The sequence below is a fragment of the Mariniflexile aquimaris genome (genome assembly GCF_042676825.1).
GTDB lineage: Bacteria > Bacteroidota > Bacteroidia > Flavobacteriales > Flavobacteriaceae > Mariniflexile > Mariniflexile aquimaris.
This window is the reverse complement of record NZ_JBHTIB010000015.1, coordinates 115,343-282,946: the sequence shown is the minus strand read 5'-3', so window position 1 is coordinate 282,946 and position 167,604 is coordinate 115,343. Positions and strand designations below refer to the sequence as shown.

Below are 167,604 nucleotides of genomic sequence, written 5' to 3'. Positions count from 1 at the left end.
ATTCTTGTGGTTCCATGAATGATTAAGTGTTAAGTGTAACACTATTCTAGGACGGGACAATTTTCACATAAAAAAAACACACATCGGTCGATGTGTGTTTTTTGTTTGATAGCAGAGACAACTTCAAACACTCAGTATTTTTTGTTAAAATAGCAATTTAACTCATCATAAATTATTTAAACCTTAAAATCTATGATAGTGAAACGAAAGTAATATTTTAGAAAAACATAATCCTGAAAAAAATGAAGCCAAAATTGACATATGTCAATTTTTATTATTTTTTTTCCTACTTTTTTACTCTAATCGCGATAAGGTTTCTGGACGCATATTTAGTAGTGATGCCAAATATTTTTTAGGAACTCGTTTTACAATTTCCGGATTTACAAGATTAACAAAATATTCGTACCTATCTTTTGCCGCAGGAATTCTAGCCATAAACGATCTATATTCAGATTGAAGATAATATTGTTCTAATAAAATCCGATTTAAATGATTCATTTCCTTATAGTTATCTATGGCATAATGCATATCTTGATAACTTAAACTTTCGGTATATGTATCTTCTAAACACTGAATATTTTCTATAGCTGGTTTGTTTTTAAAATATCCAGATATCGATGTAACTAATTCACCATCAACGCTTATCCAGGTAGTTATTTCTTTACCATTATAGTTAAAATAACCCCGAACTAACCCTTTTCTTATAATATGAATTCTATCACAAACTTCACCATTTCTTACTATATGTTCGCCTTTTTTATAAGTTGAACAAACGAGCGCTTTTGCGAAAAACTTATTTAATGACTTCGATAACGGATAAATAGAATTTAATAATACAATACTATAAAGATTATTGTTTTTAGTAGTCGGCATGTAATTTCTGCTTAATGAATAAATTTAATTAAGGGCATTATTAGTCTGTATTGTTGCTTTGGAAGTTGCTTCTCATGCTTTTAACAGAGCATTCCATTTCAAAATATCTTTCGGATTTAATAATGTTTAATAACCAGTCTAGATGATTTGCTGATTTTCTCTTAAAATTGTAGTTAAGTGTAGTTTGCATAGCTTATAGATTTAGGGAGGGACTGTTTAATTGAAAAATCAATTTTTACATGATAAATTTAAATATGAATCCGCAATGGCTAAAATTTCACATAAAAAATTAGTTAAAAGGTTTACATACAACTACAAGGTGGTTTTTTATGCAAAAAAAAGCGATGAAATAACCCTGTAAATAGAACTAATTCATCGCTTTTACTAATAAACGTCCTGTTTACATATTTCTTCGGTATTGACCTCCAACTTCAAATAAGGCAATTGTTATTTGACCTAACGAACATACTTTACAAACATCCATCAAGGCTTCAAAAATGTTTTCATTATGAATTGCTTTGGTTTGTAAGTCTTTCAATAAATCAACGGTATTGTTCGCATTATGCAAATTTTTCAAAGTTTGAATTTGAAACTGTTTTTCTTCTTCGGTAGCACGAATTACTTCTGCAGGTAAAACTGTTGGTGATCCTTTACTGCTTAAAAACGTGTTTACACCAATTATTGGAAATTCCCCATTGTGCTTTAATGTTTCGTAATACAAACTTTCCTCTTGAATTTTACTGCGCTGATACATGGTTTCCATGGCACCTAAAACACCTCCGCGTTCATTTATTCTGTCAAATTCAATTAAGACCGCCTCTTCAACTAAATTGGTTAATTCTTCAATTATAAAAGCCCCTTGAATAGGGTTTTCATTTTTTGACAAACCTAATTCTTTATTAATTATAAGTTGAATGGCCATGGCGCGACGTACAGATTCTTCTGTTGGGGTGGTAATAGCTTCATCATACGCATTGGTATGTAACGAATTACAATTATCGTAAATGGCGTACAAGGCTTGCAAGGTGGTTCGAATGTCGTTAAAATCTATTTCCTGCGCATGCAAACTTCTGCCCGATGTTTGAATGTGGTATTTTAGCATTTGTGCTCGCTCGTTTGCATGGTATTTGTGCTTCATGGCTTTTGCCCAAATTCTTCTCGCCACACGCCCAATAACCGCATATTCTGGGTCGATTCCATTTGAAAAAAAGAACGATAAATTGGGTCCAAATTCATTTATTTTCATCCCTCTACTTAAGTAATACTCTACATAAGTAAACCCGTTAGATAAAGTTAAGGCCAATTGCGTTATAGGATTTGCGCCTGCTTCTGCTATATGATAACCAGAAATTGAAACCGAATAAAAATTACGGATCTTATTTTTAATAAAATATTCCTGTACATCACCCATTAAACGAAGTGCAAATTCTGTTGAAAAAATACAGGTATTTTGTGCTTGGTCTTCTTTTAGAATATCTGCTTGCACGGTTCCTCTTACCTGTGCTATGGTTTTGGTTTTAATGTCTTTATAAACTGCATTTGGTAAAACCTGATCTCCGGTAACGCCTAATAACATTAATCCTAAACCGTTGTTACCTTCTGGCAATTCACCGTTATATTTTGGACGTGTTTTATTTTTATAAAGCGTTTCAATTTTAGCCTCCACTTCCTTTTCTAAACCATGTGCCTTTATATAAAGTTCGCATTGCTGGTCTATAGCGGCATTCATAAAAAAACCTAATAACATGGGCGCAGGACCGTTTATGGTCATACTCACAGAGGTCATTTCATCTGCCAAATTAAAACCGGAATACAACTTTTTTGCATCATCTAAACAACAAATACTTACCCCTGCATTTCCAATTTTCCCATATACATCTGGACGTAAATCAGGGTCGTTACCATACAGCGTTACACTATCAAACGCTGTTGACAATCGTTTTGCGGGAAGACCAGCACTTACATAATGAAATCGGCGATTGGTGCGCTCTGGTGCTCCTTCGCCAGCAAACATTCTTGCGGGATCTTCGCCAGTGCGCTTAAAAGGATATAAGCCGGAAGTGTATGGGAATTCTCCTGGTACATTTTCTTGTAAAACCCATGACAAAATATCGCCCCAAGCTTGGTACTTTGGCAATGCTACTTTTGGGATTTGCACATGAGAAAGCGACTCTGTTTGCGTTTCTATTTTTATGTCTTTGCCTCGGACTTTGAAGGTATAAATTGGATTTTTGTATTTATTGACTTTTTCTTCCCAACCTGCAATTACTTCCCAATGATGTGGATGGAAGTTAAGCTTTACACGGTCGAACTCCTTAAATAAAAGATTTAAAAAGATTTTATCATCATTACTTTCAACCTGTTTTAAAATGGCTTCCTGATTTAATCCTAACTTACTTACATTTGATTTTTCACTTTCGTTAGAAATGACCGCTACAGAACAAATTGTTTTATAAATACCATATAGTTTTTGCGCGAGTTCCACCTGACTTTTTACAGTCTGATCATAATTGCGATTATTTTCTGCAATTTCAGAAAGGTAACGGGTTCGTGAAGGCGGAATAACAAAAATCTTCTCACTCATTTCTTCTGAAATAGTTAAAGATGATTGTAAATCTGCCGACGTCTTTTCAACCAACGTATCCATAACTGCCTTATAAAGCGTATTCATGCCTGGGTCGTTAAACTGTGAAGCAATGGTTCCAAAAACAGGTAACTTGTCTTGGGGTGTATCCCAAAGATTGTGGTTACGCATATACTGTTTTTTTACATCGCGCAAGGCATCTAAAGAACCCCGTTTATCAAATTTGTTGATGGCCACCAAATCGGCAAAATCTAACATATCAATTTTTTCCAATTGTGATGCCGCACCAAACTCGGGCGTCATAACGTACATGGAAACATCGCTATGTTCAACAATTTCTGTATCGGATTGCCCGATTCCCGAGGTTTCCAAAATAATTAAATCGTATTCGGCAGCTTTTAAAATCGCAATGGCTTCACGCACATGTTTAGACAGCGCCAAATTAGATTGACGCGTTGCCAAACTACGCATGTACACACGTGGATTGTTTATCGCATTCATTCGGATCCTATCTCCTAACAAAGCGCCACCTGTTTTTCGTTTTGATGGGTCGACAGAAACGATGCCGACTGTTTTTTCTGGAAAGTCTTTTAAAAACCGACGCACCAGTTCATCTACCAACGATGATTTCCCAGCGCCACCTGTACCAGTAATGCCTAAAACAGGAGTTTTCGAATGTTTGTTTTTAGTATGAATGTCTTCTAATGCCCTTTTTGAAACTTCAGGAAAATTTTCAGCTGAAGAAATAAAACGGGCAATATCAGTAGCTTTTTTATTTTTTAGTGAATTAAGGTCTATATCTAATGTATCACCAATGGCGAAATCAGATTGCTTGACCAAATCGTTAATCATGCCTTGCAAACCCATTTCTCTACCATCATCAGGCGAATAAATACGGGTAATACCATAATCCATCAACGCTTTAATTTCAGACGGTAAAATTACACCGCCACCGCCGCCAAAAATCTTAATATGACTTGCGCCTCTTTCTTTAAGCAAATCAAACATATATTTAAAATATTCATTATGACCACCTTGATACGAGGTTAAGCAAATGGCATGCACATCTTCTTGAATGGCAGTGTTAACCACTTCTTCTACACTTCTATCATGACCTAAATGAATTACCTCAACACCGGTAGCCTGAATAATACGTCGCATAATATTTATGGAAGCATCATGTCCATCAAACAATGATGTGGCAGTTACAATTCTAACTTTATGTTTTGGTTTATATGGCGCTTTCTGCATCCTATTAAAATAAATTAAATTATACGCTCCTAATTTACGAAATATTCAAAAAAACTATACGATTATAAATGATTATCTAAATTTATAATCACAGCATGCTCTTATCTCATTTTTAGATTAATTTTGAAACCAATTCATTTTACAGCTAATGCAAAAGATTACTATTTTAATACATTGTAAAGACCGACCAAACATTATTGCTTCTGTTACCAATTTTATCGCCAAAAAGGATGGCAACATTGTATACATAGACCAACATGTTGACAGAGAACAAAACATATTTTTTATGCGTTTGGAAAGTGAATTTTCTAAAGAGTCGTTTTCTGCAGATGCCTTTAGAGATGCTTTTAGAATAAATTTGGCCGATATTTTTGATATGAAATGGCGCATTTATTCTTCGGCTAGAAAACCTAAAATGGCCTTGTTTGTTTCTAAATACGATCATTGTTTATACGATTTATTAGGACGCTATAATTCGGGAGAACTTAATCTAGAAATTCCTTTTATAATTAGTAATCATTTAGATTTAAAACCCATTGCAGATAATTTTAAAATACCTTATTACTTTATTCCGGTTACTAAAGAAACCAAAGCAGAAGCTGAACAAAAGCAATTGGATTTATTAGAAAAATATCAGATTAATTTTATTGTACTGGCTAGATATATGCAGATAATTTCTGAAAAACTAATTGCCGAGTTTCCAAATAAAATAATCAACATTCACCATTCATTTTTACCAGCATTTGTGGGAGCTAAACCCTATCATTCCGCTTTTAAACGTGGTGTAAAAATTATTGGTGCCACCAGTCATTATGTAACTGAAGAACTTGACGCAGGCCCCATTATAGACCAAGGTGTAACACGCGTTTCGCATTCACATTCTATCGAGGACTTAATTTCTAAAGGGCGTGATTTAGAAAAAATAGTTTTGGCGAATGCCATAAAATTACACGCTAATAGAAAAGTGATGGTTTATAATAACAAAACTGTCATTTTTTCTTAATTACCTATATTTACCATTATTTTAACCCCAAACAAAAAAATCATGATTCGTAAAATTTTAGTTTTCGTTTTAGTATTAAATCTTACTGCGTGCGCAGAATTACAACAAGTTGTTAACCAATTACCTCAAGGAACCATTGGCATTGGAAACGATGAAATTGCTTCTGGTTTAAGACAAGCCTTGGATTTTGGCATTGAAAAACAGGTAAGCAAACTTACCGCAACAGACGGTTTTTATAAAAACGATCTGGTTAAAATTATGTTACCAGAGGAATTACAAAAAGTTGACAAAGGCCTTAGAGATATTGGATTAAGTAAACTGGCAGATGAAGGGTTGAAAGTTTTAAATAGAGCTGCTGAAGATGCAGTTAAAGAAGCAACCCCCATTTTTGTTGATGCTGTAAAAGGTATAACGTTTGCCGATGCCAAAACCATTTTAATTGGTGCTGATGATGCTGCAACCCAATATTTAACCTCGAAAACACAAACCGCATTATACGCTAAATTTAATCCGGTAATAAAGAATTCTTTTAGTAAAGTAGGAGCCGATGAGATTTGGGCAAATTTGATTAACAAATACAATAGCATTCCATTTACTGCCGATGTTAATCCAGATTTAACGGATTATGTAACTAATGAAGCATTAAAAGGTGTTTATACCATGATAGCCGTAGAAGAAAAAGAAATACGTACCAATTTAGCTTCTAGATCTACCGATTTACTTAAAAAAGTGTTTGCATTACAGGACTAAAAACAAGCTTAATCATTAACTTTTTTATAGTAGTTGAAAAATAAATTAAATATTGTTTTTCATTTATGAAAAAAAATGTATATTTAACTATCTGTTATTCAGTCTACTATATGAGCATCAATGATATCATAAAAAACCGTCAGAAAAAACTCGATGAGCGCTACAAAGAACTCATGGAGCAAGCGTATAATTTCCGTCAAACCGATTCAGAGATTAGCGACTTATCTGAATTTAAAGCCATGCGACTTCTTAATAAATTAAATACACTTAAGTATTTTTCAAGAAATCAACCTAAAAGTTAGTTTACCATTATTTATTAATTCTTTAACTTTTAATTCACATCCAAAACCTTCATACTTACGTACTTTACATAAAAAAGAAGTATGACATCACATCATTGTAAAGTTGGAAAAATTAAACCCAATTTAAATAAGTTAATCAGTTTAAAAGAATTCGAAAAAAGAATTTCAAATTTTGTTGAAGATATCAGTCAGGTTGATTATTCTGAAGATTTAAATGCAAGCTTTTAAAATATTTAAAAGCATTTAGGAGTCTTGAGCCATACCAGGAGAAAAATTCGCCATCGACTAACAACACTTTAGCATTCGGGTAATACACCTGAATTTCCTTTTGATGCTTCGTTTTAAAAGGATATGGTTCGCTGGACAAAAGAACCAACTCTACAGATGTATCGGGCTTTAAAGCATTTAATTCAACTTCTGGATAACGGGACTTGTCCTCATATGCGTTTATAAATTTATTTAACTTTAAAAGGTAATTTATAAACGTATTATTTGCGGCTACCATCCATGGCGTTTTCCAAAGAAAATATGCTACTTTTTTAGATTCCATGTTTTGCATAAAATCATTAAAAGCACTTGCCTCCTGTTCTATATTCTGAGTAATAATTAGTGCTTCTTTTTCTTTATTAAAAATTGCGCCATATTGCTTAATCATTTCTAAACTATCAGAAATATTAAAAATATCGGAAACATGTACAGTACAAATGCCTTCGCAAGCTTCAACAATTTCTTTTGTGTTTTCTTCTTTGTTGCACAGAATAATATCGGGCTGCAACTTTATAATCTCACTTAAATCAATTTGCTTCGTACCGCCTACAACGGTAATTTTATTCTTTAAATGCTTTGGGTGAATACAAAACTTTGTAATGCCGACAATACCTTCTTCTAATCCTAAATCACACAATAATTCGGTTTGACTTGGCACTAATGAAATAATTCTTTTAGGCGTATCGTCAACATGAATAATTCTGTTAAGTTGGTCGTGAATTTTCATATAGCAGCTAATGGAGTTCTCTTTTAAAAAGAGCCAAAATTTATTATTATTGAGTTAGAATAACCTGCATTTCTTCTTGAAGCTCCTTTGCTTTACTCGCTGCTACTTGGGCAAAATCTTCGCCATTAGAAGCGTAAATTATACCTCTTGAAGAATTTATAAGTAAACTAACATTGGTATTCATGCCATACTTACAAACCTCCTGTAAATTGCCTCCTTGCGCACCAACACCCGGAACTAATAAAAAACTATCCGGAATTATTTTTCTAATATCTGCCAAATATTCTGCTTTGGTGGCTCCAACCACATACATCAAATTATGAGCGTTTTTCCACGTTTTTGAAGTCTCCAACACCTGTTTGTACAATTCTTTGCCATCAACAGTCTTCGTTTGAAAATCGAACGCCCCTTGATTTGAGGTTAATGCCAATAAAATGGTGTGTTTATTTTCAAAAGCCAAAAAAGGTTCTACAGAATCTTTTCCCATATAAGGCGCCACTGTAACCGAATCGAAGGCTAAATCTTCAAAAAATGCTTTGGCATACATAGTACTTGTGTTACCAATATCGCCTCGTTTCGCGTCGGCAATCGTAAAAATTTCTGGATGCTTATCGTTTAAATACTTTATGGTTTTTTCTAAGGCTTTCCAACCTTTTATACCATAAGCTTCATAAAAAGCCGTATTAGGTTTGTAGGCAACACATAAATGATGTGTCGCATCAATAACGGCTTTATTGAAAGCAAAAATTGGGTCTTCTTCTTTTAAAAGATGCTGCGGAATTTTATTTAAATCTACATCTAACCCTATGCATAAAAAGGATTGTTTTTTTTGGATCTCAGAGATTAGTTGGGTTGTAGTCATATTTTATTTTGCCACGAATAATGAATGTTTTTTTAATCATAATAATACCCTATCGCAAAAGTTGTAACTTTTTCATTATTAAAATTCATGAAGTAAAGCTCATACAATCTTTCATCCATAAAATTAACGTAAAAATTAAAGTTATCCTCTTTAGTTATAGATACTTTTCCTTTATTGATAACATCTTTTAAAGCATTTCCATCAAAATCTTCTAACAGAGATGATATCCAGAGTATTTGATTAAAAATAATTTGTTTATCTTCTTCTTTTTCTAAATCTAAAATTCTATCATAAATAAATGAAGCAGACATTTCAAAATGATTACATCCACCTCTTTTGATAGTCAACCCCCAATGATCGTTTAAAACAATTTCTGCCGTTTTAGTATCAGAATCCCAAACATAATTTTCGAGTTCTTTAATCCCTTTTAAAAACTGATCCGTTTGAGTTTCTTGGTCAAATACACAATCTTCTTTGGTGACTTTATACCTTATAGAATTATCAGAATCCTTCTCAACGGAAATACCATCCTCATTTATATGAACAGAAACTTCCTTTGATTCAGAATTTACCTGCTTACATGAAAAAATAAAAATTATAGAAATGTATAAAATTATGTTTTTCATTTTAAAAGATTCCTGCCTTCGCAGGAATGAGAATTAAATCACATCACTATTCGCTTTTAACTTTTCTGTGTTTTCAGCCAATTGTAATTCGTCTATAATTTTTTGAATATCGCCATTTACGATATTTGATAAATCGTACAATGTTAAACCAATTCTATGGTCGGTTACGCGTCCTTGCGGATAATTATATGTTCTAATTTTAGCACTTCTATCGCCCGAAGTAACCATTGTACCACGTTTGGCAGCATCTTCTGCATTCTTTTTAGCTAACTCCATTTCGTATAAACGCGAACGTAATACTCTAAAGGCTTTCTCTTTATTTTTATGTTGCGATTTTTGATCTTGACATTGCGCTACTAAGCCCGTAGGTATATGCGTTAAACGCACTGCCGAATAGGTTGTATTTACCGATTGCCCCCCTGGACCCGAAGAACAGAAAAAATCGATTCGTACATCTTTAGGATTCACCTCAACATCAAACTCTTCAGCTTCTGGAAATACCATCACAGTTGCAGCACTCGTATGCACTCGTCCTTGTGTTTCTGTTTGTGGCACACGTTGTACCCTGTGAACACCAGCTTCAAATTTTAAAGTACCATACACATCTTCACCAGTAACTTCAAACTGAATTTCTTTAAAACCACCATTAGTACCTTCACTAAAATCGATAGTATCTACCTTCCAACCTTTGCTTTCGCAGTATTTGGAATACATTCTAAATAAATCGCCAGCAAAAATACTTGCTTCATCGCCTCCAGTACCTGCACGTAACTCAACTACCGCGTTCTTAGAATCTTCAGGGTCTTTAGGAATTAAAAGAAACTTAATTTCGTCATCTAATTTCGGTATCCGTTCTTTAGCTTCTTCGTACTGCATTTTAGCCATTTCAACCATTTCGGCATCTCCACCTTCTGCAATAATCTGTTCAGCTTCAGCTAAATTATTGGTTACTTCAATATATTCATCTCGTTTATCAATAAGAACCTTAAGATCTTTATATTCTTTGTTTAAAGCAATGTATCGCTTTTGGTCGGTCATAATATCCGGTTGGATGATTAAATCACTTACCTCATCAAAACGTTGTTTTACTATTTGTAATTTATCTAACATGTACTTTTATAAATTGTGGTGCAAAAATACGATAATTTATGAATTATTAATACTGGAAGTATAGGTAATAAAATCTGATTTTTAATTAGCTTATCAGGCATTGAATACAAACTACATAACCATACACTATTAAAAATTTGTACAACAAAGCTTTTAATTTGCATGAAAAAACAGCTAAATTCGTTCAATTTCTGAATCAAAAAAATACAACAATAATATATCATTGAAGTTGAGCTCCATTTTACAAAGATGAATGAAATATTTTAATGCTTTTTTCTAAATTATGAATAAAAATAACCGCCTTCCTCAAAATCCGTTTATTACACACATGTATACTGCCGACCCTTCGGCTCGTGTGTTTAATGATACACTATACGTTTACCCTTCGCACGACCCTGATGATGCCGACTGGTTTGATATGGTAGATTGGCACGTTTATTCTACCACAGATCTGATAAACTGGATCGACCATGGTGTTGCCTTAGATATTAAAGATGTGAAGTGGGCCAAAAAATATGCCTGGGCACCAGACTGCATACAAGCAAACGGAAAGTATTATTTCTATTTTCCAACCGATCAATTTCATATAGGCGTTGCCGTAAGCGATACATCAACTGGTCCTTTTGTAGACCCGCTTGGGAAACCACTTATTTCTATGGATACCAATGGCGTTGTTTGTAATAGAGATTTTATTGACCCTGGCGTATTTATCGACGATGACGGACAAGCTTATTTATATATGGGTCAGTTGGTTGTAAATACCATTAAGCTGAATAAAGATATGATTTCATACGACGGTATAGTTCACCTTTTGGAAGGAACCGATGATTTTTTTGAAGCTTCGTGGATGCATAAACACAAAGGGAACTATTATTTCTCATATGTTGGAACAAGTGGTGAGATAAAATATTGCATGTCTGATAATCCTTTAGGACCTTTTGAATATAAAGGTGTAATTTTAGAAAAGATGAATAGCGGCACCAATCATCATTCTATAACTGAATACAAAGGGCAATGGTATATGTTTTACCACAATTCGGACTTATATTATAGAAACCACCCTGAACTAGAGGAAAAATTTGGATGGGGTCATGAAGGTAGTCCGCACCCATTTCGCAGATCCATATGTTTCGATAAACTATATTACAATGAAGACGGCACTATTCAACAAGTAATTCCTACTAAGTAAAGAATAATTCACAGTTAAATAAAAAACTTAAGTAAATAAAAAAAAGGAAGCCAATTCAAAATCAGCTTCCTTTTTAATGTATTTCAAGAACTTTTTATCCACATTTAGAAGAACCGCAGTCTTTACAAGTTAAGCAGCCTTCTTGATAAATTAAATTTTCAGATTTACAGTTATCACACTTTTGCCCCTTGGCTTGGGTGCCATCTTCTACATAACGCTTTAATGCGCGACCAACGCCATTTTTCCAAGAATTAATAGAAGCGCTATCAAGCTGCAAACTGTTAATTAAATCGACAATTTTATCGATAGGCATACCATGACGCAGTGTACTAGATATAAGCTTGGCGTAATTCCAGAATTCTGGATTAAACTTATGAGACAAACCTTCAATAGTAGTTTTATAGCCTCGGGTGTTTTTATATTGAAAATCGTAGCGCGAGCTACCATCTTCATTTCTATTTTTAATAATCACACCTTCGTTTACCCAACGCGGAATTAAAATACCATCTTCATCATCGGCTAATCCCGTAAAAATCTCGTACGGTTTACCGTCAATTAAGCCTATAAAAGCAATCCATTTTTCTTTGTTATTTTGGAATCGCACCACATCGGCTTCTAAAGTTTCAGGACGTTTTTTAGGAAACGACGTTAATATGTCTTGGTTTTTATCCTCTTTATCATCGTTAGCCAGTAACACTCCAGAACGCGACCCATCTCTATACACTGTCACACCTTTACAACCAACTTCCCATGCTTTTAGATATAATGAGCCAACTAATTCTTCGGTAGCATCACTTGGTAAATTAATAGTTACGCTTATAGAATGGTCTACCCATTTCTGTATAGCGCCTTGCATACTCACTTTACTCATCCAATCAACATCATTAGAGGTTGCTTTGTGATACGGTGATTTTTTAATTAATTTATCAATTTCTTTTTGAGAGTAATTTTTAGTTGTATCAAAACCATTTACTTCCATCCATTGTTTAAATCGATGATGGAAAACCACGTATTCTTCCCAAGAATCACCAACCTCATCAACAAAATCTACACGGGCTTCTTTGTCGTTTGGATTTACTTTTCTTCTACGCTTGTAAACTGGCAAAAATACTGGCTCTATCCCAGAGGTAGTTTGCGTCATTAAACTAGTGGTACCTGTTGGAGCAATTGTAAGTAAGGCGATGTTACGTCTTCCATACTCCAACATTTCGTAATAAAGTTTACTATCGGCATCTTTTAAACGGTTAATAAACGGATTATTCTTTTCTCTTTCAGCATCAAAAACTGAAAATGGACCACGTTCTTTAGCCAAATGAACAGAACCTCTGTACGCTTCAATAGCGATTGTTTTATGTACTTCTAATGAAAATGCGTTACCATCTTCACTGCCATATTTAATACCTAATGCCGCTAACATATCGCCTTCGGCAGTAATGCCAATACCTGTTCTTCTGCCCTCTTGTGCTTTTCTTTGAATGTTAACCCATAAATTACGTTCGGTAGCTTTTACTTCATCTAACTCTGGATCTTCATCTATTTTTCGTAAAATATTATCGATTTTTTCAAGTTCCAAATCTATAATATCGTCCATGATGCGTTGTGCTGCAGCAACATGTTTCTTAAACAATTCGAAATTAAAACTAGCTTCTTTTGTAAACGGATTTTCTACATACGAAAACAAATTAATTGCCAACAAACGACAAGAATCGTAAGGACAAAGCGGGATTTCACCACATGGATTTGTTGAAACCGTTTTATACCCTAAATCGGCATAACAATCTGGAACCGATTCTCTTATAATGGTGTCCCAAAATAAAATACCTGGTTCGGCAGATTTCCAAGCGTTGTGTACAATTTTTTTCCATAATGAGATCGCATCAATTGTTCTTGACACCTTAGGCTCATTACTGAAAATCGGATATTTCTGAGTGTATTCTGTCCCATTTTTAACGGCTTCCATAAACATATCATCAATTCTAACCGATACATTGGCACCCGTAACTTTTCCTTGTTCTAACTTAGCGTTAATAAAATCTTCTGAATCTGGGTGATTTATTGACACCGATAACATAAGAGCACCTCTTCTACCATCTTGAGCAACCTCTCTTGTAGAATTTGAATAACGTTCCATAAACGGTACAATACCGGTAGAAGTCAACGCAGAATTATTTACCGCCGATCCTTTAGGGCGAATGTGCGATAAATCGTGACCCACACCTCCACGACGCTTCATGAGTTGCACTTGTTCCTGATCTATTTTCATGACACCTCCGTAAGAATCGGAATTTCCTGAATTACCGATAACAAAACAATTTGAAAGTGACGCTATTTGATATGGATTTCCAATACCTGCCATTGGGCTTCCTTGTGGTACAATGTATTTAAAATCTTTGATTAAATTAAAAATGTCATCTTCTGATAAAGGATTTGCATATTTTTTCTCAACTCTTGCCAACTCTTTTGCAATACGACGATGCATATCGTTGGGGGTTAACTCGTAAATATTGCCTTGAGAATCTTTTAATGCGTATTTATTAAGCCATACACGCGCAGCAAGATCATCTTGGTTAAAATATTCTAATGAAGCGTTAAAAGCTTCTTCTTGAGAATAGGTTTTGAGAGGTGTTTTGGTGACATTTAGATCCATTGTTGTTTTTAATTTAGGTTATTTAGAAAGAAGTGTAAAATAACAAAAAAAATGCAACATGGAACATGATAAAAATCATAAAGTTTACAGAGAAATAAACCTTATGTGTTGATTATCAGTATTTTAATTATTTATTAACAATAAAAAGTTAACAAATTTTTTATTGAAGTGTTAAAAGTGATTTATCAAAAATCGACCGCAAAACCTATACCTAAAAACTGCTTCCACTGCACTTTAGCACCTGCTTCATCAAGTTCTCCTTCAACAGCTGAAGGTTTGGTAGTTTTTACATCATCATCATAAATTAAATGAGAGCCTAGTGTTGCTTTTACAAAACTATTCACTTTAAAATCGAAATCGAGTCTCCAATTCACATCTACATTACCAAAATTATTAATGTAATCGGAGTATAAACTTACTTGTTGTTTTACCTTTATATTGGTAGCCAACTCCATTTCGTAAGTATTATTTATAAGAAACCCTAACTCTCTTCGTACATTCTCTCCGGGAACCAATATATTACCATTGGTATCGTAAACCGCAGGGGTAACACCAAATTTTCCGGCATTTGCCAAATCGTCGTCAAAGACAAATGTTGCTTTTAGGGTTAAGGGCGAGAAGTAAAAAGACAGCTTTTCAATGTTTTTTCCATATTCCATACCGCCACCAAAGAATAAATATCCAGGCGCCATAAATCTAGAAATGGGATTATCAGTATTGGGGTACGAATAACCATTACCCAATTGTGTTTTAAAATTTAGCTTTGCCGAATAATACCAGTTTGTTACGCTGTCTGGCTTAAAACCAATATCTGAATTAAGTTCGAACAAGTCATCTGTTTTTCGCAACTCCCTATCTTCCTGCTTATTAACCCCATACTTCATTTTAGCATTATTCCTCCAAGAAAAAAACTTATCGGTATAGTTTGCTGAAGATTCCATTCCTATTAATCCTGAAATAGAATTTGTACCACCGGCATTCCAATTAACAAAGGCCACTTCACTTAGGTTTACTGATGCTTTATTTTTTCGCACCCATTCCGGACCATCATATTTTACTTTAGTTTTTAAGAACAACGAATCTGGTTGAGCATATATGGATTGAATGAATAAACAAAAAAATAGTATCAAAAAATGCTTCATAATAGTGTAAACTTGGTTTTAACAAATCATCAATTTCATCAATAACCATTCCGTTTTAATGAAAAAAAAGGCCATTTAATAGGTAAACTCCCCGAATTCGCTTTTTATTGTAAGCTTTTTGGTTTTTGATGCCTCAACGCGACCTATAATTTTAGCATCGACGTTAAAAGATTTTGATATTTTAATCAGGTCTTCTGCTACTTCTGGCGTTACGTATAACTCCATTCTGTGTCCGCAGTTAAAAACCTGATACATCTCTTTCCAATCTGTTTTAGATTGTTCCTGAATTAACTTAAACAGTGGCGGAACATCGAACATATTATCTTTTATAATGTGAAACTCTTCAATAAAATGAAGAATTTTTGTTTGCGCACCACCAGAGCAATGCACCATTCCATGAATGGAATTGCTATTGTATTTTGACAAAATCTCTTTAATTATTGGCGCATAAGTACGCGTAGGAGATAATACCAGTTTACCTGCATTTATCGGGGAATCTTTTACAGCATCGGTTAATTTAATTGCACCGGAATACACTAAATCTTCAGGCACAGCAGGATCAAAACTTTCTGGGAATTTTTCGGCTAAGTAGATATTAAACACATCATGCCTCGCAGAAGTCAAACCATTACTCCCCATTCCGCCGTTATATTCTTTTTCGTAAGTAGCTTGCCCAAAACTTTCTAAACCAACAATAACATCACCTGCTTTTATATTGGCATTATCAATTACATCGCTGCGTTTCATTCTCGCAACTACTGTAGAATCAACAATGATAGTACGAACTAAATCGCCAACATCAGCCGTTTCTCCTCCAGTTGAATGAATTGTAACTCCGAAATTATTTAATTCAGAAATTAATTCTTCAGTTCCATTAATGATGGCCGAAAGTATTTCACCAGGAATAAGGTTTTTATTTCTACCAATGGTTGAAGACAACATGATATTATTGGTAGCACCAACACATAATAAATCGTCAATATTCATAATTAAGGCATCTTGTGCAATGCCTTTCCAAACAGAAATATCGCCCGTTTCTTTCCAATACATATAGGCAAGCGACGATTTTGTTCCCGCCCCATCTGCATGCATGATTAAACAATAATCATCGTCGTTCGTTAAATAATCTGGTACTATTTTGCAGAATGCTTTAGGAAATAATCCCTTATCGATGTTTTTAATGGCATTGTGAACATCTTCTTTTGATGCCGAAACACCTCGCTGCGCGTAACGTTTGGAAACTTCTTGACTCATAATAGTGTATTGAGGTGCAAATTTAATTTTTTGAATTAAAAAATCCCGCTTTTTAGGACGGGATTTTGAATTTATACATATTAACGTGTAAAAAGCAACTCTCTATATTTGGTTAATGGCCAAATTTCGTCATCTACAAGCAATTCTAATTTATCACAGTGTTTTCTAATTTCATCGAAAAAAGGTTTCACATTATTACAATAGGCCATAGCTTTCTTTTCTACATCTTCAATAACATTTGCCTTTCTTCGTTCGTTAGTCATTTTTGTTACATTCGCATTAATGTTTTCAATATGACTAGATATTTCTTCGATTAAACTTATTTGCTCCTGTGCAACAGTTCTGAATTTTTCTTCGAAAATTTCTTTTAAACCTTTTACATTTTCTATTAGCATATTCTGATATTTTACTGCTGTCGGTACAATATGATTACGCGCGATATCGCCTAAAACTCTTCCTTCTATTTGAATATGCATAATATAAGCTTCCATTTCAATTTCATACCGCGATACAGATTCAATTTTACTCATTACATTCATTTCCTCAAACAACGCAATTGATTTTTTTGAAATTTTTGCTTTTAAAGCTTCTGGCGTGGTTTTATTATTACTTAAACCTCGCTTTTTAGCTTCCGCTTCCCATTCTTTTCCATAGCCATTGCCTTCAAAACGAATAGCCTTGGTTGCTTTTATATATTCGCGAAGCACATTAAAAACAGCCTCGTCCTTTTTTAAATCTTTTTTATCAATTAAAAGATCTACTTCCTTTTTAAAATCTATTAATTGTTTAGCAACAATAGTATTTAGAACCGTCATTGGATTACCACAATTAGCCATAGAACCCACCGCTCTAAACTCGAACTTATTTCCAGTAAATGCAAATGGTGAAGTTCTGTTTCTGTCGGTATTATCTAACAATACATCAGGAATTTTACCCACCACATTTAATTTAAGCTCTGTTTTTTCTTCTGGCGATAACTTCCCTTTGGTAACACCCTCTAATTCCTCTAAAACTTTTGTGAGCTGTTCGCCAATAAATACCGACATGATAGCTGGAGGTGCTTCATTGGCTCCTAAACGATGGTCGTTACTTGCCGATGCAATAGAGGCTCTTAGTAATTCTTCATTTTCATGAACCGCTTTTATCGTATTAATAAAGAAGGTTAAAAACTGAAGATTACTCATAGGTGTTTTACCAGGTGATAACAGATTAACCCCAGTATCTGTGGAAAGCGACCAATTATTATGTTTACCAGAACCGTTGATGCCTGCAAACGGTTTTTCGTGTAACAATACTTTAAAATTATGACGAGAAGCCACACGCCCCATAACATCCATTAATAAGGAATTGTGGTCTACAGCCAAATTTGCTTCTTCATAAATAGGCGCCAATTCAAATTGATTAGGCGCCACCTCGTTATGTCGTGTTTTAACGGGTATGCCTAAAAGCATACATTCATTTTCTAATTCGCGCATAAAATTTAATGCACGACTAGGAATCGAACCAAAATAATGATCGTCTAACTGCTGACCTTTGGCAGACGAATGCCCTAATAAGGTTCTTCCTGTTAAGGTAATATCTGGTCTACTGGCTGCCAACAATCTGTCTATTAAAAAATATTCCTGTTCCCAGCCTAAAGACGAGGTTACTTTTTTTACATTCTTATCGAAATATTTACATACATCGGTTGCCGCATTATCAACAGCATTTAGCGCTCTTAACAAAGGCGTTTTATAGTCTAATGCTTCACCCGTATAAGCCACAAAAATAGTGGGAATACAAAGTGTTGTGCCATAAATAAAGGCTGGTGATGTCGGATCCCAGGCCGTATATCCTCTGGCTTCAAATGTATTTCTAATACCACCACTTGGAAAACTAGAGGCATCAGGCTCTTGTTGCACTAATTGGCTACCTCCAAATTTTTCAATCGCCATACCATTACCTACTGTTTCAAAAAAAGCATCATGTTTTTCGGCAGTCGTTCCGGTTAACGGTTGAAACCAATGCGTATAGTGTGTAACACCTTTAGATAAAGCCCAATCTTTCATAGACGAAGCAACTTGGTCTGCTATACTCCTATCTATTTTCTTTCCATATTGTATGGCATTCATAACTCCAACAAAAGCATCTTTTGTTAAATATTGGCGCATGGTATTTTCGTTAAAAACGTTTTTCCCAAACAAATCGGAGCGTCGTTCTTTTTCTTCAACAACTATTGGCTTATTTGCTGAAGATTCTTTAATGGCGTAAAATCGAAGTGTAGACATTTGCAGTAATTATTTTAAATAAATTCAGTTACAAAAATAATCATAATAGATAAATTTATTACAAAAGTAATGATATCGCGTCGATAATGATTTATTTTTCAATTAACATTTTTTCAGTATTTATATAAAAAACTATACTTTTTTTAATAGATGTCCTGAAAAAATGGGGGATAAATAAAAATAACTCACACTTTTATTAAAATACCCCCTATAGATACGAAGTGTATTAATAAAAATATATATTTGTTGAAACATTTATAAATTCTCATTTCATAAAATATTTTTTATTATGGCAAAAATTAAATTAGAATACATTTGGTTAGACGGTTATTTCCCGACTCAGAACATGAGAAGCAAAACCAAAGTAGAAGAGCACGAAAACTTTAAAGGAACACTAGAAGAGATAGGAAACTGGTCTTTTGATGGATCTTCAACAAAACAAGCTGAAGGTGGATCGTCTGACTGTTTATTAGTTCCTGTAGCTATTTATCCAGATCCAGAGCGTATCAATGGTTACTTAGTTATGACTGAAGTTTACAATGCAGATGGAACGCCTCATGTTTCTAATGGTAGAGCAACTATTGATGATGATAATGATGATTTCTGGTTTGGTTTTGAACAAGAATATTTTATCATGGACACTGCAACTCAGTTACCTTTAGGATTCCCTGTTGGTGGATATCCAAAACCACAAGGTATGTACTACTGTTCTGTTGGTGGATTAAATACGCATGGTAGAGACTTAGTTGAAGAGCATGCAGATTTATGTATTAAAGCTGGATTAAATTTTGAAGGTATAAACCAAGAGGTTGCTTGTGGACAATGGGAATTCCAATTGTTTGCTAAAGGAGCAAAATTAGCTGGTGATGAATTATGGATTGCTAGATATTTACTAGACAGATTAACTGAAAAATACGGTTACTTTATTGAATACCATCCAAAACCACTTGGAAAAGACATGGATTGGAACGGATCTGGTATGCATGCTAACTTCTCAAACTCAACTTTAAGAACTTGTGGAGACAAAGCAACATACGAAAAAATATGTGAAGCATTCCGTCCAGTTGTAAAAGAACACATTGAAGTTTACGGTGAATTTAACGATCAACGTTTAACAGGATTACATGAAACAGCATCTATTCACGATTTCTCTTATGGTGTATCTGATAGAGGAGCTTCAATTCGTATTCCTTTAATTACTGTAAATAAAGGATGGAAAGGTTGGTTAGAAGACAGACGTCCTGCTTCTAATGGAGATCCATACAAAATTGCTGCAAGAATTATTAAAACTGTTAAATCTGCAAAGGTTTAATTATAATAAAATGTTCATAATAAAAAAGGGTTTGCAAAATTGCAAACCCTTTTTTATTTCAAAAATTCACCTATGCTTAAGTTCCTTGGGTAAATAATATCACCATAAAAATGCCATAGGCAAACACGAGAGCGAAGCCTTTCATTCTGTTAATTTCATATTTTTTCCCAATAAATATTAACGGAATTAAAACAAAGGCAAATCCTAACATCCAGAAAATATCACGCGTCAGAATTAAGGGTTCTGTAACTGGTATGGGTTTTATAACGGCAGTTAAACCTAATACCGAAGCAATATTGAAAATATTTGAACCAATTAAATTCCCTAAAGAAATGGCTTTTTCTTGTTTTGCTGCAGCAATAACCGATGCTGCCAATTCTGGAACACTGGTTCCTATCGCAATTAGAGAAACACCAATCACCGCTTCGCTTACACCAATTGCCAAGGCTATTTCTTTAGCGCCTTTTACTAACCATTCACTTCCAAAATATAAGGATGTTGCACCAATAGCTAACCAAATAAATATTTTAAAATTAGACACCGTACTTAACGCATCATCAACTTCTTCGACAACCGCGTCTTTTTTGCTTCCTTTTATTAATACCATTAAAAACGCAACAAGTCCCAAAACTAAAATAGTACCTTCAATGGCATTCAGTTTATTGTCATTTTTCATAAAATAGTAAGCCACAATAGAAAAAACCATCATTACGGGCCAATTCAATTTATAAAATGATGGCTCTACGCGAATACTCCCTACCATGGCGGTAACACCCAATACCAAACCAATATTAGCGATGTTAGAACCCACCACATTATTAATTGCAATGGCTGGCGAACCAGACAATGCGGCTTGAAGACTTACAAGAAGTTCTGGAACCGAGGTAGCAAATGAGACTACCGTCATACCAATAACCATTTTAGAAATTTTGAATTTAAATGATAATGCAACCGACGATCTTACAAGAAACTCTCCTCCTACTACCAATAAAGTAAAACCTAAAACAACTAAAATAATACTCATGAAAAAATTTTTTGCGAAGATAAATTAAAGTTTAAGGTTTGAAGTTAAAAGTTAAAAGTTTTATTAAATCATAAACCCAGATCTTAAAATCTTAATAGTATCAGGCATAACATATTATACGTTTTAACACTTCTTTCACGCTTGATTTTAAAATTTCGTTAAACTTTTTTAATGAATCTTTTTAAGTAATAATTTTATATGACGATTAAAAATACATTAAAAATTATGAAACCAAAAAGTGTACTAAAGATAGGCATAGGCGCATTTATGATTGTGGCTTTATGCTTTGTAACTTTAAAAAGTTTTGCTCATAAATCTAACCTATCGGAAGTTTCTATTACTAATGACAATGTTGTAGTTACCATTGACAAAAAAACTACGAAAGAAGGTTTTGAAGATATTAAAAGCATGCTAAAAGACCACGGCATTACTGCACAATTTAGCGATATTACTCGCAACGATTTAGCAGAACTTACTGGTCTTAAAATTGAACTTAAAGATGGAAAATCGGGTTCGGCAACCAGTAAAATATCAAGCAACGTTCCCATTTCAGAAATTACTTTTGGAAGAAAAGACGGCATTCTTTTTATAACACCTGGCAAAAATGGAAACGAATCCATTGCCTTTTTAAACCGTAGCAGGATGCCATCGTTTAGTTTTGACACCGATTCGATAATTGGTCAAAATTTTAATTCGTTTGGAGGCTTTAACCTGAATGATTTTTTTAATGAAGAAGGCGATTCTTCTTTTTTTGGAGGAACCTCCATGAATTTTGATAAAATGAGAGCGCAAATGCAGCAGTTTATGCAACAGCAACAATTGAACAACGGTGGCTTTAAATTTTACGACGATCCGGAGACCAACAAACTTATAATAATTGATGGTAAAGAGTCGGATTTTAATACGCTCGATAAATTATCTAAAGAACATAAACTCGCCGAAGTTGATGATTTAAAACCTAAAACAGCCATGAGTATTTATGGTGACAAAGCCAAAGACGGCGCCATTATTGCAATTACGAAATAATAAATCTTAACATATAAACTTCCATTTTAAAGACGCCTTGAAGCGTCTTTATTTTTTTTGCGTAAAACCTTATTGAAAACTTAAAGTTTAGTTAAATAACTATATATGTAGTTGTATAACTATAAAAATAGTTATATGTTTGTTTGCGTTAGGGATAGTAGTGAAAATCTTTTTTGTGAGGCACGAACAAAAAGATTGTAACGAATAGCCCGACCCTTGTGGTAACGCCCAAAAAATTTTTATATGGAAAAGTTAACAAACAAAGAAGAGGAAATTATGCACATATTATGGAAGCTTGAAAAGGCTTTTGTGAAAGATGTTTTAGCAGAAATTAAAGATGATAAACCGCATTATAATACCTTATCTACCATTATTCGTAATTTGGAAGATAAAGGTTATGTTAGTTACAAGGCGTATGGAAAAACCCACCAGTACTACCCTATTGTGAGTAAGGAAGACTATAAAAAACGGTTTATGACTATGGCAATTGACAATTATTTTAATAATTCGTATAAAAACGTGGTGTCTTTTTTTGCTAAGGAAGAAAAAATTAGTGTTGAAGAATTGAAAGAAATAATTGCTTTAATTGAAAAAGATAAATAATCATGGAATATCTATTAAAAGTAAGCGCTATTGTAGCTATTTTTTATTTAAGCTATAAGATATTCTTGCAGCGGGAAACTTTTTTTGAACAAAACCGATGGTTTTTGTTACTGGGTTTAGTTACTGCGTTCTTGTTACCGTTTTTAGTGATTCCTATTTATGTTGAAGCATCACCTTTAGATTTTTCCAATTATGTATTTGAGACTAGCCCGATAACTGAAAATATTGAAAAACCATTTAACATTTTAGATTATTTGTCGTTGGTTTACGGATTGGGTGTTGTGTTTTTTTCTGGACGGTTGCTAGTTCAATTTACCTCTTTAGCACTGGTGATTTTTAAAAACAAAGCTGAGAAAATTGGTTGTTTTACCTATATTACAACAAACAAAAAGGTATCCCCGTTTTCATTTTTTAAGTGGATTGTTTACAACCCTGATCAATTTACAGACACCGAACTGGACCAAATTATCACCCACGAAAAAGTACATGCTAATCAAATTCATTCTTTCGATATCTTATTAACACACCTTAGCTGTATTGCACTTTGGTTTAATCCGTTTATATGGCTTTACAATAAAGACCTAAAGCAAAACCTCGAATTTATTGCGGACAACATTGCTGCTACCAAAACCGTCTGCAAAAAAAGCTATCAATATACCTTACTTAAAACAAGCGTGCCAACTCATCAATTGGCGTTAAGTAATAATTTTTATAATTCATTAATCAAAAAACGAATCATTATGTTACACAAATCAAAATCAAAACAAATCAATCAAATTAAGTTTGCACTGGTAATTCCAGCGCTAGCCTTATTTTTAATGAGCTTCAATACGAAAGAAATTATTATTTCGCCAACTTCCAACAACCTTGTAAATGCTTTAAATGCAAACGAACATATTGAAGTCATAATTTCAAAAGATTTTACCAATAAGGACCTTGAAAATCTAAAACTAAAATTAAAAGCTGATGGTTACACAGTGAAATTTAAAGGCATTCAACGAAATGCTGATAATAAAATTTCTGCAATTACCATTGAAGTTAACTCGAAAAAATCGAACGCAAATTATAGTATCGCGGGAGACGAAACTATTAAACCCATTAAAATTAGTATTCATGATGGCATCATTTCAATAGGCAGTGGCGCTATTACTAAAGAAAAGCGTATGGTTTTTGAATTGGAAGACGGAGAAACTCACGAAACAATTAACAACGATGCTGAAAAAAAAGTATTTATACTAAAATCTGATAAGGCTGAAGAGGATTTAGAAACAGAAGAAATTATTATAAAAAAAGGTGAAGCTGATAAAAAAATTCATAAAGTAATCAGAATCAAAACCAACGGAAAAGAAGAAAACATCACCCTGACAGATGATGAAGATGAAAGTGTTAATGTGAAAGGAGCAAAAGAAACCAAAATTAAAATCATTTCTACGAAAAAGGACTTACCCTTAATTATTCTTGATGGAAAAGAAATAAATCAAGAAGACATGGATGCTATTGACCCCAATTCTATTGAAAAAGTAGAAGTAATAAAAGACGAAAAAGCCACAAAATTACACGGCATCAAAGGAAAAGACGGTGTTATTTTAATTACTTCTAAAAATGATTCTTCAAAATATACTGTTAAACTAACGGGTGAAGCGCTCTATAAAATTGATGGTAAAGAAGTTAAAAAAGCGGACGTTGACAAATTAAATTCAGACAATATTGAATCTATAAACGTTTTAAAAGACGAATCTGCGATAAAAAAATACGGCGACAAAGCTAAACATGGTGTTGTAGAAATAACTACTAAAAAGAAGTGATTTCTCTTTAGAGTTTAAGACTTCATCGGTTTTTGAAACCTGTGAAGTCTTTTTTTTTTGTTCCACAAATTAATTACTATGTTCATATATTTATTTTAATAATAGAAATATTGAATTCTTAAGTAAATCCTGATGCTTTAGACCAAAAACAGCCCTAATATCTTACTGTAATTCACCGTGTAAATTACCAAGAAATTTAAGATTCATTTTCTAAAAATAAAAATCAAACTATCTTTAGTATTTTTGTAAAGCGGAAAGAGCTATAGCGAGCCACTACGCTCTCCAAGATAATGGTTGGCACATTACAATTACAACTTACCATCAAAAATTAAAAATCATCGGATGAAAAAGCAAATCTTCAAAATTTTAGCAAAAGTTAACAAAATCATTTTGCCTAGTTATTCAAAACAAAATTTAGATATAATAAAAGCCAGCAAACTACAAATGGCTATTATTGGTTGGCGATGGTATGTTACAAAAAATGCTTTAGATTAACTGGTATTAAACCTTTTAGTGTTATTCAAGTCTTAAAGATAAGGTTCTTTAATTCGCTTCCATGAATACACAACATCTTCAACATTTATATTTAAGAGCTGGTTTTGGAATAGGTTATAATAAGTTAAGTAAACTTAAATCATTATCTAAAACCGCTGTTGTTTCCCATTTATTTTCGGAGAAAGATTCTGTGCTGCCTCTCGAAATTAAACTTTCTGAATTAAAAAAACAATACTTAGAACACTTTAAAAACGGCAAGCTATTATTGGATAAGAAATCTTTGATGGCCTTACAAAAAATGAGTCGTGAGAAGATTCAAGAACTCAATATCGCATGGATTAACCGATTAAACAATCCGCAATCCGTTTTAACAGAAAAAATGACCTTATTTTGGGCAAATGTGTTTGTTTGCCGAGATACTAATATTTTTCACATTCAACACTACAATAACACTTTACGCCAACATGCCTTAGGCGACTTCAGGCAATTTGTTAAAGCCATTGCCAAAGAGGCTTCCATGAGTAAATATTTAAACAATAAACAAAATATAAAACAAAGTCCGAACGAAAATTTTGCTCGAGAATTAATGGAGCTGTTTACGTTAGGAATTGGCCATTACAGTGAGCACGATATTAAAGAAGCGGCACGAGCTTTTACAGGTTGGACAAACAAGCTAAACGGCGACTTTTATGTGCGTGTAAGACAACATGATTTTGGTGAAAAAACATTTATGGGTAAAACCGGTAATTTTGATGGCGATGCTGTTATTGATATTATTTTAGAACAAAAACAATGTGCCAGATTTATTTGTGCCAAAATTTACCGCTACTTTATTAACCCAGAAATTAATACCAATAGACTAGAAGAATTAACAAGTATTTTCTATAAAAATTATAACATTGAAGAATTGATGCGCTATATTTTTAATTCGGATTGGTTTTACCAGGAAGAAAATATAGGTGTAAAAATAAAATCGCCCATAGAACTTCTTGCGGGGATGCATCAAATAATTCCTTTTGAATTTCAAAAACCAAGGCAATTATTGTATTTACAAAAATTAATGGGTCAAATATTATTAAACCCAGCAAATGTTGCCGGATGGAAAGGCGATAAAAATTGGATAGACTCCAACACGCTAATGCTGCGTTTAAAATTACCTTCTATACTATTGAACAATGCTGTAATAAATTTGCAGGAAAAAGGCGAATTCGAAGATTCTTTTGAAACGTATTACAATGCACAAAAAAACAGACAATCTTATATTAAAATAACCAAATCGTGGGCAGATTTTAATAGAGAGTATGGTAAATTATCTACTAACGCATTAAAAGAATTGTTGCTAGTTTCTTCGATCGATGCAGACACCAATATGTTTTTATCGAACCTTAAAATCACTAATAATCAAGAGTTTTGCATTCAACTCATGTCAATTCCAGAATATCAACTTTGTTAAAATTTAAATTATGGAAAGAAGAAAATTTTTAAAACAAAGCACACTGGCAAGTAGTTTATTTTTTGTTCCTAGTTTTGTTAAAGCTTTTGAAAATGTCGCTTTAAACTCTCTCGGTTTTAAGAAATTAGTCATTATACAATTGGCGGGTGGAAACGATGGTTTAAACACTATTATTCCATTTACAAACGATATTTACTATAAAAACAGGCCACAGTTAGGCATTCAAAAAAGCAATACTTTGCTTTTAAATGATGAGTTGGGATTGAATGAAAACTTAGCCCCATTAAAAAATTTATACGACAAAGGTTATGTATCTATCATTAACAATGTTGGTTACCCAAACCCTAATCGGTCGCATTTTAGATCGACCGATATATGGCAAACAGCGAGCGAATCCAACGAGTATCTAACATCGGGATGGGTAGGCAGATATATTGATACTTATGGAAAAATTCCGCATGCCGGCATAGAATTAGACGATAGCTTATCGCTTATCATGAAAGGAGAACATCTAAATGGCATAGCTACAAAAGACCCTGCTATATTATTTAGAAATAATCAAACGCCCTACTTTAAAAAAGTATTAAACTATCAAAGTGATGCGCATTTAAGTGATCACAACCTTGGCTATTTATACAAAACAATGATTGAAGCAAATTCTTCTGCAAAATATATTTATGAAACTACCAAAACATATAGCAGCAACATTGAATATCCAAACAACCCTTTTGGCAAGCAATTAAAAACTACGGCAGAATTTATTAATTCTAACCTTGAGAGTAAAGTATATTATGTTTCAATGGGTGGATTCGATACCCATGCAGGTCAAATAAACAGACAAAGCAAATTACTTCAAACTTACGCTGAATCTATTGAAATATTTGTGAGTGATTTAGAAAAAAGCGACACGTTTAAAGACACCTTAATTTTAACCTTTTCTGAATTTGGAAGACGTGTAAAACAAAATGCGGCTAATGGAACAGACCATGGCGCTGCAAATAATGTGTTTATTGTTGGAAAGCATTTAAAAACTGCGGGGATTTATAACGAAGCTCCAAACCTTTTTGAATTAGATGGTAATGGCGATATAAAATATACCGTAGATTTTAGATCAATCTATGCTACGGTTTTAGATAAATGGTTGGCGGTTGATGATAAAACAATTTTAAACAAATCATTTAGTCAATTAGATTTGTTAGGTTAATTTTTCAATACTTGTTTACTAATATGTTTAAAATCGATAAGGTATTTTAAGTAATTTCCTCTTTATTGCTGCGCCTGCTTTTTGTCTTCATAAAGTACAAATTATGTAAAGCCTTTATCTTAAAATGTCTTCTGCTCTTAAAATAAACCAAACGATATACAGAAAACACCATTTATACTAATTTTTGCAACAAAAATTAATTGTCAGTTAAAGTAATTTTAATACTATTGTATGATAAAATGTAGTATTTCAACAATTGTAACACAACAAAAAGTAATTATACTTTTAACCAACTTTAAACCAATAATATAATTATGACAACTAATTTCGAATTCTGGGATTATTTTATTTTCATTGCTTATGCAATTCTTATTTTAGGAGTAGGCCTCTGGGTATCTCGAGACAAAAAAGGCCATGAGAAAAATGCTGAAGATTATTTTCTAGCTAGTAAATCGCTACCATGGTGGGCTATTGGAGCTTCACTTATTGCTGCAAATATATCTGCTGAACAATTTATAGGCATGTCTGGATCTGGTTTTGCTTCAGGTTTAGCAATTGCATCGTATGAATGGATGGCGGCTATTACGCTTATAATCGTTGGTAAATACTTTCTACCAATTTTTATTGAAAAAGGATTATATACCATTCCAGAATTTGTTGAAAAACGTTACTCTACAAATTTAAAAACCATTTTAGCTGTATTTTGGATTGCTTTATATGTATTCGTTAACTTAACTACAGTACTTTACTTAGGAGCTTTAGCCTTAGAAACCATTATTGGCATTCCACTAATTTATGGCATTATTGGCTTAGCCATGTTTGCCGCAGCTTATTCGCTTTATGGTGGATTATCGGCGGTTGCTTGGACAGATGTTATTCAAGTGGTGTTCTTAATATTAGGTGGATTAGCAACAACTTATTTAGCACTAAATACCGTTTCTAATGGCGAAGGTGTTTTTGCAGGGTTACAAACGGTGTACGATGCTGTTCCAGATCGTTTCGCCATGATTTTAGACGAATCTAACCCAGAATACAAAAATTTACCTGGTATTGCTGTACTTGTTGGTGGTATGTGGGTTGCCAATTTATACTACTGGGGTTTCAACCAATATATCATTCAACGAACTTTGGCTGCCAAATCGTTAAAAGAAGCTCAAAAAGGTATTTTAATGGCGGCATTCCTAAAATTAGTAATTCCTTTAATTGTTGTAATTCCTGGTATTGCTGCTTACGTTATGATAAATGATCCGGCAATTATGGCTAGATTAGGTGAAGCAGGCCTTAAAAACTTACCATCTATAGAACAAGCAGACAGAGCATATCCTTGGTTATTACAGTTTTTACCAACAGGTTTAAAAGGTGTTGCTTTTGCAGCGTTAGCAGCGGCAATTGTATCATCGCTAGCTTCTATGCTAAACTCTACCTCAACCATTTTCACCATGGATATTTACAAACAATATATTAATAAAACAGCTTCAGATAAAAGTACCGTGAATATGGGTAGAATTTCGGCTGCTGTAGCATTGGTAATTGCTTGTACAATGGCTCCTCTATTAGGAAACTTAGATCAGGCATTTCAATTCATTCAAGAATATACCGGAATTGTGAGCCCAGGTATTTTAGCGGTATTCTTATTAGGATTATTCTGGAAAAAAACCACCAACAAAGGCGCTATTATCGGAGCGATTGTATCGATTCCAATTGCTATGTACTTTAAAGTGGCTCCAAAAGGATGGTCTACAAGCCCTATGTTTATTGATGTTCCTTTTATGGACCAAATGGGTTATACATTATTGCTAACCATGGGTGTAATTGCCGTAGTTAGTTATATGCAGCATAAAGGTGCAGACGACAAAAAAGGTATTGAAATCACAAAAGAACTGTTTAAAACCAGTCCGGTATTTAACATCGGAGCCTTTGCAGTAATACTTATTTTAACTGCATTGTACGCTATTTTCTGGAATTAGATTCTTTGATAAATGATATAAAAGTCAGAAACAATCACCTTGATTGTTTCTGACTTTTTTGTTTTATTTTGTGGGGATTGGAAATCCTCTATCGCGCATTAGCGCTTCAATTTTCGCATCGCGTCCCATAAACAAACGATATGCCTCAACAGGGTCGATTGAGTTTCTTGGTGCAAATAAATACTTTACTAATTTTTCAGCTAATTCTTTATCATAGAATCCTCCTGGAGCATTTGCAAACGCTTCAGAAGCATCTGAGGTAAGCACATCTGCCCACATATAACCATAATATGCTGTGGCATATCCTTCACCTGAAAACACATGACCAAAATGAGGCGAACGGTGACGCATTGGCAATTCTTTAGGCATTTTTAAACTTGCAAGTGTTTCTTTTTCAAATTTATCCACATCAATATTTGTTGGATCTGCGAGATGAAATTTCATGTCCATAATTGCCGATCCTAAATATTCGGTTGTAGAAAATCCTTGATTAAACGTAGCCGCATTCTTGATTTTTGCAACTAATTCTGCTGGCATAGGCTTACCTGTTTTATTATGTACTAAATAATTTTGAATTACTTCGTTAGTAGATAGCCAGCGCTCTAATAATTGCGACTGGAATTCTGTATAATCTCTTACACCACCATTCAATTTCGGATATTTTACGTTTGAAGAAAAGAAATGAAGCGCATGCCCAAATTCATGAAAGAAGGTTGTTGCATCGTCCCAAGAAACCAAAAGTGGATCTCCAGGTGCTGGCTTTACAAAATTTGAGTTATTAGACGCTAATACATTTTTTTTGCCGTTAAATGTTGTGTGACTTCTGTAGGTTGTTGCCCAAGCTCCAGAGCGTTTGCCTTTTCTGGCATACGGGTCTAGATACCAAAGCCCAACATTTTCTCCGGTTTCAATATTAGTAACCTCCCAAACTTTTACATCTTCGTTAAATACAGGTACCGAATTTTCTGGAACTCGTGTAAATTTATAGTTAAATAATCTGCCTGCCACATAATGCATGGCTTCTGTTAATTTGTCGAGTTGCAAATATTGCTTAACCTCATCAGAATCTAAATTATACTTTAATTTTCTAACTTTTTCGGCATAAAAACGATAATCCCATGGCTCTATAGTAATGTTATCTCCATCGCTATCGGCAACCGCTTGCATATCCTTAACCTCTTCGGCAACTCGGGCTATTGCTGCTGGCCAAACGGCTTCCATTAAAGCCATTGCCTTTTCTGGTGTTTTCGCCATTCTGTCTTGTAATCGCCATTCGGCATAATTTTTATAGCCCAACAACTGTACACGCTCTCTTCGTAACCTTAGTATTTCAGCAATAATATTTTTATTATCATAGTCATCATTATTATCACCTCTAGAATAATAGTTAGTCCAAACTTGCTTACGTATTTCGCGCTCGGTAGAATAGGTTAAAAATGCATCTATAGAAGACCTAGTATTCGTAATAGCGTATGCACCATCACGCCCTTTATCTGTTGCAATTTTTGCAGCAGACTTTATAAAACCATCGGATAATCCTCCAAGTTGATCTTGGGTTAGATACGTTACGTAATTTTCTTCGTCATGCAAAACATTGTTTGAAAACTTGGTATATAACGATGCTAAATCTTTATTTATCGCTGCGTATCGCTCTTTCTTTATTTTGTCTAATTCGGCACCATTCATTTCGAACTCCTTGTATGTAAGTTCTACAACACGTTGTTGATCTGCTTCTAAAGGTTTTTTCAATGAAGCCTGATAAACCTGTTTAATACGATTAAATAGTTTCTCATTTTGCGTTATTTTAGAACGAAAATCTGAGAACAATGGTGCTAATTCAGTTTGAATAACTCTAAATTCTGGAGTAGACATATTACTACTTAATATTCCATAATAGGTAAAAGCTCTGTCTAACTCTTCCCCTGCTTTTTCTAAGGCTTCAATGGTATTTTTAAAATTTGGAGACTTGCTATTATTAGCAATAGCCTCTATTTCTTTTAAGTTTAAATCCATCCCCAACAACATTGCAGATTTTACATCTTCAATTTTAACTTTATCAAAAGCAGGCACTCCACCATATGGACCTGTCCATTCTGCTAATAACAAATTAGTAACTGAGGCATTTTTGTCACTCTGTGCTTTACTTTGAAAGACCATAATTGTAATAAAAAATAAAACCATAAATGGTTTTGGAATAGAATGTTTTATCATTGTTTTTTGTTTAAATTATATTGCCAAAAATCAGCCAAACAATTTACAAAAAAGCGAATGATTATGAAGATAAATCTAAGTTATAAATCTTAAAATATAATGCTACCTCGAGAAGAAATAAAAAAAGATGTAAACAAAAAAAAGCTTTCAATAATATGAAAGCTTTTTATTATTCTTGTGACCTCGACTGGATTCCAAATGTGTTTATTTTACATATTTCATGTTTTAACAATAGCCTTTAAAAAACCTTTGAAGTTGCTTGATTTTAGAGGGATTATAAAAATTAAACTAAAAAGTTAGGCAAAATCAAATAATGCTGGGTAAACATAAAAGTGACACAATTAATGACATAAAAAACATTAATTGTGTCACTTTTATGTTATATTTGATAAACTTTATGAACCATGGCAAAACTGACTTTCAAAATCAGAAAAGGCGTTGACAAATCCGCTAAAATTCAATTATTTTTTAATTATGGTACAGATAGAAGATTAAGATACTCAACTGGCCTAGAAATTTTAGATGCAAAAAATTGGGATGATGAAAAAATGCGGATTAAAAATGTAGTTTCAGAGATTCATAAGAATGATGTAAATAACAAACTAACCGACATACAATCGTTTCTCGAAAAAACTTATACTCGTTTAGCTATTACAGAAGGCGTTGAGGTAGACAATGAAATTCTTAAAAATGAATTGAATATTTTTTTAAACAGAATAAAAATTGATGATGACAAACCTCAACATTTAGAATTATTGCCGTTTTACAGTTGGTTTATTGACCATTACCAAATTAACCCGTTAGTAACCACAGGAAAGCCTATGGGCTCTGGAACGGCAAAGACTTACAGAAACGCTTTTAGCATTTTAGAAAAATTTAATGACACACATTATAACCTAACATATTCCAAAATAAACAATGAATTTTACGATGCATTTTTAAGTTTTATGTACGACAGCGAATATTCATTGAACTACATTGGCACACAAATTAAAATTCTAAAAACCATAATGAATGCTAGTTACGAAAAAGGGTTTCACAATAATCTAGATTTTAATAAACGATATTTTAAAAAACCGACTGAAGAAGTTTTTAATATTTACTTAAACCAAGATGAGCTTAAAAGAATACAAGAATTAGATTTATCTAATTTTCAGAAAAAAAGAATAAATAAAGACTTTGTTATTACCAGAAGCAGATTAGAGAACGCTAGAGATTTATTTCTAATAAGTGCTAACACTGGACTTCGAGTGTCGGATTTCAACTCGCTAACCTCAAAAAATATTATTACAGAAAAAGGGTCTTGTTACATTTCATTAGTTACTAAAAAAAACTCAAAAAGATTAACTATACCAATTAATTCTGTGGTACAAAGTATATTAAAGAAACATCAAGGTAAACCACCTAAAAAAATGACGGAACAACACATAAACTATTGTTTAAAAGAGCTTGGTGAACTTGCAGAAATAGATGAAATTATTCAAAAAGAAATCACTAAAGGTGGCATAAAACAAAAAACTGATTATCATAAGTACGAACTAATAACAAACCACACAGGAAGAAGAAGCTTTTGCACCAACGCATATAAGAGCGGAATGCCAACCATAGATATTATGGCCATTTCTGGACATTCTACTGAGAAAGTTTTTTATAGCTATATAAAAGTTGATGATTTAGAGCGTGCTCAAAAAATTTCTAAACATCATTTTTTTAAATAAGAATAACTGAATAATTGTTATTAAATTAGCTAGGAATTATTTCACAAATAAAATGGAAAACAAAGAAAATATCGAGAATCTAATTATAGATGAAAACCTAATTAAAATTATTGAGGATACAATTTTAAAATATTACAAAACCATTTTTGAGCTAACTAACTTGCTGATATCATATCAAAAACAAATAAAAGATATTGAAAAAGATAAGGGAGATAATTTAGCTAATCAAATTTATATTTATAAAGGTGAAATAAGAGATTTAAAATTGAAAGTTAATTTGGCTTTTGAAGGTTTATTAAAGTTTTCTGATGAAAATAATTATTTTTTTTGTTATTCAACTCTAAGAACATATAAGTTTTACTTTGAATCCTTTTTTTGGAATTTTAAAACAATTACAGGGGAATCTGACAAATTACAATACTTAAAGAATGAATATAACTATCATTTTAGCTATCAAAAAAATAAATTTTCAATTAACACCGAGAATAAAAGCATCTTCTTTCATAGAACATTATTTAACGACCATTTTTCATTTATAGACTTTTATCCATTCTTATTCGAAACAAATAGATTGAAAATCAAACTCGAAAACGAGAAAAAACTTAATTATTTGAAAGAAAATATTAATGAGTTAGGATTTGAAATTAAAGAAAAGAATGGTGAATTATTTTTTAAAAAAATAAAGAAAGCAATCAACTCTAATAAAGAAGATACTCCAGAAGAAGAACCAATAAACAAAAAGGGTTTACCACCATTTGATACATTAGATAGATATCAATTAGTAAAAAAATTAGGTATTGACGATATTATTCACAATTTAGACACTTCACAAAGGAGCAAAAGCAAAGTTTTAGCATTAATTATGAATATTCATCCAGATAACGCAAGAAAACTTTTTAATAATACATATCCAAAATTAAAATCAGACGAAGAAATCGCCAAACTAGTTTTCGAAGCAAATCACAACGTAAATGAATTTTTAAACAACCCTATCAACAGCATAAAAATTCCATAATTTTAAATAAATGGGTCTAAAAATATTTAGACCCAAACAGACCCGCCTCCTATTTGCACCATAATAACAATTTAAAAAATATATTATGGTACAACTTATTCAAATTACAGAAGAAAAGCTAACGGACACTATCCTTATAGCGATTAAAAAAGAGCTAGAACAGCTCAAAAAAGATTTCCAACCTCAACAACCACCAACATGGATTAGTCGTAATGACACGGCTAAAATGCTTGGTGTTTCCTTCCCTACCCTTTATAGTTGGCATCGAAAGAAAGTGCTTATCGCTTACAGCATTGGTAATCGTGTTTACTACAAACTCGATGACGTAAACAACGCACTTACTCCAATCGCTTGCTAAATCAAATTCAAATCAATTAAACCAAGTAATAGAAAACACTATTACTTAATAAAACAATTTTATTATGGAAAAATATGTAGTAACAGTAAACATTATGTCGGCAAATGAAAAAGGACTTATTAGTTCAAAAAGCTCTGATTATACTTTTCAAGAAAAAGATATAATCCAAGCCAGAAACAAAGCTATTACCAAGGTTAAAGAATTAGAAGAAGAATTCTTGTATGGGGAAATTAAGTATGATTCATTTCTAGTGGCTCAGCTTAAAGATTTCAAGAATTTTAATGCTTACGCAATCAATCTGTTGTTTGTCCCAGATGAAAATTTCACATATTGTTTGTACGGCGAAGACAAACAGCAAACATATGAAGCCTTAAAAATTGAAGGCTTCATATGTGAACAATATGACAATATAAGTCTAACTGAAATTGAATACACAGATGGAGAATGGATTGAAGTTATTGAATCCAACCTAGATTTCTTTGTCAACTAAAGCAATTAAAAACAAACTGCTTAAATTCTTTTAAAGGGGCAAAGTTGAGGTGATTTTATAACCAAACTGATAGGTCATCAAAATTATTTGTAAAAAATATACAATTAGATATCAAGTAGTTACAAATTATTTACACTTCAAAGAGGTAATTATTTAAACTTTTCCCCTAAACGAAACTATTTATTATAAAATGACAAGTCCTAAGTGTGTCTTTTAAATAACAATAAATATGAATAAAGAAAATATAAAACTAGAATTCAATAAACTGATTAAACAACTAAATCAAAAAAAATATAATAGATGGTATAAACTAAAAGATTTAGTTGAATTAAAAGCAATAAGCTATAAATCTTTAAAAAACATGGTAGGTGAGATTTATGCAAAATATGAGCCACAAGGCACGATAAAAAAGACTGGTAGGAGTTATTCGATTCATTACTCCATTCTTGATGCATTTAAACTTAAACAACCTAGAGCAACTACGATATATAGTCACGAATGGAAATCTAATATATCATGGACAACGAGAGAATACTATGACAAAGAGTATCATGAGTATTTAATTTCAGTCTTAAAAAATAAAACTAAAGGAGTTAATTACTTCTTCACAATTGAACTGGATAAACATAATCGCAATCATGTTCATATACTAGCTGACGCAGAACCTAACGAGTTGAGGTCATTAATATATGAGCTAATGCAGTTCTATATCGGCAAAAAAAACTATTACAAATATTATTGCGAACCAGTTTACAATACAGGGTCTAGCGTGGATTACCTTATTAAAAATCCACAAAAAATTAATTTAATATAAAAATTATGGAATTACATGACATTAAAAATTTGGTTATTGACAATATCGATAACCATCCAGAACTTAAAAGAAGACTTGAAATTTACATTTCTATGACATATGAAGAAAACGCAATATTTGACGACAAGTATCTTTTAAAGGAGTTTAATTATTTAAAAGAAAATAATATGCTTAATGAACTTTTTAAACCAATTCATTTAAATGAGTGAGGAGTGTAGGGGTCATCGTATCCTGCCTTATTAATAAGTGATAAAAGTGAATAAAAAAGTACCAATCAGACATGTGAAAAAAATTTTTTCATAATTTTTTGGTACTTTTTTAACCAATAACGACACGCTATTACTGATGAGGTTTTATTTTAAATTATCGATTAACCTTCAAAAAGCAAGAAATCATTAACAACACACAGACCAATAAATTAAATTTTTTAAAATTATGGATATAGAAGAAATAAGAACAAAAATTGCTATGAAGCAAATTGAGTTAAACAACGAAAAAGACCAAGAAAAAAAGAATGAGCTTTTACAAGATTTAAAAGTGTTAAACATGAGAAAGGACATGGAAGAAACAAATAGTAAAATTCAAGATATTAGGAAGTCTCATTAATATTATTTAGTTAAATTTGGGTTTAGTTAAACTATAAGGATTCTATTACATATATGAATGCATCCCAAATTGAAAAAAATGTTACTGAATTAGTTAAAAACTTCACCAAAGAAGAGTTTATATTCGATTTACTTCAGGCATACGGTATTTCAAAAACTTCTATTACTCGTTTAAAGAAAGGCGATTTTAATTTATCTAAAGTTGAAGGTGAGGTACTTTATAAAAGTAAAATGCTTTTTAAAGAAGTTACAACTGGTACGTTATTAAATACTATTGACGAATTAACAAAAGATGTAGATTCATTAAAACACAATCCTCGCTTTGTAATTGTAACCGATTATAAAACTTTATTAGCTAAAGACACCAGAACAGGTTTAACATTAGACACACCTATTCTTGAAATCAACAAACATTTTGGTTTCTTTTTACCGTGGGCTGGACAAGAAAAATATGCACAAACAAATGAGAATTTTGCAGATAGAAAAGCGTCATATCAAATGGCGAAGCTCTATGATATTTTAGTTACTGAAAACCCAAACATCTATGATGATGGTGGTCATAACCTAAACATATTTCTATCTCGATTACTCTTTTGCTTTTTTGCAGAAGATACCGACATATTTCCTATTGAAGGGATGTTTACAGATACCTTAGAGCAACATACTCAAAAAGATGGAAGTGACACCCATACGTTTTTAGATAGGCTATTTAAAGTGCTAAACACAAAGGACAATACCAATGAAGCTTCTCACTTTAAAGATTTTCCTTATGTAAATGGTGGTTTATTTGGAAGTACCATTGTATCACCGAAATTTAATAAAGAAGCTCGTAAAATAATTATTGAATGTGGTGATTTAGACTGGAGTGAAATCAATCCAGATATTTTCGGTTCTATGATACAGGCTGTAGTAAACCCAGCCTATCGTAGTGGTTTAGGCATGCATTATACCTCAGTACCTAATATTATGAAGGTGATTGAACCTTTGTTCTTAAATGAGTTATATAATCAATTTGAGAAATACAAAGGCAACGACAGAAAGTTACGTGAATTAATATACAGAATTTCAAAAATTAAAATTTTTGACCCAGCATGTGGAAGTGGGAACTTTTTGATTATAGCCTATAAAGAATTGCGAAAGTTAGAAATTGAAATTATTAAAGAAATTAATGGAGTAGGTCAAACAGATATTTTTGATGGAAGTCAAGCAAAAATACATTTTACAAAAGATGGACATCAGATAGTTTCCAATGCACCTCAATCGAAAATCAATTTCAATGGAAAACAATCTGAAATTTGGTTTACAGAAATTAAGCTTTCACAATTTTACGGTATTGAATTAGATGATTTTGCTCACGAAATGGCCATTTTATCTCTTTGGTTGGCAGAACACCAAATGAATAAAGTATTTGTCGATGAATTGCATGATTTTGGGAGAGCCAAACCTATTTTACCTTTAAAAGAAGCAGGACATATTAAACAAGGTAATGCGACACGTATTGATTGGAAAACAGTTTGCACCATAGATTTAGCTGATGAGGTTTATATTTTAGGAAATCCACCTTATTTAGGGTCACGCAATCAAGACAAAGAACAAAAAGATGATATGAAATTTGTCTTTTTGAAGGACTACAAAAGTTTAGATTATGTGAGTTGTTGGTTTTATATAGGTGCAAAATATATTCAAGGTTTTAACGCTCAATTGGCTTTTGTATCTACTAATTCAATTTGTCAAGGAGAACAGGTAGCCTTGACTTGGCCACGTATTCTCGATAAAACTATAGAAATAGGTTTTGCTCATTCATCATTTAAATGGACAAATAATGCCAAAGGGAATGCTGGAGTTACAGTAATAATATTAAACTTAAGAAATGTATCTAGTAATCAAAAGTTAATCTATATTAATGGCTTAGAGAAAAAGGCCAACAACATAAACGCCTATTTGCTTGATAGTAAAGATGTATACATCAAAAGCAATTCGAATTCTATTTCTAAGTTTCCTAAAATGAATTTTGGCAATATGCCAGCGGATAGTGGATTATTATTATTTAATTCTCAAGAAAAAGATGATTTTTTAAAGCGGGAAGTAAGCGCAAAAAAATGGATGTTCGAATTAATTTCAGCAGATGAATTTTTGAACGGCAAAAAAAGATGGTGTCTATGGTTAGAAGGAATAAAGGATAACGAATTGATGAGTATGCCATTAGTAAGGGAGCGTATAAAAAAACTCAAGGAAGTTAGATTAAATTCTTCAAGACCTCATTTAGCCGAAATACCGCATCTCTTTGCACAAATAACTCAACCGCCAAATAGGGATTTCATTTTAATCCCTCGTCATTCATCTGAGAATAGAAAGTATATACCGATAGGATTTTTTGATTCAAATAAAATATCACATGATAGTTGTTTAATTATAGCAACAAATAACATTTGGCTCTTTGGCTTATTAACTTCCGAAATGCATATGACATGGGTTAGGGCTATTGGAGGCCAATTAGAAACTCGTATTAGATATTCTGCTAATCTTTGCTACAATACATTTCCTTTTCCAGAAATTTCTCAAAAACAAAAAGAACAAATCGAACTACATGTATTTGAAATTTTAGAAGAAAGAGAAAAACATTCAAGCAAAACATTAGCACAACTTTACGACCCAGATAATATGCCTAAAGGCTTAAAAGAAGCCCACCATCAATTAGATTTAGCTATAGAGCGTTGTTATCGTTTAAAACCTTTTGAGAGCGATACAGAACGGTTAGAATATCTCTTTAAGGAATACGAAAAGATGATAACTAAAAATACCTTGTTAGAGAAACCACAACTAAGACATAAAAAGAAAGCTTAAAATTATGCCAGATATAGTAAACGTAAAATACCAACAAACAGGAAAAAGCAAAAGCATCAACGAGCTAGGAATGAGAGAAATGCAAGCACGTGCTTTTGAAGCTCGTACTGCACAATACTTATTAATTAAAGCTCCACCAGCTTCAGGAAAATCAAGAGCTTTAATGTTTATTGGCTTGGACAAATTGATAAATCAAGGCCTAAAAAAAGTGATAGTAGCAGTACCTGAAAGGTCAATTGGTAGTTCATTTGGATTAACAGATTTAAAGAGCTTTGGTTTCTTTGCAAATTGGTCACCAAAAAACAGATTTAATCTTTGCACGCCTGGTGGTGAAACAAGTAAAGTAAAAGCTTTTTTAAAATTTTTAGAAAGTAATGAGCAAATCTTAATTTGTACACATGCTACTTTGCGTTTTGCATTTGATGCCATAGACGAAAAGCAATTAAACGATTGTTTATTAGCCATAGATGAGTTTCATCATGTATCGGTAGATGGTGCAAACCGATTAGGTGAGGTTTTAAGTAATATTATGCAAAAATCTACCGCTCATATTGTAGCTATGACAGGTTCATTTTTTAGGGGTGATAGCGTTCCAATACTATTACCTGAAGTGGAAGCTCAATTTATTAAAGTTACTTATAATTATTACGAACAATTAAACGGCTATAATTATTTAAAATCACTGGGTATTGGGTATCATTTTTATCAAGGCCGTTACACCTCAGCCATAAATGAAATATTAGATGAAAATAAAAAAACAATAATACATATACCGAGTGTTAATTCAGGAGAATCTACAAAAGATAAATATGAAGAGGTTAATAGAATTATTGACAGTTTAGGTGAACTGGATTATCAAGACCCCGATACAGGAGTTTTGTATGTTAAAAGTAAGACCACTGGAAAAGTATTAAAAATCGCAGATTTGGTAAACGATAGCCAAAAAGAAAGAGATAAAATTCAAAACTACTTATATAAAGTTAAAAAGGCTTCAGATATAGATATCATCATAGCTTTAGGAATGGCAAAAGAAGGTTTTGACTGGCCTTTTTGTGAACATGTATTAACTGTAGGTTATAGAGGCTCGTTAACAGAGATAATTCAAATTATTGGCAGAGCTACCAGAGACAGCGAAAACAAATCACATGCACAGTTCACCAATCTTATTGCGCAACCTGACGCAGAAGACGATGTAGTAAAATTATCCGTAAATAACATGTTAAAAGCTATAACAGCTTCATTACTTATGGAACAAGTGTTAGCTCCTAATTTTAAGTTTAAACCTAAATTCCCAGAAACAGATGAGGATGATAATGATACAGATGATGATGGAAATACTATAAAAATCAGAGGGTTCAAATTACCAAGTTCACAAAGAGCAAAAGACATTATTGAAAGTGACATAAATGATTTAAAGGCTAGAATCATGCAAGACAACCAAATGCTTAAAGCTATGCCTGGTAATGTAGACCCAGAAGTAATAAACAACGTATTAATTCCTAAAATAATTAGAGAAACGTATCCTGAATTATCTGATGAAGATGTAGAGGCCGTTCGCCAGCATATAGTAGTAGATTCTGTTATAAAAAACAGCACTATTGAAGAGGTTGGTGATAAACGCTTCATACGCATGGCTGATAGTTTTGTAAATATTGATGATATAAATATTGATTTGATTGATACCATTAATCCATTTCAAAAAGCATTTGAAATTTTATCTAAATCTGTTACCGCATCGGTGTTCAAGGCCATTCAAGAAACCATTGACGCCACACGAATACAAATGACAGAAGAAGAAGCTATTATTTTATGGCCTAAAATAAAAAATTGGATTGCTAAAACTGGAGAACACCCAAGTCTTCAATCGTTTGACCCACAAGAAAAACGTTTGGCAGAAGCTATTATATTTTTAAAAGAACAAAAGCGAAAAGCACAAGTCAATGAGTAAAAAAAAGACATTAGAAGATATTTTTAATGACGATGAATTTGGAATTTTAGATTCAAAACCAAAAAACTCCAATATTAAAACTGAAGATGAACGATTAATTGAATCGTTCCAAGAAATTAATTCCTTTTTTGAAAAAAACAATAGAGAGCCAGAAACAACTAATGTAACAGAATTTAAACTGTTATCAAGATTAAAAGCATTAAGGCAAGATGGAAAAAAAATAGAAATACTAAAACCTTTTGACATTAACAACCTCTTAAACACAAAAGAGGAAATTAAATCGGTGGCCGATATTTTAAACAGTGATGATTTAGGAATATTAGACACAGACGAAACATTATCAATTTTTAAATTAAAGCATGTTTCAAGTTCAAAAGACAGAGCTGACTCTGATTATATAGCACAACGAAAAAAAATGAGTGACAAGGATTTTTTACCATATGAATCCATGTTTAAAGAAGTGCATAAACAGTTACGAGAAAGAAAAATTTCATTAAAAAAGTTTAGAAATCCTGAAAAGAATCTAATAAAAGGTAATTATTATGTTTTAGATGGAATTCTTCTTTACTTAGAAGAAATTGATTTAAGCAGAACCCTTGAAGATGAGCCAGTAAGTGACAAGAATAGAAAAGATGGTAGAACCAGAATAATTTTTGAAAATGGCACAATGAGTAATATGCTTTATAGGTCTATTGGAAAACAGCTACTTGAAAATGGTCATTTAGTTACAAAAACAGAAATAGAAACTTCAAAAGAATTATTTAATAATGTAAACGCTGTAAACGAAGATGATTTAGAAACTGGATGGATTTACATATTAAAATCTAAATCAACTAATCAAGAGATTGCATCGATTAAGAACTTATACAAAATTGGTTACTCAACTGTTCCAGTTCCAGAACGTGTAAAAAATGCGGCTAAAGAGCCTACTTACTTAATGGCAGATGTCCAAATAATTGAAGCCTATAAAACATATAACCTCAACACCCAAAAGTTTGAACAATTGATTCAACGATTTTTCGCTGAGGTATGTTTAAATGTCGATATTCATGATGATAAAGGAAGAAGAATAACGCCTAGAGAATGGTTTGTTGTTCCATTAGATATAATTAATAAATCGATTGAATTATTAATAACTGGTGAAATAGTAAATTATAGATATGATGCTACAAATATTGAGATTGTAGAGAAATAATTATTTCCATTTTAAAAATAATAATGGATATATTGCAAAATAAATTTTTTTCTAAATTTTAAGTTAATTTTACAAAAAATAATACTAACACAATGAAATTTAAAAAACTTAGTATAAACAATTTTAGAGGTGTCAAAAAACTCGAAATTGATGGACTTAAAAATGTTAATATAATTTTAGGAAAAAATAATTCTTCTAAAACTAGTATTTTAGAAGCAATTTTTCTTTTAGTTGGAAGTTTAAATCCTGAAATCTTGTTAAGAATAAATCAGTTCAGAAAATTATCATTTAATGAACAAGATGATTTTAGATTAGTCTTTAATAATTTAAAATTTGATGAAAACATTATAATTGAAGGAAATCAAGATGCAGACACTCATAAAATACTTGAAATTCGTCCCACAAGTCAAAATAAAAACTTTACTCAAAATAAAAAAACTATTAATGCTGAAGACCTAAAAGAATTAGATTTTGATTCACATCCAGATGACTTATCGATTAATCAATTAACTTTTTTATCAAAATATAAAGAAAAACATTCCAAAGAGAAAACTGTAGAAAGTAAGCTATTGTTTAGAAACGGACAATTTAATTCAGAAATTGGAAATATCCGAACAGCTCTTTCTGAAAGAGCAGTATTTCTCACACAATCTCTGGATATGTCTGTTAATCTTGAAAAAGAATTAGAAGACTTAATTGTATCAAAGCAAATTGATTTAGTGATTGAAGCCCTTAATATTGTTGATGAAAATATTAAGGATATCACTTTTGGAAGAAATAGATTGATTTATATTGATGTTGGTATGACTAGGATGATTCCTATTAATTTAATGGGAGATGGTGTTAGGAGAATGCTTGTTGTAATCTTATCTATTTATAATGCCAAAGGTGGGATTGTAGTAATTGACGAAATAGAAAATGGTATTTATTTTTCAACTTTAAATAAACTTTGGAGAAGTATTTTAGTAACTGCTAACAAATGTAATACTCAAGTTTTTATAACCACTCATAATTACGAGACCATCAAATCATTAAAAGAATGTTTATCCAATTTAGATAGCTCTTTTGATGATACAAATCTATTTAAAGAAAACATTAAAGTCTTTACAATTAGAAAATTAAATGACGGCAATCATAAGTCTTATCCTTTTAATTATTCTGAACTTGAAAATGCTATTAATGAAGACTTAGAATTAAGGTAGTATGCTAGTAATTATTACTGAAGGAAAAGATGAGGTTTTTATAAAAAAATATCTCGAAAACCAAGGTTATACCATGGGTGTCCATTTTGCAACTAACAGCATTGGAGGATGGACAAAATTAGAACTATCTAAATCCATTATCGAGAAACATATTGATGAAGGACATACTGTTGTTTTAGTTTTTGATGCAGACACCGTAGAAAAAAAAGGTGGGTTTATAAAAAGGTCTGAGGAATTAAATTATATTTTAAAGAAATTGAATTTTCAAATTAATTTCTTTTTATTTCCAAATAATACTAATGATGGCGATTTTGAATCATTATTAGAAAGTATTGCCTCATCAGATAGAAAAGACATATTTAAATGCTTTGATGCGTATGAGGCTTGCGTAAAATCATTAAATAAACCTAGTTTAAATTTCATTACTCCCATCAGAAAATCACGGATTTACGCATATATGGAAACGTTCCCTGAAATTGATAAGTTAAAAAGTAAGGAATTAAAAGCTGGGTCGAACTTCTTTGATAATAAATCGTACTGGGATTTAAATTCTAAAGCACTAGAGCCATTAAATAATTTCTTAACTCAGTATCTACAATAATTTGCTCACGTTTGAGTAATAAACAAGATATTATTTTAATATAAACTCCTGGTTTGTTGCAATATAAGTTATTTATGATTAATCTAATACTTATATTTGAACAACATAAATAATGATATTTTAAATGACTACACAATCCTATTCTGGCGCCATTCTTTTAAAAACTGGAGGACATTACGTAAAAGTAAGATGTGATGCAACTTCACCTTCAGCAGCTACAAAAATAATCGAAGCTCAATATGACGTAAAAAGCTGGGCAAGGCACATGGCTAGTAGCTAAAGTGAATTTTAGCAAATCTGATTTAAGTGACACACAAAGTGACACATTTAAAAAAAACAAAAATCCAATCATCTTATAATCAGATAATTGGATTTTATTTTTGTGACCTCGACTGGATTCAAACCAGTAACCTCTTGAGCCGTAATCAAGTGCGCTATTCAGTTGCGCCACGAGGCCTTTTTTGTGGGTGCAAATATACTATTTTTATTAAAACTCCACCAATTTTTTTACAAAATTGTAATTCCTTACTTTTGAACCCAATTAAAAAAATTAATTAGCGAAACAAGAAACCTAAATTTAAAGCAAAATTTATTTCTTGATGGCAAAATTAATTCGATTTATAAATTTTTAAAAAACTAATATGAACTATATTTTAGACCCTTGGCCATGGTATGTTTCTGGTCCGCTTATAACAGTTGTTATGGCATTGTTACTATATCATGGTAAAACCTTCGGGATGTCGTCGAACCTAAAAACCATGTGTACTATGGTTGGCGCCGACAAAGTTTCAGACTTTTTTAAATTAGACTGGAAAGATTACACCTGGAATTTATTTGTTGTTGCGGGAGCCATTATTGGTGGCTTTATAGGAAGTCATTACCTATCAAATGATAGCATCACCAACCTGAACCCAACAACCATAACCGAACTTAAAGATTTAGGTTTTAATAATATTGGCGCACAATTGGTGCCTGCAGAACTTTACGATTGGGATGCTGTAATGTCTACAAAAGGATTAGCGCTCTTAATTATTGGAGGCTTACTTGTTGGTTTTGGAACCCGTTATGCCGATGGATGTACCTCGGGTCATGCTATTAGCGGACTAAGCAGCTTGCAAAAACCCTCGCTTATTGCTGTAATCGGTTTTTTTATAGGCGGATTAATAATGGCAAATCTAATTTTACCTTTAATTTTTTAAGTGATGAAACGAGCAACTTATACTAGTATTTATACTATAATTATTAAAAGCGAGTCGCATTTGACATTTAAAAAACAATATATTTAGACAAATGAAGTATTTTAAATTTTTATTGATTGGTATGTTTTTCGGAATTGTTTTGGTTAAATCTGAAGCTGTTTCGTGGTATCGCATTTACGAAATGTTCCGTTTTCAGTCGTTTCATATGTATGGCATTATAGGAACCGCCATAATAACAGGCATTCTATTCCTTCAAATTTCAAAAAAAGGATATGTGAAAAGTATTATTGGTTCCGAAATCATTGTTCCGTTAAAAGAAAATGGCTTTGTAAGATATATTGTAGGCGGTACGATTTTCGGACTTGGTTGGGCACTTATAGGTGCTTGTCCTGGACCATTATATATCCTTTTAGGTACTGGGGTTTATAGTATGCTTATTGTAATTGCTGCTGCTATGTTAGGTACATTTATTTATGGCTTAATAAAACACAAATTACCTCATTAATTTTTTTTCTGGTCTCCTGAAGTTTTTGTGATAAATGTCACAAAAGAAACAAAAGTGATTTTGTAATTTCGAGAACTTTAAATAGTTATCAATTAACCAAACAAACAGGTATTATGAAAAAAAATATGGGGTCAGCCGATAAAGGTATACGCGTAGCAATTGCTATTGTTATAGCCCTTTTATATTATTTTAATGTTGTTGAAGGTACGGTAGCGTATATACTAATGGCGCTTGCTATTATCTTCTTAATAACCAGTTTTATTAATTTTTGTCCGCTTTATGCACCTTTTGGAATAAACACTTGCAAAACAAAGAAATGAAAGTAACTTTAGAAATTCAGAATTTAAAATGCCATGGTTGTGCCAATACCGTTACCACTAAATTATCTGGTTTAGATGGTATTGAAAATGTTTTAGTGAATAATGACACGAACAGCGTATCCTTCGAGTATAACAATGACGCAACCCTACAGGAAGCAATAGCATTACTTAATAGTTTAGGCTACCCAATCGTTGGTGATAAAAATGCGCTAACAACCAAAGCAAAATCTTTTGTTAGTTGTGCTATTGGCAGAATGAATAGTTAATGTTAAACTATTTCGGCGCTCAAACCTGCGTTTAATAACATTGTACAACGCGGTTTTAAATCGTCGTACTCGCCAGTTTTAACCGTACATTTACCTTTGTAATGAACAAGAAGTGCGCATTGTTCTGCTTGTTCTGCGGTATGCTCGCAGGCATAAATAAGTGTATCTATGACATGATCGAAGGTATTAACATCGTCATTAAACAAAACAATCTCATTTTGAGTAAGGACTTCCTCTTCTAAAAGTGTTTCAATTGATGTTTTTTCTCTAGTACTCATAATCAAATTTTATAAGTTTTACCTCTCGACAGTGCTTGAGGAAACAAATTTTTTTTACTAATTTAAAAATTTTAGAGCAACCCAATGGTTTCTTTCCAATTTTTCAGCAAATTTTAACATTTGATTTTCGCATGCTTCTTGAATAACTGGAATGTCATCATTATAAAATCCGCTTAAAAAAAGCACCCCATTTTTGTTTAAACACGATACATAAGTTGCCATATCATTTAGTAAAATATTACGGTTTATATTGGCGATAATGATATCGTATTTTTTTCCTGCTAAAACACTGGCATCGCCTTCTATTACTGTAATATTCTCGCAATTGTTACGCTCAACATTTTCAAGGCTATTTAAATAGCACCAATTATCGTAATCGACCGCATCGAGAATTTTAGCACCTTTTTTTTCTGCTAAAATTGCCAGAACACCTGTGCCACAACCCATATCTAAAACCGATTTGTTAGTGAAATCGTTGCTTAAAATATACTGAATCATCATGTGGGTGGTTTCGTGGTGCCCTGTACCAAAACTCATTTTTGGCTCGATGATTATATCGTATTTGGTTGTTGGTTTTTCGTGAAATGGCGCACGAACGGTGCACAAATTATCGACTACAATAGGGCTGAAATTTTTCTCCCATTCTTCGTTCCAATTGGTTTGTTCTATTTCGTTAAATTCATATTCAATTTTGAATTCTTCGGAATTTAGAATTTGCACATCGTTTAAAATAGATTCGTTCCACTCTTCCTTTTGAATGTACGCCGTTACACCGTCTTCTGTTTCTACGAAGCTTTCGAAACCTGCATAACCGAGTTCGGCAATTAGTATTTCTATCCCGACGCTTCGGGAGTGTAATGGTGTTACTTTAAAATCGTAACCTATATAAATAATGTTTGACATATTGATTGAAGTTTATGGATGCAATCGCCATTGGGAAGTGCGTTAGCGATAGAAACGGCATCCTTTTTGGCGCCTTAAAGCGCCAAAAAGATACAGTGTATAGCGCGACCCTTGGGTAACGCCCAAATTATAATTTTATACTAAAATGCGTTTACAATGGCAAAAAAGTCGTCTGCATTAAGCGCAGCACCACCAATTAATCCACCATCTACATCTGGTTTACCGAAAATTTCTTGTGCATTGTTTGGTTTCACACTACCGCCGTATAAAATTGATACACTATTCGCTACATCGGCACCGTACTTGTTGCTTAAAGTTTTACGGATGAAGGCGTGCATATCTTGTGCTTGCTCTGGACTTGCAGTTTCGCCAGTACCAATTGCCCACACAGGCTCGTAAGCCAATACGATATTTTTAAATGCCGCAGCCTCTAAATGAAACAGAGCATTTTTAATTTGGGTTCCTACTACATTTTCGTGGTTACCAGATTTTCTATCGGCTAGAACTTCGCCAAAACAGAAGATAATACGTAAATCGTTAGCTAAAGCCGCGTCTACTTTTTTAGCTAAAATTTCGTCTGTTTCGTTAAAATACTCACGACGCTCGCTATGTCCTAAAATAACGGTTTTAACACCTACACTTTTAAGCATGCTTGCACTTATTTCGCCAGTATAGGCACCATTAGCTGCAAAATGCATGTTCTGTGCGATAACTTCGATTTTAGAATTTTTTAAAGCTTGGTTTGCGTGGTATAAGTTGGTAAACGTTGGCGCTACCATTACCTCTGCATTAGACGTTTGTGTTTTGCTTTTTAAGTCTGCTAATAAAGATTCGGTTTGAGCTAAATCATTATTCATTTTCCAATTTCCTGCTACAATTTGTTGTCTCATTTTTAAATTACCCTTTTTAAAGATTAGGGATTTTTATTAATTGTTTATAAAATCTGTCTTATTTGTTTGTCGTCGGCCTCAATGGCTTTAAATAACTTAATTTTTCCGTGATTATCTACTACCATATATCTTGGAATCCAGTCTAATTGTACAAATTCGCCAAAAGCTCCTTTCCAACCAGATTGCATATAGTAATGCTGCCCTTTTATATTATACTTCTCGATGCCCTTTTTCCATGCATCCTGAGTTTTGTCTAACGATAGAAAAATATAGGTAACCTTGCCGAATTCCTTTTGAAGCGCTTTAACTTTAGGCATGCCTTTAATACAATCGCTACACCATGACGCCCAAATATCGATCACAATGGTATTGCCTTTATTAGCCTCTAAAATAGCTTTGAAGGTTGTGTTACTTCCATCTAAATTTATAAATGCATCGTTTAACGCAGCTGCCGAAAACTCGGTAGGTTTTTCTTGAGCTTTACAGCTTGTTACGCTTATTAAGAATATAAAAAGGAATTTTAGTTTTTTCATGTTTAAAATTTTTTCTTTTTCACGGAAATGCAAAATTACTGAAGTTTTACTTTAGGGTCTAACCAAACGTAAATTATATCGACAAAAATATTAATTATAATAAAGAGTAAGGCTATTATTAACACAGAACCCATAATTACGGGTAAATCTAAAGAATTTAGGGCATTTACAATTTCTTTACCAAGACCGTTCCAACCGAAAATATACTCTACAAAAACGGCACCAGCCAACATAGATGCAAACCAACCAGATATAGCTGTAACAACAGGGTTTAAGGCATTTTTTACAGCGTGTCTTTTAATGATTTGATACTCACTTAAGCCTTTTGCTCTTGCCGTACGAATAAAATCTTGATTAAACACTTCTAACAATGAATTCCGCATGAGCTGAATTACAACAGCGAGCGGTCTTATACCGAGCACAATAGCAGGTAAAATAAGATTTTTTAATTGAAGATGATTGGACTCACCAAAATCGTCTAATTCGTAAAGACTTCCCGTCATTTCTAAATTGGTATACTTATGCAAAACAAATCCGAACAACCAAGCAAATAAAATCGCGCTAAAAAACGATGGAACACTCATGCCCAATGTACTGAATATCTGTATGAACTTATCGAGCCATCTGTCTTTAAAAAGGGCAGAAATAATGCCTAAAATAATACCCACAAAAATTGCAATAATAATAGCAGAAACGGCAAGTACAAAGGTATTAGGAAGTGTTTCGCCTAAAACTTCGCTTACTTTTTTGCCTTGTTTTGTAAAAGATTCTCTTAAATACGGGAATTTTAAAACCGTAGTAGTATTACCAATTGAGAACAAAGTTGTGGCAGCATATTTACCTGGTTTTAAATAGGTGTAATCTGTTGCTGTTTTTGAATGAAATGATATAGGCAATAAATCGTTTAAATAATAAAAATACTGCGTACTTACAGGTTTATCGAAACCATATTTTTGTTTGACTGTTGCCAACTGTTCACTATCTTCGTTCTGCCCTAACATCATTTGCGCCGGATCTCCAGGAAGCACGTTAAATAATAAGAATATAACTGTAACTACTCCAAATAATGTAAGTAGTGCGTAAGTGATTTTATTTAGTAGGTAACTTATCAGTTTATAAAATGTTTATTTGTTGATGTGTTTATTTGTTTAAAACTTCGACTGTGACTGTGACTGTGACTGTGACTGAAAACTATAATTTTAATTTATCAATATCATTCCAGTGCACTTTTTGTTTTACTGTTCCCTTATCTAATTCTAAAATTCCAGGATTAGCTCTTACTACGGTTTTTAGTGCCTTTTCATCACATAAATAAAATTCGAAATTCAATTTATAAAGTTTTTTAATTCGTTGTTTTTCATCTTCACCAGAAGACGTTAGTCCTATAACTTTATACCCTTTTTTAATAGCCTCATCAGAAAATGCTTTTAATTTTTGAGCACCAGCTTTTTCCATAGACTTTAAGCTATAAGACACAATCACTATAAGGTTTTCTTCTGAAAGAAATTGCTGTGTTAAATCTTCATCGACAAATTCTATTGAAAAGTCAACTACTGGAGGTTGGTATCCTTCCTTAATCATTTTAGTATCAACACTTAGAAAATCACCTTCAACCGTTGGGTATGAACCATCAGTAGTAATCACAGTTTCTTCGCCATTTATGTTGAATTTCCAGTAATATTCTACAACTGGTTTGGCAGCATCTTCTGGAATACGCATACCTTCAGCAATATTCTTTCCTATTTTATAGGCTCTAAAATCCACTACCGGCAAATGCATCAGTACATGATATGCTAACCAAAAACTGAATACGAAACTTAATAGTGCGAAAACCGTGGTTATCAAAGTACTAAACACTGGTTTTATATGTTTCACACCAAAGAATAGCACCAATATAAATACAAGTAAAACCAAATCTTTAGTAAAACTTTCCCATGGCGTTAATTTTAAGGCATCACCAAAACAACCACAGTCTTTTACTTTATCAAAATAAGCCGAATAGAAGGTTAAAAATGTAAAGAAAACAATCATTATCAGCAAACTCCAAACTGTAAATTTGGGTTTATAGCCAATAAGTAAAAACACCCCTAAAACCACTTCGAATACCACTACTAATACCGAAATCATGAGCGCATACGGTTCTAAAAATGGCATATTTAATACCTCTACACTAAAGTATTCTTGTAATTTATATGAAAACCCTAATGGATCGTTTAGTTTTATTAATCCCGAAATGATGAACAAAACACCAACAAATATTCTTGATATGCTTACTAAATATTTCATAATTTTTATTTAACACCTTTCGACTGCGCTCAAGGTGACAATTGTTTATTAATTATTTTTCATTTAAATGTATCATAGCAAAAACAGCATAATTTACCATATCCTGATAATTAGCATCAATGCCTTCGCTCACAATAGTTTTACCCGCATTATCTTCAATTTGTTTAACGCGTAATAATTTTTGCAAAATTAAATCGGTTAAACTGCTAACACGCATATCACGCCATGCTTCGCCATAGTCGTGATTTTTATCTTCCATTAACTTTTTAGTTATGGCAACATGTTTTTCGTATAATTCGATGGCTTCTTCAGTAGATAAATCTGGCTGTTCCACTACCCCTTTTTCTAACTGAATTAAAGCCATAATACTGTAATTTATAATGCCGATAAATTCACTTATTTCATCTTCATCAACTTTTCTAACCGCGTTTTGTTGCAGCCCTCTAATACGTTGTGCTTTAATAAAAATTTGATCGGTAAGTGATGGTAAACGCAAAATACGCCACGCACTTCCGTAATCAGACATTTTTTTAATAAACAAACTTTTACAGGTATCTATAACAGCATCGTATTGCTTTGAAGTATCTTGCATGTATTAAAAAGAATTTTGCGTAAATTTCGCTTAAATAGTTTAAAGTTCAAAGTTGAAAGTTCAAATGTTTTTCAAAATTGCTGCGAATACACAAATAAATGTTTTTTATCTTGAAACTAACTATGAATCCTTAAATTTGAAACGCTTTTAAACTAATTAAAATATTCGTGCATTAGTGGCGAAATGAACTTATGACCATAAACTGCAAAGGAACTCTTATTGATGTAACATCACCCAAAGTGATGGGAATTTTAAATGTAACACCCGATTCGTTTTATGATGGTGGTGTACATAAAGATGACGCATCGGTATTAAATCATGTGGAATTAATGCTGAAAGAAGGTGCCACGTTTATCGATATGGGCGCTTACAGCTCAAGACCAAATGCCGATTTTGTTCCAGAAGATCTAGAACTGAAGCGTATTTTACCATTACTTGAAACCGTACTAAAAAATTTCCCTGATGCTCTAATTTCTATAGACACCTTTAGAAGTGAGGTTGCAAAACAATGTATAGATGCTGGTGCTGCAATGGTTAATGATATTTCTGCTGGAAAATTAGACGAAAACATGCTGCAAACTGTAGCTAATTTACAGGTTCCGTATATTATGATGCACATGAAAGGCACGCCACAAACCATGCAACAACACACAGATTATTCTAATTTAACCAAAGACATATTGTTTTATTTTTCCGAACGAATTGCAGCTGCCAGAGCACTAGGTATTGTCGACATAATTATCGACCCCGGATTTGGCTTTGCAAAAACATTGGAGCAGAATTTCGAGCTACTAAACCAATTAGAATTATTTAAAATGATTGAAAAACCAATGTTAATTGGTATTTCCAGAAAATCTATGATTTACAAAACACTGGAAACTTCGGCCAAAGAAGCTCTTAATGGCACCACCGTTTTAAATACTATTGCATTGCAAAAAGGCGCTTCCATTTTGAGAGTTCACGACGTAAAAGAAGCCATGGAAACCATCAAATTAGTTGAATCTTTAAAAACCTAACATGCGGTATTATCTACTTTTATTTCTGACACTGGTTTTATTCTCCTGCGGAAAAGACAAAGTTGTTCAGTTGCCAGAAATTAGTCATGCTGATATCTCAGAAATAACCGATGTATCTGCAGCCTATTTATTTTACGACCAAACACTTCCCGACAGTTTAGAATTGAATAGAAAAAACCTGATTAGCACTACTAATTGGTTAGTGAATATTGACAAGCGATTAACGCTTAAACAAGTTATTCCGCAGATTATATTTTTACAAGAAAAAAAGGGAAGTTCTAGCCATAAGAATAACAGCGCTAAAAATTACTTTACTTGTAATGATATCAGTAAAAAGAATTTAGGATTTATTGAATTTACTAATGTGGTTTATCATCCCGAACCATTTCTAGATTTTGTTTCGGCAAATTCTAATTTGGATTTTTCAAACAAAATGAAAATTGATTTTAATGCTGCCGAAGAAATTTATGCTGAGTTTCCACTTTTTGATATAAGCGCCACGGTTTTAAACGAATCTAATTTTATAAAATATATCAAGAGCACATCAGATAATCAAACGGAAGGTTTCGGTATAATCTTAAGTTTCAACGAAAATTTAACATTTCAAGAGTATATTACTTTCAAATCCATGCTAGGGACTCTGGGATTAAAAAATGTTTCTATTTCAAATCACGAATTCATTTTTAATTAAGCGCATTTTACTAAATTTACCAAAAACCAAAAGCCTTGGAAATCTTTAATGACCTTTTAAAATTCTCTGTTGTTGATGTCATAGATGTTATTCTTGTCGCATTACTCCTCTATTACGTCTATAAACTTGTAAAAGGCACGGTTGCAATCAATATTTTTATAGGAATTATAATTATTTATTTGGTTTGGCGCCTTACCAATTTCTTAAATATGGAATTGCTTTCTGGTATTTTTGGAGGCTTTATGAAAGTGGGAATTATTGCTTTAATTGTGGTGTTTCAACCAGAAATAAGAAAGTTTTTACTCATGGTTGGTTCTACCAATTTTAGCAAAAGAGGCAAACTTTTTAAACAGTTTAAATTTTTAAAAACCGAGACTACCGACGAAACAAATGTCGATGCTATTATGTCTGCATGTATTAAAATGGCTGGCTCAAAAACGGGCGCTTTAATAGTTTTTGAACGCAATAATAATTTAGATTTTTTAAGTTCGAGCGGAGATGAAATGAATATAAAGGTAACCCAACCCATTATAGAAAGCATCTTTTTTAAGAATAGCCCGTTGCACGATGGCGCCATTATTGTGAGCAATAATATAGTAAAAGCAACACGTGTAATTCTACCATTAAATAATGAAAAACCCATCCCAAAACGATTTGGTTTACGCCATAGAGCCGCTATTGGTGTAACCGAAAAAACGGATGCTTTAGCACTTGTAGTTAGCGAAGAAACTGGGCATATCTCTTACTTTAAAGACGGCGAATTTGTTGTTTTTGATGATACCACGCAACTCAATTTGATGATTAAAAAAGATTTAGCTTAAACAACTTCTTCCTTTAAAAACTGAACTTCGTATAAGTTTTTATAATACCCTTTGTCTTTTTTAAGTAACTGCTCGTGGGTGCCTTCTTCCACAATTTTACCAGCATCCATCACGATAATCTTATCTGCTTTTTTTACTGTGGCAAGTCTGTGAGCAATCACTATAGAGGTTCTGCCATGTGTCATTTTATCGGTTGCATTTTGAATGAGCTGTTCAGAATGCGAATCGACCGACGATGTTGCTTCATCCAAAACCAAAATACTTGGCTTAGTTACGTAGGCGCGTAAAAATGAGATGAGTTGTCGTTGACCTGAGGATAACATCACGCCACGTTCCTTCACGTTATAATGATAACCACCTGGTAAACTTGTAATAAATTCATGCACACCAATTTCTTTTGCTGCGGCTTCCACTTGCGCTTCAGTAATGTCTGGATTATTAAGAGTGATGTTATTCAAAATTGTATCAGCAAATAAAAATACAGACTGTAAAACCACGGCAATTTGGGTTCTAAGCGAAGCTAAGGTAAACTGCTTGATATCTTTTTCATCTATAGAAATTACACCGTCCTTAATTTCATAAAAGCGATTTAACAAATTAATGATGGTCGATTTTCCAGCACCTGTAGCCCCAACTATCGCAACGGTTTCGCCTGCTTTCACATTAAAAGAAACTCCTTTTAACACCGCCTCATCTTCAACATAATTAAAATACACGTTATTAAAAGCAATATTTCCTTCAAAATGTTCTGCTACCAATGTACCGGTATCATCTATTTGCGAGGTAGTATCTAATACTTTAAACACCCTTGTAGCGGCCACCATTCCCATTTGTAAGGTGTTGAAATTATCGGCCATTTGTCGTAATGGTCTAAATAACATCGGGATAAACATTACGAATGCGATTAAATCTCCTTGTGATACTTCGGTGCCTTTAAAAACAACATTTAATCCGCCGTACCAGGCAATTAACCCAATACTTATAGAAGATACTAAATCTGCTAACGGAAAGAAAATGGAATTATACCAAACCGTTTTTAACCATCCTTTTTTATGGCGTTCGTTAATATCTACAAATTTTGTGTAATCAATTTTTTCGCGTGTAAACAGTTGCAGAATTTTCATTCCAGTAATACGCTCTTGAACAAACGAATTTAGGTTAGACACTTCATTCCTTACTTCTTCAAAAGCAACTTTCATATACTTTTGAAAAATTCTGGTGGCATAAATTAAAAGTGGCAACATGATGAAAACAATTAAACTCAATCGCCAGTTTATATAAACCATCACACCAAAAACCACAATCATTGCCAACAAATCTCTAAAAATGGTAAATAAGCCTTGTCCAAAAATATCAGCAATACGCTCCATATCTGTTACAGCTCTGGTTATTAACACACCCACCGAAGAATTGTCGTAATATTTCATTTTAAAACTTAGCAAATGGTTGAATAGTTTTACACGTACATCCATCACTAAATTTTGCCCCAACCATGCCGCATAATAGATAAACACAAGCTGAAAAATAGTCTGCAATATTAAAACCGCAAACATAATAACTACATAAAACAAAAAGCTTTTTGGCTCTTTAACAGCTATACTATGGTCTATCGCATATTTAGTAATATAAGGTGTAGCTGTAGTTAAAATTGCCAGCAAAATAACCAAAACAAGTAGCCCAAAAAAAATGCCTTTATAAGGTTTTATATATTGAAACAGACGTTTAAACAAGACCACGTCAAATAAATTCTCTTTCTTTTTAGTCATTATAATTTTATATCGTTTGGATATTCAATTTTTGTTAAATACAAGGCGTGCGCCGGAACCGAAAAACCAGCTTCACTCCTATTTTTAGACTTTATAATGGTGTGTAAATCTTCAACTTGCAGCTTGCCTAATCCAATTTGTACCATGGTACCAACAATAGCACGCACCATATTTCTAAGAAATCTATCTGCTTTAATTATAAAGTGAAGCTCTTCATCTTCAAAAAACCAGTCCGCCTTCATAATCTCACAATAATACGTTTTTACATCTGTATTAACTTTTGAAAAACATTGAAAATCTTTATACTCAAATAAAATCTTCGACGCTTCCTTCATTTTATCAACATCTAAGGCTTGCTTCACAAAATAAGCCGTATCAAAATTAAATACATTTTTATGTAATGCGATTCTATATAAATAGGTTCTGCTTACAGCGTTAAAACGTGCATGCGCTTCTTCCTTTACTTTAAAAACACTGTGAATGGCGATATCTTTGGGCAAAAAGGAATTCAGTTTAAAAACCAATTTAGCCTCATTAAATTTAACATCGGTATCAAAATGTGCAAACATTTGTTTGGCATGCACCCCGGTATCGGTTCTGCCCGCTCCCATTATAGAAACGGTTTCCTTAAAAAGTAGAGACAACGCATTTTCTACAACTTCTTGTACCGATACAGCATTTGGCTGTATTTGCCAACCATGATAAGCGGTGCCGTTATAAGAAAGTTCTATAAAATATCGCAATTTGTTTTTATACTTTTGTTGAAAGGCAAAGATAGACAGTTTTGTCTTTCCTGCGAAGACAGTAATCTTAATTATATATTAAAAGATTTTCAATATAAATTCATGACCAAAATACTTTTACTTTCTGATACCCATAGTTATATAGACGACACGATTTTAAAATACGTAAAACAAGCCGATGAAGTTTGGCACGCGGGCGATATTGGCGATTTAAAAGTAACCGATGCTATCAAACAATTAAAACCATTACGAGCTGTTTTTGGAAATATTGACGATGCTAAAACAAGAATAGAATTCCCCGAAAACAACCGGTTTATGTGTGAAGGTGTCGATGTTTGGATAACCCATATTGGTGGTTACCCAAACCGGTATGATGTTAGGATTCGTGAAGATATTAGAAAAAATCCACCAAAACTTTTTATCTGTGGGCATTCGCATATTTTAAAAGTAATGCCCGATAAAAAATTAAATTTATTACATATGAATCCTGGTGCTGCTGGAAAACATGGTTTTCATAAAACACGAACCATGTTACGCTTTTCGATTGATGGTAGTAAAATTGACAACTTAGAAGTTATCGAATTTAACAAATAGCAGCTTTTCGCCGTTTCTAAGTCAGATTTCTATTCAATTTACCTCACTTTTATGTTAATATTATCCTAAACCGACGTATTCATTGGCTTAGATTATGGCATTCTATTGATAAATTGTAGCTTTGCCGCTATTTAAAAACAGAAAACATAATTATTTATGAGTCAAGTAAAAGAGAATGATACCGTACGCGTTCATTACACAGGAAAATTAAGTAATGGTCAGATTTTTGACAGTTCGTTAGACAGAGAACCGTTAGAAATTACTTTAGGCCAAGGCATGTTGATTCCTGGTTTTGAAAAAGGCGTGGTAAACATGAAGGTTAATGAGAAAAAAACAATTACTATTCCTGTTGCTGAAGCTTACGGCGAAGTACAAAAAGAATTGTTTCACGAAGTAAAAAGAGAGCAACTACCACAGGATATGACTCCAGAAGTTGGTATGGGATTAGCTTCAAGAAACCCTGATGGTTCTGAAGTGCAGTTTCGCATTGCCGAAGTTCATGCAGAACATATTATTATAGATGCTAACCATCCATTAGCAGGACAAGATTTAACGTTCGATTTAGAACTTGTTGAAATAAAGTAAAAAAAAGCCCTTCCTAAATCCTTCCCATGCGGGAAGGACTTGCTCACTGCTACGACATATTATTATCTATATTAATGAGCATTTTTTTTAAGGGCTGAATGTTTCCCTCCTTTGGAGGGATTAAGAGGCAAAAAAAACCCAAAGCTTTCGCTCTGGGTTTTAACGCACTAATACTACTAAGATATAAGGTTTTATCGCAATCGATCTACAGATTTTACGAGATCTTCGTCCTTCTTGATGGCCTTATTGGCTAAAGCCAAAAATACGATAGAAACAATAGGAAGAAGCATCCCAATACCTTTCTCAGAAACCGCCGTTTCTCCAGATACATTTAGAGATTGATACACAAAAAATCCTAGTAAAATAAAGTTTAATATGATGTTAAGTCGTCCCAACATAAATTGAGACTTCCTGTTTTTATACTTAAAAATGGTTATTATAGATAATAATGCAGACCCAAGAAACAAACTTAAATACAGCAAATTATCTTTAGCATATACTACAACATCGTTGTTTGTAACCCATAAATGCAATACAAATATTAATCCCGCAGAAACAATTGCGGCAATTAACAAGTATATGGTTTGGATGCGTTGTATCATATAATTTAAAAAACTAGACAGCAAAAATAATAGTTTCTTTTATAAAATAAGTGTAAAAAATTAAAATAAAGTCGTATAATTGCATTAATAATTCTCAATAACCACACATAGAGGTTGTTAATTCTTCAGAATAAAATCATTTTTTTCAGAATAACTCAAATTTATATTCAAAAAACATATTCAATTAAACATCAATGTTTGAAATTTCACAATTAAACGAAAAGAAACTCTCTGACTTACAGGAGATTGCTCAAAAACTGAACGTCCCAAAGTACCGTTCTTTAAAAAAAGCCGATTTAGTTTACCAAATCCTAGATCATCAAGCTGCCAACCCAAAAGCGGTAGAAGCTGTTATAGAACCAACACCACAACCTACTGCTAGTACACCCGAAAAAAAGGAAGTAAAAAAACCAAGACAACGCGTTGCAAAACCCGTTAAAAACGTACCTACAAAGCAAGAAACAAAAGCGCCTGATGAAAAAAAGGTAGAAGCTCAAGAAGTGGCTACTACTGCTCCAACAGAAACTAACGAAGAGCAAAAAACTAAAAATCCGCCGAAACAAAAAAGCCAAAACGAGCGCCAACAAGATAATAAACAGAAACAACCGCATCAAAAAAGAGATCATAACCAACAACCAAAAAACCCAAATCAACATAAAAATCAAAAAAACGGTAATGTTGATGCTGGAAATAAAGATAGCAGAAACCGCTACCGAGAACCAGATTTCGAATTTGATGCTATTATAGAAAGCGAAGGCGTTCTTGATGTAATGCAGGACGGCTACGGTTTTTTACGTTCGTCTGATTACAATTATTTGTCATCGCCAGACGATATTTATGTATCGCAATCGCAAATACGATTATTCGGATTGAAAAAAGGCGATACCGTTTTAGGACATGTTAGACCGCCAAAAGAAGGTGAAAAATATTTTCCGTTAATTAAAGTTGTAAAAATTAATGGTCAAAAACCAGAAGTTGTTAGAGACCGCGTGTCTTTCGAGCATCTAACACCCTTATTCCCTAAAGAAAAATTTAATATTGCCGAAAAACAAAGCACTATTTCTACTCGTATAATGGATTTGTTCTCACCTATTGGTAAAGGACAACGTGGTATGATTGTATCGCAACCAAAAACGGGTAAAACCATGTTATTAAAAGATGTTGCCAACGCTATTGCTGCCAACCATCCAGAGGTTTATTTAATGATTTTATTAATTGATGAACGTCCGGAAGAGGTTACAGACATGCAACGTAATGTACGTGGCGAAGTGATTTCGTCAACCTTCGATAAAGAAGCTCACGAACACGTTAAAATTGCAGACATCGTTTTAGAAAAAGCAAAACGTCTGGTAGAATGCGGGCATGATGTAGTGATACTTTTAGACTCTATTACACGTTTAGCGCGTGCTTACAATACCGTACAACCAGCATCTGGGAAAATATTAAGTGGTGGTGTAGATGCGAATGCATTACACAAACCAAAACGTTTCTTTGGAGCCGCTCGTAACATAGAAAATGGTGGTTCTTTAACCATTATTGCTACAGCACTTACCGAAACAGGTTCTAAAATGGACGAAGTAATTTTTGAAGAATTTAAAGGAACCGGTAATATGGAACTACAATTAGATAGAAAAATATCGAATCGTAGAATTTTCCCTGCTATCGATTTAACGTCATCAAGCACACGTAGAGACGATTTATTATTAGATGAAAACACCATTCAACGTATGTGGGTAATGCGCAAATATTTAGCAGATATGAACCCGGTTGAAGCCATGGAATTTATTAACGATCGTTTCAAGCAAACCAGAAATAACGAAGAATTTTTAATATCCATGAATGGGTAACAGTAACTAAACATTAAACTAAACTTAAAAGCCTTAACTCATTTCTGTTAAGGCTTTTTTTATGCAAGTTTTTTTAAACAATAATGGCGTTACCCCGATCCCGATAACTATCGGGAGGGGTCGCGCTTTCCGTTACTAGTTTTGGCTCGATGCTTACGCTCGCCAAAAGCTAACCACTGCAATCGCTAACGCAGCACCCCAAGGCTATTCTCAACATTATAAGTTGTGCCAACCACAAACAAAAAAGACCGCTGTTAAAGCGATCTTTTAAAATTTAATTCTTACAAAATGTACCTAATAACTACTAAAAATTAGTTAATAGGTCTCTATATTCCTTTAAGTCGGCAATGTTTATTTTATTCTTTAAATTTTTTAATAAAGACAATAAATATTTTAAACTTTCTACTGGCTCATTATCTATCTCTTCTTCAACATCTTCGGCATCAGCAAGTATCGGAATAAGAAACGAGTTATTCTCTTCAATATGCTCGTAAGTTAGTCTAAGAACTTTTACTACCAAAGGAATTTGCTCCTCTAAGGCATAAGATCTCAATTGTTTAATATCGTCAATTAAGGTATCAGTATTAATACCTGTTTTATCTAGATTTACTAGAATTTTATCGATTAATTTAATTGCTGCTTTATTTTCCAAAAGTTTAAGATTATGTGAATACTCGATTTGTTATACTTTATAAAAACGACTTCTTTTAAAATCAAATAGGTCTGTTTTTTATGGATGGCAAATTTACTTTAAACCTTTTAAATAACCTCATTTTTTATTATTTCAATACAATAAAATCTTCCCAATTGCCAGAAGTTTGTATATGCTGTTTAAAATCACACATTTAACTCAATGCTATATACGTAAACATGCCAGATTCAAAATCCACACTTCCATAAAAATAAAAACTAAAAGAGGATATAGTTTTCCAACTCCTTAGGAATCAGATCCTCTCTTAATTATTAAATTATTTTACTGGAATATTCTTCAAAATCGCTAAAACAAATTTCCAATATTTTTCAACCGAAGAAATTTGTGCGCGTTCATCTGGAGAATGTGCTCCTTTAATATTCGGACCAAAACTAATCATATCCATCTTTGGGTAATTTTGCCCTAAAATACCGCATTCTAAACCTGCATGACAAGCCGCAACATGTGGTTGCTCGCCATTTAAATCTTCATATAATTGTGTCATTATTTTTAAAATGGGCGACTCCATATTCGGGGTCCATCCAGGATAATCTCCCGTTAGTTCAACCTCGCATCCTGTTAATTCAAAAGTGGCTCTTAAGGTATTGGCTAAATCCATTTTAGAACTTTCTACAGACGATCGTGTTAAGCAAGCTATTTTAATTTCACCATTTTTAACCTCAACTCTTGCCAGGTTATTCGATGTTTCTACCAATTCCGGAATATCGGCACTCATTCTATACACCCCATTTTGCGCTGCATAAATGGCACGCGTTAAACCTTCCTGTACACCTAAATCCATAATCATTTTAGGCGTTTCTACTTTAAAAACTTCAATTTCTAAATCAGGCTCCATAGTTTTTAGCTCTGCTTTAATAGCTTCGGCTAATTCTAAAGTTTCGGTAACAAAGGTTTCTTCATGCATAGCATCAATAGCAACTATAGCACTACTTTCTCTAGGAATGGCATTACGCAAACTCCCACCATCAATTTCAGAAATACGCAATCCGAAGTTTTCAAATCCGTCAAACAATAAGCGGTTCATTATCTTATTGGCATTTCCTAAGCCTTCGTGTATTTGCATTCCGGAATGACCGCCTTGTAAGCCTTTTACCTTTATCCCAAATCCTATTTTAAATTCTGGTGTTTCTTCTTCATGATACGATCTAGTAGCTGTAACATCGATACCTCCAGCACAACCTACACCTATTTCGTCATCTTCTTCGGTATCTAAATTTAAAAGAATCCCACCAGATAGTAAGCCGCCTTTTAAACCTTGAGCACCTGTCATGCCAGTTTCTTCATCAATGGTAAATAACGCTTCAATTGCGGGATGCGGGATATCTTTACTTTCTAAAATGGCCATAATGGTAGCAACGCCTAATCCGTTATCGGCACCTAAAGTGGTTCCTTTAGCACGAACCCAATCGCCTTGAACATACATGTCTATACCCTGAGTGCTAAAATCGAACTCTGTATCGTTATTTTTTTGATGTACCATGTCTAAATGCGATTGCATAACTACGGTAGTTCTATTTTCAAATCCCGCGGTGGCCGGTTTTTTTATAATAACGTTACCAACTTCATCTACAATAGTTTCTAGTCCTAGATTTTCACCAAAAGCTTTCATAAATTGGATAACCTGTTCTTCTTTTTTTGAAGCACGAGGTATGGCATTTAAGTCGGCGAATTTATTCCAAAGTTGTTGTGGTTTTAATTGTCTTATTTCTGAATTCATGTTGTTCTATTTAAGTCGAACAAAGATAACATATCTAATTAGGATTAATAAACATTTCCTTATTTTTGAATATGCTAAAAAACACCAAAACGCTTATTACGCTCTCGTTAATACCGCAATATATTTTTATTAAATGGGTATCGCATTACCCCGAGTTTGTAGAAACCTTTTATAGTAATGGCATTTATGCATACATCTCTAAACTTTTTAGATATTCTTTAGGATGGATACCATTTTCTTTTGGCGATTTGGTTTACGCGTTTTCTATTATTTATATCATTAGGTGGTTTTATTTAAACAGAAAAAGTTTAAGAAAAAACACTAGACAATATATTATAGACGTTGCAAGTGCAACCGCCATAATTTATTTTGCATTTCATGTGCTTTGGGGGCTAAATTATTACAGATTGCCGCTATACAAAAGTTTGAATTTAAAAGCAGATTATACAACCGCACAACTTGTGGATGTTACAAAAAAATTAATTGACAAGTCGAACACAATTCATTACGAAATAGCTGGAAACGACTCCATTAAAATTGATATCCCTTATACAAAAGGTAAAATTTTTAAATTAGCGCCGAGAGGCTATGATAATTTAAAAAACACATTCCCGAGTTTGGAATATCACCCCAAAAGCATTAAAAAATCGTTGTTTAGTTACCCCCTAACCTATATGGGATTTAGCGGTTATTTAAACCCAATAACAAACGAAGCACATGTTGATGCGTTAATTCCGAAATACCTATTCCCAACCACAACTTCGCACGAAATGGCACATCAAGTAGGCTATGCCGCCGAGAATGAAGCAAATTTTATAGGATGCCTTGCCTCCATTAACCACGACGATATCTATTTTCAATATACAGGATACACCTTCGCCTTACGTTTTTGCCTTAATGAAATTGCACGACGCGATGAAGCCTTATTCGAGGAGCTTTATAAAACCGTTAATAAAGGAATTTTATACAATTATAAAGAAGCCCGCGATTTCTGGGACAGCTACGAAAATCCTTTAGAACCCATTTTTAAAACCACCTATAGTTCGTACTTAAAAGCTAACAAACAAGCAAAAGGTATGGAGAGTTACAGCTATGTAGTAGCGTTGTTTGTGAATTATTTTGAAAAAGAAGTTCTTTAATTTATCAATAGTTTTTTTGTAATTTGATTATTTGCATCCGAAACTTTTATAAAATAGAGTCCGCTTTTTAACTGAGACACATCCAGCTGTATTGCCTTGTTTTTCAACTCGTGGTTAGAACTAAAAATTAATTTTCCTTGAATATCGTAAACTTTTACTTGTATTTTATTATTTACTTTATTGTTAAATTTCAATTCCACAAAACTATTGGTTGGATTCGGGAATGTTGAAAAAGCACCATTATCAAACTGTGAGTTTGAAAGGGTAGCAACAAATTCTGTTTCAAATGTATTTGTTACTATCGCTGGGTTAAAATCGAAGTAAATTTCAGCAAAGTTAGGAATAATGTCGCCTACACTATAACCTGCTAAAGGTTTTATTTTATAATAAACATAACCGTGGCTATTTGGTTCGTCCATCGATTCACTTGGTAAATGAATGTTATTGAATTTCCAATTTAATTGATTATCGGTTCTTGTAAACACATAATCATGACTTGCATTAAGCATTTGAATGGTTGATTTATCTAATTTTGGATTTAACGCATTATCAATTGATACATTTATAGCATCAGCAGTTCCTACGTTTTGGAATCTAACAGTATAATATAAATAATCATCTGAAGTGAAACTATTATGAAGAATTTCTGAGCCGTGGGATTCTAAAATATCATTTGGGTCGTAAGAACCTATTACTGTTTCGGTTAATGTAGATATATTGTTTGATATATCTAAATCATCAGTCGAATAAATTGCCGTATTTGTTAACATATCTCCTAAATTGACATTCACAGGAACAACCATATTTACCCGAACAATTTCCGAATAATTTGACTCCAAATCATTAAAGTTTAATATAAACCCAGTTGAAGTGTTTGTAACAGAATTTCCTGAATCCACATATGATACGTCATCAAAAACAAGAGAAGCATCTTGTACAAATTCTACATTACCAGATACAACCGTTTCTACCCCTTTATTTTGAACAACTAAATAGTTTTTATAATTAAAACCAGGTCTCGGCGATGCAAAGGACACTAAATAAACAGCTATATCGCTGCAATCTTGTATTTTAGTAATTGGTAAGTTATAATTTACTTTACTTCCTTTAGCTACATTTATGTTTTCATAAGTGGCAGTAGCTATATTATAACACTGTTGAAATTCATCATCAATTGTATAGGTTATATCATAAGTATTAGTTTCGTCATCACTTATAATATTAAAAACTCCCGTTGATGAATATAAATCATGTTGGATACCATCATTGTTTTTTTCATAAGTCAATGTTCCATTTAAAAAATTAATTTCATCAGTATCAAAAGTTGTATTGGTATTAGCATCATAAAAAGCATTGGCTTCAATAACACCTGCTTGTGAACAATCCTTTACAACCAATGTCAATGGAGCCACTGTATAGCAATAGTTATTACCCCAATCCTCAACATCCACATAAATAGTTTGAGGGTTACTAATATTTGTATAATTATCTTGGTCTGAAACTGACTGCTGTTGGTTTGCATCTAAATAAAACGCAATATCGTAATATTGGTAGTTGTTTGCGTCACTAATAATTTTGTTTCTTACGGCAGCTAAATCGAATATAGCTTTTCCATCACCATCCTCATCACAGATTTCATAAGGATTCAGCTCAATTAATGGTGGCTTGTAAATGGTAAAACTAAAAGATGTTATAGCATAACTTCCCTTAGTATATTCTTCCACTCTAGCATAAATCGTTTCCTGATCTGAAACAGTATAAATTGAAGGCAAAACATTCACTTTAGTCTCAGCGTCGACTTGTGTTTTGTAGTAAGTAACTGAAAAACTATTCGGGTCTTGATTTCCCAAAATTTCAGCGTTATATTTCGTTAAATCTATTTCAGAAATACCATCTTGCCCTTCCTCGTCAAAATCACACATATAAACTCCCCCAAGGTTTTGAGCGTTTGCAAACAATACTCGCAAAGTAATATTTTTAGTTTTTGCTTCACCACTAACCTTATGTTCTGCCCTTACATAAACACCTTGCGGGTTAATTGTATTTTGAAAACTTGAAGAATTTGATATGGGATTTATCCCAAATTCAGCATCCGTTTGACTTAAATGATAGGTTATGTTATAATCATTGATATCTTTTGACCCACAAAGCAAATCGACAGACGTTAAATCAAATACAGACAAACCATCTGAATTATTATCATAAACTTCTATCTCCGGGATTGTAGCAAATAAATCAGAAACTTCAATAAAATTATAAGCACTTAAATAAACAATATATTGATTTGGAACTTTTTTATTTGCTCTATAATAAATAGTTTGTGAACTAAAAATATTTATGTAAGCTTCAGGATTTAATATAGGATTCGTTTCATTATCTCTATCTGCTAGAGTTTCATAATAAACAATTGGGTAATAATCTTCTGGACTACCTTTATCTATTCTACAAAATGTTTCGAACGGGAAAGCTTCAGTTAAATTAAAACTTGCAAAGCCGTCGTTATCATCATCACAAGCATAAACTACTGTATATCCACAAGGAGCTGGCGGACCTTGAACCTGTGCAAAACTTATCAAAGACAAAAAACCAACAAATAAAAAAGTAATTTTTAATTTCATATAGCGTAAATTTGCATAACAAAATTAATACATAAATGCTTACAAAAGCGATTTCAAGCCTACAAAATCCAGTTATTAAACAACTTTTACAATTAAAAGACAAGTCGCGCGAACGTAAAAAGTCTGGCTTATTTTTAATTGAAGGCGTTCGTGAAATTACATTGGCTTTAAAAGGCGGTTACGAATTGGAAACTATATTGTTTTATCCAGAGCTTTTTAATGAAGTGCAGGTGAAAGCATTAACACAACAACAACTCACCCTTATCGAGATTTCTAAAGACGTTTATGAAAAACTAGCGTATCGGGGAACTACCGAAGGTGTTATGGCTGTAGCTAAAAGCAAAACGCATAGCATGGATGCTTTAAAATTCAATACAGAAAACCCACTAATTTTAGTTGCAGAAGCACCCGAAAAACCAGGAAATATTGGTGCTTTATTGCGTACTGCCGATGCTGCAAATGTTGATGCGGTAATTATTGCAAATCCAAAATCTGATTTGTACAACCCCAATATAATTCGATCAAGCGTAGGTTGCGTGTTTACCAAAAACATTGCTCTTGGCTCCACTTCAGAAATTATTAGATTTTTGAAAGCACAAAACATAAACATTTACTGCGCCGCATTACAAGCTTCTGTAAATTATAATACACAAGATTTCACGAAACCTACCGCCATAGTGGTAGGCACCGAAGCCACTGGGCTAAGTAATGAATGGTTAGAAAATGCCACTCAAAATATTATTATACCCATGCAGGGCGAAATAGATTCTATGAATGTATCTGTTGCGGCAGGAATTCTTATTTTTGAGGCGAAAAGACAACGGGGATTTAAATAATAACCAATATGTCACACTGAGCGCAGTCGAAGTGCATTTCAAATCTTAACAAATTTTAAAAACATGCATTTCTATTATGTTTACATCTTAAAATGTTCTGATGAGTCTTATTATACTGGAATTACAAGTAATTTAGATTAACGTATAGAAGAACATGCATTTGGAAGGTATAAAAATTGCTACACATATAAACGAAGACCTATAGAAGTTAAATTTTACGAAACTTTTAACGATGTATTGCAAGCAAAATATTTTGAAAAGAAAATAAAAAACTGGACATGAGCCAAGAAAAAAGCGTTAATAACAGGTAATTTTAATATGCTGCAAATTTTAGCAGAATGCAGAAATGCAACTCAGTATAAGTATCTAAACAAATAAGCACTTCGACTGCGCTCAGTGTGACATTTAGTTTCTATTTTTGTTTTACGGAATTTATCTTTCTAACAACATGACATCAACCACATTATTTTACATCATTATTGCAATTATAATCATCAATTTTATAGTTGATAAAATTCTTGACGCTTTAAATGCTAAACATTATAACGATAAACTTCCTGAAGAATTACAGGATGTGTATGACGAAACTGAATACAAAAAATCGCAAAACTATAAAGCAACAAACTACAGATTTGGCATTTTAACATCGTCGTTTTCAGTAATTTTAACATTAGGATTTTTGTTTTTTGACGGTTTTGAGTTTGTCGACAACATCGCGAGAAGTTACAGCGAAAACCCCATTGTAATTGCTTTAATTTTCTTTGGAATTATTATGATTGGAAGTGATATTTTAACAACGCCATTTTCTTATTACAGCACCTTTGTTATTGAAGAAAAATTCGGATTTAATAAAACTACAAAAAAAACATTTGTGCTAGATAAAATAAAAGGATGGCTCATGATGGCCATTGTTGGCGGTGGTATTTTATCCGTTATCATTTGGTTTTACCAATCTACTGGCATTTATTTTTGGCTGTACGCCTGGGGATTAGTGGCCGTTTTTGTTGTGTTTATGAACATGTTTTATTCAAAATTAATAGTGCCACTTTTTAATAAACAAACACCTTTAGAAGCCGGCAGCCTACGCGATAAAATTGCGGCATACGCTGAAACTGTTGGTTTTAAATTAGATAAAATTTTCGTGATTGATGGCTCCAAACGCAGTACCAAAGCCAATGCCTATTTTTCTGGTTTTGGCAGCGAAAAACGCGTAACCCTTTACGACACCTTAATTAACGATTTAGAAGAAGATGAAATCGTTGCCGTATTAGCACACGAAGTTGGGCATTACAAGAAAAAGCATATTATTTTCAATCTGTTTTCTTCCATTTTACTCACAGGCTTTTTGCTTTACATATTATCGCTCTTTATCTCTAACCCCATACTTTCAAATGCGTTGGGAGTAGACATACCAAGTTTTCATATTGGTTTAATTGCATTTGGTATGTTATATTCGCCCATTTCTGAAATTACAGGATTAATCATGAACCTATTTTCCAGAAAATTTGAATATCAGGCAGATGATTATGCGAAAAACACCTTTAAAGCAGAACCACTTATTACCTCGCTAAAAAAACTATCTAAAAACAGTTTAAGCAATTTAACACCGCACCCAGCGTATGTGTTTATGCACTATTCGCATCCTACGCTTTTAGAACGTATTAGGAATTTAAGAAAGCAATAGCTCCTATCATTTTAAGAGGTTTTACTTTGGTAATCTTAACACTAAAAGGCAAAACCAATAATAAAATTGATCGTTTAAGTACGAAAAAACGCATTTACATTAGAGGCCAACAATAAAATTAATATAACCTAAGAATTTTAGGAGTTATATTAATTTCATTACATGTAAACCACAAGCTACCACAAAACAACTCCTAACCAAAACAGCTTACCTTTCCTTAAAAAGTATTCGCTTTCCCTTAAAATATATACATCTGATAGTATTGGTTTTTAGAATTTTGCCTCATAAATTATAAACACCACAAAATGAACAATTCAAAAATTATAGTTATTACAGGCGCATCTTCGGGTATTGGTAAAGCCACAGCACTTTATCTATTAGAAAAAGGCCATAAAGTATATGGTTTAGCCAGAAGAGTTGACAAAATGGACGATATCATTAAAAAAGGTGGCGTTGCTAAAGAAATGGATGTAACCAACCACCAACAAGTTAAAGAGGTAATCGCATCCATCATTGAAACAGAAGGTAGAATTGATGTTTTAGTAAACAATGCAGGTTATTCTATTTACGGCCCAATCGAAGACACCAGTTATGAAATGGCAAAACAACAGTTTGAAGTAAATCTTTTTGGTTTGGTCGAAGTCACCAAAGCTGTACTTCCCATCATGAGAAAGCAGAAATCTGGCATCATTTTTAATATGAGTTCTATGGGAGGAAAAATTTATATGCCACTTATGGGCTGGTATGGCGCTACAAAATGGGCTCTAGAAGGCTGGAGCGATGTATTAAGACTTGAAGTCAAACAATTTGGCATTAAAGTAGTCATAATAGAACCAGGTATGGTTAAAAGTGAACTTGCCGAAAACACCTTACTTCACGCCGCTGAGAATAAAAATACCGCATATTTTGAACTTAAAAAAACAATTTTAGCCGGACTTGTTAACACATTCAACCCTGATGCATCAAGTGATCCCATTGTTGTGGCAAAGGTGATAGAAACAGCAATGCATTCCACAGATCCTGAAACTCGCTATCCTGTTGGTAATATGGCTATGGAAAATATTGAAACCAGAGCTTCCATGAGCGATAAAGCATACGACACACTGGTAATGGAACAGTTAGAATCTGCGGCAAATCTAAAATAATTTAAGACTTAAAAATTACTGATATTAAGGAAAAAGTATTCACCTTTCCCGAAAATGTATTCAACCAAAATATATTTATTAAGGAATTTTGCAGTGTAAAAATATAGAACAAATCACCAGAAGGGTATTGATAAAATGATATTAATTAAAAGAGTAATGATAGGAATACTTTTAATGACAGGATTTATAACAATTGGAACTGTCTTTTTTTTAAACACAGAACAATTTGGAAAGCATCCAATGGGTGAAAGATTATTGAAGATAGAACAATCGCCTAATTTCAAAAATGGGAGTTTTCAGAATTTGAGTGAAACTCCAATGCTGACTGAAGGCGCTGGTTACGGAAAAGTGTTATATGAGTTTGTTTTTTCATCTAAACCAAAAGAACCAACCCAATATATTCCTTCAGCAAAAACCGATTTGAAGGCCTTAAACCCCAAAGAAAACGTGCTAATTTGGATGGGACATTCAACTTACTTTATGCAAATAGATGGCAAAAAAATATTGGTAGACCCTGTATTAAGCGGTAATGCATCACCACTTTCTTTTACAACAAATGCGTATAATGGCACCGATATTTATTCAACTGATGACTTTCCTGAAATAGATTATTTGTTTTTGTCGCACGACCATTGGGATCATATGGATTTTAAAACACTTAAAAAATTGAAGCCAAAAATTAAGCATATAATAACCGGCCTTGGTAACGGTGCCCATTTAGAACATTGGGGCTTTAAATCACATATCATTATGGAGGGAGATTGGTATGATACGCTTCAACTCGAAGAAGGATTTACAGTACATATAACACCTGCACGACATTTCTCTGGAAGAGGTTTTAAGCGTGCACAAACACTTTGGGCTTCGTTCGCTTTACAAACACCCTCTACTAATATATACATTGGTGGTGATAGTGGATACGACACACATTTTAAGACTATTGGAGATAAATATGGCCCTTTTGAACTTGCCATCTTAGAAAATGGTCAATACGATAAAAAATGGAAATATATCCATATGTTACCAGGAGAACAATTGAAAGCTGCAAATGATTTAAAAGCAAAAGCTATTTTGCCTGTGCATTTAGGAAAGTTCACCCTTGCCAATCACGATTGGAACGAACCGTTAGATAAAATTACAAATGAAAATAACCAATCTGCTATTAAAGTCATAACTCCTTTAATTGGGGAGCAAGTAAATTTGCGTGATAGTTTACAACAATTTAAACATTGGTGGAAAAATATAGATTAACAGATTTTATTAGCAGAATAAATAAACAAAACAAAAACAAAAAAAATGAATTCAAATCAATTTGGAAAACAAGGGTGGACACCCAATAGAATAGAGAATTTAAATGGCAAAACATACCTTGTTACTGGTACTACAAGTGGTACAGGATTTGAAGCAGCTAAAATATTACTCTCTAAAGGAGCCAAAGTGGTGATGCTTAATCGAAACCAAAAAAAATCAGCGGACACCATCTCTACTTTAAAGCAAACGCTTGGTAATAACATAGATGTATCAGCCATACAAATGGATTTGGCTGAACAAGCTTCTGTAAAAAGAGCAGCAGATGAGATTCTTAAAACAGTTACTCAAATTGACGCACTTATTTTAAACGCTGCCATTGCCCAAGTGCCAAAACAAACTCTTACGGTTGATGGTTTTGAAAGTCAGCTTGGTGTAAACCACTACGGTAATTTTTTGCTTCAGGGACTACTCTACCCTCGCATTGAAGAATCCAATGGTCGTATTGTAACTGTAGGTAGTATGGGTTATAATTTAGGTATTAAGTCCATACAGTTTGACGATATGAACTGGGATAAAAACTACAGTCCTAATAGTGTATATAGCCAAAGCAAATTGGCGCAGATCATGTGTCTTTACGAATTACAGAACAGACTAAAAGAAGCGGGCAAGACCCATGTAAAAGTATATGCTTGTCACCCAGGCGCTTCCAGAACCTCGTTGATTAGAACCAGCGGAAGTTTAATGACACGTTTTGTTTGGCAATTAATAAAATTGTCTCCAATGGTACAATCTGCTGAAAAAGGTGCCTACCCAGAATTGATGTGTGCCTTAGAACCTGACTTGGATCAAAGCGGATTTTACGGCCCTACAGGACGAAATTATTGGACTGGTCCGGTTGGCGAATGCAAATTAGAGCCGCATGCAAAAGATAAACCTGTGATGGAGCGGTTGTGGAAAGTATCAGAAGAGGCAACTGGTTTTAAATGGAATTTTTAAATTAGAAGATTCAAAATAAATAAGATATGGACATTTTAAAAACAGCAACAGAATGGGCAAAAGCCGAACTTTTTTCAACCCCATTTTTCATTCTATTTGGAGTGCTATTTATGGTGGCAAGTCTAGGGTTTTGGCAATTGGGAAAAACTGATATAGCGAGAGCCTACATCATTCCCATGTTGGTGGCAGGAGCCTTATTAACTATTATTGGTCTTGGATTGTTTTTTACAAATAAATCGAGAATAACACAATTTGAAACAGCTTACAACGCAGATGCCTCGACCTTTGTAGCCTCAGAAATTGAGCGTACAGAAGCAACATTAAAGGAATATAAAAACGTTGTTTTTACCGCCATTCCGCTAATTATCGTGGTCTGTGCTCTAGTTATTTTCTTTGTTAACACCCCAGGATGGCGGGCAAGCTTGATTACAACGATTGCCATGTTAGTAGTTATTTTGTTGATTGACGGTACTGCCCACGCCAGAATTAAATCCTATAATGAGCAGCTGCATTTAGTAGAAAAAAAGAACTAATTTTATAAGATGAAAGACATCATTAATATAGATAGCATCAGTAGTATTCATAAAGCGCTTGGTTTATCAAGTCCTGCGCACCCTTTAATTTCCGTTATTTCAACCAGAGAATTAAAGAAAAAACTACAAATTTCTGCTGGTAAATTCAGTTTTAACTTATTTATTATCAGCCTAAAAGAAATTGGTACTGGCGCGTTTCAATACGGTCGAAAATCGTATGACTATCAAGACAGTAGCCTAATTTTTACAGCGCCAGGTCAGGTAATGCAATTTGAAGAGGACCAAAACCAACGAAAACAGGATGGTGAAGGATGGGATATTTTTTTTCATCCCGATTTTATTAGACACTCGTCTTTAGCAAGAACAATTTCAGAATATTCTTTTTTTGAATATGAAAATAACGAAGCCTTACATGTTTCAGAAAAAGAGAAAAAAATTCTGTTAGATTTTGTAACCAATATTGCAAACGAGATTGACCAAAATATTGATAAACACACCCAAGAATTGATTATCATTAATTTGGAAAGTATTTTAAAATACAGTAAGCGATTTTATGATAGGCAGTTTTATACACGAAGTAATTATAACAAAGACTATTTAATTAAATTTGAGAAGTACTTAAAAAACTATTTTACATCTAACCAATTAGTGGAAAACGGCTTACCAAGTGTTCAGCAATGTGGTGATGCACTTCATTTATCGGGTTATTATTTAAGCGATTTATTAAAAGTTGAAACAGGAAAAACGGCAAAAGAGCATATATTGCTTTATATGGTTGAAGAAGCAAAAACCAAATTATTAAACTCAAATTCTTCAGTAAGTGAAATTGCCTACGATTTTGGATTTGAATACCCGCAACATTTCAGTAAAGTCTTCAAATCTAAAACAGGGTTTAGTCCTTCAGAATATAGAAATTTAAATTAAAACACCAATGAAAGTTATAATTACAGGTTCAACAGGTATGGTTGGTAAAGGTGTATTACTAGAATGTATAGATGATGCAAGCGTTGAAAATATTTTGCTAATAAATAGAAGTCCTATTGATATTTCTCACTCTAAAATAAAAGAAATTATACATAAGGATTTTACTGATTTTAGTAGCATACAAGATGAGTTTAAAGGGTATAATGCGTGTTTTCATTGTATGGGTGTATCATCGGCAGGTATAAATGCAGAAGCCTATTACAAACTGACATTTTCAATTTCAGAGGCACTTGTAAATGCTACCTATCAAGCAAATCCTGATATGCTATTTACATACGTATCAGGTGCGGGAACAGATAGCAGTGAACAAGGTAATACCATATGGGCACGAGTTAAAGGCAAAACCGAAAATTTAATTTTAAACAAGGGCTTTAAAGATGCTTATGCTTTTAGACTAGGCGCCATTTTACCAGAACGTGGCGTAAAATCTAAAACCAAATTATACAATTTCTTCTATGTCATTACGAAACCCATTTTTCCTTTATTAAAAAGAATGAAATCGGTAACAACGACTTCTAAAATTGGACAGGCAATGATTAATTTATACAATAATCCTCAACCCTTAAAGCATCTCGAAGGCGCTGATATAAATCAAATTGTAACATTATATAAGCACTAGTACAAAACAATTCAGAAGTTTTAACAAAACCATCGCTCATGTCAAGGTTATTAGGCACGATTCTTCCTATTCAAAAAGACTACCAAACGTGAAACAGCCTAAAAACACAAGAAATATTCATCAATTAACTAATAAAAAATAAATAATTTTACAGAATCTCAGTAACAAAAACTTACTTTATCCTGATATTTGTAACGCCTATTAAATTATAAGTTATAAGCATGCTTGAAGGCGTCTAGAAGTATTCATATTTCAAATTAATTTCATTCATTTTAATGATAGACTTAGAACATCAATTAAAAAACCCCGTTTGGTATTCTTTAAAAGAAACTCATAAAAAATTTGTTGTAGAATTTAACGACGTACAATTTTATGACCCAGAAATTTGCAATTTTGCTGCCTTTTTCGATGAAACAAAAACAGCAAAAGCCTCTAATGACTATTTAAAAATTTCTGATGAATTCTTCTTCGTTTCAGAAAATCAAACACCTATAATAGACGACAACAAAGTTTACTTAGCAAAAAAAACTGATGGTTGTCAAATGGTTTTAAATAAGCTAGCAGATGTTGAAATAGACGAAAACATTGTGTTGTTAGATGCTACATATATTGATGAGATATATGATTTAATATGGTTGGTGATGCCTGGTTACTATAAAAAAAGAACCTTCGAAATGGGCAAATATTTTGGCATATTTAAAAATGGCAAATTAGTTTCAATAGCAGGACAGCGCATGCAAACTAATCTATTTATTGAAGTTAGCGCTGTAGTTACACATCCTAATTATACGGGAAAAGGACTGGCAAAACAATTAATTGCCTACAATACAAAAGAAATTTTAAAAGAAAACAAAACACCTATTTTACATACAAATAAAGGAAACAAAGCAATTCCGCTTTATGAAAAATTAGGGTATCAATTAACAAGAAATATGAACTGGTGGTTGTATCGTAAAAAAAAAGCTGAATAAGAACCCAGCGTATAATATAACGACCAGAATTTAACAATTGAAAATCGAAATAAAATGAATTTTAAAATTATTGCTTTAATTATACTTTTTACTTTGTCGTTACAGACAAATGCTCAAGATGCACTTGCAAAAGTTGTAAATGGAAAGCTTGTTAGAATCGATAATTTTCAATCGAAATATATAACTCCAAGGCATATTGATATTTGGTTACCAGACGGATATTCAGATTCAACAAAATACGCAGTTTTATATATGCACGATGGCCAAATGTTATATGATTCTGAACAATCGTGGAATAAACAAGCTTGGGATATTGATGATGCAGCATCCAAACTATTCAACACTAAGCGTACAAAAAAATTCATTGTTGTTGGAATTTGGAATGGCGGCGAAACACGTCATTCCGATTATTTTCCGCAAAAGCCATTTAAATCTTTATCTAAAAGTGAAAAAGACACAGTAAACGCCCAACTAAAGCGTTCTCATGTTCCAATAAAAACAACATTTAATCCTCAGTCGGATAACTACCTCAAATTTATGGTTGAAGAACTTAAACCTTATATAGATAACACTTATTCGGTTTATCGTGATAGGGAAAACACCTATGTAATGGGCAGCAGTATGGGAGGTTTAATTTCTATGTATGCCATTTGCGAATATCCCAAGGTATTTGGTGGCGCAGCCTGTTTATCTACACATTGGGTAGGCACGTTTATTTTAGAAAACAACCCGATGCCAAATGAATTTCTTAAATATTTGAAAAAGAAACTGCCAAATCCGAACAAACATAAAATATATTTTGATTGTGGCGATCAAACGTTAGATGCGTTATATCCAGATATTCAAAATAAGGTAGATAGCATAATGATTGAAAAAGGATATAACAGCTCGAGTTGGGAAACAAAATATTTTCCTGGTGAAAACCACAGCGAACAAGCATGGAATAAACGTGCTAGCATTCCTTTGGAGTTCTTATTTAAAAAATAACTTTTTCTAAATCAACAGATAAACTTTTGTTAGTTTTAGTAAAACCAAAACATGTTGACGGTTTATTAACTTCTAATTTTATCACGGAAAATCTCATGTGGCTTAGTCGTTCTTAACGTTAAAAAGTCAAAAAAACAGAAATTAATGGACGAATTACAATTACACGCCTTTGGACAACATGACCATCTTGAATGTTTAAAGAAAAAATATGACTCTCTAAGTCTAGATATTAAAGGAAATAAAAAATTGACTGAATCCGAAAAAAAATCACAATTGGAAACTTTGACAAAATCATTTGAAAAAGAAAAAAAAGAAGCTCAAAACAACTTATACTAAATTTCATGAATAAAATAAGAATTATAGGATTAGTAATACTTATTGTCGGAATTATAATAATGTTCTCTTTTGAAAACGAAGTTACAGATTTTATTTCGGCCCTTTTACTCGGTCTTGGTTTTGGATTTCTAATAATTGGGAAAGTTAGAAAATCAGTAAAATAATTGACTTCGGAATTAAAGAAAGTATGTAGAATTAAAAATCGCATCAACTAAATATTTTAGACATGGGAAGAACTTGGTTAATAGTAATAACAATATTTATTTTTTTAATAGTTCTTTTCTTTTATTGGAAATTTACTGTTGGTCCGTACAAAAAAGCAAATAGTGAAAAAATGAGAAAACTATGGGGTATAAGAACTTTTTATTGGGAAGGTTTAATATATGTCGCTACCGGAATTACAATTCTAATATTGTTAATTTTAAAATGGGCAAAGGTTCTGACTTTTTAGTAGTTTAAAAGTCAATAAAAATTGCTAATTTTAGTTAAACCAAGGCTAGTTGCGTGTTTTTAGCTTCAAATTTTCCTTTGGAAAATTCTCGCTCAAAAACAAGCAACATTACATAAACATAATCGTTTCCAAATTTTTAAGAAAACCAATGAACAGAATAATTTCACTCTTACTTATAATTTCATTTTTTAATTGTTCTAATAGCGCTCATGAAAAAATAAAAATTGAAAATTTTGAATTAAAAAAGCAGATAAAATCCCTTAACTCTGAATTAGATTCGTTAAAAAATTTACCAAGCGTTCAATTTGAGAGTATCATTACCAAAGATATTTCATTTGATTCGCTGCGAATCAAATCTACAACGGAATATATTTTACCAATAAAACAAGAAGAATTAAAGACATCGGACTCTATACTTATTCGAGAATATCTGCACTTCTCTAAAAAATTCCCAGAATCTTATTTCTCCATGTATGCAATAGACAGAATAAGAAGTATTGGCGAAAAACAAAATATTTTGAAAATTAATCAAATTGTTGGAAAATGGAATTGGGAAGCACTAACAAATGCTGAGTTTCCTTTTAAAGGTAAAAAGAACGAGCAAATTGAATTTGACAAAGATAAAACAGTTCGCTTTTACAAAAATGGAAATTTAATTTCGGAAGAAAAATACGAACTGTTAAGAAAAACTTCTCCAACACATCAAATAAGATTTAGTAAAAAAGGTATTTATACAATAACAATTAAGGAAGGAGAATTATTAACTTTAACAAAAGGACAATTTTTATGTTTTGATTGCGGAACAGAAGTTTACAAGAAAACGAAATAAAAAAACTGTCACCACAAAGTATATTTTTATTTCTGCTTCTAGCTTACTTTCAAAATCTCGTACTCAAAACCACACTATTCATAAAATAACCGTTATAAACAAGTTGAAAAACGCACTACAATTAATATTTATAGTTATTGGATTAACATCTTGCAAAGCACAAGATATCAATGGTATTTGGATGTCGTACAATAATTATGTGATTGACAAAGAGTCAATGACCACTTCTGGTAACGAAGGTTTTATAATTGACTTCGACAATAAAACCTTTAGTGCAATATTTATAGATAGTATCATACCTACCAAAATTGATTTTAAAAATTCTAAACTATCTTTTAACGATGACTCGTTAAGTATTGATTTCCATGTTTTTGGAAAAGATTCGATTGAAATAGATTTTGAACAGAATATGATGCACGTGTTCAGACCCTTGAAATTAAATCACAAGCTTTCAGTCAACAAAAGTCAAATTAGTAAATTTCTAACCAAAAATAATTTCGATAAAACCAATGATGGAATCGACTTTATTTTTAGCGATAAAGTATTTTTTCGTGATGAATTGTTTGAAAAACCAAAAAAGAGAAATACTATTATAAATAAAACTTGGAATGATGAAGGCTATTGGTATATTAAAGAAATTCAACAAAACTTTTTTCTGATTTTTACTATTGACCAAATATCCAATCAAAATATCTATCAAATTATTTCTATGGACAATTGTAAAATGCAATTGCAACTACTTCAAGAAGATGAATTTAGAAACTCAAAATTAACAGAATTAAAAATCTGCTTGTAATACATAACTATAACCAGTAGAAATAAATCACCTTAAACTCCTCGCTGTAACCTTGGTTGGTTGCTGCGTTAACAATTGAACGCTTCGACTGCGCTCACCGCAGGCTAAGTGTTTGAGCTCCCCGACCTAAGGAAGGAGCGAGTAGTGTAATATTTATATTCACGAATTCCAAAATTTAAATTATAAAGGTATGAGTAAAGCATATTAAAACGCCCAAAACATTAGCAAACACCGTGCTTCAATTAAAAAGATTCCCACTTTCGAGGGAATGACAAATAAATTTGTACCTTTGCCGCTTGAAATAATTCCTCAGGGTGAGGATGTGTTGCTAGAAGGTTAGGTTTAAGTATGTCGATTCGCTTCTTATGTAACACCACATAATACAATCGAATACTTATACACGAATGAACACATTCCAAGATTTAGGTCTTAATGAGGACCTTTTACACGCTATTACCGATTTAGGGTTTACACAACCCAGTGAAGTACAAAACAAAGCAATCCCAATTTTATTAAATTCTGAAACCGATTTGGTAGCCTTAGCGCAAACCGGAACAGGTAAAACGGCTGCTTTTGGTTTTCCGATGCTTCAAAAAATTAATATTGATAGCAGAACGACGCAAGGTTTAATCTTATCGCCTACCCGCGAACTTTGTTTGCAAATTACCAACGAAATGAAACTTTACGGCAAGTACTGCAAAGGACTTAACGTTGTTGCGGTTTACGGTGGTGCTAGTATAACAGACCAAGCCAGAGATATTAAAAAAGGAGCGCAAATTATTGTGGCAACTCCTGGGCGTATTAAAGATATGATTAGCAGACGTTTGGTAGATATTTCTAAAATTGAATATGCTGTTTTAGATGAAGCCGATGAGATGCTAAACATGGGCTTTTTTGAAGATATTACCGATATTTTATCGAACACGCCTGAAGACAAGTGTACCTGGTTATTCTCTGCAACTATGCCAAGAGAGGTATCTGTGATTGCTAAAAAATTCATGGAAAACCCACAGGAAATTACTGTTGGAAATAAAAATGAAAGTACAAGTCAAGTATCTCACGAATATTATTTAGTAAATTCTAGAGATCGTTATGACGCCTTAAAACGTTTAGCCGATGCCAACCCAGATATTTTTTCGGTTGTATTTTGTAGAACAAAAAACGATACCCAAAAAGTTGCCGAACGCTTAATTGAAGACGGTTATAGTGCGGGTGCTTTACATGGCGATTTAAGTCAGAACCAACGTGATTTGGTGATGAATTCGTTTAGAAAAAACCAAATACAGATGCTTGTTGCTACCGATGTGGCGGCACGTGGTATTGATGTAGACGATATTACTCACGTAATTAATTACCAACTTCCTGATGAAATTGAAACCTATACACACCGTTCTGGTAGAACCGGGCGTGCTGGAAAAACAGGTGTTTCTATGGTAATTGTTTCTAAAAGTGAGGTGCGAAAAATAAAAAGTATTGAGCGCATTATTAATAAAGCGTTCGAGAAAAAAGATATTCCTGATGGTTCTGAAATTTGCGAAGTGCAATTAATGTCGCTTGCCAATAAAATTCACAATACAGAAATCAATCACGAAATTGATAAACATTTAGACAGTATTAATGAATTGTTTGAAGACACTTCTAAAGACGAATTAATTAAGAAATTCTTCTCGGTTGAGTTTACAAGATTCTTTAACTATTACCAAAAATCGAAAAACCTGAACGTTTCTGATGCCGATATTAGAGATAGAGATGGTGGTCGTGATTTTGGTGGAAGTGCTGATTCTACGCGTTATTTTATAAACGTAGGTAGTAAAGATGGTTTTGACTGGATGCAATTAAAAGACTTCCTTAAAGAAGTTTTAGAACTTGGTAGAGATGATGTGTTTAAAGTGGAAGTAAAAGACAGTTTTTCATTCTTTAATACCAATAACGAATTAAAAGATAAAATCTTAGCCTTTTTTACCGATTACAAGCACAACGGACGCTTTGTAAATGTTGAAGTTTCTGAAAATCGCGGTGGCGGCGGAAGACGCAGCGACCGACGTGGTGGAGGAAAACGCGATGGTGGAAACCGTAGCGATAGACGTAGCGGTGGCGAACGTCGTTCTAGTTCTAGGAGCGATTCTAGCCGAGGCGAAAGAAGTGAAAGACGAAGCGGAGGCGAATCGAGAGCAAGACGTTCTGGTGGCGACTCGAACAGCGCACCAAATCGCGCAGCAAGACGCTCTGGAGGTGATTTTAAACCAAGCGATTCTGGTATTGCAAGACCAAGACGCTCTAGAAGATAATTAAACATTATTGTTAATTTTAAGTCAAAAAAAACATAGAAACAAATTATTATTTTTTTGTTTAGTACTTTTATAACCTATTAAGTATTACAAAATCATCTTATGAAAAACAACCTACTCCTTATTTTATTATTAATTACCTCAACTGTTGTCTTTGGGCAACAAAATGATAAAGTAACTGGGGTTGTTGTTAATGCTTCTAATGGAGAAGTGCTTGAAAGTGTAAATATTGTTAATTTAAATCAAGTTGTAGGTACAGCTACTAATAGCGAAGGAAAATTTCAAATTACCGCCAAGGCCAATGATACACTACATTTTTCGTATTTAGGTTTTAAATCTATAAAAGTTAGGGTTACTAACGACTGGTTAAAGTTTGGAAGTTCTAAAATTGAACTTACCGAATTAGCTCTGGCGCTTGAAGAAGTTGTAGTAAATCAGTTAAAATTAACGGGTTATTTGGTAGTAGATATTAAGCAAGTTCCTATAATTAATAATAATTACCGTTATAGTATTTCGGGCTTACCAAGTACCGGTTACGAAGCCGATTCTCCAGGTGCTATCACAAAAATTGTAGGTTCTATTTTTAATCCGGCAGATTTTCTGCATCGTATGTTTGGCAAAAAACCAAATGAAATGCGAAAGCTGAAAAAAATGAAAGAAGATGACGAAATTAGAAATTTATTAGCTACTCGATTTGACCGTGAAATGCTTACCGTTTTATTACAAGTTGAACGTGTGGATTTAGATGAAATTATTAGCAGATGTAATTACTCCAAAGGTTTTATACAAACCGCTAACGATTTACAAATATTAGATGCGATTAGTGAGTGCTACGAAGAATACAAAGTGTTAAACAGGAATAAAAAGTATTAAACAGAAATAAAAAATATAAAAAAGGAAGCTCGAAGGCTTCCTTTTTTTATTTTAAATTATTTTTCGAGTATGTTTTTTAAACTAACTAAACCTTCTTCAAAATCTTTTCCGACGGTTTTTTCCATATTAAAAAACACCATAAACACATTAAAGGGCATTGGGTTTTTGCCACTAAAACCCCAAGTAACATTTGTTTGATTTTTTTCTAATTCTACCACACGCAGATAGGCATCAGATTCTGATTTCCAGGGTTTAAAAAAACGTAATTTAGATTGAATTAGTTGATTTTCTTTGACACTTAAAATCTCCTGCTCGCCCATTCCAACATCTTTGTTCCCTTCCCATTTAGCAATAAAACCAACCTCGCCATCTACTCCAACAAAAGATTGTTTCATGTTAGGATCTTTCTTTTTCCATGGCGACCAATCATCTTGATTTTTAATATATTTTAAATAATCAAAAACTTCAGAAACTGGTTTATTTATAACAACACTCCTATTTACGGCATACTTCTGTGGTGCGATAAACATGATAATTATTATGGACACTATTATACCTATAAAAACATACAGTAAAACAATCATAACCTAGTAATTTAGTATAACTTAAATATACAAAAAAATACTATTGATGGTAAAAGCGCTGTACTATTTCGTCATAGCTCTTAATAGTTTTTCGTATCCAATCTAACCGCTTTGCTAGTAACTCTTCTTCTGTTAACTGCCAGTTAATTGTCGACTGTTTTAACTTGGTAGTTACATGCTGCAAAATAATCGCTGCCGACACCGAAATATTTAAACTCTCTGTAAACCCAACCATCGGAATTTTTAGATAACAATCTGCTACTTTTAAAACTTCTTCCGAAAGTCCTTCTGTTTCCCGACCAAAGAAAAAACAAGACTTTTTTGTGACATCAAATTCGTGTAATTCGCAATCATTGGCGTGCGGTGTAGTAGCCACTATTTGATATCCCTTTGCCTTCAAATTTAAGACACAATCTTTAACCGAGTGAAACCTATTAATATCCACCCATTTTTGAGCGCCCATGGCTATTTCTCTGTCAATTCGCTTGGAATTTCGTTCTTCAACTATATTGACTTCCTGTATACCAAACACATCACAACTTCTTATAACAGCACTTGTATTATGTAATTGGTAGACATCTTCGGTAGCAACCGTAAAATGCTTCGTGCGTTGTTGTAACACTTTCGTGAATTTTTCCTTTCTGGAATCGGTTAAGAAACTTTCTAAATGTTCTAAAAGTTTTAAATCTATCATACGTTAAGTTAAAAACCGAAGTTACTCAAAATCGTTATCACTTAAATATCCTTTTTAGTTTCTATAGAATAAACTCGTGCGCATCCTTTTAATTTAAGGAACAGGGTCGTAGCCAGAACCGCCCCATGGATGACAGCTAAAAATACGTTTTATAGCTAATTTTCCGCCTTTAAGTAATCCGTGTTTTTGCAATGCTTCTTTAGTATAATGAGAACAAGTAGGCTGATATCTACAGGTTGCAGGTAGAAATGGCGAAATAAGTGTTTGATACACTTTAATTAAAAACAAAAAAGGTGCAATAAGTATTTTTTTCATTTTAAAACAAAACCTTTATGTTTTGTAAGATTGAGCCTTTAGACTATGTTCTAAAGCAACATAAGTCGCAAGCTAAAACATGATAGCACAAACAGTCTTTTCGGTGCTGTAACAGCATTAAATCTAGTTTACAGAAAACGATGTGCCTTCTTTACCATCTTTTAACTGAATACCCACTTCGGCTAATTCATCGCGGATTTTATCTGATAACGCAAAATCTTTATTGGCTCTGGCGTCTTGTCTTAATTTTATTAAAATATCGACAGCTCCCGATAATTTATCGGTTCCAGATTCTGCCTTTGTAACATTTTCTAAACCTAAAACATCGAATAAAAACGCATTGATAGTCGTTTTCAACAATACTAAATCGTCCGCATTAATAGTTTCAGAACCATCTTTAATCTGGTTGATATATTTAGCCGCTTCAAATAAATTAGCGATTAAGATTGGCGTGTTAAAATCGTCGTTCATGGCATCATAACAACTTTGTTTCCATGCTTGAATATCTATTGAAGATGCGTTAGATGGTTTTAAATCATCTAATAAATTTATAGCATCCATCAATCTGTAAAACCCTTTTTCACTCGCCAACAAGCCATCATTAGTAAAATCTAATATACTTCTGTAATGTGCTTGCAACATAAAAAAGCGTGCAACCGTTGGTGCAAAAGCCTTGGTGATATTTGTATTTTCTCCAGTAAAAATTTCTCCAGGCAAAATATAGTTACCTGTTGATTTTGCCATTTTTTTACCATTCATAATCAGCATATTGGCATGCATCCAGTAGTTTACCGGCGTTTGCCCTTTGGCGGCTTCATTTTGAGCAATTTCACATTCGTGATGCGGAAATTTTAAATCCATTCCACCTCCGTGAATATCAAAATGTTCACCCAAATATTTAGTGCTCATGGCAGTACACTCTAAATGCCAACCCGGAAAACCATCACTCCAAGGCGAAGGCCAACGCATAATGTGTTGAGGTTCGGCTTTTTTCCAAAGTGCAAAATCTTGTGGATTTTTTTTATCTGATTGTCCGTCTAACTCACGTGTATTATGAATTAAATCTTCAAGCTTTCGCTTGCTTAATTTTCCGTAATCGTGAGTTTCGTTAAATTTATGAACATCAAAATATACAGATCCGTTTACTTCGTAAGCGAATCCGTTATCTATAATCGTTTTAATAAGTTCAATTTGTTCGATGATATGACCCGTTGCTGTTGGCTCTATACTCGGTGGTAAAAAATTGAAGGTATTTAATATATTGTGGAAATCTACGGTATAGCGCTGTACGACTTCCATAGGTTCAATTTGTTCTAAACGTGCTTTTTTTGCAATACGATCTTCTCCTTCATCGGCATCATTTTCTAAATGCCCAGCATCGGTAATGTTACGTACATAGCGTATTTTATAACCTAAATGCTTTAGGTAACGGAAAATCACATCAAAAGACATAAACGTTCTCACGTTTCCTAAATGTACATTACTATATACGGTTGGTCCACAAACATACATCCCCACATAACCTTCGGTTATAGGTTTAAATATCTCTTTGGTACCAGTAAGGGAATTATATATTTTTATTGGATTGCTTTGGTATAACTGCATTCTTAACGAATATAAATTAATCTAAAACTTAGTGTCTAACTTTATATAATCTAAAAATTCTCTACGCGTTGCTTTTTCTTTAAATTTTCCGCCAAATTCTGAAGTAACCGTACTACTTTCAATATCGCGAATACCTCTAGAATTTACACATAAATGTTTTGCGTCAATAACACAAGCAACATCTTCAGTATTTAAAACTTCTTGAAGTTCTTTTACAATTTGAATCGTTAAGCGTTCTTGAACTTGCGGGCGTTTTGCATAATAATCGACAATACGATTCATTTTAGACAAACCAACCACAGAACCATTAGAAATATAAGCCACATGAGCTTTACCAACTATTGGAAGTAAATGATGCTCGCAGGTAGAATAAACAGTAATGTTTTTTTCAACCAACATTTCACCATATTTATATTTGTTTTCGAACGTCGATGCACTTGGTTTTCTTTTAGGATCTAACCCGCCAAAAATTTCTTTAACAAACATTTTAGCCACTCGGTTTGGTGTTCCGTTTAAACTATCGTCTGTTAAATCAAGACCAAGTGTTTCCATTATATGGCGAACATCATCTTTAATTATATCAATTTTTTCTTCATTTGAAAGCTTAAAAGCATCATTACGTAAAGGCGTATCAGACGATGTACCAACGTGGTCATCTCCCAAAGATTCAAATTCTTCTATGTTATTTCCAATTTTCATGTGTCTTTTTTATTGTTTTTTGTAGGTCACATGTAGCTTCCATATTGTCATTTTCATGAGTATTTATAATACGTTATGGAAGTTTCATCTGCGAAAATATTCTCGTTTTTAGTCTGCAAAGATAAGCAAAACACTTTTCTTATGTTTTGTATTCTTAAACAATTAATTTTATCTCGTTTGTCTCCAAAAAATCATAAAGTTTACAAAAATAAAAAGGCTTAAATTTTTAAATTCAAGCCTTTTTAAAATTTGTTATTAAATTATAACTTAAATATTGAAACTTAATGATACCGTTACAGCAGAATTTGTATTATCAATTACTGCGGCATCTGTTAAGCCAACACTATATAATGGTGTTTCGTTGGTGCGCTTTGCTTGGTCGTAAGTTACATCTAATTTAGTGTTTCCAAAATTATACCCAATCCCCAAAGAATAGCCTGTTAAATCGCCAACGGTTACGCCATTTTTATATGGACTTTCTTCAAAACGATAACCGCCTCTAAAGCTAAATTGTTGCACTTTATATTCGCCACCAAATCTATAGGTAGAAGCATCAGTAAGTACATTGCTAATAATATTATTCTGGTCTGAGAAAAAGGCATCAGAAACAGGTTTAAATTTTGTTGTACTGTAATCTTTTCTAGAATAATCGAAACTCAACAAGCCTTGTGTTCCAAATACATAAGCTAAACTTCCTGTTATTTTTGAAGGTGTTTGCAATCTATATTGAGGATATACATTTACATATTGCGGATTGATTACTTGAGTTTCTGTTGAACCAAAATACGTATGTACCGTTGATAAATATTGTGTTGTTTCTTCTTCAATTGTGTACCAAGTAGGAGAATCGTAGGTAAGACCCACTCTAAATTCGTTGCTCAATTTTAAGATACCTCCCAATTGGAATGAAAATCCATTTCCTCTGGTTGATAGTGTGTTTTCAAAATCGATACTATTCACTAAAGAACCTGCATTCGAATTGTCTTCAAACAATAAGGTAGAACGACGATAATCTATAAAATGTGAGTTTAAATTCAGACCTAAATATAAATTATCCTCATATTGAGCTGCCATATTAAAACTGATTTTCCCATTATATCCAGTAGAAGCATAGGAATAATTGTGACTAAAAGTGCCGTTGGCTAAATTTGAATAATAGGTAGTATTTGCATCGTTATCAACATCATCTGGTTCAACAATGTAAGACTCAAAGCCTAAGAATGCTTGTTGATGCCCAAAACCATAAATGCTTCCTATATCGGCATACGCATTCGATAAAGATTCACCATCAAAAGCCGAAATTTCATCCAGTCGTTTCCCATCGGCATAATTTAAAAAGTATAAGTCTATTGACTGATTATTTGTATTTGTACCGCGAGCATTCCAATTCTCGTCAAAATTACTAGTTCTGTCATAGGCAACTCCAATGGTAAATTTTCTCCATGGCGAATTACTTCTATTGGCAAACACAAAAGCTGCACCACCCTGATTTATATCAAAATTAGATTCACTCCTCGATGTAAACCCATTAAAATAGCGTGTATCGTTTGATGTTTCTACATTAGATAAGGTAAACGACGCATGACTTTGACTAAATACCGCTGAACTCGCAGGGTTAATACTTACAGCACTCATATCGCCACCCAGGGCCCCAAAAGCACCACTAAGTGCTCTAAAACGAGCTGTTCCTTGAATTTCACTTTGTGAATAGCGCAAAGCATCCGAAATGTCTTGAGCATTTATAGTAGACATAGAGAGTATGCCTAAAACTAGTAGGTTTAACTTTTTCATAGTTTAATATTAAATTTCATAAAATTTTTAACCTCGTCTTCTTCCGCCGCTTGACGAACTTGAACCGCTTGAACTACTACTCGATCCACGAGACACAGAACCTGAACTCGATGAGCTTGAACTAGAGCTTCTACTTGGTGTGTATGTAGAATTGCTTGAAGACGACGATCTAGAATAGGTTCCAGAATTGCTACTACTACTTGTAGATGGCTTGTACACACTTGACGAACTTCTTCTAACCGAAGATGATCTCGAAGTTGAATTTACAGATGGTGTACTAGTCGCACTACTTCTTCTTACCGTATTAGAATAAACACGTGTGCCGTTGGAATTATACCCTCTTGTATTATAGGTTGATGACGGTGTAGTACCTGTGGCACTTGTTCTTCTTGAGGTACTATATTTTGAAGTCGGATTCGTAGTACCCACAGCACTACTGCGCCTTGAAGTACTTAAATTATTATTAGTTGAGTATCTTGAGGTACCAGCATAATTGCTTCCGCGTCTGCTTGCACTATACGATACGCCTCTTCCAGCATAGTATCTATTGTTACCATAATACCCAAAGTTATTATAACCATAGTACCCATAATTACGGTAAGGATTACCATAAAAACCATAACCCCAAGGATTATAAAATCCCCAGTTATAAAAACCACCAACAAACGGTGAGTTCCAATATGGGTCGTAATACCCCCAATTATTCCATCTATTCCAACCCCAGTTGTTCCAACCCCAATTAAAGCCAGCGTTCCAGCCCCAATTATTCCAACCGTTGTCTATGTAATTTATGGTAACATTACTATTTTGTTGTCCCCAACCAGCATACCCTTGGTAATCATTATACAGGGTATCATTTTGAACATAATCATCACCTTCATACGAATCGATATCTGTAAATATTTCATTATTAGATATCATGTACTCAGTCTCCAAAGATTTATTTTTGAAATAATTTTGATAGTAACTATTGTTTGAATTGTCAGGAACTTGAACTACAGTTTCTTCATATTGAACTGTTCTAGGCACGTCTCCATATATGCCATCGTTATCTACGCCAACGTATTGATATGAACCACATGAAGATAAGCCAAGTACTAAGCCAAAAATTGCTAAGTATGGCATTTTTTTTATAAAGTAGGTTTTTAATTGCATATCTCTTGATTTTTATTGTTGAACATAACAAAAATAGTTAGTTTTGCTGAACTATTTTTATAATTAACATAATCACAATATTTGTGCCAAAACATATATATGAGTAAAAAACTTACCAGTAGAACAGAGGATTATTCAAAATGGTATAACGAATTGGTAGTCAAAGCAGATCTAGCTGAAAATTCAGCGGTTAGAGGTTGCATGGTTATAAAACCTTACGGATATGCTATCTGGGAGAAAATGCAGGCCGAATTAGACCGAATGTTTAAAGAAACCGGACATCAAAACGCGTATTTTCCATTATTCGTGCCTAAAAGTTTATTTGAAGCCGAAGAAAAAAATGCCGAAGGCTTTGCTAAAGAATGTGCCATAGTTACACATTACAGACTGCAAGCAGACCCAGACAAACCGGGTAAACTACGGGTAGATCCAGAGGCTAAATTAGAGGAAGAACTTATAGTTAGACCAACCAGTGAGGCCATTATTTGGAATACCTACAGAAACTGGATTCAATCGTATAGAGATTTACCTATTTTAATAAACCAATGGGCCAATGTGGTTCGTTGGGAAATGCGTACACGTCTATTTTTACGTACTGCTGAATTTTTATGGCAGGAAGGTCATACCGCACACGAAACAAAAGCCGAAGCAATTGCAGAAGCAAAATTGATGAATAATGTGTATGCCACCTTTGCAGAAAAATTCATGGCCATCCCCGTGGTTCAAGGTGTGAAAACGGAGAGTGAACGTTTTGCAGGCGCAGACGAAACCTATTGTATTGAAGCTTTAATGCAAGATGGAAAAGCTTTACAAGCTGGAACATCACACTTTCTAGGTCAGAATTTCGCAAAAGCCTTCGATGTTAAATTTGCTAATAAAGAAGGGAAACAAGATTATGTTTGGGCAACTTCTTGGGGCGTATCTACACGATTAATGGGAGCCTTAATTATGACCCATAGTGATGATAACGGACTGGTTTTACCTCCAAGTTTGGCACCAAATCAAGTGGTAATTGTACCTATATATAAAAGTGATGAAGAATTTGAAGCAGTATCTAAAGTTGCTAAAGATATTTTAAGCGATTTAAGAGGAAAAGGCATCACGGTAAAGTTTGACGATAGAGATACACAACGCCCAGGTGCTAAATTTGCACAACACGAATTACAAGGCGTTCCATTACGTATTGCTATCGGACCAAAAGATTTAAATAACGGTACGGTTGAACTGGCTAGACGCGATACTTTATCAAAAGAAATAGTTTCTTTAACAGATTTAAACAAGAAAGTTGAAGATTTACTAAAAGAAATTCAAGATTCGCTATTTAAAAAAGCGCTTCATTTTAGAGATACACATATTACCGAAGTGGAAAATTTTGAAGAATTTAAAGATGTTTTAGAAAATAAAACAGGATTTATTTCCGCACATTGGGATGGAACAAATGAAACCGAAGAAAAAATAAAGGAATTAACCAAGGCTACTATAAGATGTATTCCTTTGGATATGAAGGGAAAAGAAGGGACATGTGTGTTTTCTGGAAAGCCTTCAAAAGGCAGAGTATTGTTCGCAAAAGCTTACTGAAAAAAAAAATTTAAAAAAAGTTTATACAGCTATTGCGACATTTAAAAATAGTTGTATTTTTGCATCCGCAATGGAAACGTTGTAAGTTATTTGAAAATAGTGAAAGCAAATTTTTAATTTTTAAGTTGCAGTTTTAAAAATTAAATTTATCTTTGCGCACTCAAAAGCAAATGGCCCGTTCGTCTATCGGCTAGGACGCCAGGTTTTCATCCTGGTAAGAGGGGTTCGATTCCCCTACGGGCTACAATATTTTAATAATAAAGAAAAAAAATGGCAAATCATAAGTCAGCATTAAAAAGAATTAGAAGTAACGAAGCGAAACGTTTAGTTAATAAATATCAGCATAAAACAACTCGTAATGCAATTAAAAAATTACGTGAGTTAACTGATAAGAAAGAGGCTGAAGCTTTATTTCCTTCTGTTGTTTCTATGTTAGATAGATTAGCTAAGAAAAATGTTATTCATTTTAATAAAGCAGCAAACCTTAAATCTGGTTTAGCTAAGCATATCGCTACACTTTAAAAAATTAAAGCATTTAAAAATTACAAACCTCTCAGTAATGAGAGGTTTTTTTATGCTCAAAAGTTAAATTCACCAAACCTTATATAATAGGTAACTAATAATTTTCTATTTGTCTAATTGCACTTTCTTACAAGGTGCAAAGTTGTTATATTTATAGTATGAAACATATAGTAGTGCTAACAGGAGCCGGCATGAGTGCCGAAAGCGGTATTAAAACCTTTAGAGATGCCGATGGTCTTTGGGAAGGCTATGATGTAACGGAAGTAGCATCACCTATTGGTTTTGCTAATAATCCAGCATTAGTTTTAGATTTTTACAACCAGAGGCGCCGACAGCTATTCGAGGTTAAACCCAACGCAGCCCATTTTGATTTAGCCCAACTCGAAGCACATTTTAAGGTCAGTATTGTTACCCAAAATATTGACGACTTGCATGAACGCGCCGGAAGTACTAATGTTGTTCATTTACACGGCGAATTACTTAAAGTAAGAAGCACCTTTGATAGTAACCATATAATAGAGTGGAAAACGGATTTAGTTTTAGGTGACACCTGTAATAAAGGATATCAATTACGACCTCATATTGTTTGGTTTGGAGAACCAGTACCTATGATTGAAAAAGCAATGGAAATTTGTAAAACTGCCGATACGCTCATTATAATAGGAACCTCTATGCAGGTGTATCCTGCAGCCAATTTGATGCATTACGTACCACAACTTACACCTATTTATTTTATAGACCCTAAACCAGCCATTAAAAGTTTTAGAAATATTACTGTAATTCGAGAAAATGCAACCGTTGGTATAAAAAAAGTACTCGAATTATTGAATACGCAGTAAGCTAGCATTCATTTTTGGAATTCTATTAAAAGGAAATATTACGCAGCGAAATAAACAAAACATGCTAATTATCAATTTATATTCGTTTAATTTTGACTCAATTATTAGACATTAAATTTATAAGCCTATGTGGTTACGTGCCAGTTGCCTTTTAAAATTTGAAATAGAAATACCAACCCCGTTTATTTTAATGTTACGCCCAAAAAGTGGTGCACAGCAGTGGGTTGCACGCGATGAATTTAATGTAAAACCAGCGATCCCTGTCGAAGAATTTACCGATGATTACGGTAACATATGTCAACGTTTAATAGCTCCTCCAGGAAATTTTGAGATAAAAACAACTACAACCGTTAAAACAGCTGAATTTGTTAACGTAGAACCCTATGCGCCTTTTGTAGAAATTCAACATTTACCACATTATACACTGAGTTATTTATTACCAAGTCGCTATTGTGAATCTGATCGGTTTAGTGAATTAGCAAGATTTATTACTGCCGACCAAGTGCCAGGTTATAATCAAGTGGCTGCCATTGAGGCTTGGTTGCGAGACACTATTAGTTATATTCCTGGTAGTAGCGACTACCCTATTTCTGCTATTGAAGTAAATTATAAACAATCTGGAGTTTGTAGAGATTTAGCCCATTTAGGGATTGCACTTTGCAGAAGCCTTAGTATTCCAGCACGCATGGTAGTAGGCTATCTGTATGAACTAGAACCTATGGATATGCATGCATGGTTTGAAGCCTATGTAGGCGGGCGCTGGTATACCTTCGACGCTACCCAATCTAAACCCAAAGGCGGCTATGTAGCCATAGGCTATGGACACGATGCTGCCGACGTAGCTATTTATAATCAATTTGGACCATCTGTAATTCCGACAGTGCAAAAAATTAAAGTAAAACAGATTAAAAAAGACCTATAATATTACTTCTTGCCCTTTTGATTTAATTCCTAGTTCTTCAAACAAGACAAATATCAGGTTTTTAAACTTCTGTTTTTAAAATCAGCTTAAAATCCCAATTAAAAGCAGCGTTAGAAAAAAGGAGAAAATGGGTGCAATACTCCAAACTACAAAAAACCGAATAACTGTTTTATTTTTAAACGTTGTTTTAAAACCTTGTTTACTCACACTTAGAGCTATAAAAGCAGCACCATTTAATTGTACTAACGAGGTGGGAATTCCTCTAGTAACCGATGCCAAAATAATTAAACTAGCCACTATAACTGCTATGATGGTAGCATAAAACGGTGTGATTTCTATAATTTCCTTTCCGGTAGTTTTAGTGACTTGATGCCCCAATAACGAGCTGCCAATCGCAAAACATGGGGCTACAATTAAAACTGATAGAATAATGATAGGTAAAAAATTCTGTATGGCATCTTGACCAACTTCATTGGCTGTTAAAGACGCTATTGGAGCTGCGGCATTGGCTACATTATTAGCGCCAATAGAAAATGCTACATAAAGCGAAGACAAAATTAACAAGGCCTTTAGTGCTTTATGCTCGTTAAGATGTGAATAATCTTCCGTAAGAATTTTATTTTTTATTAAAGGAAACACCCATTTAGAAAGCACAAACATGATAACAAATGATACAATTGGCAGAATAATCCAAGTTGGAATAATCTCAAAAAATAATTTATGCGTATTTAATCCTTCTAAGGCCGTTGCAGCTCCTGCAATAGACAAAACAGTAGATTGACTTGCAGATTGTGGCACTCCCAATAAATTGGCAAACAACAACGAAAGACCAATGGAAAGTAAAATAATAGACGTATTAAATGGTGTAAAAAAAGACTGCTCCAATAAACCTTTACCCAAAGTTAAAGACACTTCGCTTCCTGCTATTAATGCTCCAGCTAAAACCATAATTCCGAACAACCCTGGAATCATAGTTCGTTTTATAACATTTGCACCATAGGCTGCAGAAAACGACGGCGCCGTACCACTACCGCCCATGGTAACTGCTAAAAACATGGCTAGTAAAAAAGGAATGGTAAGGACATTAAATAATTCGGACATAATTAAAAAGTGGATTATTAAATATTAATATTTTGATGAATTGTAACTCTGATAATATTGCGGTTATAAAAATCGGTTCCAGATTTTTTCTGCTGAAACCAATTAAAATAGCCGAGTTCAAAGCCTAATGACTTCGATGGCATCACCTGAATACTGCCGCCGTATCTGTTTTGATCAAAAACATTCTGAACAATCTTATTACCAATATTTAAGTGAATTTCATCAAATGCTTTAAATGTTATTTTATCTGAAACCTTGTAATTCAACTCTAGCTTATAACGTGTGCGGATATTGCTGAAATCAAAGGAATTATCAGCTTGTTCAAAAAACCTAAACTCTGTCCAATACCTGTGACTTATTGATAATCTATCAAATAGTTTCTGCTTGTTTTCAATTTCTAGCTGTGGTCGTAACTCTATTTGAGTTTCGGTCACATCTAATTCTGCGCTATGCGGTAGTGATTGCACTAGGTATGTAAACCCAACCCCACAATTCCAATTGTTATTCAATCTGCGCTCAAAATGTGCTTTACTTAAAAATTGATGTTGGCGCCATGGAGCATGATATACACGTTCTTCTATTTCGTATCTTAACTTGTAATTTTCGTTGAAATTAATGCCAAGGTTATATCGCATCCATAAAAGCGATTGTGTCTCGATATTTTTTTGAGCATATCCTCTAAAACCTAAAATTATGATTAACAATACATTAACCAATAAATACCTATGTTTCAATAAAATAATTTATTAAAAATTTCGGCAAATATATTAATTCCTACTAATTATATAGATTTAATATAGTTAAATTTTATACGATACCATTTCAACATTTAAAACGCTGTGACGTTCAGTTATACTAAAAGATTTTAATAATGCCTTTAATTCGTCTTTTTAATGTTTATGACAGATACATAAATACCAATAATTAAGGACAAACCGATGAATAATAAAGAAAACCATTCTGGTATTTTAACAAAGTTAGCAGACATTAATTTAATACTCACAAATACCAATATAGCAAAGACACTATATTTAAGATATTTAAATTTCTCTAACATATTTGATAGGAAAAAATACAGCGACCGTAATCCTAAAATGGCAAAAATATTTGAACTATACACAAGAAAGGGATCTGTGGTTATGGCAAATATGGCTGGAATGCTATCTAATGCAAATAACAAATCTGTAAATTCGATGGCTAACAGTGCACCGAATAACCCAGTAAACACCCACTTTCCGTTAATTACGGTTATAAATCTACCGCGGTCAAAAGTATTGCTAATTCTAAAAAGCTTCATAATGCTTTTAGGCTCACTAACGGCTTCATGTTCTGCTTCCTTTTTCAACATTTTAAAGGCCGTGTATAAAAGAAACAGTCCGAAAATAATATTCATTCCGTGTACTTTTTTAATAAGTACTAATCCTACAGTAATTAAAATAGCTCGAAACACAATAGCGCCTAATATTCCTAAAAAAAGGAGTTTATGCTGATACCGTGTCGGTATTTTAAACGAGGTAAAAATAATGGCAATAACAAATAAATTATCAACACTTAAAGAGAGTTCAATAAAATAACCCGTTAAATATTTTACTACCGCGTCACCAGGCTTTAAATTATTAATGTTATCTATTATAGCGGCATCATAAACCCAATAAATAAAAAATGAAAACAAGAGCGCATTGTTTACAAAAAAGATGGTCTCAAAAATTGCCCTCTTTATTGTAGGCTGTTCACCCTTTTTATGAAGCACAAAGAAATCTAAAAACAATAGCAATAGCACATAGGCTAAAAACAGAATCCAGGGCGTTTCCTTTTCCATATAATTAATAAAAATTATATTGTTTTAATTTTTATTAAAATTATATAAATATTTTAATTATTCTAAGATTATTTAAGTGTCGAGAAACTATTTTTTTAGATCAATTTGTTTTAAGTTTTCTATTCTATTCCTAACTAAGAAATCGTCGATAGATTCGAAATGTTCAATCACGCGTTGGTCTTTAAATTCGAATACTTTTTGAGATAAGCCTTGCAGAAAATCGCGGTCGTGCGACACTAAAATTAAAGTGCCATCAAAATTCTTTAAAGCTTCTTTTAATACGTCTTTCGATTTTAAATCTAAGTGATTGGTTGGCTCATCGAGAATTAATAAATTAACCGGTTCTAATAAAAGTTTTACCATTGCCAAACGCGTTTTTTCACCGCCTGAAAGCACACTGACTTTCTTATCAATATCGTCGCCTTTAAACATAAAACCACCTAAGATCGTTTTAATTTGGGTGCGGATATCACCTTCCGCCACCTCATCAACCGTTTGAAAAATGGTTAGGTTTTCATCTAGCAAAGAAGCTTGGTTTTGCGCAAAATAACCCACTTTTACATTATGTCCTAAGGCACATTTTCCTTCAAAATCAATTTCACCCATAATCGCTTTAATCATGGTAGATTTACCTTCACCATTTCTACCCACAAACGACACTTTTTCGCCTCTTGAAATAGACATATTGGCATTTTTAAAAACGACATGATTGTCGTACGATTTAGATAAATCTTTAACAGTCACCGGATAATCGCCCGAACGTGGTGCCGGAGGAAAACGCAATTTTAAAGCAGAAGTATCTACTTCATCAATCTCAATAATTTCTAATTTCTCAAGCATACGTTCTCTAGAACTTACCTGGTTGGTTTTAGAATAAGTGCCTTTAAAACGCTCAATAAAGGCCATATTATCGGCAATAAATTTTTGCTGTTCTTGGTATGCTTTTATCTGGTGCGACCGTCGATCTTCACGTAATTGCAAATAATGAGAATAATTCGCTTTATAATCGTAAATCCGTCCCATGGTAACCTCTATGGTTCGATTGGTAATGTTATCAATAAAAGCTTTATCGTGCGAAATTACCATAACAGCATTCGCTTTATTAATTAAAAAGTCTTCTAACCAAATAACCGATTCGATATCAATATGGTTAGTAGGCTCATCGAGTAAAATTAAATCGGGTTTTTGTAACAAGATTTTTGCCAACTCAATTCGCATGCGGTAGCCACCACTAAATTCGCTGGTTAAACGTGTAAAATCCTCGCGTTTAAAACCTAAACCACCTAAGGCTTTTTCTACCTCGGCATCGTAATTTACATCTTCTAACGCATAATATTTTTCACCTAAATCGGATACCTTTTCAATGACGCTCATGTATTCATCAGACTCATAATCGGTTCTCGTTTCCAATTCTTTATTTAAACGCGCCATTTCATCGCGCATAACAAAAACGTGATTGAAAGCCTTAGAAGCTTCTTCAAAAACAGTACAATTATCTTCAGTTAATAAATGCTGCGGTAAATAAGCAATAACGGCATCTTTTGGATAGCGCACTTGTCCTCGAGATGCTTTTTGAGCCCCCGCTATAATCTTCATCATAGTAGATTTTCCCGCTCCATTTTTGCCCATAAGCGCTATTTTGTCGTTTTCATTTATAGTGAAAGAAACGTCGCTAAATAAGGCAGTTCCACCAAATTCTACCGCTAAATTATCAATTGAAATCATAGTAAATTTTTATCCCGAAAGTTTTCGGGAGCAAATCTATAAAAAGAAGTTAGATTTTAGCTGTTAGAATTAAGATTTTAGACCTCTCTAAAATAATGTTCTTTCTAAACTTACTATCTTTTGTCTTTTATCTGATATCAAGTATCTTAAAAAAGAGTATCTTCGCGCCTCATTTCAAAAAAAAATCCATAAGATGAAACGTATTAACGAATACAAAAAATTGTTTAGTGTTGAAAACGAGATTGACCTAAAACAATTAAAAACCACTTACAGAAATTTAGTAAAAGAGTGGCATCCTGATAAGTTTCAAACAGGAGATGAAAAAGCCATAGAGGCGGAATTAATGAGTAGAAAAATAATTGATGGCTATCATTTTTTGGTGAGTATAGCCCCCGAAACTAAAGCTGCTAATTTACATGAATATAATGAAACCATTAATAGCCCGATTTTAGATTGGCAACATAAAGGTTTGGTTTTAGAAATGACATTTTTAGATGGCAACACTTATGAATTCTTCGGTGTGAATAAAGCCTTATATATTAAGCTTTGTCAATCTGATAAATTAACCCGTTTTGCTAAACGAAACATTTTTAATAGTTATACTTACAGAAAAATAAAAAAGAGTGAAGTAGCGGTTTAACCAGCTACTTCACCCTTTATAACTTTTAGTTCTTCAAATTTAAATAATCACAAACACTTAAGATCTTCTTCTAATGTTTGCATTTTATTTGTGGCTGTATTTTCGGTAATTTCTTCGCAATATACATTATTAACAAAAGCTCCAGTTTCAAATACCAACTGAACATAGGTTATTACGCCAGGCTTTACATCAACTTCGAATTTTTCTGCCTTTTCTTTAGATTTTTTTCCTCCAAACTGCACTGAACATGTATGTTTCCCGATTTTGACATCATGAAAAGAATATTTTTTATTGTTTAGTTTACAAACAAATTCATCATCAATAAATGTTTTAAATGCAGCCGCAGATCCTGCAAATCCTGTTGAGCGAATAAAACATATTTTTCCCATTTCTTGGGTTTCCGCTTCAGATTCTTGAGCATTTAAATTTAATGCAAATCCAAAGCAAACTAAAGTGAATAATACTAATGCTTTTTTCATTGTTATAAAATTTTGATTATAGTTGATATGTAAAAGTATTCTTTTTCCTGATAATTAAATTAATTTTCAATTTTATTCGTGTTTTTTGCTTCAATCCACTTACTCATAAACTTGGTGCTTTGCAGCGTGTGATGCATGAGCATCTGTCCGGTGAAATTGTTTTGGCGTTTTTTGTTGAGTTGTTGAATTGTTTCTTCAATAATAGACGCTAATTTTTGTTGAAAATGATTGCTATTGAAACGCTCATTTACAACTTGAAAACCGTTTTGCTGTTTTTCAATCCAAAGGATTTCTTTTTGATATAATTGGACTGCTCTATCTGCAAACGATTCTGGAGTATCTTCAATAAAACCATTGGCATCCAATCCCGAAACTTCGGGGCCGAACATTCCCTCTGCTCCTATTGATGTCGTTATACAAGGCGTTCCATTTTGCATGGCATCTATCAATTTTCCTTTTAAACCGGCTCCAAACCGAATAGGCGCCAAACACACTTTGGCATTTTGCATAACCTCATTAACATCATCAGCGAATCCTTTTATTAAAAAGCCTTCCTTTTTGTTGTGAAGTTGACTAACTTTTTGTGATACATAAGCGCCATAAATATGCAGTTCTGCCTCAGGAAGTTGTTTCTTAATTAATGGCCAAATGGCTTCTTTTAAAAACAAGACCGCATTATAATTAGGTTCGTGCATAAAATTACCAATGGTAATAAAATGTTGCCTTTCGTGAAATTTCGGAAGTAATTCTATGCTTTCTGGAGAATTAGCATCTAACATAAATGGCAAATACACTAGCAAATCGTCGGGGACTTTAAAGTTATTTTTAAGTAGCTCCATCTCTACCTCAGAAATAATTAAACTCAAATCACTTCTATAAATACTCGCTATTTCGCGTTTAGCCACATCGTTAAATAAATAGGTTTTATCAAAGGCTTTTCCATCTTTAAAGGCTTGCTGCCTGCCTTTTCTTAAGCCATGTAAATCTTCGGTATCCAGAATTCGTAACGCATTCGGGCACTGTTCGGCAACACGCCACCCAAATTGTTCTTCCATCATAAATCTATCGAACAGTACAATATTGGGGTTTAGGTCTTTTACAAAACCATCGAAACTAGAATGGTTTAACTCGATAACAACTTGAGAAACACCAATGCTTTCTAGATTATACGCATTATCGCTTTTGGCACACGGACTTGCGAAGGTTATTTGATAATTTTGCGACTGAAAAAACCCAATTAACTGCATCATTCTGCTACCAGCTGCAGAACTTTGGGGTTCTGGCCATACAAAGCCGATAACGAGGAGTTTTTTAACCACTAATGCGCAAATTTTTTAATTAAAATAATGATAATGAGAAACAGATTGCTTTTTAAGTCTTGCTTTCTCTTCCCCTACGGGGAAGGATTAAGATAGGGCTTCCTTTTACTCAGCTTTTGACATTAAAGCGTATTTTACACGTACTAATTTAGCCCAATCTACCACAGATTTTATTTGAGCATCGGTGAGTTTCGCTTCGGTGTGGGTCCAGGTGTAAGATTTTAACGGCATTTCCTTCTCTTCCACCATTTCGATAAGTTCTTCAAATTTATGGTCTTTGCGCTTTACAGAATTACCGACCCAATTAGATACATTAAAATGCTTTTTTCCATCATTTACATGTGCCGCCAACCAATAATTTACAGGCGTAATATTATTGTACCATGGGTATCTTGTAACATCGCTATGGCAATCGTAGCAAGATTCTTTTAAAATAAGTTTCACATCTTCTGGCGGATTGGTTTCAGCCAAAAACGCGTCGATTGAAGCAAACTTCCCTTCATTTTTTTGTGGCCCAAAAATTTGAGCTACTACAAATACAACTAATAAGATTAAAAATATCTTTTTTATTGTTTTCATTATCGATAATTTAGAACATTAAAAATACTAAATAAAAATATGACTTTGGAAGAATTTTATGAGGAATTAAGCCATGTTAGTGCCACACGCAAAAATAGATTGCAATGTGCTGAAATGGTTTTAAAAGACATGAGTTTATTTCCGAAATTAATTGATATTATGTTTCGGGTTGATGACCCAACTTCTAGTCGTGCCGCATGGGTTTTTGAATTTGTTTGTGAAGAATATATTTATGCCATAATTCCGTATTTAGACATTTTTACCAGCAACTTAAAGAGCGTTCATCTCGATTCTTCGGTTAGACCCATGTCGAAGGTTTGTACATTTATTGCCAACACCTATTTCTCTGAACAACCAAATACGCTAAAAAAAATGTTAAAACCTCACCACAAAGAACGTATTATTGAAGCCAGTTTTGACTGGTTAATTAAAGACGAAAAAGTAGCTCCGAAGGCGTATGCTATGGAAACTTTATATTTATTTGGTAAAGAATATAGTTGGATTAACCCAGAATTGGCTCAGATTTTAGAACAGGATTATGCAACGCAAAGTGCTGCCTACAAAGCACGTGCTAAGCACATTCTTAAAAAAATAAAAAAGCAGCTTGGTTAATTTACCTGACATTGCTGATGGGTGCGTTAGGGATTGAAGTGAAAAGCCCGCAGTGACGAAGGAACGAGGACTTGTAACGTAAAGCCCGACCCAAAGGGTAACGCCCAAACAATGGAGCTTAACGGGCGATATGAAAACTTGAAAAATTGTGCTGTGTTGACCTCAATCGCAAATCAATTTCATATCTTTGCCACTTCTTAAAACTAAACAACACATGCAATTATCACCCTTAAATGCCATCTCGCCAATAGATGGACGCTATAGAAATAAAGTAAACGAATTAGCGCCTTTTTTCTCGGAAGAAGCCTTAATAAAATACCGTGTTCTAGTTGAAATAGAGTACTTTATTGCGCTTTGCGAAATTCCGTTACCACAACTTAAAGCGGTAAATTCTTCGGTTTTTGATGATTTAAGAGCGATTTACAAAAATTTTAGTACTGAGGATGCACTGGCCATAAAAAAGATTGAAAGTGTTACTAACCACGATGTTAAGGCAGTTGAATATTTTATAAAAGAGCAATTTGATGTTTTAGGATTATCTGAATTTAAAGAGTTTATCCATTTTGGGTTAACCTCTCAAGATATTAATAATACCGCGATTCCGTTAAGCATTAAAGAAGCTATTAACGATGTTTATGTGCCAGAATACACGGCGGTTTTAAATAAATTGAAAGCTTTATCGAAAGATTGGGCGAGTGTGTCGATGCTAGCAAGAACGCATGGGCAACCGGCGTCTCCTACCCGACTTGGTAAAGAAATAGAAGTTTTTGTGGTTAGATTACAAGAACAATTTAATTTGTTAAATGATATACCAAGTGCAGCTAAATTTGGTGGTGCTACAGGAAATTTTAACGCGCACCATGTTGCCTACCCTACTATTGACTGGAAAGCTTTTGGTGGTAAATTTGTTAAGGAGAAATTAGGGTTACACCATTCGTTTCCTACCACACAGATTGAGCATTACGACCACATGGCGGCGTTGTTCGATACTTTAAAACGCATTAACACCATTATAATAGATTTAAATCGTGATGTTTGGACCTACGTTTCCATGGATTACTTTAAGCAAAAAATTAAAGAAGGTGAAGTTGGAAGTTCTGCGATGCCACATAAAGTAAACCCTATTGATTTTGAAAACAGTGAAGGTAATTTAGGTATTGCGAATGCGGTTTTTGAACATTTATCGGCGAAACTTCCGTTATCTAGATTACAGCGCGATTTAACCGATAGTACGGTTTTACGTAATGTTGGCGTGCCTTTTGGACATACACTTATTGGTTTTAAATCGACTTTAAAAGGATTGGATAAATTATTATTGAACGAATCTAAATTTGCTGAAGATTTAGAAAACAATTGGGCGGTAGTTGCCGAGGCTATTCAAACTATTCTGCGAAGAGAAGGCTATCCAAACCCATATGAAGCTTTAAAAGGATTAACAAGAACCAACGCGAAAATAAATAAAGACTCTATTTCAAATTTTATTGATACTTTAGAAGTGTCTGATACAATAAAAGACGAATTAAAACGTATAAGTCCTAGTAACTATACAGGAATATAAAAAATAATATGCTTAGCAATAATCAGTCTCTCATTCTTTGTGGTATCATGACCGCAGGTATATTTATTGCAGGAATTTTAGAAGTTTTAGATAATTATATTGCTAAAACAATTTTAACCATTGTGTTTTTAGCTATTGTATTAAATTTAATTTATACAAATACTAAATCTAAAAAAGAAGAAAACGACTTAAAATAAAAAAAGGTTTGCTGCAACACAGCAAACCTTTTTTGTAATTTTTAAAGTCTTTTATTTAAAAAAATTCATAACATCTTGAAGTTGCCCTTCGTTTACATTGGCACCCTGTAATACACTTGCCAAAGTTGCCATTTTATCTGGACTCATTTTATGCCCCAATACACGCACAATACCAAAGCCCATTTCTTTAGAGCTTCCAAATACAATTACCTCTTCTGCTTCGGTATCGTCTCCAATGTATTTTACAACAATTTTATTGCCTCTATCGCTAAACTCTAAAAGTTCGTTATACTTTTTTGAGTTTAAAATGGTTTTAACTTTTGCCAATTCTGTCGCTAAGGTATCAGCATTAGATTCGTTGGCTTTAAATCCTAAAAAGTTTAACCTTTCGACCGAATTATAGGCTTCCTTTTGTTCTTTAGACAATTTAGATTCATCAATTTTTAACATGCTAATAGGAATATCCTGCGTTAAAAAATTTTTTGATTCCTGATGATCTACAAAATAGCCTTGTAAACTGGCTTGATCGTTACAGCTAACAACTATAACTATTGTTAAAATTAATAAAATGACATGGCTGAAAGACTTCTTCATAATTGCAAGTTTACTTTTTCTTTTTCTCTAAATGATTCCCTCCGGGTATATTCATTTTACCTGTTAATTTAGAAATCTCATTCAAATTAATATCACCAGTTAACGATACTACTACGGTTTCAAAACGTCGTTGTTCGCCATTAATTTCAACACTTTCTTTCATAACCTTATTGATACCATTCACATAAATTAAAAGTTCTTTAACGTGGTTTGAATCTTTGCCTTCTTTAACATAAAACTTCACAATTGAACCTTCATCTTTTACTTCCATTAATTCTTCTAACGAACCAGAACGCGATTTTACCCATTTTCCAATATCGGCAGAAATAGTTTTGTTATCTGTTACTATGGTTCTAAAACTGGTAATACTTTTTACCATATCCATGTAGGCCTTGGCTTCAGGGTCACCTTCATTAATACCCATATTGGCTATCATTTGAAACATTTTTGGTTTAATGGATACATAGGTAACATCGGAATTGTCGTTATATTTATCAAAAATATCTTGTGCTATTCCAGAAAGTGGCAATAACATCATTGCCATTACGAGTACTATTATTTTCCTTTTCATTTTATTTGTTTTTAATTTATTCATCGTTTGCGTTGTGCTCTATTAATTGTTACTTTTTAAATATTATACTTGTGGCGTTTTCAATTTCATTTAAATAACCTATAGTCTTGGTTCCTTTATTAACTTCACCCAGATAATTTACAGTTGCAACCCCTGTATTTAAATGACCTGAAATCATTGCTAACGATTTAGTGACTTCGTTAAGCGCCTCTTCGGGATTATTATAAGTGCCATACGCGTATTCTTCATAAGCAGAAACAACCGGCGTTTTAAAATAATACCCCAACATGAACACAGCTACCGCCGCTACAGCAATCCATTTATAGTGATTTACCTTTTTAGTTTTTAATGGAAGTGTTTTGGTAAATTGTTCTTGTTGATTTACCGAAAAATAGGCAAACATTGGTTTATACATTTCTAAATGTGGCGCTACAGTTTCTTGCGAAAAATAGTTTTTTAACTGCTGCTCTTCTTTTAGAGTTGTTTCTCCGTTTTCGTATTTTTCAAGTAATTTCTCTATACTATTTAATACCATAATTATGTGTATTAGTTAATTTTTCTCTTATTGTTTTTCTGGCTCTAGATAAGGCTACGCGTACTGCTGTGTTGTTCATATCCAACATTTTTGCAATCTCATCTAATTCGTATTCTTCTATATCTCGTAATTGAATTACTAGTTTTTGTTGTTCTGGCAATCCTTCTATAATGCGTGCAACCCAATTAACACTATCATTCGCTTCAACTTGTTTTTGTAAAGATGTATTAGCATCTTCATAATTATTATGTACAATTTTTAAATTTTGAGCTTGCTTCGATTTTAATTTATCAAAACAAAAATTCTTGGTCATGGTCATTGAAAATGCTTCTACGTTTTTAAGCTCATCCATTTTCTCTTTGTTATTCCATAATTTCAAAAACACTTCTTGTGTGGCGTCTTCGGCTTCTTCAGTCGATACCAACAATCGCTTGGCTAAACGAAACACTTTGTCTTTAAATGGCATGACTATATTTAAAAACTCTGTTTGAGTCATTTTTGGTTGGGTTTGGTGACTAATAGTATTTTAGGCTATTTAATATAACGACGACCTTTAATCTAATTTGTTACATTTTTTTTTCAATTAAATAATAATGTAAGTACATTTACAGTTATTGAATATAAATAAATTACATGAAAACAGAAAAATTGCCCTTAAAACTAATGTTATTATTGTTTATTTCGGTTATAACATTTAATTGTAGTAAAAAAGATGACGATGGCCCTGAAATAATCGAGCCAATTACATTAAACAATGAAGTAAACGATTTTATTTGGCAAGGTCTGAATGAAATTTATTTATGGCAAGAAAACATCCCGAATTTAGCAGATAATAAATTTTCTACTCAAGATGATTATTATACCTTTTTAAATTCTTATGCCACTCCCGACAATTTATTTGATGGATTATTATACCAAAAAGATGTGGTTGATAAATTTAGCTATTTGGTTGATGATTATATAGAATTAGAAAACTCGTTTAGTGGTACCTCTAAAACTAATGGATTAGATTTTGGTTTAGTACTACTATCCGGATCTAGTGATGTTTTAGGTTATGTACGTTATGTAGCGAATAATTCTAACGCTGCCACTAAAGATATTGCCAGAGGCGATTTTTTCCTTACCGTAAATGGCACACAATTAACAGTAAACAATTATTCTGATTTGTTATTTGGGTCTAACGACACCTATACCTTAGGTATGGCAAATCTTGCAAACAGCACAGTTTCACTTAACGGAAAAACGGTACAACTTACTAAATCTGACTTTACAGAAAATCCAATCTTAATAAATAAAGTTATAGACATTCAAGGTAAAAAGGTTGGTTACATTATGTATAATCAATTTATTGCGGACTTTGACAGCGCTTTAAATGATGCTATGGCAAATTTAAAATCCCAAAACATTACCGACTTAGTACTAGATTTAAGATACAACCCAGGCGGAAGAGTAAGTTCTGCCATTATTTTATCGAGTATGATAACTGGGCAATTTAACGGAAAAGTTTTCTCAACCGAAGTTTGGAATAAAAAATACCAAACCTATTTTCAAGCTAACAATCCTGAATACTTAATAAATAGATTTGTTAATACGCTTACCGATGGAACCACACCTATTACATCTCTTAATTTAAGTAAGGTCTATATTTTAACCACCAGTGGTTCTGCTTCGGCCAGCGAACTGGTAATAAATTGTTTGGATCCGTATATCGACGTCGTACAAATAGGAACCAACACAACTGGAAAATATACCGCATCGGTAACACTTTACGATTCTGCAGATTTTGGCAAAACAGGTGCAAATCCTAACCATAAGTATGCCATGCAACCCTTAGTTTTAAAATCGGCCAATTCTAATGGCATATCCGATTATTATAATGGTTTAACACCCGATTATTTGATTACCTACGAAACCTCTTCTGGAAGTGTTCAAAACGGTGAAAATTTAACCAATTTAGGTGTTCTGGGAGATCCAACTGAACCATTTTTGAAAAAAGCTCTAGACCTTATTACAGGTGTTACAACCAAACAAAGCAGCTTAACAGCTAAAAAAGGAATTGATGCTAAAAAAATATCAGACACCAAAGATTTCACACCTTTAGGCAAGGGAATGTATGTTGTAAAACCTTTAAAATAAAACAACTACAGCTTAACAAATTTGCATGAAAACATTAAAAGCCATCATCTTATTGTGTGCCGTTGCGCTCGTATCTACAAGTTGTTTTAAAGATAATGATGACAGCCCAATTACAACGATAGACATTAATGATTTTGTCTGGAAAGGCATGAATTCGTGGTACTTTTGGCAAACAGAAGTTTCTAATTTATCCGATTCCAAAGATGATAATTTTAGTGAATACCAAGCTTTTTTAAATCAATATAGTAATCCTGAAGAATTTTTTAATAGCTTAAGATTTCAATACGGCACAACCGATAGATTTTCCTGGTTTATTGAAGATTATATTCAACAAGAATTAGAATTTCAAGGCGTTACCAAATCGCATGGTATGAAATATCAACCTGTTCAAATAAACAATAACGGTGATATTATTATTTATGTGAGATATGTGGCCGATAATTCGCCCGCTAGTGCTGCTTCCATTAAACGAGGCGATATTATTAACGCCATCAATGGAACCGTTTTAAACACTTCTAATTTCAACACTGTTATAAACAGTCTATTTGAAGATACGGTTACACTTTCATTTGTTTCTGAAAATGCTGGAACGTTAACAGCAACAGAAAGCAAAACCATCACCGCCACGATATTGTCTGAAAACCCTATTTATCTGAAGAAAATTTTCAATAATATTAATAATAAAAAAGTAGGTTATTTAGTTTATAACGCCTTCCGATCCTCTTATAACGACGAGTTAAATGAGGCTTTTTTATCTTTTAAAAATGAAAATATAGATGAATTAATCCTTGATTTAAGATTAAACGGAGGCGGATCGGTAGCGACTTCTGCCTACTTAGCAAGCATGATTTATGCCGATGCGGGTGTTGATAGATTTGCAAATTTGACATTTAACAATAAACATAGCGCCGAAGATGGTTTTTATAATTTTGAAAACACCCTAAATGTGTTTAATACCAATAGTGAGAAAATTGGCGAACAAACAATAAATCGATTAACCACACTCAATAGATTATATGTTTTAACATCCAGCAGTACCGCATCGGCTAGCGAAATGGTAATAAACGGACTTAAACCTTATATGACAAGTATTAAACTCGTAGGCACCACAACCTATGGAAAAAACGTGGGGTCGATTACTTTATACGATTCTCCAAAATCTGATTATCAAAATAAAGCATCTGCAAATCCAAACCATAATTACGCCATGCAACCTATCGTGTTTCAAATATTTAATAAAAATGGCGAAAGTGATTATACCCAAGGATTTTCACCAGATATTGAAGTTAAAGAATACGAGTATTGGAATTCTATTTTGCCTTTTGGCGATGAAAATGAAGTTGTTTTAAAAGCTGCGCTCGATAATATAAAAGGACTCACCGGCAAAGCGACTCCTTCTAAAAAACAACCTGAATTTGCTAAAAAACTAGATTTCACCATTCCAAATCAAAAGTTTGAGACAGAAATGTATATTGAAAAAGATTACTTTGAAAAAGAATAAAACCTACTTTAACTGGAGTTCTGGGAAAGATTCTGCCCTCGCACTCTACCACCTATTAAAAGATGAACGCTTTACGGTTGAAGAATTAATTACTACAATAAACAGTCATTACGACCGTGTGTCGATGCACGGACTTAGAAAAGAACTTTTAATAGCCCAAACCGAAGCAATGCAAATTAAATCTAGCTTTATTGAATTGCCTGAAATGCCAGACATGGCTGTGTACGAACAAAAAATGACCAAAGTGGTTACGAGGTTAAAAAATGATGGCTTTACACACACCGCATTTGGTGATATTTTTTTAGAAGATTTAAAAACCTATCGGGAAAACCAGCTAGCGAAAGTCGGATTAAAAGCCGTCTTCCCTATTTGGAAACGAGATACCACTGAATTAATTCATGAGTTTTTAGATTTAGGTTTTAAAACCATTGTTGTTTGTGCTAATTCTAAATATTTTGGTGAAGACTTTGTTGGAACCGTAATCGATAAAAACTTTATAGACAATTTACCAGAAAGTGTAGATCCCTGTGGAGAAAACGGCGAATTTCACACCTTTTGTTTCGATGGACCCATTTTTAAAAATCCCATTCCATTTACCATTGGAGAAAAAGTATATCGGGAATACGATAGTCCAAAAACAGATAATTCACAAAGTGACAGCGATAAATATGGTGTTTGGTATTGCGATTTATTATTACAATAAAAACGGCTGCCTGAAAAAATCTTAAACACTGTCAATTTGAGGGCCGTCGAAAACATTAATAATTTAATCTTCAATGCATTTCGACTGCGCTCAATGTGACAGAACAATTTATTTATAACTTATTGTTCAACCTGTCAATAATTAAACTTATTTAAAATTACTAGTTTAACGCTTAACTAATTTTTGAATACGCGAACCTTGTGAGTTTGTTAACTTCACAACATAAATTCCTGAAGGTATCTTTTCTATTGAAATTGGCGTTTGCTTCACTTTTAATTCTTGCTTTAAAACCAGACTTCCTGAAACCGAATACACCTCTAGATTGCCTGTTTCTGAAATTTGAAAGGATGTTGTAGCTGGATTTGGATATAATGCGATGGCAAATTTATTTGATACATCCTTTAAACTCAATGTTTTTTGGTTTATAACTCCCACAGCATCTAAATCGAACCCCGATGAAGCAAATGGTGTTGGATAGGGATCGTTTACCATATTGCCGTAACTATCATAAGTAGCGTAAGTTGGGTTAATGGTTCCAACAACATCAATAATTTTTACATGTGTAATGCTATTTTTATCCAATAAAGGATCATCTTCAATATCATCTAAATTAAAAGGTGTACCGTAACTTGCTTTATACTTTCCTGCTAAATTATTAATGTAAGTAGGATCAAGATTTCCAAAGCCTCCAACTTGTGTGGTAGTTTGCGTTTCGCTATGTGCCGGAAATCTAAAAAAGTTTATTCCATCAGAGCTCACTTCAACAAAGGCCAATTCTAGAAAAGTATTACTGAAACTATTTTCAAAAACAGCAAAATCAAACCCCGAACCATTAGCGATTGGGGTGCTAAACGTAAGTGTTGCTGTTCCTCCGTCTCCTAAACTTACTATTTGTCCGTTCGCTTTGTTAATAGCATATTCAGGACTTCCTGCACTTGCCAATACACTTGTGGTTGCCGCTATATCTTGTGGCCCTCTAACAACAGTGATGCCAGTTGCCCAACCTGTAAAAACTTCGGAATCCCTGAAAATAGCTGTGGTGCCTTCAACTCCCACTGCGGGCGCATACGATTGTCCATGCATTAAACTATTTAACAATGCAAATAGGCCTAAAAAAAAGTAATTTTGTTTCATAATGTATCTTAAAATTTGGATGTGGAAATTTAGTCGCACATGGCAACTTTATCTATTTTGTTATGTATTAAGGAATTAACTTAAACTTAAAACCATATGCCTTTGAAAAAATACATTTTCAAAAAACACCATATGGTTTTAAGTAAGTTTAAAGAAAGAAATCTTAATTGAAGTAAATTTTAGCAGCTCCTACTTTTAATGATTTAGTAGTAGTCAACGATTTTGAAGATAAATCGTAAATAAGGAGGTCGCCAGTACCTGCTGTGAAATCTGTTTTTGTACCGTATAACATATTATCATTAACGGCCAATCCATAAAACGAATCGCTAATGATACTTTCTGTTGGTATACTTGTTGCAGAATCAGTCATAGAATAAATTTTACCACCTGCTTGATAATATAATTTCCCATCGCTATAACCCATTAAACTTGGGTAAATACCATTATTAAAAACTAAAGTTGAAACAATTGAATTATTAGCAACATTAATTCTAACTATACTTCCATCTGTATGTCCGGTAGCATTCCAATTAGCATCATACTGAGTAGCACCTTCACATAAAACTACCAATTCTCCTGCTTGATTGAAAAGCATTTCATCTGGAACATCATTAACTGTTATGGTTTGAACTGCATTTGTTGCTGTATCTATAACCGAAACAATATTATTTGTAGACCATCCACCTTTATGAGACACGTACAACTTACCATCTTTAGCTACTATCTGCTCTGGCCCAACGCCAACAGAAATAGAACTTTCTACGGTATTAGTTGATAAATTAATAACAGCAACAACATCATCGGTTGCGCTACCACCATCGCCCCAATCGGTAACATAACCTTTTCCATTAGCAAAGGCCATGTATCGTGGGTTTGTTAAACCAGTATCAATAGTTGCAGTTGATGTAAACGAATAACGGTCTACCACTTCAATTTTTTGAGATACGTTAACCACTATATAAGCTAATTCATCAGTAAAAGCAATACTTTGAGCTGTATCACCTAATAATCTTGAGTTTACATTATAAAAAACAGAATTTTCAACAGTTGCATAATCGTTAGACACAAAAGAAACCGAAGCATTACCTTGGTAAAAGTTTCCTTCATTCAAAATTATTATGCCATTGTCATATTCTCCTTTTATTTCATCTATAGGCGGATCATCGCTGGTACAAGATGTAAAAATAAGACCTATAAATAAGGCTAGTAAAGTAAGTTTGTTCATTTTCATAATTTAAAATTTAATAATTGTTTGTATTTGATAATTTCTATTTGGCATGGGTCGTAATGCCACGTTTTCGTAATAGGTATTGTATAGATTGTTTACTTTAAAATTAATTTCATAATTAACTTGGCCTTTTTCATTTAAGCTGTATCCCAGGCCAACATTGCCAACATTATAACCTGTAAGTGTACTACCTATAATGGATACTTCACCATTAAACAAATGTTGATAATACATGTTGAATTTTTTATAACCGTAAGCTAAATTCACATTTCCTTTATGAAATGGCACATAAATAAGTTGCTTTTTGGTTTCTAAATTTTCTGAAACTGTGTACGAATAATGCGCATTAAGATGAAGCTGATGCGCTTTTATTTTATAATAGGATTCCAACTCCAGTTCAGCGCCATAACTTTGGGATTCTGAAACATTTACAGGTGTCCAAAACCCGCTACTGTTTGGTTGCCATTGAATTAAATCTTCGGTATGTATATAATAACCATTTAGTTTAAAATTGAAGTGTTTATAATTAAATTGCTGACCAAAATCTACTTGATAGGACGATTCTGGTACCAAATCTAAATTTCCTCCAGGGTTCCAATACAAATCATTAAAGGTTGGCACGCGGTAATTTTTCGAACCATTAATTTGAATTTTATATACGTCGGTTACCTGATACGCAGCATCTAAAGAAAACACAAACGGACTTTCGAACCCCGATGTAAAATCTTTTCTAAGGTTTATACCATAATTCAATTTTTCGGTTGGTTTATGATTTAATAAGGCGGTTGTTGAAAAGGCGGTTCTTTTTGGGTCGCCAAAACTACTCCCCGAGCCTTCATAATTATTAAAATCTATAATAGTTTTAAATTGAAGTGTTTCAGATAATTCCACATTCAAACTATGGTTTAACAAGAAGGTATTTACTTTTCCGAAGCTATAATTATCGGTGTTTTTATTTTCGAAATATTTAAATTGCTCTTGAAGATGTCCCACTTTTAAACTAGAATTAAATCTGCCAGAAATGCGAACCCACTCTAGCATATTTCGGTAGTTTTCATCTTCGTATTTACTTCTCGCTGGAGCTACCAAGGTTCCAGAAAATTCTCTTTCGCCAATGTAACTCTGACTGTATAGTTTCAAAACATCCTTCTTAGAAATAAAATACCCAAGATTTACATTCATATTTAAGTTTTCGAAGGCACCATTTTCATTCACTTTATTGGTTCCTAAAAACTTATAATCATTTTCAGAATCTACGTAAAACAACCCGAAATTAACCGAATACAAATTGGTTCCGAAAGATGAGTTAAACCCGGTTTGCTTGGTATTAAAACTGCCATAAGATGCCTCAACAGTATTTTCAAAATGTGTATTAAAAGCCAATTTGTTATTTAAATGAATACTGCCACCAATGGCGCCACTACCATATTGCACACTGCCGCCACCGCTTCGAATGGAAATAGAATTGAAATTACTGGAGCTTATGGTATTAAAATCTGTTTGACCATTAAGTTGAGAATTGATATTAATACCATTCCAAATAACAGCAGTTTGTGAAGCATTTGTACCTCGAAACGATGGCGAAGACACCATACCATAGCCGTTTTCTTTAAAATACAAATTGCTGTTAAAAGCTAACAACGTTGTTAAGGATTTTGAATTTTGTTTTAAAACGGAATCATTTAAAACAGTCTGCTTCACTCCTGAAGCATATTTGATTAACTTACTATCGCTTAAAACAACCTCATCTAATACTTGAATAGAATCTGTTATAAATTGCGAAAAACCATGCAACCAAGTACTTGTAAATAGTAAAAATAAAATTAGTTTCTTCATAAATCTTGAGACCTTTTTCCCGAAAGTCGTATTAGATGATGAAAATGGTAGGTCTCCTGACTTGCGTCCTCATGTTGGTCTTCCCAAAGAATAAATCTTCAGTGACATTGAAGTTTAACATGAAGCTTTCTAGCTTACAGTTGCGGGTACAGCTCAAGAATGAAGAATAACGTTTCTATTTTAGATTTCAGAATTTTTACTCAAAATTCTTTAATCTTCAACGCCAATCTTTTCACTTGATTCCCTTTTAATCGACTCAATTTCTTAAACTTTTTAAGCAATTGATTGCCGAACCAAAATTCGATGTAAATGTAAATATTAACTTGATAACTGCAACTAAAAACTCACTTTTTCTTAGTTATTTTATAAATCAAATAAATAAATCCAATTAAAAAATGTGCAATTATTACGCCGGCTACTATATATATTGTTAAATTTGACCCGTCGCGCATTGTTAATATTTTGCGCAAAAGTAACATGCATTAAATCATCTAAAAATGACAATTGTCATCTTATATTAATGAAAATAAAACTCCTGCTTTTTTTTACAATAACAATTCTTTTTAGTTGTAAAAACGAATCAAAAAAACCAACAAATCCTAGCGAAAAAGGCACTCAGCTATCATTAAAATATGCTAATGGATTCTCTATCACAGACTATAAAACCTATAAGCTTTTAGAAATAAAAAATCCTTGGCCAAAAGCCGATAAAATTTATCGCTTTGCGCTTTTGAAAAAAAATTATGATGCCGAATTTTGGAGTAATGAACAAACCAATTTTGATGGTATCATCGAAATTCCAATCAAAAAAATTGTGGTTACCTCTACCACGCACATACCCGCTCTAGAGCTGTTAAATGAAGAACAAACATTAGTGGGTTTTCCAGGAACAGATTACATTTCTTTAGAAAAAACAAGAGCAAGAATAGATAAACATTTTGTTCGAGAATTAGGAAAAAATGAAGGAATTAATACCGAAGTATTGCTGGAAATTAAGCCCGATGTTGTAATTGCTTTTGGTATTGATGGCAACAATAAAACGTTTGAAACTATTAAAAAATCTGCTATTCCTGTAATTTATAACGGAGACTGGGTGGAACATTCGCCACTCGCTAAAGCAGAATGGATTAAATTTTTTGGTGCTTTATTTAATAAAGAAAAAGAAGCCGATTCTGTTTTTAATAGCATTGAAAAAAACTATCTGGAAGCTAAAACACTTGCTAAAAAAATTAAAAACCGTCCAACAATATTAAGCGGCGCCATGCATAACGATGTCTGGTTTTTACCTAATGGCACGAGTACAGAGGCTCAATTATTAAAAGATGCCAATACTAATTATTTATGGAGCGATTCTGAAGGTACCGGTAGCTTATCGCTAAATTTCGAATCGGTTTATATAAAAGCTAAAGATGCCGATATTTGGTTAAGTCCGTCAAACTACCCAAGTAAAGAAGCCCTAAAAAACAGTAGTTTACAACATACTATGTTTAAGGCATATCAAAATAACACGATTTATTCTTCAATAAACACCACAGGAAAAACAGGAGGCATTCTGTATTTTGAAATGGGAACTTCTAGACCCGATTTAGTTTTAAAAGATCTTATTAAAATTTGTCATCCAGAACTATTAAAAAATCATGATCTTTACTTTTTTAAACGATTAGATTAAGTGCCTAATTCAACCTCATATAATCTTTCATTTTTAATACTGTCTGCAGTATTAATACTCTGTTTTTTTACGAACATAAGTTTAGGTTCGGTTTATATTCCTTTAAAAGACGTGTTTTATTCTTTAATTGGGAGCGCTGGTGAACATGAAACCTGGCAACATATTATTCAAAATTACAGATTACCAAAAGCCTTTACCGCTATTTTAGTCGGCTCTGGTTTGGGTATTTCTGGCCTTTTAATGCAAACCTTATTTAGAAACCCATTAGCAGGACCTTTCGTATTAGGTATTAGTTCGGGGGCTAGTTTAGGTGTGGCGCTTATTATTCTGGGTTCTTCAGTTTTTGGGGGTGTGTTTGCAACTTTTTTAATATCAAAATGGAGTATCGTAATAGCTGCAAGCGCAGGAAGTTTTCTGGTCCTGCTAGCTGTTTTAATGGTGTCTATAAAAGTTAGAGATACTATGGCTATTCTTATTATCGGTCTTATGTTTGCCAGTATTACCGCAGCCATTGTTAGTGTACTGTCGTATTTTGGCTCTGCACAACAATTACAAGAATACATTTTTTGGGGTTTTGGCAGCTTAGGGAATTTATCTTGGGAAGAATTATTTATATTTTTTATAATTTACAGCTTTGGTATTGTAATTAGTTTGGCATCGGTTAAATCGTTAAACACATTACTATTAGGAGAAAATTATGCTAAAAGCTTGGGCTTAAATATTAACAGAAGTCGCCTTGCAATAATTATAGCTACAAGTTTATTAGCTGGCACCATTACCGCATTCGCTGGCCCTATTGCCTTTATTGGTTTAGCTATACCGCATTTAACACGACAAGTTTTTAATACTTCCAATCATAAAATATTATTACCGGCTGTATTTCTTTTTGGTTCTATAGTCATGCTTATTTGCGATAGTATAGCACAAGTTCCTAATAGCGACTATACCTTACCAATTAATGCGATAACCTCGTTAGTAGGTGCACCAGTAGTTATTTGGTTATTAGTAAGAAAACGTAAAATGGTGTTTTAGATTAGACATGTTAGATTGTTAGATTGTTAGATTGTTAGATTGTTAGATTGTTAGATTGTTAGATTGTTAGATTGTTAGATTGTTAGATAAAAGTTAAGAAATTAGTGGACGAAAAAAACCAACATATCATATTAAAAACCGAAGATTTATCAATCGGATATAAATCAAAAAAAGAGCAAACTATTGTAGCTTCCAATATTAATATTGAACTACACAGAGGCGAATTAGTTGGTTTAGTTGGAGGAAATGGTATAGGAAAATCGACACTTTTAAGAACCATTACCAATGTGCAACCCGCTTTAGGAGGAGCTATTTACATTAACAACAAGCCTATAAAAAAATATCCAGCGTTAGACCTAGCCAAAGTTTTGAGTTTGGTTTTAACCGAGCAGATGATGTCTAAAAACTTATCGGTTTTTGAATTGGTGGCTTTGGGCAGACAACCCTATACTAACTGGGTTGGAAATTTATCTAAAAATGACATCACCACCATTAATAAGGCTTTAGCGCAAACCAATATTGAAGCATTAAAAAACAAAAGGTGTTACGAATTAAGTGATGGTCAATTACAAAAAGTAATGATTGCAAGAGCCTTAGCACAAGATACCGATCTTATTATTCTAGACGAGCCAACCACGCATCTCGATATGTATCATAAAGCATATATTCTAAAATTGCTTCAAAAATTAGCTATAGAAACTAACAAAACCATTTTGTTCTCTTCTCACGAAATAGATTTAGCCATTCAACTCTGCGACTCTTTAATAGTCATGTCGAAAGAAAAAGTTGTTTACGACACACCGTGTAATCTCATTAAAAACGGCACATTTGAATCGTTATTTCCAAAAGATTTAATAGCATTTGATGAGAAAACAGGAAGTTTTAGGGTGAAAAAATAAATAACAAATAAAATTTTTAAAATTAAAAAAACTTCTAGCTTCCGCTTGCGCTCGTACATCTAAAAAATTTATCTTTGGGTAAATTCTGTTTTTAATGAACGACAATCTAATCCTTATTTTCGCCATTTTAGTCTCTGGAAGCATTGGCGCCTACATTGGCATGACCATTACCAAACTAAAAAGCAAAAGTCAACAAAGCACCCTAGAGGAACGTCAAAATCAAATGCAATTCACCATTGATGAATTAAAACAAAATGTCGATAAGATTGAAAAAGAACGTGAAGATATTCGTCGCGAAAAGGAATTTTTGAATTCCGAATTAACCAGAAAAAATACCGAATACGAAAATCTTCAGCAGCTAAATTTAAAACGTGACAAAGAACTGGAAGAACGTCAAGAACAACTACGGAAAGATTTCGAATTATTGGCTACCAGAATTTTAGATGAGAAATCAGAAAAATTCACGCTTCAGAATAAAGAAAATATCAAAAATATTTTAAATCCGCTTCAAGAAAAAATAAAAACCTTCGAAGAAAAAGTAGATTTAACCCAAAAGGAAAGCATTAGCATGCATTCAGCTTTGAAAGAGCAATTATTGGGGTTAAAAGATCTTAACCAACAAATGACCAAAGAAGCTACCAACCTTACTCGTGCTTTAAAAGGCGATAGCAAAATGCAAGGAAATTGGGGTGAATTGGTTTTAGAACGCGTATTAGAAAAATCTGGTTTAGAAAAAGACAGAGAATATTTTGTACAACAAAGTTTCACTTTAGAGAATGGTTCGCGTGTGTTGCCCGATGTTGTCTTGCATCTTCCCGATGGTAAAAAAATGGTGATAGATTCAAAAGTGTCGTTAACAGATTATGAACGTTTAGTGAATGCCGATGACGACGATAAAGCAAAATATTTAAAAGCACATGTTAACTCGGTTAAAAAACATGTTGATCAGCTTTCAGAAAAAAATTATCAAGATTTATACGATATAGAATCACCAGACTTTGTACTCATGTTTATCCCTATCGAACCCGCTTTTGCCGTGGTAGTAAACGATGATAATAGCATTTACAACAAAGCTTTCGAAAAAAATATTGTTATTGTTACACCATCCACACTTTTAGCAACTTTGCGAACCATTGATAGTATGTGGACGAATGAAAAACAACAACAAAACGCCATTGAAATTGCACGACAAGCCGGAGCACTATATGACAAATTTGAAGGCTTAGTATCTGATCTCACAGGTGTTGGCAAAAAAATTGACGCTGCCAAAAGCGATTATTCGGCAGCCATGAATAAATTAGTTGAAGGTAAAGGGAATTTAATTTCGAGCGTAGAAAGACTTAAAAAAATGGGAGCTAAAGCAAAAAAAGCCCTTCCGGAAGCTATATTAAAACGCGCAGACGACGATTCAGATGAAATTTAATAAATTATGAAACTATTAATTAAAATAAGTTTAATTACAGCACTAATTTTTATAGGAGTCTTTTGTTTTTTCTATTTTGCACATTACAGCGAAGGCGTTCGAGCCGGAGAACTGGTAAAATTTAGCCGTAAAGGCGTACTGATAAAAACCTGGGAAGGAGAAATAAGTCAGGGAATATCTGAAGCGCAAACCTTTGTTTTTTCAGTTGAAGACCAAGAAAAACAGGTTATTAAAGACTTAAATGAGTTTCAAGGTAAAATGGTAAAACTCCATTATTTTGAACGATACAAAAATTTATTTTGGTTGGGAGACACCAAATATTTTATAACAAAAGTTGAAGTACAACACTAATTATGCATTATGTTTAAAACTACCGAAGAATCTCAAATTACGATTTCACAATTAATGTTGCCGTCTAATTCTAATTTTAGCGGAAAAATTCATGGAGGCTTTATATTGAGTATGATGGACCAAATTGCGTTCGCCTGTGCCTCGAAACATTCAAGAAATTACTGTGTTACCGCTTCGGTAAACAAGGTCGATTTTTTAAACCCCATTGAGGTTGGTGAACTTGTAACACTTAAGGCATCTATTAATTATACCGGAAAAACTTCTATGGTAATTGGTGTGCGAATCGAATCTGAAAACATTCAAACAGGAGAGAAAAAACATTGTAATTCATCGTATTTTACCATGGTTGCTAAAGATGAAAACGGAAAAAATGTTCGCGTACCAGGTATTATTTTAGACACTCCAGACAAAGTTCGAAGATTTGCAAGAAGTATCGCAAGACAAGAACAAGCTAAAAATAGAACAACGGCTTTCCGTAAATCTGAATTTAAAATGGAATTGTATATAGACTCCTTAAAAGGGCAAAATGTTAAAATGGCGTTACCAGATACTATCTAAAAACAAAGCATAAAAAAAGGCCGCTATTTGCGGCCATTTTTTTTACTTATTAAGGTACATTTTTCGTCTTGAGTATAACTCGTAGAACTCATCGTCCTTTAAACTATCTATAAATAAGATACTTTCTCCAGTACTTTTCATTTCTGGTCCCAATTTCTTATTCACGTTATGGAACTTATTAAATGAGAACACAGGTTGTTTAATTGCGTATCCTTTTAATTGTGGGTTGAATTTAAAGTCTTTCACTTTTTTCTCACCCAACATAACTTTAGTTGCATAGTTTACATAAGGTTCACCATAGGCTTTTGCGATAAATGGTACGGTTCGCGAAGCTCTCGGGTTAGCTTCTATTATGTAAACAATATCATCCTTTATAGCAAACTGGATATTTATCAAGCCTACTGTTTTTAAAGCTAAAGCAATTTTCTTAGTATGATCTTTAATTTGTTGCATTACCAAATCACCTAAATTAAATGGTGGTAACATAGCATTACTATCACCAGAATGGATTCCACATGGTTCGATATGTTCCATAATTCCAATGATATACACATCTTCCCCGTCGCAAATCGCATCAGCTTCAGCTTCTATGGCTCCTTCTAAATAATGGTCTAGTAGCAATTGATTCCCTGGCATCTGGCTTAATAAATCTACCACATGCTTTTCAAGGTCTGGTTTGTTAATTACAATCTTCATCCCTTGTCCTCCTAATACATAAGAAGGTCTAACAAGAATTGGGAAATCAAGTACATCAGCAATGGCAGAAGCTTCATCGGCCGTTGTTGCAATATCAAATTGTGGGTAAGGAATATTATTCTCTTTCAATAAGTTAGAGAAATGCCCTCTATCTTCAGCTAAATCTAAAGATTCAAAACTAGTTCCTATAATTTTAACGCCCCATTTGGTTAATTTTTCGGCTAGTTTTAAAGCGGTTTGCCCACCTAATTGAACAATAACACCTTCTGGTTTTTCATGCTTAATGATGTCGTAAATATGTTCCCAGAACACTGGTTCGAAATATAATTTGTCCGCAGTGTCGAAATCGGTAGAAACCGTTTCTGGATTACAGTTAATCATGATGGTTTCGTAACCACATTCTGCAGCTGCTAAAACACCGTGAACACAGCAGTAATCAAACTCAATACCTTGTCCAATTCGGTTTGGACCCGAACCAAGAACTATAATTTTTCTTTTATCTGATACAACACTTTCATTGTCTGCATAACGTTTTCCGTCTGCAGTTTCCATATCACTTTCAAAAGTTGAATAATAATATGGTGTTTTTGCTTTAAATTCGGCAGCACAAGTATCAACTAACTTGTACACACGATTCACGCCAAATTCTTCTCGTTTATTATACACCTGACTTTCCAAACATTTAAGCATGTGCGCTATTTGTCTGTCGCCATATCCTTTTTGTTTCGCTTCTAGTAATAAATCCTTTTGGATCGTATCAATAGTGTAAGTGGAAATTTCTTTTTGTAGTAAAAACAATTCTTCATATTGCTTTAAAAACCACATATCAATTTTCGTGATTTCATGAATTCTACTTAACGGAATTCCCATCGCGATGGCATCATAAATGATAAACACACGATCCCAAGAAGCGTAAGTAAGTTTTTCAATAATTTGATCGTAATTTTTATTTTCTTTACCATCTGCACCTAGCCCATTTCGCTTAATTTCAAGAGATTGCGTAGCTTTATGAAGTGCTTCTTGAAACGAACGACCAATTCCCATTACCTCACCTACCGATTTCATTTGAATGCCTAAAGTTCTATCGGAGCCTTCAAATTTATCGAAATTCCAACGTGGTATTTTAACAATTACGTAATCAAGAGTAGGTTCAAATAAAGCCGACGTTGATTTTGTAATTTGATTTTGTAATTCATCTAAATGATAACCAAGTGCTAGTTTTGCAGCAATTTTAGCAATAGGGTAACCCGTTGCTTTACTTGCTAAGGCCGAAGATCTTGATACACGCGGATTGATTTCTATCGCAATTATATCTTCGTTTTCGTCTGGACTTACGGCGAATTGTACGTTACAACCTCCAGCAAAATCACCAATACTACGCATCATATGTATTGCCATATCACGCATTTTTTGGTAAGTTTTGTCACTTAAAGTCATTGCTGGTGCAACCGTAATAGAATCTCCAGTATGGATTCCCATAGGGTCCATATTTTCTATAGAACAGATAATTACCACATTATCATTAGAATCACGAAGTAATTCAAGTTCATATTCCTTCCATCCCAATAATGCTTTATCAATCATTACTTCATGGATAGGAGAAATCTCTAAACCACGTGTTAGTAATTCATCAAATTGCTCTTCACTATGAACAAATGAAGCACCCGCACCCCCTAAGGTAAACGATGCTCTAATAACTAACGGAAAACCAAACTCTTGGGCGATTTCTTTCCCTTTTAAATAGGAAGTTGCTGTAGCTTGAGGCGCCATAGGAATTCCTATTTTAAGCATCAGCTCTCTAAACTGCTCTCTATCTTCAGTAATATTTATGGCAGCGATATCTACACCAATAATATCTACATTAAAATCTTTCCAAATTCCTTTTTCGTCTGCTTCAATACATAAATTTAATGCGGTTTGTCCTCCCATAGTTGGTAAAACGGCATCAATTTGCGGATGTTCTTTAAGAATTTTAATTATAGACTTTGTGTTAAGTGGCAACAAGTAAACATGATCTGCCATAGAAGGGTCGGTCATGATAGTTGCTGGGTTCGAATTAATTAAAATTGTTTCAATTCCATCTTCTCGTAATGATCGTAAAGCTTGTGTTCCTGAGTAATCAAATTCGCACGCTTGCCCTATTACAATAGGCCCTGAACCAATAATTAGAATGGATTTAAGTTTTGGATTTTTCGGCATTTTTACTGTTTAAATAGTGTTTTATAATTAGTTACAAAAGTAGTAATTCGTAGATATAAAAAAAGGTGTTACACTTAAGTAACACCTTTTTTATATCAACAATTGTTAATCATTATTTTTTATGTCTTGCTTCAGATGATACAGACAATTTTTTTCTTCCTTTAGCTCTTCTACGAGCAAGTACTTTTCTTCCATTAGCAGAAGCCATTCTTTCTCTAAAACCGTGTTTGTTTCTTCTCTTTCTTTTTGATGGCTGAAATGTTCTTTTACTCATTATCTTATATCTTTAAAATCTGAATTGTACTTTTTTTATTTATTTTTTGGTTTCCCCAAAACTGAGCGCAAATATACAAAGAGTTTTTACTTTGACAAATGTTATTTTAAAAATATTTTAATAATTTTTTTTCAACCAATTTACAGGGTAAACCCTTCATAAAATTGGAATATTCGCCTCCTTTTTGTTAAATATCTTTTCCTTTAATTTAATAAAAATTTAGTTTCTTTGCAGTCTATTTAGGACTAAACATCAATATTGGTGTTATTCAACATTCAAATAATTAAAAATGTACAATAAAATCATTAAACTAATTATAGCTGCGGGCATCATCGCTTTTGCCATTTATCAGTTCACTGAAGGCAATATTGGTAATGGTATCATGTTTATACTATTATCTTTAATATTTATATTTCTTTACTTTAAAAACGAATTTATTTTATTGGCCTTTTTAAGGTTACGTAAACAAGATTTTGAAGGAGCTAAAAAATGGTTAGATAAAATTAGAAACCCAGAATCTGCCTTGGTTAGAAAGCAACAAGGGTATTATAACTATCTGCACGGTTTAATGGTTTCGCAAACGAATATGAATGAAGCTGAAAAATATTTTAAAAAAGCCGTAACCTTAGGATTATCTATGGATCATGATTTAGCTATGGCCAAATTAAATTTATCTGGCATCGCTTTTTCTAAACGAAGAAAAATTGAGGCTGAAAAACTTCTTCAAGAAGCACAAAAATTGGATAAACAAGGAATGCTTACCGATCAAATAAAAATGATGAAGGAAAACATGAAACGCTCTCAAATGCCTAATCAACATTTTGGTGCTGGAGGTTCTTTAAGAGCTCAAAAAAGAAGAGGATAAGCTCACTTAATAAAATTTAAAAAAGCCCTGTTTAACAAAATTGTTAACAGGGCTTTTTTATTTATAAAAAGAAATATGTTATTGTGTTACGTAATAGCCTTTTTCGGGAATTTCTATGGTATAACTCTTTCCTGATCTATTATTAAGTTTTGGTTCCCTTAACCAAGGGTTATGGATTTTTAATATTTTATAATTGATACCATATTCTTCGGCAAACTTTGTAAAATCATGGATTTCAGTTTTAACTTCCACTTTATAAGTTGGAACATTGTTATACAAGTCCTTCTCTCTAAAGTTAAAACCGTACTTAGCAGGATTCGTTAAAATTTCTTTTAACGCCACTATTCTAAAAATATATCTACCTGTTTCTTCACCCAATAACAAATCGTAATAATTTTTTACATTTTGTTCTCTTAAATATCTCGAAATTCCAGCATTTCCAGCGTTGTAAGCTGCTGCTGCCAAGGTCCAGGAGCCTAATTCTTCTTTCGATTTTAATAAATATTTGCACGCCACCTCTGTAGATTTCTCTAAATGATAACGTTCATCTACATTGTCATTTACTTCTAATCCATTTTCTCTACCTGTAGCCGGCATAATTTGCCAAATGCCACGCGCTCCCGCTGGAGAGACTGCATTGGTTAAACCACTTTCTATTACAGCTAAATATTTAAAATCTTCAGGAATACCATGCTTCGCTAAAATGGGTTCTATAATCGGGAAATATTTTTTGGCACGCTTAAACATTAGCAAACCATTTGATTGCCAATACGTATTAACCAATAATTCCTTATCCATCCGTTCCAATATATCTGGACTCTTAAGCGGCATGGGTTCGCCCGCAAAATCTAAATAACTTGGCACCTGAAGTGCGTAAACGTTGTAATCGTTTATAAGCTTCTTTTCAAAATTCTCATCGGTAGGCGCATCTTGAAGCGCATAAATAAATAAGGCACACAAACTTAATAACCCCACCAACGCCAATAATTTCTGTATAATCTTCATTTTTAATAAGTTTTATTTAAAGGTAAATATTTTGTTTAGTTTTCTAAAATAATCCTTGGTAAATTTTCGTTAAACCACTTATACTTGGTAATAATCATAATGTGCGTTCCTCCTTTAATCATTCTGCAATTAGTAATGTTTTTTATTGGAAATACCACATCTTTATTACCATGTATATGAACCATATTTTGAGGATAAACTTCCTGACTCCAACATACCATTTGTTTTAGGGCCCAACTTAAATAAATACTATCATTTACAGATAGATACTTCTTGTAAAGCTCTAAGCGCTTTTTTATGGTGCTGCCAAACGCGTATTTAGATAATTGTTCTATGTGACTTACCCATTGCATAGGCACCAATTTATATGCCAATGTTGTTCTAGCGAATAACATTTTTTTCGGTAATTCGTTCATGGATTTTACACTCGATACAATTATAATTTTTCTCACCTTAATATGTTTACTCATTTCTTGCACCAAAACACCTCCAAACGAAACCCCAATCAATACCACATTATCATGATTTATAAACGTAGTCATTCGTAACGCATAGGCATCGAGTGCCTCGTCTTTAAGCGGTAAAATCCATTCTAAATAATGAATTTGGAACTGACTTTCGGGTAATCTTATATATTCGAATATTTTAGAACTGGCAGCCATTCCTGGCATGAAATAAACATGTATTAAGTTATCCTTCATTTCTAAACAGTTTCTAAATTATTATTTATCATTAGCGTAATTTAACCTTAATATTCTAAAGGTTTATTTTATAAGGGATTAACCAATTTTTTACTTTTTAGTGACAATTATTTTACGTAAATTTGTGAATCTAAATTATTTGATAGTGCTCACTATTTTAAAGAATCCTAAGAATTAAAAAAACACTCACCATGATTGATGCTGCAGAATTAATAGACAATGATTTTTTACGTCAGTATGAACTTAAAATTGACGACCACTTAGCTAAAATAGAATACTCATTACAAGAACGAAAGATTTTTTTAACAAAACTTGTTATTCCTGATGAAATAAATGCTGAAGGATTTAGCAAAGAGTTTCTATCGGCTGTTTTCGCGCAAATTGAAGAGCGTAATTTAAGTATTGTACCAACAAGTCCGGAAATTGCAAAATTTGTTAGAAGTAACCGAAAATACAAGCGCATGCTTCCTGTTGGATTAAGAATCTGATAGTGACAAAGAATTATTATAAAAAAAATCCGAAGTTATTAGCTTCGGATTTTTTTATGCCTAAACAGCAAGTTGCTTTATAAACTCAATCCTTACCAAGCCATCACCATCAATTTTAGTTAATTCAACTTCGTGTAACGTGTTTACTAATTCTGGATTCCACGGTGTTTTAACCTTTACATAATTTTCAGTAAATCCATTTATATATCCTTCTTTATTTTCACTTTCAAATAACACCGTACGTGTTGTTCCTAATTGACTTTCGTAAAACGCACGACGTTTTTTAACCGATAAACCACGTAACATTTTACTGCGCTTGTTTCTCACATTCATAGGTATTACCCCATCCATACCGACCGCTTCTGTATTATCACGCTCAGAATAACTAAACACATGTAAATACGAAATGTCTAATTCGTTTAAAAAGTTATAGGTTTCCAGAAAATGTTCATCCGTTTCATCTGGAAATCCAACTATAACATCAACACCAATGCAGGCATGAGGCATCACTTCTTTTATTTTTGAAACTCGGTCTACATACAATTCACGCATGTAACGACGTTTCATAAGTTTTAGAATTTCGTTACTTCCAGATTGTAATGGTATATGAAAATGTGGCACAAAAGCTCTTGATTTTGAAACCACATCAATTGTTTCGTTTTTCAATAAGTTGGGCTCAATGGAAGAAATTCGTAAACGTTCTATACCTTCTACCTTGTCTAATTCGGTTACTAAATCTAAAAAGGTATGTTCATGTTTTTTATTCCCGAATTCTCCTTTACCATAATCCCCAATATTCACTCCTGTTAATACAATTTCTTTTATATTTTGAGCCGAAATTTCTCTAGCATTGCTTAAGACATTTTCCATGGTGTCGCTTCGCGAAATACCTCGTGCTAACGGAATGGTGCAGTAAGTACATTTGTAATCGCATCCATCCTGTACTTTTAAAAACGCACGGGTTCTATCGCCAATAGAATAACTACCCACATAAAAATCGGCCTCTTCGATTTCGCAAGAGTGCACTTCACCAAAATCATTTTTAGAAAGATCGTTTAAATAATCGGTAATTTTAAATTTTTCGGTAGCGCCTAAAACCAAATCAACTCCTTCTACATCAGCTAATTCTTGTGGTTTTAATTGTGCATAACATCCAACAGCGGCCAAAAACGCCTTAGGATTCGATTTTTGTGCTTGTTTTACAATGCTTTTGAAACGCTTGTCTGCATTTTCAGTTACCGAACAGGTGTTTATAACATAAATATCGGCCGTTTCAGAAAAATCTACACGATCAAACCCTTCATCTGTAAAACTTCTTGCTATTGTTGAAGTTTCAGAAAAATTCAGTTTACAACCTAATGTATAAAACGCTACTTTTTTACGAGAATTCATTTTTATATTTAAAAGAGTGCAAAGATAATAAAAAAAGAGCGTTTCTAATAGAAACACTCTTTTACTGTAAAAACCAAAACCAGTTATGATTTTAATAGATTTGGGAAATAAAATTGATTGTGTTGCAAAAAATCTTATTACTCTTATGACACAGTACTTTTTAAAAAGTCACATTTTTATACTTTAAGCAAAATAAATTATACCAATTAGAAAATAAAAACTTTATTTTTGAAACTTATTAAGCGATCTAAATGCACGTAATAACACATAGAAATAGTTTTAAATATTTCATTCTTCTCATCATTCTAACATTTACTTTTTCTTGCAACAAGAAAAAAGAAAAAATTAATTCTGCCGCTGTTTTTAGATACAACGAGCATAAAAATATTGGATCTCTGGATCCTGCATTCTCTAAAGATATAGCAGATATATGGGCAACAAACCAGTTGTTCAATGGCTTGGTACAAATGGATGAAAATTTAAACGTTTATCCTTGTATTGCTAAACGCTGGGACATTTCTGAAGACGCTCTTAATTACTCATTTGTAATACGAAACGATGTCTACTTCCATAAAGACGTTTTATTTGGAAAAGATTCTACTAGAACGGTAACTGCGTACGACTTTGAATATAGTTTAAACCGATTGTTAGATAAACAAATTGCATCTCCTGGTAGTTGGGTTTTAGGTAAAGTTGAAAAATTTAAAGCGATAAACGACACCGTATTTCAAATTACATTAAAACAACCGTTCCCAGCTTTTTTAGGGTTGTTAACTATGAAATACTGCTCTGTTGTACCAAAAGAAATTGTTGAACATTACGGAAGCGAATTTCGTTCGCACCCCATAGGCACTGGTCCTTTTAAGTTTAAACGCTGGGAAGAAAACATCAAATTGGTATTTAGAAAAAATGAAGCTTATTTTGAAAAAGACGACAAAGGCAATGCATTACCTTATTTAGAAGCCGTTTCGGTTACGTTTTTACCCGATAAACAAAGTGAATTTTTACAATTTGCACAGGGAAATATTGATTTTGTTTCTGGCTTAGACGCCTCTTATAAAGATGAAATATTAACCGCCGATGGGAAACTGAGAACTTTATATGAGAACGATGTGAATATGATTCGTGGTGCGTATTTAAACACCGAATATCTCGCATTTTATCTGGATTCTAATGTGTCTGAAATTCAATCTGAACTCATAAGAAAAGCTGTAAATTATGGCTTTGACAGAAAAAAAATGATGATTTATCTGCGAAATGGCGTTGGAATTCCAGCACACGGAGGCTTTATTCCAAAAGGATTACCCGGATATAAAGATTCTATAGGTTTTACATATCAACCAGAAAAAGCGAAACAATTAATTTCCCAATTCAAAAAAGAAACAGGAAATAAAAATCCAAAAATTGCTATTACAACCACCGGTAATTACCTGAGTTTTTGCGAATATATTCAACGTGAACTACAAAAAATCGGACTATCAGTAACTATTGATGTGATTCCGGCTGCAACTTTAAAAGATGCCAAAGCTAATGGTAAACTGGACATGTTTAGAGCAAGTTGGGTTGCCGATTACCCTGATGCCGAAAATTATTTATCGCTTTTTTATAGCAAGAATTTCGCTCCTAACGGCCCTAATTATGCCCATTTCAAGGATAAACAATTTGACCTGCTTTACGAGGAAGCCTTCACAATAACCGACACAAAAAAACGGGAACAACTTTACACCAAAATGGATAGTTTAATAATGCAAAAAGCGCCTGTTGTAGTGATGTTTTATGATGAAGTTATACGTTTTACACGAAAAAACGTGAGTGGTTTAGGTATTAATCCGATTAATTTATTGGAGTTAAAAAAAGTAAAAAAACACTAATTACTGGTAAAATAATAAATATCATCATCGCCCTTACCCTCATCTCTTTTTGAAGAAAAGAATCCCGTTTTATTTACTGAATCGATTACCAAACAAAAATCATCTTTATTGCTATTAATAGGTTCGGGCATTTTTTCGGCTTTTTCAAAAGTACCTTCTTTATTAATTTTACTTCTGTAAATGTCGAATCCTCCAAATCCATTCGGCCTGTTTGAAGCAAAATACAAGGTATTATCGTCTGCTATGTACGGAAACATTTCTCGACTATAAGAATTCACTTTGCTTCCTAAATTTTTTGGTTCACTAAATGTGTTATTACCCAAAATATCGACCTTAAATATATCAGAACCTCCTTTTGTTGTTTCTTTTCCACCTCTAATATTCGATATAAAATACAAGGTTTTGCCATCTTTACTAATAGCAGGATGGGCATAAGAATATTTAGGATTACAAAACGATAAGGTTTTAAAGTTTGTCCAACCCACATCGCTTTTAAACTCCCCTACTTTTAACTGAAAATTATCTTCACTAATATCATTTTCATTTAAAATGGTGGTAACATACAGTTGGTTTCCGCTTGGTGATAAGGTTGCAGAAGTAATATAAGTTATTTTTTCGTCGGGGTCGATTTCAATATGTTTCAAATTTTGAATAATACCACCATCAATAATTTCAGCTTCAAAAATTGTTAATATTGGGTTTCCCTGAAACCGTTTTAACCGATCTCTTTTATCTAACAAATACGATGTGTAAAGAATTTTAGAATTATTAATCAACATCAAGCCAAAATGCGGATATTCTGTATTCATCTCCAGATTCCTTACCGTATATTTTTCGGTTTGTGAAAACCCAAAAAAACAAATCAGAAATGATAAATACACGAGAGACTTAGACATAAAAAAAACAATTTGTTGTAATCAAATATAACAATTTGTTTTTAAAATATATTGATAATGAATATACTACGCGTATTTACACGACGAATTACTGCCTGCGGTATTTTTTAGTTTCTTCGAAAACATGCTCTAATATGGCTTTATCTTCATCGGAAAAGGCAATGTTTCGTCTCGACATTACCACTTCGGCAACTTCAAACGCTTTTTTTGTTAAATAAGTTGTAAAACCATTACTTCCACCCCAACTAAAGCTAGGTATAAAATTTCTTGGATAACCACTCCCAAAAATATTGGCACTTACGCCTACAACCGTTCCTGTATTAAACATAGTATTAATACCGCATTTGCTATGATCGCCCATCATGAGTCCGCAAAACTGCAAACCTGTTTTTGCAAAACCTTCGGTTTCGTAATCCCATAGTCTAACTTCAGCATAATTATTTTTTAAATTGGAAACATTCGTATCTGCGCCTAAGTTACACCATTCACCTAAAACAGAATTTCCTAAAAAGCCATCATGCCCTTTATTTGAAAACCCGAAAATAACAGAATTATTTACCTCTCCACCCACTTTACTATATGGCCCAACTGTTGTAGGTCCGTAAATTTTGGTTCCTAATTTTAATGCTGCCGATTCGCATAACGCCAAAGGACCACGCACGAGAGATCCTTCCATAATTTCAGAATTCTTTCCAATATAAATCGGTCCACCACTGGCATTCAGCGTTGCAAATTCTACAATGGCACCTTCTTCAATAAAAATATTCTCAGCAGCAATAACATTATTGCTAGACGGAATTGGTTTAGAAGCTCTTCCATTTGTGATAGCATTAAAATCTTCTTGAATGGCTTCCCCATTTTTAGAGAAAATATCCCAAGTATGTTCAATTTTTATTACTTCTTCATTAAATTCAATAGCTTCATAAGTATCGAAATTTACAGGTTCTTGTGTATCTTTTATAAAAAATGCGATTACGTCTTCATCCTTAAAAATAGCCTGATTTTCTTGTAAATTTTTAACCATTTCCACCAATTCTAAATTTGGTAAATAGGAGGCATTTATCATAATGTTCTCATCCATTTCAACCATAGGGTACTTATCAGACAAATAATCTTCAGTAACTGTGGTTGTAGTAGAATCTAAATACATTTCCCATTTTTCGCGAATGGTTAAAATACCAACTCTTATATCGGCAACAGGTCTTGTGAAAGTAAATGGCAAAAGATTATTACGTGATGGACCATCAAATAGAATGTAGTTCATACAAAAGTTATAAGTTGTAAGTTATAAGTTATAAGTTGTTTACTCAAATTATAACTTTAGTGTTAATCATACCAAAAGTAGGATAATTGCACAAAATAAAAAAGCCTTCGATATAAATATGAAGGCTTTCTATAAAAGTAATACTAGGTTTATTTACTAAACTTAGCGTATTTGGTTTTAAATTTATCAATACGACCAGCAGTATCAACTAATTTAGATTTACCAGTATAATATGGATGTGATGTTCTAGAAATCTCCATTTTTACAAGTGGATATTCAACACCATCTACTTCTAAAGTTTCACTAGTAGCTGCAGTCGATTTAGTTAAAAACACATCTTCATTAGACATATCTTTAAATGCTACAATTCTGTAATTTGCTGGATGTATATCTTTTTTCATCTTAAATATTTTATTCTTTTTCTTCAAGCAATTACAACATTGTATATAATGTATTGCCTAAAGCTTTTTTTATTCTTTTCAATTTTCGAAGTGCAAAAATAAGCATTTTTTACAATTTTACAATACTTTTTTATAATTTTTATTTATAAGTAAAATGTAACGATTTAGTATCTTTGAATACTAACTTTGTAACTAACACAATTATTATATTAAAATGGAAAAATCTTTAAAATCAATCGCAACTAATTACGGACTTTATTTAGGCCTTTTATTGGCACTTCTTACAGTTATTTCATACGCTGTAAATTTAGAATTATTAACCAATATGTGGTATGGCATTTTTATTTTAATTGCCGTTATAGTGGTAGGAATAATTTCGGTTGCAAAATTAAAACAAGCTCAAGAAGGTTTTGCCAGTTTTAAGGAAGCTTTTTCTGCTTATTTTATTACTATTATTATTGGCTTAGTAATAAGCACATTTGTTTCTTACCTATTATTTAATTTTATTGATACGGATGCGGCAGACTTATTAAAAGAAAAAACCATTGAAAAAACGGTTCAAATGATGGAGAATTTTAATGCTCCGAGCGAAGCAATTGCAGAAGCTGTCGAAGGAATTGAAGCCCAAAACCAATGGTCTATTGGCAATATTCTAAAAGGCTTAGCCGGTTATGCCGTGTTTTTTAGTGTTATCGGCTTAATAGTTGCCGCTGCCATGAAAAAAAGTAAGCCCGACACCGAATAAATTCTGTATTTTTGAAGCATAACTTTTTGAAAGCTTTTAAATGAACATATCAGTAGTCATACCACTACTTAACGAACAAGACTCTTTAACAGAATTACATGATTGGATTGCAAAAGTTATGCAATCCAATCAATTTTCATACGAAATCATTTTTATTGATGATGGCAGTACCGATGATTCCTGGAAAATTATTTCAGAATTATCTGCAAAAAACAAAAGCGTAAAAGGCATTCGATTTTTAAAGAATTTTGGAAAATCGCAAGCGCTTCATGCAGGTTTTGAAAAAGCTTCTGGCGATGTCATAATAACCATGGATGCCGATTTACAGGATAGCCCAGACGAAATTCCCGAGCTATATAATATGATTATCACAGAAGGATACGATTTAGTATCTGGATGGAAAAAGAAACGCTACGACTCGGTTATTTCTAAAAATTTACCTTCAAAATTATTTAATTGGGCTGCTAGAAAAACATCGGGCGTTAAATTAAACGATTTTAATTGCGGACTAAAAGCATACAGCTTAGAAGTTGTAAAAAATATTGATGTTAACGGCGAAATGCATCGGTATATTCCAGTTTTAGCAAAAAACGCTGGTTTTTCGAAAATTACCGAAAAAGTCGTGCAACATCAAGCCAGAAAATATGGCGTTACTAAATTTGGCATGAACCGGTTTGTTCATGGGTTTTTAGACCTTATAACCATTTGGTTTCTATCACATTTTGGCAAACGCCCCATGCACTTATTTGGTGCATTAGGGTTTATTATGTTCGCTATCGGGTTCGCTTTTGCAGTTTACTTAGGTATCGATAAATTATTTTTAAACCCCACCGGCCGCCTAATAACAGAACGTCCACAGTTTTATTTATCACTTTCAACCATGATTATTGGCACACAATTTTTTGTGGCCGGCTTTTTAGGCGAAATTATATTACGAACAAAACAAGACAAAAAACGTTATTCTGTTAAAAACGAATTAAATTTAGAATAATTTTAAGGGCGTTACCTATATCCTGAAAAAAGTTCAGGATACAGGTCGGGTTTTCCGCTATATCTTTTGGTTTAAAAAAACCAAAAGGATGCCGCTTCAACCCCTAACGCAAAATCCATATTCAATTAAAATGTATATTTTCAATAAAAAAATCGATTTTAAACCACAATATTTCAATTCAAATTAGTAACTTTTTCAAAATTTTTCTTTCATTTTTAATTACTTTTGAACCATATATTTTTTACACATTATGATACACATCGAGCCAAAAATTTTAGACCGAATCAACACCTGGTTAACCCCAACTTTTGACGAAGAAACGCAAGAAATTATAAAAAACAGCATTGCGCACAATCCTAAAGACATTCAAGAAAGTTTTTATAAGGACTTAGAATTTGGCACAGGAGGTATGCGCGGTATTATGGGAGTGGGTACTAACCGTATAAATAAATATACTTTAGGAAAAAGTACTCAAGGATTAAGTAATTATTTGCATAAATCATTTCCTAACGAAACTCCAAAAGCCGTAATAGCTTACGATTGTAGAAATAATAGTAAATCCCTTGCAAAAGTGGTGGCCGATGTATTTTCAGCTAATGGCATTCAAGTTTATTTATTTGAAGATTTACGCCCTACGCCAGAATTATCTTTTGCTGTAAAACATTTAAATTGTCATTGTGGTATTGTATTAACCGCATCTCACAATCCGCCAGAATATAATGGCTATAAAGTGTATTGGCAAGATGGTGGCCAATTAGTACCACCACAAGACGGCGAAATCATCAACGTTATTGATAATTTAAAATATTCTGATATAAAGTTCGAACCAAACAACGCTTTAATTGAATATATTGGGAAAGAAGTTGATGAAGCTTTTATAACCCAATCGGTTAAAAATGCCAGTTTTAATACTTCAAAAGAAGCTAAAGACAATTTAACTATAGTATTTACCTCGTTACACGGAACCTCAATAACAGCAGTTCCTGAAACGCTAAAACGTGCCGGATTTAAAAACGTTCATATTGTAAAAGAACAAGAAGTACCCGATGGTAATTTCCCAACGGTAGCATCTCCAAACCCAGAAGAACCAGCGGCCTTAAAAATGGCTTTAGAATTGGCCGAAAAAGTTAATGCCGATATTGTTATTGGAACCGATCCAGATTGCGACCGTTTAGGTGTGGCCGTTAGAAATTCAGACAACGAATTACAACTACTTAACGGAAATCAAACCATGTTAATGATGACCGATTTCTTGTTAAAACAATGGAAAGCGGCTGGAAAAATTAAAGGAAAAGAATTCATAGCATCAACCATCGTATCTACGCCAATGCTCAATAAACTGGCAGATTCTTACGGTGTTGAAAGCAAAATTGTACTTACCGGATTTAAATGGATTGCGAAACTTATTAAAGATTTTAAAGATTTAGATTTTATTGGTGGTGGCGAAGAAAGTTTCGGATTTATGGTGGGCGATTTTGTTCGCGATAAAGATGCCGTCACCTCAACCTTACTAGCTTGCGAAATTGCTGCACTTGCTAAAGGCAACGGAAGTTCATTTTATGAAGAACTTGTAAAACTATATGTTGAACATGGTTTTTATAAAGAAAAATTAGTGTCGCTTACTAAAAAAGGTATTGAAGGTGCTCAAGAAATTACGCAAATGATGATTGATGCTCGCGAAAATCCACTTAAAGTAGTGAATGGTTCAAAAGTTTTAAAAATTGAAGATTACGATTTATCAATTTCAAAAAACATACAAACCGGAAAAGAAACTAAAATTGATATTCCGAAATCGAACGTTATCATATACTATTTAGAAGATGGCAGTCAAGTAGCTTTAAGACCTAGTGGAACGGAGCCAAAAATAAAATTCTATGTGAGTGTTAATACCAAACTAAATTCTGCAGCCGAATTAAAACAAACCGAAGCTCTACTAGACGCTAAAGCAGAAGCTATTTTAAAAGACATGAAATTAATATAATAACACCTATCTTTGCAAAAAAATTACATGCTTTTATGGTTGCCATAAAAGCATGTTTTATAAACAGACAAATCTAATTTAATGAATCAATTTGTAAATATCTTAAAGTATGCAAAGCCTTATAAACGGTATGCTTTAGGACACATTATATCTAACATATTGTATGCCCTTTTTGGCGCCTTATCTTTTGTGGCCTTAATACCTATGTTAGATATTTTATTCGAGCAAAAAGACAAAACACAAATAATAACAAAACCTGTTTATCAAGGTATTGCACACTTAAACAGTTTTTACAAAGATTATTTATCGTATCAGGTAAATCTATATGCAGACAACGACCCACAAAAGGCACTATTATATGTTGTTAGCTTAATAATCATTTTATTTCTTCTAAAAAACATATTTGGCTATATGGCAAATTACTGGATGGTGTTTTTAAGAAATGGTGTGGTGCGAGATTTACGTAACAAGGTTTATAAAAAAACTATAGAACTACCTCTCTCTTACTTTTCTGAACAGAAAAAAGGAGATATTATGTCGCGTGTAACAAACGATGTCACCACACTTCAATACTCCATGCTACCGGTTTTAGAACTGATTGCAAGAGAACCGCTAACCATCATATTTACAGTAATTATGATGCTTATCATTAGTGTAAAATTAACCTTATTCGTGTTTATATTTATTCCGTTATCGGGTGTAATTATTTCAAGAATAGGTAAAAGTCTTAAAAGAAAATCAGATCGTGTTCAAACAGAACAAGGAGCCATATTATCTATTTTAGAAGAAACCTTAACAGGCTTACGCATTATAAAAGGTTTTAATGCAGAAGAGAAATTCGATAATAAATTCAAAGAATCTTCAAAACGTTCGTATCATTTTTCAAATAAATTATTCAATCGTCAAAATTTAGCAACACCAGCCAGCGAATTTTTAGGCATATTGGTCATTTCCATTTTACTCTGGTACGGCGGACAATTAGTGCTTGTAGATAAATCGCTTGATGGTAGTTCGTTTATTGCATACATGGGGCTAGCCTATAATATTATGGTGCCCGCAAAAGCCATTGCACGCGGACTTTATAATATTAAACAAGGTAACGCTGCTGCGGAAAGAATACAAGAGATTATCGACAGTCCTAACCCATTAAAAGACAAACCAAATGCGATTGTTAAAACAGGTTTTGATTCTGAAATCGTATTTGAAGATATCTCGTTTAAATATCAACAAGAATATGTACTTAAAAACTTTTCACTTACCATTCCTAAAGGAAAAACAGTGGCTTTGGTTGGGCAATCTGGCAGTGGAAAATCGACCATAGCCAATTTAATTACGCGTTTTTATGATGTAAATGAAGGCCGTATTTTAATTGATAATTTAGACATTCGCGATTTAGCAACCAAATCATTACGCAATCAATTAGGCATTGTAACCCAAGATGCTATTCTTTTTAACGACAGCATTAAAAACAATTTGAAACTGGGGAATGATAATGCCAGCGACGAAGAAATAATTGAAGCATTAAAAGTGGCCAATGCCTGGGAGTTTGTAAAAGATTTACCAAATGGCATTGAAACCAATATTGGCGACTCTGGAAACAAATTGTCTGGCGGACAAAAACAACGCTTAAGTATTGCTCGAGCGGTTCTAAAAAATCCACCTATTATGGTGCTAGACGAGGCTACTTCGGCTTTAGATACCGAAAGCGAACGTTTGGTGCAAATAGCCTTAGAAAACATGATGAAAAACAGAACATCAATTGTTATAGCTCACAGACTTTCTACCATTCAGAATGCCGACGAAATAATCGTTTTAAACAAAGGCGAAATTGTAGAACAAGGAAAACACACACAGCTTATCGCAGCAAATGGTGTTTATAAAAAACTTGTAGATATGCAGAGTTTCGAATAGTAATTGCTAACTATACAAAATAAAAAAGGATAGAGATTTGGGCTTCTATCCTTTTTTTTATCCATTGTTAGACTTGGGGACGACTAACAACATAAGTAGGTTTATGAAGCAAACTTAAAACAAAAAAACATGTCTAACAAGAAAAATTGCATTTAATCGTATTAATGATGCATTTCATCGATTTTAATATTTATACACCGCTGTAACTCAATACATTAATTTTTTGATGAAAAACACATAATACGCATTAAACTTTTTGTAATTTATACAGTCTAATAAAGAAACAGATTTTGTGATTGACGAAGAAGAACTTTTACAACAATTAAAGTCGGAAAAACACAAGCAAGAAGCCTTTAAAACTTTATTGTCGCTATACAAAGAGCGGCTTTATTGGCACATAAGAAATATAGTAAAGTCGCACGACGATGCAGACGATGTGTTACAAAACACTTTTATTAAAGTTTTTAAAAACATTGATTCTTTTAAAGGAGAAAGTAAACTTTTTTCGTGGATGTATCGTATTGCTACTAACGAAGCGATTACATTCATAAATCAAAATGCAAAACGCTTGAAAACTACCAGTGAGGAAGTTCAAATGTTAGCATTGAATAATTTAGAATCTGATGTATATTTTGAGGGTAGCGACATTCAACTTAAATTACAAAAAGCGATAGCTACCTTACCCGAAAAACAACAGTTAGTCTTTAATATGAAGTATTTTCAAGAACTAAAATATTCAGATATGTCTGAAATATTAGAAACCAGCGAAGGAGCTTTAAAAGCCTCCTATCACATAGCAGTAAAAAAAATTGAAGCGTTTTTATCTGAAGATTAAACCTTTTTCAAAATATTAAGTCTTATTAACAAGATGAGTACAAATAAATTACATAATATAAAAGAAACCGGATTTAAAGTCCCAAAGGATTACTTTGAATCGTTTGAAGATAATTTTTTAAACGAATTAAAACTCAAAGAAATTACAACGGACTCTGGTTTTAAAGTGCCAGATAATTATTTCGATTCGTTAGAAGATAAAATTACGAGTGCCGTAAACCAAGAAAAAGACATTAAAGTCGTTAAACTAGTTACATGGCGAAAAGCAGCTTATGCCACTGCTATTGCTGCTAGCTTAGTATTAATGTTTAATATTTATTTTAACCAAAAATCACCTGTAACTATCGATACTATTGAAACAGCTAGTATTGAAAATTACATTTTAAATGAAGAATTAGAAACTACCGAAATTGCATCCTTATTTAATGAAGAAGATTTATCTGATGTGCAACTAATTCATGATGGTTTTAGTTCTGAATCCATAGAAAATTACATTTTTGACAATGTAGAAATTGAAGATATTATTATAAAATAAGAACTAATGAAAACACTTACCTCCATACTATTTATATTAAGTTTTTCGCTATTAACCGTTGCGCAAGGCAATATGGATAAAATAAAAGCTTTAAAAATTGCTTTTATTACAGAAAAATTAAACTTAAGCGAAAAGGAAGCGCAACAGTTCTGGCCAATATATAATAGTTATCAAGAAGACATGTCTACTTTAAAAAGACAAGCTTATAACACCAGAAAAAATATAGATATCAATGCCATTTCCGATGACGAAGCTACTCAAATTTTAAAAGAAATGCGGATTAATGATAATAAAAGACAAGCTCTTGAAAATGAATTTATAGATAAATTGTCGAGGGTGATTTCGGCAAAAAAAATCATTCAAATTCATAAACTCGAAGACGATTTTAAAAGAAAAATGTTTGAAGAGTATAAAAAACGTGGACGACAATAAGTTAAAAAAGGAGACATTTAAAATGTCTCCTTTTTTTATTCTCTAAATTTAAGTCTTGCAATATTACCAGTACCCGCTGCATAAGCAATGCTATCGTTTAAAAATCGAATGGTATGAAAACCTTCATCACTTAAATGTTGCCATGTAGATCCATTATCTTTACTAAAATCTATTCCTTTAAATCCAACAGTAACCAGCTCCTTCCCCGCTCTATTTGGTACATACTGCACACAACTTCTATAACCTGGGTTTTTGTTTTCGGCCACTAATTGCCATGTTTTACCACCGTTTGTGGTTCTTATTTTATTGGTTGCATTAGCTTCTGGCTTGGTAAAATCGCCACCAATAGCAAACCCGTTTTTTTCATCATAAAAATCAATGGAATTAATTCCCGTTGTTTCTAAACCTTGAACCATAGGTGTTTTAAAAACTTCCCAGGTTTTTCCTTTATCGGGCGAGAATAAAACACGACTTACTTTACCGCCCGTTGCTATCCATGTATTATTGCCTTTAATCGCAATATTGCTATTACTGGCCGCAAATGCAGCTTCACCTTCATTAACTTTAGGTAAAACATCGCAAGATAATTTTGACCAGCTTTTTCCGCCATCGCGCGTTACTATTATACTCATGCAATCATTGGTTGGATCGCCAATAGCAATACCTTCCATATAGTTCCAGAAAATCATGGAATCATAAAAGGCTTTAGGATGGTCTTCTCTATAAACTAATTGCATCCTTCCGTTATCTCCTGTTTTAAATAAAACGGCAGGACTTTCTATACTCAACATATAAAAATCTGTAGATGTATGAGCTACCGCTCTAAAATGCAGCTTTAAACTATCTAATTCCTGAATAGAAGTAATCCAACTATCCTTAACCGGGTTGTAAAGTCCGAATGTGCCATGGTTAGCAGCAAATGCTAAACTGCCATCATTTAAAATATCGATAGCACGAATACTTAATAACGAATCTTGATATATTGTTTCAATTTCTACTTTTGAAATGTTTCGTGGTTTTATGGTTTCTTTTTTTCCACAGGAAACCAATAAAATCATACCAACTACAAATAGAATAAGATGTTTCATAATGTTTTATTTTTTGCAAAAGTAGAAAAGCTTCATGAACAATCGCGAAGCTTTCTAACTAATAAACTAACCAATCTAATAATTACTTTTATAAGAACACACCGAGCAGCTTATTTTAAATATTTAAAATAAAACTCACCTACTTTTACTATCCTCAAATAATTTTAAATAAAAGCCCCATAATTTTTATCATGAGGCTCTTATAACCAACCAACAAATCAAAAAAAAAAATTATTAATACTTTGAAATCATATCTTTATTTCATTCATACTCCTCACTAATCTTACGTAATTGTTTATTCTAATAACATCACCTTGAGGTCCGCGCCCTTGTGGATAATCGCTCGCATCACCTGTCTTCGGGTCGCTTCGTTGTGCACCAGCACCATGCACATCCACTAAACTCACTTCATTTTGCCGAGGTGCTTTCATAAAACCTAATCCTTCACCAAAACAAACATAATCTGCTGTATTTCCGTTGTATTGCGATTCGTGTGTAGTAGATGTCCAAAAAAACGGAAAATTAGTTCTACCTCCTTCATCCAATATGGCACTAGTTTGAAACAACGTATTGATAGCTGCCGAATTCGTGCTTTGTGGCGACCTACTATAATCTACTATACTTTGCAATTCTTTTGTATTTGGCAAACGCCAGTCGTTAAAACCTAAATAGTTTTCCTGGTTTTTTTCTTGTGCAAACGCCAATGCCTCTTCCCAATTCATTCCTTTATTGCTATCTTCTTTAGCCCACATTAATCCTGTAGCCAAATCAGAAATGGTTTTATTGCTGTTATCTTTAAAATTATTTAAACCATAATCTGTGTTGCCACGCACAAATCGAACAGTAAATAATTTTTCACCTCCTGGTCCTCCAGCTCTTTGTTCATTAGATTGATGAGCCCTACTATTAGGATCTCTATTCATTTTCGGTCCTGAAATGGGATAACCTTTAATTCGTCCATCAGCTAAATTAACACCAAAAACCGTTTTGTTTCCGCCCATAGTGGTTCCTTGATATATGGTAGAACTAAGCAATTGCACGTCTATTACCCGATTTCCATTCGAACCATATTTAAAATCGAAATACGTAGTATCTATAAATGGTTTGGCTTTTTTTGGTAGCGCGTTCATTTCTTTACTGCTTACATCAACACCATTAAATTGAATAAGTGAATACGCTTCTTTTATGCTTGGAATTCGCCAATCGGTTTTATTTGCTAAATTGAAAGCTTTCACTTTTTCTACAGCATCGGCATACGACATGACTTCATAGGATTTTTGCCATATTAATCCTGTTACATTATCGGTGATGCTACCATCGCCATTATCAATATATGAGGGTTTATTTCCATTATTTTGAGCATCCTGCCCATAAAAAGAGTCGCCTTTTTTTGGGAAAGGAATTTCCTTATAATTATCAAAACATTTATCCTGATTTGTTGCTACAATTTTATATTTACCAATGGCTGCTGTGTTTTGAATTTGAAAATCTTCATTCGGAATTTGAGCGAAAACTGGACAAGTCATATATAATGGCACAGCAAAAAACAGACAGATACTTTTGAATCTTTTATTTTTCATTATTATAACAGTTTTATAAATCTTTAGATGACAATTTTTGTAAAATCTTGCGCTTTAATATGTTAAATAAAAATAAAAAAGACCCTAGAAAAACTAGGGTCTTAACAAAACTACCAGTGACAAACACTAATAGCTATCAACAAAAAATAACCAATTTATTTTAAATAGCTGCTTACAGCTGTTGCTCTGCTGGTAGCATGTGTTTTTAAAGTTGAAATTGCTGAATAAAAATAACTGCTGCTACTTAAAAAAGTATAGCCAGAAACTTCTGTGGTTGCATATGGCGCTACTAAAGCTGCATAAGTATCATAAACCCCCTGAATGTATGATGTTGCAAACGGACCTTCTATTGTTTCTTTAACGTAGGCATCGTATTTAGCTTTATAAACTGAATCGCTGTATAAATAACCTATTAATGGCCAGGTAGAAGAACTTAAGCCCGAAAAATTTAGAGGCAATGACCCTCCCTGTTTTCCAGTTTGAAGAGACTCATTATTATCCCAAGGAATCCATGTTAATTTATTGGTAGCTGGATTATTGTATAAATAATAATTATGCTCCATTCTACCATAAGTATCCCAATTTTGGATAACTGTATTAACTGCTAAATATCTAAGAAACACATCGGTATCTAAAACAGCATCTACACCGGCTCTCCAAGTTGTAGGGTCTGAAGTTCTTGTAGAGGCATGCAGCGCGCTAAATAGGGCTTTAATATCTGTCCAATCTGCTGCATCTTCATTTGTTTTTTTCTCAAATCCTGCTTCATTAAATGTTCCTGAAGCAAAACTAGCACCATAATCTTCTGGCTTATAAAGATTTCCATCTCCACTTGTAAATTGCGTTTCAATTACTGTGTCGTCAACTTCTTCAACTAAGGTATATAATCCAAAATACACCGGACCACTACCATAATCTACATATAAGGTATAAAAAGCAGTATGCGACATAGCCAAACCAGCATTTGTAAATATTTCGGCAGCCACTTTTTCTCTTAAAAAAGACGTATCGAGATAGTTGTTTTTTAGACTAAATTTCTTAAAACCATAAAAACGTTGATTTTCAATTTGTGGATAATCGTCTTCATATTCATCAAAATCCATTTTGAAGGCTAGTTTCATAATACCACTTCCCCAAGTACTTGCTAAACTAGAATTTCCTTTAAAACGAACGCCAACTTTATACCACTGTTTTCCGTTATAATAAACTTCAGCCGGCACAAAAATTGGATCAATATCAGAAAAACTACTAGTTCCTCCTCTACCAAAAGTGCCATATAAAGACGTCATATTTGCTAACATAGCAGCCCAATTTTCTTTAGAGATCACAAAATCAAAACGCTTTACCGTAGTGTTATCAAATACTTCGTCAAAATTTGGTTCTGCATCTTTGCTATGTGTTTCGGTAGTCCAATCTGTTGGAATAAAATCGGTATCTTCAATTACTACTTCTTCTTCCGCATTATCTTCGGTTACTGACTCTTTAGTTGAGCATCCTATAATTACGTAAGCATTTAAAAACACGATGCTTAATAAAATTGAGAATTTTAAAATTGTTTTTTTCATAATTTAAATTTTAATTTACTGTTGTTGCTTTACTTGATATGGTAAAACTTTTATACAAGGTTCCTCCTGTGTATGTTCCGCCACTGTATAACCCATCTGTAGCTGTTCCAGTTGAACTGCCTCCTAAATAAATGCTATAGGTAGATCCGTTACTTAAACTTGAAGAAGAAAACACAATAGATTTATAATTTTTTTGCGGTTTAAATGTTACTACATCTTCACCTGCACTATTTTGAATACGGAATAAATTACCCGCTGTTTGTGCTGAAGTTAATTTTACAAGTACTGAATATTGCGTTGATGATGTGCTTCCAATTTCCTCCATGTTTGAAGCGTATCCTGTTCCAATTAAAAAGCCTCCATTTAATTTGAAAGTTCCATCATAATCTAAAGTGCTATTATTGGTAGCGGTTGGTCCGTTTAAAATAACGGTACCTGCTGTCATTTCCATGTTACCATTAGAGTCTAAACTATCGCCAGAAGAGGTTATCACAATATATCCGCCATTTATGTATAAATAATTGGTGGTGTTTCCGGCAGCATTAACAGCATCATCACTAGATACTATATAAATTTCGCCATCGTTTATTGTAATGCTTGGGCTTTCAATACCTTCAACAGTTTTTGTAATATTGATGCTTCCGCCATTAATTTTAATAGTTGCATCAGAATGAATGGCATCGTCACCAGAAGCTAAAGCTATAGTGCCGGTTTCCACAGTAATATCTTCATTACAATGTATGGCATCATCGGCTGAATTAATATTAAAAACGCCATCTTCAATTATAATATCTAAATCTGCTTTAATCCCTTTTGCAGAACTATCTGAACTTACATAACTAGTACTTCCTCCACCAGATTTAATGGTGAAATCTCCGTTAGCTATTTGCACATTTGATGCCGCAGAAATACCATCGCCGCCCGAGGTAATATTAAAAATACCAGATTCAATTATAATATAGCCGTTATTGGCATCAACATCGTTGTCAGACTTAAAACCATCACCTTCAGCATTAACGGTAATAGTTCCGTCCATGATGTACAAATAGTCTTTCCCTCGTATACCATCATCTACAGATGTTATATTTATAGTTCCACTCTTAATTAGCAAACCGTCTTTACTGGTAATAGCATCGTTATAATTAGAATCGATTACTAAGGAGCCTTCACCATAAATTGTCAAATCGTCGGCACTATAAAGCGTTGCGTTAGGTTCGTCTTGTCCATTCGCAAATACATACGTGCTTCCATCAGTTAAATAACTAGTCGTGTTTTCCTTTAAAACTATGATAGTTTTTTCTGCATCAGCAATATTTATAGGCGCATTGCTGGAGTTAGTAACATTAATGCCGTTAAAAATTAATCTAACAGTTTCTTCATCGTCTGTATCAACAATTATTTGTCCGTCATTTAAAGTTCCTGAAATAGTATAATTACCAGCATCTGTTATAGTTACCGTAGTTCCATTAACGGTCGCACCAGTGCCATTAACAGTTATGGACGTTCCGTTTAATACAATGCCAACTTCGGTGGCAGTATCCCAAATATAATCGACTGCTTCTTCGTGGTTCTCACCAATTTCTGTGACTGTTGAATCGTCATCGGTAGACGTATTATCATCCGATTCGGATATAGAATCATCTTCGTCAACTGTAACTTTATCTACCGAGCAATTAACCAGTAGCCCCATTGATAACAAGAAAATACTTAAACGTAGTATTCCTTTAAAATTTACTATTTTCATTCTTATTTTTATTTATTTTTTATTGTGTACTTATACGATAATCCAATAATGTTTGTGGTTTCTGGCAGATCGACATTTAACTCTTTTTCGAAGCGATAGTATAAACTTATTTTACCATATTTTTTCATATCGTAATCGGTTCCAAATGTTAATCGGTATTTATCGAATCCACCATCTTCTCCTTTTTCGAAATGATTAAAAATTTCGGCAGAAAATTGCGGGTCGAGTTTCCAGTTTTTAATGTTGTATTCAATGCCTGTTTTAAAACGAAGGTGCTGATTGGCATAATCGCCTTCGTCTGAAGACACCGATAAATCATTTTTATTTTGATATCTCAAGCGGTAATCCAGTTTAAAATCGTTGATTTTATGCTTGTAACTTGCATCGAATTGAAATCTAAAATGATTTTCGTATCCTTGAATGTTGCCTTCGGTATCGTTTTGTCTAATAAATCTGGCTCCTGCACCAAGACTAAAATTTTTGTTAACTGAATACTCGGTTTGTAGTTCGGTGAAATATTCATCAACTAGAGATAAATTTTCTTTTAATCGGAGCTGCTCAGCCAATTCGAAACTCCATTTTTTATTAGGTTTATATTCGATTGAAACCGTGCTCCAAGCATTTAAATTCTTAGAATCGCTTGATTGGGCATTTGCCATGTTTGATAACATAAGGCCAAACAGTACCATGAATAAACAAACTTGTTTATAGCTATTTTTCTTTTTCATAAATCATTAATTAATTTGTAATTTCCTGACTACCATTAAAATAGAATATGGTAACCTTTGCTGTATCTCTTAAAAAATTAACTTCACCAATGGTTATTCGGTTTATTACCAATCCTGTTCTGTTTTCCAAATCACTCTTTAATATCTCGTAGTTTTCTGGCTTAATATTTTCTATGTTTTCATAAATAATAGATTTGGATTCTTCTTGTTTTAAAGACCAATATCTTTCGATTAGCACGAGAACAACAACGATAATAACATTAACTCCAAATATTTCGGCATAACTCATTTTTTTATTCGCCAATGCGTTTATTACAGAAATTCCTATAACCACGAATAAATAGGTGACTTCTTTTTGAGAAATGGCATCTGTTCTGTAGCGAAGAATACCAAAAATGGCAAATAAACCGAGTGCCATCCCCAAGTCCATTTCAAACTTTTTAAGTGCAAAACACAGGAAAAACACAATAAGACTTATTAGGTAATAGGTAAAAACAAAATCTTTACGTTTTGAATACGGATAATATATAAATCTGATTATTATGGTTAAAAAGGATAAGTTGATGAACAATCTGAACATCATTTTATAAAAATCATCATTGAAGATTGGGATATCTAAAAATTCCATAGGTTAGTTTTTAAGCGGTTATTTTATTAATTTTTATTAGTTTTTCTTTAAAGCGATTGTATTTTAGGTTGTCGTAAATACTAATCATGCCTATGCAATATTTACTAATGCTATAAGGGTTTATTTGTTTTGATTTTAATTCTTTTACTATTGGCGAGTTTCTATTAAAGCGTTCTTGTTTTAATTCAATAATTACCAAATCGTTATAGGTTTTAAACTTGCCATCTTTTTTAAAGGAGAGATTTAAATCGATGGTTAATCGTTCTTTGGCGGCTTTATTAACCAATGTAACCCTGTTAAATTGATTGCAAATTATGGGTTCTAAATCATACGTTTCATTGGTTGTCTTTTGAATGAATTCTATGGATGTTTTTAATAAATCGGGTTCAAAATCTTTAATAGAAATTCTGCTTTTGTTTGTATTTCCTTTACCATCCTTTTGTTTAATTTCAAGAAAACAGATATCCGATTCTACATACTTGCGTATTCTAATTTTAGTTCTATTATTTTTTCCGTTATGATGATCTTTATAAAATTTTTGTTCTGGCGTATCAAAATATAAAGAGGAATATGTTGTAACTCTGTTTCCTTTTATTTCAACAACTCTATACTGATCTTGAACTTGTTTTAAAATAGATGCCAAATCTTTTTCATGAATCACAAATTTGGTATCTGTGCGCTTCATTAATTTTACATCATCCATCTCTTCCAATGAAATGGGAGACAAATTTTGAATTTCCTGTTTTAAACTATTTGATATTTGAGACATAGTTTATCCGAATTAGTTAAATCTTATTTCTTTAGTAAACATTTTAAACTGCGCAGTTATTCTGTTTTAGTATTAGATGCTAATAGTTTTAAAAACTTGTGCGTTAATTTTACATTAAATTATCATTAAGTTTTAAAGTGTTATTTTTCAGGTTTTTATAAGCTAAAATTTTTAAAATTATTCATAAATACGCCGAATTTTAGAAGCTTACACTTTTTACTTTATTGGCATTATCACAATCTTTTTCAAAAAAAAAAGGCTTTACAAAACGCTGTAAAGCCTCTTAAAATAAACTACTAATCAACCAATCAAATCGTTTATAAATAAACGCGTTTATTATTTTTAAAATTTACTATTCTTTTTTCTCGCCTTTGCCTTGTTTTGGGACTTTTTCTAATTCTGCTTTGCTTAAAAACCCATCTTTATTGGTATCTATTTTGGCAAAATCTTTTTCTAATGGGCCTTTAGCTTCGTCTTTACTTAATTTTCCATCTTTGTTAGCATCCATCGTTTTAATTAACTCATCAATACTCGGTTCTTTTTTCTGCGAAGCCTCTTGTTTTCCACCCTTACCATCAGGTTTTGGCGCTTTTTCTAATTCTGCCTTGCTTAAAAAACCATCTTTATTGGTGTCTATTTTAGAAAAATCATCTTTTAAAGGACCTTTTACTTCTTTCGCTGATAATTTTCCATCTTTATTAGAGTCCATCATTTTTATTAGCTCTTCGGTGCTCGGTGGTTGCTGTCTGTCTTTATTTCCACCTGTTGCTTGTGCGCTTGCTCCCAAAGAAACCAAGCCTGCCATTAGTACAAAAAGCATTCCTGCCTTTAAACTGTTACGTTTCATATATTATATTTGATGTTATTTTGAATGTTTAGATGCTAACCAATTAAAAAACTTGTGCTGTTAACTTTATTTTAACATTCTGCTGCTTATAAAAATTAAAAAATCCTGTTTAACTAATTGCTAAACAGGATTTAAAAGTATTATAGTTTTATTTATTCTGGTCTCGGTGGCGGCATACCTTCTGGCATATCATCGGGAGGCGGTCCGCCATCACGCATATTACCTGGAGGTGGTCCACCCTCTCCCATAGTGTCCGGCGGCGGTCCGCCACCGCCTTGTCTTTTGCCACCAGGGCCACCTCGCAAAGCATCGCGTATTATTTGTTCGAAACGTTGCTTTTGCGGTTCTGTGCATATATTACGAATAGCTCTTAAATGGTTAAACATCAATTTTTCATGAGCCATTTCTTTTTCACCCATTAAATTTAGAACAGAATCAACTTCGGCTTCAGAAACATTGTCTTTAATTATTAATCTGCCTAATTGGTCTTTAAAAAATCTAGTTTCTTCGCTAGATTTAATCATCCTTTCATGATGCCCATTGTTTATTTTCTCAAATTGCTTCATCTGTTCATCATCAAATTTCAAAGCTTTTACAATAAACTCCATAGGACCTCCGCTTCCGCTCCCTTTTACAGACTCATTGCTTTTGCTAGTAGTAGGACTTAAATAATTATATAAAAAAAAGCCATTTACTACAATTAAAAAAACCAATAGAATATAAAGTGGTAAGTTTTTTTTCATGCTCATTTATTTTAAATTCAGTAAGGTTTCATCCGAACTTGAAGTCAGTCCGTAAGTTTCAGCAAATTCGTCAACATTCGTCATATACTTGTTAGAGTTGTATTGCCTTATAGCCATAACATTTAATACAATTAAGCAAGCCAATGTAGCCAATTGCCATTTGGGTGTAAACCAGTTCCATGCCGGCGCAACCTCTTCTTTTTCTGCAAACAAACGTTGCATGGTTTTATCCTTAAAAAAAGGAGATACGTTCACGTTTTCAATAGCGTCGATGGCAGCAAACGTGTCATCTATTTTCTTTTGAATGTTGTTATTTGTTTCCATTTTTTCTCTGTTATACTAGTTTAGATGCAATAATTCTAAAAAACTTGCGTTACGCTTCATTTTTATAAAAATCGCCCAATAAATCCTGTAAATTTTTCTTTGCCCGAAACATTAACGACTCAACCGACGAAACACTTTTCTCGGTAATCTCGCTCACTTCCTCATAACTTTTACCATCCACTTTACAAAGCGTAAACACCACTTTTTGAGCTTCCGGCAATGCATTAATGGCCTTAAACAAGGTCTCACTTTTCTCTTTATTTTCCAATAAAATACCCGGGTGATTCATTTCGGTAAAATAGGCGGTTTTATCAAACGGCACATCATTTCCCGTAATACTCTGCAAAAAGCCAAAACGTTTTTTCGTGCTTTTTTTCCTAATAAACTCTAAACATTTATTGGTAGTAATTCTATAAATCCACGTAGAAAGTTTAGAATTGCCTTTAAATTTCCCAATCGAATTAAACACCTCCACAAACACCTCCTGCGCAATATCTTCAGCATCCTCCCTATTCGGCACAAACGAAATGCACGTCGCAAACACCTTTTGCTCAAAATCGTCAATAAGTTTTGCATAAGCCTTTTGGCTTTGTTTTCGCAATTCGCTAATAAACTCGTTTTCGGTCAATTCACTATAATTTATTACAAACGTACTTAAATTTAAAAAATAATCTACCAGCTTTCAAATTTTTATGGCATTCCCCGCTAAAAAGCGGGTCGGGTTTTCCGTTGCAAGTCCTCGCTCCTACGTCGCTGTGGGCTTTCCACTGCAACCCCTAATGCAGCCCACCAGCCAAATAAAAGCAATAACCAAGTACATTACAATCATCAAAAATCCTTCAAAATTCAATAAAACAAAAACATTCGCGAATTCGTGGCAATTAACGTAACTTTGCAAACTTATTTAAACAACATGCGATTACACAGAAATTTATGCTTTTCGGTTATTGATGGTTTAACCTTAATCTTTAACGAAGGAAACTATGCCGATAAAGTCATTCAACAATTATTAAAACGAGACAAACGTTGGGGCGCAAGAGACAGAGCTTTTGTTGCCGAAACCACCTATGATATAGTACGCTGGAAACGCCTTTACGCCGAAATTGCCGAAGTTAAAGAACCCTTCGACAGAGAAAATCTTTGGCGCATGTTTGCCGTTTGGGCAACCTTAAAAGGCATAAAATTACCAGATTGGTCTTATTTTGAAAGTACACCAACTCGTAAAATTAAAGGACGTTTTGATGAATTGTCTAAAATTAGAAAATTCAAAGAATCCATTCCAGATTGGTTGGATGAAATTGGCGAAAAAGAATTAGGCAACGAGCTTTGGACCAAAGAAATAGCGGCCCTAAACGAACAAGCCGATGTTATTTTAAGAGTAAACACCTTAAAAACTACTAAAGAAAAATTACAATCCGAATTATTCGATTTAGAGATAGAAACCGAGTTTTTAAAAGACTACCCAAATGCGTTAAAACTAAAAGAACGTGCCAATGTATTCACAACCGAAGCCTTTAAAAATGGCTTTTTTGAAGTTCAGGATGCCTCTTCGCAATTAGTAGCCGAATTTTTAAATGTACAACCCGGTATGCGCGTGGTAGATACCTGTGCCGGAGCGGGCGGGAAAACATTACACATTGCTTCTTTAATGGAAAATAAAGGGCAAATTATAGCCATGGATATTTATGCCAATAAACTCCATGAATTAAAACGTCGTGCCAAACGAAACGGCGCTCATAATATCGAACCGCGTGCTATCGATTCAACAAAAGTCATTAAAAAATTATACGATAAAGCCGACCGAGTGTTGATAGATGCTCCATGTTCTGGCTTAGGTGTTTTACGAAGAAACCCAGATGCCAAATGGAAATTACAACCAGATTTTATCGACAAAATTAAAGTAACGCAACAGGAAATATTGCAGCAATATTCCAGAATGGTAAAAGTAGGCGGACAATTAGTGTATGCCACCTGTTCGGTATTACCATCAGAAAACCAAGAACAGGTTAAAAAATTCTTGAACTCAGAAGCTGGAAAAAACTTTACTTTTGTAAAAGAAAATATAGTTTTAGCACATAAATCTGGCTACGACGGATTTTATATGGCACTTCTTGAAAGAAAAGCATAAAAAACAAAGCGACAAATTAAAGTCGCTTTTTTTATGTTCAAAACTCTTGAATAACTCTAATTATTCATTTTAATAATTAAATGAAAATACGCCGAAAAAAAGTAAATTTGCACTTTTAATAAACACATACAAATCAATACATAATGATTCATTTCTTTGGAAACATAACCAGTAAGGTATTTGCTGTTCAAACAACAAAAGAATTATCAACCGAAACCATCGCTAAATTAACGTGGTTATTTGGCAACCAGCCTAAAATAGAACAAGCATCACTCGATGCTTTTTTTGTTGGTCCACGAGCTGCCATGATTACACCATGGAGTACCAATGCGGTTGAAATTACCCAAAACATGGGCATTTCAGATATCATCCGTATTGAGGAGTTTCAAGCGGTTTCTGCAGATTTTAAAGGTTTCGACCCAATGATTTCTGAAAAATTCAACGGTTTAAACCAAGAATCATTCACTATAAATATTAAACCAGAACCGATACTTAATATTGAAGATATCGCCGCTTATAACCAAAAAGAAGGTTTATCTTTAAGTGATGAAGAAGTTGCATATTTAGAAGGTGTTTCCAAAAAAATTGGCCGTCCGTTAACAGATTCTGAAGTGTTTGGGTTTTCGCAAGTCAACTCAGAACACTGTCGCCATAAAATTTTCAATGGCACATTTGTGATAGATGGTGAAGAAAAACCAACCTCACTTTTCAAATTAATACGTAAAACATCCGAAACACATCCAAACACGATTGTTTCAGCCTATAAGGATAATGTGGCTTTTGTTGAAGGCCCTAAAGTGGAACAGTTTGCTCCAAGAACCGCCGACAAACCCGATTTCTACGAAACCAAAGATTTTGAGTCGGTTATTTCATTAAAAGCCGAAACCCATAATTTCCCAACAACCGTAGAACCTTTTAATGGCGCTGCAACCGGTTCGGGAGGTGAAATTCGTGACAGACTTGCAGGGGGAAAAGGCTCACTTCCATTAGCAGGAACCGCGGTGTATATGACCTCGTATTCGCGTTTAGAAGAAAACCGCCCTTGGGAAAAAGCGTTTCCAGAACGCAAATGGTTGTACCAAACGCCTATGGATATTTTAATTAAAGCTTCAAATGGTGCATCGGACTTTGGAAACAAATTCGGGCAACCTCTTATTTGCGGTTCAGTTTTAACCTTTGAACACGATGAAAACACAGATGTCACCCTGAGCGCAGTCGAAGGGCGAAAACTTGGTTTCGATAAAGTGATCATGCAAGCGGGAGGCATAGGCTATGGTAAAAAAGATCAAGCTTTAAAAGATAAACCACAAACTGGGGATAAAATTGTTATTCTTGGTGGTGAAAACTACCGTATAGGAATGGGAGGCGCTGCAGTTTCTTCGGCCGATACTGGTGAGTTTGCATCAGGTATCGAACTGAATGCCGTACAACGTTCCAACCCAGAAATGCAAAAACGTGCAGCCAATGCCATTCGTGGTATGGTTGAAAGTGACGAAAACTTCATAGTTTCTATTCATGATCATGGTGCTGGTGGTCATTTAAATTGTTTATCTGAATTAGTTGAAGATACCGGTGGAAAAATAGATTTAGATGCACTTCCTGTAGGCGACCCTACTCTATCTGACAAAGAAATTATTGGTAACGAATCACAAGAACGTATGGGCTTGGTGATTGACAAAGAGCATATCGATATCCTTCAACGTATTGCAGAACGCGAGCGTTCCCCTATGTACACCGTTGGGGATGTTACAGGTGATGATAGATTTACATTCGAGTCTAAAACCAACGGTCATAAACCAATGGATTTAGCGATGGAAGATATGTTTGGTAGTTCGCCAAAAACCATCATGACCGATAAAACCATCAAAAGAAATTATAAAAATTTAAGCTATAATTCCGATAAGTTCCATGATTATTTAGAACAGGTGTTACAATTGGAAGCCGTAGCTTGTAAAGACTGGTTAACTAATAAAGTAGACCGTTGTGTTGGTGGAAAAGTAGCCAAACAACAATGCGCTGGCCCATTACAATTACCACTAAACAATGTCGGTGTAATGGCCCTTGATTATAAAGGAAAAGAAGGTATTGCAACGTCTGTTGGTCATTCACCTATTTCAGGATTAATCAATCCGGTGGCGGGAAGCAGAAATGCGATTACCGAAGCGTTAACAAACATTATTTGGGCGCCATTAAAAGACGAATTAAAATCGGTTTCATTATCAGCAAACTGGATGTGGCCTTGTAAAAATGAAGGCGAAGATGCCCGTTTGTATGAAGCGGTTGAAGCGGTTTCAGAATTTGCCATCGATTTAGGCATCAATGTACCAACAGGAAAAGATTCGCTTTCAATGAAGCAAAAATATCCTGATGGCGATGTATTATCTCCTGGAACAGTTATTATTTCAGCAGCAGGAAACTGTAATGATATTAGCAATGTTGTAGAACCTGTTTTGCAAAAAAATAAAGGAAACATCTATTACATTAACATTTCACAAGATAATTTTAAATTAGGAGGCAGTTCTTTTGCTCAAATATTAAATAAAATTGGAAACGATGCTCCTACCATTAAAAGTGCGGCATATGTAAAAACCGTTTTCAACACCATTCAAAAATTAATAAAAGAGAAACAAATAGTTGCTGGACATGATGTGGCTTCAGGTGGATTGATTACCACACTTTTAGAACTTTGTTTCACTGATAATAGCCTGGGAGCTGAATTAGATCTATCTGCTTTGGCTGAAAAAGATTCATTGAAACTCTTATTTTCTGAAAATGCAGGAATCGTTATTCAAGCTAAAGATACTTCTATTGAAGCCGTTTTAAGCTCTGCAAACATTGAATTTTTCAATATTGGAACCGTTACCAATAGTGATGTGTTAAGCATCATTAACGGCACAGATGTTTTCACGCTAACTGTTTCTCGCTTACGCGATGTTTGGTATAAAACCTCTTTCCTTTTAGACCAAAAACAAACAGCAAACAATTTAGCTGAAGCGCGTTTCAACAACTATAAAAATCAACCTTTAGAATATACATTCCCTAATCATTTTACTGGGAAATTAAAAGACGTCATTGCGAGTGAAGGGAAGCCATCTGCCACAAACGGAACGCGACCTAAAGCAGCTATTCTTCGCGAAAAAGGAAGTAACTCCGAGCGCGAAATGGCAAACGCTATGTATTTAGCAGGTTTTGATGTAAAAGATGTACACATGACCGATTTAATTTCGGGTCGTGAAACCTTAGAAGACATTCAGTTTTTAGGTGCTGTTGGAGGTTTTAGTAATTCGGATGTACTTGGTTCTGCAAAAGGTTGGGCAGGTGCTATTAAATACAACGAAAAAGCCAATAAAGTGATTCAGGATTTCTTCAAAAGAGAAGATACACTATCTGTTGGAATTTGTAATGGTTGCCAGTTGTGGATGGAGTTAGAGCTTATCAACCCAGAGCACGATGCTCATGGTAAAATGCTTCATAACGATTCACATAAACATGAAAGCTCATTCACTTCAGTAAAAATTCAAAAGAACAACTCAGTCATGCTTTCAACACTTGAAGGTGCTACTTTAGGCGTTTGGATTTCGCATGGTGAAGGCAAATTCAAACTGCCATATGCTGAAGACAAATACCAAATTGTTGCTAAATATGGGTATGCTGAGTATCCTCATAACCCAAATGGCTCCGATTTTAACACCGCTATGCTATGCGATAAAACAGGGCGTCATTTAGTAACCATGCCGCATATTGAGCGTTCCACCTTCCAATGGAATTGGGCAAATTATCCGCAAGGTCGTAAAGACGAAGTATCACCGTGGTTAGAAGCGTTCGTAAACGCCAGAAAGTGGTTAACAAAATAAATTATTCAATAGCAGAACTTATCAGAAATGGTAAGTTCTGTTTTTTGATAATATCTAATTCTCTTGCTAAAATTTCATAAATGAAAATTCCTAAAAAGTATAAATACATCATCGAATTAGGAAAAGCACTTCATATTTACGGAATTCCTTCTTATAAAATTCAGACATATTTAACTAAAATATCTAAAACGCAGGGTATTCATGGCACTTTTATGGATTTACCTACGTGGATAAACTATGTTTTTTACGAAGAGGACGACACATCTTATAATTATATTGAATGCATTCCGCCCGGCGTATTAAACTTGGGGGCATTATCGCGTATTGAAGAAGTCGCGAATAAGGTGATTTTAAAAGAGATAAACAATGACGAGGTAGAAGCCGAATTGGAATTAATTAATAAGGAAGCAAAAAAAGTAAACCACTTTACATTAACACTATCATATGCCATAGGTGCTGGTGGCTTCAGTTTAATGATTGGTACCAATTGGATTTCTTTACTATTTGCGGTTTTACTTGGAGCCTTTGTTTACTTTTTTGTGTTTTTATCAACTAAATCGAGTTATTTTGAAACCATATTAGAATCTTTAATTTCGTTTGTGGTTACGGTTTTAGCCTGTTTATTATTATTGGTTTTTCCGGACTTTAATGTGGGGATTACCATTTTATCGTCTATCATAATTTTTATACCCGGTTTAGCAATCACAACGGCTTTAGAAGAAATCACCTCAAAAAATTTAGTGTCGGGTGGTGCAAAATTATTCGACGCCATTATTTCTTTATTCAAGCAGTTTTTTGGTGTTTTATTAGGAATAGGCATCATGTCTTCCGTCATAGATTATAAAAAACTAGTTCATATTTCCGATTTACCACAATGGATCATGTTTTGTGGAATCCCCTTGTTTTCTATTAGTCTTCTTGCCATTTTTCAAGTTCGAAAAAAGGACATGGTTTTAGGGGTAATTACAGGTGCTGCTGTGTTCTTTTTAACAGTTTTATTTTCTGGATTTGGGGTTTTAATCAGCACGTTTATCGGAACCATTGCCGCTGTTGCCATTAGTAATTTGTTTAGCAGAATTACGAAATCGCCCAAAACCGTATACTTAACACAAGGCATCATAATGCTTGTACCTGGAAGTAAATCTTTTATGGGACTTAGTAATTCATTTTTAAATTCATCCTTAATTACTGCCGATAATTTATACCAACAAGTCGCTTTTATATTGATGGGGATTATTGGAGGCTTATTATTTGCGGGTGTTTTCAGAAAACGTTAAAAACGTAATAAATATTTCTTCAGACAAAAAAGATGAAGTAATTGTCGACAACAAAATTTAGGCAGGTAAATTCTATAAAGCAAAAATCCCGATATCAAATACATGATTTCGGGATTTTTTAAGGATTTAAATATAATCAAATTCAGGAAACTGCTGACAAAACAACTTCAACAGTCACCATTTCTTTAAGCCTTTTTTTAAGCTTTTTCTTTTTTTCCAAACAAATAACCGTATGGCATTCCAACAAAAATGACGCCACCAACTATGTTACCTAATGTTGCAGGAACAAGATTATTTACAATAAAATCTGTCCATGTAATATTAGCACCTTCAAATATTGCCAAAGGGATAAAATACATATTTGCAATACTGTGCTCAAAACCCATAGCAACAAAGGCCATTACAGGCATCCAAATAGCAAATATTTTTCCAGTGGTATCTTTCGCAGCCATTCCTTGCCAAACTGCTAAACAAACCAACCAGTTCGCTCCAATTCCTTTAAAGAATGTTACTAAAAACGTATGGCTTGTTTTACTAACTGCAAGGTTATGTACCGAATTCACAAATGGGGCATCGCTTACAATATGGGTTAAATGCGTAATAAAGTAAGCAACAAAAACGGCCCCTATAAAATTCCCAAAATACACTAATCCCCAGTTTTTTAAAACGACGTTAATACTTTGCTTTTTATTTAAAACGTTGGGAACAAAATAAGCGTTATTACCAGTAAATAATTCCGCACCAACTACTACCACAAGTATAAGCCCGATTGGAAACGTTGCTCCGAAAAGAAATTTAACTAGTCCTGGATTAGTGGCGGCCAAACCAGGTGAGCCACCGCCAACAATAAGAGCTAATAAACCTCCAAAAGCGATATAGGCGCCTGCTAAAAAAGAAAGAATTAATGTTTTACTTACTTTGTACGACCCTTTATTGTGCGCTAACACCCCTACTATTTCAATTACTTCCTTAGGGCTATTCATTGCAAAATATTTTTGTTGTTTTAAACATCATTAATTTACTTTTACTTTTTTAAAATATTTTTTCAAAATGTTGGATGCTTCAATTAATTCTTCGGGTGTATTTTCTCTCGCATCCTTTAGTTGATAGTCCCAACCTAAAGCTGCCCATTTATGAATACCTAATTTATGATACGGTTGAATTTCAATTTTTTCAATAGTTTCATAATCCCTAAAGTGTTTTCCTAAAGCGTGTAATAATTCCGGTTTATTTGTAATTCCTGGAATCAACACATATCGCAACCACATATTTTTACCAGATGCTTCTCGGTATTCTGCAAAATTAAATGCCGTTTCTTTACCTCTCACACCTGTTAAAGCTACATAGCCTTCTTCGGTCATGTGCTTAATATCTAGCATGACCAAATCGGTGTAATTATCTAAAAGTTCTTTTGTGAAACTATTTAAAATTCTGCCATTGGTATCGATATTAGTATGAATACCTTCTTCTTTTAATCTCTTAAAAAAAGGAATTAATTCTTTAGCCTGTAATAATGGTTCGCCTCCAGATACGGTTACACCGCCTTTAGTTCCGAAGTATGGTTTCATTTTAAGTGCCATTTGAACCAGTTCTTCAATTTCATACTCTGTTCCTCCTGATGTTTCAATAGTATCAGGATTATGGCAATACAAACATTTTAATTTACAACCTTGTAAAAAAACTACCCACCGAATTCCCGGTCCGTCATGAGTTCCAAACGATTCTATCGAATGTACTCTCAATGTATTTGCTTCTGTTTTGATAATTTTCTTATTAAGTTTGTTTATAATGAGCATTGAAAGCGCTATAAACACGCTTTCAATGCTCTTTTTTTTAGAATTACAATGATTCGTGGAACGAACGTGTAATAACTTCTAATTGCTGCTCTTTTGTTAGTCTAACAAAATTTACGGCGTATCCTGATACACGAATTGTTAATTGAGGATAATCATCTGGATTTTCCATAGCATCTAACAACATTTCTTTATTTAATACATTCACATTTAAATGTTGTGCATTTCTTGAGAAATAACCATCTAATGTAGTTGCTAAATTTTCAATTTGTTCTTCTTCATCTGAACCTAAAGATTTAGGTACAATAGAGAATGTATTAGAAATACCATCTTTAGAATCGTCGTAGTTAATTTTACTTACCGAGTTTAAAGAAGCGATAGCACCATTACAATCGCGTCCGTGCATTGGGTTTGCGCCAGGAGCGAAAGCGATACCTTGTGCTCTACCATCTGGTGTTGCCCCTGTTTTTTTACCGTAAGATACGTTCGATGTAATGGTTAAAACAGACATGGTTGGTTCTGCATCTTTATAAACTGGTAATTTTTTAAGCTCGTCGTTAAATTCTGCAACGGCATTACTTGCTAAAAAGTCTACGCGATCATCATCATTTCCATATTTTGGAAATTCCCCTTCAATGTCGAAATCGATGGTTAATCCTTCTTCATTTCTAACTGGTTTCACTCTAGCATATTTAATAGCCGATAATGAATCTGCTACAATAGATAACCCTGCGATTCCATAAGCGATATTGATACTTGGATTGGTATCAATTAAAGCCATTTGCGCTTTTTCGTAATAATATTTATCGTGCATGTAGTGAATAATATTCATAGAATCGTTGTACACTCTAGCAACTTCTTTCATGGCAATTCTAAAATTACCCATTACTTTATCGAAATCTAAATACTCATCTGTACAAACTGGAATTCCTTCAATCATTTGTGTTCCGGTAAATTCACATCGACCACCATTTAAAGCTAATAATAATGTTTTAGCTAAATTAGTACGTGCACCAAAGAACTGAATTGATTTTCCTAATTCTTGGAACGATACGCAACAAGCAATTCCGTAATCATCAGATCCTCTTTTGGTACGCATTAAATCGTCATTTTCAAATTGAATTGAAGACGTATCAATAGATACCTTTGCACAATAATTTTTAAAATTTTGAGGTAATTTCTCAGACCATAATATGGTAATATTTGGTTCTGGTGAAGCACCTAAAGTATATAATGTATTTAAGAAACGGAATGATGTTTTAGTAACTTTAGTTCTTCCGTCTTCTAACATACCACCAATAGCTTCTGTTACCCAAGTTGGATCGCCTGCAAAAATTTCATCGTAAGCTTCCATACGTAGGTGACGCACCATACGCAATTTCATAACGAACTGATCGATATATTCTTGAGCTTCCACTTCGGTAATTAAACCAGCTTGCAAATCTCTTTCAATAAAAATATCTAAAAATGAAGATACATTTCCTAAAGACATAGCGGCACCATCTTGTTCTTTAACAGCGGCTAAATACGACATGTAGGTCCATTGTACAGCTTCCTGAGCATTTTCGGCTGGACGAGATAAATCTAAACCATAAGATTTACCCATTTCAATAATCTCTTTTAATGCTTTAATTTGCTCTGAAACTTCTTCACGTAAACGAATTATCTTATCGGTCATAGGACCTGTAATGTTTGATAAATCTTCTTTTTTAGCTTCAATTAAACGATTCACACCATATAATGCAATTCTACGGTAGTCACCAATAATTCTTCCACGTGCATAATTATCAGGCAATCCTGTTAAAAATCCTAAAGAACGGAATTTTTTAATTTCGTCTGTATAAGCATCAAACACCCCATCGTTATGAGACTTAACATATTTATTAAATAAATCTGCCAGTTGATCGTTTGGTTTTAAACCATGTTCAGAAAGTGCTTTTTCAACCACTTTAAAACCTCCAAAAGGTTTCATGGCTCTTTTTAATAATTCATCGGTTTGTAAACCAACAATTACTTCATTGTCTTTATCAATATATCCAGCTTTAAAAGCATTAATTCCAGAAACAACATCAGTATCTACAGAACGAACACCATTTCTTTGTCTTTCTTCTTTGGTACCTTGTTTACAGATTTCCCATAATTTTAGAGTTTTTTCACTTGCACCCTCCAAAAAGTCATGTGTTCCGTGGTAAGGGGTAATGTTTTGAGTAACAAAGTCTCTTAAATTAATAGTCTTGTTCCAAATACCAGTTTTAAAAGTTGTAGTTTTCATATATTTAAATTAATTATCCTTTTCTATTTTAAGGGTGCAAAAATAAACCCTAAACTTAACTGCAAAACTGACAAATGTCATTAAAAGTCCATTTTTTTAGTATAACTAGATTTACGAAAACGTTTGAATTACTCTTTTTTTTTAAAAAAAAGCAAAAAGTAATTTTTATAGCAAATAATTTTGGATGAATTAATGCGTAGGAAAATAACCTTTTAATTTTAAATAAAATGGAATTAAAAAATTAAGATAAGGCAGCATTTTTAAGATTTAGAAACGGCGTAAAGGAGTAAATAAAATATTAAAACAAAAATAGCCTGAAGTAAACAAATTTTACTTCAGGCTTTTTACAATAAAAATTAATCAAAAAACTTTATAAAGTTGCTTTTATAGCTGCTTGTGCAGAGGCTAATCGAGCAATAGGAACTCTATAAGGAGAACAACTTACATAATTCAATCCTGTTCTGTAGCAGAATTCAACTGAACTAGGATCGCCACCATGCTCGCCACAAATTCCGACTTTCAAATTAGGTTTAGTATTTCTACCGCGTTCGGTAGCCATTTCTACTAACTGACCAATACCTTCTTGATCTAACACTTCGAAAGGATCGACTTTTAAAATGCCTTTTTCAATATAGATTGGCAAGAATTTACTAGCGTCATCTCTGGAATAACCAAACGCCATTTGTGTTAAATCGTTAGTTCCAAAAGAGAAGAAATCGGCATATTTAGCAATTTTATCAGCAATTAAAGCAGCTCTAGGAATTTCAATCATAGTACCAACAGAATACTCTATGGTATCGTTTCTTTCTTCAAAAACTTTATTTGCTGTTTCTCTAATTACAGCCTCCTGACTTTCAAATTCAGTAAGCGTACCAATTAAAGGAATCATGATTTCTGGTTTTGCAACAATACCTCTTTCTTTTAAGTTTAAGGCAGCTTCAATTACTGCTCTTGCTTGCATTTCAGTAATTTCCGGATAGGTAATTCCTAATCTACAACCTCTGTGCCCTAACATAGGGTTAAACTCTTCTAATTCGGCCACTTTTATTTTTACCGCTTCTAAAGTAATGTGCATTTCTTCGGCTAAACTACGTTGCGTTTCTAATTGATGAGGCACGAATTCATGTAAAGGCGGATCTAATAAACGAACCGTTACTGGCAGTCCTTGCATGGCTTCAAAAATACCTTCGAAATCGCTACGTTGCATTGGTAATAATTTTTCTAAAGCATGTTGTCTTCCTATTAAAGTATCAGATAAAATCATTTCGCGCATCGCTTTTATACGATCTACTTCAAAGAACATATGCTCTGTGCGTGTTAAACCAATACCTTGCGCACCGAAATTACGAGCTATTTTCGCATCATTGGGCGTATCGGCATTAGTTCGCACTTGCATAGTAGCATATTTATCGGCTAATTTCATAATTTCGGCAAATTCACCACTTAACTCCGGTTCGCTAGTCGCTACTTTTCCTTCAATAATATTACCTGTAGAACCGTTTAAAGAAATCCAGTCGCCTTCATGATATACTTTATCATCAACTTTTAAAGTTCTTGTTTTATAGTTAATTTTTAAGGCGCCGGCTCCAGAAATACAGCATTTACCCATACCGCGAGCCACTACCGCCGCGTGCGATGTCATTCCACCACGAGCTGTTAATATTCCTCGAGCAATATTCATTCCTTCTAAATCTTCTGGCGATGTTTCAATACGCGCTAAGATGGTGTATTTGTATTTGGTAGCTTCGTCTGCAAAGAACACTATTTGCCCCGTTGCAGCACCAGGAGATGCGGGTAAACCTTGCGCAATTACATGAGCTTCTTTAAGTGCTTTAGCATCAAAAACAGGATGTAATAATTCGTCTAATTTACTAGGTTCTATGCGTAAAACCGCTTCTTTTTCGGTAATTAAACCTTGCTTATACATGTCCATGGCAATTTTAACCATAGCTGCACCCGTACGTTTACCATTTCTAGTTTGTAAAATCCAAAGTTTACCATCTTGAATAGTAAACTCCATATCTTGCATATCCTTATAATGCTTCTCTAATTTTTCCTGATACCCATCTAACTCTTTATAAATCTCTGGCATGAGTTCTTCTAAAGAAGGGTAATTTTTAACTCTGTCTTCCTCATCTACTTTTGCCAATTCTGCCCAACGTATAGACCCTAATTTTGTAATTTGTTGCGGCGTTCTTGTTCCTGCCACCACATCTTCACCTTGCGCATTAATTAAATATTCACCGTTAAAAACATCTTCGCCGGTACCAGCATCACGAGTAAAACAAACCCCTGTTCCAGAGTTGTCTCCCATATTTCCGTAAACCATTGCTTGCACATTAACCGCTGTACCCCAATCGGCAGGATATCCATGCATTCTTCTATAATACATGGCTCGATCGCCATTCCAACTATTAAAAACAGCTATAACAGCACCCCAAAGTTGATCCCATGGATCTGTTGGGAAGTCATGCCCGGTACGTTTTTTTACCGCATCTTTAAAATCGTAAACTAAATCTTTTAAATCTTGAATAGTAAATTCGGTATCTAATTTTATACGTCGCTTATATTTAAGGTGTTCCATAATTTCTTCAAAAGGATCGATATCCTCTTTAGCTTCAGGTTTCATACCTAAAACAACACCACCATACATTTGAATAAAACGGCGATACGAATCCCATGCAAAACGTTCATTCCCTGTTTTATTTGCTAAACCAATAACTGCATCGTCATTCAAACCTAGGTTTAACACCGTATCCATCATTCCTGGCATAGAGACTCTCGCTCCAGAACGAACCGAAATTAACAATGGGTTGTCTTTATCGCCAAACTTACTACCCATTAAAGATTCAATATTAAAAATGGCTTCCTCTATTTCAGGCTTTATCATACTAACTACCTTGTCTTTACCTAATAAATTATACTCGGTACATACTTCGGTTGTTATTGTAAATCCTGGAGGAACTGGTATTCCAATATTGCACATTTCGGCTAAATTGGCACCTTTACCTCCTAAAAGATTCTTCATTTTGCTGTTTCCGTCGGCAGCTTTATTACCAAACTTATAAACTCTTGTTTTTACATCTTGTAATACTTCCATAATAACTAAATTTAATAACTATTAAAGCATTGAAATTAGCTACTAAAAACGTTTTTTTCAATGACTTATGTCATAAAATCCATATTATTTTTTAACATATTCTCAAAAAAGAAATATTTTAAATATTAAAACACCTCTTTTTATTAGCTAAATTTGAAAATCTCATTTATTTTCATACTTTGCATTAAAAAAACATTTCATCCTAAATTAATGGCAACTATTACAAGAATTTTTGACTTTCCTTATCATCAATTGGCAACTTATAATTTAGATAAGGCCTTCAGCACTAAATATAATGGTGTTTGGAAATCTATTTCTTCTCAAGAATTCATTAATCAGGCAAATGCTATAAGCCGCGGCTTGCTTCGTTTGGGAATTCAACCGAATGATAAAATAGCCGTTATTTCGTCTACCAATAGAACAGAATGGAATGTATTAGATATTGGTATTCTACAAATTGGTGCCCAAAACGTACCTATATATCCTACCATTTCTTTTGAAGAGTATGAATATATTATCAACCATTCTGAATCATTATATTGTTTTGTATCTGATGAAGAGGTATTAAAAAAATTGAATGCCATTAAAAAGAATACCGCCCTAAAAAACGTGTATACTTTTGATGAGATTACTAATGAAAACCATTGGACCGATGTTTTAAAATTAGGGGAAGACAGCAGTAACCAAGATGACGTTGAAAAAAGAAAAGAAGCGATTAAACCTAACGATTTAGCGACATTAATTTACACTTCTGGAACTACAGGAAAGCCCAAAGGAGTGATGCTATCTCACAATAATATAGTATCTAATGTTATAGATAGCGAAAAACGCGTTCCATTCCGTTATGGAAAATCTAAAGCCTTAAGTTTCCTTCCTATTTGCCATGTTTTTGAACGTATGATTTTATATTTATACATGAACTGTGGTGTAGAAATTTATTTTGCCGAATCTATCGAGAAAATGAGCGATAACTTAAAAGAAGTTAAGCCCAACGTTATGACTGCCGTTCCGCGATTATACGAAAAAGTATTCGATAGTATCATGGCCAAAGGCTCCGATTTAAAAGGTATAAAGAGAATGATGTTCTACTGGGCGGTAGATTTAGGTTTAAGATATGAACCTTACGGTAAAAATGGATTGTGGTATGCGCTACAATTAAGAATAGCCAGAAAATTAGTTTTTAGTAAATGGCAGGCAGGCTTAGGTGGCAATTTAGATATAATGGTTTCTGGAAGTGCAGCTTTACAACCCCGATTAACACGTGTGTTTGCAGCGGCTAGATTACCTATTATGGAAGGTTACGGATTAACAGAAACATCTCCCGTAATATCTGTTAACGATATGCGCGGTGGTGGTTTTAGAATAGGCACTGTTGGAAAAATAATAGACAATGTGGATGTTAAAATTGCCGAAGACGGTGAAATTCTTGTTAAAGGCCCTAATGTGATGCTTGGTTATTACAAAGATCCTGATAAAACTGCAGAAGTTATGACAGGTGATTACTTTCATACGGGCGATATAGGTGAAATTGATTCTGATGGCTTCCTTAAAATAACCGACCGTAAAAAGGAAATGTTTAAAACTTCTGGCGGTAAATATGTGGCACCGGCACTTCTTGAAAATGAATTTAAACAATCCAGATTCATCGAACAAATTATGGTGATTGGTGAAGGTGAAAAAATGCCGGCAGCATTAATACAAATAAACTTTCCATTTGTTAAAGAATGGGGAAAACGTCATAAGATTAATCTAAAATCGGCTGAAGATATTATTAGCAGCCCACAATTGCATGAACGAATTCAGGCAGAAATAGATGTCGCAAACAAAAATTTTGGAAACTGGGAGCAGATAAAAAAATTCGAAATTACTCCAGATGTTTGGACCATAGATGACGGCCATTTAACCCCTACTATGAAATTAAAAAGAAAGGCTATTAAAGAAAAATATGCTAATCTTATAGAGAAAATTTACAGACCCTAATTAAATTTTAAGTTTAATTTTTCTTTTTTAGTACATTAAATTTATAAAATTTATTATGCACGCATAATAAATTTTTATATATTTGGAACAACCTACCAAAAAACTATGAAAGAAATTACCATCGATTATATATTACGAACGACATGGCTAGCGGTTCAAAAAATGTACAATGAAGAAGCTGCAAAATTTGGAACTACCATGGCTACCGGGTTTACGTTATTAAGTATTGACCGCGAAAAAGGAACACCATCAACCGCATTAGGACCTATGATGGGAATGGAAGCAACCAGTTTATCAAGGATTTTAAAATCCATGGAGCAAAAAGGTTTAATAGAACGAAAGCCAAATCCAGATGATGGAAGAGGTGTCATCGTACATCTTACTCCTTTTGGGCGCGAAAAAAGAGAATATTCAAAAGAGCGAGTTTTAACCTTTAATGAAACTATTAAAAAGAATGTTTCTGAAGAAAAATTAAAACACTTTTATGAAGTTGCCGATTTAATTAACGAACTGATTTCCAATAAAAAAATATACGATCAAAACGATAAGTAATAAAATGAGCAAACGACGAATTAAAAAAGTAGCCATTATTGGTTCTGGAATTATGGGAAGCGGTATTGCATGTCATTTCGCCAATATTGGCGTAGATGTGTTATTACTGGATATTATTCCAAGAGAATTAAATGATGCTGAAAAAGCAAAAGGATTAACCCTTGAAAGTAAAGTGGTTAGAAATCGATTGGTAAATGATGCTCTTGCGGCATCTTTAAAATCGAAGCCCTCTCCTATTTATCATTCAGATTTTGCAAATAGGATTACAACAGGCAATCTAGAAGACGACATTGCCAAAGTTGCTAATGTAGATTGGATAATGGAAGTCGTTGTAGAACGCCTCGACATTAAAAAAAGTGTTTTTGAAAAATTAGAAAAGTACCGAACACCAGGAACTTTAATCACGTCTAACACCTCTGGAATTCCAATCCATTTTATGAGCGAAGGACGCAGTGAAGATTTTCAAAAACATTTCTGCGGAACACATTTTTTTAATCCAGCACGTTATTTAAAACTATTCGAAATTATACCAGGCCCAAAAACGGATGCTTCTGTTTTAGAGTTTTTAAACGGCTATGGTGAGCAATTCTTAGGAAAAACATCGGTAGTAGCTAAAGACACGCCGGCATTTATTGGAAATCGTATTGGTATTTTTGGTATTCAATCGTTATTTCATCAGGTAAAATCATTAGGATTAACGGTAGAAGAGATTGATAAACTTACCGGACCTGTGATTGGTCGTCCCAAATCGGCAACATTTAGAACTGTTGATGTTGTAGGCTTAGATACTTTAGTACATGTTGCGAATGGTATTTATGAAAATTGCCCTAACGACGAAGCACACGACCTGTTTAAACTACCAGATTTCATTAATAAAATGATGGAAAATAAATGGTTTGGTAGTAAAACTGGTCAAGGTTTTTATAAAAAAGAAGGTAAAGATATTTTAGCCTTAGATTTAAATACATTAGAATATAAACCAACAAAAAAAGCATCGTTTGCAACTTTAGAACTCACAAAAACAATCGATAAAGTTATTGATCGCTTTAAAGTTTTGGTTACAGGAAAAGATAAAGCGGGTGATTTCTACCGAAAAAATTTCGCGGCGATGTTCGCTTATGTATCAAACAGAGTTCCCGAAATTACAGACGAACTATATAAAATAGACAACGCCATGAAAGCCGGTTTTGGTTGGGAACATGGTCCGTTTCAAATTTGGGATGCTATAGGTGTTGAAAAAGGTATTGAAATAATGAGAGCCGAAGGGTTAGAACCTGCCGCTTGGGTAAATCACATGTTGGC

General features: G+C 33.4%; 153 protein-coding genes, 2 tRNA genes, 1 pseudogene and 1 riboswitch (1 of these 157 running past the window's edge). Of the genes and pseudogenes, 86 read left to right on the top strand and 70 right to left on the bottom strand.

Going from position 1 to position 167,604, the window contains the following annotated elements:
- Positions 1-294: 294 nt before the first annotated feature.
- A complete protein-coding gene (locus ACFQ0I_RS15280) occupies positions 295-873 on the bottom strand; it encodes a Crp/Fnr family transcriptional regulator (protein WP_379943747.1) in 579 nt (192 codons plus the stop codon).
- Between the two features lie 400 nt (positions 874-1,273).
- The gene (locus tag ACFQ0I_RS15275) at positions 1,274-4,708 is read right to left on the bottom strand and encodes a methylmalonyl-CoA mutase family protein (RefSeq protein ID WP_379943745.1); all 3,435 of its coding nucleotides are present in this window, start codon (positions 4,706-4,708) and stop codon (positions 1,274-1,276) included.
- Positions 4,709-4,856: 148 nt separating this feature from the next.
- On the opposite strand from ACFQ0I_RS15275, the gene purU reads away from it, so the two are divergent.
- The 3 genes from purU (at position 4,857) to ACFQ0I_RS15260 (ending at position 6,763) form a co-directional block, all read left to right on the top strand.
- Positions 4,857-5,711, top strand: coding sequence for a formyltetrahydrofolate deformylase (gene purU, locus ACFQ0I_RS15270; RefSeq protein ID WP_379943743.1), 855 nt, complete (start codon positions 4,857-4,859; stop codon positions 5,709-5,711).
- Positions 5,712-5,753: 42 nt separating this feature from the next.
- Positions 5,754-6,461, top strand: coding sequence for a DUF4197 domain-containing protein (locus tag ACFQ0I_RS15265; protein WP_379943741.1), 708 nt, complete (start codon positions 5,754-5,756; stop codon positions 6,459-6,461).
- 110 nt (positions 6,462-6,571) lie between these two features.
- Positions 6,572-6,763: a Lacal_2735 family protein gene (locus ACFQ0I_RS15260; protein ID WP_379943739.1), complete on the top strand. Its 192-nt coding sequence runs from the start codon at positions 6,572-6,574 to the stop codon at positions 6,761-6,763.
- 184 nt (positions 6,764-6,947) lie between these two features.
- Here ACFQ0I_RS15260 and ACFQ0I_RS15255 read toward each other — a convergent pair whose 3' ends face one another.
- The 4 genes from ACFQ0I_RS15255 to prfA are packed head-to-tail and all read right to left on the bottom strand — an operon-like array spanning position 6,948 to position 10,355.
- A complete protein-coding gene (locus ACFQ0I_RS15255) occupies positions 6,948-7,757 on the bottom strand; it encodes an ABC transporter substrate-binding protein (RefSeq protein ID WP_379943737.1) in 810 nt (269 codons plus the stop codon).
- A 46-nt stretch (positions 7,758-7,803) separates the two neighbouring features.
- Positions 7,804-8,619, bottom strand: a complete 816-nt coding sequence (gene pyrF / locus ACFQ0I_RS15250; protein ID WP_379943735.1) for an orotidine-5'-phosphate decarboxylase — start codon at positions 8,617-8,619, stop codon at positions 7,804-7,806.
- A 32-nt stretch (positions 8,620-8,651) separates the two neighbouring features.
- Entirely contained in the window at positions 8,652-9,245 is a 594-nt protein-coding gene (locus ACFQ0I_RS15245) for a hypothetical protein (RefSeq protein WP_379943733.1), read from the bottom strand.
- Positions 9,246-9,278: 33 nt separating this feature from the next.
- Positions 9,279-10,355 (bottom strand): peptide chain release factor 1, encoded by a 1,077-nt coding sequence (gene prfA / locus ACFQ0I_RS15240; protein WP_379943731.1) that lies wholly within the window; start codon positions 10,353-10,355, stop codon positions 9,279-9,281.
- A gap of 283 nt (positions 10,356-10,638) precedes the next feature.
- Between prfA and ACFQ0I_RS15235 the strand changes: the two genes are divergently transcribed.
- A complete protein-coding gene (locus ACFQ0I_RS15235) occupies positions 10,639-11,544 on the top strand; it encodes a family 43 glycosylhydrolase (RefSeq protein WP_379943729.1) in 906 nt (301 codons plus the stop codon).
- Between the two features lie 94 nt (positions 11,545-11,638).
- On the opposite strand, the gene ACFQ0I_RS15230 is transcribed toward ACFQ0I_RS15235, so the two are convergent.
- From ACFQ0I_RS15230 to ACFQ0I_RS15215, 4 genes are all read right to left on the bottom strand, one after another.
- Entirely contained in the window at positions 11,639-14,191 is a 2,553-nt protein-coding gene (locus tag ACFQ0I_RS15230) for an adenosylcobalamin-dependent ribonucleoside-diphosphate reductase (RefSeq protein ID WP_379943727.1), read from the bottom strand.
- Positions 14,192-14,376: 185 nt separating this feature from the next.
- Positions 14,377-15,333, bottom strand: coding sequence for a DUF3078 domain-containing protein (locus ACFQ0I_RS15225; RefSeq protein WP_379943725.1), 957 nt, complete (start codon positions 15,331-15,333; stop codon positions 14,377-14,379).
- 75 nt (positions 15,334-15,408) lie between these two features.
- Positions 15,409-16,587: an AIR synthase related protein gene (locus ACFQ0I_RS15220; protein WP_379943723.1), complete on the bottom strand. Its 1,179-nt coding sequence runs from the start codon at positions 16,585-16,587 to the stop codon at positions 15,409-15,411.
- Positions 16,588-16,667: 80 nt separating this feature from the next.
- Positions 16,668-18,854, bottom strand: coding sequence for a glutamine synthetase III family protein (locus ACFQ0I_RS15215; protein ID WP_379943721.1), 2,187 nt, complete (start codon positions 18,852-18,854; stop codon positions 16,668-16,670).
- Positions 18,855-19,143: 289 nt separating this feature from the next.
- Between ACFQ0I_RS15215 and ACFQ0I_RS15210 the strand changes: the two genes are divergently transcribed.
- Positions 19,144-20,166, top strand: coding sequence for a glutamine synthetase beta-grasp domain-containing protein (locus ACFQ0I_RS15210; protein ID WP_379943719.1), 1,023 nt, complete (start codon positions 19,144-19,146; stop codon positions 20,164-20,166).
- 76 nt (positions 20,167-20,242) lie between these two features.
- Here ACFQ0I_RS15210 and ACFQ0I_RS15205 read toward each other — a convergent pair whose 3' ends face one another.
- Positions 20,243-21,190 (bottom strand): calcium/sodium antiporter, encoded by a 948-nt coding sequence (locus ACFQ0I_RS15205; protein WP_379943717.1) that lies wholly within the window; start codon positions 21,188-21,190, stop codon positions 20,243-20,245.
- A 225-nt stretch (positions 21,191-21,415) separates the two neighbouring features.
- On the opposite strand from ACFQ0I_RS15205, the gene ACFQ0I_RS15200 reads away from it, so the two are divergent.
- The 7 genes from ACFQ0I_RS15200 (at position 21,416) to ACFQ0I_RS15170 (ending at position 29,743) form a co-directional block, all read left to right on the top strand.
- A complete protein-coding gene (locus ACFQ0I_RS15200; protein WP_379943715.1) occupies positions 21,416-22,216 on the top strand; it encodes a hypothetical protein in 801 nt (266 codons plus the stop codon).
- Positions 22,217-22,459: 243 nt separating this feature from the next.
- Positions 22,460-22,819 carry a BlaI/MecI/CopY family transcriptional regulator gene (locus ACFQ0I_RS15195; protein WP_379943713.1) on the top strand — a complete coding sequence of 120 codons (360 nt, stop codon included), beginning with the start codon at positions 22,460-22,462 and terminating at the stop codon, positions 22,817-22,819.
- Between the two features lie 2 nt (positions 22,820-22,821).
- Positions 22,822-24,624, top strand: a complete 1,803-nt coding sequence (locus ACFQ0I_RS15190) for a M56 family metallopeptidase (RefSeq protein WP_379943711.1) — start codon at positions 22,822-22,824, stop codon at positions 24,622-24,624.
- A 342-nt stretch (positions 24,625-24,966) separates the two neighbouring features.
- A complete protein-coding gene (locus ACFQ0I_RS15185) occupies positions 24,967-25,119 on the top strand; it encodes an SsrA-binding protein (RefSeq protein WP_379943709.1) in 153 nt (50 codons plus the stop codon).
- A 61-nt stretch (positions 25,120-25,180) separates the two neighbouring features.
- A complete protein-coding gene (locus tag ACFQ0I_RS15180) occupies positions 25,181-26,572 on the top strand; it encodes a DUF1800 domain-containing protein (RefSeq protein WP_379943707.1) in 1,392 nt (463 codons plus the stop codon).
- 10 nt (positions 26,573-26,582) lie between these two features.
- Positions 26,583-27,776 carry a DUF1501 domain-containing protein gene (locus tag ACFQ0I_RS15175; RefSeq protein WP_379943705.1) on the top strand — a complete coding sequence of 398 codons (1,194 nt, stop codon included), beginning with the start codon at positions 26,583-26,585 and terminating at the stop codon, positions 27,774-27,776.
- Between the two features lie 314 nt (positions 27,777-28,090).
- On the top strand, positions 28,091-29,743 hold the full coding sequence (locus tag ACFQ0I_RS15170) for a sodium/sugar symporter (RefSeq protein WP_379943703.1): 1,653 nt from the start codon (positions 28,091-28,093) through the stop codon (positions 29,741-29,743).
- A gap of 63 nt (positions 29,744-29,806) precedes the next feature.
- On the opposite strand, the gene ACFQ0I_RS15165 is transcribed toward ACFQ0I_RS15170, so the two are convergent.
- Positions 29,807-31,900 (bottom strand): M3 family metallopeptidase, encoded by a 2,094-nt coding sequence (locus tag ACFQ0I_RS15165; RefSeq protein WP_379943753.1) that lies wholly within the window; start codon positions 31,898-31,900, stop codon positions 29,807-29,809.
- Positions 31,901-32,358: 458 nt separating this feature from the next.
- Between ACFQ0I_RS15165 and ACFQ0I_RS15160 the strand changes: the two genes are divergently transcribed.
- The 13 genes from ACFQ0I_RS15160 to ACFQ0I_RS15100 all read left to right on the top strand — a co-directional run bounded on the left by ACFQ0I_RS15160 (position 32,359) and on the right by ACFQ0I_RS15100 (position 45,024).
- On the top strand, positions 32,359-33,672 hold the full coding sequence (locus tag ACFQ0I_RS15160) for a site-specific integrase (protein ID WP_379943701.1): 1,314 nt from the start codon (positions 32,359-32,361) through the stop codon (positions 33,670-33,672).
- 52 nt (positions 33,673-33,724) lie between these two features.
- The gene (locus tag ACFQ0I_RS15155; RefSeq protein ID WP_379943699.1) at positions 33,725-34,687 is read left to right on the top strand and encodes a hypothetical protein; all 963 of its coding nucleotides are present in this window, start codon (positions 33,725-33,727) and stop codon (positions 34,685-34,687) included.
- Between the two features lie 85 nt (positions 34,688-34,772).
- Entirely contained in the window at positions 34,773-35,045 is a 273-nt protein-coding gene (locus tag ACFQ0I_RS15150; RefSeq protein ID WP_379943697.1) for a helix-turn-helix domain-containing protein, read from the top strand.
- Between the two features lie 64 nt (positions 35,046-35,109).
- Positions 35,110-35,535, top strand: coding sequence for a hypothetical protein (locus tag ACFQ0I_RS15145; protein ID WP_379943695.1), 426 nt, complete (start codon positions 35,110-35,112; stop codon positions 35,533-35,535).
- A 229-nt stretch (positions 35,536-35,764) separates the two neighbouring features.
- Positions 35,765-36,349 carry a hypothetical protein gene (locus tag ACFQ0I_RS15140; RefSeq protein ID WP_379943693.1) on the top strand — a complete coding sequence of 195 codons (585 nt, stop codon included), beginning with the start codon at positions 35,765-35,767 and terminating at the stop codon, positions 36,347-36,349.
- 5 nt (positions 36,350-36,354) lie between these two features.
- A complete protein-coding gene (locus ACFQ0I_RS15135; RefSeq protein WP_379943691.1) occupies positions 36,355-36,558 on the top strand; it encodes a hypothetical protein in 204 nt (67 codons plus the stop codon).
- A gap of 226 nt (positions 36,559-36,784) precedes the next feature.
- The gene (locus ACFQ0I_RS15130) at positions 36,785-36,955 is read left to right on the top strand and encodes a hypothetical protein (RefSeq protein ID WP_379943689.1); all 171 of its coding nucleotides are present in this window, start codon (positions 36,785-36,787) and stop codon (positions 36,953-36,955) included.
- Between the two features lie 53 nt (positions 36,956-37,008).
- Positions 37,009-39,798, top strand: coding sequence for a class I SAM-dependent DNA methyltransferase (locus ACFQ0I_RS15125; protein ID WP_379943687.1), 2,790 nt, complete (start codon positions 37,009-37,011; stop codon positions 39,796-39,798).
- A gap of 4 nt (positions 39,799-39,802) precedes the next feature.
- Complete coding sequence (locus ACFQ0I_RS15120; RefSeq protein WP_379943685.1) at positions 39,803-41,746, top strand: DEAD/DEAH box helicase; 1,944 nt, start codon at positions 39,803-39,805, stop codon at positions 41,744-41,746.
- Positions 41,739-42,941 carry a GIY-YIG nuclease family protein gene (locus ACFQ0I_RS15115; RefSeq protein ID WP_379943683.1) on the top strand — a complete coding sequence of 401 codons (1,203 nt, stop codon included), beginning with the start codon at positions 41,739-41,741 and terminating at the stop codon, positions 42,939-42,941. The genes ACFQ0I_RS15120 and ACFQ0I_RS15115 overlap by 8 nt, the downstream gene beginning before the upstream one ends.
- Positions 42,942-43,033: 92 nt before the next feature.
- Complete coding sequence (locus tag ACFQ0I_RS15110) at positions 43,034-44,143, top strand: AAA family ATPase (RefSeq protein ID WP_379943681.1); 1,110 nt, start codon at positions 43,034-43,036, stop codon at positions 44,141-44,143.
- A gap of 1 nt (position 44,144) precedes the next feature.
- Positions 44,145-44,744 carry a DUF3226 domain-containing protein gene (locus ACFQ0I_RS15105; protein ID WP_379943679.1) on the top strand — a complete coding sequence of 200 codons (600 nt, stop codon included), beginning with the start codon at positions 44,145-44,147 and terminating at the stop codon, positions 44,742-44,744.
- A 124-nt stretch (positions 44,745-44,868) separates the two neighbouring features.
- A complete protein-coding gene (locus tag ACFQ0I_RS15100; RefSeq protein WP_379943677.1) occupies positions 44,869-45,024 on the top strand; it encodes a hypothetical protein in 156 nt (51 codons plus the stop codon).
- A 103-nt stretch (positions 45,025-45,127) separates the two neighbouring features.
- On the opposite strand, the gene ACFQ0I_RS15095 is transcribed toward ACFQ0I_RS15100, so the two are convergent.
- Positions 45,128-45,201: transfer RNA gene (locus tag ACFQ0I_RS15095), tRNA-Arg, on the bottom strand.
- Positions 45,202-45,385: 184 nt separating this feature from the next.
- Between ACFQ0I_RS15095 and ACFQ0I_RS15090 the strand changes: the two genes are divergently transcribed.
- The 4 genes from ACFQ0I_RS15090 (at position 45,386) to ACFQ0I_RS15075 (ending at position 47,034) form a co-directional block, all read left to right on the top strand.
- Positions 45,386-45,943, top strand: a complete 558-nt coding sequence (locus ACFQ0I_RS15090) for a YeeE/YedE family protein (protein ID WP_379943675.1) — start codon at positions 45,386-45,388, stop codon at positions 45,941-45,943.
- A gap of 91 nt (positions 45,944-46,034) precedes the next feature.
- Positions 46,035-46,448, top strand: a complete 414-nt coding sequence (locus ACFQ0I_RS15085) for a DUF6691 family protein (protein ID WP_379943673.1) — start codon at positions 46,035-46,037, stop codon at positions 46,446-46,448.
- A 113-nt stretch (positions 46,449-46,561) separates the two neighbouring features.
- Positions 46,562-46,768 carry a YgaP family membrane protein gene (locus ACFQ0I_RS15080; protein ID WP_379943671.1) on the top strand — a complete coding sequence of 69 codons (207 nt, stop codon included), beginning with the start codon at positions 46,562-46,564 and terminating at the stop codon, positions 46,766-46,768.
- Positions 46,765-47,034, top strand: a complete 270-nt coding sequence (locus tag ACFQ0I_RS15075) for a heavy-metal-associated domain-containing protein (RefSeq protein WP_379943669.1) — start codon at positions 46,765-46,767, stop codon at positions 47,032-47,034. Before ACFQ0I_RS15080 ends, ACFQ0I_RS15075 begins: the two co-directional genes overlap by 4 nt.
- 2 nt (positions 47,035-47,036) lie before the next feature.
- On the opposite strand, the gene ACFQ0I_RS15070 is transcribed toward ACFQ0I_RS15075, so the two are convergent.
- From ACFQ0I_RS15070 to ACFQ0I_RS15040, 7 genes are all read right to left on the bottom strand, one after another.
- The gene (locus tag ACFQ0I_RS15070; protein WP_379943667.1) at positions 47,037-47,312 is read right to left on the bottom strand and encodes an ATP-dependent Clp protease adaptor ClpS; all 276 of its coding nucleotides are present in this window, start codon (positions 47,310-47,312) and stop codon (positions 47,037-47,039) included.
- A gap of 57 nt (positions 47,313-47,369) precedes the next feature.
- Positions 47,370-48,215 (bottom strand): 50S ribosomal protein L11 methyltransferase, encoded by an 846-nt coding sequence (prmA, locus tag ACFQ0I_RS15065; protein WP_379943665.1) that lies wholly within the window; start codon positions 48,213-48,215, stop codon positions 47,370-47,372.
- A gap of 140 nt (positions 48,216-48,355) precedes the next feature.
- Entirely contained in the window at positions 48,356-49,105 is a 750-nt protein-coding gene (tpiA, locus tag ACFQ0I_RS15060; protein WP_379943663.1) for a triose-phosphate isomerase, read from the bottom strand.
- Between the two features lie 44 nt (positions 49,106-49,149).
- Positions 49,150-49,638, bottom strand: a complete 489-nt coding sequence (locus tag ACFQ0I_RS15055) for a TlpA family protein disulfide reductase (protein ID WP_379943661.1) — start codon at positions 49,636-49,638, stop codon at positions 49,150-49,152.
- A gap of 35 nt (positions 49,639-49,673) precedes the next feature.
- Positions 49,674-50,750, bottom strand: coding sequence for an ABC transporter permease (locus ACFQ0I_RS15050; RefSeq protein ID WP_379943751.1), 1,077 nt, complete (start codon positions 50,748-50,750; stop codon positions 49,674-49,676).
- Positions 50,751-50,829: 79 nt separating this feature from the next.
- The gene (locus ACFQ0I_RS15045) at positions 50,830-51,924 is read right to left on the bottom strand and encodes a BT_3928 family protein (RefSeq protein WP_379943659.1); all 1,095 of its coding nucleotides are present in this window, start codon (positions 51,922-51,924) and stop codon (positions 50,830-50,832) included.
- A 52-nt stretch (positions 51,925-51,976) separates the two neighbouring features.
- The gene (locus ACFQ0I_RS15040) at positions 51,977-52,516 is read right to left on the bottom strand and encodes a DUF1599 domain-containing protein (RefSeq protein WP_379943657.1); all 540 of its coding nucleotides are present in this window, start codon (positions 52,514-52,516) and stop codon (positions 51,977-51,979) included.
- Positions 52,517-52,707: 191 nt separating this feature from the next.
- On the opposite strand from ACFQ0I_RS15040, the gene folP reads away from it, so the two are divergent.
- Genes folP through ACFQ0I_RS15025 form a run of 3 tightly spaced genes read left to right on the top strand, consistent with a single transcriptional unit; the run spans position 52,708 to position 55,044 of the window.
- Positions 52,708-53,532 (top strand): dihydropteroate synthase, encoded by an 825-nt coding sequence (folP, locus tag ACFQ0I_RS15035; RefSeq protein ID WP_379943655.1) that lies wholly within the window; start codon positions 52,708-52,710, stop codon positions 53,530-53,532.
- 1 nt (position 53,533) lies between these two features.
- Positions 53,534-54,223, top strand: coding sequence for a hypothetical protein (locus tag ACFQ0I_RS15030; protein WP_379943653.1), 690 nt, complete (start codon positions 53,534-53,536; stop codon positions 54,221-54,223).
- Between the two features lie 35 nt (positions 54,224-54,258).
- Positions 54,259-55,044 (top strand): diadenylate cyclase, encoded by a 786-nt coding sequence (locus ACFQ0I_RS15025; RefSeq protein WP_379943651.1) that lies wholly within the window; start codon positions 54,259-54,261, stop codon positions 55,042-55,044.
- Here ACFQ0I_RS15025 and ACFQ0I_RS15020 read toward each other — a convergent pair.
- Complete coding sequence (locus ACFQ0I_RS15020) at positions 55,041-56,810, bottom strand: ABC transporter ATP-binding protein (protein WP_379943649.1); 1,770 nt, start codon at positions 56,808-56,810, stop codon at positions 55,041-55,043. The two genes, ACFQ0I_RS15025 and ACFQ0I_RS15020, sit on opposite strands and share 4 nt — an antisense overlap.
- Entirely contained in the window at positions 56,810-57,553 is a 744-nt protein-coding gene (truA, locus tag ACFQ0I_RS15015) for a tRNA pseudouridine(38-40) synthase TruA (RefSeq protein ID WP_379943647.1), read from the bottom strand. Before truA ends, ACFQ0I_RS15020 begins: the two co-directional genes overlap by 1 nt.
- Positions 57,554-57,655: 102 nt before the next feature.
- Here truA and ACFQ0I_RS15010 point away from each other — a divergent pair, with 102 nt between their 5' ends.
- Together ACFQ0I_RS15010 and ACFQ0I_RS15005 are read left to right on the top strand one after the other, a co-directional pair.
- Positions 57,656-58,147, top strand: coding sequence for a metallophosphoesterase family protein (locus tag ACFQ0I_RS15010; protein ID WP_379943645.1), 492 nt, complete (start codon positions 57,656-57,658; stop codon positions 58,145-58,147).
- Between the two features lie 156 nt (positions 58,148-58,303).
- Positions 58,304-58,732, top strand: coding sequence for an FKBP-type peptidyl-prolyl cis-trans isomerase (locus ACFQ0I_RS15005; protein WP_379943643.1), 429 nt, complete (start codon positions 58,304-58,306; stop codon positions 58,730-58,732).
- 191 nt (positions 58,733-58,923) lie between these two features.
- On the opposite strand, the gene ACFQ0I_RS15000 is transcribed toward ACFQ0I_RS15005, so the two are convergent.
- Positions 58,924-59,334, bottom strand: coding sequence for a DUF4293 domain-containing protein (locus ACFQ0I_RS15000; RefSeq protein ID WP_379943641.1), 411 nt, complete (start codon positions 59,332-59,334; stop codon positions 58,924-58,926).
- A gap of 194 nt (positions 59,335-59,528) precedes the next feature.
- On the opposite strand from ACFQ0I_RS15000, the gene rho reads away from it, so the two are divergent.
- Positions 59,529-61,181, top strand: coding sequence for a transcription termination factor Rho (gene rho, locus ACFQ0I_RS14995; protein ID WP_379943639.1), 1,653 nt, complete (start codon positions 59,529-59,531; stop codon positions 61,179-61,181).
- Between the two features lie 304 nt (positions 61,182-61,485).
- Here rho and ACFQ0I_RS14990 read toward each other — a convergent pair whose 3' ends face one another.
- A complete protein-coding gene (locus ACFQ0I_RS14990; protein WP_379943637.1) occupies positions 61,486-61,833 on the bottom strand; it encodes a hypothetical protein in 348 nt (115 codons plus the stop codon).
- 316 nt (positions 61,834-62,149) lie between these two features.
- Positions 62,150-63,610, bottom strand: coding sequence for an aminoacyl-histidine dipeptidase (locus ACFQ0I_RS14985; RefSeq protein WP_379943635.1), 1,461 nt, complete (start codon positions 63,608-63,610; stop codon positions 62,150-62,152).
- Positions 63,611-63,681: 71 nt separating this feature from the next.
- On the opposite strand from ACFQ0I_RS14985, the gene ACFQ0I_RS14980 reads away from it, so the two are divergent.
- Entirely contained in the window at positions 63,682-64,749 is a 1,068-nt protein-coding gene (locus ACFQ0I_RS14980; RefSeq protein ID WP_379943633.1) for a DUF3810 domain-containing protein, read from the top strand.
- Here ACFQ0I_RS14980 and ACFQ0I_RS14975 read toward each other — a convergent pair.
- A complete protein-coding gene (locus tag ACFQ0I_RS14975) occupies positions 64,746-67,367 on the bottom strand; it encodes a T9SS type A sorting domain-containing protein (RefSeq protein WP_379943631.1) in 2,622 nt (873 codons plus the stop codon). The genes ACFQ0I_RS14980 and ACFQ0I_RS14975 overlap by 4 nt on opposite strands.
- A 35-nt stretch (positions 67,368-67,402) precedes the next feature.
- Here ACFQ0I_RS14975 and ACFQ0I_RS14970 point away from each other — a divergent pair, with 35 nt between their 5' ends.
- The 16 genes and pseudogenes from ACFQ0I_RS14970 to ACFQ0I_RS14895 all read left to right on the top strand — a co-directional run bounded on the left by ACFQ0I_RS14970 (position 67,403) and on the right by ACFQ0I_RS14895 (position 82,946).
- A complete protein-coding gene (locus ACFQ0I_RS14970) occupies positions 67,403-68,203 on the top strand; it encodes a TrmH family RNA methyltransferase (RefSeq protein ID WP_379943630.1) in 801 nt (266 codons plus the stop codon).
- A 63-nt stretch (positions 68,204-68,266) separates the two neighbouring features.
- Positions 68,267-68,581, top strand: a pseudogene (locus tag ACFQ0I_RS14965) (GIY-YIG nuclease family protein).
- Between the two features lie 70 nt (positions 68,582-68,651).
- Positions 68,652-69,887, top strand: coding sequence for a M48 family metallopeptidase (locus ACFQ0I_RS14960; protein WP_379943628.1), 1,236 nt, complete (start codon positions 68,652-68,654; stop codon positions 69,885-69,887).
- A gap of 305 nt (positions 69,888-70,192) precedes the next feature.
- Positions 70,193-71,032: an oxidoreductase gene (locus tag ACFQ0I_RS14955; RefSeq protein WP_379943627.1), complete on the top strand. Its 840-nt coding sequence runs from the start codon at positions 70,193-70,195 to the stop codon at positions 71,030-71,032.
- 156 nt (positions 71,033-71,188) lie between these two features.
- Positions 71,189-72,283 carry an MBL fold metallo-hydrolase gene (locus ACFQ0I_RS14950; RefSeq protein WP_379943626.1) on the top strand — a complete coding sequence of 365 codons (1,095 nt, stop codon included), beginning with the start codon at positions 71,189-71,191 and terminating at the stop codon, positions 72,281-72,283.
- A 45-nt stretch (positions 72,284-72,328) separates the two neighbouring features.
- Positions 72,329-73,279: an SDR family oxidoreductase gene (locus ACFQ0I_RS14945; RefSeq protein WP_379943625.1), complete on the top strand. Its 951-nt coding sequence runs from the start codon at positions 72,329-72,331 to the stop codon at positions 73,277-73,279.
- A 26-nt stretch (positions 73,280-73,305) separates the two neighbouring features.
- Entirely contained in the window at positions 73,306-73,812 is a 507-nt protein-coding gene (locus tag ACFQ0I_RS14940; protein WP_379943624.1) for a hypothetical protein, read from the top strand.
- Between the two features lie 9 nt (positions 73,813-73,821).
- Positions 73,822-74,736: a helix-turn-helix domain-containing protein gene (locus ACFQ0I_RS14935; protein WP_379943622.1), complete on the top strand. Its 915-nt coding sequence runs from the start codon at positions 73,822-73,824 to the stop codon at positions 74,734-74,736.
- A gap of 7 nt (positions 74,737-74,743) precedes the next feature.
- Positions 74,744-75,415, top strand: a complete 672-nt coding sequence (locus tag ACFQ0I_RS14930) for an NAD-dependent epimerase/dehydratase family protein (protein ID WP_379943620.1) — start codon at positions 74,744-74,746, stop codon at positions 75,413-75,415.
- Positions 75,416-75,690: 275 nt separating this feature from the next.
- A complete protein-coding gene (locus tag ACFQ0I_RS14925; RefSeq protein ID WP_379943618.1) occupies positions 75,691-76,386 on the top strand; it encodes a GNAT family N-acetyltransferase in 696 nt (231 codons plus the stop codon).
- 54 nt (positions 76,387-76,440) lie between these two features.
- On the top strand, positions 76,441-77,373 hold the full coding sequence (locus tag ACFQ0I_RS14920; protein ID WP_379943616.1) for an alpha/beta hydrolase: 933 nt from the start codon (positions 76,441-76,443) through the stop codon (positions 77,371-77,373).
- A gap of 144 nt (positions 77,374-77,517) precedes the next feature.
- Positions 77,518-77,709, top strand: coding sequence for a hypothetical protein (locus tag ACFQ0I_RS14915; RefSeq protein WP_379943614.1), 192 nt, complete (start codon positions 77,518-77,520; stop codon positions 77,707-77,709).
- A gap of 599 nt (positions 77,710-78,308) precedes the next feature.
- A complete protein-coding gene (locus ACFQ0I_RS14910) occupies positions 78,309-78,989 on the top strand; it encodes a hypothetical protein (protein ID WP_379943612.1) in 681 nt (226 codons plus the stop codon).
- A gap of 103 nt (positions 78,990-79,092) precedes the next feature.
- The gene (locus ACFQ0I_RS14905; protein ID WP_379943610.1) at positions 79,093-79,785 is read left to right on the top strand and encodes a hypothetical protein; all 693 of its coding nucleotides are present in this window, start codon (positions 79,093-79,095) and stop codon (positions 79,783-79,785) included.
- Positions 79,786-80,189: 404 nt separating this feature from the next.
- A complete protein-coding gene (locus ACFQ0I_RS14900; RefSeq protein ID WP_379943608.1) occupies positions 80,190-82,073 on the top strand; it encodes a DEAD/DEAH box helicase in 1,884 nt (627 codons plus the stop codon).
- A 102-nt stretch (positions 82,074-82,175) separates the two neighbouring features.
- Complete coding sequence (locus ACFQ0I_RS14895) at positions 82,176-82,946, top strand: carboxypeptidase-like regulatory domain-containing protein (protein ID WP_379943606.1); 771 nt, start codon at positions 82,176-82,178, stop codon at positions 82,944-82,946.
- A 56-nt stretch (positions 82,947-83,002) separates the two neighbouring features.
- Here ACFQ0I_RS14895 and ACFQ0I_RS14890 read toward each other — a convergent pair whose 3' ends face one another.
- The 7 genes from ACFQ0I_RS14890 to ACFQ0I_RS14860 all read right to left on the bottom strand — a co-directional run bounded on the left by ACFQ0I_RS14890 (position 83,003) and on the right by ACFQ0I_RS14860 (position 89,759).
- Positions 83,003-83,530 carry an SRPBCC family protein gene (locus tag ACFQ0I_RS14890; RefSeq protein ID WP_379943604.1) on the bottom strand — a complete coding sequence of 176 codons (528 nt, stop codon included), beginning with the start codon at positions 83,528-83,530 and terminating at the stop codon, positions 83,003-83,005.
- A 40-nt stretch (positions 83,531-83,570) separates the two neighbouring features.
- The gene (locus ACFQ0I_RS14885) at positions 83,571-84,224 is read right to left on the bottom strand and encodes a TrmH family RNA methyltransferase (RefSeq protein ID WP_379943602.1); all 654 of its coding nucleotides are present in this window, start codon (positions 84,222-84,224) and stop codon (positions 83,571-83,573) included.
- A gap of 93 nt (positions 84,225-84,317) precedes the next feature.
- The gene (yidD, locus tag ACFQ0I_RS14880) at positions 84,318-84,539 is read right to left on the bottom strand and encodes a membrane protein insertion efficiency factor YidD (protein ID WP_379943600.1); all 222 of its coding nucleotides are present in this window, start codon (positions 84,537-84,539) and stop codon (positions 84,318-84,320) included.
- 123 nt (positions 84,540-84,662) lie between these two features.
- A complete protein-coding gene (gene cysS / locus ACFQ0I_RS14875) occupies positions 84,663-86,144 on the bottom strand; it encodes a cysteine--tRNA ligase (RefSeq protein WP_379943598.1) in 1,482 nt (493 codons plus the stop codon).
- A 21-nt stretch (positions 86,145-86,165) separates the two neighbouring features.
- Positions 86,166-86,843: a GTP cyclohydrolase I FolE gene (gene folE, locus ACFQ0I_RS14870; protein ID WP_379943596.1), complete on the bottom strand. Its 678-nt coding sequence runs from the start codon at positions 86,841-86,843 to the stop codon at positions 86,166-86,168.
- A 267-nt stretch (positions 86,844-87,110) separates the two neighbouring features.
- A complete protein-coding gene (locus ACFQ0I_RS14865; protein ID WP_379943594.1) occupies positions 87,111-88,634 on the bottom strand; it encodes an OmpP1/FadL family transporter in 1,524 nt (507 codons plus the stop codon).
- A gap of 27 nt (positions 88,635-88,661) precedes the next feature.
- On the bottom strand, positions 88,662-89,759 hold the full coding sequence (locus ACFQ0I_RS14860) for a hypothetical protein (protein ID WP_379943592.1): 1,098 nt from the start codon (positions 89,757-89,759) through the stop codon (positions 88,662-88,664).
- 129 nt (positions 89,760-89,888) lie between these two features.
- Between ACFQ0I_RS14860 and proS the strand changes: the two genes are divergently transcribed.
- The 5 genes from proS to ACFQ0I_RS14835 all read left to right on the top strand — a co-directional run bounded on the left by proS (position 89,889) and on the right by ACFQ0I_RS14835 (position 93,650).
- Positions 89,889-91,367 carry a proline--tRNA ligase gene (gene proS, locus ACFQ0I_RS14855; RefSeq protein ID WP_379943590.1) on the top strand — a complete coding sequence of 493 codons (1,479 nt, stop codon included), beginning with the start codon at positions 89,889-89,891 and terminating at the stop codon, positions 91,365-91,367.
- Positions 91,368-91,539: 172 nt separating this feature from the next.
- Positions 91,540-91,611 (top strand) — tRNA-Glu (locus tag ACFQ0I_RS14850).
- Between the two features lie 26 nt (positions 91,612-91,637).
- Positions 91,638-91,889 (top strand): 30S ribosomal protein S20, encoded by a 252-nt coding sequence (rpsT, locus tag ACFQ0I_RS14845; RefSeq protein ID WP_209655231.1) that lies wholly within the window; start codon positions 91,638-91,640, stop codon positions 91,887-91,889.
- 158 nt (positions 91,890-92,047) lie between these two features.
- Entirely contained in the window at positions 92,048-92,728 is a 681-nt protein-coding gene (locus tag ACFQ0I_RS14840) for an SIR2 family NAD-dependent protein deacylase (protein ID WP_379943588.1), read from the top strand.
- A gap of 127 nt (positions 92,729-92,855) precedes the next feature.
- A complete protein-coding gene (locus tag ACFQ0I_RS14835) occupies positions 92,856-93,650 on the top strand; it encodes a transglutaminase-like domain-containing protein (protein ID WP_379943586.1) in 795 nt (264 codons plus the stop codon).
- Positions 93,651-93,731: 81 nt separating this feature from the next.
- Here ACFQ0I_RS14835 and ACFQ0I_RS14830 read toward each other — a convergent pair whose 3' ends face one another.
- The 4 genes from ACFQ0I_RS14830 to ACFQ0I_RS14815 form a co-directional block, all read right to left on the bottom strand.
- Positions 93,732-94,751 (bottom strand): inorganic phosphate transporter, encoded by a 1,020-nt coding sequence (locus ACFQ0I_RS14830; protein ID WP_379943584.1) that lies wholly within the window; start codon positions 94,749-94,751, stop codon positions 93,732-93,734.
- Positions 94,752-94,768: 17 nt separating this feature from the next.
- The gene (locus tag ACFQ0I_RS14825; RefSeq protein WP_379943582.1) at positions 94,769-95,485 is read right to left on the bottom strand and encodes a DUF2490 domain-containing protein; all 717 of its coding nucleotides are present in this window, start codon (positions 95,483-95,485) and stop codon (positions 94,769-94,771) included.
- 143 nt (positions 95,486-95,628) lie between these two features.
- The gene (locus ACFQ0I_RS14820; protein WP_379943580.1) at positions 95,629-96,570 is read right to left on the bottom strand and encodes a TerC/Alx family metal homeostasis membrane protein; all 942 of its coding nucleotides are present in this window, start codon (positions 96,568-96,570) and stop codon (positions 95,629-95,631) included.
- An 87-nt stretch (positions 96,571-96,657) separates the two neighbouring features.
- Entirely contained in the window at positions 96,658-98,295 is a 1,638-nt protein-coding gene (locus ACFQ0I_RS14815) for an ABC-F family ATP-binding cassette domain-containing protein (RefSeq protein ID WP_379943579.1), read from the bottom strand.
- A gap of 193 nt (positions 98,296-98,488) precedes the next feature.
- Between ACFQ0I_RS14815 and ACFQ0I_RS14810 the strand changes: the two genes are divergently transcribed.
- A complete protein-coding gene (locus ACFQ0I_RS14810) occupies positions 98,489-98,935 on the top strand; it encodes a KTSC domain-containing protein (RefSeq protein WP_379943578.1) in 447 nt (148 codons plus the stop codon).
- Between the two features lie 47 nt (positions 98,936-98,982).
- Here the strand turns inward: ACFQ0I_RS14810 and ACFQ0I_RS14805 are convergent, their stop codons facing one another.
- From ACFQ0I_RS14805 to ACFQ0I_RS14795, 3 genes are all read right to left on the bottom strand, one after another.
- Positions 98,983-99,414 (bottom strand): hypothetical protein, encoded by a 432-nt coding sequence (locus ACFQ0I_RS14805; protein WP_379943577.1) that lies wholly within the window; start codon positions 99,412-99,414, stop codon positions 98,983-98,985.
- Positions 99,415-99,473: 59 nt separating this feature from the next.
- Complete coding sequence (locus tag ACFQ0I_RS14800; protein ID WP_379943575.1) at positions 99,474-100,733, bottom strand: glycosyltransferase family 4 protein; 1,260 nt, start codon at positions 100,731-100,733, stop codon at positions 99,474-99,476.
- Between the two features lie 105 nt (positions 100,734-100,838).
- A complete protein-coding gene (locus tag ACFQ0I_RS14795) occupies positions 100,839-101,312 on the bottom strand; it encodes a heme-binding domain-containing protein (protein ID WP_379943573.1) in 474 nt (157 codons plus the stop codon).
- 39 nt (positions 101,313-101,351) lie between these two features.
- On the opposite strand from ACFQ0I_RS14795, the gene ACFQ0I_RS14790 reads away from it, so the two are divergent.
- The 3 genes from ACFQ0I_RS14790 to ACFQ0I_RS14780 all read left to right on the top strand — a co-directional run bounded on the left by ACFQ0I_RS14790 (position 101,352) and on the right by ACFQ0I_RS14780 (position 103,679).
- On the top strand, positions 101,352-101,924 hold the full coding sequence (locus ACFQ0I_RS14790) for an adenylosuccinate lyase (protein ID WP_379943572.1): 573 nt from the start codon (positions 101,352-101,354) through the stop codon (positions 101,922-101,924).
- 214 nt (positions 101,925-102,138) lie between these two features.
- Positions 102,139-103,482, top strand: a complete 1,344-nt coding sequence (gene purB, locus ACFQ0I_RS14785; protein WP_379943570.1) for an adenylosuccinate lyase — start codon at positions 102,139-102,141, stop codon at positions 103,480-103,482.
- Positions 103,483-103,490: 8 nt separating this feature from the next.
- Positions 103,491-103,679, top strand: a complete 189-nt coding sequence (locus tag ACFQ0I_RS14780; RefSeq protein ID WP_379943568.1) for a hypothetical protein — start codon at positions 103,491-103,493, stop codon at positions 103,677-103,679.
- A gap of 51 nt (positions 103,680-103,730) precedes the next feature.
- Here the strand turns inward: ACFQ0I_RS14780 and ACFQ0I_RS14775 are convergent, their stop codons facing one another.
- The 4 genes from ACFQ0I_RS14775 to ACFQ0I_RS14760 are packed head-to-tail and all read right to left on the bottom strand — an operon-like array spanning position 103,731 to position 105,875.
- Positions 103,731-104,273 (bottom strand): DUF4252 domain-containing protein, encoded by a 543-nt coding sequence (locus tag ACFQ0I_RS14775; protein WP_379943566.1) that lies wholly within the window; start codon positions 104,271-104,273, stop codon positions 103,731-103,733.
- Positions 104,274-104,283: 10 nt separating this feature from the next.
- Positions 104,284-104,844, bottom strand: a complete 561-nt coding sequence (locus tag ACFQ0I_RS14770) for a DUF4252 domain-containing protein (protein ID WP_379943564.1) — start codon at positions 104,842-104,844, stop codon at positions 104,284-104,286.
- Between the two features lie 49 nt (positions 104,845-104,893).
- Complete coding sequence (locus ACFQ0I_RS14765; RefSeq protein ID WP_379943562.1) at positions 104,894-105,379, bottom strand: hypothetical protein; 486 nt, start codon at positions 105,377-105,379, stop codon at positions 104,894-104,896.
- Entirely contained in the window at positions 105,366-105,875 is a 510-nt protein-coding gene (locus ACFQ0I_RS14760) for an RNA polymerase sigma factor (RefSeq protein WP_379943560.1), read from the bottom strand. The genes ACFQ0I_RS14765 and ACFQ0I_RS14760 overlap by 14 nt, the downstream gene beginning before the upstream one ends.
- A gap of 137 nt (positions 105,876-106,012) precedes the next feature.
- Between ACFQ0I_RS14760 and ACFQ0I_RS14755 the strand changes: the two genes are divergently transcribed.
- Genes ACFQ0I_RS14755 through ACFQ0I_RS14745 form a run of 3 tightly spaced genes read left to right on the top strand, consistent with a single transcriptional unit; the run spans position 106,013 to position 109,719 of the window.
- Positions 106,013-107,515, top strand: coding sequence for a S41 family peptidase (locus ACFQ0I_RS14755; protein ID WP_379943558.1), 1,503 nt, complete (start codon positions 106,013-106,015; stop codon positions 107,513-107,515).
- A gap of 25 nt (positions 107,516-107,540) precedes the next feature.
- Entirely contained in the window at positions 107,541-109,016 is a 1,476-nt protein-coding gene (locus ACFQ0I_RS14750) for a S41 family peptidase (protein ID WP_379943556.1), read from the top strand.
- Complete coding sequence (locus ACFQ0I_RS14745; RefSeq protein WP_379943555.1) at positions 109,003-109,719, top strand: Dph6-related ATP pyrophosphatase; 717 nt, start codon at positions 109,003-109,005, stop codon at positions 109,717-109,719. The genes ACFQ0I_RS14750 and ACFQ0I_RS14745 overlap by 14 nt, the downstream gene beginning before the upstream one ends.
- Positions 109,720-109,884: 165 nt before the next feature.
- Here ACFQ0I_RS14745 and ACFQ0I_RS14740 read toward each other — a convergent pair whose 3' ends face one another.
- The 3 genes from ACFQ0I_RS14740 to ACFQ0I_RS14730 all read right to left on the bottom strand — a co-directional run bounded on the left by ACFQ0I_RS14740 (position 109,885) and on the right by ACFQ0I_RS14730 (position 113,917).
- The gene (locus tag ACFQ0I_RS14740; RefSeq protein WP_379943554.1) at positions 109,885-110,853 is read right to left on the bottom strand and encodes a T9SS type A sorting domain-containing protein; all 969 of its coding nucleotides are present in this window, start codon (positions 110,851-110,853) and stop codon (positions 109,885-109,887) included.
- 163 nt (positions 110,854-111,016) lie between these two features.
- Positions 111,017-112,078, bottom strand: coding sequence for a YncE family protein (locus tag ACFQ0I_RS14735; protein WP_379943552.1), 1,062 nt, complete (start codon positions 112,076-112,078; stop codon positions 111,017-111,019).
- Positions 112,079-112,087: 9 nt separating this feature from the next.
- Positions 112,088-113,917 carry a TonB-dependent receptor plug domain-containing protein gene (locus ACFQ0I_RS14730; RefSeq protein ID WP_379943550.1) on the bottom strand — a complete coding sequence of 610 codons (1,830 nt, stop codon included), beginning with the start codon at positions 113,915-113,917 and terminating at the stop codon, positions 112,088-112,090.
- Between the two features lie 29 nt (positions 113,918-113,946).
- A riboswitch (cobalamin riboswitch) is annotated at positions 113,947-114,230 on the bottom strand.
- A 207-nt stretch (positions 114,231-114,437) separates the two neighbouring features.
- Between ACFQ0I_RS14730 and ACFQ0I_RS14725 the strand changes: the two genes are divergently transcribed.
- The 6 genes from ACFQ0I_RS14725 to ACFQ0I_RS14700 all read left to right on the top strand — a co-directional run bounded on the left by ACFQ0I_RS14725 (position 114,438) and on the right by ACFQ0I_RS14700 (position 119,849).
- Positions 114,438-115,586, top strand: coding sequence for an ABC transporter substrate-binding protein (locus ACFQ0I_RS14725; protein ID WP_379943549.1), 1,149 nt, complete (start codon positions 114,438-114,440; stop codon positions 115,584-115,586).
- On the top strand, positions 115,587-116,618 hold the full coding sequence (locus ACFQ0I_RS14720; RefSeq protein WP_379943547.1) for a FecCD family ABC transporter permease: 1,032 nt from the start codon (positions 115,587-115,589) through the stop codon (positions 116,616-116,618).
- 104 nt (positions 116,619-116,722) lie between these two features.
- Positions 116,723-117,517, top strand: coding sequence for an ABC transporter ATP-binding protein (locus tag ACFQ0I_RS14715; RefSeq protein WP_379943545.1), 795 nt, complete (start codon positions 116,723-116,725; stop codon positions 117,515-117,517).
- Positions 117,518-117,611: 94 nt separating this feature from the next.
- Entirely contained in the window at positions 117,612-118,940 is a 1,329-nt protein-coding gene (rmuC, locus tag ACFQ0I_RS14710) for a DNA recombination protein RmuC (protein ID WP_379943543.1), read from the top strand.
- A 6-nt stretch (positions 118,941-118,946) separates the two neighbouring features.
- On the top strand, positions 118,947-119,291 hold the full coding sequence (locus tag ACFQ0I_RS14705) for a 6-phosphogluconate dehydrogenase (protein ID WP_379943541.1): 345 nt from the start codon (positions 118,947-118,949) through the stop codon (positions 119,289-119,291).
- 9 nt (positions 119,292-119,300) lie between these two features.
- Complete coding sequence (locus ACFQ0I_RS14700) at positions 119,301-119,849, top strand: acyl-CoA thioesterase (protein ID WP_379943539.1); 549 nt, start codon at positions 119,301-119,303, stop codon at positions 119,847-119,849.
- 42 nt (positions 119,850-119,891) lie between these two features.
- On the opposite strand, the gene carB is transcribed toward ACFQ0I_RS14700, so the two are convergent.
- Together carB and rpmH are read right to left on the bottom strand one after the other, a co-directional pair.
- Positions 119,892-122,744: a carbamoyl-phosphate synthase large subunit gene (carB, locus tag ACFQ0I_RS14695; protein ID WP_379943537.1), complete on the bottom strand. Its 2,853-nt coding sequence runs from the start codon at positions 122,742-122,744 to the stop codon at positions 119,892-119,894.
- A 112-nt stretch (positions 122,745-122,856) separates the two neighbouring features.
- The gene (rpmH, locus tag ACFQ0I_RS14690; protein WP_076700048.1) at positions 122,857-123,018 is read right to left on the bottom strand and encodes a 50S ribosomal protein L34; all 162 of its coding nucleotides are present in this window, start codon (positions 123,016-123,018) and stop codon (positions 122,857-122,859) included.
- 289 nt (positions 123,019-123,307) lie between these two features.
- Between rpmH and ACFQ0I_RS14685 the strand changes: the two genes are divergently transcribed.
- A complete protein-coding gene (locus tag ACFQ0I_RS14685) occupies positions 123,308-123,883 on the top strand; it encodes a DUF2892 domain-containing protein (protein WP_379943535.1) in 576 nt (191 codons plus the stop codon).
- A 78-nt stretch (positions 123,884-123,961) separates the two neighbouring features.
- Here ACFQ0I_RS14685 and ACFQ0I_RS14680 read toward each other — a convergent pair whose 3' ends face one another.
- A complete protein-coding gene (locus ACFQ0I_RS14680) occupies positions 123,962-124,888 on the bottom strand; it encodes a lytic transglycosylase domain-containing protein (protein WP_379943533.1) in 927 nt (308 codons plus the stop codon).
- Positions 124,889-124,923: 35 nt separating this feature from the next.
- Positions 124,924-125,589: an alpha/beta fold hydrolase gene (locus tag ACFQ0I_RS14675; protein ID WP_379943531.1), complete on the bottom strand. Its 666-nt coding sequence runs from the start codon at positions 125,587-125,589 to the stop codon at positions 124,924-124,926.
- A gap of 191 nt (positions 125,590-125,780) precedes the next feature.
- On the opposite strand from ACFQ0I_RS14675, the gene ACFQ0I_RS14670 reads away from it, so the two are divergent.
- Positions 125,781-126,077, top strand: coding sequence for an N-acetyltransferase (locus tag ACFQ0I_RS14670; RefSeq protein ID WP_379943529.1), 297 nt, complete (start codon positions 125,781-125,783; stop codon positions 126,075-126,077).
- 60 nt (positions 126,078-126,137) lie between these two features.
- Here the strand turns inward: ACFQ0I_RS14670 and mtaB are convergent, their stop codons facing one another.
- Positions 126,138-127,469 (bottom strand): tRNA (N(6)-L-threonylcarbamoyladenosine(37)-C(2))-methylthiotransferase MtaB, encoded by a 1,332-nt coding sequence (gene mtaB, locus ACFQ0I_RS14665; RefSeq protein ID WP_379943528.1) that lies wholly within the window; start codon positions 127,467-127,469, stop codon positions 126,138-126,140.
- 251 nt (positions 127,470-127,720) lie between these two features.
- Here mtaB and ACFQ0I_RS14660 point away from each other — a divergent pair, with 251 nt between their 5' ends.
- Positions 127,721-129,340: an ABC transporter substrate-binding protein gene (locus tag ACFQ0I_RS14660; protein WP_379943527.1), complete on the top strand. Its 1,620-nt coding sequence runs from the start codon at positions 127,721-127,723 to the stop codon at positions 129,338-129,340.
- Here the strand turns inward: ACFQ0I_RS14660 and ACFQ0I_RS14655 are convergent.
- The 3 genes from ACFQ0I_RS14655 to ACFQ0I_RS14645 form a co-directional block, all read right to left on the bottom strand.
- Positions 129,337-130,236: a TolB family protein gene (locus tag ACFQ0I_RS14655; RefSeq protein WP_379943526.1), complete on the bottom strand. Its 900-nt coding sequence runs from the start codon at positions 130,234-130,236 to the stop codon at positions 129,337-129,339. The genes ACFQ0I_RS14660 and ACFQ0I_RS14655 overlap by 4 nt on opposite strands.
- Before the next feature lie 88 nt (positions 130,237-130,324).
- The gene (locus ACFQ0I_RS14650; RefSeq protein ID WP_379943524.1) at positions 130,325-131,500 is read right to left on the bottom strand and encodes a GlmU family protein; all 1,176 of its coding nucleotides are present in this window, start codon (positions 131,498-131,500) and stop codon (positions 130,325-130,327) included.
- A gap of 149 nt (positions 131,501-131,649) precedes the next feature.
- Positions 131,650-131,901, bottom strand: coding sequence for a type B 50S ribosomal protein L31 (locus ACFQ0I_RS14645; protein WP_379943522.1), 252 nt, complete (start codon positions 131,899-131,901; stop codon positions 131,650-131,652).
- A 214-nt stretch (positions 131,902-132,115) separates the two neighbouring features.
- Between ACFQ0I_RS14645 and ACFQ0I_RS14640 the strand changes: the two genes are divergently transcribed.
- The 7 genes from ACFQ0I_RS14640 (at position 132,116) to ACFQ0I_RS14610 (ending at position 139,330) form a co-directional block, all read left to right on the top strand.
- A complete protein-coding gene (locus ACFQ0I_RS14640) occupies positions 132,116-132,646 on the top strand; it encodes a DUF4199 domain-containing protein (protein ID WP_379943521.1) in 531 nt (176 codons plus the stop codon).
- Between the two features lie 40 nt (positions 132,647-132,686).
- On the top strand, positions 132,687-133,637 hold the full coding sequence (locus tag ACFQ0I_RS14635) for a glycosyltransferase family 2 protein (RefSeq protein WP_379943519.1): 951 nt from the start codon (positions 132,687-132,689) through the stop codon (positions 133,635-133,637).
- Positions 133,638-133,887: 250 nt separating this feature from the next.
- Positions 133,888-135,618 (top strand): phospho-sugar mutase, encoded by a 1,731-nt coding sequence (locus tag ACFQ0I_RS14630; RefSeq protein ID WP_379943518.1) that lies wholly within the window; start codon positions 133,888-133,890, stop codon positions 135,616-135,618.
- A gap of 81 nt (positions 135,619-135,699) precedes the next feature.
- Positions 135,700-137,529 carry an ABC transporter ATP-binding protein gene (locus ACFQ0I_RS14625; protein WP_379943516.1) on the top strand — a complete coding sequence of 610 codons (1,830 nt, stop codon included), beginning with the start codon at positions 135,700-135,702 and terminating at the stop codon, positions 137,527-137,529.
- A 292-nt stretch (positions 137,530-137,821) separates the two neighbouring features.
- The gene (locus ACFQ0I_RS14620; RefSeq protein ID WP_379943514.1) at positions 137,822-138,364 is read left to right on the top strand and encodes an RNA polymerase sigma factor; all 543 of its coding nucleotides are present in this window, start codon (positions 137,822-137,824) and stop codon (positions 138,362-138,364) included.
- Between the two features lie 33 nt (positions 138,365-138,397).
- On the top strand, positions 138,398-138,898 hold the full coding sequence (locus tag ACFQ0I_RS14615; protein WP_379943512.1) for a hypothetical protein: 501 nt from the start codon (positions 138,398-138,400) through the stop codon (positions 138,896-138,898).
- Positions 138,899-138,904: 6 nt separating this feature from the next.
- Positions 138,905-139,330: a hypothetical protein gene (locus tag ACFQ0I_RS14610; protein WP_379943510.1), complete on the top strand. Its 426-nt coding sequence runs from the start codon at positions 138,905-138,907 to the stop codon at positions 139,328-139,330.
- A 35-nt stretch (positions 139,331-139,365) separates the two neighbouring features.
- On the opposite strand, the gene ACFQ0I_RS14605 is transcribed toward ACFQ0I_RS14610, so the two are convergent.
- From ACFQ0I_RS14605 to ACFQ0I_RS14555, 11 genes are all read right to left on the bottom strand, one after another.
- Positions 139,366-140,418 carry a WD40/YVTN/BNR-like repeat-containing protein gene (locus tag ACFQ0I_RS14605; RefSeq protein WP_379943508.1) on the bottom strand — a complete coding sequence of 351 codons (1,053 nt, stop codon included), beginning with the start codon at positions 140,416-140,418 and terminating at the stop codon, positions 139,366-139,368.
- Between the two features lie 248 nt (positions 140,419-140,666).
- The gene (locus ACFQ0I_RS14600) at positions 140,667-141,998 is read right to left on the bottom strand and encodes an Lcl C-terminal domain-containing protein (RefSeq protein WP_379943507.1); all 1,332 of its coding nucleotides are present in this window, start codon (positions 141,996-141,998) and stop codon (positions 140,667-140,669) included.
- A gap of 155 nt (positions 141,999-142,153) precedes the next feature.
- On the bottom strand, positions 142,154-143,563 hold the full coding sequence (locus tag ACFQ0I_RS14595) for a CotH kinase family protein (RefSeq protein ID WP_379943505.1): 1,410 nt from the start codon (positions 143,561-143,563) through the stop codon (positions 142,154-142,156).
- A gap of 10 nt (positions 143,564-143,573) precedes the next feature.
- On the bottom strand, positions 143,574-145,307 hold the full coding sequence (locus tag ACFQ0I_RS14590) for a carbohydrate-binding domain-containing protein (protein ID WP_379943503.1): 1,734 nt from the start codon (positions 145,305-145,307) through the stop codon (positions 143,574-143,576).
- An 8-nt stretch (positions 145,308-145,315) separates the two neighbouring features.
- Entirely contained in the window at positions 145,316-146,035 is a 720-nt protein-coding gene (locus tag ACFQ0I_RS14585; protein ID WP_379943501.1) for a DUF2490 domain-containing protein, read from the bottom strand.
- A gap of 10 nt (positions 146,036-146,045) precedes the next feature.
- Positions 146,046-146,663: a DUF4956 domain-containing protein gene (locus tag ACFQ0I_RS14580; RefSeq protein WP_379943499.1), complete on the bottom strand. Its 618-nt coding sequence runs from the start codon at positions 146,661-146,663 to the stop codon at positions 146,046-146,048.
- 10 nt (positions 146,664-146,673) lie between these two features.
- On the bottom strand, positions 146,674-147,432 hold the full coding sequence (locus ACFQ0I_RS14575; RefSeq protein WP_379943497.1) for a polyphosphate polymerase domain-containing protein: 759 nt from the start codon (positions 147,430-147,432) through the stop codon (positions 146,674-146,676).
- Positions 147,433-147,784: 352 nt separating this feature from the next.
- Entirely contained in the window at positions 147,785-148,279 is a 495-nt protein-coding gene (locus tag ACFQ0I_RS14570; RefSeq protein WP_379943495.1) for an EF-hand domain-containing protein, read from the bottom strand.
- Positions 148,280-148,431: 152 nt separating this feature from the next.
- Positions 148,432-149,022 (bottom strand): Spy/CpxP family protein refolding chaperone, encoded by a 591-nt coding sequence (locus ACFQ0I_RS14565; RefSeq protein WP_379943493.1) that lies wholly within the window; start codon positions 149,020-149,022, stop codon positions 148,432-148,434.
- 6 nt (positions 149,023-149,028) lie between these two features.
- Positions 149,029-149,346: a hypothetical protein gene (locus ACFQ0I_RS14560; protein ID WP_379943491.1), complete on the bottom strand. Its 318-nt coding sequence runs from the start codon at positions 149,344-149,346 to the stop codon at positions 149,029-149,031.
- A gap of 49 nt (positions 149,347-149,395) precedes the next feature.
- Complete coding sequence (locus ACFQ0I_RS14555; RefSeq protein ID WP_379943489.1) at positions 149,396-149,974, bottom strand: RNA polymerase sigma factor; 579 nt, start codon at positions 149,972-149,974, stop codon at positions 149,396-149,398.
- 285 nt (positions 149,975-150,259) lie between these two features.
- On the opposite strand from ACFQ0I_RS14555, the gene ACFQ0I_RS14550 reads away from it, so the two are divergent.
- From ACFQ0I_RS14550 to ACFQ0I_RS14540, 3 genes are all read left to right on the top strand, one after another.
- Positions 150,260-151,474, top strand: a complete 1,215-nt coding sequence (locus ACFQ0I_RS14550) for an RsmB/NOP family class I SAM-dependent RNA methyltransferase (protein ID WP_379943749.1) — start codon at positions 150,260-150,262, stop codon at positions 151,472-151,474.
- Positions 151,475-151,617: 143 nt separating this feature from the next.
- Positions 151,618-155,328 (top strand): phosphoribosylformylglycinamidine synthase, encoded by a 3,711-nt coding sequence (gene purL, locus ACFQ0I_RS14545; RefSeq protein WP_379943487.1) that lies wholly within the window; start codon positions 151,618-151,620, stop codon positions 155,326-155,328.
- An 80-nt stretch (positions 155,329-155,408) separates the two neighbouring features.
- Positions 155,409-156,605 (top strand): threonine/serine exporter family protein, encoded by a 1,197-nt coding sequence (locus ACFQ0I_RS14540; RefSeq protein ID WP_379943485.1) that lies wholly within the window; start codon positions 155,409-155,411, stop codon positions 156,603-156,605.
- A 197-nt stretch (positions 156,606-156,802) separates the two neighbouring features.
- On the opposite strand, the gene ACFQ0I_RS14535 is transcribed toward ACFQ0I_RS14540, so the two are convergent.
- The 4 genes from ACFQ0I_RS14535 to ppdK all read right to left on the bottom strand — a co-directional run bounded on the left by ACFQ0I_RS14535 (position 156,803) and on the right by ppdK (position 163,770).
- Positions 156,803-157,588, bottom strand: coding sequence for a formate/nitrite transporter family protein (locus ACFQ0I_RS14535; protein WP_379943483.1), 786 nt, complete (start codon positions 157,586-157,588; stop codon positions 156,803-156,805).
- Positions 157,589-157,618: 30 nt separating this feature from the next.
- Positions 157,619-158,401, bottom strand: coding sequence for a pyruvate formate-lyase-activating protein (pflA, locus tag ACFQ0I_RS14530; protein ID WP_379943481.1), 783 nt, complete (start codon positions 158,399-158,401; stop codon positions 157,619-157,621).
- A gap of 43 nt (positions 158,402-158,444) precedes the next feature.
- Entirely contained in the window at positions 158,445-160,670 is a 2,226-nt protein-coding gene (gene pflB / locus ACFQ0I_RS14525; RefSeq protein WP_379943480.1) for a formate C-acetyltransferase, read from the bottom strand.
- Between the two features lie 370 nt (positions 160,671-161,040).
- Positions 161,041-163,770 carry a pyruvate, phosphate dikinase gene (gene ppdK, locus ACFQ0I_RS14520; protein ID WP_379943478.1) on the bottom strand — a complete coding sequence of 910 codons (2,730 nt, stop codon included), beginning with the start codon at positions 163,768-163,770 and terminating at the stop codon, positions 161,041-161,043.
- 210 nt (positions 163,771-163,980) lie between these two features.
- Between ppdK and ACFQ0I_RS14515 the strand changes: the two genes are divergently transcribed.
- From ACFQ0I_RS14515 to ACFQ0I_RS14505, 3 genes are all read left to right on the top strand, one after another.
- On the top strand, positions 163,981-165,750 hold the full coding sequence (locus ACFQ0I_RS14515; protein ID WP_379943476.1) for an AMP-dependent synthetase/ligase: 1,770 nt from the start codon (positions 163,981-163,983) through the stop codon (positions 165,748-165,750).
- A 105-nt stretch (positions 165,751-165,855) separates the two neighbouring features.
- On the top strand, positions 165,856-166,302 hold the full coding sequence (locus tag ACFQ0I_RS14510; protein ID WP_379943475.1) for a MarR family winged helix-turn-helix transcriptional regulator: 447 nt from the start codon (positions 165,856-165,858) through the stop codon (positions 166,300-166,302).
- Positions 166,303-166,306: 4 nt separating this feature from the next.
- Positions 166,307-167,604, top strand: the 5' portion of a protein-coding gene (locus ACFQ0I_RS14505; RefSeq protein WP_379943473.1) for a 3-hydroxyacyl-CoA dehydrogenase/enoyl-CoA hydratase family protein. Its footprint extends 1,096 nt past the window's final position; 1,298 of the gene's 2,394 nt are visible here — the first part of the coding sequence; it begins with the start codon at positions 166,307-166,309; its stop codon lies off the right edge, out of view.

Bases quoted from the DNA above. Each gene is read 5' to 3' on its own strand.
- ACFQ0I_RS14820 (WP_379943580.1), bottom strand. From the start codon at position 96,570: ATGGAAAAGGAAACGCCCTGGATTCTGTTTTTAGCCTATGTGCTATTG.
- ACFQ0I_RS14890 (WP_379943604.1), bottom strand. From the start codon at position 83,530: ATGATTGTTTTACTGTATGTTTTTATAGGTATAATAGTGTCCATAATA.
- ACFQ0I_RS14925 (WP_379943618.1), top strand. From the start codon at position 75,691: ATGATAGACTTAGAACATCAATTAAAAAACCCCGTTTGGTATTCTTTA.
- ACFQ0I_RS15020 (WP_379943649.1), bottom strand. From the start codon at position 56,810: ATGACTAAAAAGAAAGAGAATTTATTTGACGTGGTCTTGTTTAAACGT.
- ACFQ0I_RS15115 (WP_379943683.1), top strand. From the start codon at position 41,739: ATGAGTAAAAAAAAGACATTAGAAGATATTTTTAATGACGATGAATTT.
- ACFQ0I_RS14570 (WP_379943495.1), bottom strand. From the start codon at position 148,279: ATGAAACGTAACAGTTTAAAGGCAGGAATGCTTTTTGTACTAATGGCA.
- ACFQ0I_RS15235 (WP_379943729.1), top strand. From the start codon at position 10,639: ATGAATAAAAATAACCGCCTTCCTCAAAATCCGTTTATTACACACATG.
- ACFQ0I_RS14675 (WP_379943531.1), bottom strand. From the start codon at position 125,589: ATGAAGGATAACTTAATACATGTTTATTTCATGCCAGGAATGGCTGCC.
- ACFQ0I_RS15040 (WP_379943657.1), bottom strand. From the start codon at position 52,516: ATGCAAGATACTTCAAAGCAATACGATGCTGTTATAGATACCTGTAAA.
- ACFQ0I_RS14955 (WP_379943627.1), top strand. From the start codon at position 70,193: ATGAACAATTCAAAAATTATAGTTATTACAGGCGCATCTTCGGGTATT.
- ACFQ0I_RS15000 (WP_379943641.1), bottom strand. From the start codon at position 59,334: ATGATACAACGCATCCAAACCATATACTTGTTAATTGCCGCAATTGTT.
- ACFQ0I_RS15105 (WP_379943679.1), top strand. From the start codon at position 44,145: ATGCTAGTAATTATTACTGAAGGAAAAGATGAGGTTTTTATAAAAAAA.
- ACFQ0I_RS15170 (WP_379943703.1), top strand. From the start codon at position 28,091: ATGACAACTAATTTCGAATTCTGGGATTATTTTATTTTCATTGCTTAT.
- folP (WP_379943655.1), top strand. From the start codon at position 52,708: ATGACCATAAACTGCAAAGGAACTCTTATTGATGTAACATCACCCAAA.
- ACFQ0I_RS14580 (WP_379943499.1), bottom strand. From the start codon at position 146,663: ATGGAATTTTTAGATATCCCAATCTTCAATGATGATTTTTATAAAATG.
- tpiA (WP_379943663.1), bottom strand. From the start codon at position 49,105: ATGAGACAACAAATTGTAGCAGGAAATTGGAAAATGAATAATGATTTA.
- ACFQ0I_RS14725 (WP_379943549.1), top strand. From the start codon at position 114,438: ATGAAAATAAAACTCCTGCTTTTTTTTACAATAACAATTCTTTTTAGT.
- ACFQ0I_RS15190 (WP_379943711.1), top strand. From the start codon at position 22,822: ATGGAATATCTATTAAAAGTAAGCGCTATTGTAGCTATTTTTTATTTA.
- ACFQ0I_RS14790 (WP_379943572.1), top strand. From the start codon at position 101,352: ATGACTTTGGAAGAATTTTATGAGGAATTAAGCCATGTTAGTGCCACA.
- ACFQ0I_RS14635 (WP_379943519.1), top strand. From the start codon at position 132,687: ATGAACATATCAGTAGTCATACCACTACTTAACGAACAAGACTCTTTA.
- ACFQ0I_RS14840 (WP_379943588.1), top strand. From the start codon at position 92,048: ATGAAACATATAGTAGTGCTAACAGGAGCCGGCATGAGTGCCGAAAGC.
- ACFQ0I_RS14935 (WP_379943622.1), top strand. From the start codon at position 73,822: ATGAAAGACATCATTAATATAGATAGCATCAGTAGTATTCATAAAGCG.
- ACFQ0I_RS14755 (WP_379943558.1), top strand. From the start codon at position 106,013: ATGAAAACAGAAAAATTGCCCTTAAAACTAATGTTATTATTGTTTATT.
- proS (WP_379943590.1), top strand. From the start codon at position 89,889: ATGAGTAAAAAACTTACCAGTAGAACAGAGGATTATTCAAAATGGTAT.
- rmuC (WP_379943543.1), top strand. From the start codon at position 117,612: ATGAACGACAATCTAATCCTTATTTTCGCCATTTTAGTCTCTGGAAGC.
- ACFQ0I_RS14970 (WP_379943630.1), top strand. From the start codon at position 67,403: ATGCTTACAAAAGCGATTTCAAGCCTACAAAATCCAGTTATTAAACAA.
- ACFQ0I_RS15130 (WP_379943689.1), top strand. From the start codon at position 36,785: ATGGATATAGAAGAAATAAGAACAAAAATTGCTATGAAGCAAATTGAG.
- ACFQ0I_RS14560 (WP_379943491.1), bottom strand. From the start codon at position 149,346: ATGGAAACAAATAACAACATTCAAAAGAAAATAGATGACACGTTTGCT.
- purL (WP_379943487.1), top strand. From the start codon at position 151,618: ATGATTCATTTCTTTGGAAACATAACCAGTAAGGTATTTGCTGTTCAA.
- ACFQ0I_RS14630 (WP_379943518.1), top strand. From the start codon at position 133,888: ATGATACACATCGAGCCAAAAATTTTAGACCGAATCAACACCTGGTTA.
- ppdK (WP_379943478.1), bottom strand. From the start codon at position 163,770: ATGGAAGTATTACAAGATGTAAAAACAAGAGTTTATAAGTTTGGTAAT.
- ACFQ0I_RS14655 (WP_379943526.1), bottom strand. From the start codon at position 130,236: ATGTCTAAGTCTCTCGTGTATTTATCATTTCTGATTTGTTTTTTTGGG.
- mtaB (WP_379943528.1), bottom strand. From the start codon at position 127,469: ATGAATTCTCGTAAAAAAGTAGCGTTTTATACATTAGGTTGTAAACTG.
- folE (WP_379943596.1), bottom strand. From the start codon at position 86,843: ATGAAAATTGGAAATAACATAGAAGAATTTGAATCTTTGGGAGATGAC.
- rpmH (WP_076700048.1), bottom strand. From the start codon at position 123,018: ATGAGTAAAAGAACATTTCAGCCATCAAAAAGAAAGAGAAGAAACAAA.
- ACFQ0I_RS15175 (WP_379943705.1), top strand. From the start codon at position 26,583: ATGGAAAGAAGAAAATTTTTAAAACAAAGCACACTGGCAAGTAGTTTA.
- ACFQ0I_RS15180 (WP_379943707.1), top strand. From the start codon at position 25,181: ATGAATACACAACATCTTCAACATTTATATTTAAGAGCTGGTTTTGGA.
- ACFQ0I_RS15120 (WP_379943685.1), top strand. From the start codon at position 39,803: ATGCCAGATATAGTAAACGTAAAATACCAACAAACAGGAAAAAGCAAA.
- ACFQ0I_RS15150 (WP_379943697.1), top strand. From the start codon at position 34,773: ATGGTACAACTTATTCAAATTACAGAAGAAAAGCTAACGGACACTATC.
- ACFQ0I_RS15260 (WP_379943739.1), top strand. From the start codon at position 6,572: ATGAGCATCAATGATATCATAAAAAACCGTCAGAAAAAACTCGATGAG.
- ACFQ0I_RS14515 (WP_379943476.1), top strand. From the start codon at position 163,981: ATGGCAACTATTACAAGAATTTTTGACTTTCCTTATCATCAATTGGCA.
- ACFQ0I_RS14735 (WP_379943552.1), bottom strand. From the start codon at position 112,078: ATGAACAAACTTACTTTACTAGCCTTATTTATAGGTCTTATTTTTACA.
- ACFQ0I_RS14770 (WP_379943564.1), bottom strand. From the start codon at position 104,844: ATGAAAAGGAAAATAATAGTACTCGTAATGGCAATGATGTTATTGCCA.
- ACFQ0I_RS14705 (WP_379943541.1), top strand. From the start codon at position 118,947: ATGAAACTATTAATTAAAATAAGTTTAATTACAGCACTAATTTTTATA.
- ACFQ0I_RS14765 (WP_379943562.1), bottom strand. From the start codon at position 105,379: ATGGTATTAAATAGTATAGAGAAATTACTTGAAAAATACGAAAACGGA.
- ACFQ0I_RS15145 (WP_379943695.1), top strand. From the start codon at position 35,110: ATGGAAAAATATGTAGTAACAGTAAACATTATGTCGGCAAATGAAAAA.
- ACFQ0I_RS14740 (WP_379943554.1), bottom strand. From the start codon at position 110,853: ATGAAACAAAATTACTTTTTTTTAGGCCTATTTGCATTGTTAAATAGT.
- ACFQ0I_RS14960 (WP_379943628.1), top strand. From the start codon at position 68,652: ATGACATCAACCACATTATTTTACATCATTATTGCAATTATAATCATC.
- ACFQ0I_RS14750 (WP_379943556.1), top strand. From the start codon at position 107,541: ATGAAAACATTAAAAGCCATCATCTTATTGTGTGCCGTTGCGCTCGTA.
- ACFQ0I_RS14885 (WP_379943602.1), bottom strand. From the start codon at position 84,224: ATGATAGATTTAAAACTTTTAGAACATTTAGAAAGTTTCTTAACCGAT.
- purU (WP_379943743.1), top strand. From the start codon at position 4,857: ATGCAAAAGATTACTATTTTAATACATTGTAAAGACCGACCAAACATT.
- ACFQ0I_RS14900 (WP_379943608.1), top strand. From the start codon at position 80,190: ATGAACACATTCCAAGATTTAGGTCTTAATGAGGACCTTTTACACGCT.
- ACFQ0I_RS14650 (WP_379943524.1), bottom strand. From the start codon at position 131,500: ATGAACTACATTCTATTTGATGGTCCATCACGTAATAATCTTTTGCCA.
- carB (WP_379943537.1), bottom strand. From the start codon at position 122,744: ATGCCGAAAAATCCAAAACTTAAATCCATTCTAATTATTGGTTCAGGG.
- ACFQ0I_RS14985 (WP_379943635.1), bottom strand. From the start codon at position 63,610: ATGAATTCAGAAATAAGACAATTAAAACCACAACAACTTTGGAATAAA.
- prmA (WP_379943665.1), bottom strand. From the start codon at position 48,215: ATGTCAAACATTATTTATATAGGTTACGATTTTAAAGTAACACCATTA.
- ACFQ0I_RS14830 (WP_379943584.1), bottom strand. From the start codon at position 94,751: ATGTCCGAATTATTTAATGTCCTTACCATTCCTTTTTTACTAGCCATG.
- ACFQ0I_RS14660 (WP_379943527.1), top strand. From the start codon at position 127,721: ATGCACGTAATAACACATAGAAATAGTTTTAAATATTTCATTCTTCTC.
- ACFQ0I_RS14605 (WP_379943508.1), bottom strand. From the start codon at position 140,418: ATGAAACATCTTATTCTATTTGTAGTTGGTATGATTTTATTGGTTTCC.
- pyrF (WP_379943735.1), bottom strand. From the start codon at position 8,619: ATGACTACAACCCAACTAATCTCTGAGATCCAAAAAAAACAATCCTTT.
- ACFQ0I_RS14595 (WP_379943505.1), bottom strand. From the start codon at position 143,563: ATGAAAAAAACAATTTTAAAATTCTCAATTTTATTAAGCATCGTGTTT.
- ACFQ0I_RS14670 (WP_379943529.1), top strand. From the start codon at position 125,781: ATGATTGATGCTGCAGAATTAATAGACAATGATTTTTTACGTCAGTAT.
- ACFQ0I_RS14915 (WP_379943614.1), top strand. From the start codon at position 77,518: ATGGACGAATTACAATTACACGCCTTTGGACAACATGACCATCTTGAA.
- ACFQ0I_RS14535 (WP_379943483.1), bottom strand. From the start codon at position 157,588: ATGAATAGCCCTAAGGAAGTAATTGAAATAGTAGGGGTGTTAGCGCAC.
- ACFQ0I_RS15045 (WP_379943659.1), bottom strand. From the start codon at position 51,924: ATGAAATATTTAGTAAGCATATCAAGAATATTTGTTGGTGTTTTGTTC.
- ACFQ0I_RS14810 (WP_379943578.1), top strand. From the start codon at position 98,489: ATGAAACGTATTAACGAATACAAAAAATTGTTTAGTGTTGAAAACGAG.
- ACFQ0I_RS15005 (WP_379943643.1), top strand. From the start codon at position 58,304: ATGAGTCAAGTAAAAGAGAATGATACCGTACGCGTTCATTACACAGGA.
- ACFQ0I_RS14980 (WP_379943633.1), top strand. From the start codon at position 63,682: ATGCTAAAAAACACCAAAACGCTTATTACGCTCTCGTTAATACCGCAA.
- ACFQ0I_RS14640 (WP_379943521.1), top strand. From the start codon at position 132,116: ATGGAAAAATCTTTAAAATCAATCGCAACTAATTACGGACTTTATTTA.
- ACFQ0I_RS14610 (WP_379943510.1), top strand. From the start codon at position 138,905: ATGAAAACACTTACCTCCATACTATTTATATTAAGTTTTTCGCTATTA.
- ACFQ0I_RS15225 (WP_379943725.1), bottom strand. From the start codon at position 15,333: ATGAAGCATTTTTTGATACTATTTTTTTGTTTATTCATTCAATCCATA.
- ACFQ0I_RS14645 (WP_379943522.1), bottom strand. From the start codon at position 131,901: ATGAAAAAAGATATACATCCAGCAAATTACAGAATTGTAGCATTTAAA.
- ACFQ0I_RS15125 (WP_379943687.1), top strand. From the start codon at position 37,009: ATGAATGCATCCCAAATTGAAAAAAATGTTACTGAATTAGTTAAAAAC.
- ACFQ0I_RS14940 (WP_379943624.1), top strand. From the start codon at position 73,306: ATGGACATTTTAAAAACAGCAACAGAATGGGCAAAAGCCGAACTTTTT.
- ACFQ0I_RS15245 (WP_379943733.1), bottom strand. From the start codon at position 9,245: ATGAAAAACATAATTTTATACATTTCTATAATTTTTATTTTTTCATGT.
- ACFQ0I_RS14685 (WP_379943535.1), top strand. From the start codon at position 123,308: ATGTACAATAAAATCATTAAACTAATTATAGCTGCGGGCATCATCGCT.
- pflA (WP_379943481.1), bottom strand. From the start codon at position 158,401: ATGCTCATTATAAACAAACTTAATAAGAAAATTATCAAAACAGAAGCA.
- rho (WP_379943639.1), top strand. From the start codon at position 59,529: ATGTTTGAAATTTCACAATTAAACGAAAAGAAACTCTCTGACTTACAG.
- ACFQ0I_RS15220 (WP_379943723.1), bottom strand. From the start codon at position 16,587: ATGAGTCAAGAAGTTTCCAAACGTTACGCGCAGCGAGGTGTTTCGGCA.
- ACFQ0I_RS14625 (WP_379943516.1), top strand. From the start codon at position 135,700: ATGAATCAATTTGTAAATATCTTAAAGTATGCAAAGCCTTATAAACGG.
- ACFQ0I_RS14945 (WP_379943625.1), top strand. From the start codon at position 72,329: ATGAATTCAAATCAATTTGGAAAACAAGGGTGGACACCCAATAGAATA.
- ACFQ0I_RS15265 (WP_379943741.1), top strand. From the start codon at position 5,754: ATGATTCGTAAAATTTTAGTTTTCGTTTTAGTATTAAATCTTACTGCG.
- ACFQ0I_RS15085 (WP_379943673.1), top strand. From the start codon at position 46,035: ATGAAGTATTTTAAATTTTTATTGATTGGTATGTTTTTCGGAATTGTT.
- ACFQ0I_RS14805 (WP_379943577.1), bottom strand. From the start codon at position 99,414: ATGAAAAAAGCATTAGTATTATTCACTTTAGTTTGCTTTGGATTTGCA.
- ACFQ0I_RS15135 (WP_379943691.1), top strand. From the start codon at position 36,355: ATGGAATTACATGACATTAAAAATTTGGTTATTGACAATATCGATAAC.
- ACFQ0I_RS14895 (WP_379943606.1), top strand. From the start codon at position 82,176: ATGAAAAACAACCTACTCCTTATTTTATTATTAATTACCTCAACTGTT.
- ACFQ0I_RS15210 (WP_379943719.1), top strand. From the start codon at position 19,144: ATGGCAAAAATTAAATTAGAATACATTTGGTTAGACGGTTATTTCCCG.
- ACFQ0I_RS14510 (WP_379943475.1), top strand. From the start codon at position 165,856: ATGAAAGAAATTACCATCGATTATATATTACGAACGACATGGCTAGCG.
- ACFQ0I_RS14835 (WP_379943586.1), top strand. From the start codon at position 92,856: ATGTGGTTACGTGCCAGTTGCCTTTTAAAATTTGAAATAGAAATACCA.
- ACFQ0I_RS14540 (WP_379943485.1), top strand. From the start codon at position 155,409: ATGAAAATTCCTAAAAAGTATAAATACATCATCGAATTAGGAAAAGCA.
- ACFQ0I_RS15070 (WP_379943667.1), bottom strand. From the start codon at position 47,312: ATGAGTACTAGAGAAAAAACATCAATTGAAACACTTTTAGAAGAGGAA.
- ACFQ0I_RS14700 (WP_379943539.1), top strand. From the start codon at position 119,301: ATGTTTAAAACTACCGAAGAATCTCAAATTACGATTTCACAATTAATG.
- ACFQ0I_RS14585 (WP_379943501.1), bottom strand. From the start codon at position 146,035: ATGAAAAAGAAAAATAGCTATAAACAAGTTTGTTTATTCATGGTACTG.
- ACFQ0I_RS15205 (WP_379943717.1), bottom strand. From the start codon at position 21,190: ATGAGTATTATTTTAGTTGTTTTAGGTTTTACTTTATTGGTAGTAGGA.
- ACFQ0I_RS14615 (WP_379943512.1), top strand. From the start codon at position 138,398: ATGAGTACAAATAAATTACATAATATAAAAGAAACCGGATTTAAAGTC.
- ACFQ0I_RS14930 (WP_379943620.1), top strand. From the start codon at position 74,744: ATGAAAGTTATAATTACAGGTTCAACAGGTATGGTTGGTAAAGGTGTA.
- ACFQ0I_RS14815 (WP_379943579.1), bottom strand. From the start codon at position 98,295: ATGATTTCAATTGATAATTTAGCGGTAGAATTTGGTGGAACTGCCTTA.
- ACFQ0I_RS14795 (WP_379943573.1), bottom strand. From the start codon at position 101,312: ATGAAAACAATAAAAAAGATATTTTTAATCTTATTAGTTGTATTTGTA.
- ACFQ0I_RS15090 (WP_379943675.1), top strand. From the start codon at position 45,386: ATGAACTATATTTTAGACCCTTGGCCATGGTATGTTTCTGGTCCGCTT.
- ACFQ0I_RS15200 (WP_379943715.1), top strand. From the start codon at position 21,416: ATGAAACCAAAAAGTGTACTAAAGATAGGCATAGGCGCATTTATGATT.
- prfA (WP_379943731.1), bottom strand. From the start codon at position 10,355: ATGTTAGATAAATTACAAATAGTAAAACAACGTTTTGATGAGGTAAGT.
- rpsT (WP_209655231.1), top strand. From the start codon at position 91,638: ATGGCAAATCATAAGTCAGCATTAAAAAGAATTAGAAGTAACGAAGCG.
- purB (WP_379943570.1), top strand. From the start codon at position 102,139: ATGCAATTATCACCCTTAAATGCCATCTCGCCAATAGATGGACGCTAT.
- ACFQ0I_RS15160 (WP_379943701.1), top strand. From the start codon at position 32,359: ATGGCAAAACTGACTTTCAAAATCAGAAAAGGCGTTGACAAATCCGCT.
- ACFQ0I_RS15230 (WP_379943727.1), bottom strand. From the start codon at position 14,191: ATGGATCTAAATGTCACCAAAACACCTCTCAAAACCTATTCTCAAGAA.
- ACFQ0I_RS15075 (WP_379943669.1), top strand. From the start codon at position 46,765: ATGAAAGTAACTTTAGAAATTCAGAATTTAAAATGCCATGGTTGTGCC.
- ACFQ0I_RS14910 (WP_379943612.1), top strand. From the start codon at position 78,309: ATGAACAGAATAATTTCACTCTTACTTATAATTTCATTTTTTAATTGT.
- ACFQ0I_RS15275 (WP_379943745.1), bottom strand. From the start codon at position 4,708: ATGCAGAAAGCGCCATATAAACCAAAACATAAAGTTAGAATTGTAACT.
- ACFQ0I_RS14575 (WP_379943497.1), bottom strand. From the start codon at position 147,432: ATGTCTCAAATATCAAATAGTTTAAAACAGGAAATTCAAAATTTGTCT.
- ACFQ0I_RS15110 (WP_379943681.1), top strand. From the start codon at position 43,034: ATGAAATTTAAAAAACTTAGTATAAACAATTTTAGAGGTGTCAAAAAA.
- ACFQ0I_RS14600 (WP_379943507.1), bottom strand. From the start codon at position 141,998: ATGAAAAATAAAAGATTCAAAAGTATCTGTCTGTTTTTTGCTGTGCCA.
- ACFQ0I_RS14730 (WP_379943550.1), bottom strand. From the start codon at position 113,917: ATGAAGAAACTAATTTTATTTTTACTATTTACAAGTACTTGGTTGCAT.
- ACFQ0I_RS15195 (WP_379943713.1), top strand. From the start codon at position 22,460: ATGGAAAAGTTAACAAACAAAGAAGAGGAAATTATGCACATATTATGG.
- ACFQ0I_RS15080 (WP_379943671.1), top strand. From the start codon at position 46,562: ATGAAAAAAAATATGGGGTCAGCCGATAAAGGTATACGCGTAGCAATT.
- ACFQ0I_RS14975 (WP_379943631.1), bottom strand. From the start codon at position 67,367: ATGAAATTAAAAATTACTTTTTTATTTGTTGGTTTTTTGTCTTTGATA.
- ACFQ0I_RS15215 (WP_379943721.1), bottom strand. From the start codon at position 18,854: ATGTCTACACTTCGATTTTACGCCATTAAAGAATCTTCAGCAAATAAG.
- ACFQ0I_RS15280 (WP_379943747.1), bottom strand. From the start codon at position 873: ATGCCGACTACTAAAAACAATAATCTTTATAGTATTGTATTATTAAAT.
- ACFQ0I_RS14565 (WP_379943493.1), bottom strand. From the start codon at position 149,022: ATGAAAAAAAACTTACCACTTTATATTCTATTGGTTTTTTTAATTGTA.
- ACFQ0I_RS14950 (WP_379943626.1), top strand. From the start codon at position 71,189: ATGATAGGAATACTTTTAATGACAGGATTTATAACAATTGGAACTGTC.
- yidD (WP_379943600.1), bottom strand. From the start codon at position 84,539: ATGAAAAAAATACTTATTGCACCTTTTTTGTTTTTAATTAAAGTGTAT.
- ACFQ0I_RS14865 (WP_379943594.1), bottom strand. From the start codon at position 88,634: ATGAAAAAGTTAAACCTACTAGTTTTAGGCATACTCTCTATGTCTACT.
- ACFQ0I_RS14760 (WP_379943560.1), bottom strand. From the start codon at position 105,875: ATGACTCAAACAGAGTTTTTAAATATAGTCATGCCATTTAAAGACAAA.
- ACFQ0I_RS15100 (WP_379943677.1), top strand. From the start codon at position 44,869: ATGACTACACAATCCTATTCTGGCGCCATTCTTTTAAAAACTGGAGGA.
- ACFQ0I_RS15185 (WP_379943709.1), top strand. From the start codon at position 24,967: ATGAAAAAGCAAATCTTCAAAATTTTAGCAAAAGTTAACAAAATCATT.
- ACFQ0I_RS14860 (WP_379943592.1), bottom strand. From the start codon at position 89,759: ATGCCATACTTAGCAATTTTTGGCTTAGTACTTGGCTTATCTTCATGT.
- pflB (WP_379943480.1), bottom strand. From the start codon at position 160,670: ATGAAAACTACAACTTTTAAAACTGGTATTTGGAACAAGACTATTAAT.
- ACFQ0I_RS14775 (WP_379943566.1), bottom strand. From the start codon at position 104,273: ATGAAGAAGTCTTTCAGCCATGTCATTTTATTAATTTTAACAATAGTT.
- ACFQ0I_RS14920 (WP_379943616.1), top strand. From the start codon at position 76,441: ATGAATTTTAAAATTATTGCTTTAATTATACTTTTTACTTTGTCGTTA.
- ACFQ0I_RS14680 (WP_379943533.1), bottom strand. From the start codon at position 124,888: ATGAAGATTATACAGAAATTATTGGCGTTGGTGGGGTTATTAAGTTTG.
- ACFQ0I_RS15165 (WP_379943753.1), bottom strand. From the start codon at position 31,900: ATGGTCTTTCAAAGTAAAGCACAGAGTGACAAAAATGCCTCAGTTACT.
- ACFQ0I_RS15030 (WP_379943653.1), top strand. From the start codon at position 53,534: ATGCGGTATTATCTACTTTTATTTCTGACACTGGTTTTATTCTCCTGC.
- ACFQ0I_RS14590 (WP_379943503.1), bottom strand. From the start codon at position 145,307: ATGAAAATAGTAAATTTTAAAGGAATACTACGTTTAAGTATTTTCTTG.
- ACFQ0I_RS15010 (WP_379943645.1), top strand. From the start codon at position 57,656: ATGACCAAAATACTTTTACTTTCTGATACCCATAGTTATATAGACGAC.
- cysS (WP_379943598.1), bottom strand. From the start codon at position 86,144: ATGCAGTTATACCAAAGCAATCCAATAAAAATATATAATTCCCTTACT.
- ACFQ0I_RS15140 (WP_379943693.1), top strand. From the start codon at position 35,765: ATGAATAAAGAAAATATAAAACTAGAATTCAATAAACTGATTAAACAA.
- ACFQ0I_RS15155 (WP_379943699.1), top strand. From the start codon at position 33,725: ATGGAAAACAAAGAAAATATCGAGAATCTAATTATAGATGAAAACCTA.
- ACFQ0I_RS15255 (WP_379943737.1), bottom strand. From the start codon at position 7,757: ATGAAAATTCACGACCAACTTAACAGAATTATTCATGTTGACGATACG.
- ACFQ0I_RS14780 (WP_379943568.1), top strand. From the start codon at position 103,491: ATGCTTAGCAATAATCAGTCTCTCATTCTTTGTGGTATCATGACCGCA.
- ACFQ0I_RS15055 (WP_379943661.1), bottom strand. From the start codon at position 49,638: ATGAAAAAACTAAAATTCCTTTTTATATTCTTAATAAGCGTAACAAGC.
- ACFQ0I_RS14550 (WP_379943749.1), top strand. From the start codon at position 150,260: ATGCGATTACACAGAAATTTATGCTTTTCGGTTATTGATGGTTTAACC.